Raw genomic sequence first — 226,518 nt, 5'->3', positions numbered from 1 at the left:
ATCCGACCAGCTCGTCCAGGTCTGGTCCGGCGACGGCTGGCCCCTCTCCCCGGCCGACTTCCTCGATCTCCATGAGCAGAGCACTTCCTTCGCGCAATTCGGCGTCTATGGCCCGGGCACGGTCAACGTCGGCAGCGAAAACGCCCAGGCCGTCGCCGGAGTGAGGGCGACCCCCGGCGTCCTGGCTGCCTTTGGGATCGCTCCGCTGCGCGGACGCCTGCTCGGGCCCGACGATTGCCTGCAGGGCGCCGCGTCCGTGGCCGTCGTCAGCTACAGCCTGTGGCAGCAGGCCTTCGCCGGCGATCCCGACCTTGTCGGCCGCAGCATCCGCGTCAACGGCGGCGACGCCACCGTGGTCGGCATCATGCCCGCCAGCTTTGAGTTCGCCGCCCCGTGGATGCGCACCGAGGACTGCCAGATCTGGCTCCCCTACTCCATGGATGAGAAAGAGCGCAAGCAGCGGGACAGCCATTACCTCTGCGGCCTCGCCCGCCTCAAGGCCGGCGTCACACCCGGCACCGCCGACGCCGAGATCAAGGCCATCGGCAAAAAGCTGACCGCGCTCTACCCCGACTCCAACACCCGCAAGGAATTCCTCGTCCGCTCCCTCCGCGTCGAAATGACCAAGGACGTGGGCGGGAAAATCTGGCTGCTCTTTGGCGCCGTGGCGCTGGTGCTGCTGGTCGCCTGCGCCAACGTGGCCTCGATGCTCCTCGCCCGCAGTGCGCAGCGTCAGGGCGAGTTCGGTGTGCGCGTCGCCCTTGGCGCCACGCGCGGCCGGCTCGTGCGGCTCGCCCTGACCGAAAGCCTCGTCCTCGCGGCCCTCGGCGCCGCACTGGGTCTTCTGATTGCCTTTGGCGGCAATGCCGTGCTGAAGGCCGCCGCCCCCGTCGGCGAGGCCCGCAGGGCCGCCATCACGATCGATGGCTTCGCGCTGCTTTTCGCCCTCGGCGCCAGCCTGCTCACCGCGCTGTTCGCCGGCATCCCGCCCGCGCTCGCGGCCGCCCGCACGTCCCTCGCCGGGATCATCCGCAGCGACGCGCGCGGCGCCGTCGGCTCCCGTTCCCGCCACCTCATGCTGCGCACGCTGCTGATCGCGCAGATTGCCGTCGCCTTCGTGCTCGCCAACGGCGCCGCCCTCTTCTCGGCCAGTTATTTCAAGATCATCGGGCAGAACAAACTCCTGGCCACCGACTACGTCCTCTCGGCCAAGCTCAGCCTCCGCGGCGACATCTACAAGGAGAACGAGGACCGCGTCCGCCTCTGGCAGACCCTCGCCGGGCGCCTCGGCGCCCTCCCGGGTGTCACGTCGGTCGGCCTTACCTCCAAGCTCCCGCTCGAGGGCGGCAGCAACACCAACGCCCTCGTCAACGACGAGGCCTACGATCCCGCCCAGAAGCGGACCAGCGTCGAGCGCTCGTCCGTGACCCCGGGTTATTTCGAGACCATGGGCATCGCCCTGGTGCGCGGCCGCAATCTTACGCCGGCGGACGACATGTCCAAGGACGGCCTTCTCGGCGTGGTGGTGAACCGCGCCTTCGTCGAAAAATGCTGGCCCGACAAGAACCCGATCGGGCAGGTCTTCCGCGCCAACCAGCCCAAGGACCCGTGGTATACCGCCACCGTCGTCGGGGTCGTCGAGAACGTGCGCCAGTGGAATGCCACGGCCAAAGTCCAGCCCGAGATGTATACGACCCCGCCGGGCCATTGGGGCAACACCGTGTATGTCAACCTGCGCTCCACCCAGCCCGCCGCCTTCCTCGTCCCGCTCCTCCGCTCGACCGTCGCGAGCATCAGTCGCGAGCTGCCGCTCAAGGACATCCGCACCCTCAACCAGGTCGTGCAAAAAGCCACCGCCGGCGAGCGCGCCGTCACGGGTCTCGTCGACTTTTTCATGGCCACCGCGCTCGGCCTCGTGGCCGTCGGCCTCTACGGCACGCTCAGCTACCACATCGTGCAGCGCACCCGCGAAATCGGCGTGCGCCTCGCCATCGGCGCCCTCGGCGGCGACATCCTCCGGCTCGTCCTCGGCCAGGGCCTGCGCTGGGTCGCCTTGGGCCTCCTGCTCGGCCTCGCCGGCACCCTGGCCCTCACCAAGGTGCTGCAGGGACTCGTTTACGACATGGACGGGCTGACCGCCTCGCCGCTCCTGCTTGCCGCCGCCGTCGTCACCGGCACCGGCACCCTGGCCATCCTGCTCCCCGCCTGGCGCGCCTCGAAGCTGGACCCCCTCGTGGCCCTCCGCACGGATTGAGCGCGCCCCCGCGCCCGGGTGCAAAAACTACTCGCAAAACGGGCCGACCGGTGCACGTTTCGACCCCATGTCCGCTCACAATCTCACCCGCGAATACCAGAGCCCGGTCCCGCCCCGTCTCGACGACGAGGACGACGACCGCGACGATCCCACCCCGAAGCCCACCGCCACGCCGGTCGGCGCCCTGATCCAGAAGAAATTCCTGGAGCAGCGGAAAATCTTCCTGTGGGGCGCGGTAACCGACGAGACCGCCAAGGATCTCACCGAGAAGCTGCTCTACCTCGAGACCACCGGCCCGGGCAAGGACATCACCTTCTACATGAACACGCCCGGCGGCTCGATCACGGCCGGCATGGCGGTCTACGACACCATCAAGCTCATCACCTCCCCGGTGAAGATCGTCGTCACCGGCATGGCCGCGTCCATGGGCTCGATCCTCCTCTCCGCCGCCAAGAAGGGCAACCGCTACATCTACCCGCACGCCCGCGTGCTCATCCACCAGCCGCTCATCACCGGCCGGATGGTCGGCCCCGCCTCGGACATCAACATCCAGGCCAAGGAAATGGAGAAGCTCCGCCTCGAGCTGAACCAGATCCTCGCCACGGCCTCGGGCCAGCCGTTCGACAAGGTCGCCAAGGATTCCGACCGCGATTTCTACCTGAACGCCGAGGAGTCCATCGCCTACGGCCTGGCCGACAAGATCGTCGACAAGATCTGAGCCTTAAAGGTGGAGCGCGGCCTCCGGACGCGCTTTCAGGATTCACGCCAAGGCAAACCCGTCCGGAGGCCGGGTTCCACCTCCAATCCAGCCCGCCATCCGGCGGGCTTTTTTATTTGGCCGGCGCGGACGGCGGCGCCAACTCGCTGAGCTGCCGCGCGAATTCCAGCGAGTGCTTCAGATCGCCGGCGGCGTCCGCCGTCGAGCGCGCCTCGGTCAGCAACGCCTTCAGCGCTTCCGGGGTCGGCGCCTTGGCCCGGGCGAGGTTCGCATAAACCTGCAGCGCCGCCGGCCGCGCGCCGTTGGCCGCCAGCAGGCCGGCCATCTCCCGCAGCAACGGCCAGTCCTCGGGCCGGATCGCGGTGAGCGCCGGCGCAAAGCCAATCGCGGCCACCGCGGCCGGCGGATCGTTTTCCGCCACCGCCAGCTTCGCAAGGGCCAGGCCCAGCGCCAGACCGGGTTGCTCGCGCAGCGCGCCCTTGAGTAAGGCGAGCGCCTCCGGTTTCCGCCCTTCGCGCCCCAGCAGATTCGCCCGCCGCATGACCGCATACGGGGCCGAACCCTGGTTCTCCAGCGGGACCCGGAACGGCCGGTAGAGCGGGTCGCCGATGGCCACGGCCTGCCAGCTCAGCGCCGGCAGCGCGTAATACACCGCGTCACCAAAGTTCTTCCCCTGCGCCAGGGCGCGCAGCAGCAGGTTGGGCCGGTGGGTGAACTCCAGGTAGGGCTCGAAGACGTTGCCCACGGTGGCGGTCACTCCGCGCGCCACGAACGGCCCGCACCAGCCCGCTGAGTCGGAACGGAGCGTCGTGGCCGAGAAACTGTGGATGTGCAGGGCCACGGCGCCGGGCGGAAAGGCAAAGCCCTCGCGGGCAAACGGGCCGTTGAGGTTCCCGGCATACCAGCCGAAATAAAGCACGGGGGCGTCGAAGCGCGCCTCCGCCCCGAAGGTCGCGCCGGTGGACTCCGTGTCGCCGTCGAAACCGAGTTCCCGCAGCTGCTTCTCCGTGGCCTGCAGCCAGTCATCGCCCTCCGCATGCGGTCCCTTGAGATCCACATAGTAGCGGCCGAGCAGCCCGGTGCGCTCGGCTTCCAGTGCGGCGGTGACCAGATGCCGGGCGCTCGCCCAGGTCGGTCCGTCAAGCCGCGTGACCTTGACCACCATCCCGGCGTCAGGCCCCGGCGGCCGGTCGTTGGCAAAGAGCGGATTGGGCACCAGCGCGGTGATGTCGTAGCCACCCTGCGCGATCAGGCTCAGCTCCGCGTCGACCGCCGATTCGTTCTTGTTCAGTTCCGCCGGGATCTTCCGGCCCGGCTTTTCCTCGAGCAGGGTCGGGTCGTTGTAGATGCGCAGCGGCACGCCGCGACAGACGACGAGGTAGGAAATCCGGTGGCTCGCCGGGGCGTAGCGCCGCCGGCCCAGTTTATCGAGCAGGCTGCTGGTCGTGCCCTCGATCCAGCCGCGCCGGAGCAGTTCGTCCTGCACCGGTTGCCAGACCTGGTCGATGAACTCGCGCCAGGTGATGTTCTCGGCCTCGGGCAGCGGCAGGGCGAGGATGTTGGCGGCGGGCACCGCGCGCTGCTCCGCGTAGAACTCCGCGAGCCGGACCGATTCCGGCTGGCGCGAGTTGGCGAGAATGACGACGCGCGCCGTCAGGTCCGTTTCCGCCGCGACTCCGCCCGTCCAGAGCAACAGGCCAAGGACGAGGAGGCGCCGCTTCATGCGCGGCCCAACCGGAAACCCAGCCAGACCGACACCAGACAGAGCGAGACCGACAGCAACACGTTCGCCGTGGCGGCGCCCCACTGCCCCTTCTGCATCTGCTCGAGGGTCTGCCAGCTGAACGTGGAAAACGTCGTGAAGCCGCCGCAGAAACCCGTGACGAGCAGGTTGCGCATCGAGGCGCCCGTCGTGGTCTCGACCGGCCCGAGCCGCGCCATGAGCCAGCCAATCAGCAGCGAGCCGAGGACGTTGATGAGCAGCGTGGCCCACGGGAAACGGCCCGGCAGTGACAGCGCCACCAGCGCGCGGGCGACCGAGCCGGCCGCGCCGCCGAGGGCAACCCAGAGCAGTGCCGGCAGGACGCTCACGGGGTGTTCTTGATCGCCCGCTTGATCAGGGAGGCCCGCAGATACTTGTCGTCCTCGGCGTTCTTCCAGGCGGTGATCCAGATGCTGGCGAGCATCTGCCCGCCGGTCAGGAAGCGGGCCTTGATGAAGTCCTGCGCCTCGGTGCTGGTAGCAGCGACTTCGGCCTTGAACACCCCTTTCTTCTCCAAGGCGTAGAGCGGCTCGACGAGCTTGTTCTGCTCGATGAGATAATTCATGGTCGCAACGAAGAACGGATCGCGGCCGTCAGCCTGCTTGGCGAGGGCGAGCGGCTGCGCCGGAACGATGCCCGGTGCAATGTCGGCGAGCTTGAGCCCGGCTTTCGCGACAAAGCCGCCGTCAATCCAGCTGTGGAAGCCCGGCCAGGTCGTGTAGCCGTTCGGGTTGGCGCCGACCCAGCCGTTGTGGTGGACGGTGGTGTGCAGCGGCTGGGCGCAATCGCCGACGTAGTGGCCCATCACGCCCATGACGTAGACCACGTTGGCGCGGGCGTTGGCGACCTCGTCGGGCGTGCCGAGTTCCTCGAACACCTTGAGGTAAGAGAAGCCCGATTTCAGCCGCAGGTAATATTCCGTGATGGCCCACGGGGCGAACCCGGGCCACTCGCTGGTGTGGTCGGTGTTCTTCGCGGGATCGATGATCGGGAACTTGTCGCGATGCGTGGCGCGACCGGCGGCGAACTGGAGGATGAAGTCGAAACGGAAGGAGGGCACCTTGGCGGGGTCGAGGCCGGCGGCGGGCAGCTGCTCGAGGTCGCAAAAGTGGTCGGTCCAGCTGCCGCCGGACTGCTTCATCACCCCGTCCGGCACGTTGCGCCAGCGGTCGGGCTCGCCGGCGAGGAAGGCGATGCGGGCGGCATTGGCGGGCTCGCGGACAAACGCCGGGAAATCCGCCGGCAGCGCGGCCAGCGCCAGCTGGTTGACCATGCGATGGCCCTCGTAATCCCAGGCGGACCCCGTCACAGCGGCGAACAAAGCGGACAGCAAAACGAGGCGGCGGGCGGGCGGCGTGGTTTTCATGGGGGAAGCCTAGGGTTTGACCGGCGGCGGAGCGGGACGCAAGGCCGCGAGCGCGGCGGCATAGTTCGACACGCCCTCGGCCATCGCCTCGGCGATCTGCTGGCGGAACTCCGGCGTGGCGACGCGCCGCGCCTCGGCGTCGTTGGAAAGATAGGCGGACTCCACCAGCACGCCGGGGCACGACAACGTGCGCAGCACGGCGAGGCGGTAGCGCTTGTAGCCGCGATCGGAGGTCTTGAGATCGGTGATGAGCTGGCGATGCAGCATGTAGCCGAGCAGGGCGTTGGCCATGTCCTGTTTGTTGCCCGGATACCGGGTCTGGACCATGGCCTTGTCCTGCTCGGGCTGGGTGGAAACCTGGAACTGGGGCGTCAGCACGTAAGTCTCGGTGCCCGAGACACGCTCCGGCTCCCGGTCCACCGCGTTGAAATGGATGCTGAGGAAAAGATCCGCATGCTCCTTGTTGGCGACCTCGGCGCGCAGCGGCAGGTCGACCACCGGGTTGTTGGAGAAACGCTTGTCCGTGGTGCGCGTCATGACCACCCGGTAGCCGCGGGCTTCCAGCAGTTTTTTCAACCGTGACGCCACGTCGAGCGTCATGTCCTTCTCGTCGAGCTTGCGCCGCAGGTTCTGCTTGCCCGGGTCGGTCCCGCCGTGGCCGGGATCCAGCACGATGGTCTTCGGTGGCGCCGGCAGGAAGGCCGCGTGGTCGGCCGGCGCGAAGATCGGCGCGATCGTCTTGATGACATCCAGCTTGGGCACCCAGAGGTCGTCGCCGCTCAGGTAGGTCAGATCGCCCAGGAAGACGCGGGCGCCATCGAGATAAAAATCCCGCTCGTCCCGCTTGAAAGTGAAGCGCACGCCGCGCGCGTCGCTCAGCGTCATCTCCATGGCCGCCTTGGTCCAGGCGGCCTTGAGACCGTAGCGCTTGGCGATGTCGCGTACCGCGACGTAGTCGAGCCCGCGGAACCTGGTGAAAGGCCACAGCTGGGCCGGGCGGGTGGGCGCGGCGCGCACCGGTTCAGGCGGGGGCGGCGCCGGTTCGGCCTTGGCGGGAGCCGCGACGGAGACCGTTCCGGCCTGCTGGCCGGCCGGTGTTTGTCCGAGCCGGTCGCCCGGCAAAGGCGGCGGGGGCTGGGCCGGCGCCGAGCAGGCGGTCAGCAAGGTGAGGAGCAGCGACAGGCCGCGTGCGGAGGACCGCGCCATGGCATCGGCCTCCGGCTTACGGGGCGGCGGGCGGCGGCGGGCTGACCGGAGCCGTGGGCTGGTTCGGCGCGCGCACGTGGAACTTGGGCTTGCGCTTGTTCACGGGCAGCGGCGAGAGCATGACATTGATCTGCTTGCCGCTCAGCTTCGGTGGCGAATCGGGTGTGCCCATGGTCTCAAGGTCGGTCAGCGCGCGCTTCATGACCTCGAAGCCCATCTCGGTGTGCGCCATCTCGCGGCCGCGGAACTTGAGGCGGAGCTTCACCTTGTTGCCGTGGTCGAGAAACTCCTCGGCATGGCGGACCTTGGTGTTGAAGTCGCCTTTCTCGATGCGGACGGTGAATTCGATTTCCTTGAGCTTGGCGCCGGCCGGCTTGCTGTGGGCGTGCTTCTTCTGCTCCTCGTAGACGTATTTGCCAAAATCCATGATGCGGCACACCGGCGGGGTGGCGGCGGCGGCGACCTCCACGAGGTCGAGGTTGAACTGCAGCGCGAGGGCGATGGCCTTCTGCGTGTCCATGATGCCCAACTGGCGGCCTTCGGGACTGATGACGCGGACCTGGGGCGACTTGATCCGCATGTTACGGCGGATGGCGGCGAAGGGATCGTTGTTGCGACGGTTGTCGCGGTTATAGGGGGGGCGGCCGCCGGGCGAAGGAGAAGATAGTGCCATTCAGGTGGGAGGGATTGCTGGTCAGGTTGGTCGGGGGGCTGTTTTTGCCTCTAACGCGGGTGATGACAACACCTATTATTGAGAGGCGAAAAACGGCCTTTTCAGGCGCTGAAACCGTCCCCGCATGAGCAGCAACTGACTCGTCCATTGGTCCGGTCGGCCACGCTTGATCATACGCTAAAGCTTTCCCCGCAGGAACAACTGGCCTTGGCGTTGGGGTTCGAGAACTTGAACCCGCCCGCGACCATCTTGCCCGAGTAATCCAGCACTGTGCCCTTCAGGTAAAGCGCCGTCTTGGGGTCCACGGCCACCGGCACCCCCGCCGAGCGCACCAGGATGTCGCCCCGGCGCAACTCGGGCGTGAACTTCAGCTTGTAGCTGAGGCCGTTGCACCCGCCGCCGGTGATCGCGATGCGCAGAAAATCGCCCTGTTGCTCGCGCGCGATGAGCGCGGCGACCTTGGCCCCCGCCTCGGCCGTGAGGCGGACGAGCTGCTCGCCGCCCTCGCGGACGCCTTCGGGCAGCGGTGGCATGGTGGCGGTGGTGGACACGCCGACACTCATGCGCCGGAACGGGATTTTATCAAGCGCCGCGCCACGGTGACGGCGTTGGCAAAACTGCGCGGGCTGGCCTTCCCCTGCCCCGCGATCCCGTAGGCCGTGCCGTGGTCCGGGCTGGTGCGCACGAAGGGCAGGCCGAGCGTGACGTTCACCGCCTCGTCGAAATCGACCGCCTTGAGCGGCGCGAGCCCCTGGTCGTGATAAAGCGCCACCACCACGTCGAACTCGCCGCGCAGCGCGCGGGCGAACAGGGTGTCGCCCGGCTGGCAGGCCGAAAGCCCGGGAAACTCGGCGCGCAGGTGCGCGAGCGCGGGATCGAGCAGGTCCCTTTCCTCGTAGCCGAGCAGGCCGCCCTCGCCGGCGTGCGGATTGAGTCCACACACGCCGATGCGCGGCGCGACGATGCCCTCGGCGCGAGCCAGGGCGTTCGCCGCCGCCACCGTGCGGTGCAGGAGATGCGGGCCGAGCAGGCGCGCGACCTGGTGGAGCGGCACGTGCCACGTCGCAAGCACGACGCGCAGTTTCCCGCCGCAGAAGGCCATGACCGGGTCGCCACCCCACTTCGCCGCGAAGAATTCCGTCTGGCCGGGAAATTCGTAGCCGATCTTTGCCAGCGCGGCCTTGCTGACGGGCCCGGTCACGACACCGGAAAACTCGCCGGACTTGCAGCCCGCCGCCGCGCGTTCCATGGCGGCCCAGGCGACCAGTGCACCCTCGCCGTCGGGCTGGCCGGGCTTCGTGACAAATTCCTCGAGTCCCACGGCAATCTTCGCGCCCGCCGCCGGCAGTGTCGCGAGCCAATTCGCCGGGCCGATGACGGCGACCTCCGCCACCTCGCCGGGATGGGCGGCGAGCCACTGCGCGATGATCTCCGGCCCAACGCCGGCGGGATCGCCGCAGGTGATAGCCAGCGGCGTCATGGGTGGAACGTGGCCTCCGGACGCGTTTTCAGGATGTCCGCATGAAAAAACCCGTCCAGAGGCCGGGTTCCACCTTCAGAATCACTCCTCATCGGATGATTCTCCTCCCGCCGCCGGCCGGGCAAAGCCGCGTTTGCCCGCGGCAAAGAATTCCAGGAAGCGCCGGGCCTCGGCGCTGGTGACTCCCGCCGCGAGCCGGGCCGCCGCCGCCTTGCGCGGATCTCCGCCGGCAAAGACCGCCCGGTAGCAGTCCTTGAGTTCGCCGATGGTCGGGCGGCCGAAGCCGCGGCGCTTGAGACCGACCACGTTGAATCCCGGCACCTCGTCGCGCTCGGCGACCAGGAGGAACGGCGCCACGTCCTTGGTCAGCCGGGTGAGCCCGCCCACCATCACGCCCTCGCCGATGCGGACGAACTGGTGGATGCCCGCGCCGCCCCCGACAAAGGTGAAACTGCCGACCGTGACATGGCCGGCGAGCATGACGTTGTTCGCCAGCACGACATCGTCGGCCAGCTCGCAGTCGTGCCCGGCGTGCGAACCCGCCATGAGAAAGCACCGGGCGCCGACGACCGTGTCCTTGCCGGCCTGGATGGAACGGTTGATCGTGACGTACTCGCGGATCACCGTGCCCGCCCCGACGCGCACCCCCGAGGCCGTCGCCGGATCGAATTTCAGATACTGCGGGTCGCCGCCCACCACGGCGAAGGGGTGCACCACGACGCCGTCGCCGAGCACCGTGTGCCGCCGGATGACGGCATGGGCGTGCAGCACGCAACCCACGCCGAGCCGGGCGCCGTCCTCGACGATCGCGGCGGGATGGATGCTCATGCCTTCGGGTTGTTGCGCCGCTGGCCGGGCTGGCGCTCCGCCAGCAGGTCAAGCTGCGCGTCCTTCAGCAGGTCATAGTTCTTCAGGATGCGGATGACCTGCAGCGTGTCGGACTTGCCGTAGCTCTTGTTGATTTCCACGCGCTCGATGATGTCGAGCAGCATGGAGCGGAATGAAATGATGCCGTCAACCCCGTGCTCCTTGAGCATGGCCACGCTCTGGGAGCGGAAAGGCTCGGCGGTGGGCAGACTCGGCAGCACGAGGATTTTCGTGACATCGGGGGCGTTGCCCGGTTCCTCGGCGTCCACCGGGAAAAAGCGCGTGACCTCCTTGAGTACGTTCTCCTCCAGGAAGCGGAAGATCTCGGGGCTGCTCTTCAGCATGTTCGGCGTGAAGCGCCCGGTGTGCCAGCCCTTCACCACGACGATGGCGCGGTGGATGTAGGCCAGCTCGTTGGCGAACAGGAAAAACTCCGGCCGGCGCGGGCTGCGCTTGTAGGCGGGGTTGTAGACCACGAGGTCCACTTCCTCGTCGCCCGTCTTGCGGCGGGACTGCACCTGGTATTTGCGCACCTGCCGCACGAGAAAACCGTTTTGCTCGAAATACTCGCGGACGATGCCTTCGTCGATGGCTGACATGGGTCGGTCAACTTAGCTATTTGCGCCGGGATAGCACCCCAAATCTAGACCGCGCCCAGCTCGCGCCAGACCGCCTCGACTGTCGCCGGCGGGATGCCGGACCGGGTCGCCGCCGCGCCCAAGGCGTTGAGCACCACGAAGCGCACGCCGTCCGCGCGGTTCTTCTTGTCGCGCGCCGTGGCGGCCTGCAGCTCCGCCACGGACAGCGCGGCGCGCAACCGCCCCGGCAACTGGTAGGCCGCGAGCACGCGGTCGATCCGGGCGACCTCGGCGGCGGTGATCAGTCCAAGTTTCTGCGAAAGCCGCCCCGCCGCCGCGAGGCCGACTCCGACGGCCTCGCCATGCAGGTAGGCGGTGTAGCCCGTGACCTGCTCGATGGCGTGGCCGAAAGTGTGCCCGAGGTTCAGCAGGGCCCGGCCGCCCTCGGCCGCCAGCTCCTGTTCGTCCGCGCGCACGATGTCCGCCTTGAGCTGGCAGCAGCGGCGGATGACGGCCGGCAGCCCGGCGTGCGCGGGAGTCAGCACGGTTCCTTCCAACTGCGCCTGGAGCGCCGCATCGCCGAGCAGGCCGTATTTGATGACCTCCGCCATGCCAGCGGCAAACTCGCGCGGCGGCAGCGTCGCGAGGAAATCCGTGGCGATGTGCACCGCCTGCGGGTGATAAAAGGCGCCGACGAGATTTTTGCCGGCCGCGAGATTGATGCCCGTCTTGCCGCCGACCGAGCTGTCGACCATGGCCAGCAGTGTCGTCGGCACCTGCACATACTGGATGCCGCGCAGGTAGGTGGCGGCGGCGAAACCGCCGAGATCGCCCATCACCCCGCCACCGACCACCCACAACACGCCCTGGCGGTTGATTTTATTGGCGGCCAGAAAATCATGTACCCGTCCGAGGCTCTCCAGGGATTTGGCTTTCTCCCCGGCATTGACGGTCAGACGCGGGATCGCACCGAAGCTTTTGGATAAAAATTCGCCTTGGGCTTGGGCCACGCCGCCATCGGTCAGAAGCACAGACTGCTGCCCCTTGGCCGTTGCCTCCGCCAAGTCTTGCTGAATGGCCGCACTGGCATTGCGCGAGAAATGAATCGGGTAACTTCTCGACCCCAATTCGACTGTGAGCCCGTCCGTCATGGAGTCGTTAAAAGCCAGCTACTTGCACAGGTCAATGCTCGTTATCACATGTCATATGAGACACACTCTCAAACAAGCTATTGACATGATAATGCGTCTCATATTCATATCAACTCACTCCCAGTGAAGCGCAACCACACGATTAATTCCGCCCGAAGTGCCGATCTCCGCTTCTCCCTTCAGGCCCTGTTGGCCGTCGGCGTCGTGGTGACCTTCGTCCTCCTTCTACACCTGACCTGATTTTCAACCTGCCGCCGTCACGTTCCCCGGGCTAGGCCAGCAATGTGTGCGGTTTAAGGAAACCACCGGCCCAGGCCGGCGGCAGGTTGAACCCCTTTCCATCCATGCAAAACCCACGTCAAATCACTGAGACCCAATCTCGTTCCAAGATGCCGCGCCTGCCCTTGCTGGCGCTGGCCTGCGCGGCGCTGGCCTCGACTGCCCTCGCCCGGGCCGGCGAAGCCACGAACGCCGCCGCCGACGATACGGCCGACGGAACACTCAAACTCGAGAACATGGCGGTCATCGGCGAGCGGGTTGAATCGAAAAACTACAGGGTCCAGGAGAGCCTCACCGCCACCAAGACCAACACCCCGCTGCTCGATGTGCCCCAGTCCATCACCATCGTGACGGAACAGCAGATCAAGGATCAGCAAATGCTGAGCCTGGGCGACGTGGTGCGCTATGTGCCCGGCATCACCGCCCACCAGGGCGAAAACAACCGCGATCAGATCGTCTTTCGCGGCAACAGTTCCTCCGCCGACTTTTTCCTCAACGGCGTCCGAGACGACGTTCAATACTACCGCGACCTCTACAATCTCAGCCGCGTGGAAGTCCTGCGCGGACCCAATGCCATGCTCTTCGGCCGGGGCGGCGGCGGCGGCCTGATCAACCGCGTGCTCAAGGTAGCCGGCTTCACGCCCATCCGCGAGATCACGCTCCAGGCTGGCTCCCACGACAACAAGCGCGCGACGGTCGACGTGAACGAACCCCTGAGCGACCGGACCGCCTTCCGGCTCAATGCACTTTATGAGGATTCCGCGAGCTTCCGGAATTCCGTCGAGCTCAAGCGTTCGGCCATCAACCCGACGCTCACCTTTGTGCCGGCCCCGGCCACCAGGCTCACTTTCTCCTATGAGCACCTGCACGATGTCCGCACCGCCGACCGCGGCATCACATCCTTCCAGGGCCGGCCGGCGGACGTGCCCATCGACACCTTCTACGGCAATCCCGCAGACAGCCACGTGCGCGCCTCGGTGAATTTCCTGTCGGCCACCGTCGAGCACCAGGCGGGTGCCCTGAATATCCGCAACCGCACCCTCTTCGGGGACTACGACCGGTTCTACCAGAATTATGTCCCGGGCGCGGTGAATGCCGCCCAGACGCAGGTCACCCTGACGGCCTACAACAATGCCACCCGGCGGCAGAATCTTTTCAACCAGACCGACCTGACCTACGCCGCCACCACCGGAACCATCAAGCACACCCTGCTCGGCGGCCTCGAACTGGGCACCCAGCGGACGGACAATTTCCGCAATACCGGCTTCTTCAACAACACCGCCACCTCCCTCCTGGTGCCGTATGACCAGCCGACGATCACCACGCCGGTCACCTACCGCCAGAGCGCGACCGATGCGGACAACCACCTCAACACCGGTCTGGCCGCCATCTATGCCCAGGACCAGATCGAGTTCTCCCGCGAATGGCAGGCCATTGTCGGCCTCCGGTTCGACTCCTTCGATCTGGAATACCGCAACAACCGGAATGGCGACAACCTGAGCCGGAAAGATGACCTCGTTTCCCCGCGCGCCGGCGTCATCTACAAGCCCGTCGCCCAGGCTTCCCTCTACGCCAACTACAGCGTGTCCTATCTGCCCAGTTCCGGCGACCAGTTCTCGTCGCTGACCACCATCACCCAGCAGGTGAAGCCGGAAAAATTCACCAACTACGAACTCGGCGCCAAGTGGGAGATCAACCTGCAGTTCTCCGCGACCGCCGCGGTCTACCGGCTGGATCGCACCAACACCCGCGCGACCGACTCCGCCGATCCGACCCGCATCATCCAGACGGGCCGCACCCGCACCAACGGCTATGAGTTCGGCCTGACCGGCAGCCTCACCAAGGATTGGAGCGTGACGGGCGGCTACGCGTATCAGGACGCCTCCATCCGCAGCGCCACCACGGCCGCGCCGGCCGGCGCCCAGGTCGCCCAGGTGCCCCGCCACAATTTCTCCCTGTGGAACAAATATCAGCTCCTCCCGCCGCTGGGCGTCGGGCTCGGTGTCATCTATCGCTCCGCCATGTTCGCAGCGGTGGACAACACGGTCACGGTGCCGGGTTACACCCGGGTCGATGCGGCCGTTTATTACGCCCTCAGCCCCATGTGGCACCTGCAGGCCAACGTCGAGAACCTGCTCGATCGGAAATATTACATCAACGCGGACAGCAACACGAACATCTCGCCGGGCTCGCCGCTGGCCGTTCGCGTCATGCTGCGCACGAGCTTCTGAGAGAGCGTCTAAAAAGCCTACGATACCTGTCATTCTGAGCGCAGCGAAGAATCCAGTTGAAGCCCCGCACCTCCAAAGCGCCACCCAGCTCCTGATGGATTCTTCGTTTCACTCAGAATGACAGACCCCTTTTTAGGCGCCCTCTGAGGCCGGTCGGGCCGCTCCGTTCGGCAACGCCTGATCAAGGCCAGACGGCCGCAGTGTTTCACCCGGCCCCGTGGGGGATGAACACTAGCAGCCCGGTCTCGTCATGGCCCGCGGTCTGCCGAATCTGGAGGCATGCTCCGGCGCGTGCCATGTATCCTGGCGGGGGTGTTATTGTGCACCGGGCTCACGGGCGTGGCGCGGGAGACCGATGACCCGTGGATCCGCGGGGTTTTCACCGGCAAATCGCCGCGGCCCGTGCCGCTGGTCGAGACCGCCGCCTGGCAACGCGCCAGCGCCTTTGCGGAGCATGCGCCGAATTCCTTTGTGCTCGTCGGCAGCGGCCAGTCCATGCAGCCGCTCTACAGCCCAGGCACCATCATGGTTCTGCAGCGGTTTCCCTTTGAGTTGCTCGAACGCGGCCAGACCGTCCTCTACCGCAACCATGAGCACAAGATCGTCGCCCATGTGCTGGTGGCCAAGGCGCGTGATGGCTGGCGCGTCGCCGGCCTCAACAATCACGGCCACGACATGGAACCGGTGCAGGCCGCCAATCTCGTGGGGGTCGTGATTGCCGCGTTCCAGCCGTTGCCGGAGCCGGCCCGCCCGCGGGTCGCCGCGCTCGGCGACTAATTCCCGCGCAGCGGCCCTGTCAGCCGCAGACCCGGCGAAGGCGGCAGCGCCCAGCGCAGAAACTCCGGCAACGCCCGGGCCCACGTGCTCTCGTGGTGTTCGCCGCCCGCGATCTCGTGGTAGGCGACATCGGCCCCGCGCCGGAAGCCCTGCATCACCAGCTCGTCGACCAGCTCGGTCGTGTCCTGGATGGCGTCGATGACGCCATTGCCGTCGCGGTCCGCGGTCTCGTCGCGCGTGCCGGCCTGGAACCACAGGCGCAATGCCGGCCGGGCCTTGGTTTCGCGCACCCGCCGGTGGGCGATCCGGCTCGCCTGTTGCGCGGCTACGCTGGAGTTGTCGGCGCGCCACCACAGCGAGCCGGAGAAGATCCCGGCGAACCCGAACACCTGCGGCCGGCGCCACGCCACATCGAGCGCGCCCAGTCCGCCCATCGACGCCCCATAAATCCCGGTGCGGGCCGCGTCCGTCGCCACCGGATGATTTTCGCGCAGCCACGGCAGCACCTCGCCCATCAGCAGATCCTGAAACGCCTTCGCGTGCCGCCCGCGGCCGGCAAAGTCCAGTTGCCCGGCCGTGCCGTATTCCTCGATGCGCTCGGACGAGGCCGGCACCGCCGCCACCACGACCGGCTCGATCGCCCGGGCCCCGACGAGCTCGTCGAGCGTTTCCGCCAGCCGCCACTGCGGCATGGTCTGTCCGTCGAGCGCCACCAGGAGCGGGTAAGGCTGCGGCCGCGCCGGGTCATAGCCAGGCGGCAGATAAACCGTCACGCGCCGCGGCGCCAGGCCGCGCACCGCGAGCGGTTTGCTCCGTTCGGTCACCGTGCGGGCCGGCGGCCGGCGCCGCCACCAGCGAGGCGCCGCGCTCATGCAACGAAGAAGGAATGGGTGGAGACCACGAACATACCGCAGGTTTGGTGAGCCTCGGTGCGCTTGTCCATTCCGCACGAACCCAGCCCGGCAGGGCGGCTTGTTGCGCCGCAGCCTATCGGGCGAAGGCGGAAGCTTGCCCTTTGTCATAAACATTGCCCGAATCCGCCCGCATGAATCAATCCCCTGTCCCCGGGGCCCCATCGGTGCATGGCGAGTTCCTGGGCCACCCCCGTCCGTTGTTCACGCTGTTCTTCGCCGAGGGGTGGGAGCGTTTCTCCTACTACGGCATGCGGGCCCTGCTCACGCTGTTCATGACCCTGCCCGTCGCGAGCGCCGGGTTTGGTTACACGGTCGAGAAGGCCTCGCTGATCTACGGCACCTACGTGTTTTCCGTCTACATGATGTCCATTCCGGGCGGCAGCATCGCCGACAACATCCTCGGCGCCCGGATGGCCGTGATCGTGGGCGGCCTCTTCATCGCGTGCGGCCATTTCTCGATGGCGTTCCCCAGCGAGGCGACGTTCTACCTCGGCCTCCTGCTGGTGGTGATCGGCACCGGCCTGCTCAAGCCGAACATCAGCGCGATGGTCGGCCAGCTCTACGCGCCCGGCGACACGCGCCGCGACGCGGGCTTCTCGATCTTCTACATGGGCATCAACCTCGGGTCGATGACCGCCCCGATCATCACCGGCTTCCTGGCGCAGCACAGCCGGTTCAAGGCCATGCTCGCCTCCTGGGGCCTCAACCCCGACCACTCCTGGCACTGGGGCTTCGCCGCCGCCGGCGTCGGCATGGTGCTGGGCCTGGTGATCTTCATCCTGTTCGGCGACGGCCTCAAGCAGGTCGGCACGCCGCCGGTGCGCACGGCCGGTTCATGGCAAAAGCCCGCCGTCATGCTGCTCGGGGCCATCGGCCTGTGGGGCATCGTGTGGCTGTCCGACCGCGAGGGTTTCACCTGGATCCGCTATCTCTTCATCCTGACCCCCATCGCCGTCATGCTGTGGTTCGGCTATTCCAAGCAGGAAGAGCTGCGCCGGCTCGGCGCCGTGTTCTACTTTTTCATCGGCGCTTTCATCTTCTGGGCGCTGTTCGAACAGGCCGGCACCTCGCTCAACCTGTTTGCCGACCGCTTCACGGCCACGCACATTTTCGGCTTCGAGGTGCCTTCCTCCTGGTATCAGGCCGCCAACCCTTTCTTCGTCGTCGCGCTCGCGCCGGTCTTCGCGTTCCTCTGGACCAGACTCGGCGCCAAGCAGCCGTCGAGCCCGATGAAGTTCACCATCGGCCTCGCCTTCCTCGCCTCCGCCTTCACCCTGATGGTGCCGGCGGCCAAGCTGGCGGTCGAAGGCCGCGTCAGCCCGCTGTGGCTGTTCGGGCTCTACTTCCTGCAGACCATCGGCGAAATGTGCCTGAGCCCCGTCGGCCTGAGCACGTTCACCAAGCTGTCCCCCCGGCACCTGGTCGGCGCGATGATGGGCATCTGGTTCCTCGGCGCGGCGTTCGGCAACAAGTTCGCCGGCGTGCTCTCCACCGCGTTTGGCGAGGGCGACGCGTCGCATCTCGACCGGTTCTTCGGCCAGCAGTCGCTCGCGGTCTTCATCGTCGCGGGCATCTTTCTGGCGCTCGTGCCGTGGGTGCGCCGCCGCATGGGTGGCGTGCTTTGACCCCGATGGTCTCTGCCCGGCATGCAGAAGGCGCGGCTGGGTCGCCGCGCCTTCTGCACTAACACTGCAATTTACCACAACAAAAGGTCGGGCTCGCGCGCGCACAACGGGCCAGTCAGGCACACGCGAGCCCTTTTGGTCACCTCTCGCACCCGCTACCGGGCACGAAAACTGGACCCGGATTCAAGCACATGTCGCGCAAGCGTTAGAGCGGTCAAAAAGCCTAAATTCAGGTGGGCTTTTTTAGATGCCGTTTATTGCCTCCGCTCTGCGCCATAATTCTTCCGAGTCGGGATCGCCGGATCGCCCGGTTGGCCGTACGTTCCCAGGGCAACGGGGCTCCCGGGCTAGATATCTCCGCGCGGCGGCCGCTGCTCCAGCATCACGCCGCTGATGCGCCAGACGTCATCCTCCTTCACCAGCCAGTAACGGTAAATGGTGCTGCGCTTCTGCCGGTCGGTCGCGATCACGCTGACCTGGGCCGTCCCCTCACCATCGTCGCGCACCACGCCCAGGTCGGTCCGGTCCGGCTTCAGCAGGGCTCCATAGCCGCGCCGGATCATCGCGGCAAACAGCCGCGCGTCGAACTGCCGCTTGATGCCGCGCGCGGCGAAGTCATACGCCGTCGCAAAATCGCCCGCCTGCAGCGCCGCCAGCTGCGCCTCCACGACCGTGCGGACTTCGTCGCGCACCTTCTTCGGACTCAGCCGCATCTCCGGCTCCGCGGCGTGAACGAAAAGCCCGATCAACAGCCCGACCCCCGCAACCGTCATTCTGAGCGCAGCGAAGAATCCCGCAGCACGGCCGCTGGCGGATATCATTCTCCATGAGGATGTCGCTCCGCTCGGTACTTCGCTGCGCTCAGAATGACACTTCGTTGATTGATCCGGGTTCATCCATGTAATCCGTGGAAAGTCTACGCCTCCAGGCCAAACACGGCCCGGGCGTAATTGTCAGCCGAGAATGGCTGCAGGTCGTCCGGTTGCTCGCCCAGGCCGATGAAATAGATCGGGATCTTCAGCTGGCGGTAGATGCCGACGATCGCGCCGCCGCGGCTCGTGCCGTCCAGCTTGGTCACGATGAGCCCGGTCAGGCCGAAGCTCTGGTGAAACACCTTCGCCTGCTCGATGGAATTGGCGCCGAGCGAGCCGTCCACCACCAGCCAGCGGTGCTGCGGCGCGGTGGGATCGTTCTTCTGCAGGACGCGGCGGATCTTCGCCAGCTCCTCCATCAGATTGCCCTTGGTGTGCAGCCGGCCGGCGGTGTCGACGATCAGCCAGTCGTGCCCGCGCGCCTTGGCGGCCTGCCAGGCGTCGAACGCCACCGCCGCGGAATCGGCGCCCGTGTGGCTGGCCACGATCTCGATCTTCAGGCGGTCCGCCCAGCTCTTCAGCTGTTCGACCGCGGCCGCGCGGAACGTGTCGCACGCCGCGACGATCACGGTCTGGCCCTCGCCCTTGAGCCGGTGCGCCAGCTTGGCCGTCGTGGTCGTCTTGCCCGAGCCGTTGACGCCGATCATCGCGATGACCATGGGGTTCTTTCCCGTGGGAGGGGCTTTATGCCCCGACGAGTCGGGAGATAAACTCCCTCCCACATCCGGCAGCCTGCCCTCCGCCCCGGTGAGCACGCGTCGCAGCACCGCGGCCCCGATGACCGCCGCCTGCTGGCCCTTGAGCTCCGGATCCTTCCGGTAGGCGGCCTTGATCTCCGCGAGAATCTCGGTGGTCGTCTCGACGCCGAAGTCGGCCGTGTAGAGCGCCTCCTCCAGTTCCCCGAGCGAGGCGGCGTCGATCTTCCGCCCGCCGAACAGCCCGTGCGTCTTCGCCGCGATGGCCGCGACGGTCTTCGTCAGCCCGTCCTTGAATTTCTTGAAAATCGAAAACATCGGAGAGGATTCTCCGCGGATTACGCGGATGACCGCGGATAATTGCCGTTCCTATCCGCGTCCATCGGCATAATCCGCGGGAAAATCTGGTTCATTCCGTGACCGGCTTGCGCGAGTCGCGCCCGAGCTTGTCCTTCATCCGGTCGAGGATGCCGTTGATGAACCGCTTCGCGTCCGCGCTGGAATATTGCTTGCTGAGGTCGATGGCCTCGTTGATCGAGACGACGGGCGGGATGTCCTTGCGGTAAAGCATCTCGAACATCGCGAGCCGGAGGATGGCCAGGTCGATCTTCGCCACGCGGTCGAATTCCCAGTTGTGCGCCAGCGCCTTGATGTGGGTGTCGATCTCCGCGACGTGCTCGATGGCGCCATGGATCAGCTCCTCGGCGAAGCCGTAGTAGTCGCGCGGTTTCTCGAGGTGCTCGAAGAAGAGACGCAGGTCGTCGGTCGGGCTGGACGGCTGGTTGACGCTCCAGGCGTAGAGATACTGGAACGCCGCGGCGCGGCATTCCCGGCGCTGGGTGAACTGGCTGGTCATGACCGCCTCCCCAAGGCGCGCTGCAGCGCCGCCATCTCGAGGGCGGCGCGCGCGAACTCGGCCCCCCGGTTGACCCGGCCGGTGCACCGCGCCTGCGCCTGTTTCAAATTGTCCGCCACGATGACACCGTTGATGACCGGCGTGCGCGTGGCGAGCGCCACTTGCTGGAAGGCGTGCGAAACGCTCTGCCCCACCATCTCGTGGTGGTTGGTGTCGCCGCCGATGAGCACGCCGAGGGCGATGATCACGTCGCGCCTGCCGCCCTGCGCGAGCCACTGGGCGGCCACCGGGAGCTCGTGCGAGCCCGGCACCCGGGCAAGGGTGATGCGCTTCGCCGGCACGCCGGCCGCGGCCAGCCCGGTGCGCACCCGGTGCAGGAGCGCGTCGACCAGGTCGGGATTGAACCGCGCCGCCACGATGCCGACCGAGAACGGGGCGCCGTTGATGGCAAAAAGCTTGGGCGCGGAAAGGCTCATGGGAGGTTCAAGGCAAAGTGGATGCGACCGGGCCGCAATCGAAATCTCAGACCGGGATCTGCTCCACGATCTCCAGCCCGTAGCCGTCGAGGCCGACGACGCGGCGGGGCGAGTGCTGCAGCAGGCGGATCTGCTTGAGGCCGAGCGCGGTCAGGATCTGGGCGCCCGTGCCGTAGTCGCGCAGGTTGGCCGGGCCGGGACCGCCCGCGGCGGGCTGGCCGGCGCTCAGGAGCGCCTCCTGCATGCGGCCGGTCTGCTCCATGTAGACGATCACGCCGTGGCCGGCCTTGGCCACTCGCTCCAGCGAGGCCAGCAACGAGCGGTGGCTGCCCATGTCGGTGGCGTGAAAGACGTCGCTCAGCAGGTTCTCGGTGTGCACCCGCACCAGCGTGGGCGTGGTGTCGAGTTTGCCCTTGGTGAAGGCCAGGTGATGCCGCCCGTCGACCTTGCTGCGGAAAACATGCAGCTGGAACTCGCCGTATTCCGACGCGAAGGGCCGCGTCGCCACCTGCTCCACCAGCTGTTCGCGGCGGTGCCGGTATTCGATCAGCGCCGCAATGGAGACCAGCGGCAGGCCGTGCCGGCGTTTGAATTCAATCAGCTCGGGCAACCGCGCCATCTTGCCGTCGTCGCTCAGGATCTCGCAGATCACCCCGGCGGGCCTCAGGCCGGCCAGCGCCGCGAAGTCCACCGCGGCCTCGGTGTGGCCGGCGCGCTCGAGCACGCCGCCCGCCCGCGAGCACAGCGGGAAGATATGCCCGGGCTGCACCAGCTCGTCCGAGCGGGTGGCGGGATCGGCCAGCAGCCGGATGGTGCGGGCGCGGTCAAAGGCGCTGATGCCGGTCGTGATCCCCTCCGCGGCGTCGACCGACACCGTGAAGGCCGTGCGGTGCGCCTCGCGGTTCTGCTGCACCATGGGATTGATGCCGAGCCGCTTCAGCTGCGGTTCCGCCATCGGCACGCAGATCAGCCCGCGGGCATGACGGATCATCATGTTGACCAGCTCGGGCGTCGCCTTCTCGGCGGCCATGAGAAGGTCGCCCTCGTTCTCGCGGCCCTCGTCGTCCGTGACAATGATCAGCCCGCCGGCCGCGATCGTCTGGATCGCGGTCTCGATGGAGTCAAAGGGCGTGGCGGCGGACATAGGAGGAGCGGTCAAGCTTTGCCGCCCGCCCGCCGCTGTCAAATCCCCGCTGGCCGGCCCGGTTTCGCCTTTGTAGGGCGGGCTTTACGCCCGACCTCTGCATCTGATCGTCGGGCATAAAACCCGACCTGCCGCAAACGGCTGGTTCAGCCCTTGAACGCCACCGTGTAGTTCTCGACCGCCTTGGCGTCGTCGCCCTCGCCCTGGAGCAGCGTGAGGAAGACGTTGAAAGTGTAGGGCGGGTAGACGGGGTGCTGGCCGACCAGCGTCGTGCCGGAGCCGTTGAGCACGGTGCGGAACTGCGCGGGCGTGATCGTTTTCGTGTTCGGCCAGCGGGCTGTCGCGCGGGTCACATCCATGGCCATGAGCTTGTGCTTCTTGTCGTAGAACGAGAGTTTGAAATTGCCGTCGGCCACCACGAGGCTGAGGAAAGTGCCGTTCGGGCGGTTGATCACCGTGCCCGGGATCTTGGGCAGCTCAGCCTCCTTCTTGACCGCAGGCGCGGTCTTGGTCGCGGCCGGAGCCGTCTTGGAATCCTTGGTCACGGCCGGGACCGCCGGCGCCTTGGGATCAGTGGGCGCGGTGGTCGGGGTGGTCTGCGCCTGCAGCAGGCTGGTGGCGAACAAAAGACACGCGGCGGCAGCGATGGGTTTCATGCCCCGGAACTTAGCCTGTCCGGCCGTCCGTGCAAGCCCCGGCTGGGTCCGGGCCCACCTCGGGGCCCCAGTTTCGCACCAAATTCACGCCTGGGATTCGCGGATTTTAGCTGCAGTTCCCGCCACGGGCGCGGGACGGCAAACCCGGTCGTGGGTCAGTTGATGTGGGCGGGCTTTAGGGGCCCGGCATTCCCCGCGACCTGTCGGGGATAAACCCCGACCGACAACAGCGAAGAAACCAAACCGGCCCACTACCGCAAACTCTATGGCTTCGGCGGGCCCGGGTTCGCCCGCAGCTCGCGCCACCGCGCCAGCCGCTCGGCGATCTTCGCCTCCCAGCCCGCCGTCTTGGGCGTGTAAAGGGCCAGTGGTTTTTCCAGGTAGGCCTGGCCGGAAATGTTCTCGGGAAAATCGTGCGCGTAGAGGTAGCCCTTGCCGTGCCCGGCGCGCTTGCTGGCCTGCCCGCCTTTGTCGCGCAACGGCACCGGCACGGCCTGCACCGGCGCCTCCTTGAGCACGCGATGCGCCTCGCCCAACGCCAGCGTCGCCGAGTTGCTCTTCGGCGCCGTGGCGATGTAGAGCGTGGCGTGCGCCAGCGTCAGCTCGGCCTCGGGCAACCCGATGAAATCGCACGCGTGGTGCGCCGCCACCGTCAGCGGCAGCGCCTGCGGGTCGGCCAGGCCGACGTCCTCGCTGGCGAGGATCACGAGACGCCGCGCGATGAACCGCGGGTCCTCGCCGCCGGCCAGCATCTTCGCCAGCCAATACATCGCCGCGTCGGGGTCGCTGCCACGGCAGCTCTTGATGAAGGCCGAGATGGTGTCGTAGTGCTCGTCCTCGTCGGCGTCGTAGCGGATGCGCCGCTCGCGGGCGAAAATCTCCAGCTCCTTTTCCCCGATGGCGGTTTTCTCGGGCAGGCTGAGCGCGATGACCTCGAGCGCGTTGAGCGCCCGGCGCAGGTCGCCGTCGCACAGCACCGCGAGGTCGTTGAGCACCTTGTCGACCGCGGTGTGCCCGCGGCTGCCGAGCCCGCGCGCCACGTCGGTCAACGCCCGCCGCAACACGCCGGCGACGGCCCCGGCCTGGAGCGGTTCCAGCCGGAACAGATGGCTGCGGCTGAGCAGCGGCGGGTTCACGTAGAAACCGGGATTGTGCGTCGTGGCCCCGATCAGCCGCACCGTGCCCTCCTCCACGTCGGGCAGCAGCAGGTCCTGCTGCGACTTGTTGAAGCGGTGCAGCTCGTCAATGAAGAGCATCGTGGCCGCCTCCGGCTGGCGCCGCGCCGCCGCCAGGATCTCGCGCAGCTCGGCCACGTTCGACATGACGGCGTTCACCCGGACGAACCGGCTCTTCGTCTCGCGGGCGATGACCTCGGCCAGGCTCGTCTTGCCGCAGCCCGGCGGGCCGTAGAAGAGCAGGCTGCCGAAGCGGTTGCTGGCGATCAGCCGCGGCAGGAGGTTGCCCGCCTGCAGGATGTGCTCCTGGCCGACGATTTCGCCCAGAGTCTGTGGACGCATCCGCGCCGCCAGCGGCTGGTGGGCGGCGGGCTTGTCCGGCAGCGCCGTGGCGTGGCGCGGAGTTTCCTCGCCAAAGAGTGAGCCGGAGTCGTCAGCGGAGCGGGCCATGCGTCCGGACAGGTTGTGGCTGGCCACCGGGAGAAACAAGTTTGAAGGCGGCGGGGAAAGCTGTTCGCCTGTGCCCGCTGCCCGCGGGCCAAGGCGCAGCCCGCTTCATGCCTTCGCCCGCCACGCATCTCCGTGCGCCCCTGCTCTGGCTGCTCGTGCCGCTGATGGCCGGGCTGATTGCCGCCCGGCTCTGGCCGGCACCCGCCTTCGGCTGGTGGCCGCTGGCCTTGCTGGCGGTGCTCGCCGCGCTCGGGGCCGGTTGGAGTGCGCTCCAACCCGGACGCCCGACCGGCCTCGCGTGGGGCGCCGGTCTCTGCGTGTCCGCGGGACTCGGCGGATTCGTCCTGCTGCAGGTCCGGCACCCTGCCCTGCACCAGCAGGATTCGCGGCCGCCGCGCGAGGTGACCGTGACCCTGCGGGTGCTGCAGACTTTCCCGGCGGCGCCTGATGCCCGCAACCTGACGGGCCTCGGGGTGATCGGTGCGGCCGGCGACCAGGATCCGGAGTTGCCCGGGCGGCGGGTTTATTTTTCCGCCATCCGCCGGATCAGCGTCCCGCCGCAACGCTCGGGTACCTACGTCATCCGCGGGGTCCTCGAGCCGCTGCCGCGCGACGACGCCAACGCGGGCTTCAACGACTACCTCGCCAACCTCGGCATCCACCAGCGCCTCACGCGGGCGCACGTGATGCGCGAGACGGCGCCCCCGGGCCGGTTCCAACGGTTTTGCGCCCGAACCGAGGACCGGCTGGAGGGCATCCTGCGCCACGGGTTGGAAACCCAGCCGCAAACCGCCTCGATCTACCTGGCGATGCTCCTGGGGGAAAAAGCCGTGCTCTCGGCCGATCAGCAAAACGCCTACATGCGCAGCGGCACGTTCCATATTTTTTCCGTCAGCGGACTGCACGTGGCCGCCATCGCCGGGGCGATTCACCTGCTTTTCGGCCTCCTGCGCGTGCCGCGCCGGTTCGCCGTGGTCATCGGCCTGGCCGTGCTTTGGCTCTACGTGCAGATCACCGGGGCCAGTTCGCCCGCCGAACGCGCGTTCCTGATGATCGCCTTCCTGTCCGTCTACCAGACCTTCCGGCTGCCGGGCAACGCCCTCGCTGCGCTGGTGTCGGCGGCGCTGGTGACACTGCTCCTCGACCCGCTGCAACTCTTCAGCACCGGCTTCCAGATGTCCTACACGGTCGTGATCGCCTTGGTGACGATGGGCCGGCCGCTCACGGAGAAGTGGCTCGCCGCCTGGCGTCCGTTTGCCCTGCTGCCGCGACCCGACTGGCGCTGGTATCACCACCGGGTGGATGAGGCTGGCCGCGTCCTGTTGAACGGGGCGGCGGCTTGCTGGACCGCCTTCCTGGCCAGCACGCCGGCGGGCATCGGCTATTTCGAACTGTTCTCCCCGGGCTCGTTGCTGGCCAATCTGGTGATCATCCCGCTCTCGTCCGTCGCCATGGGGGCGGGCTTCGTTTCGCTGCTCGCCGGGCTGGCGGGCCTGCTGTCCCTGAGCGCCCTCGGCAACGCCGTCGCGGCGTTGATCATCGTGCTCATGGACTGGCTGCTGCAACATGGCACCGACCTGCCCGGCATGTGGTTCAATGCCCGGTTCCGCGCGGACTGGCTGGCGCCGGTCTCGCTCGGGTTGATGACCGCGGTGTTCCTGGCCGGCGCCGCGGGCCGCTGGGCCCCGCGCTATGGCGGCTACTGGCCGCCGGTTGTCGCGCTTGCCCTGCTGGTCATTTTGGGCGTGAAATTCGGTTGAGGAGATAACCACGGAATACACAGAAAACACGGAAAAGGACCGATCCGCACTCGAGCTGAATTTTTCCGTGTATTCCGTGTGTTCCGTGGTTTATCAGTCTTCCATGAAAAGCGCCTATGAACTCGCCATGGAACGCCTGGCCAAGGCCGATCCCGCCGCCGCGCCCTTGAACGCCGAACAAAAGGCCCGCCTCGCGGAGATCGACCGGGTCTACCAGGGCAAGATCGCCGAGCGGGAGATTTTCCTGAAGCAACAGCTCACCGCGGCGCTCACGGCCCGGAAGCTCGACGAGGCCGACCAGGTCCGGAAGCAGATCGCGGGTGAGAAAGCCCGGCTCGAGGAGGAGCGCGAGAACGAGAAGGAACGCGTGCGGCGCGGAAAGTAACCTGTAGCGGCGCTCTATGAGCGCCGTTGGTTTGATCGGCGGTCATAGACCGCCGCTACAGCCTCACCGCGCGAACTCGAACTCCGCCGTAAGCGCGTGGTGGTCGGACGCCATCGTCGGCCGCACCTCCCAGCCCGTCGGCCGCAGCCAGTCGTTGTAGAAGATGTGGTCGAGCACGTAGGGCCGGCGGCGCCAGGTGATCTCCTTCGCCTGCACGGTCCGGTAGCCGGCATCGGCAAACTGCTGGATGAGCGACTCGTGCTTGCTGACGTTGAAGTCGCCGGTGAGCAGCGTCGGCATCTTGGCCGTCTGGCGCAGCTGTTCCTCGACGAGCTTGCGCTGGTCGAGGTGTGTCTCGCTGCTCGACTTGAGCATGAAGAACGCGAGCAGGTGGGTGTTGAGGAGCCGCACCGCGCGGCCGTTGATCGTCGTGGTGGCGGCGATGAGCAGCCGGTCGGTCGGGGTCTTTTTCTCGCCGAAGAAGTCGAACTCCACCGGCGGCGACGGCAGGTTCACGCAGATGTGCTCGCGCAGCGGGGTTTTGGAGAACATGGCCAGACCGATGCCGAAGGGCAGCTCGCGCGGATCGGGCTTGGGGTAGCAGAAGTAGCTGTCGTAGTCCGCGAATTCCGCCTTCATCCGCGTGTAATGCGGGGGCGGCTCGGCCTGGGCCCCGTTCGGCAGGGTGTGCTCGACTTCCTGCAGCATGATGAGGTCGGCATCGTGCGACCGGATTTCCGTGATGGTTTTTCCCAGGTCGATGGGCGCATGGTCCGGGTAGGCGTCGTCCCAGGGCTGCCCGTACTGCATGTTGAACTGCAGCAGCTTGAAACGGCCGGGCGCCTTCATTGGCCGCCCCCCGCTTTGCTGACGGCAACCGGCGCGCGGACAGCCTCACTGGCTTTCGCAAAAGTGACGCCATTCAACGCCGTCGGGACGGCCGCCAGCAGTCCGGGGGTTATTTTCCGCACCCGGACGCCGGACCACCGCGGGAAAGAGACGGTCGCATCGGCCGGCCGCATGACGGCCGGCTGGATCCGAGAGGAATTGCCGGGCTGGAAGACCACATTGCGCTGCTGCGGATTGAGCAACGCCGCGGAGGACGTCAGGACGCCGACGAGGGTAAAAAGGACGCAGGTTTTCGCGCGGCGGAACATACGCGGCAGGCTGGCAACATGTTCGCGCAGCTGGAATTAGCAGCAAGCCTATTCTGGCTCCGCCGTGCCTTCGACCACCCAGTCTTTGGCCTCTGGCACCTGCCGGGAAAACTCCCGCAACGCGGCGCTGAGGTGCTCGGCATAGCGGTAATGCGCCCCCATCCCGGTGCGCAGCTCGGCCTCGTAGATGAACTTGTCGGCGTGCGTGCTGTGCTCGAACGGCGTCTGGGCCCCCAGCAGCAGCGAATACACGTAGGCGGCGCTGCCCCGCTTCATCAGCTCACGCGTCAGCGCCGCCTGCTCGTCGAGCAGGGCCTGATGCGAGGCGTGGGCGATCTCCGGCGGCAGGTAAAAGCCGGCCTGGATCAGCGGGGTGTAGCGGTGGCCGGTGCGGTGGCGGTTGAGGTCGCGCAGCTCGGCGATCGCCATGTTGTTCCAGGCAAAACTCACCCGCATCCGGCGCGTGGCCTTGCCCTGGTAACCGTAGCGGTTGGCGCGGTGCTTCAGCGCCTCGGCCACCGGCTGGCTCTCCCCCAGCCAGGGCGGCGTGTCGCGGTCGACCTTAACCCAGACCTCGTCGGCCAGCGGCTTGGTCGACAGGCGGGCGAGCCCGAGCGCCAGACTCGCGGCCAGCTCCTGCTGCGCCTGGGCCTGGAAGGATTTCTCGGCAAAGCTGTGGCGCATCAGCCGGGGCGACTGCTTCAGCAGCTCGTCGCGGATGAGTTTCGCCGCGAGCGACGCCTCGGGCAGGCCGAGCGAGTCGAGATGTTTGACCGTGGCCGCCCACATGCGCGAGCTTTGCACCAGGCCGAGGTTGGTGCGCGTGGCCAGCGGGATGAAGTAACGGGCCCGGTCCAGCGCGTAGTTCTTGCGTAGGCGGGTGACCACGGCCGGCTTTGCGTCCTTCGGCAGCCGGACCAGGTTCGGTTGCGCGAGCGCCAGCTGGTCGAGCCGGGTGTATTCGGCGTGGTAGGCCGCGAAGGCCTTCGCCATCAGCGCCGACCAGCGCGGGGCGAGGTCGTCCGGGATGCCCAGCTCAGCCGGCGCCGGCAGGTTCGTCGCCGCCATCGTGATATAGCGCGTGCTCGATTCCTGGCCGTCGGCCATCTGCGCGAGCTCAAAGATCTTATACGCCAGCCACATCGACACGTCGTCGAGCGCGATGGCCAGGCCGCCGGTCAGGCCGCCGATCGAGGCGTGGCCGTAGTCCACGAACTTCAGGATGCGGTCGATCGACTCGTCGGGGTTGGCGATGTCGACCTTCTCCAGGATCTTCGCCAGGCCGTCGTTGCTGCGTGAGTAGCGGGCGAGGACGGAGGCGAGCAACTCGGGGGTTACCTTGGGTAAGTCGGCGGCCGCGGGCGGCGGCACAATGGCGAGTCCGGTGACCTTCATGCGTGGGCTCACACGAAACAGATTAGCACGCCCGTGCGAAGGAAATTCGCCGGCGGCCCTCACCCGCCCCGCCAAGCCGCTATTCGGAACAGCCGGCCTTTGCCCTTGTCTGTCTTGGTCCGTCCAGCTCGCTGGTAAAGTGGAGGTGTGAAGGCACAACGAAGGCACACGCAAGGATAGCGCCAAGGTAGCGCAAGGATGGCCTAAGGATGTAAGAAGGCTTAAAGAAGGAAACCCGAACCTTCCAGCCAGGAATCATTCCCGATCCCAAGCCCACTGTCCGTCAAATCAGGTGAATCCTAGCATGACCCATTTGTTTGGCCCGTTGGCACCGACAAACTTCAACGCTTCTCGCGCCAACGACAACCAATCCTCGTTCGAAGTCGAATCAACGACCAACCATTCCTTCATCACGCGTCCGCGAGAGGGTTCGAAGCGTGATCCGACGCCCAAGGCGACGAGCGTATCGACGCGCTCTTTCGGAAGCTTCACGACGAATCCACCTTTCGAGGAGATCATCGCGAAAATCTTGTCGCCAACGCACAGAGCCGAGGAGCCGAAGCCTTTCTTTGACGCACCGACTGAAACCTTCGGGCTGCGTTTCAGCGAGGCGACGATTTTCGCAAATCGTTCTTCAGGGCTCATGCTAATTGCACGCGTGTTTTTGGCGAGAGTGGTTCCGTCGGGTGGTTCGGCATCTTCACGTCTTGTGATAAAAGCTGCTGATCTCGAAAAATAGCTCCTGCTTCTTGCCGTCGGAGGTCTTGATGAAGAAGACATCATAGACCTTACCCTCCTTCGAGGGCCTGGTGACAAACCTCAGGATCTTACTACCCGGATAGTTTTGCTGCACCCACGCGACCTCTTTGGGTGGACCTTCTTTCTCGTCCTTCGCCACAATAACGACGGCAGTCTTCGCAGATAGGCCATCTTGCTTTGGATCGTCAGCAACCGCTCGCGTGAGCAGAGCCATTCCGAGGGTCAACAATAGGAGGGTCTTCTTGAGCATGATGTTTTTGCCGAACGTTGAGGTGAACCGCGCTTCATCGCGTCGGCTCCGGTGATTGGTTAGCCATTTTCTTTCCTATATTCCTTCGGACCACTCATCTCAATATCCACGCCACCTTGAGGCGACGGCTTAAAATGCACGATGTAGGCGATGCCATCGTGTTCGGATTTCAAAACCCAAACTTCTCTTCCATCTTTGAGGTGCTTGATATCTTCGAGCTCGGGGTTCGCTCTTCCTTTGGTCGCTTCCGCCTTTGTGATCAGGGCAAGGGTATCCTTCTTCAGGACTGGGTCTGCAATGGTCGGCCCGCTTGGAAGATCGACCATGACCAGAAACATAGCGGTCCCTCCACCGACGCTTTGGGTCTTCCACCGAAAAGGGGAGCCGCTTGCTTCGGCCTGACTGTTTGCGATCCTCGCCGCATTTGTCGCCGTCGGATTCTCGCAGCCAGCGAGACCAAGAGCGATAGCTGCAATGCCTAGCATGGTGATGGGCTTCATATTTCTTGCCTAACGTTGAGGGTAACCGCTCTGGCGTCCAGCCAGAGTCGGTTTCGCTGATTGGTTAGGCTTCATCACAGAAATAGAGGAATAGTGCTGAGTGCGAAGAATAACTATGTATATACCAACCTAGGGTTGGTATATTGAAATTGGCCATTGGCAGATTGGACGGACATTGGGAAAATGACACCTCTCCAATTGAGCCTGCCAAGGGTGGCTGGGTAATAATTGCCGAGCCGCGCAATAAGCCACTCGATTGTAAAGGGCATCGAGGCGAAACCTTGGCCCGAGGTCTCGTCGGCCCTGAGAACTAGGTGCGACCAATCCGGTCTTCAAGCACAATGGAGGAAGCCATTGGGGTCATGCTGAGGCTGAAGCCCGGCATGACCAATCCGACCTGCGACCGATGATTATTTCGGGACTGCCACCCGGGATCGAATCAGTTGCCTTAGCGGGTCATCGCACGGTATTGCCGCCGTAGGCACTGAACCATTTGTCGAACAGACGATCATACTCCCCGCTGTCGCGCATCTGCTTGAGAAAGTCGTTGAGATACGCCCCGAATTCAGTGTCCCCCTTGGGGTAGGCGATCCGGTAGAATTTTGTCGTGAAACGGCCGGTCGGCACGTAGCCAGGATTTGTCGTCGCCGCGGCGTATAAGTGGGTCACGACCTGCGTGAAAACATCGGCCTGCCCGTTCACCAGCGCCTTCACGGCGTCCTCGTCGTTTTCGAATTGAAGGTAAACCGCGCGGGGTGCCTTTTCCTTGATCAGTTTGATGTCGGGGTTCGCGGTCACAAAGGCGACGCGCGTATCCGGTTTGATATCATCGATCGTCTTGATCGGGCTGCCCCGCTTCACGAGCAGGGCGGAGCCGGCGCGGAACGATTCGCCCGAGAAATCGGCCACCTTGACCTTTTCCAGGTTGGATGGCGTGGTGTCGATGAGCACATCGAAGGCTCCGCGCTGCAGGTCTTCAAACCGCGTTTCGTCGTTGGTGAGCACGAACTCGACCTTTTTTTCGTCGCCGAGGATGCGCCTGGCAAGGGCGCGGGCCAGATCCGCCATGAAGCCCTCGTTCTCGCCCGTCGTCGGGTTCTTGAAATTAAGGCGCGGGAAGACCATTTCATTCCCGATCCGAAGGACCCCGTGCTGGCGAATGATCGTGAGCGTCGGCGCTTCCGCCTGCAGCGTTCCGACCGGCACAGACAGGAGCAACGCGGCGGTGACCAGGAATCTTTGGAGAGTCAGGTGGGCAGTCATGTTTTTAGGCGGCAGGTTTGAACAACGCGTCCTTGTTCGGGATTCATGGTTCGATTTTGTGGCGTTGCTGCTGCGATATGCCGCCGACCGGAGGCAAGGGGATCCGGGGTTGAGGGCAACGATCGCCAAAGCGCACACCATCATACGGCGGAACCTGAAACTCCAATGAACCGAATCTGAATTCGCATTTAGATTGCCGAACTCATCTTCGGTCGGAAGGGGAAGCAAAATAGGTAATGCTTTACCTTTTTGTGAGCCAGCCCGATGTGCTTGCTGCGTTGAAACCCGGACGTTCGCGGTCACCGCCTGATCCTGCAGCAGCGTTTGCTTGAAGCCGGCCATCGGCGCCCTCGCCGGCTTCGTGTTGCGCCTGTTCCGCACCAAGGTGAGGAGCGCCGAAAGAGGTCAAGCTGCGGATATTGATGTGAGAGTTTTCCATCGTTTGTCGGACGGAACGAGTTGCCTCCGATGGGTGTGAAGGGAGCAAAAGATTTCATCGCGCGGACAGCCTGGCGCCTCGCTTGTCCGCCCTATGTCATTTTTTCTACCTTACCGACCGAGGCGAAGCAAATACGCCGCGGCGCGCGCTTAGGGCAGCAGCCAGCTCGTCAGCGGCTGCTGGAAGAAGCCCAGCAACACGGTGGCGAGGGCGAGGAAGGCCAGCGTCGCGATGCCGGCCCAGGACACCGCGGCCGGGCCCGGCCGGGTGACGGGCGCCGCACCGGGGGCGGACGGTGTCCACGACTCGAAGAAGGCCGCGCGGATCCAGCCGAAATAGTAGAAGATGGAGATCACCACGCCGACCACGGCCACGCCCAGCAGCCCGTAGAGGTGCGCCTGGAAGGCCGCGAGGAAGAGCAGCAGCTTGCCCATGAAGCCGGCCAGCGGCGGGATGCCCGCGAGCGAACCGACGCCGATCGCCAGCACCGCGCCGAGGAACGGCCGGTCCTTGGCTAGCCGCTCGTAGTGGTCGAGTTCCTCGGCCCTGTCATCCGGGCCGGCCACATAGGCCATGACGCCGAACACCGCCATCGAGGCCAGCAGGTAGGTGAACAGGTAGAACCAGACCGCGCCGGCGGCCCACGGAACGGTCAGCGCGGCCGTGACGCCGATGAGCAGGTAGCCGGCGTGGGAGACGCCGGAGAGACCCATCAGGCGCTTGGTGTTGCGCTGGGTGAGCGCCGAGAGGTTGCCGAACAGGATCGTGGTGGCGGCCAGCAGCGACAGCACCGGCCCGAGCACGGACTGCAGCGGGGCGAAGACCCGCGACACCAGCAGCAGCAGCACGGCGAAGCCCGCGGCCTTGGAGGAGACGGCGAGAAAGGCCGTCACGGGCGTCGGCGCCCCCTGGTAGACGTCGGGCACCCAGATCTGGAACGGAAAGGCGCCGATCTTGAAGGCCACGCCGCCGAGGATCAGCAGCGCCCCGGCCGTGGCGAGGAAGTTGCCGGGGTTGTTGCGCAGGAAACTGAACACGGTGCCGAACTCGAAACCGGTGTGGACGACGCCGTCCACCACCACGCGGCCGACCGCGCCGTAGAGCAGCACGATGCCGAAGAGCAGGATCGCCGAGCTGAGCGCGCCGAGCACCAGGTATTTCAGGCCGGCCTCGAGCGACAGCGACCGCTCGCGATAGTAGCTCACGAGGATGTAGAACCCGATGGTCACCGTCTCGAGCGCGACGAAGAACATCACGAAATGGTTGCTCTGCGCCAGGAGCATCAGCGCCGCCGTCACCACCAGCACGATATGGTAGAACTCCACCCGGGGCACCCGCGCCCGCGGCAGGCAGATCGTGGCCAGGAAGCAGACCAGGAGCGACGACACGAGGAAGAACACCCGCGCGATCTGGCCGGAGGCGCTGAGGCGGATGAGTCCGCCGAACAGCTCCTCGCCGCCCCAGGTCTTGTCGAAATTGGCCGCCACCGTGATCAGCGTCAGGCCCAGGGTGAACATCGTCAGCATCGGGACGAAGCGCAGGTCCTTCTTCGGCGAGAAGATCTCGAGCACGAGCAGGCAGAGCGCCCCGACGGCCAGCGTCAGCTCGGGTCCGAGGGCCCACCAGTCATTGGAGGCGGCGACCGCTTTGAGAAGTTCGGTGGACATGGCGGGTGATCAGCGGGTCGGAAGGATTTTGACGGCCGCGACCGGGCCGGCCAGCGCCTGGTCCACCGGTTGCGAGATGGCCTTCGGGTAGAAGCCGAAGAAGAGCAGCGCCGCGAGCAGGAGCAGCGCGGGCAGCTTCTCGCGCCAGTCGAGGTCGGCCGGCGGATGCTGCGCCGTGACGCGCGCCAGCGCCTCGCTCGGCGGGCCGAAGAACACGCGCGCCGCGGCGCGCAGGCCGTAGATGGCCGAGATGACCACGCCGGCGATGGCGACGGCCGTCAGCCACGGCGAGAATTTCCACAGGGCCACGAAGATGGTCAGCTCGCCCCAGAAGTTGGCGAAGCCGGGCAGGCCGATGCCGGCCATGGTGGCGGCGACGAAGAACGCGGCCAGCACGGGGGTCTTCTGGGCCAGGCCGCCCATCTCGGACAGGTCGAAGGTGTGCGTGCGGTGGTGGATGCTGGTCGCCAGCAGGAACAGCAGCGCGACCGACAGGCCGTGCGCCACCATCAGGAAGACGACCCCGCCGGTGCCGACGGTCGAAAGCGCGGCGAGGCCGAGGAAGCAGTAGCCCATGTGCATGACCGAGCTGTAGCCGAGCATCTGCTTGAGGTCGCGCTGCGCCATGGTGACGAAGCCGACCACGATCACGTTGCCGAGACCGGCCAGCAGCGCGAGCTTCCAGGCCCAGTGCTGCAGGCCGAGCGGCAATAGCGGCAGGGCGATCTGGATGAGGCCGTAGAGGCCGAACTTCTTGAGCACGCCGGCGTGCAGCATCGCGGCCGAGCTCGGCGCGGCGCCGTAGCCCAGCGGGGCCCAGGTGTGCAGCGGCCAGAGCGAGACGAGTGTGCCGAAGCCGAGCAGCAGCAACCCCGCGATCCAGGTCTGCGTATGACCGGCGAGGGCGTGGGCGGCGATGGCGTCCTTGAGCTCGATCAGGTCGAAGGAGTTGGCGCCGCTCTTGACGTAGAGCGCGATCAGGCCGAGCAGCGACAGCATCGCGCCGGCCGTCAGGTAGATCGTCAGCTTCATCGCCGCGTAGCTGCGGTCGCGGCCGCCCCAGATGCCGACCATGATGAAGGTCGGGATCAGCGCCAGCTCGTGGAAGAAATAGAAGAAGAAGATGTCCACCGAGGCGAACACGCCCAGCAGGCCGCCGTGCATGACCAGCAGCAGCACGAGGTAGAGCTTCAGGCGCTCGGCGCCGGAGCGCAGGGCGTAGAGCCCGGCCGCCAGGCCGACGATGGCCGCGAGCAGGAACATCGGCAGCGAGATGCCGTTGAGGCCGAGCTTCAGGCTGATGCCGAATTTGCCCAGCCCGGTGGAGGTCGTGCTGAGGAAGGAATAGGTGTGCGCGTCCACCGCCGGGAATTTCGCCCACAGCCACAGGGCGAGGAGCGCCGGCACGGTGAAGGCGACCGCGGCCAGCTTGACGGCGAACCGCTTGGGCAGGCCGCACGCGATGATGACCGCGGCCACGAGCGGCGTGGCGATGGCGAGCTGCAGAAGTTGGGCGTTGTCAGGCATGAATCAAAGGCAGGAAAGAAACCACGAATGGACACCAATGAACACGAATCCGAACAGGCCGGTGGCCGGAACGATACTATCAGAAGATTGGTTGGGTCGGTTCATTCGTGTCTATTCGTGTCCATTCGTGGTTAAAAAACCCCGGCGGCGTAGGCCCAGAGGAGCGCGGCGCCGAGCAGGAACCAGAAGACGTAGGTGTGCAGGCTACCGGTATAGAGCGCCCGCGCGCCGTAGCCGACGTAGCCGACGAAACCGGCCAGCCCGCGGATGATGGCGCCGGCGAGCACGATCTGCTCGAGGAAGTTCAGCACCATCGCGAAGCGCTGCTGCACCTTCGCCACGTAATAATCGTAGAGCCGGTCGAACGACTCCTTGAGCCAGGTCAGCCCGGCGAAGAGCACGTGGGATTTCTCCTCGAGCGTGTCGGTCGCCGCGGACTTGTAGAAGAACAACGCCGAGCCGGCGCCGAGCGTCATGACCGCGAGCGAGACGAGCAGGATGGTCGTGTGGGCGGAGCCCTCGGCCTCGGGCACCAAGAGGACAAGCGTCGGACCGGCGAGCTTGCCATAGACGCCGGCGTAGCCGCCGACCACGGACAGCATCGCGAGGAGGATAAGCGGCAAAGTCATGGTCATACCGCTTTCGTGGGCGTGTTTGGCGTCGTCGGAGCGAGCCTCGCCGAGGAAGGTGATCTTCCAGAGGCGGACCATGTAGAACGCCGTCAGCACCGCGGTGAAGGCGAGGATGGCGAACACCGCGGTGTTCTTCTCCATCGCGAGGTAGAGGATGGCGTCCTTCGAGAAGAAGCCGGCGAGGAACGGCATGCCGATGATCGCCAGCACGCCGATCGTGAAGGTGAAGAATGTCACGGGCATCTTCGAACGCAGCCCGCCCATCTTGAAAATGTCCTGTTCGTGGTGGCAGCCCATGATGACCGAGCCGGAACCAAGGAAGAGCAGCGCCTTGAAGAAAGCGTGGGTCGTCAGGTGGAACATCGCGGCGGCAGCTCCTGCCGATAAAACTTCCCGAATAACATCACCCCCATCAGGGGCTGCCGGAAGCATGTGAATCGGCAATTTATCTGAATTGCCCAGTCCGAACGCCGCGACCATGTAGCCAAGCTGCGAGAGCGTCGAGTAGGCCAGCACCTTCTTGATGTCGCGCTGGACAATGGCGCAAAGCGCGGCGTAGAGCGCGGTGATCGTGCCAATCCACATGATGACCTCGAGCGCCTCGGGCACCATCAGGACATTGATGCGGCACAGCATGAAGATACCGGCCGCGACCATCGTGGCGGCGTGGATGAGGGCGGACACGGGCGTCGGGCCCTCCATCGCGTCCGGCAGCCACACCTGCAGCGGCATCTGGGCCGACTTGCCCATCGCACCGCAGAACAGCAGCAGCGGGATGGCCGTGCTGAACACGAGCCTGTGGGCCGCGCCGAACTCGCCCAGCTCGGTAAGATTCACCGTGCCGTTCGCCCAGTAACACATGATGATGCCGAGCAGAAAGCCGAAGTCGCCGACGCGGTTGACGATGAAGGCCTTTTTCGCGGCGTCAGCCGCGGACTGCTTCTCGTGGTAATGGTTGATCAGCAGCCAGGAGCTGAAACCGACCAGCTCCCAGAAGATGAAAATCATGAACAGGTTGTTCGCGAGGACGATGCCGATCATCGAGAACATGAAGATGGACAGGCCGCCGAAGAACCGCGCGCGCGCCTGGTCTTCGTGCATGTAGCCGAGCGAGAAGACGTGGATGAGGAAGCCGACGAAGCCGACGATGAAGAGCATCAGCGCCGCGAGGTCGTCGTATTTGATGCCCAGCGACACGGCGAAGTCCCCGAAGCGCAGCCACTCGACCTGCGCCTCGAAGCGCTCGCCGTGCAGCAGGAGGATGATGGAGATCGCCGCGATGGCGCCGGCCGTGGCCGTGGAGATCCACGAAGCCAGGGCCCCCTGTTTGCGCAGGAACAGCGCGATCACCGCCGCCGAGGCGAGCGGCAGCAGGAGGATCAGGATGGCGTGATTGAGCATCGAGTGCATCGTCAAAGAGCAGCGGGACGGTAGGGCGAGTCGTCCCCGACGAGCCGCGGCTCATCCGGAGGATTCGCCCTACCCTGCTTCATTTCGTGTCTAGTCGTGTCCATTCGTGGTTAATGCTTCAGCTGGTTCAGTTCCTCGACCGAGACGGTGTGGCGCTGCCGGAACAGCGCGACGATGATGGCGAGGCCGACGGCGACCTCGGCCGCGGCGATGGTGAGGATGAAGAACACGAAGACGTCGCCGTCGAGCGTGCCGTTGAACCTCGAGAAGGCGACCAGCGCCAGCGTCGAGGCCAGCAGCATCAGCTCGAGGCACATGTAGATCACGAGCGTGTTCTTGCGCAGCAGCACCCCGAAGAAGCCGATGGCGAACAGCAGCGAGGCCACGAACAGATAGGACGGCAGGCCGTAGGTCGGAGCGGTGGCAAGGAGAGGGATCATGGCTGGCGCAAGATTTGTAGGGTCGGCGCTTGTCGCCGGACCTTGCTTTGCTCGCGGAACGGTCCGCCGACAAGCGGCGACCCTACATCCCAATACAACACTCCGCCTTCAGCAGGAGCAGTGGCTTCGCGCACCTTGGGAAACTGGATGGAAATTCGCATCATCTGTTCTCCGTCTTCTGTTCTCCGTCCTCTGTGTATTTTTTACTGAGCACGATGACGCCGAGCATGGCGATGAGGAGCATGAAGCCGACGACCTGCACCGGCAGCAGGTAGGTCGTGAACAGCATCTCGGCGTAATGCTTCATGGTCGGAACCGGCACGGAGTCCGGCGCGGGCGGCAGCACGGCGCGATGGACGAGCGACCAGATGCCGAGGCCCAGCAGCGCGGCCCCGAGGGCGGACGCCACGATGGTCAGCGGCTTGAAGGCCTTGAAGCTGCCCGGCGTCGTGTCGAGCAGCATGATGATGAAGAGGAACAGGGCGACGACGGCGCCCGCGTAGACCAGGATGAGCACGAAGGCCAGCAGCGGGGCGTCGAGCAGCACGAACAGGCCGGCCAGGCCGACGAGCGAGAGCAACAGGAACATCGCGGCGTTGACCGCGTTCTTGTTCAGCACGACGAGCAGCGCCGTGGCGACGGTCAGGACCGAGAGAATGAGGAAGAGGGTGTCGCTCATCGAAGGGCTGAAAGGCTGAAAAGCTGAAAGGCTGAACCCGGCGGACGAAAGGCCAGATCGATCGGACGGAAAAAGTGCAATGGGCTGGTCATATTTCAGTCATTCGGTTCTTCAGTTTTTCAGCCCTTAGTGCGTCGCGTTCCCGTGCTCGGCGGCGGCCTTCTTCTTGTCCCACTTGAAATGCTGGTCGGGCAGCGTGCCGCCGAGCTCGTAGAGCCGGGCCTTGTCGTTGACCATCTCGGCGCGGGTGTAGCCGGTCATGGAATATTGGTTCTGCAGGAAGATGGCCTCCTCGGGGCAGACCTCCTGGCACAGGCCGCAGTAGATGCAGCGCAGCATGTCGATGTCGAAGGCCAGCGGGCCCTTCTCGACGTGGGCGCGGTCCGCCTGGTCGGCCGGGATCTCGCCGGGGGTGATGCGGATGGCCTTGGGCGGGCAGACGAACTCGCAGAGCTGGCAGGAAACGCATTTCTCGCGGCCGTGCGGATCCTTCACCAGCGTCGGCACGCCGCGGTAGCCCGTCGGAATGGCCGGACGCTCCTCGGGATACTGCATCGTGACGTTCGGCGCGAACAGGTGCTTCAGCGTCACCCGCATGCCCGCCAGGATTTGGGGGATATACATGCGCTCCGAGAGCGTGAGGGGTTTGCGTTCGACGACGTAGGGCATGAAGAAAGTCAGTTGAACCACGAAGGGCCACAAAGGGCCACGAAGGGCCATGCCTCCTGTAGGTCAGGCTTTACGCCTGACATGTCGGGCGTAAAGCCCGACCTACATTCGTGTTTATTCGTGTTCATTCGTGGTTGATCAATTCCGGGTCTGGAAGATCGCGATGAGGATCGCGTAAAGGATCAGGTTCCCGATGGCGAGCGGCAGCAGCTTCTGCCAGCCGAGCTTCATCACCTGGTCGTAGCGGAAGCGCGGCACCGTCCAGCGCACCCACATGAAGACGAAGATGAGGAAGACGGCCTTGCCGAGGAAGACGCCGATGGAGAGCAGGCCCATCGCGATCGGGTGCAGGAACAGGGGCGAGAGGTGGGAGCCGAGCCAGCCGACCACGCTGGCCAGCGGGAGGAACGGCAGGGGGTTCCAGCCACCCATGAAGAGCAACACGAAGACGCCGGAGCCGATGAGCATGTTGGAATACTCGGCGACAAAGAACAGGCCCCACTTCATCGAGCCGTATTCGGTGTGGAAACCGCCGACGAGGTCCGCCTCGCCCTCGGCCATGTCGAACGGCAGGCGGTTGGTCTCGGCGAAGAGCGCCACCATGAACACGATGGCCGCGACCGGCATGGTGAGCCCGAACCAGAGCCCGTGCAGGCTCGCGAACGTGAAGCCCTGCCAGGTGCCGCTCTGGAACTCCACGACATGGAAGAGGCTCAGGGTGCCGCTGCCGCCGGGCGTGTTGACGGCGAGGAACACCGGCAGCACGGCGAGCGTCATCGAGAGCTCGTAGGAGATGAGCTGGGCCGACGCACGGATGCCGCCGAGGAAGGGATACTTCGAGTTCGACGCCCAACCGGCAAGGATCAGCGAGTAGACGCCGAGCGACGACACGGCGAACACCGCGAGGATGCCGACGTCGAGGTTGGCCAGCACCAGCGGGACCAGTTTGCCCGCGCCATCGAGGTAGGCGCCGAAGGGCACCACGGTCAGGGTCGTGAATGCCGGGATCATGCCGACGACCGGCGCGAGGTAGAAATAGAACTTGTTCACGTGACCCGGGACCGGGTCCTCCTTGAAGAACATCTTGCCGCCGTCGGCCATGAGGTGGAACACGCCGAGCTTCTGCAGGAACGGGCCGACGACCGGCACCCAGGCGGCCCAGAACGGGATGGCGCGATTCGGGCCCGGGCGGCCCTGCATCCACGCCGAGACCTTGCGCTCGACCAGCGAGCACGCCCCGCCGAACGGGAACATGACGCCGATGACCGCGAGGCCCTTGATAAGGGCCTGCAGCACCGGATGGAGGCCGGACCAGAGTGAGATCACGGCGTTCATGTGGTTGCAGAATGTAGGGTCGGCGCTTGCGCCGACCTCGAGGTCCGCCGGCCAGCGGCGACCCTACAGCTCGCCGCGCCCGTGGCGCCGGCACTACGGTAGGGGCGCTTGCCCTCAAGCGCCTTTGGGCCGTTGGGGGCAACGGCCCCTACCTGTTGGGATTGAAAGTCGGTCAGCATATCAGGCGTTGACGGCGGCCGGCACGGCGGCCGGTTTGAAGTGGAGCGTCTCACCCTCGACGAAGGGCAACGCGGCCCACGGCGTGGCGTCGAGCAGGAGGCCGGTGGCGGACAGACTGGCGTAGGTGACGGCGGCGAGCGGCTTCACCTCCGCGGCGATCGTGGTCCACAGCGAACCGAGGTCGGAGGCCACGGTGGTCCGGTTGCTGGCCCCGACGAGGGCGGCGAGGGTCACGAGATCGTCGGCCACGCCCGCCGGGCCGGGGACGGCCTGGGCGAACTTCTGCAGGCGGAACTGCTGGTTCACGAACGTGCCGGACTTCTCGAAGATGGTGAGGGTCGGGATGACGACTTTCGCGGCATCGCTCGTGGCGTTCTTATGCGTGCCGAGATAGATGACCGAGACCTTCGCCAGCTGCGCGGCATTGAGGCCGGCGCCGGTCAGATCCTCGCCGAGCGAGAGCACGGTCTTCACCTGGCCGGCGTCGATGCCAGCTGCGAGCAACGTGAGCTGCGCCGTTGGCAGCGCGGCGATGAGGCCGGTGACGAGCGCACCGCGGACGTTCGGGTTGCGGTCGGCGGAGACGAGGATCTTGTCCCCCGCCCCCACCCGGCTGACCAGCGAGGCGGAAACTTTCAGCGCATCGGCGAGCTTCTTCGTGAGAAACTGCTCCTCGACCGAGCTGCGGCCGGAACCGACGATGGCAACCGAACCGGCGTGCAACAGGTCGGCGGCGGCCTTGATCGCCATCTGGGCCGCGGTGGCGGCGCCGTTGATCGTCGGGGCGAGCAGGCGGTTGTCCGCCTTCACCTGCTTGTAGAGCACGCGGCCGGAATCGGCCATCCAGGTGTCGTTCACGGCGTCGTTCTGGCGCGGCGTGATGCGGTAGATGACGCCCTCGCGGCTCCACACCTCGGTGTTGGCGCCGACGGACGACTCGGGGTCGATGCTCGGCGTCTGCTTGAGGAACCAGACGCGCATCTTGAAGCGGAAATCGGTGCTGGTGAGCGCGCCGACCGGGCAGATGTCGACGGTATTGAGCGAGTAGTTGTTCGCGAGCTGCTTGCCCGGGTAGCAGGTCAGCGTGCTGTAGCTGCCGCGGTCCACAAAGCCGAGCACGTCGTCCTTCGCGACCTCCTTGCTGAAGCGGACGCAGCGCGAGCAGAGGATGCAGCGCTCGTCGTCGAGGGTGACCCGCGGCCCGAGCTGCGTGCGCTTGGGCTTCACGTTCTTCTGCTCGACGAAGCGCGAATAGCCGCGGCCGTAGGCGGTGGAATGCTCCTGCAGCTTGCACTCGCCGGCCTGGTCGCAGATCGGGCAGTCGAGCGGGTGGTTGATGAGGAGGAACTCGGTGACGCCCTCGCGGCTCTCGCGCGCCATCGGCGAGTTGGTCTTCACGTGCAGGCCGGGCGAGGCGTTGGTGGCGCAGCCGATCTGCGGGCGCGGGATCCAGTTGATCTTCGGCTTGCCCGTGGCCGGGTCCATGATCGGCGCCTTGGTGGCGGGATCGACGGCCGGCATGCCCATTTCGATGAGACACATGCGGCAGTTGCCGGCGACGGTCAGCTTCGGGTGGTAGCAGTAATGCGGGATCTCGATCCCGAGCTGCCGGGCGGCCTCGATCACGTTCGTGCCCTTCGGCACGGCGATGTCCTTGCCGTCGATGTTGACGGTCACGAGGTCGGGTTTGGGCGGAGCGATCATCTCTGGAAAGGAGGATTAGAAACCACGAATGGACACGAAGAGACACGAATGGGCCATGGGCGCCTTCCTAGTCTCACTTGATTCGTGTGCATTTGTGTCCATTCGTGGTTAAAAAATCAGATCAAGGGGGCGGCCGCGGGCGACGCGGTCTTCTTCGTCTCGTGGTAGTTTTTGAACTCGTCGCCGAACTTCGCGATGAAGCTCTGGGTCGGCCATGAGCAGGCTTCGCCGAACGCGCAGATCGTGCGGCCGGGGATCTGGTCGGCCACGCCCTTGAGCAGGGCGGCGTCCTCGGGGCGCGCGGTGCCGTGCACCATGCGGGTGGTGATCTTCTTCATCCACAGCGAACCCTCGCGGCAGGGCGTGCACTGGCCGCAGCTCTCGTGCGAGTAGAACGCGTTGATGTTGGCCAGCGCCTCCACCATGTTGACGGAGTCGTCCATCACGATGACGCCGCCCGAGCCGCCCATCGTGCCGATCATGGCGAGCGAATCGAAATCCATCGGGACGTCCTCGACGCCCCAGTCGTAGTCGACCAGGTCCGCGCCGACCTTGCGCTTGCCCTTGTAGCGTTCGCCGAAGCGCATGATCTTGGCGGACGAGCCGCCGGGGATGACGGCCTTGAACGTGCGGCCCGGCAGCGGGCCGCCGCAGACCTCGTTGAGCAGCTGGCCCAGCGTGATCTTGCCGGCCTCGAACTCGTAATAACCCGGCTTCTGCACATGGCCCGAGACGCAGAAGATGCGCGTGCCGGTGTTGTTCGGCGTGCCGATCTTCGTGTAGGCCTCGCCGCCGAAGTCGGCGATGTGCTTCACGTGGCAGAGCGTCTCGACATTGTTGACGATCGTCGGGCACTGGTAGAGGCCGAGGACCGCGGGGAAATACGGCGGCTTGATGCGCGGGTTGGCGCGCTTGCCCTCGAGCGACTCGATCAGGCCGGTCTCCTCGCCGCAGATGTAGGCGCCGGCGCCGCGGTGGACGTAGATCTCGCAGCTGTAGCCCGAGCCGAGGATGTTCGGGCCGACGAAATTCGCCGCGCGGGCCTCGGCGATGGCCTTCTCCAGGATGCGGGCGCCGTGCGGCATCTCGCCGCGGATGTAGATGTAGGCCTGCTTCACGTTGTTCGCGAAACAGGAGATCATCGTGCCCTCGATCAGCTGGTGCGGATCCTGGTGCATGATGTAGCGGTCCTTGAAGGTGCCCGGCTCGGACTCGTCGGCGTTGACGATGAGATAGATGGGCTTGCCGCTCTTGCGGTCGACCAGCGACCACTTGACGCCGCAGGGGAAACCGGCGCCGCCGCGGCCGCGCAGACCGGACTTCTTCACCTCGTCAATCAGCTCCGCCGGCGGGCGCGTGAACGCCTTCTTCATGACCTCGTAGCCGCCGTGCCTGAGGTAGCAGGCGAGGTCATTGGTGTAGCCGGGCTCGTCGATGTGAGCGAAGATCAGGCGGCGTTGGGCGGGAGCGGGCATGGGAAATGATTACTCGCTGAGGACGATCTCGATGCCGCCGGTCCAGCGGGAGGCGAAATTGTAGACCATGGCGAGGAGGACGCCGACGACGAAGCCGCCGACCGCGTGGATGATCGGCATGAAGAGCGCCGTGGCTCCGGCGAAAAGCCACGGAATGCCCAGCAGGCGCATCGCATTGTTCAGGTCGGCCGAGGTCGCCGCCAGGCCCAGGGTGGCCAATAGCACCGGGGTCACGAGCATGCCGATGAAGCCATTGATCAGCCCCAGCACTATGCCGAAGCGCACCGGCGGGATTTGGAGGATGCGATATTTTTTCATGTGGCCGGACGGCCTTTTGCCGCGTTGCGGATTTGGTCGCTCAAGGCCTTCACCCTGGCGGCGTCGACTTTCTCGTGGAGGTCGTCGTCAATCATGACGACCGGGCCGGTGCCGCAGCTGGCGAGGCACTCGACAAAATCAATGGTCACCTCGCCGTCGGCGGAGATCTCGCCCGGGTGGCAGCCGAACTCCTTCTGGAAGGCCTCGCAGGTCTTGTAGCCGCCGGTGAGGGCGCAGGAAAGCGTGCGGCAGACCTTGATGTGGCGGCGGCCGATCGGCTTCTGCCGGAACATCGGGTAGAACGTGACCACCTCGTAGACGTTGATCGGCTGCAGCTCGAGCTTGGCGGCGATCCATTCGATGGCCTCGGTGGAGATCCAGCCCACATCCTCCTGCACCAGGTGCAGCAGCGGCAGCGTGGCGCTGCGCTTCACCGGGTAATGGGTGATGACCTCGTCGATTTGCGAGAGTGTGGCGGGTTTGAGATTCATTAACTCAGAAAAGACCGGTCACCACGAAATACACCAAACCCACGAAAGGAATCCGGTGTTCCGGGTTGGTTCTTCATTTGGTGTATTTCGTGTGTTTAGTGGTTAAAAAATCCGGGTCAGCGGTCGCACTCGCCCATGACGAAGTCGAGCGAGCCGAGGATGGAGACGACGTCGGACACCATGTTGCCGACGCAGAGTTTCTGAAGGATGGACAGGTTGCAGAACGAGGGGCTGCGGATCTTCATGCGGTAGGGCACGCCGCCGCCCTTGCTCACGATGTAGAAGCCGAGCACGCCCTTCGGGTTCTCGGCCTCGAAGTAGACCTCGCCGGCCGGCATCTGCGGACCCTCGGTCACGATCATGAAGTTGTTGATGAGTTCCTCCATCGAGGTGAGCACCTTGTCCTTCGGCGGGGCGAAGATCTTGCGCGCGTCCTTCGCATACCAGTCGCCGCCGGGAAAATTCTTCACGACCTGCCTGATGATGCGGACGGACTGCTTCATCTCCTCGCCGCGGCAGAGGTAGCGGTCGTAGCAGTCGCCCTTCGAGCCGACGGGCACGTCGAATTCGTATTTCTCGTAGCCGGAGTAGGGCTTGTCCTTGCGCAGGTCGTTCGGCACGCCGGAGCCGCGGAGGTTCGGGCCGGTGAGGCCGTAGGCGATGGCGTCGGCCTTCGAGATGACGCCGACATCGACGGTGCGGTCGAGGAAGATCTTGTTGCGCGAGAGCAGGCCGAGGATCTCCTCGAGGATCGGCAGGAACTGGTCGCAGAACGCGTCCACCTTCTGCGTCCAGCCCTCGGGCACGTCGCGCTGCAGGCCGCCGATGCGGGTGTAGCTGGTGGTGAAGCGGGCGCCGGTCAGCTCCTCGAAGAGCTTGTAGAGTTTCTCGCGCTCCTCGAAGCAATACATGAACACCGTCCACGCGCCGACATCGATGCCGTAGGCGCCGAGGCCCATCAGGTGCGCCGAGACGCGGGCCATCTCCGCGGTGAGCACGCGGATCGCCTGGCAGCGGGCCGGCACCTCGAGGCCGGCGAGGCGCTCGACGGCGATGGCGTAGGCCATGTTGTTCGCGAGCGGGGCGAGGTAGTCCAGCCGGTCCGTGTAGGGCACGAACTGGTTGTAGGTCATGTTCTCCGCGATCTTCTCGTCGCCGCGGTGCAGGTAGCCGACGACCGGATCGGCCTTCGTCACGATCTCGCCATCGAGCTCGAACTGGATGCGCAGCACGCCGTGGGTGGACGGGTGCGACGGGCCCATCGAGAGCGACATCTTCTCCGGGTCGAACTCCTTGGGCAGGTTCGCCGTCTTCGCAGCAGCGTCGGGATAGGAAAAATCGGTGGCCATTAGGCAGACAGTTTTTACAGGAGGGAACGGAGGCAACCGCGGAGAGCCCGGTCAGTATGGTTGTTATTCATGTTCTCTGTTCTCTCTGTTTGCTCCTGTGAAATTCATTCGGGTTTCTCGCGTTTTTCGTTCCAGGCCTCGTCCTTGGCGCGTGGCTCGGCGTCGCTCATCGGCTCGCCCGGGGTGGCCACGAACGGGCCGCCGGCCATCGGGGCGGAGATCACGCCGACGCCGATCTCGGCGTTGATGTCGGCGTCGGACATCTCGGTCGGCAGGCCGGCGAGCGGGAATTCCTTGCGGAGCGGGAAATACGGGTAGGCCGGCCACATCAGGATGCGGCGCAGGTCGGGGTGGCCGGTGAACTTGATGCCGAACATGTCGTAGGTCTCGCGCTCGTGCCAGTCGGCGCCGGCCCAGAGGCCCGTGGCGGTCGGCATGGCCGGCTCGATGTTGGACTCGCAGGAAGCGGCGACGCGGACGTAAGCGTGTTTCGTGCTCGAGTAGACGTGCCAGACGACGGTAAAGCGCGAGGCGGCCTCGGCGCTCCAGTCGATCGCGGTCACATCCATCAGGAAATCGTAGCCCTGGGTGTCGCGGAGGTATTGCAGCACCGCGAGGACGTCGCCGGCGGGGACGTTGAAGGCCGGGCAGTCGAGGCTCGGGCGCGGCGCGGCCGAGGGAAATTGCTGGCTAACGGCGGTCGGAAGGTCGACGTCGGTGGTCATGCGTGGCGGCGGGGCGTCAGGCGCTGAGCAGTTTCGATACCGAGCGCTCGCCGCGGACCTTGGCCTGGAGCTTCATGAGGGCGTCGAGCAAAGCCTCGGGGCGCGGCGGGCAGCCGCTGACATAGACGTCCACCGGAATGATGCGGTCGACGCCCTGCAGGGTGGCGTAGCTGCGATACATGCCGCCCGAGCTGGCGCAGGCGCCCATGGCGATGACCCATTTCGGGGCGGCCATCTGGTCGTAGATGCGGCGGACCACTGGGGCCATCTTGTAGGTGACGGTGCCGGCCACGATCATGCAGTCGGACTGGCGGGGGGAGAAGCGCATGACCTCGGCGCCGAAGCGGGCGATGTCGAACCGGCTGGAGGCCGTCGCCATGAGCTCGATGGCGCAGCAGGCCAGACCCATGGGCATCGGCCACATGGAGTTTGTCCGGAGCCAGTTGATTGCGGCATCCGCCCGGGTGACAGTGATGTCCCCCTCGATTTTGCTGTTATAGGCGAGTTCCGGGCTGGCGGTGACCATGTGTGTAAAAAATCGATCCAAGCTACCACCCCACCCCCCTCACGCAAGGCGCTTTCGGCCGATTTCAGGAGAAATTTTCAGGACGGGAATTTCCGTTGACCGGGGGCGCCGGTTTTCCCTTAACTCGACCCCTTTCGCAGTCACGGAGAGGTGGCAGAGTGGTCGAATGCGCGTGCTTGGAAAGCACGTATAGGCGCAAGCCTATCGGGGGTTCGAATCCCCCCCTCTCCGCCAGTTTACTCCCGTGAGGTAAGGACTGCAGCGGGGTTTGAGAAATCACCGGATCAGGCCGTCAACACCCGGTTGAGTAAGGAACAGGTGATAGACGCCAAGATTGCTATCCGCCGCCTCGGAAGCGTGAAGCTAAACGATGCTGTCGGTTGGTATCTGCCTGCCTACAAGCCGTCGGTTACCCCAAGAACTGGAAGCGCCCGGAGAGCAAGAGTGAGCTGAAGCAGGACAGGAGCGACCAGAAGGATGGCAACAAAAAGGACGGGCGCCGGTAAGTCTGCAGGAAGGTCCTGCACCAACGAAGCGGGTTAAACCCCATAGCCGCCATTTCCAGTGCGAATTAGTATATATCACCATGCCGACAACTGATGTTCCCGTTCCCGACGCCACAAAGGTCCCCGCACCGGTCGCCAACCGGGCTCCGGCAGTCGCCTCGGCAACCACCCCCGCCACGGTCCCCGCCGTTGCGCCGACCACGGCTTCAGCCCCCGCCCGTCCGAAGGGCCCTGCGCCGGATACCGAAACCTCCAATTCCGACGAAGAAGGCGCCACGCGACGGAAGGACGCATCCCCGTGGACCATCGCCTATGCGGTGACCTCGCTGGCGCTCCTGATTCTCCTCGGTTTGTTCTGGAGCAAGATTGCCGACCGGGACAACACCATCCAGAGTGGCAAAAACCGGGTGGAGCAGGTGGAATCAGGCGCCGTGGTGATGCAGGCTCAGCTCGATGAAGCCAAGGCCGTGTCGGTCCGGCTGCAAAAGCAGCTGGACGAGAACAAGGCGGAAATTTTCCAGCTCAAGGACGCGCAGGACAAGGCCAAGGCCGGGGCCGATGTGTTGCAGGCCCAGTTGGACAAGGCCCGGGCGGGATCCAGCGGTTTCCAGACGCAGATGGAGGAAGCGAAGGTGGCTTCGCTCAAGCGGCAGGGCGAAGTCGAAGTCGCCCAAGCCCAGACCGCCGTCGCGCAGACCCAGGCGGACAAGGCCAAGGGGGACCTGGCCCAGACCCGGACGGACCTGGCCGAGAGCCAGACCAAAGGGACCGACTTGCAGGCCAAGCTGACCAAGGCGGAGCTTGAAATCGCGCAGTTGAAAAAGCCTACCGCTAAGAAGTAGCCGCGGGCTCGCCAACGGGCGACTCCTCGGGGATCAGCGTCCGGCCGGGCCGGCCAGCATGATCCCCGCCCTGACTTGCAGCACCGCCAGCACTTTCGGCACATACATCCGGGTTTCGACCGGCAGAGCGGGCGCAATCTGGGCGAAAGTGCTGGCCCGCTGTTTGTCCAGTGCGCGTTGCACGCGCCCGGGCCCGGCATTGTAGGCCGCGAGAGCCAGGGGCCAGTCGCCAAACCTGGCTTGGAGCGCGCGCAACATATGCGCGGCCGCTTGCGCGGATTTCTGCGGATCCGTGCGCTCGTCGGGGAGAGATGTCCGCAAGCCGAGTTCCCGGGCGGTGGCCGGCATCAGTTGAAACAGGCCGCGGGCGCCCGAGGGACTGCGGGCGGCCGGGTTGAAACCCGATTCGACCTCGGCCAGCCAGACCAGCCCGCCGGGTATACCGCCGGCGACAAACACCGGCTGCAGCAGCGGGACATATTTCAGGGCGGACGCCGGACTCGCCCGGGCCTGCGTGCGCCGCAACCAAAGGTTGTAACCGGGGACAATCTGACCGGCCGGCGGCTCAGGCGAGGGAGTCCGGCCCATCTCCTTGGCCATTTCGATGTAGTCCAGACGTTCCTCCAGCCAGCCTTGGTATTCCTCGCTGCCCGGAATGGCGCGAAGGGTGGCGAGCGCCGCCCGGACATCCGGCTCAAGCTGCACCAGCGCGGCCGGGTCGTCGCCAGCGAGCGCGGCTTGCAAGCGGCCCACGACCGCATCCCATTGCGCCCGGTCCGGAAACTCGAACTGCGCCTTCACTTCCGCCGGCGCCAGTGCGTCAAAAAGATCCTTGCCGGTCTCGTAAAGCGAATCGGCCGGACTTGCAGCGGGCGCCGGCGGCTCCTTCGGCGCCGGCTCCGCTGCACCAGCCGAAGCCAGCACGCACAGACCCAGGCTGCAGAGACGGTATCGTTTCATGTCCTATGATGACCACGGCGGGTCCGCCCGGTTGCGGTCTCTCTCCCAACCCTGTTTGCTGAAATTCCCGATTGGGCCTGAGCGCAGTAGGGTTAGACCTAATAGAATAGGGCTGCAGGATCGGGCATCATGCGCACCGAAACGCAATATCCTCAATCCAACCACAGAGAGAAAATACCATGTCCAAGAAAACCAGAGGCGGCCGCATGACCGCCGCCAAGAATCGCGCCGCCAAATCCAAGGGCGGCAAGGGCCTCGTCAAGAACCGCCCCGCCGGCCGGAACATCATGAAGACCTGATCCGGTCCATGCCGGTCCCATTGCAGAGGCCGTCCGCCGTGGCGGCCTTTTTTATACCCATGACTGAATCCACCGTCCGCTGCGCGAACTGCTCGGAACCGCTGGCCGGCAAATACTGCTCCCGCTGCGGCGAGAAGCGCATGGGACCCGCGGATCACACCCTGCGCCGCTACATCGAGCACCTGTTCGAGGCCTTCACCAACGCGGACGGGAAAGTCTTCCTGACCCTGCGCTCCCTCCTCACCCATCCGGGCCGGCTCACCGCCGACTACCTGCGGGGCCGGCGCCAGCCCTATATTGCGCCGCTGCAGCTTTTCCTGATCGCGAACCTGATTTTCTTTCTGCTCCACCCGCTGGTCGGCTCGAACACGCTGACGACGGACCTCAACACGCAGCTGCACTACACCTGGCATCACGGCTGGGCCGAGGCCCTGGTCGCACCGCGCCTCGCCGCCCGCGCCGTCACGGCCGAGGTCTACGCCACCACCTTCGACCCGGCGGCCATCACCCTGGCCAAGTCGCTCGTCATCCTCGTGGTGCCGGTGTTCTCGCTCGCGGTGCTGGCCGTTTACCGGCGGCACCGGCGGCCTTTCGCCGCGCACCTGGTCTTTTCACTCCACTTCGGCGCTTTCTGGATGCTGCTGATCTGCGCGACGCTGGCCCTCACCAATCTGGTGGTGCGCCTGCTGCGCTCCATCAATGTGTTTCCCTCGGCCGAGGCCGTGGGCGGAAGCATCATCCTCTTCACGCTCGGTCTCATGGCCGCCTATCTCTTCCGCGCCGGGCGCGTGGTGTTCGACCGGGAGACCGGCTGGATCACGTTCGCCAAGGCGCTGGCGCTCGGCCTGGCGTTCGATCTTTCGCTCCAGGTTTACCGCGCCGTCCTTTTTTTCATCACCTTCTGGTCGACCTGAACACCGCATTGCCGCGGCGGCTTTGCCGTGTTTTTCCGCGGCACCAAACGCCTGCCGCGCGGTCTGTGCCTTGAAGACCCCATAGCGGTCAGCCGGTCCGGCCGGTATGCTCGGGCCGGTGGCAGCAATGTCCGGCGGCAAATCCGCCAGCCGAGACTCCTTGCCGGCCCCATCCAAACCAACGTCCTTATGAAAAATCGCAACGCTTCCGATGCCCAGACCCCCGCCGACCTGCTCAACGATCTCCGCACGCTCGTCCTCGAGGCCGAAAAGATGATGGAGTCCGCCGTGTCCGAGCACACCGGCGACGCCATGAACGCGCTCCGCACGCGCTACGCCGCCGCGCAGGAACGCTTCGGCGACCTCTATGCCAGCGCCAAGAAGAATGTCACCGCCGGCGCGAAATACACCGACGAGACCATCCGCGCCAATCCCTACCAGTCGATCGCCATCGCGGCGGGCGTCGGCCTGCTGGTCGGCGTCCTCGTCGGCCGTCGCAGCCAGTAAGAAGCCGCGTCGCCATGGAACAAGAATCCCCGGCTTCACCGGGCCTGCTCGGTTCGTTCCGCACGCTGGGCGACGCCCTCGTCGCCACGCTGCAGGACCGCCTTGAGCTGGTCTCGGTCGAACTGCAGGAGGAAAAATTCCGCCTGATCCAGATCTTCGTCTGGATCAGCGCGGCCGTTTTCTCGGGCATGATGGCGATCACGTTCGCCAGCCTGACCCTGGTTTATTACTGCTGGGAAAGCGCCCGCCTCGCCGTGCTCGGCGGGCTGGCGTTGCTCTACGCCGGCGCGCTGGTGGCCATCGTGGTCTCGCTCCGCCGCTTCCTCGCCCGCCAGCCCAAGCCGTTCGCGGCGACGCTGCAGGAAATCGGGGAGGACCGCTCGTGTATTCGCACCGGGAGCTGATCCGGCTCGCCGTCCACAAGACCGCGCTCCGGCGGCGCATCGCCAGCCGGCGCGCCACGTGCGCCGCGGCGGCCGCCCGGGTGCTGGCGCCCGTGGCCTGGCTGGAGCGGATGCTGGCCCTCGGGCGGAAGCTCGCGCCCTTCGCCCCGCTCGCCGCCGTCCCGCTGGGCTTCCTGTTGAAACGCTCCCCCGCCGCCAAACCCCGCCTGCTCGGCACACTGCTGCGCTGGGGCCCGGTTTTGTTCGGCGCCGTGCGGGGGCTCGCCGGCGCGCGTCCGCCGCGTGATTGAGCCGGCCGGCCTGCGGCCGGCACGTCTGGCATGAAAATCCTGCTGCTTTGTTACCTCGCGAGCTGGGCCTTCATCCCCCACCTCCTTTTGCTCAAGAAGCGGCCGGCGGCGACGCTAGCCTGGCTGTGGGCCATCCTGTTTATTCCGCTGCTGGGTGCGGCCGCCTATTTTCTCATCGGCACCGACCGCCTCAAGCGGCTCCGGCTCAAGCGGCGGAATCTTTTCTCGGCGCGAACCTCGCGCCAGCCGCCGCCCGCCGGCACCACGGACGAGGCCACCCGGCGGCTCCTGCAGGTCCTGCCGCGCCGTGACCGCCAGTTCCTGCAATTGCTGTCCCGCATCAACCAGCTGCCCGTCAGCTCCACGAACCGGCTCCGGCTCCTGCGCAACGCGGAGGAATTCTATCCGGCGCTGGAGCAGCGGATCCGGGAGGCGGTCCATCACATTCACCTGGAGTTTTATATCTGGCAGGATGATGAAACCGGCGCGCGGTTCCTTGGCCTGCTGACCGCGGCCGCCCGGCGCGGCGTCATCGTGCGCCTGCTCCTCGACGGCGTGGGCTCGCATGGCCTGACCGCGGCGCAGCTGGCCGGCTACCGGGAAGCCGGCGGCCATTTCTCCTGGTTCCAGAGCCTGGATCCCCGCCGGTTGCGTTTCTTCATGAACCTGCGCAACCACCGCAAGCTGCAGATCATCGACGGCCGCGTGGCCTTCGTCGGCGGCATGAACATCGGGCGCGAACAGGAGGCGGGAGCGGAATCGCCCGAGCACTGGCGCGACGTGCAGGTGGAGACCACCGGCTCGGTCGCGGCGGAATTGCAGGAGGTGTTCGCCGATGACTGGTTTTTTGCCACGGGCGAGAAAATCTCCGAGGCGGTTTTCTTTCCGGTCCAGCCTGAACCGCCGCCCCGGCACCTCGTGCACATCGTCCTAGGCGGCCCCGACCGACGGAACGAACCCATCGGCAAGTCCATCGTCAGTCTCCTGAACGAGGCCAGCGACCGCGTCTGGATCGCCACCGGCTACTTCGTGCCCGATGACACCGTGCTCACCGCCCTGGAGCTGGCCGCCAGCCGCGGGGTTGATGTGCGGCTGCTGGTCTCGGCGAAGAGCGACCATCCCTGGCTCGGGCCGGTCGCCCACGCCTATTATGATGAGCTGCTCGCCGCCGGCGTGCACATCTTCGAATACAGCGCCGGCATCCATCATGCGAAGCTCGCGCTGGCCGACGCCCAATGGACGATGATCGGCTCGGCCAACCTCGACTACCGCTCGATGCGGCTGAACTTCGAGCTCAACCTCCTGCTGCATTCGCCCGAGCACAATGCCGGGCTCACCCGTTTGTTCGAACAGGACTTCGCGCTCAGCCACGAGATCGATCCGGCGGCATTTTCCCGCCGGCCGTTCCGGCGGAAACTTGTCGAAGCCGCGCTCCGGCCCCTGTCGCCCATGCTGTGAACCCGCCCCGGCGGGGCCCGTCAGCATAACACCCCATTACGTCCGCGCCTCTTAGCCGGTAGTCTGGGCGGCATGGTTGCACAGAATCACTCCCCCGCCTTCGTCCCTTCGTCCACCGATCGGGCCGCCCGCTCGGCGCTGTCCCGCCAGGAGGCGCAGCATGACGCCACCCTGGTGCAGCGGTTCAACGCCGGCGACGAGGCCGCCTTCGTGGAGATCGTCACCCGCTACCGCGCCCGGATGCTGCAGGCGGCGCTGGGGCTTTTGCGGAACCGCGCCGACGCCGAGGAAATCGCGCAGGACACCTTCATCCGCGCGCATCGCGGCCTCGCGAAGTTCCGCGGCGATTCCTCCCTCGCCGCCTGGCTCTACCGCATCGCCCTCAATCTCTCCCGCAACCGCTACTGGTATTACTTCCGCCGCCGCCGCCATGCGACCCTGCCGCTCGATGCGGCCTTCAGCGAGGGCAACGACGCCAGCTTTGCCGACCTCGTCGCCAGCGACGCGCCCAGCCCGGTGCACGCGGCCGCGACGAGCGAGTTTGCCGCGATCGTCACCGGCTGCATGGACCAGCTGCCCGCCGGCCAACGCGAGATCCTCACCCTGCGCAATGTGCAGCAGCATACCTACGGCCACATCAGCCGGACCCTCGGCATCCGCGTCGGCACCGCCAAGAGCCGCATCGCCCGGGCGCGCACCAGCCTGCGCCTGCTGGTGGGCAAATCCTACCCGGACTCCTTCCCCACCGACACGCCGTTCACCTGCTTCGAGCCCGTCCGGTCCGCCGGACTTCTGCAGGTCTCCTGCGCGTGAGCCTCTTGGCGCCCCGGCTCCACGTCGCGCCCGGCCGGTTCCGCCCTCCCTCGCCGTGAAAGCCTGACCCGCATTACCCATGAACTCATCCGCCACCGCCGCCAGCGTTTCCCCCGTCGCCCCGAATTATCAGTATGAAAGCATTCGTCACCTGCCGGCGGCGGCCCGGGCCGCCTTCGCCCGGTTTCAGGTTATCGGCGACCCGGCGGCGCTGGACCCCGTCCTGCTTGCCATCCTGGAAGACTTCATTCCCAAGACTCCCGCGCGACCGCTCGCGGAGCTGCCCGGCGGCACCCGGCTGATCGACGACCTGGGCTTTGACTCCCTCGCCCTCACGGAGGTGGTGTTTTTCACCGAGGATCTGTTCGGCATCACCATCACCAACGAGGAAATCATCCGGGTGCGCACGCTGGATGACCTGCGCGGCTTCATCCACGACAAGGTCTCGATCCTCCCGGCGCGCTGAGCCGGCCCTTATGCCGCCGCTTCCCGTCATCACCGGGCTGGGTTTCATCACCAGCATCGGGCAGGACCGGCTCGCCGTGCAGCGCAGCCTGTGCGAACTGCGCCACGGTTTTGCACCGGTCGAGTTCCTCGGCAACCCCGCCCTGCCCGTCAAGGTCGCCGGCACGGTCAAGGGCTTCTCCTTTCCGACCGCCAACTGGCGCGACTGGGGCTGGCCGGAGCAGTTCGCCGTTGATCGCGAGCTGCTTCGCGGGCTCGCCCCGCATGGCGTCTATGCGGTCTGCGCGCTGCAACAGGCCCTCGCCGACGCCGGGCTCGGCGCGGCCGAACTGGGCGACGGCACGACCGGCCTGTTCTGCGCCTCCGCCGGCTCGCCGTTCATGCTCCACAGCTTCCTCAACCAGCTGCACGAGACCCGCGGCGAGCGCGGCAACCCGATGGGCATCGTCTCGTCCATCGCCGGCACCCTGAACTTCAACCTCGCGGCCCATTACCGGATCACCGGCGCGGTCTGCGGCTTTGTCTCCGCCTGCGCCTCGTCGAGCCACGCCCTCGGCCACGCCATGGACGAAATCCGCCTCGGCCGGCAGCAGCGGATGCTGGTCGTCGGGGCGGAGGACCTGACGGCGGAGAGCATCGTTTCGTTCGCCAGCCTGCGCGCGCTTTCCTCCAATCCGGACCCGGCCACGGCCTCGCGCCCCTTTGACCGCTCGCGGGACGGTTTTGTCGGCACCGGCGGCGCGGTCGCCCTCATCGTCGAGGACGCCGCGCTGGCCCGCCGTCGCGGCGCGCACATCTACGCCGAGCTCATCGGCTGGGGCCAGGCGGGCGATGGTCACAGCGTGGCCGTCTCGCATCCCGAGGGCGCGGGTCTGCGCCGCGCCATGCAGCGCGCCCTCGCCGACGCCCGCGTGAACGCCGCCGACATCGGCTACGTCAACGCCCATGCCACCTCCACCATCGCGGGCGACCGCTCCGAGGCGCTCGCCCTGCACGCGGTGTTCACCGCCGGGGGCGCCAGGCCGCGGGTCAGCAGCACCAAGGCGCTGACCGGCCACGGCCTGTCCCTCGCCGGCGTGATGGAAGCGGGCTTCTGCGCCCTCGCCATCGAGGGCGGTTTCATTCCCGGGGCCGCGCATCTCACGGATCCCGATCCCGTCTGCGCCGGGCTCGACCTGCCCCGCACCACCCTCGCCGAGGCGCCGGGCCTCGTGCTCAACAACAGCAGCGGGTTTGGCGGCAGCAATGTCTGCCACCTCCTCCGCCGCCCGGCCTGACTTTCCCATGACCGACTCCCTCACCCTCCACCTCAAGACCCTGATCATCGCCTCGCTCAGGCTCGACGGCGTCGGCCCCGGGGACATCCCCGATGACGAGCCGCTCATCGGCTCGGCGCAGTTCGGCCTCGACTCGCTCGACGCCCTCGAGCTTGTGCTCGCGATCGAGAAGGAATACGGCGTCAAGATCGGCAACAGCGAGGAGTCGCGCCGGGCGCTGGCCACCGTGGGCACCCTCGCGACCTATGTCCGCGCGCACGCGGCCGCCGCCTGAATCCGCCCCATGTCCCCCGCCGATCAGCTGCCCGTCGGTCTCGCGGCTTGCGACTGTCTCACGCCGTTCGGCGACGCCGCCGCCACGGCCACCGCCCTGCTGGCCGGCCGGTGCGCCCTCGAGCTCACGCCCGTGCTCGGGCGCGACGGCGGCGACCTGGTGCCGTTGGCGTTGACGGGACCGATGGATGAGACGCTGCCGCCCCGCTGGCTGCCCGGCCTGCGGCGGATGGCCGCCGGCATCCCCGCGGCCGCCTGGGGCTCGGCGCGCTCACCGGTCATCGTCACGAGCAGCAACTTCGGTGTCGGCAGCCTCTACGCGTTCAGCCGCGACGCCGACCCGCGCCACCTCGCCCACGGCACGCCCTTCGCCGCGGTCGACTTGCTCCGCACGGAATTCGGCTGGGGCGAACACGTCCACGTGTTCTCGCATGCCTGCGTCACCGCCCACCTGGGCCTCGCCCACGCCGCGCGCCTGCTGCACGCGGGACTCGCCGACCGGGTGCTGGTTTTCTCCTTCGATTTCGTCAGTCCGTTTGTCGCCGGCGGCTTCCACAGCCTGAAGATCCTGAACGGCGGTTTCCCGGCGCCCTATGCGCGGCGGGAAACGGGCTCGATCGGCCTCGGCGACGGCGCCGCCTTTGCCGTGCTCACGCGCGACGCCGCGCCGTTCCGCCTCGCCGCGCACGCGCTGCACAACGAGATGTTCCATTTCACCGCCAACCAGCCGGATGGGGCCGGCTTCGCCACCTGCGCCGGGGCGATCGCCACCGCCGCGCAGGGCCGGTCGGTCTGGGTGAAGGGCCATGGCACCGGCACGCTCGAGGCCGGCCGGCTCGAGGCCGAGGCGTTCGGCCGCCATTTTCCGTCCGCCCCGCTCACCGGCTGGAAGGGCAGCCTCGGCCACACGCTCGGAAGTTGCGGCCTGGTCGAGCTCGCCCTTGCCCTCGCGGCGCTGCGCGGCGGGCGCATCCCCGGCACCGTCGGCGGCGCGGCGCCAAGCTTCACCGCCAACGTCGCGCTGGAGCCGTTCGCCAGCGCGGGGTTCGACGGCGCCATCCTCACCAGCAACGCGTTTGGCGGCGCCCACGCCGCGATGCTCCTCACCCATGATTGAGCGTTTCCTCCACCAGGTGCTCGTGGAGCTGCCCACCGCGGAGGAAACCGCGGCCGCCGCACGCGCCCGGCTGGCGGACAAGTTTCCACGCACCGCCCTGCGGCGGATGACGCACCTCGGATTGCTGGTCGGCTCCGTGCTCGAAGGCACCGCGCTCGGACCGGAGGACGCCGTGGTGCTGGCCACGACATTTGCCGAAACGCGCGCGCTGGAGGATTTCCTGCGGAGTTTTCCCGCCGCCAGCCCGTTGCTCTTCCAGACATCGATCCATCCCGGCAGCGTGCAACAGGTGCTCATCGGCCGCCACCAGCCCGTGGCCCGGCTCTGGCCGCTCGCGGGGCGCCCGCGGCTCGTGGAGCAGGCGCTGCTGACGGCGCTGCTGGAACCGGCCGCGCACGTGGCGCTGGTCGGCGGCGAGGAGCGCGGCACCTGGATGGGGGCGCACGGTTTCGCCTCGGCCACCTCGTTTGCCTTCGCGACGATCCTGACCCACGCCGCGGACGGCGCGGCGGGCTGCATCGCCTTCACCCCCGGGCCGGCCGCCGACGACGTGTGCCCCACCCTGGAAAAATTCGCGGCGACCCTGGCCGCCCGCTCGCCGCTGCGCTGGTCCGGCGGCGGCGGCGATTGGAACCTCGAGTGGCGATGAACCCGCCGGCTCAACCTCCCCGCAATCCGGGCCCGAGCTGGGGCTACGGTTTTCTGCTGTGGGCGGAGCGCTGGTGGCCCCGCTGGGTTTTCCGGCCGGTGCTGATGGCCGGCACGTGGGTGGCGCTCGCCTGCCTGCCGGTGCAGCGCGCGCATTCGCGCGCCTACCTCGCCGTCGTGCTCGGCCGGCCCGCGACGCTCCGCGAAGGGTGGCGGCATTTTTTCGCTTTCGCGGAGGCCCTCCTGCTCAATCTCCGCGCCGGCCGCGGGGTCCCGGTGCTTTGTGTCCTGGCGCCCGGGAACAAGGTGGAGTTCGAAGCGCTGCTGGATTCCCCCCGGCCGGCGCTCTTCGGCGCCTTTCATTTCGGCGGCTCCGATCTCCTCGGTTACCTGCTCGCCGAGCATGGCCGGCGCGTTTCCATCCTCCGGATGCGGGTGGGCAACTCCGGCGACACCCAACGGCTCGGCCGGAGGTTTTCCGGCAAGGTGTCCTTCCTTTGGGTCAACGACCCCGCCAACATGCTCTTCGCGCTGAAGGCCGCCCTCGAGGCCGGTGAATCCCTCGCGCTGAAGTGCGACCGGCTCGACTTCAGCGCCCGCTCCGAGCCCTTCCATTTCCTGGGCACCCGGCGCCGCTTCCCCTTTAACATCTACCTCCTGGCGATGCTGTTCGACCGGCCGGTGGCGTTTTGCATCGCCCTCCCCGCGGCCGGAAAGGACGAACTGCACGTGCACGCCTCGCCGGTATTCATCCCGGACCCGGCCGCGGGCCGCGCCGCGAACACGCAGGCGGCCCGCCAACATTTCCAGGGCGTGCTGGACCAGCTGGAGACCCTGGTCCGCGCCCATCCGTTCCTCTGGTTCAACTTCCTGCCGCTCAACCCGGAGGCGGCGCCGGCATCCCGCTAGGAACCGCGCTCTACCGATGCTCCTCCGCAACGCCTATTACTACCCGGTCTATTACTTCACACTGCTGCTCTTTGCCGCGGGCGGACTGCAGCTGTGCCTCCTCAGCGCGCTGGCCGGCGGGCTGCCGGCGACCCGGCGCACGGAACGCTTCTTCCAACGTTTGATCCACCGGCACCTGGTGTTTTTCCACTGGTGGTGCGCGCGGACGCGGCTGGTGCTGGTGCGCTACCGGGGGTTCGGTGCGTGGCCGCACGGCGGGCTGGTGCTCGCCGCCAACCATCCCGCCATGACCGACATCACCTGTCTGCTGGCGCGCCTGCCCGAGGCCGTGTGCATCTTCAAACCCGCCATCCGCCGCAATCCCGTGCTGGGGGCCGCCGCCCGGCGCGCCGGCTACCTCGGCAGTGACGGTGGCCATGAACTCGTGCGGACGGCGGCGACCCTGGTGGCGGCCGGCCAGCAACTGGTGATCTTTCCGGAGGGCACGCGCACCCCCCCCGGGGAAGCGCCGCTGCCATTCAAGCCGGGCTTTGTCCTGATTGCCCGGCGCGCCCGGGTGCCGATCCAGCTCGTGCGTGTCACCACCGATTCGGATCTCCTCACCAAGGGCTGCACGTGGTGGCGGCTGCCCCGTTTCCCGGCCCGGGTCGAGGTGGCCGCGGGCCCCCTGATTCCCACCGATACGGCCGCCAGCCCCGCGGAACTGACGGCCGAGATCGAAACCTGGTTTCGCACCGCCCTGTGACCATGGCTCCCCCCACCCACCTCGTTTTGCTGCCGACCTACAACACCGGGCCGCGGCTGCACGCCGTCGTGGCCGAGGTGCTGCGCCACTGGCCGCATGTCCTCGTCGTGGTCGACGGCAGCACCGACGGCAGCGACCGGCTCCTGCGCGAGCAGGCCGGGTTCGACCCGGCGCTCACCGTGCTGGTGCTGCCGCGCAACAGCGGCAAGGGCGCGGCCGTGCTCGCCGGCGCGCAGGCCGCTGTGGCGCGCGGCTTCACCCACGCGCTGGTGATGGATGCCGACGGCCAGCACCCGGCCGGCAGCATTGGCGAGTTCATGGCGGCCTCGCAGGTCAACCCGGCCGCGCTCGTGCTGGGCCGCCCGATCTTTCCCGCCAACATCCCGGCCGAGCGGTTGCATGGCCGGAAACTCAGCGTCGGCCTCGTGCAGCTCGAACTGCTGGGCGCCGGCGTCGCCGATCCGTTGTTTGGTTTCCGCGTCTATCCGCTGGCGCCGCTGCTCGCCGTGCTGGGTTCGCGGCGCGGCGGCCGGCGCTACGACTTCGACACCGAGGCCGCCGTCCGGCTGGCCTGGGCCGGCGTGCCGCCGCAAAACCTCGCGGCCCCGGTCCGTTACTTCTCCCGCGCCGAGGGCGGCGTGTCGCATTTCCATTATGTCCGCGACAACGCCACGCTGGTGTGGCTGCACACCCGGCTGCTCGTCGAACTCCTGTTCTGGCGCTGGCCGGCGCTGCTCCGCCACCGGCGGCAGTGGCGGACCGTCGTCGCCACGCTGGCCGTTTTGCTGTGGACGATGCCCGGGGCTGCCGCCGAACCCGATGAGCTGGTCACTCCCGCGCACCGGCTGGCCGCCGCCACCCCGGCGTGGCGCGACCTGGCCGACCTGTTCGCGCACCAACCCGACACCGCGGCCGACTTCACCGAGCGCCGGCAATTCCCCTTCAAGCGGGAACCCGTCGAGTTGCAGGGCGAAGCGCGCGTCTCCGCCGCCCGCGGTCTCAGCCTCCACTACACTTCCCCCGAGGACCGCACCGTCATTCTCGACGCCCAGGGCCTGCTGATCCGGGCGCGCACGGGCGAAAAATCGCCGCCCGCCGATCCGCGCGCGACCGCGGCCAACGGGGCGCTGCGACACCTCCTGCGCTTCGAGTTCGCGGCGCTGGAACCGGACTTCGAACTTTACGGCCGGCGCGACGGCGATAGCTGGATTCTCGCGCTCGCGCCGCGCACCGACCTGCTGCGCCAGAGCATCGGCCGGATCACCGTGGCCGGCGAAGCCGCCGCGGTCCGCCGCATCGAGCTCCGCCGTTCGGCCCGGCAGGTCATCGAGATCCTGATCGCCCCGCCCCACCCGCCGGCGGACTTCACCGCCGAGGAAGTGAAAAAATATTTCCGATGAAGCGGCTCATCAATGCAGGGTCGGCGCTTGTCGCCGGACCATCCTGCGCCGACTACCCGGTCCGCCGACAAGCGGCGACCCTACAGTCCACCGCATGACCTTCCGGCGCCGCCAACTTCTCGGCTGGAGCATTCTCGCCGGCGCCGCCCTGCTCGGCGGCGCGTGGCTGCTGCGACTCGATTATGCGCGAAAAATCTCCAGCGACGTCCTCGACCTCATTCCCGCCGACGAGCGCACTCCGGAACTGACGCTGGTCCGCTCGCTCGCCAGCCAGGCGGAAGCCCGGACCATGCTGTTCGAACTGACCGGCGCGGGCGGCCGGCCCGCCCCGGCCGGATCCGCCGCCGCCTTCGTCGCGGCGCTGGACCGCGAACCGGCCTTCGACCAGGTCGTGGTCATGGGCGACCCCGCCATGCGCGAAGCGCTGGGCCGCGAGCTGTTCGCGCAGCGCTTCACGCTGTTGTTTCCGCTCTGGCTGCGCGAACGCACCGTGGCTTATGCCGGCACCGGGGACGAACCGGCGGGATTTTCCGACTGGCTCGCCCGCGACACCGCCGCAGTCCTCGCACGATTCCTGACCACACCCGAGGCGCTCGCCTTCGCGGACATGATTCCCGCCGACCCGCTGCTGCTTTTGCCGGGTGCGGCAGAACGGTTGAAGGCCGGCTTGGACCAGCCCGCGGCGCCGACCGCCACTCTCGTCTGGGCCCGGCTCTCGGCCTCGCCGCTCAGCGAGGCGGGACAGGCTCCGGCTTTTGCCGCCATCACCCGGGCCACCGCCGCCGGGCGGAAGGAATTCCCCGGTTTCTCGGCCGCCTATACCGGCGTGAACTGTTTCGCCGCCGCCAGCCGCACCCGCATCGAGCACGAGGTCACCTGGCTCAACGCGCTTTCGCTCGCGGCCGTGCTCGCCGTGGCGTTCACGTTCATCCGCGGCGTGCACCGCGGCCTGCATCTTCTGCCGGTGATCGGCCTGTCCGTGCTCGGGGCCTGGGTGGCCGCGACCCTGGCGTTCGACCGGTTGCACATCATGGTCTTTGTGATCGGCTCGCTGCTGACCGGCGTGGCCATCGACTACGGCTTCTACCTCTTTATGCAGCCGCCCGCCGCGCCCGGCGAGGACTACTGGGCCAAGGTCCGCCGCCTGGCCAAGCCCCTGCTCGCAAGCTGTCTCACGACGGTGGCCGGGTTTTCGCTGCTCCTGTTCTCCGAGCTGCCCTTCATCCGCCAGCTCGGCGTCTTTGTCGGCGCCGGGCTGGTCTGTGCCCTGGTGGCCGCCGTGCTCTATTTCTCCACCGTCCGGAATCCGTTCCTGGAAACCCGTCCCTTTCGCGGGGGCGCGGCCCTGCCGGCCGGGATGCGCCGCAACCTGCGCCGGCTGCTCATCGCGCTGTGGCTCATCGCGCTGCCCGGACTGGCCAGGCTCCAGTGGAGGGACGACATCCGCGAACTGGAAATCCCTTCGCCCGCACTCCAGCGCGAGCACGCGCGCATCAGCGCCCTGTTCGGCGAGCAGGACGACCGGACGGTCTATCTCACCTATGGCAACAGCGTCGCCGCGGCCCGCGCCTCGCTGGCGAAACTCGAGGCGTGGCTGGACTCGGCCGGCGGCGGCCACGCCACCGCCATCGGGCTGGGCGCCGTGGTGCCGACGGCGGAGGCGCATGCCGCCGCGGTGCACTTCGGACGGGAGCATCCGGAATTTGCCGGCCGGTTGCGTGCCGCCCTGGTCGCGGCCGGCTTCAACGACGCGGAATTCGCCCCGTTCTTCGCGGCCTACGCCCATCACGTCGCCACGGCGCAGGAGACCGATTATGCGACCGCACTCGCTTCGCTGCAGACCAATCTCTCCGGACCGGCCGGGCTGCTGCTGCACACGGGCCGGCCCTTGAGCTGGTTCGTCACCCTCGTCCGCGCAGCGCCGGCGCCGGCGCCGCCGGCCGACACCAACACGGTGAGCGCCGGCCAGTTGCAGACGCTCAACCAAATCTTCGCCCGCTACCGCCAGTCCGCACTGTGGCTGAGCCTGACGGGCCTGGCGCTGGTCGGCGCCGGGGTGTTCCTCACCTACGGCTGTCGCCATGGCGCGCGGATCTTCGCCATTCCCTGCGGCGCGTGCCTCGGGCTGTTCGGCCTCTTCGGCTGGCTCGGGCACCCGCTCAACCTGTTCCACCTGCTCGGCGCCTTCCTCGGCGTGTGCCTGACGCACAACTACTCGATCTTCTCCGCCACCTCGGCCTACCGGCGCGAGCCGCCGCCGGTCTCGGTGCGGCTGTCGGCCCTGACGGCCGCCGCCTCGTTCGGCGTGCTGGCGCTGAGCGGCATCCCCGTGGTGCGCGCCCTCGGCCTGACCGTCGCGCTGATGGTCGGCGTGGCGCTGCTGGCCATCGAATTCGAGCACCTGGCCCCGCTGGGAGACAAACCATGAGCCACGCCCTCCTCCAGGCCTGGACCAGGACGCTGCGCCGCCACGGCACCGCACGCGCGGTGGTGCAGGCGGACAACGGCGCCAGCGTGACCTTTGGCGAACTCGACGCGCGCGCCGCCGCCTGGCTCGGGCGGAACGCACCCGATCCCGCGCGACTCCGGGGCCGCGCCGTGGTTTTCGCCGCGGCCAACAGCATCGGCTGGCTGGAAATATTCCTCGCCCTGCTCAAGGCCGGGGCCGTCGTGGTGCCGCTCGATGCCGCCGAGCCGCCCGCCGCGCAGCACCGGCTCGCCACCACGCTCCGCGCCGCCTGGTGGAACGGCGCCGCCCTTGAGCTGCCGCCCGGCGCCCGGCGCTACCGCGATCCCGCGGTCTGTCTCATCAAACTCACTTCCGGCACCACCGGCCGGCCCCGCGCGCTCGTGTTCACCGCCGGGCAGTTGCTCGCCGACGGCCGGCAGGTGACGGCAACGATGGGCATCCGGCCGCGCGACCTGAATTACGCCCTGATCCCGCTGGGCCATTCCTACGGGCTCGGCAACCTGACCATTCCGCTGCTCGCGCAGGGCGTGCCGCTGGTTTGCGGGAGTGCGCCCCTGCCCCACGCCATCGCCGCGGACTTCGCGCGCTGGCGGCCGACGGTGTTTCCTGGCGTCCCCGCCATGTGGCGGGCGCTGGCGGCATCGGAGCTCGCGCTGCCCGGCCTGCGTCTTGGCATATCCGCCGGGGCCCCGCTGCCATCCGAAGTGGCGCAGGTATTCGCCGCGCGCTTCGGTCTCAGGCTGCACAGTTTCTACGGTTCGAGCGAGACCGGCGGCATCACCTACGACCGGACCGGATCCGCCGCCTTCACCGGCAAGGTGGGCCGCGCCCTGCGTGACGTAAGGTTGACCGCCCTGCCCGGCCACCGCCTGCAGGTGCGCAGCGCCGCGGTGCTGACCCAAGGCAACCGCCGGCGCGGGACCTGGATCATGCCCGATCGTGTGAAACTGGATGCGTCGGGCGGCGTGAGCCTGCTCGGCCGCCGCGATCCGACCGTGAAGATTGCCGGCCGGCGGGTGAGTCTTACCGAGGTGTCCGCCCGGTTGCGCCTGCTGCCCGGGGTGCGCGAGGTCTGGGTGGGTGTCAGCTCCGGCCACAGTCCCGTGCTCGGCGCCGTGATCGCTACCGGACGCACCGCGGTCGAGCTGCGCACGGCGCTGCTCGCCGACACCGCCGCGTGGAAGATTCCCAAGAAACTGATCGTGGTGCCCGCGTTGCCGCTGACCGCCCGCGGCAAGACCGACACGCAGGCCCTGCAGGCGATGGCCTGCTGACCGGGCCGGAGGTGGGTGATGGCCCCATCGACCGGGCCGGGCCGGAGCCGTATCCTGACGCCATGAATCTCAACTACCTCGTCGGCCTGCTCTGCTTCATTTTCTGGATCGTCGCGCTGGCCGACTGCATCAAGGGCAACAGTCCGAACAAGCTCCTCTGGGCCGTTGTCATCATCCTGCTGCCGTTCCTCGGCACGATCCTCTACTTCCTGCTCGGTCGCAGCGCGGTCCGAACCTGATTCCTTGGTCATCGGCAGGCCGACCCGGCCACCGACGCAGACCCATCAGGTGGACCCCGTGTCCACGCTGTCCACGACGCCGCCCGTCATCGCATATTTCATCACATCGCCGGAAGCGAGATGCTCGATGGGACGGACCCGCTCGCGTTTGACGAGGTAGAGCTGCCCGGCGACATGGTAGGCCTGCGGGACGTAAACGGAGACAAAGCCGGCGCCGAGCTTGAAGTTGTCGAGATCCTCGCTGGTGAGAAACCCGAGCATCCAGACTTCCTCGGAGTGCACATTGACCAGTACGGCATGGGTGAAACGGCGCTTGTTGCCGACGAAGGCCTCGAAGAAATCGCGCAGCGTGGAGTAGATGAAACTCACCCCGGGAGTATGCTCGATCCAGCCATCCACCACCTTGAACATCCGGCGCATGAAGAAATACGAGGCGAACCAGCCGACCAGCACCACGGTGCCCAGCACCAGCACGAAGCCGACCCCGGGATACCTCACGTAGTCGCGAAGAATGCCGTCCACCTTTTCGAACAGCCAGGCCAGGGTTGCGAGGGTGAGGCCGATCGGCGCCAGGACGAAGACCCCCTGCCAGAAATGCCGCAACAGGCGGCGCATGACGCGGGAGGGACGGGGCTTGTTGGAACTCATGGGCGGAGGGATGGGGAAGTCGTGCGGATGGGATCAAGGCGACCGCACCCCGAAGAGCGAGGCCTCGATCTCGACGCGGAGCGCGGAGCGGCAGATGTCGGCCTGCAGGTAGGACACGCGGTCGCCGTCGACCAGAAGCCGCTCCGCCAGGATGGCCGCGACCATCGGCTGGTCCGCGGCGTGGCGGACATAAACCTTGAAATGGCGGGTGGCCGCGGGGCCGGCGGCCAGGCCGGGCCCGAGTCCGCAGGCGGTGGCGATGCCCTGCAGGTTTTCCAGCGTGCATTCGAGCTGGAGCAACGTGCTGTCCGGGGCGATCGTGGCATGGCCGCGGATCGCGGCGGTGCCGGAAATGAAGACCGTGGTGCCGGCCGGCCCCGTCGCCACGGTCGCCCGGGCGAAACTGGGCGCGCGCGGGCCGTAGGCGCCGGGATAGTCGTAGGCCGCCACCTGGAGCGGATTCTCCACGTGGCGCGGCTGGTCGGGACACGCGGCGAAGGCCACGGTCAGGGTCTCCGGGTGGCAACCGACCGCGGAGGCGGACGGCAACCGCGCGTTGAAACCGCGGCCGAAGTGCGCTTCGAAAGCCAGCGAGCGGCCCCGGCAAAAGTGCCGGTAGTTCTCCAGCCCACCGGGCCCGGCCTCGTTGATGGCCGGGACGTAATTCCAGATGCGCGCCAGGTGCCGGCCCTGCGTCGCCCCGAAGAGATCGGTATATAGCCGGTGCGAGGCCGCCTCCAGTCCGGAGGTGAAAGGAACCGAGGCGATCCCCAGGAGCCAGCCGTCGGCTTGGAAAAGTCCAAAGGCCCCGTGCCGCCCGGCGGACTGGGCGGGCCCAAAGAGATTCTCCACCGCTTCGCCGGCCAGAACGGGCACGCCGGCGGCAATGACCTCCTCGGGCGGGCCGAAGGCGATCTGCAATGACGGGAACCCGGTGGTGAGGTTTGTCATGACAGCTTACTCGACGGGAACGGCGACGGGCGCGGCCGGGACACGCCGCGCCGCGTGCTTGCGCCAGAGCTGTCGCGCGGCGACGAGGACCGCCAGGCCGACAACCGCCGCGAAGCCCAGCCGGCCGTTGCCTTGCATGATCGCAGCCCCGCCGTAAACGAGCGCCGCGATGTAGCCCGTCATGACCAACGTGGAGACGACCAGATACGGCCCCAAGGGCACGCGCAGCAGGCCGAGCACGTAACTCTGCGCCCAGAAGGGGGGGCCGGGGGTCAGGCGGACCATCAGCGTCAGCTGCCACGCTCCGGTCGGCGCTTCCTCCGGCAAGTGGAATCCACACCAGGCCAGCAGCCGGATCACGAGCGGCCGCAGCGCGCGGCGCGCGAGCCAGTAGGTCAGCAGCAAATTGACGACCACGGCGGCCACCGACCACACCATCACCCAGCCGGCACCGAGCACCGGCGTAAACACCGGCCCGGCGGTCAGCGTGAACGCGAGCAACGGAAATCCCGCGGCCGGCAACAGCGCCATCGCGACGAAGAAGACCACCGGGCCCGCTTCGCGCAAACCCAGCACCACGTCATTCACCACCGCCCCCACTCCCGTTGGCATCGCCACCAGCACCAACGCGACGCCGAACACCGCGCATCCCGCGACCAGCAGGAGATGCTTTTTATTCCCAAAGCGGCGCGGCGCCGAAGCAAGGTGTTTCATGAGTCGCACCCAGTGTGCGGACGCCTCCGCGCCAAGTCACATGGTTTGATGTGGAGTGACCACCCCATAGCCGGTTTGTCATCCGTCGTCCAAGGTGGGCGTCGCCCGCGCCCGCGCGGTTTCTTCTTCATGCACCACTTTATCAAGTCCGCCCTGCTGGGCTCCGCGCTGTGCGTCGCCATGTTTGCCACCGAAGCGCCACCCGCCCCGCCCTGGGCCGCAAGCGCGCTGACTTTCGAGACCGGCGTGCTCTGGGAAATCGGCACGGGCACGCCCTTCGCCTACCGCCTGGTGCCCGCGCAGCTCGCGTGGCGCTCGGGGGAATTCTGGCACCACGAATTTTCAAACGGATCCCGGATCGTCCTCCGCCACCGGCTCGCGCTGCTGGCCGACCTGGTTCAAAATGGACCGGAGTCCCGCTACCTCGGGTTCTCCGGCTCGCCGTCGCTCGAACTGTGGAACCGATCCGGCACCACGGCGCTGTTCACCGGCGCCGGCGGCGGCTTCGGGCTCACCGATGCGCGCGGCATCAAGGGCGGTCTGGGCCAGGACTTCACGCTGAACTGGTTCATCCGGGGCGGCTTCGAGCATGTCATCGCCCCGCATCGCAGCGTGAGCGCGGGCATCATGTATCAACACCTGTCCAACGGCGGCATGACCACCCCGAATCCCGGGATCGACGCGCTGGGCTTCACCCTCGGCTACGGCTGGAGCCACTGACGGAGCCTGTCGCATGTGGCTTCTGCTCATTGTCAATCTGGCCGGCAAGGCGGCCGCCTTGGTCGTGGGCTGGAGCACGCCGGGCGCCGCGCTCGCGTTGTGGTTCGGTCCCGACCTGCTGCTCGCGTATCACCTGTTCGCCCCGAACGCCCAGGGCCTGGTGCGCATGCACCGGCGCTTCGCCACAGCGCGACGCGAGGTGTGGCTGACCATTGACGATGGCCCCGATCCGGAGGACACGCCGCAGATCCTCGCGCTGCTCGCCACTCACGGCGCGCACGCGACGTTTTTTGTGATCGGGGAAAAGGCCGCCGCGCACCCCCACCTGATCAACGCGATCACGGCGGCGGGACACGAGGTGGCCCATCACACCCACACCCATCCGCTCGGGACCTTCTGGTGTGCCTCGCCGGGCCGGGTCGCCCGGGAACTCGACGCCGGGCTGGCGGCGTTGCGCGCGGCCGGGGTGACCCCGACCCGGTTCCGTCCGCCGGTCGGGATCAAGAATCCCTGGCTGGCGGCGGCCTTGCGCACCCGCCATCTCACCGGCGTGGCTTGGAGCGCCCGCGGCCTCGAGCACTGGCCGGGGGACGCCGAAAGCGTCGCCGATCGCGCGCTGCGCGGCCTCGCCCCCGGGGCGATCCTGCTGCTGCATGAGGGCTGCGGGGTGCCGGCGCCCATCCGGGTCGGCGCCATCCGGCGCGTGGTCGACCGGCTGCATCTGCGGGGCTACCGCTGCGTCGTGCCCGGACCGGAGCAACTGGCCGGCTAGAAATCCCGTGCCAACGGGAAGGTAGGTGAACACCCCACCCCTTTCCGCCCGATGGTGATTTGTTTCACCGGCCTTCGTGCAAGGATGTCAGCGAATGAAAAATAAAGGTTCTAAATCCCGTGCCTCCGCGGCGCTTTTACCCAAGTGCCCCACCGGCATCCAGGGCCTCGACGAGATCACCGGCGGCGGATTGCCGCTGGGTCGGCCCACGCTCGTCTGCGGCGGAGCGGGCTGCGGCAAGACGCTGCTGGCCGCGGAATTCCTGGTGCGCGGCGCGGTGCAGTTCGACGAGCCGGGCGTGCTGATATCTTTCGAGGAGACGGAGACCGAGCTGAAGGCCAACGTCACCTCGCTCGGGTTTGACCTGGCCGGCCTGGTCCGGCGCAAAAAAATCCTGATCGATTACGTCCACATCGAGCCCGGCGAGGTCCATGAAAGCGGGGAATACGACCTGGAGGGCCTGTTCGTCCGGCTCAATCACGCGATCGACTCCATCGGCGCCAAGCGCGTCGTGCTGGACACGCTGGAGGCGCTGTTCGCCGGCCTGCGCAACGAGGGCATCCTGCGCGCCGAGCTGCGCCGGCTCTTCCGCTGGCTCAAGGACAAGGGCGTGACCGCCGTCATCACGGCCGAGCGGGGACGCGAATCGCTGACGCGCCACGGGCTGGAGGAATACGTGTCCGACTGCGTCATCCTGCTCGACCACAGGGTCACCGACCAGATCGCCACGCGGAACCTGCGTGTCGTGAAATACCGCGGTGCGCTGCACGGCACCAACGAATTCCCGTTTCTCATCGGCAACGAGGGCATCAGCGTGCTGCCCATCACATCGGTGGGGCTGAACCACAAGATCTCGAGCGAACGGATCGCCACCGGCATCCCCCGGCTCGACGCGATGCTGGGCGGGCGGGGATTTTTCCGCGGCAGCAGCATCCTGCTCACGGGCACGCCCGGCACGGGCAAGACCATCGTCGCCGCCAACTTTGCGCAAGCCGCCTGCCGGCGCGGAGAACGCACCCTCTTCTTCTCGTTCGAGGAGTCGCCCAACCAGATCATCCGCAACATGCATTCGATCGGCCTGCGCCTGGATCCGCTGGTCAAGCGCGGCCTGCTGCGGTTCCACGCGGCGCGGCCCTCGCTCTACGGCCTGGAAATGCACCTGGCCACGATGTTCAACGAGATCGCCACGTTTCAACCCCAGGTCGTCATCATCGACCCGATCACCAGCCTGATGGACGCGGGCACCGATTCTGAATGCCGGGGGATGGTGACGCGGCTGGTCGACTACCTGAAGGCCGGGCAGGTCACCACGCTCTTCACCAGCCTGACGCAGGGCGGCCACGCGCTGCAGCAGAGCGAGGCGGCCATGTCCTCGCTCATGGACTCCTGGCTGCTGTTGCAGGACACCGAAGGCAACGGCGAGCGCAACCGCGTGCTCTATGTCCTCAAGGCCCGCGGCATGGCGCACTCGAACCAGATCCGCGAGTTCCTGATTTCCAACCGGGGCATCGACCTCGTGGACGCCTACATCGGCGCCAACGGCGTGCTGACCGGCTCGGCCCGGGCGGCGCAGGGCGCCCTGGAAAAGGCCGCCGTTCTGACCGCTCAGCAGGAAGCGGCCCGCCGCAAGCGCGAGATCGAGCGCAAACGCGCGGCAATCGAGCGGCAGATCAGCGGGCTGCGCTACGACTATGAATCCGAAGCCGTCGAATTACGTCGCATTGATGAACAAGTCGGCACAAGCACGCTCATGCTGACCACGGAGCGGGCGGAATCAGGCCGCCTCCGCCAGGCGGATGCCAAAGCGTCGACCCGCCCGCGCGGCAACGGCAGGAACGGGAGGAAATACCTTTGAAAACCAAACCGGCCAAACGCAAGGCCTCCCCCCGCCGGTCCGCCCGGCACTGGCAACTGCGCCTTTACGTGATGGACGAGACGCCCAAGTCGATGTCGGCGCTCGATAACCTTCGGAAGATCTGCGACGCCCATCTCAAGGGCCGTTACCGCATCACCGTGATCGACCTGCTGAAGCATCCGCAGCTCGCCAGGGGTGACCAGATCCTCGCCATCCCGACCGTGGTGCGCCGGCTGCCGAACCCGGTGCGCACCATCATCGGCAACCTTTCCGATACCGCCCGCGTGCTCGTCGGCCTGGACCTGCGCGCGACGGGCTAACCGGAACGACTACCCTGAAAAACAAGAAAATCCGCCGTGCGAAACCGACCCTCGAGAAGTCCCTAGCCCGTCCGCCGAAAGGCAAATACATCCTGCGCCTGTTTGTGGCCGGGGCCACGGCCCGGTCGCGCCAGGCCGTCCTGCGGGTCCGCCAGCTCTGCGAATCGAAGCTGGCCGGCGCTTGCGACCTGGAGGTGATCGACATCTACCAGCAACCCGCCCTGGCCCGCGCCCACCAGATCGTCGCCACGCCAACCCTCATCAAGGAGCTCCCCCTGCCGGTGCGCCGGTTCATCGGCAATCTGGCCAACACCACCACCCTGGCCTTCGAGTTAAGCCTGGCCATCTGAGGAGCGCACCGTGAAACCCGTCCGCCCGTCCCGTCCCGTCCCGTCCTCGCGCGCCGGCGAACTTGCCGGACTCCGCCTGCGTCTGGCGGAAGCGGAGGGAGCGCTCCGCGCCATCCGCCGCGGCGAGGTGGATTCGGTGGTGGTCACGGGCAAGCAGGGCCCGCAGGTGTTCACCCTGCAGGGCGCCGAGCACGCCTACCGCGTCCTCATCGAGTCCATGAACGAGGGGGCGGTGACCCTGACGGTGGACAAGATGATCCTCTACGCCAACCAGTGCTTCGCCCGCATGGTCAAATGCCCGCTGGAGCAGGTGATGGGCGGTTCCTTCCGCCGCTTTCTCTCCCCCGAGGACCGGGCCGTGCTCCGGCCGCTCCTGAAACGGGCAGCCCGGACCGGTTCCAAGCTCCAGGTGTTGCTCCGCGTCAGCGACGGCTCGCGCCTGCCGGTGCAGATCTCCATCCGCCGCCTGGAGAAGAACGGCTTCAGCCGCGCCCCCATCGGCTTGGTGGTGACGGACATGACGGAAGCCCGGCGGACCGAGGAACTGCTGCGGGCCCTGACCCAGCGGGTAGTGCAGGTGCAGGAAGCCGAACGCGGGAGCGTGGCCCTCGAACTGCATGACAACATCACCCAGCTGCTGATCGCCGTCCTCTTCAGCAGCCAGGCGCTGGCGGACAAGCTTTCAAATCACGACGGAGCCGCGAAGGGCGAGGCGGTGAAGCTCCGCGCCATGCTCGGCCGGACGGCCGAGGAAGTGGAGCGCATCTCGCGGAACCTGCGGCCCAGCGTGCTGGACCATGTCGGCCTGGCCGCCGTCCTGCGCGACGCCGGCCGGGAGTTCGCGACCCGGACGGGCGTCCTGGTCAAGCTGGACTGTGACGAACTGGCCGTCCGGCCGCCGGCCGGCACCGAACTGGCCCTCTACCGCATCTTCCAGGAAGCCTTGAAAAACGTGGAGAAGCACGCCGGCGCCCGGCGCGTCACCGCAAGCCTGCGGCAGCGGGGCGCCTTTGTGCAGCTGACGGTCAAGGACGACGGTGTCGGCTTCGACACGAAGCATCATGCGGCCCGGCGGAAGGGAAAAGGCGTCCTGGGCCTGCTCGGGATGGGCGAACGGGCGGCCTATGAGGGCGGCGTCCTCACGGTGAAATCCGGTCGCCACGCCGGCACGGAAATCAAGGCGCGCATTCCCCTGCCGCCGGACGCTCCTTTGGCGGCTTGATCAGCCCGACGGGCGCAGCCAGCGCAGGTGCGCACCCGCCGCCAAGGCGCCCAGCCCCGCGCCGGCGAAGACGTCGAGGAACACATGCTGGCGGATGGCGATCGTGGAATACAGGATGCCAAGGCACCACGCCCAGTTGAGCAGATGAACCGCCAGCCCGGCGCCGAGCCGCCCGAGCAGACGCTCGAACCAGACGGCGCTGAACACGGCAAAGGCCACATGCAACGACGGACAGGCGTTGCCCGTGGCATCGGCCGCCTTGAGGAAGGCGAACGACGGATGCTGCAGCCAGTCCACGTCCGGCGGCGGCACGGCCGTCGGCCAGAGCAGGAAAATCCCCAGACCGGCCACACTGAGTGCGACACACGCCAGGCCGTAGGACGCGAGCTCACGCCGGTCGACCAGCAGGGCGGGCGCCAGCGACACATAGAACCACAGGGAAAGATACAGCGGCAGGGCCGCCGGCTGGAAACCGATCCACCGGTCCACCGTAGTGAGCGGCATCAGCGTGACCGGAAACTGCGGGTGCCTGAGCACCCAGAAGTAGGCGGCAAAGAACGCGGTCAGGCCGAGCATGGTGCCGGCCAGCTTGGCCGGCCACCAGGCCAGCAGACGGGAACCGCTCCCGGACCACCAGGCGATCTCCGCGCCCCGGAGGCGGGCCGGGCGTGCGCGGGCCATGTTCATCTCTTGTTTTCCCGATCCTTCTCTTCGCCGTGGCGGTCCTTGTCGCGGCCCTTGCCGCGGTTATCCTCATGCCGGTCATCGTGGTGCTCATCATCCCGGATTCTCACCCGGGTGACAAAGTAGTCGGACGGGTAGCGGGCCACGACCTGCTGGTGGAAAGCATAGGGCTGGTCGGTGAACATGGTCAGTGTGACACTGCGGTTGAAATCGATGCGGATCGAATCGGGCAGATTGCGGCCCGAGCGCCATTGGCCGCGCTCGAGGTAGAACCACACATGGTCGGACGAGCGGTAGTAGACGTCGCCGCCGGGATAATAATAGTAGGCCTGACTGCGCTGATCCCAACGGCTGCGGTGCTCCCACTGGTCGGGGCCGCGGTGATCGTCATCGGACACCACGACCACGACGGCCGGCGGTGGCGGCGGGGCCCGGCGGCCGAGCCGGATGTCGACGGTGAGGTTGTCCAGCAGGTCCGCCCGGATCACGGGCGCGGTGCCCGCGACCAGGGCGAGCGTCAAAAGGATGATTTTGGTTTTCATGCTGCGAACATGACCCCGCGGGCGGGCGCGGGTAACTGCGGCACCGGGCTTTTCCGCGAAATCCTCGCGGCTCCCGGGCGATGGTAGGGTTTTACCTTATCGCTATTCCGACGGAATAAGGGTTTAATTCGACCCAGACGGATGCTTCGCCGCTTCGACGATTCACTGCCCGTGCCACCCTTGGAGAAAGGGAATTGTTTGACGAATCCACTTCGGACGACGGAAGGAAACGCCCCCTCGGTGAAAACGGCCCGCACGCGACTGTCGGCCCGCTATCTCACTGCGCTCCGCACCCACCTCGGCGGGAAGGCGGCGAACCACGCCAACCGCGCCCAAAGCCTGGGCCGCTCCGCCCTGGCCGGCGGACTGGTGACCCTGGACCTGGCCATCATGCACGAGCAGGCGGTCGTCGCCCTCGCCTCGTCCTACGACTTTGCGCACGCGCGCAACGGCGTGCTCAAGCGGGCCGGCGTGTTTTTCACCCAGGCGCTCCTGCCGCTCGAAGAGGCGCAGCAGGCCACGCGCGAGACCAACCGGCAGTTGCAGCAGCACAACGAGACACTGCGCCGGCACACCGCCGCCCTGGCCAGCGGCAACCGCCGGCTGGAACGCGAGATCGCCCGGCGCAAGGCCGGCGAGGTGACCATCCTTCAGGGCCGGGAGCACTACCAGGCGCTGTTCCGGGAATCCCAGATCATGCAGAAGAAACTCCGCCTGCTGACGCGGCAGATCATCTCGGCCCAGGAGGAGGAGCGGAAGGAAATCAGCCGGGAGCTGCACGACGAGGTGGTCCAGACCTTGGTCGGCATCAATGTCGAGCTGGCCGCGCTGACCAAGGGGACTTCCGCCGGCCTGCACAAGCTGAGGGCAAAAATCGCCCGCACCCAGCGGCTGGTGGCGAACTCCGTGAACGCCGTGCACCGCTTCGCCCGCGAGCTGCGGCCGGCCGTCCTCGACGACCTCGGCCTGATCCCCGCCCTCCACGTCTTCTGCAAGGGCCTGGCGGCGCGGAAAAAACTGAAGATCCAGCTGACGGCCTTCCGCGGAGTCGAGGCCCTGGGCGGCGCCGAGCGCACCGTGTTTTTCCGCGTGGCCCAGGAGGCGCTCAACAATGTCGCCCGCCATGCGCGCGCCAGCACCGTGACGATCAGCATCAGCCGGATGCCCGCGGCGGTCCGGATGGAGATCGCCGACAATGGGAAATCCTTTATGGTCGGGCAGACTCTTTTGCCCAAGAACAACAAGAGGCTGGGCCTGGTCGGCATGCGGGAGCGGATCGAGATGGTCGGCGGCCGCCTGACCATCAAGTCCGCGCCCGGCCACGGCACCACCGTGTGTGCCGAAATCCCCTTCACCCCGGAGAAAACAAAAAAATGACCACCCCCCGACCCATCACCGTCCTGCTCGCCGAGGATCACGCCGTCGTGCGCCAGGGCCTGTGTGCGCTGCTCAACGCCGACGGCAGCTTCAAGCTCGTCGGGGAGGCCCGCACCGGCCGCGAGGCCGTGGAGCTGGCGCGGACCCTGCGGCCCGATGTCATCCTGATGGACATCGCCATGCCGGTGCTCAACGGCCTGGAGGCGACGCGCCAGATCCTGGCGGCCAATCCCGCCGCCAAGGTGGTCATCCTTTCCGCCCACAGCGACGACGTCTATGTGGAGCGGATGAACGAGGCCGGGGTCGCGGGCTTCCTGGAGAAGCAGTCGTCCGCGGAAATCCTGACCAAGGCAATCCACGAGGTCGCCAAGGGCCGCACCTATTTCAGTCCGGCCATCGCCCGGCGCCTGGGCGCCACCGCCAGCAAACCGCGGGACCGGGAGGGCCTGCTCAAGGCCAACGCCAGCCGCCTGACCTCCCGCGAGTCCGAGGTGCTGCAGCTCGTCGCCGAGGGCTCGGCCAACAAGCAGGTCGCGGCGGAACTGGGCATCAGCATCAAGACGGTCGAGAAGCACCGGCAGCACCTCATGGACAAGCTCAACATCCACGAGACCGCCGGCCTGACCCGCTACGCCATCGCCCAGGGCATCATCGAGAGCAGTGTGCAGCTGACGATTGTCTAAGGCGGGCGGCGCCGCGGGAGGGCAACACCCCATAGCGGATATGGCCCGTGCCCGCTACCCTCGGGTGCAGCTCATGGACCTACCCCTGCCCGCCTCCGGCAACGGCACGATCAGCGCCACCGCGGCGGCGGAACTTCCCAATTTCCCCCACGCCCTCCCGGCCAGACCGGCCCGCCGGTGCTCCAGCCGCCTGCTCGCGGAACTGCTGGCCATGAACGAGGAGATGATCGAGCAACTGCACCTCGAGCGCCTGAGCGAAACCGGCACCGCCGGTTTTCTGACGAAAATGATCGAGCAGCATGAGAAGGCCGCCGTGCTGCTCAGGACGCAGCTCGCGAGTCCCGCATCCGCCTGATCCGGCGGACCCCGACGACCAGGCCCATCAGGCCCGCCGCCAGTGCCGCCGTGGCGGCCGGTTCCGGAATCGCGGTCGGGACCGTGATCGAGTTGGTGTCCAGGGTCACGGCCGCGCCCAAGGCCAGCAGCCGCCCATTCACCATGGTCCCCGTGCCGGCGGTGATCGAGGCCCCCGCCAGGAAGCTCCCCACCAGGTCCGACGAAGTCAGGAAAGTGGCCGAGGTGCCGATCTGCCAGTAAACGTTACTCGCGCTGGCCCCGTTGATCAGCAGGATCTGGCTGCTGCTGGCGGTATCCAGCGTACTACCAATCCGGAAATCGAAGCGTGCATTGGGATCATTCAGGGCGTCGAGGGTAAGGATGCCCGTGAGTTGAGCGGCGGCGGTATAGAAATAAACGCCGGTCGTGAGGGTGCGGGACCCCAAATCCAATCCCGTCAGATCCTGGGTGAAGGTTTCGCCGCCGAGCACGTTGAAGGCCGAGATCGCATCCGCGTGGGCCTGGGTGGCCGTCGCGTCGGCGGCATGGATCGCTCCGTGCACCACCACGCCGGGCGGGAATCCCGTATACGCGATGCCCGGGCTCACGCCAAAATCGCCATTGACGGTGGTGGCGCCGGTGTTGGTGACGGTGGAGGCGCCCAGCACGCCGAAGGTCGACGCGGAGCCGAGACTTATGGCCACCTGGGCGCCGGCCTGGGTCAGCCAGACACCGAGGGCCATGACGGCCGGTAAAATCAAACGAAGCGGTTTCATGGTGAAGGAATCAAGGCTGGCCCGGAACGATCGTTGCCGGACAGGCGAGCCTGAATTGATCTTATACTAACCGATCAGGCCGCCGGACCCTATGGGGTGATGACCTCCTCGGATCGCCTTCCGCTCAGAGGGCGGGAGCAGGCTCGGCGAAGCAGCGCGCGGCGAGCTGGCGCAGGCGCTGCGTCGAAATCCGGAGCTTGGCGTGCCGGTGCAGCCAGTTGCCGTGATGCGCATGGACCGGGTGGATCTGGATCTCCACCTGGATCTGTTGCAGGCTGGTGGCGCAGGCGCAGGCCTGGATCAGGCTGCGGTCGGACTCGAAATAATTGCGGCCCAGCAGCGGCGCGAGCGGCACCGCATGCCGGTGCAGGACCTGCCAGAAAATCTTCCGGGGAAACTCGCTGGGCCCGCAAAGATTTTGCGCACAATACCGCTCGGCAAAGGTTGGCATAAGCTCCGGCTCGGTGGCAGAATGCCGGTCGCTTAAAGGCCGGCGACGGGCCGGCCCACGGTGATCTGGTTGTCCACCAGTTCCAAGCGGGAGGCGGCGATGGCGATCTCGCCGATGCGCTGCTGGTCGGCGGCGGTGCGCACCCAGCCCCGGAGCGTGACGCGGCCGTTGATCGTGCCCACCTGCACATTGCGGCCGTAAATCCTGGCCACGCGGATGTTCTGCTGGATGAGGAGCGTGCGGTCCACGTCGGGGTAGCTGTCCCCCTGCTCGAGCGCCACCAAGGTGTGCGGACCCTTGAAGGCTTCCTCCTGCGAGGTGGCCACGTTGCCGAAGGCGGCCTTGGTGTAGATATAGCGCGGCTCGTCCGCATACTCCTGCTTGGTGTCGTCGAGCAGGAGCGCGTTCCGCGCGGTGTTGAAGCCGAGGGCCATGGCGGGAATCACACTCTTGGTCTCGAAATTGCCCGGCGCCAGCACGATGACACTGAGGATCCGGCCCTTGGGAATATCCAGGGTCATCGACCACACTTTCCCAAATTGCTCGCCCGGGTAGTTGCCCACCGGCATGCCGACCAGCTTGTTGCAGCGCTCCACATAACCCAGCGATACCTTGGGCCGGACGTCCTTCCTGCTGGCCGTGGCCCCTTCCTCGAGAAAATACGGCTCCTGGCCGAAAAGATAATAGGCCGCGGCGACCCGGTCGCTCCGGCCGGCGTCGGTCCACGACGCAAGATCGATGGCGGCGGCGGTCTTGAACACCTCGCGGCTGGCGTTGAGCCGGTAAATCTTGTTTGAGGGATCACGCATCAGGGCGAGCGGCGGCACCGCGACGACCTTGCCGCCGACCTCGAGTGAGCTGTCCGACTCGACCAGCACCTCGACAATGCGGCCGTTGATCAGATCGATGCCGAGATCCTTGATGCGGCCCAAGGTCTCGCCCTGGAGATTCTTGATCTCGACGTGGACGAAGTTGGTGGGCGTCTTCTCCGCGCCAAGGGGCGTGGGCGTGTGCACGGCCTCGGCCGCGGACGAAAGGGCAAGGCTGGCCGTGATGATCGTGCCGGCGAAAAGTTTGATATGAGTTTTCATGGAAATGGACTGGGGAGCGATTGGGTTTGGGCGGATTTGCCCGCCGCGAATGCCGGCCGGAACGTTGTGGTCTTTGCGCGAGCATAGACGACGGTCCCGGGCGGCGGAATGGGGTTTAACCCGCGCGCCTCATACCGGCCGGCCTGAATCCCGGGGCGGGAGCAATCCAGCTGTTCAGCTGGCCAGCACCTCGTTGACCTCGGCCAGCAGCTCCGCCACGGCAAACGGCTTGGCGAGCACGCTGGTCGCGCCGATCAGCGTGGCCGCTTGGAGATTGTCGCCGGGCCCGTTGCGATCCCCGCCCGACATGACGATGATCTTCACGCAAGGCTTCTTTTCCCGCAGCGCCTGCATGACTTCGAGACCACTCTTCTTTGGCATCACGATGTCCGTGATCACCAGGTCCGGAACGATGCGGGGAAACAGATCCAGTCCTTCCTCTCCGTCGCGGGCCTCGATCACCGTGTGGCCCGATCGGACCAACAGCGCGCACAGGACCGTGCGCACGACATCATCATCATCGATCAGCAGGATTCGCGCCATGGGCTTGCGGTGGTGGCCGGGGTCAGAGGGTCCGGAGGAACGCCTCAAGGTCCGTCTTCTCGTCCGCCGTGAGCCGCGTCCCGAGGATCAGGTTGAAGAACTCAACCGTGTCGGCGAGCGTGAGCAACCGCCCGTCGTGCAGGTAGGGCGGCGAGTCCTTGATGCCACGGAGCGGGAAGGTCTTGATCGGCCCGTCCGTCGTCAGCATGGCGCCGCGGACCATGACCGGCGCGAAGAACCGTCCGGTCCGCAGATCGTGCATCGTGTTATCGGTGTAATACGGCGGCGCATGGCACGCCACGCACTGCGCCTTGCCGAAAAACAGCTCCTGCCCGCGCAGTTCGGCCGGCGCGGCTTTTTGCGGGTCGAGCCTGCCGAGGACATCCAGCTTGGGGGCCGGCGGAAAATCGAACAGGGCCTGCATCTCCGCCATCGCCTGCACCTGGCTGCCGCGGTCGAGGACGTTGACGCCCTTCTTCGTGGCGATCACCGGGTCGCCGTCGAAGTAGGCGCCGCGCTGCTCGAACTCCGTGAAGTCCTCGACGCTCTTCAGCGCGCGCTGCGAACCGAAGATTTGCTGGATGTTCACCCCGCGCAGACTGGGCGTGTCCACGCGGTGGCGGAACGCCTGCGGGCGCGCGTCGCCGGCGAGATGGGTGGCGGCGTTGGTGTGGCCGTTGGTGTGGCAGTCGAAGCAGGCGACCCCGCGGCTCGGCCGGACGGAGCGGCGGTCGTCCGTGGCATTGAACTGCTGCTGCGGAAACGGGGTGAGCAGGAGCCGCAGCCCCTCGAGCTGCTTGGGGTTGAGGAGGCCGTTGAACAGGCCGAAATAATTCTCGAGCGTCACCACCTGGCCCCGCGAGACATCGCCGAGATCGGCGCGGGTGGTCAGGAAGATCGGCGCCGGGAACTCGGGCAGAAAATGATCCGGCAGGTCGAAATCGAGATCGAACCGCGCCAGGTCGCGCTGCTCCTGCCGCTGCAGCTCGGCGATGACGGCGGGGGGAAACAGCATGCCGCCCTCCGGGTGGTTGGGGTGCGGCAGCGGCCGGAAACCGGCGGGCCAGAGATCCTGCGCGCGGATCTCGCCGGGCGACAACGCCGCCAGGCTTTCCCAGGTCACGCCCGGCCTGAGCCGCACGCGCACGCCCTGCTGCACCGGCTTGCCCCCGCTCATCGTGACATCCGCGGCCGGCCGGTCGGTGAGATCGTAGCGTTCCGCCAGATATTCCCGGTGCGCCTGCATGACCGCCGGTTTCGCCTGCGTCAGACGCCGCTGCGTCTGGTCAAACGGTTCCTCGATCCTGACCGGGGCATAACTCGAGGCCGGTGCGGCCGGACCTGGCAAGGGTTGGGCGTTGGTGATCCCGCCGGCACCAAGCAACCAGACCAGGAGGGCGGAACAGGAAATGCGATCCATGCCGCATTGTAGGGCGGCAATCGACGCGGGCTATGGGGTGTTCAAGGGAGGCGCACCGCCGGATTGGCGCCGCACTCCCGGCTCCCCCTGCGGTCATGAGGATTTGCCGCGATGCGATGCAACGACCGCCCCGGAGAACCACCATGAATCCTGCCCTTAAGAAACTGCTGGCCTCGACCGGCGCGATCCTGCTCGCGCTGTCCCTGGAGGCGCAACCATCTCCCCACGATCACCCCGCCCCCGGCACCGGCCCCCTCGCCTCGGTGCACGCGCACTTGTGCGGTTTTCATTTCTACAGCGGCGATCTGTCGCGGGCGGTCAGCGTCCACCATTACTGCTCGCATCTCCGCGCGGACGTTTTTCAGTGCATCATCTACGACTCGGACCGGCCGGACGCCCGCCTGGTCGGAGTCGAATACATCATCAGTGAGGCCCGGTTCAACCAGCTGCCGGCGGAGGAGAAAAAACTGTGGCACAGCCATCGCTACGAAGTCATGTCCGGCCAGCTCGTCGCCCCCGGTGCCTCCGGCCCGGCGGAGCACGAATTGATGAAGGAACTCGTGAACACCTACGGCAAAACCTGGCAGCTGTGGCAGGTGGACCGCGGCGATGAACTCCCCCTCGGCCTGCCCCAACTCATGATGGGCTTCACCGCCGACGGGCAGGCCGATCCCGTCATGGTGGCGGCGCGCGATCACGACCTTCATATTGATACGGCGGGCACCAGGGCCCGGCGCGCGGACCTGCCCGCGCGGCCGGTCGCAGCAGGCGCGGATGCCTGGCGGCAGAAACCCGCTTTCCAAATTCCCGACCCCCGGCCGGAGCCGGCGGCCGCCCGTCCCACCAGATAGCAAATGGCCGGGCCGCTCCCGCGGCGGGAATTCCCGGTGCGATGACATGACCGCCGCTGATCCAAGCCAGGAGCCCGGAAGGCTCGCGCCCGCCATGCCCTGGGTGTCCCAAGCTGAAGGCGCGGGGCGCGCACCACGGACCCGGGCCTGGCCGCATGGCCTGCACTTTTCCCGGACAGCGCGACGCGTGTCCCGCCTATCCCGGGTAGGGTTAGTAGGCATATCTGCCGCGACACCGACGGAGTATCCTGCACACGTATGAAAATCAAAAACCTGATTTCTTTGTCCGTTGTGGCGCTCGCTGCGATGTTGTTCGCCCCGGCCCCGGGGTCAGCCCAAGTTTTGCTTACCGCCGCCAACTATGCGCTGCTCGGTGGCACGGCCATCACCGTCGGTGGTCCCGGCCCCAATCCGATTGTCAACGGCAACGTCGGTCTTTCCTCGTCCGCCACCACCAACATCACCGGCTTTCCGCCGGCGGTGGTTTCAGGCTTCACCGTCAGTGGCTCTCCCGCCGGGATCATCCCCACGGGCGGCGCCACCGGTCAGGCGGGGGCGGATCTCATCACGGCCCGGAACGCCCTGTTCGCCATGCCGCACATCCCGGCCAACGACCTGAGCAATCTGGATATCGGAACCCTCGCCGCGCTCCGGCCGGGTGTTTATTTTTCCACCTCGGCCACGAACCAGACCGGGGCGATCGTCCTCGACGCCAACTTTCAGAACGGCGTGGCGTGGGTTTTTGATTTTTCCCTCAGTCTCACCACCGCGGCGAATTCGACGGTCACTATCATCAATGCGGGCACGAATGGCGGCAAGGACGACGGCCTCTTCTGGAACGCCGCGACCGCCATCACCATCGGCGACAACAATACGGTCCTCGGCAATTACATGGCCGGCACCAGCATCTCCTTCACCGGCATCACCAACACCCTCGCCTCGGGCGGCGTTCGCGCCCTGGCCGGAGCCGCCGTCACCTTCGCCGGCAAAGTCCCCGGCGGATTCAACACCACGGGCGGTCCCGGTGGCGGCGATTTTAATGGCGGCCTGATGTATGTCGGCGGCGTGCTGGTGCCGATCCCGCCCCCGGTTCCGCCGATCGTTCCCCCGGTCATTCCGCCCCCCCCCGTTTTCACCGGCAATGTCATTCTCAGCTCGACCGGCCTCTACGTCCCGGGTTCCTCCGGTGTGATCCTGGTGCCGGGCACCCAGTACCCCACCTCGACGCTGACCCTTGACGGCAATTCCTCGAACGGGTCGGCCCCGGCCTCCCTCACGATCAACACGGCCACCGTGACCATGACCGGCACGGGCAACACCTACACGGGCGGCACCATTGTGAACAGCGGTGTGCTGATCGCCACCAGCCAGACCCTGCCGGTGAACGGATCCATCGCGCTCAACACCAGCATCCTGACCTTCAACCAGCCGGCGAGCGGCACGTTCGGCGGCGTGATCTCCGGCAACGGCACCGTCAACAAGCAGGGCGCCGGCACGACCACCTTCACCGGCGCCAACACCTACACGGGCGGCACCAACGTGAGCGCCGGCACCCTGATCGCCAGCACCTCGACCCTGCCCGTGAACGGCGGCGTCGCCATCCTCCCCGTGGGCACGCTGGTCTTCAACCAGGCGGCCGACGGCACTTTCGGCGGTTTGATCTCCGGCGGCGGCAAGGTCCAGAAAACCGGCACGGCCGCGTTCACCCTGACCACCGCGACCACTTCCCCGGTTGATGTCCAGGCCGGCTCGTTCTTCTTCAACAACGGCCTCGGCGCGACCACCGTGTCCGCCGGCGCACTCCTCGGCGGCAACGGCAACGTCATCGGCCTGCTCACCAACAACGGCACGGTCAGCCCCGGCAACTCACCCGGCACGATCAACGTGACCGGCAACTATGTGCAGGGCTCCACCGGCAAGCTGCTCGTCGAGATCGCCTCGGTCTCGTCGTTTGACCATCTCATCATCACGGGCACCGCCGCGCTCGCCGGCACGTTGCAGGTCGACATCCTCGGCGGCTACAACCCGCTCGGCCAGTCCTTCACGTTCCTCACCGCCGCGGGCGGCGTGAGCGGCACCTTCGGTTCCCTCGCCGGCTTCATCGCCTCCAGCGCCGCCACCGGCGTCACCGTCAGCTACGCCCCGACCAGCGCGACGATCACGTTCACCCAGCTGCCCTTCGCGGGTTTTGCGCAGACGCCCAACCAGGCGGCCGTCGGCGCCGCCGCGCAGGGCAACCCGACGCAGACCGCGGCGCTCGATGCGCTGCCGTTCGCCATCTTTTTCCCGGGCTCGCTCAACGCCATGTCGCCCCAAGGCTACCAGGTCTGGTCCGACTTCGCCTTCGCCCGGGCCACTTCCCTCGCCGATCGCCTCCTGCGCGAGGACCGGGCGGTAGCCGGGCATGATGAATACTACTTCGAAGCCAACCGGGCCCATGGTCGTTCCCGGGCCGATCTCGATGTCGGTTCGAGCCTCTACACCAGCGACTCCGGCCTGATCGGGGGCAATCACCTCGTCCGTCCCGGCACCACGGTCGGCGCTTACTTTGCCTTCGGCAAGACCACTTCCGGCCTCGGCTCGGTTGGCAGCGAGACCACCGTGAACGAAAAGACCCTCGGCGTGCGCGCCGGCTGGGTTGACGGCCCGATGTTCGTGGACGCGATGCTGGCCTACAGCTTCAATGACTACAGCGCCACCCGTCCGATCGTTTTCCCGGGCACCGCCGCTCTCGCCACCGCTTCGACCAGCGGCCACCAATGGACCACCGGCATCACCGCCGGGGAGCACCTGAAGGCCGGCGCGGTGACCGTGTCGCCGTTCGGCGGCCTGCTCATGACCCGATGGTCCGCCAATCGCTTCACCGAGCAAGGCGCCGGGGAATTCGATGCCACGGTCGGCCACCAGGCCGCCTTCTCCCTGCGCTCCCAGCTCGGAGCCGAGGCTCGCATGACCCTTGGCCTGTTCCAGCCGCACGTCCGGGCCGCCTGGCTCCACGAGTTCTACGACGACTCCCGCCGCATCGGCGCCTCGTTCGGCAACATCAACTACTCGGTCAAGACCCGCCGCAACCAGCGCGACACGGCGCTCTACACCGCCGGCCTTGATGTGGTGCTCGGGCCCAACGCCCTCCTCTACGCCGACGTTGACACCCAGAGCGGCGGCACCACCCGCGTGCTCGATGAGTGGCGCCTCGGCGTCGCCATCACCTTCTAGTCCCGGCCTTCGGCCGGACCGGATTCACCCCCCGCCCTTGCCGGCGGGGGTTTTCCGTTGGTGCTCCCGTCGGTAGGGCAACGCCCCATAGGCGCGGAGACCGGGAGCGCGTATTGTCTCCTCTTCGCTTATGAAAACCAAAAACCTGTCCGTCCTGTTTGTTCTCGTCGCCAGCCCGCTCGCGCTGCTCGCTTCCTCCTCCACCGATCGCAAGATTGAGGAGGCCGCCAAGGCCTCCTACAACTACCGCACCGTCCTCGAGGATCATGTGAAGGTTAAGGCCGATGACGGCATCGTCACCCTCACCGGCACCGTTCAGGACAAGGACGACCGCGATCTCGCCGCCGACACCGTGGAAAACCTCCCCGGCGTGATCAGCGTGAAGAACGACATCAAGGTCGAGCCGGCCTATCCCGAGAAGTCCGACGCCTGGATGGCCTTCAAGATCCGCAGCCGCCTGCTCGTCAAGGGCAACGTCAGCGCCACCAGCACCAAGGTCGAGGTCAAGGATGCCCACGTCATGCTGACCGGCACCGCCGACAATGTCGCCCAGAAGGAACTGACCGGCATCTACGCCTCCGAGATCGACGGCGTGAAGACCGTGCAGAATGACCTCGTCGTGACCGACAAGCCCACCTTGGGCGAGAAGATCGACGACGCCTCCATCACCAGCCAGGTCAAGTATGCCCTGCTCACCCACAAGGCCACCAGCGCCGTCAAGACCAAGGTCGTCACTTCCGACGGCGTGGTACTCGTCACCGGCGAAGCCGCCACGGACGCCGAGCGGTCGCTCGTCACGAAGCTCGCCAAGGATGTCCGCGGCGTGAATTCCGTCACGAACAAGATGACCGTGAAAAGCTGAACGATCATCCATAACTGATTCCACGGCGCGGCGGCCCTTGGGCGGCCGCGCTTCTTTTTTCCTCCCCGCCTTCCCGCTCCGGTCCGAACTCCCACGCCACCCATGTCCGCCAAAAACATCAGCCGCCCCGTCGGCCGGAAAGCCCTGGTCCGCCCGGCGCAGCAACTCCCGCGGCCCGCGCTGTCCCCCGGACAAACCGCCGTCGCCCGCCGTCCCGTGGTCCCCACGCACGCCGCCGACACCACCGCCCACGCCCGCCAGCACATGCCGCGTCACGCGCAATCCTGACCCCGGCCGGCCCCTTTCCCCTCTCATGAAAATCAACAACGGATTGGACGACGCAGCCCGTCTCGAAGTCGGCCAGATGCTCAACCTGCTCCTGGCCGATGAATACATGCTCTACACCACCACCCGGGACTATCATTGGAATGTCACCGGCCCGGAGTTCCACAGCCTGCACCTGCAGTTTGAGGCGCAATCCGGCCAGGTCTCGCAATGGATCGATGACGTCGCCGAGCGCGCCCGCGCCATCGGCATGGGCGCCCGCGGCAACTGGGCGGACCTGGCCAAGGCGGCGCGTTCCTCGGCCGACCCGGGCATCGGCCTGTCCGCCGGGCGCATGCTCGCCGAACTGCTGACCCTGCACGAGGAGATGGTCACCCAGCTTCGCACGGACAGCGCCGCCTGCACCGCGCGCTTCCAGGATACCGGCACGACCGACTTCCTCACCGGCCTGATGCAGCAGCATGAAAAAACCGCCTGGATGCTCCGGGCCCAGCTTGAAACCGAAGAAGCGGAGGCCGTCTGAGGCCCGCCGCGCACCCGTTTAACCCTCCAATAACATGAACAAAGCCATCTCCCTCGCGCTGCTCGTCGGCGGCGTCATCCTCATCATCTGCGGCCTGAACGAGTCCGACTCGATCGGCTCCAGCTTCTCCCGATTCTTCACCGGCAACCCGACCGACAAAAGCATCTGGCTGCTCATCGGCGGCGTGGTCGCTACCATCGTCGGCGCGGCCGGACTGCTGCGCGATACGAAGGCCACGTAGCCATATCCGCCCATGCTATACTACGCTGTCATCTTTCTCCTGATCGCCCTGGTCGCGGGCGCACTCGGCTTCGGTGGCATCGCCGGCACCGCCACTATGATCGCGAAGGTTTTGTTCATCATCTTCCTGGTGCTGTTCGTGGTCGCCCTGTTGCGGCACAAGCGGGCCTGACTGGCCGCTGTTCACCACAGTGGTCGTCGGTATCGCGGGGGACCGGGCGCGGTTGCAGGTGCTCACGGCGACACTGGGCATGGCTACCACCTGCACCCTCGAACGACAAAGAAAGAGATTCCTTCCTCCACGGTGGATGAACTTCGGAGCCTGTTCCCAAAGTAACATTCTCAGAGGGAGAATGAATAATTTTCACGTTTTGAAACGGCGAGCCAACTTGGACAGCTTTGGACTCGTTTTGACCACTTTTCCCGGATTTTTTGGAAGCTATTGAGGAAGCTGGCGCCGAGGTCAGTTTTTCGATTTCCAAGAATAGCGGAACGCTCTTGCGATCGGTATAGCGATCCGTTTGCCGCCATGTCGTGGGACGGGCCAGCTCGGAAACGCCCGCATTGGCCAGCAAACTGGCAAAGGTATCCGGAGTGATGAACCCTGTGGCGGCCGGGGCCGCGGCCGGCTCCTCGGTGCCTGGCATCGCCGTCCAGCGCGCTTTGATCGCGAGCCGGAGAACGTCAAGGCGCGCCGTCAGGCCCTCTTTCATGGAGTCGGGGCCCGCCCTCCGGCATGAATCCTATTTTACGACCAATTCCCCGCGCATTCCAGCCTGGCAATGTGCCGGAAAGGAACACAGGAAGAAATACGTGCCCGGAACCTGCGGCGCATCGAAGGTGACCTCACCCTCTTTCTTCGGGCCGAGCAGCGGAATGGAGGCGAGCACCTGGTCGGCCCGCGCTTTGGGTTCATAGTCATCCGCGGCGGCCGCCATCGCGGCATTCGCATAGGCGTTCGCATCCACCCCGGCCTTCAGCAGGACCCAGTTGTGGCCCATCACCGCCTTGGGCATCGTGCCTTCGTTGCTGAGCGTGACATGGACCGTCTGGCCCGGCCGGGCCTCGATGTGCGTCACGCTGAATTTCATCTGGTCATTGGCGACAATGACAACGTCTTTGCCGGGAGTGCCCGCCGCGCATAGTTGGACGGCCGCGACGATCGCAAGGGCGGTGAGGAATTTTGTTTTCATGGAAATAAGGATATCGGCGGGGTTGGTCCCGGGAGATGGTCTCTAGAACACGATCCACGCCTCGAGGTAGAGCGTGTTGTTGTCCCGGGCGTTCGCGCCCGCGCCGTCGTAATTGGCTTTCGCCCCGTCAAAGCGATTGTAGAAGGTGTATTGGACGGACAACTTGACATTGCTCCTGGACCAGAACTTCGGTCCGCCGTCCTTGTTGAACGGCAGGTAATTGGCCTGCAGCACAAAGCCGTCGCTCCGGGGGGAACCGTTCGCACTGCCGGAATAAAGCAGGGGATCGGCATCGCCGTCCTTCATGAAATACTGGCCGGTCAACCCATAGGTCTTGTCGAAGAGATAGCTGACGGTGGCCTTGAGCGTCCACAGCCGGTCTGTCGCGTTGCTGGTATTGCCGAGTGTCTGGCTCGCCTTCCAGTCCTGGTGCTCGTTGATCCAGGAAAACATGACCGTCACGTCGGATTGCTTGAAGGATTCCTGATACTGCGAATCGAGGCCGATATCCACGATCCGGTCCTTGCCGGCGCTCTGGTCGCGTCCGGGGTAGGTGTCCGCCGCGAGGCCGAAAGCGCCCGCTTCCCAGATGCCGGGTCCGACCGGCCGGACCACGGCGATCCGCCAATACGGAGCCAACCCGGTGATTTGGGTCTCACCGTCGGGATTGATCCCGAGGGCCCTTTGCGTGTGCTGATCGAGCGTGCGGTAACCGGCGAGGTCGACATAGAGCGAATTGGCGATCATCGCGTATGCGCCCGCTCCGGCCACCTGTTGGGAAACACTGTTGGCGATGAGGGGACTCCCGGCCGGCGTCGGGGCGAGGTGCGAGCTGGTGAACGGGTAGCCCCAGGCGGGCGTGCTGTTCCACGGATCTTGCAACGTCGGGTTGTTGTTGAGGTAGAGGCCGTAGGTCACGTTTTTCCCGCCGATAGTCTTGGTGTCGGCATAGCGGAACTCCGTGTTGTCCCACGTCCAGGCCTTGCCGACGCCATCATAGGTGACCTGCAGGAAAAGCCCGAACTTGTTGGCGAGTTCCGCCTCGCTTTCGCCAAAGAGTTTCCCGGCATACGGGCCGAACAACCGGCCGGCGTAGAAGATGCTCGCCTGGGTCAGCGCGGGATTGTTGTTGTCATTGAACCCCGGCGCCGCCCCTCCGGCTTGGGGCGCTTGCGTGTGCGTGAAGGACGGCTGCAACATGAGTGCGAGCGGGATGGCGTCCTGTCCCGTGCCCAAGGTATAGCCGCCGAGTTTGAACTGGCGGCCAAACTCGTTCAGGAGCGGATACTCCGTATGGCAGGCAATGCACTGCATGTTCAATTGCCGGGCAAAGCTGGGCACCGCCCGGCATGTGAGCGGGATGAGCATCACAGCAGCGAAAACGACGGGAGCCAGGCGAGGGAGACGTGTTTTCACTCCGGCAAACCGGTGGCTTGGATTTTGTGCGGTCATTTATGGATTAAGACACCAGGCCCAATCATCGCTGCGCATGTCTTGCGCATTACTGTGCAGCTTTTGGCGCGAGGAGGTCTGCTGGCCAGTATGCGCTTGTCTTCGCGGGATAGAGATAAGGTTAAACCCTGCCCGACGACATGGCCTTGGCACAACACAGCCCCGGCACCGCGAGCCAATTCCCGCCCCTCGTGATACCTTGCCCTTCCCCGCAACCGTGTATTGCTTTGGGAATAAGCACCCGCAGACTCCCCTCGCACGCATCCCATGCCCGCGAAACGCATTGTCATCATCGGTGGAGGCTTCGGCGGGGTGAAGTGCGCCCAGACCCTCCGCGGCCAGCTCCGCCCGGGCGACGCCGAGCTCATCCTCTTCAACAAGGAAAACCACCTGGTCTTCAGCCCGCTGCTGGCCGACGCCGTCGGCTCGTCGCTGAGCCTCGACGATGTCATCGTGCCGCTCCGCCAGCTCCTGCCGGGCGTCCAGTGCCGCACCGAGGAGGTCAAGGGCGTCGACCTGGCCGGCAGCCGGATCGAATACGAGAGCCACGACGGCCAGCCGCGCCACCTCGACTACGACCATGTCATCCTGGCCTGCGGCAACATCTCCAACCTCAATGTCGTGCCGGGCATGGCCGACCACGCGTTCCCGCTCAAGACGGTCGGTGACGCCGCCGTCCTGCGCACCCACGTCCTCTCCGCAATGGAAAAGGCCGAGGTCTGCGACGACCCGGAGAAGCGCCGCTGGTATCTCTCCTTCGTCGTTGTGGGCGGCGGCTACAGTGGTGTCGAGACCGCCGGCGAGATCAATGACCTCGTCCGCTCCAGCCTGCGCTTCTATTCCAACATCCGCGACGAGGATGTCAGCGTGACCCTCATCCATTCGCGCGACCAGCTCCTGCCCGAAATCAGCCCGCAGCTGCGCGAGTTCGCCCGGAAGAAGATGGAAATGGCCGGCGTCACCATGAAGCTCAACGCCCGCGTCATGCTCGCCACCGGCGAGGGCGTGGGCCTGAAGGACGACTTCGTCCGCGGCGGGACCATCGTCTGCACCATCGGCAGCACCACTTCCCCGGTGGTCGACCGGCTCGACACGCCGAAGGAGAAGGGCCGCATCCTCACCGACCCCGACATGCGTCTGCGCGGCCGCGCCAACGCCTGGGCCATCGGCGACTGTGCCAGCATTCGCAACGCCCACGACGGGCAGCCTTCGCCGCCCACCGGCCAGTTCGCCGAACGCCAGGGCCGGCAGGTCGCCAACAACGTCGTCCGCACCCTCGCCGGCGAGCCGACCCGCCCGTTCTCCTTCAAGGTTCTCGGCCAGCTCTGCTCCATCGGCGGCCACAGCGCCGTGGCCGAGATGTTCGGCTTCAAGCTCTCGGGTTTCATCGCGTGGTTTGTCTGGCGCGGCGTCTACCTCTTCAAGCTCCCGTCGCTCTCCCGCCGCATGCAGGTCGGCTTCGACTGGGCGTGGTTGCTGATCTTCCCGCGCGATCTCAGCTGCATCAAGACCGACGTCACCGAGCGCATCTCGCACGCCCACTACGAGCCGGGCGACTACATCATCAAGCAGGGCGAGCCGCCGTCGGGCTTCTACGTCATCGAACAGGGCGAGGTGGAGATCGTCCGCTCCTCTCCCGAGAAACCCGGCGGCGAGGTCATCGCCGCGCTCGGCCCGGGCAACTTCTTCGGCGAGCAGGCCCTGCTCAGCAACCGCCCGCGCGGCGCCTCCGTCCGCGCCCGCACCCCGGTCGAGGTCGTGGTCATGGGCCGCAATGTCTTCACCACCATCTCCAAGTCCCTCGCGCCGCTGCGCAACGCGCTCACCGCCGCCATCACCCGCCGTTCCTCCGCCGCATGGCAGGAGCGGCCGGCCGTGCTCGCCGCCCTGCGGGAGTTCAAGCTGGCCGACTTCATCGAACCGGCTCCCGCCCCGCTGCTCAGGCCGACCGACTCGCTTTACGAGGTCACCCACCAATTCGCCCGGAATCCGTCCGACTTCTTCTTCGTCTCCCCCGACGGCGCCCGGCTCGACGGCATGATCACGCTGACCGACCTCCTCCGCGCCCAGAGCAACGGCGTGAAGCCCGAGACCCCGCTCGCCGACTTCATGAAGAAGGATCCCGCCTCGCTTGCCGTCACCGACACCGCGCTCATCGCGGCCTCGGCCTTCCGCGAGCACGGCTTCAAGACCCTCCCCGTCGTGGCGGACAAGACCGGCCGCCGCATCGTCGGCGTCGTCCGCGTCCGCAAGCTCATCGCCAAGGTCCTCGAGGTTGTGCCGCCGCCCACGGGCTTGACCGTCCCGCCCGTGCCACCGGCTTAAGGTGGAACGCGGCCTCCGGACGCGTTTGTTTGGCGCTCATCTTGAAAACCCGTCCGGAGGCCGGGTTCCACCCTTCGAGCCCTACCCTTATGTCCCGAAACTCTGTTTGCCAAACGGCCGCCCTGAAGTAGCTTCAGCCCTTCACTTTCCGGCCGATGCAAGACCTCACCGACCTCTACCAGTCCGTCATCCTGGACCACAACCGCCGCCCGCGGAACCGCGGCAAGCTGCCCACGGCCAACCGCGTCGCCCACGGGGACAATCCCAGTTGCGGCGACCAGTGCACGGTCTATCTCCGCCTCGACGGCGACCGCATCGGCGACATTTCCTTCGAGGGCTCCGGCTGCGCGATCTCGCAGGCCAGCGCCTCGCTCATGACCCTCAACCTCAAGGGCAAGACCGTCCCCGAGGCCGAGGCCATCTACGCCGACGTCCACAAGCTCGTCACCACGGGCAAGGTTGACGAGGACAACCTCTCCGACCTCGCCGCGCTCGCCGGCGTCCACCAGTTCCCCGCCCGCATCAAGTGCGCCACACTCGGCTGGCACGCCGCCCTCAACGCCGCCAAGGGCGATCCCATCACGGCCACGACCGAGACCCACAAGGACTGATGAATCGTTCTCTTTCTCGGTCTCATAATCATTCTCCCCGTGCAATGGAACGAGAGAACGGGAACGATTAGGATTACGAGAACGACGATGAGCCCTTCCTGGAATAACGTCCGTGCCGACTTCCCGATCCTGCACCAGCAGGTGAACGGCCATCCCCTGGTCTACCTCGACAACGGGGCCACCTCGCAGAAGCCGCGCAGCGTGATTGACGCCCTCGTCCGCTACTACGAGCGCGACAACAGCAACGTCCACCGCGGCCTGCACGCGCTCTCGACGCGCGCCACCGACGCCTACGAGGGCGCCCGCGCCCGCATCGCCAAGTTCATCAACGCCGCCGATCCCGCCGAGGTCCTTTTCACGCGCGGCACCACCGAGAGCATCAATATTGTAGCGCGCAGCTGGGGTCACGCCCACCTGAAGCCGGGCGACGTCGTGCTCACCACCGAGTTCGAGCACCACTCCAACCTCGTGCCGTGGCAGCAGGCCGCCAAGGCCGCCGGCGCCACGCTCAAGTATGTGCCGCTGCTCGGCGCCGACGGCGAGGGCGGCCCCGACCTGGCCGCGCTGGACCAGCTGCTGACGCCGCAGGTGAAGCTCTTCGCCTTCACGCACATTTCGAACACCCTCGGCACGATCAATCCCGTCGCCGAGTTCTGCCGCCGCGCCCGCGCCGTCGGCGCCGTCACCGTGATCGACGCCGCGCAGTCCGTCGGCCACCGGCCGCTCGACGTGCAGCAGATCGGCTGCGACTTCCTCGCCTTCTCCGGCCACAAGATGTGCGGCCCGACCGGCATCGGCGTCCTTTACGGCCGCCGCGCCCTGCTCGACCAGCTCGCGCCCGACGAGACCGGCGGCGGCATGGTCGTGCAGGTCACCTACGAGGGCGCCACGTGGAAGCCCGCCCCCGAGCGCTTCGAGGCCGGCACGCCCAACGTCGCCGGCGCCATCGCGCTCGGCACGGCCTGCGACTACCTGGACAATCTCGGTCGCGACAAGATCGCCGCGCACGACACCGCGCTGGTCACGATCGCGATGGAGAAGCTTTCCGCGTTGCCCGGCATCCGCATCATCGGCCCGAAGAAAGGCGCCGAGCGCAGCGGCATGGTCAGCTTCGCCTTCGAGGGCGTCCACGCGCACGACGTCGTGACCTTCGCCGACGAGGACGGCATCGCCCTCCGCGGCGGCCACCACTGCAACCAGCCCCTGATGCGCAAGCTCGGGCTGACCAGCACGACCCGCGCGAGCTTCTATCTCTACAACACCCCGGAGGAAATCGACCGCCTGGTGAAGTCACTGCAAAGAATCCAAAAATTCTTTGCCGGCTGAGACGTTCGTTGCCCTAACTGTAGGAGGGGCTTTACGCCCCGATTCCTACGCCAGCCATTCCGGCACCGGAACGCTCTCATTAGCACTATTCCGTCAGATATGGAATGCCCCGGGCGACACACCCCGCCCTGCCGGGCACCCCTCTCCAGAGGGGACCCAAACCAACGCCGGCGATAATCCCCTCTGGAGCGGGGCCTGTCGGCCATAGGCCCGGCGACGGCTGATGGCGCGGAGCGCCGGGGTGTGTTGGAACCTGACGGAGTAGTGCTAGCAGATGCACATGATCGGGCATCACGACTGCTGTATGTAGATGCCACGCTCCTTCTGCCTCCGATCGCTGCATCTCAGCCAACATAGCCGACAGCGTGGCAGATTCCGTCAGCCCTACCTTCCGGTCGTGTGTGTGCAGAGCGTAATGAAATACTCCGCACCAGATACTGACCGGCGCCCGCGCCTGAGCGCCTCGTGGCCGCGTCCGGGAGGGTGCGCCATGTTGAAACTCCGGTGATGAAATCGGGGCGTAAAGCCCCTCCTACAGTTTCTCCACCCACGCCAACGCCTTGGTCGCGAGCTTGTCAAACGCCGTCACGCACAACTCGAGGTGCTCCTCCTTGGTATCCTCGATCTTGTTGTGACTGATGCCGTGCAGGCTCTGGACGAACATCATCACCGTGGGCACGCCCGCCCCACAGGTCTCGGCGGCGTCGTGCAGCGGACCCGACGGCAGGCGGTGCGACTTCGGCACCGTCTCCTTGATCGCGGTGTCGCACAGCTCGATCAACTCGGGATGGAAGGGCCGCGGCTCGATCTGCCACAACCGCTCCCAGGAAACCTTCACGTTGCCCGCCTGGGCGAAGCGCTCGCTGGCGTCCTTCGCCTCCTTGAGCATCTGCGCGAGCGCCTTGCCGTCGAGGTGCCGTTGGTCGAGCGTGATCCGGCACTCCTCCACCACGCTGGTCACGATGCCGGGCTTGGTCGTGCACGAGCCGATGGTGCACACGCCGCCGTTACGGTCGGTGATCCGGTAAATTTCCTGGCTCATCTTTCCGGCCGCAAGAAACGCGTCCTTGCGCCGGTTCATCGGCGTGCTGCCGGAGTGCGCGGCCTGGCCGTGGAAGGTGAGGGCATGGCGCTCCACCCCGAACGTCCCGAGCACGGCGCCGAGCGGCAGATCCATGTCCAACAGCACCGGTCCCTGTTCGATGTGCAGCTCGAGGTAAGCCGCCGCATTCTTCAGCTCGCGGCCGCTGTCCTTCACCTTTTCGAAATCCACGCCGACTGCCTTCAGCGCGTCGGGCAGCGTGACACCCTGCTTGTCCTTCAGGCCGCGGGCCTCGGTCATGTCGAGTGCACCCGAGCACGCCGACGAACCGAACAGGCTCTTGCCAAACCGCGCGCCCTCCTCGTCCGCCCAGTCGACGACGCGCACGGTCACCGGCGGCTTGCCTTTATACTGCTCGTTGATGCGGCGCAGCACCTCGACGCCGGCCATGACATTGAGGCAGCCGTCGAGCCAGCCGCCGTTCGGCACGGAGTCCATGTGCCCGCCCATGAGCAGCGCGCGATCGCTCTCGCCGCGCAGCGTCGCCCAGAAATTTCCCGCGGCGTCCGTGTGCGTCTCGACCGGCAGGCCGGCGAGCTTCTCCTTCAGCCACGCGCGGGTCTTCACCCACACCGGCATGAAGGCCACCCGCTGGGCGCCGTTCTCGTCACCGGTCAACGCCCGGAGCTCCTTGAGTTCGGCAACGGTGCGTTTCGGGTTCAGCGGCATGGGAGATTAGGTGTGTTCAGAAAAGTTAACCACGAATGGACACGAATTCACACGAAGGAAATATCCTTGGCCTCCGGGGTGCTTCCTCATTCGTGTCTCTTAGTGTCCATTCGTGGTTAAATTCCGGATTTTGCGCGGCCTGATTTCTGCTTGGAAACTACCGGCTTCTCCGCTGTATTCAATCCACCAAATAACCCAACCATCGTTCCTGCAGGCGCCCGCGTTGGCCCTGGGAATAGCCGGCCAAGTTGACTGACTTTCCTCGTGCTGAACGGCTTTTGCGTCCCGCGGTCTCCTCCCTTCAACCCGCCAAGCCCATGCCCACGCTCGCCACCACTGTCGACGGCCTCAAGCTGCCCAACCCCTTCGTCATCGGTTCCGGACCGCCCGGCACCAACCTCAGCGTCATCAACCGCGCCTTCAAGGAGGGCTGGGGCGCCGTGATCGCCAAGACCGTCAGCCTCGATGCCTCGAAGGTCATCAACGTCTCCCCCCGCTACGCCAAGCTCCACGCCACCAGCGGCGAGGTGATCGGCTGGGAAAACATCGAGCTGATCAGCGACCGCCCGTTCAAGATTTGGGAGGACGAGTTCAAGAGATGCAAGGACGCCCGCCCGCCCGGCGCCCTCATCGCGTCCATCATGGAGGAATACAACAAGGATGCCTGGGTCGAACTCGTGCAGCGCTGCGAGGCATCCGGCGTGGACGCGTTTGAACTCAACTTCTCGTGCCCGCACGGCCTGCCCGAGCGCAAGATGGGCGCCGCCATGGGCCAGGACCCCGAAATCCTCGAGGAAGTCTGCGGCTGGGTCGCGGCCGCCACCAAGAAACCCGTCTGGGCGAAGATGACGCCCAACATCACGCACATCGAGGAACCCGGCCGTGCCGCGCTGCGCGGCGGAGCCACCGGCCTCAGCGCCATCAACACCATCCGCAGCGTCACCAGCGTCAACCTGGATACCCTCCGCCCCGATCCGTGTGTCGAGGGCTACACCACCCCGGGCGGCTACTCTTCGAAGGCCGTCAAGCCGATCGCCCTCCGCATGGTGATGGAACTCGCCACGATGATCCGGGCCGAGTTCCCCGATCGTTCCCTTTCCGGCCTCGGTGGCGTCGAGAGCGGTAGCGACGCCGCCCAGTTCATCCTGCTCGGCGCCGACACGGTGCAGGTCTGCACCGGCGTCATGAAGTTTGGCTACGAGTGCGTGAAGCCGATGCAGGAAGAGCTCCTCGCCTTCATGGCCAAGCACAGGTTCGAGACGCTCGCCGATTTCCGGGGCAAGAGCCTCCCCTATTTCACGACCCACGCCGATCTCGTGAAACGCCAGACCGAGCGCAAGGCCGCCCAGAAGGCCGCCGCGGCCTCCAAGACCGTCAAGTCCGACGGCGAATGGAGTGGCGACGAATTCGTGAAGCAATCCGACGCGCTGTCCAAGGGCTGAATCAAACGCCGACCATGCCTCTTTCTCCTTGTCCCCTCTACATCGCCGGCGAATGGCTCACCCCGAAGATCCCCGGCACGCCCGTCTTTAATCCTTCCACCGGCGACGTCATCGCCGAGTGCCCGGCTGGCGGCACGACCGAGGTCAACGCCGCCGTCGAGGCCGCACAGGCGGCGTTCCCGGCCTGGCGCGACACCCCGCCGGTCGAGCGCGCCCGCGTGTTCTTCAAATACCGCCAGCTGGTCGAGGCCAACTTCGACCAGCTTTGCCAGACCGTTTCGCGCGAGCACGGCAAGACGAATGCCGAGGCGCGCGGCTCGATCTTCCGCGGCCTCGAGAACATCGAATACGCCTGCGGCATCCCCACCCTGCTCTTCGGCGACTCGCTGCGGAACATCGCCCGCGGCGTGGACTGCGACACCATCAACCTGCCGCTGGGCGTCTGCGTCGGCATCACGCCGTTCAACTTCCCCGCGATGGTGCCGCTGTGGATGTATCCCACGGCCATCGCCTGCGGCAACACCTTCGTCCTCAAGCCGAGCGAGAAGGTCCCGCTCAGCGCCGTGCTGCTTGGCCAGCTGCTCGAGCAGGCCGGCCTGCCCAAGGGTGTGTTCAACATCGTCCACGGCGGCCGCGCCGCGGTCGACGCCCTGCTCACCCACCCGAAGGTGCGGGCCATCTCCTTTGTCGGCTCCACGCCCATCGCCAAATACATCTACGACACCGGCACCAAGCACGGCAAACGGGTCCAGGCCAACGGCGGGGCGAAGAACTATATCGTTGTCATGCCGGACGCCGACGTCGGCAAGACGGTCGAGAACCTTGCCACCGCCGCCTTCGGTTGCGCGGGCGAACGCTGCATGGCCGGTTCGACCGCTCTCGCCGTCGGCGCCGCGGCCGATCGCGTGCTGCCCGAGCTGGTGAAGGCCGCCAACGCCATCAAGGTCGGCCCCACCGACCGCGCTGCGCAGCCGGACATGGGCCCCGTCATCACCGGCCAGCACCGCGACCGCGTGCTCAGCCTCCTCGCCACCGGCGAGAAAGAGGGCGCCAAGATCATCGCCGACGGCCGCGGCGTGAAGGTGGCCGCCGCCCCGAAGGGCTTCTACGTCGGCGCCACCGTCGTCGACGGTGTGCAGAACAACATGACTCTCGCCAAGGAGGAGGTCTTCGGCCCCGTGCTGAACGTCATGCGCATGGACGACCTTGATGCCGCCATCGAACAGGCGAACCAGTCCGCCTTCGGCAACGGCGCCGCGATCTTCACCAACAACGGCCGCGCGGCCCGTGAGTTCACGATGCGCGTCAAGGCCGGCATGGTCGGCGTCAACGTCGGCGTCCCCGCGACGATGGCGATGTTCCCCTTCACCGGCTGGGACGACTCCTTCTACGGCGACCTTCATATCCAGGGGAAGGAAAGCATCCAGTTCTACACCCAGCAAAAGGTCGTCTCGTCCCGCTGGTTCGGTGGCGACGTCGGCGACGTCTGGAAGAAGTAAGAACCAAACATTCTCACCACGAAATACACGAAACACACTAAATTTCATGAATCCCGACTTTCGTGTATTTGGTGTATTTCGTGGTGACCTGCCTTGATCTGAATCTCCCATGAGTCTCCTAATAAAAAACGGTGAGATAATAACCGCGGATAGCCGCTACACCGCGGATATCTACTGCGAAGGCGAGACGATCACCAGGATCGACAAGAACATTGTCGCGCCCGCCGGCGCCGAGATCGTCGACGCCAAGGGCAAATACGTCTTCCCGGGCTTCATCGATCCGCACGTGCACATCTACCTGCCGTTCATGGGCACGTTCTCCAAGGACACCTACGAGACCGGCTCGAAGGCCGCGCTCGTCGGCGGCACGACGACACTGATCGAGATGTGCTGCCCGGCCCGCGCCGACGACGCGCTCAAGAGCTTCGAGCTGTGGATGAGCCAGGCCGTCGGCAAGGCGGCCTGCGATTTCACGTTCCACATGGGCGTGACCAAATTCGACGGCGGCACCGCGGCCCAGCTGCGCGAGATCGTGAGGCGCGGCATCGCGTCCTTCAAAATCTTCCTCGCCTACAAGGGCGCGTTCGGCGTCGACGATACGGAGCTCTACCGGACGCTCAAGCTCGCCAAGGAGCTCGGCGTCATCGTCACCGCCCACTGCGAGAACGAGACCCTCGTCGCCGAGCGCTGCAAGGAACTGCTCGCCGCCGGCAAGACCGACCCCGGCCAGCACCACGAGAGCCGCCCGCCGGCGGTCGAGGCCGAGGGCGTGCACCACCTGATGACCTTCGCCGAGCTGACCGGCGCCGCGACCTACATCGTCCACCTCAGCTGCAAGGAGGCGCTCGATCAGGCGGTGGCCGCCCGCCAGCGCGGGGTCCGCGTCGGCGTCGAGACGCTCATCCAATACCTCACGCTCGACAAGACCTACGCCGAGAAGCCCAACTTCGAGGGAGCCAAGTTCGTCATGTCCCCGCCGCTGCGCGACGCCCGCAACCAAAACGTGCTCTGGAACGGCCTGCGGGACGGCCTGATCCAGACCGTCGCCACCGACCACGCGCCCTTCGACTTCGAGAAGCAAAAACCGATGGGCAAGGCCGATTTCACGAAGATTCCCAACGGCATCCCCTCGCTCGAGGAGCGCATCAACCTGCTCTACACGCACGGCGTGAAGACCGGGAAGATCGACCTGCACACCTTCGTCAACGTCGCCAGCACGCAGGTCGCCAAGCTTTTTGACCTGTTCCCGCGCAAGGGCTGCATCCAACCCGGCGCCGACGCCGACCTCGTGGTCTTCGACCCCGACTACCGCGGCACGATTTCTGCAAAGACTCAGACGATGAACGTCGATTACAGTGCCTTCGAGGGCTGGAAGCTGGAAGGCCGGGCCAGCGTAGTGACCGTCCGCGGCCAGATCGCCGCGCAGAACGGCCGGTTCTGCGGCACGCTCGGCCGCGGCCAGTTCCTGAAAAGAACTCCAAGCCACTTTTAGCCGCGAAAAGGCACAAGAATGCACAAAAATAATACCAGGCGGCGGATCGTTTTTGTGTCCTTTTGCGCCTCTTTGTGGCCATCCATGCCTTGTCGCCTTTCTCCACTCTCACCTCGCAACTCTTAACTCCGCTGATGGCCACGCCCTCGCTCACCGCCAACGCCCCGGACGTCCAGGTCGATATCCAAGTCAGCTACCTCTACAACGAGGATCTCGCGCCGGTGCCGCCGTCGCGGCGCAAGTGGGGCGTGCTGAGCTTCGCGGCGCTCTGGATCTCGATGTCGGCGTGCATCCCGACCTACATGCTCGCCTCATCGCTCATCGGCGGCGGCATGAACTGGTGGGAGGCCGTGCTCACGATCTTCCTCGGCAACCTGATCGTGCTGGTGCCGATGGTGCTCAACGCCCACGCCGGCACCAAATACGGCATCCCCTTCCCCGTGCTCTGCCGCGCCTCTTTTGGCACGCGCGGCGCCAACATTCCCGCCCTGCTCCGCGCACTCGTCGCCTGCGGCTGGTTCGGCATCCAGACGTGGATCGGCGGCGAGGCCATCCACAAGATCCTCGCCATCTTCATCCCGTCGCTCGCCGGCGGCACCCCGCTGCCCCTGCTCGGCATCACCGCCGTCCAGTTCGGCAGCTTCCTGTTTTTCTGGGCCATCAACATGGCCGTCGTCTACCGGGGCATCGACTCGATCCGGCTGCTCCTGAACATCAAGGCCCCGCTGCTGATCGCGCTCGGCCTGCTCCTGCTCGGCTGGGCCTGGCAGAACGCCGGCGGTTTCGGCCCGATCCTTTCGCAACCGTCCGCGTTCGACGCCGGCCAGGCCAAGGCGGGGCAGTTCTGGGGCTTCTTCTTCCCCGCCCTCACCGGCATGATCGGTTTCTGGGCGACACTCTCGCTCAACATCCCGGACTTCTCCCGCTACGCGCACACCCAGCGCGACCAAATCGTCGGTCAAGCGCTGGGCCTGCCGCTGACGATGGCGCTGTATTCCTTCATCGGCGTAGCGGTCACCTCCGCCACCACGATCATCTACGGCACCACCATCTGGGATCCGGTGGACGTGCTCACGCGCTTCAAGAACCCCGCCGTGCTCCTCCTGGCCATGGTCGCGCTTTGCCTCGCCACGCTGGCGACCAACATCGCCGCCAACGTCGTCTCGCCGGCCAACGACTTTGCCCACCTCGCGCCGCGCCGGATTTCTTTCCGCGTGGGCGGCTTCATCACGGGCGTCGTCGGCATCCTGATGATGCCGTGGAAACTCGTCGCCGATCCGAGCGGCTATATCTTCACCTGGCTCATCGGCTACAGCGCGCTGCTCGGGCCCATCGGGGGCATCATGATCGCCGACTACTTCGTCATCCGCGGCCGGGAACTCGACCTCACGGCGCTCTACGATCCGCACGGCCGGCACAGTTACACCAATGGTTTCAGCACCGTGGCCCTCATTGCGCTCATCGTCGCCGTGCTCCCGGCCCTGCCGGGCTTCCTCGCCCAGGTGCACGCCATCGACGGCACGGGCCTGTCGCCCTTCCTGCTCGGCCTCTACAATTACGCCTGGTTCGTGGGCTTCGGCCTCGCCTTCACCGTCTACCTGGGGCTCAGAAAAATCGCCCCAAACTCTTGAATGTGGAAAGCTGGAAATCAGGAAGATTTTCCTGTTTATTTCTGAATCCCTGAGTTCCACATTCATTTCCTGCCTCACTTTATGAAGACCATTCCCCTTCCACCCACCAGCCACACGCCTGCGCCCTATGCCGGTCCTGCGCTCGACTCGGTGCTCGCCCAGCGCAAGCAGTTCCTCAACCCGGGCCTCTTCCTCTACTACAAGCAGCCCATCATGATCGTCGAGGGCAAGATGCAGTATGTGTGGGACTCCACCGGCAAGCGCTACCTCGACGGCCTCGGCGGCATCGTGACCGTCAGCGTCGGCCACTGCCATCCGCATGTGCTCCAAGCGATGAACGCGCAGAACAAGGTGCTGCAGCATTCCACCACCATCTACCTCAACCCGAACATCGGCGCGTTCGCGGAGAAGCTCGCGTCGAAGATGCCGGGCGACCTCAAGGTCTGCTACTTCGTCAACTCCGGCTCCGAGGCCAACGACCTTGCGCTGCTCATGGCGCGGCTGTCCACGGGCAACTACGACGTCATCGCCCTGCGCAACGCCTACCACGGCGGCAACGCGGCCGGCATGGGCGTCACCGCACACAGCTCCTGGAAATTCAACACGCCGCACAGCTTCGGCGTGCACCACGCCGTCGCCCCCTACCCGTATCGCGGGCACTTCGGCTACGACGACCCGGACGCCGGCCGCAAATACGCCGAGGACGTCAAGCAGGTCATCGAATACACCACCCCGGGCAAGGTCGCGGCGTTCATCGCCGAGTCCATCCAGGGCGTCGGCGGCTTCGTCGAGTTTCCGCCAGGCTACCTGAAGCACACCTACGAGCACGTGCGCGCCGCCGGCGGCGTGTGCATCGCCGACGAGGTGCAGACCGGCTTCGGCCGCACTGGCTCGCACTACTGGGGCTTCGAGACGCAGGGTGTCATCCCCGACATCGTCACCATGGCCAAGGGCATCGGCAACGGTGCGCCGCTCGCGGCCGTCGTCACCACGCCGAAGATCGCCGCCGTCATGGCGCAGAAGGTCCATTTCAACACTTTCGGCGGCAACCCTGTCGTCTCCGCCATCGGTAAGGCCGTCCTCGAGGTCATCGACCAGGAGAAGACGCAGGCCAATTGCCTCGAGCTCGGCAACTACATCCTCGCCGGGCTGAACAAGCTGAAGGCGAAATACCAGATCATCGGCGACGTTCGCGGCCGCGGCCTGATGCTTGGCATCGAATTCGTGAAGGACCGCGCCACCAAGGAACCGAACAAGGAAGGTTGCGCCCAGGCGGTCGAGAACGCCCGCGAACTCGGCCTTCTCCTCGGCAAGGGCGGCCTGTGGGGCCAGACCATCCGTTTCGCCCCGCCGATGAACATCATGAAGGCCGACGCCGACTTTCTGCTCGCCGTCCTCGACGAATCGATCGGCGCCGTGCCGGCCTGAGGGCCTTATCGTTGTAGGGGCGCCGCTTGTCGGCGCCCGGGCGTGGTCAAGCCACGCCCCTACAGCACAACCGCACAAGCAATTGCGGCTTTGCAGCCGTAGCTCTTTGGGGTTTGCTGGTGGCATGGACCCCAAGCAAATCAAGCCGGCCAGTGCCGCCGCCCAGGCCCTCGGCTGGGTGGACGAGAAGACGCGCGCCGTCTCGCCCGCCATCCACACGTCGACGACCTATCTCCGCGACGAGGACAACCAGTATCGCTCCGGCCGCGGCTACATTCGCGCCGACAACCCGTCCTTCGACCAGGCGGAAGCGTTGTTGAATCATCTCGAACAGGGCTCGGGCGCCATGCTGTTCGGCTCGGGCATGGCGGCGGCCACGGCGGTTTTCCTGGCGCTCAAGCCTGGCGACCATGTGGTCGCGCCGAAGGTGATGTATTGGGGCCTGCGCAGCTGGCTGCAGGGTTTCGCCAAGGACTGGGGCCTCGACGTCGAGCTGGTCGACACCACCGACCAGGCCGCCCTCGCGAAAGCCCTGCGGCCGGGCAAGACCAAGCTCGTCTGGATCGAGACGCCCGCCAATCCCACCTGGGTGATCACCGACATCGCGGCCACGGCCAGGCTGGCCCATCAGGCCGGCGCCCGGCTCGCCGTTGACTCGACCGTCGCCACCCCGGTGCTCACCCGGCCGCTCACGCTCGGCGCGGACCTCGTGATGCACGCCGCCACCAAATACCTGAACGGTCACTCCGACGTCATCGCCGGCGCATTGGTGACGGCCAAGGACGACGATGGTTGGAAAAGACTCAAAGCCATCCGCCACGACATGGGGGCGGTGCTGGGTTCGTTCGAAGCCTGGCTGCTGCTGCGCGGCATGCGGACCCTGTTCGTGCGCGTCTCCGCCGCCAGCCGCGGCGCGCAGCAGATCGCGGAGCATTTCGCCAAGCACCCGAAGATCACGGCGGTCCTCTACCCCGGGCTGCCGGCGGCCCAAGGCCATGCCGTGGCGGCGCGGGAAATGTCCGGCGGTTTCGGCGGCATGCTTTCCCTGCGGGTGAAGGCCGGCGAGGCGGCGGCCATCGCGGTCGCGGCGAAAGTGCGCCTGTGGAAACGCGCCACCTCCCTCGGCGGTGTCGAAAGTCTCATCGAGCACCGCGCCAGTGTCGAAGGCCCGACCAGCCCCGTGCCGGCGGACTTGCTGCGCCTGTCCGTGGGCCTCGAGGATGCCGGTGACTTGATTGCCGACCTCGAGCAGGCGCTGGCCGGCGGCTCTTGAACTGTAGGAGCGGCTTTACGCCGCGATTCGCAAGCGTCACCGCCTTCGTGTCGCGGGGTAAACCCGCTCCTACACCCAATCAGGGAATCTTCAGCACCACCCCGATTTTCAAGTCGGTCTCGCTTTTCATCACACCGCGGTTGGCCGCATAGAGGTCTTTCACCCGGGTGCGATTGCCGTAGTATTGCTGCGAAATCTTCGAAAGCGTGTCCCCCTTCTGCACGGTGTGCGTGCGCCCGGCGGCCGTGGGTTTCGATGCCGTGGGCACCGGCGTCTGCGCGGCGACGGTGGGGCGCGCGGGTGTGGGCGCCGGCGGACGGACCGTCGCAGGCGGTGCGACCGGCCGCGTGCGGACCGTGGGGATCGTCTCCACATTGAAGCTGAGACTGGGCGGGGCCGCGGGACCGGCCTTCGCCGGCGCAGCCGGGCCGTCGAAGTCGGACGCGGCCACGGCATTGCGGCCGGCCTTCACGTCGGCCAGCTCCTGCTTGAGGGCCTCGTTCTCCTGCTTGAGCTTGTCGAGCGTGGCCACGAGATCGACGCGCTGCAGCTGGTTTTCCAACGGCTGGGCCGGCAAAGTGCGGGCAAATTCGCGGGTGGCCGCATCGATGCGTTGCCGGACCAGCGGGGCCTGCGGGCTGTTGGGCCGGAGCGCGAGGTATTTCCGGAAATGGTAGATGGCGGAGAGCGGGTCGTTGATGTGCTGCGCGTAGAGCAGGCCGATCTCGAGGTGCGACTCCGGGGCATCGTCCCCGCGCAAATCGACGACCTTCAGGAACGCCGACAGCGCCTCCTGCCGGCGGCCGCTCTTGAGCAGCGCCTGCCCCTCGCGGTAGCCGGGCTCGTCGATCTCGGTGGCGGTTCTCACCCGGTCACTGTCCGAACACCCGGCCAGCCACAGCGCCGCCAAGCCCAGCAACGGGCGCAGCAGGCGGGCAAGACGGAGGGCAGGGAGTCGCACGGGTGGAAATGAATTGAACGAGGATACGCGACCGCTAGGTTTGCGCCAGCGTTCCGCCAACACAAGTTTTTGATGCCCCTCTCCGACCAGACCGTCCTCGCCCAGGCCCGCCAATGTCTCGCCATCGAGCGGGAAGCCCTGGAGGCCACGGCCCGGGTGCTCGACCGGGAGTTCGTCGCCGCGGTGCGGGCGGTGGAGGCGGCCGTCGCCGCGGGCCACAAGGTGATCTTCTCCGGCGTCGGCAAGAACGCCCACATCGCGGAGAAACTCACCGGCACGCTCAACAGCATCGGCGTCCCCTCCTGCTTCCTCGATCCGACCCAGGCGCTGCACGGCGATCTCGGGCTCTGCGCCGCGGGCGACCTCGCCATCCTGCTCAGCAACAGCGGCGCCACCGGCGAAATGCTGCGGCTGCTGCCGCTGTTCGAGAAATTCGGCCTGAAGACCGTCGCCCTGACCGGCGCCCCCGGCAGCGAGCTGGCACGCGGGGCGGACTACCGGCTGCTCTACTCGGCGCCGCGCGAAGCCTGTCCCCTCGCCCTCGCCCCGACGGCCAGCACCACGGCCGCGCTCGCGCTCGGCGACGCCCTCGCCATGGTGCTGCTCGAAAGCCGCGGCCTGACCCGCGAGGACTTTGCCAGATACCACCCGGCCGGCACGCTTGGCATGACGCTGTTGCTCCGCGTGAAGGACATCATGCGCACCGGCGAGGCGTGCCCGGTGCTGAAGGAGGCCAAGACCACGGTGCAGGCCGCCATCTTCGCCATGACCAAGGCCAAGGCCGGCGCCGTGGCGCTGGTGGACGCCAAGGGCCGGCTGAGCGGCATCTTCACCGACGGCGACCTGCGCCGCAGTGCGTTGAACGGCGGCGCCGATTTCCTCAGGAAACCCGTGGGCGGCTTCATGACGCGGGGCGGCAAGACCGTGCCGGCCGACGCGCTGGCCGTGGAGGCGCTGAAGCTTTTCCAGCAGTTCAAGATCTCCGACCTGTTCGCCCTCGACGCCAAGGGCCGGCCGACCGGCTACATCGACGTGCAGGACCTGCCGAAGCTGAAGATCCTGTAGACCGGATGATGAGGCCCCCGCCGGGCCATTATACCTCCCGGCCCGCACCCGTTCCGTGTTGCAGCCGCTCCCCCAGTGCCTTGTTCTCAACGGTGCCATGAACTTCCGCACCGAAACGGACACGATGGGCGAGGTGCAGGTGCCCGCCGACAAGTATTGGGGCGCCCAAACCGAGCGCTCCCGCAACAATTTCCGCATCGGGCCGGAGGCCAGCATGCCCCGCGAGATCATCCACGCCTTCGCGGTGCTCAAGAAGGCGGCCGCCCTGGCCAACCACGAGCTCGGCGTGCTCCCCGCCGAGAAGCGCGACCTCATCGCCCGCGTCTGCGACGAGATCTCGGCCGGCCAGCTCGACGACCAGTTCCCGCTCGTGATCTGGCAGACCGGCTCCGGCACGCAGAGCAACATGAACGCCAACGAGGTCATCGCCAATCGCGCCCACGTCCTGACCGGCGGCAAGCTGACCGACGCGAAGAAGGTGCTGAACCCGAACGACGACGTGAACAAGTCCCAGTCGTCGAACGACACCTTCCCCACCGCGATGCACATCGCGGCCTACGAGGTCACCGTCGCCGTCACCCTGCCCGGCCTCCAGCGCCTGCGCGACAGCCTGGCCGCCCGGTCCGCCGCCTTCGCCAAGATCGTCAAGACCGGCCGCACCCATTTCATGGACGCCACGCCGCTCACACTCGGCCAGGAGTTCAGCGGCTACGTGCAGCAACTCGACAACGGCATGCGGGCCATCCGCAACGCCCTCGAGATGATCCGCGAGCTGGCCCTCGGCGGCACGGCGGTCGGCACCGGGCTCAACACCCCCGCGGGCTACGACGTGCTGGTGGCCAGGAAAATCGCCGACCTCACCGGCCGGCCTTTCATCACCGCGCCCAACAAGTTCGAGGCGCTGGCGGCGCACGACGCCATGGTCGAGCTCTCCGGCGCGCTCAAGCGCGCGGCCGTGTCGCTGATGAAGATCGCCAACGACATCCGCATGCTCAGCTCGGGCCCGCGGTCGGGCCTCGGCGAGATCGTCATCCCCGACAATGAGCCCGGCTCCTCCATCATGCCCGGCAAGGTCAACCCGACCCAGCCGGAGGCCATGACGATGGTCTGCGCCCAGGTGATGGGCAACGACGTCGCCGTGGGCATTGGCGGCGCGACCGGCCACTTCGAGCTCAACGTCTTCAAGCCCGTCATCGCCGCCAACGTGCTGCAGAGTGCGCGGCTGCTCGGCGACGCCTGCGTGTCCTTCGCCGAGAAATGCGCCGATGGCATCACCGCCAACGAACCGATCATCCGGCGCCATCTGGAGAACTCCCTCATGCTGGTCACGGCCCTCAATCCGCACATCGGCTACGCCAAGGCCGCGGAGATCGCGAAGAAGGCGCACAAGGAAAACACGACGCTGAAGGCCGCCGCGATCAAGCTCGGCTATGTCACCGCCGGACAGTTCGACACCTGGGTGCGGCCGGAGGACATGACCGGTTCGCTGAAGGCATGAAAAAAGCCCGCCAAGGGGCGGGCTGAAAGAGGGCGCGGTTCCGGTCAGAACCGGAGGGCCACGATCTGCGGCATGGGCCGGACAAAGGCGTCGCTGTCCCGCGCGAAGCGGCTGCTCCGATCCGTGGACTCGGTGTCGCCCAAACGGCGGGCCAGGCGTTCGCGCACGACGGCGGGTGGAAGCGGCTCCGGGTTGAGCTGCCGGCCGCCATACTGGGCGAGGAGATGGTTGCGCCGCGCGGCGTTGGTCGGCACGGAGGCCAGCTCCTCGGCCGCCGCGGTGGCCTGCACCCGGGCCGGCGCGCTCAGGCGGTTGCCGAGCGCGGCACCGGCAAAATCGACCTCGGATTGCTCAAGCGTGGCGGAGTTGCTCGCGAGAAGCCGGGCGGAGGGCTTCTCGGCCTGCGGCGCCACGAGGAGCGGCATCAGCTCGACGACCTCGGCGGAGCCCGCCACTGGCGTGGCCGCAGAAGCGGTCACCGAGGCCGCCCCGGTGCTTTCATCCCGGACCGACACGATCGATTCACTGCGATTGACCAAGGGGGAACTGACCGGACTGGACGGCAGCGCCACCCCGTGATCCACGGCCACGGAAGGATTGGCCGCCGGGACCGGGACCTGCGCCAGCTGGGCCGGCGCGTAGAATTTCACCGAAACCAAAGTGAAGGCGAGGATGGCGGTGGCGCCCACCGGCAGGTAGGCTCGCCGGGCCAGGATCTGCGGCAGTTCCTGCCACCACGGACGCTTCTCCAGCAAGGCGGTGAGCTGCTTCTGGCGCAGCTCACGCTCGAAATTGGTCCAGAACTCCGCCGCGGGACGCTCGGCGCGCTTGAGGCGCAAGAGGTCCTCGATGGTCACTTGGGGGCGTTGATCGAGTTCGGGCATGGGTTCAGGAGCGGAGATATTTGCCGAGTTCGCCTTGCAGGAACTGCTTGGCGTAGTGAAGCCGTGAGCGGACGGTGCCTTCGGAGCAGCCCATTACTTCGGCGATTTCGGAGTGGCTGAGGCCGTCGATCTCAAAAAGCGTAATCACAGTTCGGTGTGGGATAGACAGTTTTTGGAGCGCTTCGTTCAATTTTTCCTTAAGCTCCTGTAGGTAGGTGTCCCTATCGGCTCCTCTCTTATCAGTCAGCTGTTCAAGGATTTGGGCGTTTGTGCCGTCCTCGTGAAGCTTCTCCAAGCTGAAAAAGCTGCGCAAACGGTTCTTCCGCAGGTGGCTCAGGGTGGTATTGACCGCGATCTTGTATAGCCAGGTGAAGAAGGCGCAATGGCCCTGAAAGCGGTTGATCGACTGAAAGGCCTTGATGAAGGCGTCCTGGGTCAAGTCGGAGGCATCCTCCCGGTTGGCGGTAAGGTTGTAAACGACCCCGAAGACCCGCTCGCGGTATTTCAAGATCAGCCGGTCAAAAGCCGCCACATCACCCGCCTGCACCTGTTTCACCACGGAGAAATCCGCATCGGCCTCCTGCTGGCGCTCAGGGGAGCTTATGATGGCCTTGGTGAAAACCTTGGACAGATTCATCGCGCGGATGGACAGGCTAGAGCAACGTTGGAGCCAGGCAAACGCAAATTATGGTGAAACGGCCGTGGCCGACAGCGCCGCGACCTGTTTCCGGAGCATTTCCCCCAGCTGGAGCATCAGGGGCACCGGAGCCAGCCCGGCAAAGGGCGCGAGGGCTTGGCTCGCCACCGCCAGTTCCGCGTCAATCGCGGACACCACGCCGGCGGCGATGCCCAGTTCCCGCATGCGCTGCTTGCTGGCCGACAGGCCCAGGGGCTGGCCGCCGCGCAGGGCCGCCACCATGGCGGCGCGCTCGTCGGCCGACACGCGCTCGAGCAGCAGCATGAGCGGCAGCGTGAGCTTGCCGGTGGCCAGGTCGGTGCCGAGCGTCTTGCCGATGCGCTGCTCCTCGCCGACGAAATCCACCAGGTCGTCATAGATCTGATAGGCGATGCCCAGGTGGTGGCCGAAGCCGTCGGCCGCCGTGGCAAAGGCCGGGTCATGCCCGGACAGGCGGGCGCCCAGGAAACACGACACCCGGAAAAGCTCGGCCGTCTTCAGGTCGATCATGCGCCGGTATTCCGCGAGCGAGATGTTGATGTCGCGCCGGCGCAGGGTCTGCATGATCTCACCCGAGCAGACCTTGCGGGTGGATTCCGACACGAGCCGGCAGACCTCGGTCGTCGGGAACTGCGAGGCGATGTGCAGGGCCTGGGAGAAGAGCGCGTCACCCAGCAGCACGGCCGCATCGGGCCCGAACTCCCGCGCCGCGGTGCGGCGGCTGCGGCGGATCTCGGCGCGGTCCATGATGTCGTCGTGCACCAGCGTGGCGAGATGCACCATCTCGACCACCCCGGCGGCCCGCACCAAGTCGTCAACCACCACGCCCTCGCCCTGCCAGCCGCTGACGAACACCATCGTCGGGCGCAACCGTTTGCCGGATATGTCGAGACAATAGGCCGCCATGTCGCGGATCTCGGGTTCAAAATGATCCACCTCCCGGCGCATGAAACGGTCGAGCGCCACCATGTGCGGTCCCACGCGCTCAAAGAGCTCGGAGAAATCCCGCGGCGGCAGGAGCGGCATGCTGGGGGGCGTCACAACGCGGGCCATCGGGCTGAAGCTAGGCGGGTCGTCCGAAATGGCTAACAAATACTGCACGGCAGTCTTGCCATGAATGGATGCGATAACATTTCGTTAAGTTCATGGGACCCGACAACCCCTGGCTGCTCGCCGGCATGATCCTCGCCGGGGGCGTGGTCGCCAAGTGGTGGATCGTTGATTACCGCTCCGCCCGGGCGGGCTCGGCCCAGCCCCGCGCCTTTCCGGGGGCGACGCCGGCCACCGGCCGCATGCTGCTCCTCGCGGCCGGCGGGGCCCTGGTGCTGCTGGCGGCCGAAACCGCGGGAGAGCACGCGCTCGGACTAACGGCGCAACAGAGCCGGATGACCGTCCTGTTCGGGCTTTATACGGTGGTCGCGGCCTTTCTCGAAGAGCTGATTTTCCGCGGCTATTTCGTCTTGGAGAACCGCGGCCGCGGCCCCCTGATCGCGGGCGCGGTCGGCGCCTCCCTGGCTTTCGCGCTGCTGCATCCGTTTTTCTGGGCATGGCGCGACGGGACCTTCCGGTGGCAGGGCGGGGCCAAGGCCTGGTTCAGCACCGCCGCGATTTTCTCCGGCTCGCTGTGGTTCTACGCCGTGCGCTTTTGGCCCCGAAATCCGACGCGCTCGCTGCTGCCGTGCGTGGCGGCGCACGTGGTGAAAAACCTGGGAGTCTTCGCCATCAAATACGCCCAGGGTTTCGTGAGCGCCTGGTGGTAGCCGCAGGCAAAAAGCAAAGGCCGGCGGAAAACCGCCGGCCTAGGAAGGAACGAAGCGTTAACCGCTTACTTCTTGCCCGGAGCCACCGGGGCGGGTGCGTAGACATCCGTGCCCTTGGGGGCGCGGTAGCCGGGCAGCTCGTCGCGGGTCATGCCCGTGGCGGAGATGGCGCGCGGATCGAAGACATCCTCCGGGGCGCCGCCATCGGCCGTGACCGTCTTGGCGGTGATGAAGATCAGCAGGTTGGTCGAGACATCATTGACGTTCTTCGACGAGAAGAGGCGGCCGAGGAGCGGGATGTCGCCCAGGATCGGAACCTTGGTGCCGCCGTGGTCCCGGGAATCGGTGATAAGGCCGCCGATGCCCATGGTGAAACCATCCTTGAGCGAAACCTGGGTCTTCACCTTGCGGGTCGCAATGATCGGGATGGAGGCGCCGCCCGCGCCGCCGAACGTCGTGGAACCGTTCTGCTGGCTGACCTCGGGCTCGAGGTTGAGCTTGATGACGCCGCGGGCATTCACCTGCGGGGTGACCTTGAGGATGATGCCGATCGGCTTGTAGGCGAAGCCCGACACCTCGAAGGTGCCGCGCTCGCTGTTGTAATTGTAGCTCGGCACCGGGAATTCCTGGCCGATGTTCAGCACGGCCTCGGTGTTGTTGAGGGTCACGACCGTGGGATTCGACATCACCTTGACGTTGGACTGCGTCTTGAGCGCCGAGACGATCACGTTGAAGTCCGACGCGGAGAAGACCGCAGTCGTCACCTGGCTCATGCTGCCAGCGTGCGAGATGTTCTCGAGCGCGTTGATCGCGCTGTTGATCGTATTGGTGCTGCTCGATCCGGTGCTGTTGCCGCCGTTAAACGTGGTGGGCGCGGTGAACGAGGCCTGGGTATCGGGGACCGCCGGAACGGCGGGCGAGGTGACCACGCCGGCGTTGTTAAGGATGGCCGGGGTGCCCGGGGTGCCGGCCACAAAAGGCGTGAAGTTGGCCACGCCGGTGTTGGCCGGAAGAGCCGACGGGAGGCCGGTGACGGCGCCGGTTTGCGGGTTGAAGGTGGAGGTCGAGAATATCGGACTTACGTCTCCGGGGTTGGTGGCACCCGGCCTAAGCGGCAGGTTCGGCGTGGTCACGAAGGTGGTGGTATTGGCAGCCGAAGTGGCGGCGGTCGTACCGTTGTTTCCGGTGGTGGAATTATTGGTGTTTGAGCCGACGCTGTAGTTCTGGTTGCGGTTGCGGCCGACCGACTCGGCGATGTTACCCACCCCGAACTTCATGCCCTGGAGCGAGGCCCAGTTCACGCCGATGTTGCGGATGTCGCTGTCCGTCACCTCGACAAACTTCGACTCGATCATCACCTGGTCGGTGGCCTTGTCGAGCTGGTCGATGACGATGCGGATGCGGCTCATGCGGGACGGCTTTTCGGTGATGACGAGCGCGTTGCTGCGCGCATCGATCACGATCTTGCCGCCGCCGGCCGCGTCGACGAGGCCGTCGATGGTGGGCTTGATGTCCGCCGCCTTGGCGTTGTTGAGGATGAAGACCTCGGTCGAGCCGGGCTCCTGCTGCAGGAGCTCGTTGCTGACGATCTTGATGATGTTGCCTTCCTTGACGTAGGTGTAGCCGACCGGGGAGAGCACGACGGTGAAGATCTGCTCCCAGGTGACATCGCGCAGCTTGATGGAAGTCTTGCCGGTCAGCGTGTCGGGCACGACGAGGTTGAGCTCGAAGAGGTCGGCCACGTTGCGGAGGATGGTCTTGATGTCCTCGTCGGGGAAATCGACCGAGAGCGTGTCCTTGTCGCGGCTGGCGGGGGTCGCGACGGGCACGGAGCCCTCGACGGTGGCACCGGCCGTCACCACGGGGGCGGCCGGCTTGGCCTCGGCGGGTTTGGCCTCGGCGGGGGCGACGGTTGCGGCCGGTGCCGCGGGGGCGGCCGGCGCGGGTTCAGATTGAGCGAAGACCGGCAGGGTCAGTGCCGTGGCGAAGAGCGCGGTGAGGATAGTGCGTGTGCTCATAGAGTTCGTTCCTTATTTGAGGGTCCGGGTAAATTCCTCGCGGTTCAGGCGGAGGGTAAAATTGGTGCGGTCGATGCTGACGATTTCTAGAGTGTATTGGTTGCCTTCAAAGGTAATTGTCAAAACGCCGCCGGCTTTAACCCGCTTTTGACCGAAGGAAATCGACGGCTGGCCACCGAGCACGATGTAGCCGCTGGGCTTCAGGCTGGTGGCGATGGCCCGCAACAGCTCGTGGTCGTTGCGCGGACCCGCCGCGGTGCGCGGGTTGGTCTCACCACTGCCTTCCGTGCCGGTCGCATTGGACGCCCGGCCCATGGCCGCAACGGCCTCGGCGAACGCCGTCGGGTAAAACGGGTTGGCGGCTGACGGCACTATTTCCCGGGCCGCCACCAGCGCTTTGCCCCGGTCCAGCGCCTGCTGGCGCTTGACGGGACTCAGGACCGTCTCACCGGTCGCAAAGACCGAGCCACCCGCGAGCAGCAGGCCGGCACTGAGGATGATTCGCGTGAGATTGATTTTCATGGCTGGCCGAGCAGCTCGAGGCTGAGCGAGAGGGTGATGACGGTGGCCCCGGCATCGCCGCCGGCTGATTTCGTGAAGTTGGCGGTATTGATCCGGCACAAATGCCGGCCTTTCTCCAGGCGTTGCAGGAACGCCATGACGTTTTTGTAGGGCCCCTGGACGTTCACGTTGTAGGGAATGCCCACATAGGAGGCCTTGGCGCTCCGCGGCCGCGGATTCTGCCGCACATCCAGCAGCTTCACCTCATTCTCCGCCTCCAGCTTGTAGAAATACTGCAGATTCACCGCCAGCTGGCCCTCGCGGACGAGCCGGCCGTCGAGTTCCTTGGTGGTCGCCTGCAACTCGGCGACCTGTTCGGGCAGGTTTTTGGCCAGGGCCACGTTGGAGCTGAAATTGGCCGCCTCGGCGGACTTGGCCTCGTAGGTCTGCTGCTGCTGATCGATGTCGCCGCTGCGATAGTAGAGCCAGCCGCCGCAAAGCAGACAGATCAGCAGACAGGCAAAGCCGATGGGCTGCTTTTTGATGCGCGCAATGATATCGGCCGAGGTCATTATTTTTTGGCCTCCGTTTTGACTTTCAACGAAATCTCGAAGGCCATGAAACTCGTGGCGCCGTCGGGGGTAAGCTTCTCCAAGGTGATAGGCTCGAAGACCGAGCCGAGCCGCTTGTCGGTCCGGAGGACATCGACATAACTGGAGGCCGTGCCCGCCGCCTGATCCCGGGTGCCGGCGACCACGCCCCGCAGCACGTAGACCTGGTTCTTCGGGTCGGCGGTCAGCCGGATGTCGGCCATATCAATGGAAATTTCCTTGGGCAGGGTCCGCCCGATCAACTCGATGTATTCGGAAACCGGGATGGGCACCTTCATGAAAGTCTCGACCTCGGTCAGTTTCTTTTCCTCGTCGTCGAAGATCTGGGTCTGGCGGAGCGCCTCGGTATTTTGCTTGGCGTTCGCGTCGATCTCGCGCTGGGCCGCGGCGATCTGCTCCCCAAGGCTGTGCAGGCGGTATTCCCCGTAGCCCAGCCACATCAGCAAGGCGATGGTCACGGCTCCCGCCGCCGTGTTGACGAAGAAGGTCGTGCGCACGACCTTGGTGTCCGGCAACCGTTCAAAGTTGCGGAAATTCGTGTGCCAGAGAGGGACGACTACCGGTTCGTCACTTTTTTTCGTCAGGGACAGCATTTTGGTAAGGAGCGATCAGGGAAAAAAGGCCCACCCAGCGTTCCTCGGGTTGGCTCAGGGCCACCCCCTCGGCGAGCTTGATGTTGAGGGATTCCAGCCACGGCAGCATGTCCAGTTTCATCACCGGCACGCCGAGGGAGCCGGCCATCGTGGTGCCGAGCCAGCTCAGGCTGGCCGGCAGCTGGGTGCAGAGCACGCTGCCGATGGACTGGCCGGTCTGCACCTCATAGAAGCCGATGGAGGACTGCAGTTCCTTCAGCAGCTTCTTGACGAGCGCGCCGCCCATGCTGGTGAAGTCAAAGGTGTTTGAGTAGAAGAGCTTTTTGGCCGACTCCTCGTCCTTCAGGCCGAGTTCCTTCTGCACCACGGGGATCATGGCCGCGATGCCACTGAAGATCGGGCGGGAAATATCCACGCCGTCGGCGCTGACGATGAAGCTTTGGGTCGACTCCTCGCCGATCTCCAGCAGGAGGACGGGGGCCTTGCTCTGCTTGAACTTCAGGTAGTTCACCACGCCGCCCAGCGTGGCCAGGGTGCCGAGCTCCAGCCGCTCCGGGTAAACGCCCTGCTCGAGCAGCTTCTCCTGGAACGTGATGATATCCTCCGAGGGCAGGCCGCAGAACAGCACTTCCTTGTGCGACGCTTTGACCAGGTCGTAGTCGCCGCCATTGTCGGGGTTCAGGGCCTTGATCGTGTATTTCTCGGGCTCGACGCGAAATTGCTGCGTGTAGATCTCGCTGAAATAAGCGGGCTCCTTGAGCTTCTTGAGGTCCAGGGTGTGCCGCCGGATGATCCGCTTGGACGGATAAACTCCGCAAGTCGCGTGGGCGTAGCCGGTCGAACCCTTGCCTTCGGTGGTTTTGACCCAATCCATGATCGACGCCGTGTCGGCGGCAGGAAACTCCTTGAGCTCCTCGACAATATACGGCGCATCCGGCGACGACAAACGCGCCAGCAGGGTCGAATATTCGCCAATTTCGACGCAAAAGCCTTTCGATTTTTTCGCGAGAAACATGCTCGTGCCAGTGAGGAGGTGGGAGGGTGTGCTTACGGTTTCTACGGGCCTTTGCGGGTTAGGTGAAGCGCAAGGAAGCCCGTGCAAAACTCATTTGCAGGACACGTTGGATATGGGTCACTTACCCATCTGACAAGACGAAAACCATTACCGGGCCATCTGGTCCAAGCAGTTTCCCTAATGTTTTACTTTCAGGCATTTTGGCCTGAAAAAAGCAAAAACCCGCCAAATCGGCGGGTTTGCGAAAAAAAACGAGCTTTTACGAACCGCGGAAGGGCTTATTTCTGCCAAGTGCGCTTCTTGTGGCGGTTCGCTTTGAGGCGCTTCCGGCGTTTGTGTTTCGACATCTTCAGACGTCGTTTCTTCTTAAGATTTCCCATGGTAAAAGTTGGTTTTAGATCGGCCAACCTGCGATTCACCCCCGGGGCTGTAAAGCACAATTTAATCGCCGGGTGGCACCGCCAATTTCTCGGCCGTCTCGGTAAACACCAGCTTGGCCCCGACTGATTTCACCGGCAGACCCGTGAGCACCGCCACCACCCGGCGGTAAAGCGTGATCTGGGCCACGTGTCGCGTCGCCACCCGCGGCAAGCCAGGTCCCGCCCGGCGGTCGGTCTTGAAATCATACACCGTGGCGCGACACGGCCGGCCGGTTTCAGCCAGCTCCACCACGACGCGGTCAAACACCCCCGTCACCCACGCTTCATCCAGCACGATTTCGAACGCCCGCTCCCGCCACACTTCCGACCGCGCCGCCGGTTTTGTCCAGACTTCCGCCAGATCCGGCGCCTGCAGGCAGGCCAGCGCTTCCGCCCCGGCGGTGTCACTGCTCCGCCAGGCGGCCGCCCACCGGGCTGTGTCCGGAGCGCCAGCCCACTCCACTTGCGCCAGCAGATCATGCACCGCTCGGCCAAAGTCCGCCGCCCTCCCTCCTTCCAGTGCGAACAGCCGCTCGCCAGCCACGGCGGTCTCCCTGGCCTCCGACGGCGTGCGGCCCGGACGGCGGATCACCGGCGAGGCTGTCACCACGGGCAGACCCGCCCGGGGCCTGGGCTCCGGCGCACTGGCGCCGACCGCTTCAAACCAACACGCATCGCCCGACGACCATTCCTCGCCCAGCGTTTCCTGCAGCAATCGCGGGAAATTGTGCGACTGCGACGTGCCGACCGGCTCGGTGATGATATACATCGCCCGCTTCGCCCGCGTCATCGCCACGTAAAGCACGGCCAGCTCCTCGTAGCAGGCATCGGCCTCCGCGGCGGCCACGTGCCCCGCCAACACCTCGTCCCGCTCATAAAATATCTCCGGCGGCAGATCGAAGACCCAGTCCACCGTCCGGTCGGGCGCCCGCTGCACCGCCAGCCCGCGCCGCCGGGCCGCCAGTCTCGTTCCCTCCAGGTCCGGCAGCACCACGAGGTCGAAGCCCAACCCCTTCGCTTTGTGCACCGTCATCACGCGCACCACCGCCGCCGTGTCGGTGTCCCGCACCGTGTGTCGCTCCACGAATTGCACGAACTCCGCCACGTCGCGGCTGCCCGTCTCATCGAACAATCGCGCCGCATCGGCCAGTTGGCGGCCACGTTCCCGGCTGAACGCATCGTCCGCCGCCAGCGCCGGCTCCAGCTTGCGCACCCACGCTTCCACGGTCCGCTCGAAACCTGCCGTGTGGATCTCGCCCAGCAGGTGCGGCGCCAGCGCATCACCACTCGTGCAATTCTCCGCCTCCAGCACCGCGCGCAGTGGCGTCATCGCCAACTGCACCCACGCTGACTGATCGCCCGGATGCGCGGCGGCCCGGAACAAGGCCAGCACCACGCTCGCCAGCGGGTTGTCCGTCCCGACGTGCAGATCCGACTCCGCCACCGCCGGCAGCCCGCCCTCGCGCCGGAGGTAATCCGCCAGTCCGGCCGCCGTGCTGTTCTTCTGCACCAGCACCGCCACACTCAGCCCGCGCTCCAACGCCCGCGTCTCCGTGAGGACCTGCAGCGTCGCCGCAAAGCGGCCAGCTTCGTCCTCCGCGGTCCGCAACGCCGCATAGCCGCCCAGCTTCGGCTGCGCGCTCTCGTGGTCGCGCCACTCCCTTGTCCATCGCGCCACGGCCTCCGCCGGAAATAGCCGCGCCAGCGCCTCGCCGTCGCCGAGCACGCGGTTGACCGTCGCGATCACGGCCGGGCCGGAGCGCCATGACTTGTCGCGCCGCTCCTCGCGGATCGTGCCGGGAGCTTCCGCATTGTAGTGGTCGAAAATCTCGCGGAAGAGCCGCGAGTCACCCTCGCGCCAGGCGTAGATCGCCTGCTTCACGTCTCCGACATAGAAGAAGCTCCGCGCGCCGGTCGGGTCCTGCACCGCCTCGTCGATCAGGTTCCGCAGCACGCTCCACTGGCCGAAGCTCGTGTCCTGGAATTCGTCCAGCAGCCAGTGGTCGATCTGTGCGTCGAGCCGCCAGTCGATGAACAGCCGCGCTTCCGCCGCCGCCTCGCGCGTCAGCCGCCGCGCTCCGTCGGGGGTGTCCGGTCGCAGCAGGCGCTGCACATCGGCGAAGGTCAGCCGGCCCGCCCGCCGCACCGCATCGTCATAAACCTCCTCGTAGCCGCGCAGCACGGCGAACATGCCTTGCGTCGTCTCCAGCCGGCGCGAGAGTTCGGCGCCGACGAGGCCGCTGACCAGCGCGCGCAGCGTCAGGCTCGCGTCCGGCGCCAGCGGCATCTTCTTCCGCTCGACGGTGACCTCGGTCAGCCCGGGCCAGGCCTTGAATGCGTTGTCCACGATGTAGGCGATCGGCCTGGGCAGGGGGGCGCCCGGCGCCCAGTCGGGCAGCGCGGCAAAAAAATCCTCCCATCGCGACCGCTGTTTGTCGCTGAGCGTCGCCCACGGCAGCGCCGCCTTCAGCCCCGCGGCCGCCGCGCTGCGCTTCTTCGCGTCCGCGGCCGCCAGCCAGGGGTTGCCCTGCGGCCAGATCCGCCCGGCGTGCCCCCAGACGGCCCCGTCCGGCGCGGCGAGATACACCTCGGCGTGTTCGTCGAGGAACGCGTCCAGCCGCGCACCCAGCCGTTTTTCCTCGGTGCCGAAGGTCGCGCGCTTGAAGGCCTCGATGAAATCCTGCCGCGCGGTGCCGCCCGCGGTGTGCGCGAACATGCGCCGCAGCACGCGCCGCCGCTCCAGCCGCGCCGCGTGCTCCTGCAGCACCTCGAAGTCGCCGGCCAGCCCGAGTTCGAGCGGAAAGGCCCGCACCACCCGTGCAAAAAAACTGTCGAGCGTCCCGAGGTTGAGCCGGTGCATCGCCTCGGTCACCCCACGCAGCAGCTTCAGGAAATCGGCTGATCGCAGCCCGGGGACCTCGATCTCGGCCGCCAGTTTCTTCGCGGCGGCCTCGTCGCTCGCCGCGCCGGCCAGCTTCTTCAGGATCTCGTCAAAGAACTCGCCGGCCGCCTTGCGGGTGAACGTCAGCGCCGCAATCCGTTCCGGCGGCGCGCCGTGCGCCAGCAGCCGCACGTAGCGGTTCGTCAGGGCGTAGGTCTTGCCCGAGCCCGCCGACGCGAGGATCATCACATGGCCGGTCGGACTCATGACGCGCCCCTCCAATCCACGCTCGCCGCCGTGCCGTGGTGAAACAGCCCCGCAAAGGCGTCGTCCTCCTCCCGCGGCGGCACCTCGGCCGGCGGCCAGAAAATCCCCGCCGCCACGCCGGCGGCCACGCCCTCTGCGCAGCGCCGGGCCGCCGCCCGCCAGGCCGCGTCGTAATCCTCCCAGGGCACCAGCCCCGTCTCGCCGACGGCCTTGGGCAGGTTGAAATAGCCCGCGCCGGTGGCGACGCCGAACTCCCCCGCCAGGGCCTCGAGGTAAAGCGGCAGCTGCAGGTCGGTCCACACGAGTTCCTTGCCGCCGATCGTGAACCGCGCCCAGGCCGGCGCGGTCTCGTTGCGCCGCGCGCTCCGCACGTGGGCCGCCAACGGCGACACGCCCTTGTCCGACGTCTTGTAATCGATCACCCGCACCGCACCGGTGACCTCATGTCGTTCCAGGCGGTCAACCTTGCCGCTCACGGTGACCGCACCGAGCGCCAGCTCGAACTTGCGCTCGACGTGCTCCATCACCCAGCCCGTCGCCCGCTCTGCGGCCTGCACCTCCGCCGCGCGGGCCAGCCGCTGGCGCGCCGACTCGAGCTGCACGATCAACGGCAGCGTGAGCTCGGCGCCGTAGCGGTCACGCGACCGCCGGTCCACCTCCGCCAGCAGGAATTCCCGCAGCACCGCGCCGTCCGTGCAGTCGCGCAGCGCCATTTCCTTTCCCATCGCTTCCAACGCCGCGTGGCAGAGCGTGCCGAAGTCCAGCGCGTCCAGCTCGCTCTTGAACGGATCGACGGTCTCCATCTTCAGCGCATGCCTGAGATAGAAACGAAACGGGCAGCGCAGGTAATCGCGGAACGCCGTCACCGACACGCGCGGCGGCGGCGGCACAACCGGCGGAACGAGCCGCCACGCGCGCCGCCACGGCAAGCCGGGCCGCGCCGCCTCGACCGGCCGGAACAGCGCCGCCACGCGCGCCGGCAGTTCTTCGTCCGCACACGCCAGCAGCAGCCGCGACGGCCGCAACGGATCGCCCGCCGCGGACACCTTGCCAACGAGCAGGTCCAGCCGGCCCGCCGCCTTGCGGCTCCCGGCCAGGGCGGCGAGCAGGTAGGCGTCGCGGGCAAAACGCGCCTCGTTGGTCTTCAGGCCGAGCCGTGCCCGCAGCGCCTCGGGCAAAAAGGGATCGCCCGCCACCGTCTCGGGCACGCGTCCGTCGTTCAACCCGGTGACCACAAGATGGGGCGCGTCCTCCCACAGGAGTTCCAGCCAGCCGAGCAGGTCCACCGCCCCCGCGGGCCGCGCGTCGAAGCGCAGGCTTTCGCCAAACCGGGCCAGGGCCAGCTCCCACCACTCGCCGTTGGTGAGACCCGGGAAATCCGGCTGCGCCGCCGCGGCTTCGCGCAGCACGTCCATCCACGCCGCCGCCGATTCCGCCAGGGCCGAATCCCCGGCCACCGGCCGCGAACCAAAGATTGCCGCCAGCGCGGCGGCCGCATTGGCCGGAAACCCGCCGCCCGTGAGCTGGGTGCGCAGTTCCCGCGCCGCCTCCAGCGCGGCGCGGGCCGCGGGCCGCCGGGCGGTGTGGCCGAGCGCGGCCGGGATCGTCGCCGGCAGGTGCCGGGCGTGCAGGTCGTCGAGCTCCTTGAGCATCGCCTCAACCGAAAACTTCCCGCCCCCGCGCACCGCCAGCCACGCCATGAAATCAGGACCGCGCGCCAGCGCCTGCACCGTGTCGAACGCGGGTTCCCGCACCAACGCCGCCAGCGCGGCGAGCAGGGCGTGCAGGTGGTCGCCCCGGCGCGACCGTCCGCCCGGATTGAATCCCGTCAGCCCCGCGCCGCGCAGCCCGTTTTCCAACGCGGGCGCCACCTCGGCATCGGCCACGCCGACCGCCAGCGCACCCTCGGGGGCGCCATAGCTCCGCGCCAGTTCCGCCACTTGTGCCGCCTGGTCACCCGCATCGGCGCACAAGTGCACCTGCGCCGAAAAATCCTGCAAAGTCAGCGGCCGGCGCGACCAAGCCTCCTCGCGCGGGCGGCCCCATTCGTCAAAGAGCTCCGCGCCGTCAGCAGGGCCGAAGATCACCACGTCCACCGGCACGGACGCCGCCCACTCCGTCAAAATTCCGACGGCCAGCGGCAGCGGATCGGGCGTGGCGAGCAAGACGATGCGGGTGATGCCGGCCGGCCGCACCGGTGCCCGGGCCAGCTCGATGCTCGCGGCCTGCAGCGGGCGCCGGCCGCGGGCGGCGAGCGCCGCGTCGCAGCGTCGCTCCAACTCGGCCAGTTGCGTCCAGCGCTCCGTCTCGGGCAGGCTGTCGCCCGCGCGGCGGACGACATCGCGCAGCCGCAGGCCGTTTTCGCCCAGCGCCGACTGCAGGCGCAGCAATTGCGCGGCGAGACGGGCGGCCCAGGCAAAGTTGCGCGCCGGCGGATCCACCGGGAAGACCGCGCGGAAATCCTCCGGCTCGGCCGCCTGCACGATCTCCGCCCATGCCAGCTGGGCCTCCAGGCGCGACGCCACGGCGGCACCCTCGGGCGGGACCAGCAGGTCCTCCGGCAGCACGACGCGCGGCGCCAGCACGGCCGAGCCGCGCGCGGCCGCATGCTCCGCCAGGACCTCGCGCAGCCGCCGGCCCGACTGCCGCGTCGGCACGATCACCAGTATTCCGTCCAAATCGAGCGGGCCGTCGCCGGTCCATTCCCGAGCCAGCCACGCCGCCGCCTGCGCGGGCAGCGGCCGGTCCCACGGGAGAAAATGGCGGCGGACATTGGCGGGCGGAGGCACGGCCGCCCATGAACGCGGATTGGCCGCGCGAATTCAACCCCGCAGAACCGTTTTGCGAATCACACCCGGCGGTCGCTCCGCTATGCCGACAAAAAGCCCCGCGGCGGTGAGGCGCGCGGGGCGGGAAAATCAAAAGCCGAACCGCTTATTTCTTGGCGAAGATCAGCTTCGCCCACTGCGACTTGTGGTTCGAGGCGGAGTTGCGGTGGATGACGTGGCTCTTCACGGCGCGGTCGAGGGCGGAGCTGTAGGCGATGGCGGCGGCGCGGGCCTTCTCGGCGTCGGTGCCCTTGGCGGCGGCGGCGACGGCCTTGGCCAGGGACTTCAGGCGGGTCTTGACGGCCTGGTTGCGGGACGCGTTGCGGAGCGACTTGCGGGCGGCTTTGATAGCGGACTTGGTATTGGCCATGGTGGTTGGAAAATTTGGAAGGGCGAAAGACCCAAAATCCCCCCGGTGAGTCAAGCGCTTTCCTCCCGGGCCGCCGAAGGTGGAACCCGGCCTTCCGCCTTCGCCAAGGCTACGGCGGACAAGCCGGACGGACGCCCCTTCCCTTGTAAAAATGGAGCGGGGCGCGCCGTGGTTAACAGCGCGCCCCGCGTATGGTCTAGTTCCGCAGCCGGTAAGCCGGATTCTGTCGGGCGCCGCGAACGGCGCCGTGATCTTCATTTCTCTAGGCGCGCCCGAAAGCGCGCCTCCCCAGACTGACGGCTTGCGCCGGCGCCTGGAGTGCGACTAACCCGGGACTGTCCGACGGGCCGCCGAGTCCCCTATTTAGTCTTGCACCGGATTGGGTTTTTCATGCCGCCGTCGTTGCCTTCGGCGCGGTGGGCTCTTACCCCACCTTTTCACCCTTACCTCCCGGTTGCCCGGTTGGCGGTATATTCTCTGTGACACTATCCGTCAGGTCGCCTTGAAGCGCCCTGCCCCCGTTTTCACGGGGAATCCCGCCCTGTGGTGTCCGGACTTTCCTCTCCTGGTTCAAAGAACGCGGAGCGAAGATCTGGCTCCGAAACTAGGACGCCCAATAGACCACCCGGCCGCACTGGTCGCAAGTGGCAATTTCCGACCCGGTCCGGGCCATCACCTCGATGTGGGTGGGTACCTTCAGGTGGCAACCGCCGCAGCGTCCGCCGTTTACCGTCACGCACACGGGGTGCCCGGGCTTGAGCGCGATCCGGTCGTAAATCTTCAGTTGCGGGGCCGGCACCGCCGGGCGGGCCGCCGCCACCGCCGCCTGGGCCTCTTTCAGCTCGGCCTGCAGCTGCGTCCCGCGCTCGCGGAGCGTGCGGATCTTCCCCTCGTGGCCGGCGATGTTCTGCCTCAGTTCGGCCTCGGCCGCGGCGAAGCGTTTCTTCGCCTCGTCGATCGAATACATCACCTTCAGCTCCTCCTCCTCAAAGCCGCTGATGGTCGCCTCGGTCGTCTCGATCTCGTGCGTGAGCGCCTTGTATTCGTCGTTCTTGCGCACCTCGAGCTGCTGCGTGCGATATTTGCCGGCCTTGCCCTCGGCGCTCTTGATCTCCACCTCGAGCAGTTTCTTCTTCGATTCCAGGGCGTGCCACTCGGCCTTGGCGGCCTCGATGGCGGCCTTTTCCGCCGCGATCCGGGCCTCGACCGCCGCGATTTCGCGGGGTGCCGCCTGCAGCTGGTGCTCCAGCGCCAAGCGCTTCGAGTCGGATTCCTGCAACGCCAGCAGCTTGGACAAATCGAGAGCAGCCATGGCGGCGACATTGCGGGGCGGGTCACCCTGCGGTCAAACGAAACTTTCCCCGGTGATTGCGGTCCGTTTTCCGGGTCGTTTTTCGCCAAAAACACGGCTGGAAATCGGCTGGCTCAGAGGGTAATTTTTTGAACGAAAACGGAAGATTTTTAATCATTGGTTAAGAATGATTTAAGCACCTGTTTTTTACGCGAAAAATAACTCGGAAAATAGCGAGAAAACCCTTGTCGGACCGCACGTTTTGCATGACCTTTTTTCAACCCATTTTCGCCCTAAATGTCCGCCTCCGAAGAAGCCTCCACTCTCGCCAAATCCAACGCCGCCGCCGCCGACTACGACGCCAATAAACTGGGCCAGCTGAAGGGCCTCGAGGCGGTCCGCAAGAAGCCCGGCATGTATATCGGCGGCACCGACGAGCGCGCGCTGCACCACTGCGTTTCCGAGGTCTTGGACAACTCCGTCGACGAGCATCTCGCCGGCCATTGCTCCAAGATCGAGGTCGCCATCCATGTCGACGGCTCGATCAGCATCCGCGACAACGGCCGCGGCATCCCGGTCGACATCAACAAGGACAGCGGCCTGCCGGGCGTCGAGCTCGTGCTCACCACGCTGCACTCCGGCGGCAAATACGGCCAGGGCGGCTACAAGTTCTCCGGCGGCACGCACGGCGTCGGCGCCAAGTGCGTCAACGCCGTCTCCGAGTGGTTCGAGGTCGAGGTCTCCCGCGGCGGCCAGGTCCACCACATGAAGTTCGAGCGCGGCAAGACCATCAAAAAGCTCGAGGTCATCGGCAAGGCCAAGGGCACCGGCACGCTCATCACCTTCAAGCCCGACGCCGAGATCTTCCGCGACACCACCGTGTTCAAGTCGGACATCATCGCCCAGCGCCTGCGCGAGCTCGCCTTTCTGAATTCCGGCCTCGAGATCACCTTCACCGACGAGCGCCCGTCCACGCCCAAGACCGAGGTCTTCATCTACAAGGACGGCGTCGTGGAGTTCGTGAAGCAGATCAACACCGGCAAGACCGCCCTGCACCCCGTGCCGGTCCGCATCACCAAGGAGCTCCAGACCACCCTCGACGACAAGCCGATGGAGATCCACGTCGAGATCGTCCTCCAATACAACGACACCTACAACGACCTGGTCCTCTGCTACACCAACACGATCCACAACCCGGACGGCGGCACGCACCTCTCCGGCTTCCGCAGCGCGCTCACCCGCGCCATCAACCAGTTCTCCAAGGCCAACAATCTCCTCAAGGACAAGGATCCCCAGATCACGGGTGACGACGTCCGCGAGGGCCTTGCCGCCGTCATCTCGATCAAGCACAGCGATCCGAAGTTCGAGTCGCAGACCAAGGTCAAGCTGCTCTCTCCCGAGGTCGAGAGCATCGTCGGCTCCCTCGCTTACGAGGGCCTGATGTTCTATTTCGAGAGCAACACCGGCGTCGCCAAGCGCATCGTCGAGAAGTCCTTGACCGCCGCCCGCGCCCGCGAGGCTGCCCGCAAGGCCCGCGAGACCATCCGCAAGGGCGCCCTGCACGGCGGCGGCCTCCCCGGCAAGCTGGCCGACTGCTCCGAGAAGGACCCGGCCATCTGCGAGCTCTACATCGTCGAGGGCGACTCCGCCGGCGGTTCCGCCAAACAGGGCCGTGACCGCCGCTACCAGGCCATCCTCCCGCTCCGCGGCAAGCTCATCAACTCCGAGAAGGCCCAGCTCGACAAGGTCCTCAACAACGAGGAAATCCGCACCCTCATCACCGCCATCGGCACCGGCATCGGCACGGGCGAGGACGAGTCCGCCTTCAACGCCGCCAAGGCCCGCTACCACCGCATCATCATCATGACCGATGCCGACGTGGACGGCTCGCACATCCGCACCCTCCTCCTCACCTTCCTCTACCGGCAGATGAAGGGTATCATCGAGCGCGGCTACGTCTACATCGCCCAGCCGCCCCTCTACAAAATCAAGCGCAAGAAGCGCGAGCAATACGTCGACAACGACGAGCAGCTCAACCGCATCCTCCTTGAGCTTGGCTCCGAGGAGATTGTGCTCGCCCGCACCGGCGACGGCCACGTCTTCGCCCCCGCCGCCATCGACCAGATCCTCGAGATGCTCGGCGCCCTCGAGAAACTCGGCCACGGCATCACCCGCCACGGCGCCACGCTCGCCGAATACCTCGACCAGTCGGCCAAGGACTCGCACGAGCTGCCCCGCTACATCGCCCGCGTCCGCGAGGGCAACAAGGAGTCGCACCAGTTTCTGACCGACGACAAGGCCCGCGCCGCCTTCCTCAGCAAGCAGGGCATGGACGCCGAGCTCAACAGCGCCGCCCCGGGCGCCACCGTCCCGCCGGTCCAGGTCACGCGTCGCGTCACCATCCACGAGATCTTCGAGTCCACCGAGATAACGAAGCTGCTCAAGGCCCTCGCCAAGGCCGGCCTCGACACCGCGCAGTTCGCGCCCACGGCCAAGGCTCGCTACACCATCACCGAGAACGCCGGCGCCAAGACCGAGGCGAAGACCGAGCTCTTCTCCCCGCTCGACATCCTCACCCAGATCCGCGCCAACGGCCGCAAGGGCCTCTCCATCCAGCGCTACAAGGGCCTCGGCGAAATGAACCCGAAGCAGCTTTACGAGACCACGATGGACCCCGACCACCGCCGCCTGCTCAAGGTCAGCATCACCGACGCCGCCAAGGCCGACGCCCTCTTCACCCTCCTCATGGGCGACGAGGTCCCGCCCCGCCGCCAGTTCATCGAGGACAACGCATTAAACGTCCAGTATCTGGACGTGTGATCAATCTTTCTCGTTCTCCTGCTCGTTCTCTTGATCGGGAACCGGCGGGAACGAGAAAGAGTAAGAGAACGAGAAAGATTCCAGAATGTATACTCAGAACGAAAAACTCTCCTCGGCCAACATCACCGACATCATGCAGACGGCTTACATCGAGTATTCGATGTCGGTCATCATCTCGCGTGCCCTGCCCGACGCCCGCGACGGCCTGAAGCCCGTCCAGCGCCGCATCCTCTACGCGATGCTCCGCGAGGGCCTGGTCCACAACCGCGCCTTCGACAAGTGCGCCGGCGTCGTCGGCGAGGTGCTCAAGAACTACCACCCGCACGGCGACTCCTCGGTCTACGACACGCTCGTCCGCCTCGCCCAGAACTGGGTCATGCGCTACCAGCTCATCGACCCGCAGGGCAACTTCGGCTCCGTCGACGGCGATCCGCCGGCCGCCTACCGCTACACCGAGGCGCGCCTGCGCGACATCGCCGAGGAACTCCTCAAGGACATCGAGGAGGACACCGTCGACTTCGTCCCCAACTACAAGGAGTCGACCACCGAGCCGACCGTCCTCCCCGCCGCGCTGCCGAACCTGCTGATGAACGGCTCGACCGGCATCGCCGTCGGCATGACGACGAACATCCCGCCGCACAACCTCTCCGAGATCATCGACGCCGCCTGCGCCATCATCGACCGCCCGGGCATCACCGTCGACGAGCTGGTCGGCTACATCCCCGGCCCGGATTTCCCGACCGGCGGCTACATCAACGGCCGCGCCGGCATCAAGTCCTACCTCACCACCGGCCGCGGCATCGTCCGCATGCGCGGCAAGGCCCACACCGAGGAGCTCAAGGGCGGCGGCGAGCAGATCATCATCACCGAGATCCCCTACAACGTGAACCGCGCCACCCTCGTGCTGCGCATCGCCGAGCTTGTCCGCGAGAAGGAGATCGACGGCATCCGCGACCTGCGCGACGAGTCCGACGAGAACACGCGCATCGTCATCGAGCTCAAGCGCGGCGAGCAGGCCCAGGTCGTCATCAACCAGCTCTACCAGAAGACCGCCCTCGAGTCCTCCTTCGGCGTCATCCTGCTGGCCCTCGACAAGAAGCGGCCGAAGCAGATGAACATCAAGGAACTCCTGGAGTGCTACATCGACCACCGCCGCGACGTGGTCACGCGCCGCACCCAGTTCCGCCTTAACCAGGCCAAGGCCCGCGCCCACATCCTCGAGGGCTACATCATCGCCCTCGATAACCTGGATGACTTCGTGAAGATCATCCGCGCCTCGTCCAACCGCGACGAGGCCAAGGTCCGCCTGATGGCGAAATATCCTCTCTCCGAGATCCAGACCAACGCCATCCTCGAGCTCCGCCTCTACCAGCTGACCGGCCTCGAGCGCGGCAAGATCGAGGCGGAATACCTCGAGCTCATGAAGCTCATCGACGAGCTCCAGGGCATCCTCAACTCCGAGGCCAGGCTCCTCGCGCTGATCAAGTCCGAGCTCCTCGTGCTGCGCGACAAATACGCCTCCCCCCGCCGCACCGAGATCATCGACGCCGAGGGCGACCTCCGCATGGAGGACGTCATCCCCAACGAGGGCTGCGTCATCACCGTCTCCCACCTCGGTTTCATCAAGCGCACCCCCGTCGCCGCCTACCGGGCCCAGAAGCGCGGCGGCAAGGGCGTCATCGGCGCCGAGACCTACGAGGAGGATTTCGTCGAGACGCTCTTCACGGCCTCGACCCACGACTACGTCCTCTTCTTCACCAGCACGGGCCAGTGCCTCGCCAAGAAGATCTACGACATCCCCGAGGGCACCCGCACCGCCAAGGGCAAGTCCGTCTCCTCCTTCCTCCGCCTCAACGCCGGCGAGAAGATCGCCGCCATGGTCTGCGTGAAGGAGTTCGACCCGGTCCACCACATCGTGATGGCCACCAAGGCCGGCATCACCAAGAAGACCAACCTCGCCGATTACATCAACGCCACCCGCGAGAGCGGCCTGCGCGGCATCAAGCTCGAGGCGGGCGACACCCTCGTCGGCTGCGTCCTGACCGACGGCGAGAACGAGGTCGTCCTTGTCTCCGCCAAGGGCCAGGCCGTCCGCTTCGTCGAGGCCGACCTCCGCGACCAGGGCCGCGACACCGTCGGCGTCACCGGCATGCGCTTCAAGTATGACGGCGACTACGTCAAGGCCATCGAGGTCTGCGACGCCCAGGCCCGCCTGCTCATCGCCCGCGAGGACGGCATCGGCAAGCGCACGCCGTTCGAGGACTACCGCCTCATCTCCCGCGGTGGCACCGGCGTCATCGCCATCGACCTCCCCGAGGACGGCTCCGTCAACGTCGCCGGCGCGCTCAGCGTCCGCGACACCGACGAGGTGATGCTGCTCACGGCCAAGGGCCAGAGCATCCGCACCCCCGTCGCCCAGATCCGCGAGACCGGCCGCGGCGCCAAGGGCGTCCGCCTCGTCAACCTCGAGGAAGGCGACAAGCTCCTGGCCATCGCCCGTGTCGTCGAGTCCGACGAGGAAGAGGCCGCCAACAGCGCCGCGCCCGGCGAGCCGCCGCCGGCGACGACGTAATCGGTAGGGGCGCTTGCCCTCAAGCGCCCGGGCCGTTGAGGGCAACGGCCCCTACCACCAGCTCCAAGGCGCGCCCCAATCGGCGCGCCTTTGTTTTGCCCGGCTTGTCTCGCCACAGCATTGGCGGCGGCGGACGGCCGCGCCTACTCCTGCCTTGCAACCACCCGGGGCGTGATTCTCCTACTATCATACGTCACCTGCATGGCCGCCCGTCTCTCCAGTCTCCTCACGCCGCAAAGCATCAATCTTTCGGTCGCCAGCACCAGGCGCACCGCCGCGATCAACGAGGTCGCCAAGCTCTTGGAAAGCGACCCGAACGTCGGCAATTTCCCGGGGTTTTACAACGAGTTGCTGGCCCGTGAACAGCTCGACACCACCTGCCTCGGCAACGAGATCGCCCTGCCCCATGCGCGCACGGAGCACGTGAAGAAGATCGTCATCGCCGTCGGCCGCAGCGACACCGGCGTCCACTTTGAGAACAGCAACCAGAACGTCCGCCTGATGTTCGTGCTCGGCACGCCCAAGTCGAATCCCGGCGACTACCTGATGCTCGTCGGCTCGCTCTGCCGCCTGATCAAGGAGGCCCCGCAGCGTGAGGCGCTCTTCACGGCCAAGACGCCCGAGGCCTTCATCGCCACGGTGAAGGAACTCGAGGACAAGGTGCTCGGTCCGGCCAAATAGGCTTGTGGGCGCGCCCGCCCGGCCCAACTCCCCGCTTGCCAGAAAGTCCGTCCCGGCAATCTTGGGCGGATGCGCTTTCCGACTCCTCTTGCCTCTGTCGCCGCGCTCTGCGCTGCCACTTTGTTCAACCCTGTGCGTGCCGCCGAGGGTACCGCGGCCGATGAGAAAATGCTGCGCGCGATCTACACCGCCGCGCTCACCAACGGCCCGGCCTATGAGCACCTGCGCGAGCTGACCACGAAATATCCCGGCCGCCTCGCCGGTTCGAAAAACCTCGAGGGCGCCGTGCAGTGGGGCGAGGCCCTCCTCAAGGCCACCGGCGCCGACCGCACCGAACTCCAGCCTGCGATGGTGCCGCATTGGGAACGCGGCGCGAAAGAGAGCATCGCCATCGTCGGCGGGGTGAAACTTACCGCAGTCGCCCTCGGCGGCTCCGTGCCCACGCCGGCCGGCGGCCTGCGCGCCCCGGTCGTCGAGGTGCAATCGCTGGCGGCCCTCAAGACCACGGACGTGAAGGGCAAGATCGTGTTTTTCAACCGGCCGATGAACCCCGAATACATCAACCCCGGCCTCTCCTACCGCGACGCCGGCGACCAACGCAACCAAGGCCCCGGCGAGGCGGCGAAATACGGCGCCGTCGGCGCGCTCGTGCGCTCGCTCACCCACGCGCATGACGACGTGCCCCACACCGGCGCCACCACCTACCCGCCTGACGGCCCGAAAATCCCCGCGGCCGCCCTCAGCACCATCGCCGCGGACAATCTCAGCGCCGCGCTCAAGCTCGACTCCTCCCTCACGGTCGAAATGACCATCAACTCCCGCTGGTTCGAGGATGCACCCTCGCACAATGTCATCGGCGAGCTCCGCGGCTCGGAGCACCCCGAACAGATCATCGTCGTCGGCGGCCATCTCGACGCGTGGGACATCGCGCCGGGCGCGCACGACGACGGCTCGGGCGTCGTTCAGTCCATCGAGGTCATGCGCCTGCTGAAGGCCGCCGGCTACCAGCCGCGCCACACCCTCCGCGTCGTGCTCTTCACCAACGAGGAGAACGGCACCCGCGGCGCCACCGCCTACTCCACCGCCGTGCAGGAGAAGAAGGAGCAGCACCTCTTCGCCCTGGAGACCGACAACGGCGGCTTCCAGCCCCGCGGCTTCAACCTCGGCAACCCCGCCGGCAACGCCGCTCGGCGCGCCGCCCGCTGGCGCGGCCTGTTCGAACCCTACGGCATCTACAGCTTCTCGGACGGCGTCGGCGGCACGGACGTGCACCCGCTCCTCGCCCAGGGCACCACCGTCGCCGGCCTGACGCCCGACTCCCAGCGCTACTTCGACATCCATCACACGACCGAGGACAGCATCGACAAGGTAAACCCGCGCGAGCTCGAGCTCGGCGCCGCCGCGATGGCGTCGCTGATTTACCTGGTCGACCAATACGGGCTGTGAGCCCCGGTTCGAAAATGTAGGGTCGCCGCTAGTCGGCGGACCTATCCTCGGTAGGGGCCGTTGCCCTCAACGGCCCTTCGAAGGACGCTTGAGGGCAAGCGCCCCTACCGGCCCGGCGACAAGCACCGGCCCTACAGCCTCAGAACAAATCCCCCTGCTGCAGCGCGCCGCGCTTGCCCGCGTCGAGCGTGCTCATCTGCAGGAGCCAGGGGATGGTCGACGCGACGAACTCGGGCCGCTTGAGCAGGGCCTGCAGCAGCAGCGCGCCGCCGAACGCATCGTAGAGCGCGGCGTGGTATTGCCGCCGGCCCGCCGGGCAATGCTGCGCCGCCAGCGCGTCGAGCTCGGCCTGCAGGCCGCACGCCGCGACCAGCTGCTCCAGCTGGCCGTCGCCGAGCTGCGGGAAGAACTGCGGATAGAGCCGGCCGGTGTCGATCCACGGGCCCCACTCGGCCGTGGTCTTTCCCGGCCGGGCAAAATCCGGCGCGCTGCGCGGGTAGGCCCACGCGCCCTTCAGCAGGAAATTTTCCGCGTGGGCGAAGTGTGCCGCCAGCGGACCGCTCTCGCGCAACCCCGCAAAATACTCCCACTCGTCCTTGAACGGCGCGAACGGCCGCAGCGCCGCCTCCGTCAGTCCGTGCACCGCCGTGTCCTCCGGCGCCACGCGGCCCAGCGTCCGGCAGAGCCGCGTGCGGGTTTCGGCGATGGCTCCGCCGCGCAATGTCACCACGCCAAACTCGATGATGCCGCTGGCGGCATTGCCCTCGAAGTCGATGAAATGGATCGGCGTTTCAGTCCAAGGCATGGGTCACCACCAATCTCCACCAATCATTCACTAATCAGAACCACTGATTTCATTAGTGTCCTATTAGTGTGGATTAGTGGTGCCTACCGTTTCCTCTTCCACTCGGCCGTGACGACCGACGAGAAACCGCCGCGGGCCTTCCATTTGGAAATAATGGTCAGGCTGCGGGGCTTGAGCACCGTGCCGAGATCGTCGCAGATCTTGTTCGTCACCGCCTCAAAGAAGATGCCCTCGTTGCGGTAGGCGTGGAAATAGAGCTTCAGCGACTTCAGCTCGACGCACTTCTTGTCCGCCACGTAGCGGACGGTGATGTCGGCGAAGTCGGGGTGGCCCGTCATCGGGCACACCGAGGTGAACTCGTGGTGCGTGTGCTCGATCACGTAGTCGCGCTGCGGCGCGGGGTTGGGGAAGGTTTCGAGGATCTTTTTATCAGCCATGGTGAGGAAAGTATCAAGTGACAGGCATCAAGTAACAAGACCCGGATGGCAGCAACCTTCTCTTGGCACTTGATCCTTGTTACTGGCTACTTCCGAAGCGGCGACGGTCACGTCGCCGTTTCGGTATACCGCTGCTCGCGGATGACGGTGACCTTGATCGTGCTTGGGTAGTCGAGCTCTTCCTCGATCTTCTTGCGGAGGTTCTTGGCCAGCAGGTGCGCCTGCTCGTCGGTCACCACGCTCGGCTGCACGACGACGCGCACCTCGCGGCCGGCCTGGATGGCGAAGGCCTGCTGCACGCCGGGCATCGTCATCGCCAGCTTCTCGAGCCGGCCGAGCCGCTCGATGTAGGAGGTCATGGACTCGGCGCGGGCGCCGGGGCGCGAGGCGGAAATGGCGTCGGCCAGGATCACCAGCCCGGCGTAGATCGTCTCGGGCTTCACCTCGGCGTGGTGGGCGGCGACCGCGTTGACGACGATGGTGGTCTCGCCGTAGCGGCGGATGAAGTCCGCGCCGATGAGCGCGTGGCTGCCCTCGTATTCACCCTCGATCGACTTGCCGATGTCGTGCAGCAGGCCGGCGCGCTTGGCGACGTTGGGCTCGAGGCCGAGCTCCGAGGCGAGCATGGAGCAGAGCTGCGCGACCTCGATGGAGTGGTCGAGGACGTTCTGCGTGTAGGAAAACCGGAAGCGCAGCCGGCCGAGCAGCTTGATGATCTCGGGATGCAGGCCGGAAATCTTCAGGCGATCCACGGCCTCCTCGCCGATCTGGGCGACATGCAGGTCCATGTCCTGCCGGGCGCGGTTGACGAATTCCTCGATGCTGGCCGGGTGGATGCGGCCGTCCTTGACCAAGCTCTCGAGCGCGAGCTTGGCGATCTCGCGGCGCACGGGATCGAAGGAGGAGATCAGCACCATCTGCGGCGACTCGTCGATCAGCAGCGTGGTGGCGGTGGCGGCCTCGAAGGATTTGATGTTGCGGCCCTCGCGGCCGATGATGCGGCCCTTCATCTCCTCGCTCGGCAACTGGACGATGGTGGCCGTGATGTCGTTGTTCGGCTTGCTGGCCAGGCGCTGCATCGTGGCGACGAGGATGCGTTTGCTCTCCTGCACCACCTCCTGCTCGGAACGCTCCAGCAGCTCCTTGCGCAGCGCGCGCAATTCCTCCTGGCACTCGAACACGACCTCCTCGCGCAATTGCTTGCGGACTTCCTCGCCGTCGAGCGAGGCGACGCCCTCGAGGCGCTTGCGCAGGCTCTTCGACAGGTCGCGCATGGCGTCGCGCGCCTGCTTGATGGCGCTGGCCTCGCGGGCGAGTCGTTCCTGCCGCTGCTCCAGCTGGTAGTCGAGCAGCGCGAGGGACTCCTCGTGCGAGCGGATTTCGCGCAGCATCAGCTCGATCTCGATCTTGCGGCGGTCAAAGTCGCGGTTCATCTCCGCCTCGCGGGCGCGGATGTCCTCCTCGGCCTTGCCGATCATTTCCTGCGCCGTGACGGCGGCCTCGCGCCTGGCCAGCTCGAGGTGCGAGGCGGCGCTCTGCTCGGCGAGGCGGCGGCTCTGGCGCATGATGAACCAGACGCCGAAGAAACCGCCCATCACGCCGACCAGCCCAGCCGCCAGCAAGGCCCACAAATACGGCTCGGCCGCACTGGACGTAAGGGCTGGCTTGGTGATGGCTGCGATGATGGTCAGCATCTCAGGGGTGGCGAACCTACGCGGGCCCGGGGGCTTGGCAACCATACAAAGGCATGGTTTTACAACTGCAGCCTTCCTGTAGCGGCGGTCTATGACCGCCGATCGTGGGTGCCGGGATGTTCGCCGGCGGTCATAGACCGCCGCTACAGAAAACCAGGCTGATCCAAGCGCGCTGCTCGAATTTGGTAGGGGCGCTTGCCCTCAAGCGCCCTTCGCCGGGCCGTTGAGGGCAACGGCCCCTACCAGCGTCCTGGGGTCAGGCCGCTCCACCCGCCACCACACTGCGCCGTTGCCAGCGGCAGTCGCGGGTGTTTAGTGGCGGTTCTCTCCTGTGAATTTTCTCCGCCGCCTCGATCTTGGCAGTTTCTTCAAGCTTACCACGCGCGAGCGGTTCGACTGGATCACGCCGGTGTGCGTGCTGTGCCTGAGCCTGTTCGGGGTCTTCTTCATCTACAGCGCGCAGCTCGCGCGGGACGAGGCCGACTGGATCAAGCAGCTCGTGTGGCTGGGCCTGGGCCTGGTGGTCTACGTGACGACCTCGCTGCTGGATTACCGCCTGTGGCTGAAATACGCGCACTTCGTCTACCTCGCCGCCTTGGCGTTCCTGCTGCTCGTGCTCATCCCGGGCATCGGCACCACCCATGGCATGGGCGCCCGGCGCTGGCTGGGCCTGCCCGGCCTGAGCGCGTTCCAGCCCTCGGAGTTCGCCAAGATCGCCGTCATGTTCGCCGTGGCGTCCATCCTCACCGGCTCCCGCCTCGGCACGGTCAAGGACTCGCTCCAAGTGCTCGTAAAATTGGCCCTTGCGGTGGGCATACCCATGCTGTTGATAATCGCCGAACCCGACCTCGGCAGCGCCCTCGTGATTGCTCCGGTGGTCTTCGCCATGCTGTTTGTTTCCAACCTTTCGATGCGCTTCTTTGCCGGGGCGCTGGGCGTGTTCGCCCTGCTCGTCGGCGTGGTCGCCCTCGATGTCTGGCGCTACGGTAACTTCATGGACGAGAACCACCTGAATTATACCAAGGATCGGGGCGCCTATGAAAAGCAGTCCTGGCTGCCACTGAAGGATTACCAGCGCAACCGCGTGCTGGCGTTCGCCATGCCGGACAAGATCGACCCCATGGGCATCGGCTGGAACAGCCGGCAATCGCTCATCTCGGTCGGCTCCGGCGGCCTGACCGGCAAGGGCTGGACCGAGGGCACCCAGGCCAAGCTCGGCTACCTGCCGCCCGCCGTGGCACACAACGACTTTATTTTCTCCGTCATCGCGGAGGAGAAGGGATTTTTGGGAAGCATCACCGTCATCGGGTTGTTTGGCGTGGTGTTGTGGAACGGACTGCGGATCGCCGGGCTCGCCCGCGACCGCTTCGGCGCGTTACTGGCGCTGGGTGTCACGGTGCTCTTCACCGTGCATGTGTTCGTCAACATCGCCATGACCATCGGCCTGGTGCCGGTTAAAGGCATACCGCTTCCCTTCATTAGCTACGGCGGCACTTTCGTGCTCAGCTGCTGCTTGCTGCAAGGACTGGTCCAAAGCGTCTATCGGTTTCGGAGGGACTTTTAACATGAGTCACCTGCCACGCCATATTGACCGCTCTGCCGGAATCTCCTGCGCACAGCCTGCTGGACACGGGCGCCCCGTTACAACCACCCGGGATCAACCCCACCATGAACGACCAGCCCACCAACTCCGGCGCCCCTTCGGACGCCGCCTCACACCATGAAGAGGAACTCGCCCAACCCCCGCCGCAGAAGCACAGCGAGCCTCTCACTGCCGACCAACTCCGGCAGCAATCCAAGGAACGCGCCGCCGACCGGCCCATCCTCCAGAAAATCCTGAGCATTTTCCGGAAGGAAAAGGGCACCTTCCGCGAACTCGTCATCAACTCCGAGCCCCTCGAGAAGCGCGTCGCGCTGCTCGTGGACGGCACCCTCGACCGCTTCGAGATCGAGCGCGATTCCGACAACCGCATGGTCGGCGGCATCTACAAGGGCCGCATCAAGAACCTCGACCCCGGCCTCAAGGCCGCCTTCGTCGACATCGGCTACAACAAGAACGCCTTCCTCCATTACTGGGACATGCTCCCCGCCGCCGCCGACTCCTCCGTCGAGGTCGTCCGCGTCAACAAGAAGAAGGACGCCGGCCCGCGCAAGGCCGAGCCGACCGTCAAGGACATCCCCGGCCTCTACCCGCCGGGCACCGACATCGTCATCCAGGTGACCAAGGGCCCGATCGGCACCAAGGGCCCGCGCACCACGACGAATCTGTCCCTCCCCGGCCGCTACCTCATCCTCACGCCGTTCTCCGACGGCTGCGGCATCTCCCGCAAAATCGAGGATCCCCTCGAGCGCAAGCGCCTCAAGACCCTCATCAACGAGCTCACCATCCCCGAGGGCATGGGCGTCATCGTCCGCACCGCCGGCGAGGGCAAGAAGCCGCGTTACTTCGTCCGCGACCTGCACCTCCTCCTCACCAAGTGGACGGAGATCCAGCGCAAGATGGAGACCGACCGCGCCCCCGCCTGCCTCTACCAGGAGCCCGACATCGTCGAGCGCACCGTCCGCGACTTCCTCACCGAGGACATCGACCGCGTGCTCGTGGACAACGAGGACGACTTCAAGCGCACCCAGGAATACGTCGGCCAGATCTCCAGCCGCTCCAAGGGCAAGATCGTCTACTACAAGGACTCCATCCCGGTCTTCGAGCGTTACAACATCGAGCGCCAGATCGAGCAGACCTTCCAGCGCCGCGTGCCCCTGCCTTCCGGCGGCGAGATCGTGATCGACGAGACCGAGGCCCTCATCTCCATCGACGTCAACACCGGCTCCCACAAGAGCCGCTCCGGCGACGAGAAGAACACCATCTTCCAGGTCAACATGGAGGCGGCCACGGAGATCTCGCGCCAGATCCGGCTGCGCAACATCGGCGGCCTCGTGATCATGGACTTCATCGACATGAAGGAGCGGCGCCACCGCAACGCCGTCTACGACCGCATGGTCGAGCTCATGTCGGAGGACAAGGCCAAGACGCACATCCTGCCCATCTCGTCGCTCGGCATCATGCAGATGACCCGCCAGCGCCAGCAGGAGTCGCTCTCGGCCAACCTCTACACCAGCTGCCCCTACTGCCGCGGCCGCGCGGTGGTGAAATCGGCCACGACAATGTCGGTCGAGTTGCAGCGCAAGCTGTCCTCGGTCGCCCGCCGCCTGCAGGCCCGGAAGGACGGCAAGGAATACTCGCTCCGCGTCCACGTGCACCCCTCGATCCTCGAACGCCTCCGCGTCGAGGACTCCGAGCTGCTCGTCCGCATCGAGAAGACCTTCGGCATCAAACTGGCCTTTAGGGCTGATCCGAATTATCACGTCGAAAACTTCAAAATCATCAACGCGAACACGAACGAGGAGTATCGCTGAGCGATGCCAGCTGACATTAATGTCGGGACGCAGACATTAATGTCGTGGTTAGCTCCCATTAAAGTCGAGTCGCCTGAACATTAAAGTCGGGTCGCCTGAACATTAAAGTCGGGTCGCCATTTGGCCGCAGGATTTTGTTCCTGCGGCCAATCTTTTACCCAACAAAACGTTCGTTATTTGCGTGTTATCTTGCGAGGTAGCTTCCTTGTCCGGTTGCTTGTGGTCGAAGCCTTTAGTGGTGTTTGCCGCCTTTAATCCCGTTTCCCCGCCTTTTAATCCTGTTTAATCGTCGAGCGAAGGCCGCAGCAACCCTGCGGCCTTCTTTTTGTAGATAGCCTACCCGATCGAATGATTGTCTCCGCTCAGCCGCCGAGGCGTTCGACCCTCCAGTCCCCAAGTTCTCCACATTTGAGCGTAAGGGCATAGTTCCGGCAGCCCGACGCGTGCCCAAGGCTCTCGTACCTGTTCCCCGTTTTCCAGTTTGAAGGGGCTGCCGTCGCTCCCTGGGTGATCAAGGTGATCGACATCGTTGGCAATGGTTTCGCCGCCCTCCACTTTCTGACCGTGGAGCGCAAGCAACTCAAAGGTGCCAGCTACTTGACGCGCTTGTTGGCCGCCACCGCGCCGAAAGCGCGAGCGGTTCGAATCCAAGAAGTGCTCACCGCTGCGGGTGGTCTGGGATTTCCTATGGAAAAAAATGACCAAATGGTCCGGCTGGCTAACTCAGCGCCTGCCAACTTTGAGTGCTTCCGCCACATCTAAAGGGCGACGGATTTCTTGATTAGGTCGGCTAGACCTGCAGGGTTTGCTCATTGATGAGAATTCGTGTCCTCAGCGATCTCCATCGGGAATTCGGATCCGTTGATCTACCGGACGCCGCCGCGGACGTCGTGGTCCTCGCTGGCGACATCGATCGCGGCGTGAAGGGCGTCGCTTGGGCAAGGCAAAGATTTCCCGATAACCCCATTCTCTACATCGCGGGTAATCATGAGCACTACGATGAGCGTATTGGTCGACTGCACGAAAAGCTACGAGAAGCCGCAACGGGTTCGAACGTCATCATCCTCGAAAACGAAACCTACGAGTTGAAGGGTTACCGCTTTTTCGGCGCCACTCTGTGGACCGACTTCGACCTTTTGGGCGACCGACCAACCGCCATGCTTATGGCCGGCTCAAAAGGAACTGGCATGAATGACTACCGGAAAATTCGCCGTCAAGACACCAGCCGACTGCAGCCCAAGCACACCGCGCTTCTCCATGCCGACACACGTCTGGCCCTCAATCAATTCCTAACAGCAGGGGATCCCGCGCACTCTGTGGTCATCACTCACCACGCTCCTTCGCCCAAGTCCGCCCAGACCGGAAAGGAATTGGACCCCATCAGCGCAGCGTATGTCTCGAACATGGATGAACTCATTTGCGAGCGAGGCCCGGCGTTGTGGGTTCATGGGCATATTCACGAATGCCGCGATTACATCATCGGAAAAACTAGGGTGCTGAACAACGCGTTTGGCTACCTCGCTTCGGCAGGCCCCGAGTGCGCCGGTTTCCGCCCTGACCTTGTCGTCGAACTTTAGCGCCGACGGGCCAGAACAGGGGTCCGGTGGTTTCGAAACCAAGACTGGTTATGCTCGACCTACACGGAGGGTGAAATGAGGTCGCCGTATTGCGGCTCACGAAACTGCGCACAATACCTGACCTTCACCTAGAGCAGGATCCGGGATCCCGGTTAGTGCACTACGGGTAAGACACGATCCGGTGCGCAGGTGACCTCGGCAGCTGTTTCGCTTGTCCCGCCAGCTCCCACGCCCTTGAACGGAGAACGCCTGCCATCCCGGTGGAATTTTTCCGAGCGATTTGAGGATCAATTCAGGCGCATCAACGCGCGCAATTCGTCTGGCGTCAGGGGCGGATTGCGGCGGTGCAGCATCGCGTGACAATTCGGACAGACGGGCCTCAGGTCCCTGATCGGATCGACCGTATGTTCCTGGGCCGTGACGGCGAGTTGCTCGAGGTGATGCACATGGATGAAACCGGCGCCCAACTCCCCGAAGCGTCGCTCGAAATCAAAGCCACACACCTGGCAAACGAACCCATAATGCGCGAGACACGAGGCCCGGGCTGCCGGGTCACGCTCGTAGCGCGTCTGCACAATTTCGGTCGCCGCTCCCTCGACGAAGCGCAGGACGGGTTTCGCCAGTGCTGCCGGCCCAGCCGGTGGCGGTTGTCCAGGTGGCTGAGACGGTGCGGGTGGACCTGGCTTGCGAGCCCGGGCATCGTGCCCCCGCAGGTCGGACAAGATCTTACACTCCGACCGCCGGCACATCGTATCGAGCCACAATCCAAACTCGCGGTCCCACTCTTTGTCGAAACCCATGTGACGCGCCGCACCCGTGGCATCGTGGGGAGCGGGCAGCGGCTCGTCGATCCAGCCCTCGACAATGACAGTCGAAGCGTGGCTGGTCTCGATGTAAGAACTTTCCTTTCGTTTCCTGCGGGGAACATATGTTACAAGAATGGCGCAGTCATACTGGGCATGACACATTTCCTTCAGTGAAACGCGAGAGACCTGAATGCCCCGATAGCCGACAAACGACATGACGGCGCCGTGCACGTAGACGGTCGACGGACCGAATTGGTGCAGCGGCTTGATCGTCCCAATATCCGCAGGCATGATGAGGGCCGACGTTTCGAACGAGCCGTGAGAAAGCGGAGGATTGGTCCCGAAATTCATGGCAAAGGGTTACGCGCCCGCCGGCATGGGGATGGGCTCGCCGAACAGGGCGACAAATTCAGGTTGCTTCGCCTGCAATTCCTTCAGCGTTGAGACGTGCACGCACAAGATGAGCTTTTGTTTGGCCCGGGAAACACCGACAAACCCCACCCGCCGCTCCTCACCCTGCGCTTCGTCCGACCACCATTCCTTGGCGGGACACGGATGCCCCTTAGAGGGCTTCGGCGCGAAAACGATGACGGTCTCGAACTCCGCCCCTTTGACCTTATGGATGGTGCTGACGGTATCGCCTACCGGCCACAATGGGGCGACGGGGATCTCGATCAGCTGGTTTCGCGGAGCGTTGCCAGTTTCGTTGCAAATCATGTAGGCTTTCAGGCCACTGGTCTCGTTGAGCTGCCAGCCCAGCGATACACATGCCGCTTGGACCGCAGCCTTGATGCGCTGAACCCAGGCGTTCCACGTCTCACCCTCCACCTTCGCGAGGGCCGCAGTCAGAATCCCGAAGATGGCGGCCCGCCATTGCGCCGGAGTGATACCCTTCCCCTTTCGTTCTTCGAGCCCCGCCTGGGGATCGTCGAACACGACCCGACACAACTCCCGGTCGATGATGGTGACCGCAGTAGCCGGGTCGCCATTGGCCAGGTATTCCGCCGCGAGGTTGATCTTTCGCGCCACGCCGGAACGGCCACAGAACTCGTCGCGAATGATGGCGCCACGAAGCGAATTGGCGGTCGTTGTCCGCCGGCTAATGATCGCCAGACTAGTTCCGACACCCAAGCCGCGCAAGAATGCCGCCTGTGGCGGCAGCAGTTTCGGTATCGCGAGCGAGTGCACCACCAGCGCCAGTTCGCCGTCGGCCGCATCGGGCCGGGCGTTAACCGGGGCCTTAGAATAACTCAGAGCGGACACAACCTGAGAAACCTTCTTGGGGCACCGCTGCGACAGCGTGAGCGCAAATGGCGTCGCCCCCTCCAGTGCTTGGAAATCGTCAAAAATCGTGGGGCTCGCGCCGCCGAATCCATAGATAGCCTGGTTAGGATCACCAACAACCAGTGCTTTGATTCCGGGATCCTCACATAGCCTGACGAAGGTTCGGGCGAGGAAGAATCCGGTGTCCTGAAGTTCGTCGATGAAGATGACGGGAAATCGCCGGGCAATTAGCCCTCGGACCGCCGCGCCACCTTTTTTGAGAATCGCCGCGGCGAGAAAATGACAGTCGGAATGGGTCACGATTCCGGTCTTGGCCCAGTAGTTCTTCTTCGCGTCAAATATTTCCTGGACCCTCTCCGCGGGAACGGTGATTTGACGATACGCGGCCTCGGCCCGGAGGACCGGAAGCTTCTTCTCGACGCCGGAAAAATGAACCTGGAACAGCGTGGCTCGCTCCTTGGGCTGGCCTCCGACCTGCACGGTCGGCTGCGTGAACTGGGCGCACATGGCCGCGGGAAACAGGCGCACGCCTCCGGCCGGTAACCCCACGAGATGGCCAAAAGGCTTCACCACAAAACGAAACGCGAACCCATCGAGCGTCCCGATGAAATGCGGGGCGCCCACGACGCCGCCGACCCGGGCCTCAATCGTCTGGCGGGCGACATTTGTAAAAGAAAGCGCCGCGACGCCTCCGGCCGGCTTGTTCCACGACTTCAGCTCCCGCCGAATCGCTTCGACGAACATCTCCGTCTTGCCCGCGCCGGGACAGGCGCGGACCACGCGAACGCGTGCGGGTGAGATCAGCACCGCGTTCTGTTCCTCAGTGGGCTCCTTCGGCGGCTGGGGCGGTGAGGACATGGGTGAAGGCTGCGGTTAGGTAGGGCGGAATGACGAAGGCGTCAGGTGCGACAACGTAGGTGCCGTCAGGGTGCTTCTGGTCGAGCCTGGTCGCCAGGGCCTGCGCGAATTCCGCCTTCGTGCGGGTGGTCTTGGCTTGGCAAATACCGCGCCATATCGCCAAGGCCTGAAGGTCGTGGTTCCCGCCGCACGCATCCAGTTTCGCCTGGTTAAACGTTCGCGGCTGGCCGGCAAAGAGTGAAGTCCAGGTGTCGCAGATGACTTGGGGATTATGGGTGTCGGCCTTGGCCAGACTGTATTCCAAAGTAACGTCAGAATGAAACACGCCAACGAGCGGCTTGCCTGCGTAAGTCTCCTTCAGCTTCACGACTCGGGCACATACGATCAAAACGCCCGCGGGATCACGCCGGGGTTCCCGCTGGTGCCACGGCACTTCTGCGGGCTCCCCCAGCGCGGCGGCGGCCGCAGCTTCGCCAACCGGTTCTGCCTGCTCGGTGTCGTCTTCGGTGCCCGGATCGCCGTCGGTTACGAGGGCGAGCGGGATCTGGAGACCTTTCCCGTCGAAAAGTGCGGCGATGGTTCCGAAATCCACGCCGCAAACCGGCACGACGGAGATGCCGTTCTCCTCTAAATTCGTGCCGGCGCGACGGGCGAGCACAGGAAGCAAGAGAGCCTCAGTGATTCCTTCTACCAGAATCACCCCGCGAGAGAAGAGCAGCGATGCACGTGTCACATCCAGCATCCGGCGAACCTGCGCCAATTGTGGCACGGTCAAGCCACACGCATCGAATGACGCGCAATGCAACTTGCGGTCTTTCGTCATATGCAGCACCCGCAGCCGTTCCGGCGGCACATGCGCGGCGATTGTCGGGGAATGGGAGGTGATGAGGGACTGCACCTTCACAGGGTGCAACTCCTTGGGGTCAGCGAGAAAATCCGCCAGCAGCGTCTGCAGCTGAGGATGCAAATGCGCCTCAGGTTCCTCGACCAGCAGCAGCGGCAGCAACGCGTTGGTCTGCGCATTCAGTTCAAGGATGACGGTTGCGATATAAAAGAGATTATTGAAACCGAGCCCGTTTGCGCGGAGTTCGTCAGTGATCTCGACGTTTCCCGGCAGCAGGCGGGATACGACAAGGCGCAAGCCCTGGATGATCTTCTCGAACTCGGGCGGCGAAGTCTTGATAGCGGTCTTTTGCGCGAAGACCTTTCCCGTCACCTGGCCGAGGGTCTTCGTGATGTGCTCCTGAGTCTTGCTGACCAGATCATTTTTTTCCAACGCCTCGTTTGTCGTCTTGCCGAACTCAACAATGGCCGCCTTGTCCACGTCGTTCGCTCTCGCTTCAAGCAAGTGCGCTAACCGACTGTTGCGGCCGGGTTGCAGCGCCGCGGTCGCATCCCGCAGTGCCCCGAGCAACGTGACTGGCAACATTTGCAGCACGTCCTCGGGAATGGCGTTTTCGGAGAATGCCGCCGTTCCGCCCCAGCGGTTGATCGAGTAGTGCTTGGTCTTCTCGTTCCAGTGCCAGCGGAAATTCAGTTGCGCCGTGGATTTGGCCGGTTCCGCTGCATTGTAATTCAAGATGTCGATGAACTGCGCCTGCTCGTCCGCCGACAGGTTCGCGAACACGAGCGAAATCTGGATCGCCTCGTTGAGATAGGCGCCGTCGGACTGGCGGTGACGGTCATCGGGCCCGATTTTCAGCGGCTCGCCGGTGCTAGCCGCCGGACCGAGTGCGGCGCGGATCGCGTCGAGAATCGCCGTTTTGCCGATGTTGTTCTCGCCAACGAGGACGTTCAACCCGCTAGAGAGCGTAATTGTAACTTCTTTTAGGCAGCGAAAGTTTTTAACGGAGATCTGTAGCAGGTGCATGCGGAAGGAGCGCAGGAACAACTGGCGTCCCTTCCGTCAGGTCGGGCAGCAGGGGTCTCTGAGAGGTAGTCGAATTACGATTCAAACTATTTTGGCCCGAAGAGCGACTGTAGACGGCCGCAGCCACGAGGCAAAGCCCGAATGGTCCGTGCAGGCACTCCCACACCCTGCTTTTGAGAACTCTGTGTTTCTAGTGGCTCAACTTTAATGGCAGGGGAACAACTCGACTTCAATGGGAGGTATCACGACTCATCAATCACTTACGCGCATGTGAACGACCCGACATTATTGTCAGCTGGCAAGCGATACTCCCTGGCTGTAAGCGATAAGCTTTAGGCTTAAGCTCTCCTTCCAACGCCGGCCCGAGGGCCGGCGTTTTCTTTTGGCCAGCCGCCAACTGTAGGAGGGGCTTTACGCCCCGACCGAAACGAGCTGTAGGGCGTGATCACCGCATCCCGCCTCATCACATCGCGATGGCATCCGCAGAAAATATGACTAAGCTCCCACACCTATTCGTCTCAGGTCTCAGGTCTCAGGTCTCAGGTCTCAGGTCTCAGGTCTCAGGTCTCAGGTCTCAGGTCTCAGGTCTCAGGTCTCAGGTCTCAGGTCTCAGGTCTAGCCTCTCACCCTCTCCCTCAATGCAAACCCGCACCCTCGGCCGCAGTAACCTCCAAGTCTCCGCCCTCGGCTTCGGCTGCATGGGTCTCAACTCCGCCTACGGTCCCATGCCCGACCGCAACGAGATGATCGCCCTCGTCCGGGCCGCCGTGGAGCGCGGCGTCACGTTCTTCGACACCGCCGAGGCCTACGGCCCGCACACGAACGAGGTGCTCGTCGGCGAGGCGCTCGCACCCTTCCGCCAGCAGGTCGTCATCGCCACGAAGTTCGGCTTCAAGTTCGGCCCGAACGGCGAGCGCATCGACGGCCTCGATAGCCGGCCCGCCCACATCAAGGAAGTCGCCGAAGCCTCACTCAAACGGCTCAAGGTTGATGTTATTGACCTGTTCTACCAGCACCGCGTCGATCCCGCCGTGCCGATCGAGGACGTCGCCGGGGCCGTGAAGGAACTGATCCAAGCCGGCAAGGTGAAGCACTTCGGCCTCTCGGAAGCCGGCGCGCAAACGATCCGCCGCGCCCATGTCGTCCAGCCGGTCAGCGCGCTGCAGAGCGAGTATTCGTTGTGGTTCCGCGAACCCGAGGCGGAGATCATTCCCCTGCTCGAGGAACTGGGCATTGGGTTCGTGCCCTTCAGTCCGCTCGGACGGGGATTTCTCACCGGCAAGATGGATGCCTCCACCACGTTCGATAAGGCCGACTTCCGCCGCGCCCTCCCGCGCTTCGCTCCGGAGGCCCTCAAGGTCAACCAGGCGCTGGTGGACCTGCTCGCTGTGATCGCGGCGCGCCTGAAGGCCACGCCCGCGCAGATCGCACTCGCCTGGCTACTGGCGCAGAAACCGTGGATCGTGCCGATTCCCGGAACGACGAAGCTGCACCGCCTCGAGGAAAACCTTGGCGCCGTGTCGCTGGAACTCACGCCCGACGACCTGCGCGACATCAATGCCGCCCTCGCCAAGGTCAGCGTCCAAGGCGCGCGCTACCCCGAACACCTCCAAAAAACCGTCGGCCGCTAAACCACGGACCAATTTTGAACAGGAGGTAACGGAGGAAATTGAGTTAGAACAATTCAACCTCAGTTATCTCTGTTCCCTCCTGTAAAACTGTTTGGGTAATTAGTCTCCCAGCTCTCAGCTTCTTCCATGCAAATCAAACGCGCCGGTTCCCAACCCTCCACCCCAGGCCCGGCCGACTGGTTCACCGGCACGGTCCGCCTAGACCCGTTGTTCCAAGTCACGCCTCCGGCCCGGACGGCCGGCAACGCCGTCACCTTTGAGCCCGGCGCGCGCACCGCCTGGCACACGCATCCGCTTGGCCAGACCCTGATCGTCACCGCCGGCTGCGGCCGCGCCCAGCGCGAAGGCGGCCCCATCGAGGAAATCTGCCCCGGCGACGTCGTCTGCTTCGCCCCCGGCGAAAAACACTGGCACGGCGCCGCCCCCACCACCGCCATGACCCACATCGCCATCCAAGAATCCCTCGACGGCAAAGCCGTCGACTGGCTGGAGAAAGTCAGTGACGAACAATATAGAGCTTAGCGGCTCGCCCAATCGCCGCCTCTAGCTTCTCGAAGATGTCCCGCAGAATCACGTCGTGCGTGACCAGCTTCTTATCGATCTCCGCCAACCGTCTCATGATCACCGCGCCGGTCATCAACTCCTCCCTCATCTGCACAAAGGCACGGACAACGTATACGCTCATCGCCACGGCCTTCGGGCTGTGCAGAATATTTGCGCCATCACTGCGCCATGCTCGGTGAATACCCAGGGACGGTTGCTCAGGCGGCGGCGTTGCGGCTTGGATGTGGTCGCAATTTGCGACCACATATCGGCTTTGGCCTTACCTCCAACGACTCCCGGCTTTGATATCACAATTTGTGATTTCAAAGCCACGAACTCCTCAAGCGTTAGCTGAAAATAGAAATCCTTCGGAAAGCGCGCGATGTTGCGCTTGAACGCCTCGTTGAAGCGCTTGGTCGTTGTGCCATACAGCCGCGCCAAGTCGGCATCGATGATGACACGCTGACCGCGGATCGTGAGGATGCGGCCGGACAGGGGATCGGACTGGGGCGAACTCATGGGCGGATCGTTTTCGCGCTGCAAACGGCAGCGCACGTCGGCCCACAGCCAACCAACCTCAATCCGCCGTTCCCGCCAACTTCTTTCTTCGCGCCTTCGCGCCCTTGCGTTGGGTCTCCCTGCCCCCGGCTCCAAGCTCCTCGCTTTCAATCTGCCGCATGGCTTTTGACGGGCGGGTGTGCTGGGGTGGGATCGAATGACGCCTTTCACCACGATCCTGACGCATCCGGGCAGCGCCCACAAAGACGAGTTCCTCGCCTGCTGCGTGCTGCTGGCCACCACCACCGGTCCCATCCTACGGCGCGAGCCGACCGAGGCCGACCTGGCCGACCCCGCCATCGCGGTGGTCGACGTGGGCCATCGCCACGAGCCGGCGCTGAATAATTTCGACCATCACCAACTCCCGGACGACGCGGCGCCGACCTGCGCCCTCTCCCTCGTGCTCCAGCACCTCGGGCTCTACGCGGATGCCCGGGCGTTCTGCGACTGGCTTGAATTCGCCGAGTGGTTCGACTGCCGTGGCCCCAACGTCACCGCTCGCTGGCTCGGCGTCGAACGCAAGGTCATTGACCAGTTGAACTCGCCCATCGATGGTGCGTTGCTGCGCCGTTTCGCCGCCGCGAAGCAACTTTCGCCCGGCGAACCGCTCTGGGAAATCATGCGCCTGGTGGGGACTGACCTATTCGACTACCTGCGCAACCTTCGCGCGCGGCTCACCTTTATCGGTCAGCACGCCCAGATCTGGTCGCTGGATGCGCCGGGCGACGTTCAATTCTCAGCCGTCACCTCTCAGGTTTCCGCCCCGGGCCCCCTCGTCGTCTTTCTGCCGCGCACGGATCCCCTGCCGGAGGATCCCTCGGCCGGACTCGACCGCTATGTGCAGGAGCAAGGCTTGGATGACCGCGTCGTCGCCGTCATCGCACCCGATCGCCGCAGCGGCGGCTATGGACTGTCCAAGCATCGCGATCACCCGCGCCTCGACTTCACCCGCATCAAGGCGGAATCGGACGTCCACTTCGCCCACCAGCGCGGCTTCGTCGCGAAAACCTCGGCTATCGACCCGCAGCGCCTGCGCCAGCTGCTGATGCTCGCCGCCGTTTAAGCCAAACCGTGTTTCACGCGAAGGCGCGAAGGGCGCGAAGGATAATCCAAAAACCTTTTTAACCGCGGATTACACGAATTGACACGGATGTGGTTCTGAAACGATTCCCCAATCCGTCATAATCGGTACAATCCGTGGTCAAAAAACTGTCCGGTTTTTTTTTGCGCCTTTTTGTGGCCAAACCGGGACGTTCAGGCCGCCGGCCGCAGCGGGACGCGAAAAGTCTCCCCGACACTCACCGCCAGCAGGCGGTGGGGCTCTTTCGCGAAGGCCGCGCGAACGCGGGCTGCCGGTTCATCCATCGCCTCGGCGCTCAGCTTGAAGGTCTCGTGGTGGATCGGCACGAAAGTGCGCGCGCCGGCCTGGCGGGCCATGTCCGCCGCCTGCTCGGGATTGCAGTGGGCGCGGATCCACGGATCGTAGGCCCCGATGGGCATCAGCATGAGATCGATCGGCCGCGTGGGATCCTTGAGCCGTGCAAAGGCCGGCGTGTAGGCCGTGTCGCCTGCAAAAGCGACGGTGTGGTTGCCCCGCGTCAGAAGATAGCCATTATAGCCGCGATGGTCGTCGCGCATCATGCGCGCGCCCCAATGCGCAACTTCGAAGGCCGTGATCGTGAGCGGGCCGTGGCGGGTCGCGATCGTCGCGGTCTGGCCCCAGTCGAGTTCGTGGATCTGGTGAAACCCGTGACAGCGCAACAGGTCGGCCGTGGCCCGGGCCGTGACCACCGGCGTGCGCCGGTCGAACTTCCGCAGGCTCCACACGTCGAAGTGGTCGAAATGCGCGTGACTGAGCACGATCACGTCGGGCTTCGGCAACTCACGCGGCCCCAGCGCCGGGGCATGGTAGCGTTTCGGCCCGAGCACGAACGGCGGCACGCCGAGTCCGACCCGCCGCGAGAAGACCGGGTCGGTGAGCACCTGCACGCCCAGGAAGTTCAGGAAAACCGTCGAGTGCCCGAGCACACTGCCGGTGATGGCGTCATCGCGCCACGACGCGGGCACGGGCCGGTGCGCCGGCGGCAGGGGCTTGCCGCGGCCGTCGAAGAGCATCTGCCGGATCATGCGCCATCGGGTCATCCGTTGGAAGGGAACCCTCTGTGGGAAAAAGTCCAGCGCGGGTAAAAGCCGAAACCTGAAACCTGAGGATTTCAGCGATCCGTCCACAATGTAGGGTCGCCGCTCGCCGGCGGACCACGTCCCATGCGAAGAAGGTCCGGCGACAAGCGCTGACCCTACATTCAGTTTTTGTGCTTTTTGTGCTTTTTGTGGCCAATCCTGATCGATTCACTACGGCATGGAACTTTACTTCATGCGACATGGCGAGACGGCCTGGTCGCTGACCGGACAGCACACGGGGAAAACCGACCTGCCGCTGACTGCCCACGGCGAGGCGGAGGCCCGGGCCCTCGGCGCGCTGCTGCGTGGTGTGTCCTTTGACCATGTGTTCACCAGCCCGCGCCAACGGGCGCGGCGCACGGCCGAGCTGACGGGGCACGCCGCCGCCACCGTCGAGGCCGATCTCGCGGAGTGGGATTACGGCGACTACGACGGCAAAACGATGACCGAGATCCGCGCAACGCGTCCGGCGTGGGACATCTACACCGACGGTTGCCCCGGAGGTGAGTCACCGGAGCAGATCACCGCACGCGCCGATCGCCTGATCGCCCGCTGGTCATCTCTCACCGGTCGCGTGGCGGCTTTCTCCCACGGTCACTTCGGCCGCGTGCTGGCCGTCCGCTGGATCGGCCTGCCCCTGGGCATGGCGAAACACTTCGCGATCAACACCGCGTCCTGCGGCCTTCTCGACCGCGACCCCGGCCGTGACCACCGCGCGCGGATTGTACAGTGGAACATCACGGCACGGCAAGAAAGCTGAAGGATTAACGCCCAGACGCAGAGTCGCAGAGGAAACGACCGTCTTTCACCGAAGGAAACTGAGAACCCCTCCTGCCTTGGCTCTGTTATCTCCTGTGCAACGGATCGATTGTTTAGGCAGACAAATTGGCGACCTTGCGCCTTTGCGTTAAACTATTCAGCTCCCCACGACATCGCACAACACACCTGTTTTCATCTGGCGCTGTCGTATGAACGGTAAATTTTATTCCCATGCCCCACGTTCCCGGTCTGCGCAGCTGTTATACCAAGGTCGGGCGGCTCGTCTACTTCGGCCGCATGCTCGACAAGATCCGCCTCCACGCGGCGGGCCAACTGCCCGCCGAATATCAAAAGAACCTCGGTGACGCCCAGACCCTTGTCCTCGACGGCCGCTGCTGCCGCTTCCTCGGCGTCCGCTACGCCGACTTGCGCGAGCGCGTTCTGGCCGGCGGCATCGACGAGGAGGTGCTCGCGTGGGCGCACACGCACGGCACGCCGCGCACGGACGAGGAATGCCACATCTGGAACCGGTTCATCGTGAAACTCGGCTGGCGCGATGAACGCTCCGGTGTCCTTCCCCAGCGCATCATCGACAGCGGCCTGACCGGCAAGCCCATCGAGACCATCATCGACCACATCGAATACGACGAGGGCAGAGATCCCGTCGCCACGAAAGCGTGGGACGGAATCTAGAAACCTGAGACCTGAAGAGGCTCACGTGAAGAACGCGAAGTGGGGGATTTTTCGTGATGCAGGGTCGCCGCTCGCCGGCGGACCATTGCCCGTGCGAACCGCGGTCCGGCGACACTTGTCAGCCATAGGCCTGGCGAAGGCTGAAGCGCCGGCCCTACTTTCATTTTTTTGCGCTTTTTGTGGCCAACGATCCGTGCCATTCGCGACCTTCGCGCCTTCGCGTGAGGCCCGGGTAATTCACCTGTATTTCGCTAAAAAACCCGTTGCCCCGGCCACGGGCTGAAAGTAGACAAGTGGGGACGGGCCGTCACCCCATGGAAAACAAAGATTCACCCCCGAGCCGCAACAAGCCCGCCCTGAATCCGGCGACCGCGCCGGTCCCGACGGCCAAGCCGGCCCCGCCGGCGACATTCAAGCCGGCTCCCGCCGCGCCGGCGCCAACCCAGGCCACGGCTCCAGCCGCGAGGCCTGCAGCTCCCGCGGCTCAGCCCGCCAAGGGCCCGGCAACGGCCAAGCCCGAGGCCGCTCCCGATGCGATGGCCAAGGTGAAGGCCTTCTACGACCGGGTGTTCCCGGTGGATTCTCCCCAGCGCAAGTCCGGTCCGTTCATTGTGATCGCGGTGGTGATCATTGTCCTGCTCCTCGCCAAGTGCGCGGTGTCGTCCGTGGGCGAAAAAATCTCCGCCGCCACCCAGGTCCGCGCGGAAGAGAAGCGGATCCAGTCCACCGGCGTGCTGGTTGTGAAATCCAACTGGCCCGAGGCGACCGTCGAAGCTACGCCCTCTGCCACCACCGACCATCCGGCGCCCGAGAGCGTCAAGGGCGTCCTCGGGCAGCCCCTGCCCCGCTTGGCGCCGGGGAAATATGCCGTGACCCTCCATGCCGACGGCTGGCCGGATGCGCACAGCGAGGTGGACGTGCCGGCCGGGCAGCAGACCGAGGTCACGATCAATTTCAAGAGCGGGTCGCTCCGCCTGGATTCCGATCCCACCGGCGCCACGGTCAAGCTGGGCAACGCCGTCCTCGGCAAGACCCCGCTGGTGATCCCCCGCCTGCCCCCGGGCCCGTGCGCGCTCTCCTTCGAATATCCGTCCTGGCCGGCCGTCTCCCTCAAGGTCGCCGTCACGGAGAATGTCGAGTCCGCCGAGACCGTGCGCCTGCCCCACGGCTCGCTGACGGTGGAAACCTTCCCGGCGGGCGCGACGGTCCTGGTCGGCGGAAAAAACGTCGGCAAGACGCCCCTGACCTTGGAAAACGTTCCGGCGGGCGAGAAGAAGATCAAGGTGCAGGCGGCGGACTACCCTGCGCTGGACGTGAAGGCCGTCGTAGAAGACCGCGGCGAGGCGAAGCTCAGCCTGCAGTTGGGCGCCTATTTCCCGGCGCTGGATCCCGAGGCGCTCTTCCGCGGGATCTGGGTGCCAGATGACCCGAACCGAATCGCCCCGCCTGATGACACCACGGGGCCTTATCAGTCGCAGAACGGCATCGTGAAAAACCTGAACCGGAAACGACTCCACCAGAGCTGGCTGAACAAGCGCTATCACTTTTCCGCCGTCGTGAAGGCCTATGATGCCGCCAGTGGCAAACTCGAGTTTGTCGAGCAAGAGAATGCCTTCTCCAAGTATCGCGTGACGGCGGTCCTCACGCCCGAGGCCCGCAAGGACCCGGCGCTGGTGGCGCCGCTGGCCAAGGGCGCGACGCGGACGCTCTCGCTCTACGGGCTCCTCACCGCGGTGGAGGAACCGCGCTGGCCTTCGAAAGTGATCCGGTTCGAGATCTCGGCCGCGGATTTGCTGCACTGAGGCGGCCGGCGGGACTGGACTTCGGATGCAAAGGGACCGGGCAACAAGGATTCCTCACCACCAATCTTTTTTACCGCGGATCACACGGATTGGCACGGATTAGACCACAGTGATTCTAGAACTCCATCCGTGGTCAAAATCTTCCTGATCCTAACCCATTTGGCCGGAATAAACTCCCGCATGCAATTTAGGAAACATTGGCTACATTATGTAGTCCAACGCCCCCGACCCTTTTCACCCATGAAAAACAAATTGATCCCTGTCCTGATTTTCGCGGCCGGGCTCCTCGGGACCGCCCTCGCGGCCGAGTCTGAGACCGCCGCCTCGCCCGCCGCTCCCGCGCCGGCCCCCGACCGCACCATCTTTGCCCCGCGCCTGCCCTCCCCGGCCGAGCTGACCGACATCGCCGCCGCCCAAGGCCAGAGCATCGAGCGCATCGAGCAGACGGCCTCGCAGGTCACTGTCACGACCAAGACCGCTGATGGCCGGACGACCACCGTGCTCTACCAGCTGCTTTCCACCGCCGGCAACGCCCCCGCCCGCGTGTCCGCGGCGCCCCGCGCGAGCGTGACCAACGTGGTGGTGGTCCAGGACGACGACCCCGAGGTGGTCTATGTGCCGCGTTACCGCTACTACTCCTATGATCCCGCCTGGGATTACTGGCCGCCGCTCGGGCTGGGCATCGGCCTGGGCTGGACCTTCCATGGCGGTTACTACGGGCACAGTCATTACGGCTGGCACCGCCGCTGAGTTTTTCACCGATCCATGAACTCTCCCAAACTGATCCTTCCCGTCCTGACGCTGGCGGTCCTGCTGGGCGGCTGTGTCGGCACCGGCCCCAACACGCAACGCGGCGCGGTGGCCGGCGGGGCGCTCGGCGCGATCGCCGGCGCCATCATCGGCAACAATTCCGGCCATGGTAACGGCGCCTCGGGTGCCGCCATCGGCGCCGTCGCGGGCGCCCTGGCGGGCGGCACCATCGGCAATGCCAACGACCACGAGGATGGCACCGTTTACGAGGAGAGCCCGCCCTACCACCAACGCGCGCGGCGCAGCTACACCCGGATCGAGGAAGTCCCTCCGCCACCGCCCGCCCAGCCGGCCCCGCCCGAGGTGGCCGAAAGGATCACCCCGTCCCCGTCTCCCGAGGCGGTCTGGATCCCCGGCTACTGGGATTTCAATGGCGACGCCTATGCCTGGACGGCCGGTCACTGGGAAATCCCGCCGCCCAACAGCCGCAGCTACGTGGCGTCCCACTGGGAAGTCCGCGCGAACACCAACGTGTTCGTCCGCGGTTACTGGCAGTAAGCCCCGTTCGGTTTTTTGGTCACCCGCGCCGGCTTCACCGCCGGCGCTTTTTTGCGCCGCCGGGCCGTTGGCCGGATCGGTGGTTTACTCCCGCGACGGACCGTCGTCGACAAAGACGAGGAACGTCATGGCTCCGAGGATGAGGGTGGCGACAAGCATGGTGAAAAGAGGTGGAACGCGCTGACCTCAGCGCGTTTTCCGAGCCAGCGCGTTGCGGTCAACTCGCTCCACCTGGGTGGACGGAGCGAATGGTGGCGGTCAGTAGATGCCGCCGCCGACGCGGAGTTGCTCGCCGGTGATCCAGCCGGAGTCGTCGGAGGCGAGGAAGACCGCCGCCTTGGCAATGTCTTGCGGCTGGCCCGCGCGGCCGAGCGGCGTCTTGCTGACGGCGTCTCTCTCGAAATCCGAGCCCGCGATGCCGGCGGTGTGCGTGCCCTCGGTGATGGTCAGGCCGGGGTTGAGCGCGTTGACGCGAATTTTCTTCGGGCCGAGCTCCTTCGCGAGCACGCCGGTGATGGCGTCGACCGCGCCCTTGGTGCCGGTGTAGACCGCGCTGGCGGGCGGCGTGAGATCGGTGACGACGGAACCGACGTTGATGATGCTGCCACCCGTGGCCGGGAAGTGCTTCACCGCTTCCTGCGTGGTCAGGAGCAGGCCGAGCACGTTGATGTTGAAGATGCGGTGGTAGTGTTCCACCGTGATGGCCTCGAGCGGCTGGAATTCGTAGACTCCCGCGTTGTTCACGAGGATGTCGAGGTGGCCGAAGGTCTTCTTCGTCTCGGCCAGCAGGCGCGTGATGTCGGCCGGCTTGGCGACATCGCCCTGGATGGCGACGGCGCGGCCGCCGGCGGCGGTGATCTCGGCGACAACCTGGTCGGCGCCGGCCTTGCTGGATGCATAGTTGACGACGACGGACGCACCCGCGGCGGCGAGGTGCTTGGCGATGGAGGCGCCGACGCCCTTGGAGGCACCGGTGACGAGGGCGATCTTGCCCGTGAGCTTAGGCTGGATGTTGGATTTCATGGTGAGAGGAGATGTTTGGATGCTTGTTGTAGGAGCCTGCTTGCAGGCGATTCGCGCGCCGACCGTCGGCGAACATGTCTGATCGCTTGCAAGCAAGCTCCTACATTTCAAAAATTCATTGCTTAGTTGGGTTCAGTTGGCGGCGACGACGGACGGGCCGTGCGACCAGCCGCCGCCGAGGGCCTTGATGAGACCGACGCTGTTCACGAGCTGCTGGGCGCCGAGCTGCGTCGCCGCCCGCTCGGCGGTGAGCAACGTGCGCTGGGCGTCGATGACTTCGAAGTAGTTCACGTAGCCGGCGTCGTAGCGCGTCTGGGCCAGTTCACCCGCGCGGCGGGCGGCGGCGACGGCGCGGGCCTGCGCGGCCGCCTGGTCGGCCAGCAGCTGCGTGGCGGTCAGCGCGTCCTGCACCTCGCGGAAGGCGACCAGCACGCGCTGGCGGAAGAGCGCAACGCTCTCCTCGTAGGCCGCGCGGCTGCGCGCGAGGTTGGCGCGGTTGCGGCCGCCCTGGAAGATCGGCAGGTAGAGGCTCGGCCCGATGGACCAGAGCTTGGAATCGGAATTGGCCAGCCGGCTGATGTCGCTGCTCGCGTAGCCGAAGGAACCGGTCAGCGAAATGGCCGGGAAGAACGCGGCCTTGGCCACGCCGATGCGGGCGTTGGCCGCGGCCAGCGCTGATTCCGCCGCGGCGATATCCGGGCGGCGCTCCAGCAGTTCGCTTGGAAGGCCCACCGGCACGGGCGGCGGAGCTGAGAGCTGACCGCTGATCGCTGACAGCTCATAGCTTGGCGCCGCTTCCCCCAGCAACACGGCGAGCGCGTTTTGCAGCGCCGCGCGGCGGTTGGCCAGCGCGGCGGCGTCCGCCTCGGTCGAGGCCAGCTCGGTTTCGGCACGGGCGACGTCGAAGTCGGTGGCCGCGCCGTTGGTGCGGCGCGAGTTGATCAGCTCGAGCGTCTTGCGGCGCAGGCCGACCCCGTCGTTCACGAGCGCGGTCTCGCGGTCGAGCGCCCGCAGCGAAAAGTAGCTGGAGGCGACCTCGGCCGTGAGGGCGAGCCGGACGTTCTCGAAGTCGTCGGCGCTGGCCGTGGCCTCGGCGCGGGCGCCCTCGCTCAGGCGGCGGACGCGACCGAAGAGGTCGAGCTCCCATGAGGCGTCGAGTGACGCCCGGTAGGTGGTGCTCTCGGCGACGGGGAACCTGTTGTCGGTCGTCTCCGAGGTGCGGGCGCGGCCGACCGAGGGATTCAGCCCGACCGACGGCAGATAGTTGCTGCGGGCGATCCCGGCGGCGGCGCGGGCCTGCTCGACGCGCGCGGCGGCGGCGTGGAGATCCTGGTTGGCGTTCAGCGCGCGCGTCTCGAGGTCGTCGAGCGTCGCATCGTTGAAGGTTTTCCACCACTCGCCGCGCGGCAGGGCTGTCGCGGCGGCGGCCTGTTTCCAGGCGACGGGCGATTCGACGACGGGACGCTGATAATCCGGGCCGACGCTCGGAAGCGCGGCGAAAACGGGCGAGGTCAGGGCGAGAAGAAACAAGGTTGGTTTCATGGCAGGGAGAGGATGGCGGTTGGGTTCAGGCGGCTTCGGCCAGCGGTTCGGCGACGGACCCGGGCCGGGGCTCCGCCGCCGGGCGACGGCGGCGGATGAATTTCAGCAGGAGAAACGCGTTCACTTCACACAGCGCCCCCATCCACCCCAGCGCACCCACCGACCCGTGGGCGACGACGAACGAGCCAAGCAGCGCGCCCAGTGACGCCCCGAAGTAGATGGCCGAGGCATTGAGTGAAAGCGTGATCGGCGCGAGTTTCGGCGCCAGCGTGACCATGTGGGCCTGTTGCGCGGACGGGAAAGAAAACCCCACGAAGCCCCACAGCGCGATCAGCGGCACGATGATCCAGCGGGCGGCGTCCGGCGGGAACAGGAGCCCCGTGAGCGAGAGCAGGGCGAACAGCCCGACCAGTCCCAGCAGCACCCGGGTGATGACCCGCTGCGGTCCAATCCGGTCGGTGGCGCCGCCCGCGAGGATGTTGCCCGCGGTGCTGCCAAGGCCGAACAGGAACAGCACCAACGCCAGCGTATCACCCGCGATATGCGCGGTCTGCTGCAGGAACGACGCCAGATACGAATAGATCGTGTAGACGCCGGTGATCGTGATCACGGTGACGGCCAGCGTGCCCAGCACGTCGGGCCGGCGGGCGATCGCGAGGCGTTCGGCGAGACCCACCGCGGCATCCGCCTGGATCCGCTTGAGCGTGAACGCCAGACCGGCCAGGGCCACGAACGCCAGCGCAGCGACGACGAGGAAAATGACGCGCCACCCGAAGTGTCCGCCGAGCAGCACGCCGATGGGCGCACCGATCACCATCGCGACGGTGAGCCCGCCGAAGATGATGGAAAGCGCGCGGCCGCGATGCTCCGCCGGAGTGGCGGCCACGGCGTAGGCGCTCGCCGCCGGCATGAAGGTGCCCGCTGCCAGCCCGAGTCCAATGCGGACGGCGAACAGCTGCGCATAGGTGTGCGAGAACGCGGCGAAGAGATTGAGGAGGCCGAACATCGCAATCGACACGAGCAGGAGCCGGCGGCGCTCCACGCCGCCCGTCGCGACGGCAATCAACGGCGAGCCGAACGCATAGGTGAGCGCAAAAGCGGTGATCAGCTGCCCCGCGAGCGGCACCGTGACCCCGAGGTCGGAAGCGATCGTGGGCAGCACGCCCGCGACCACGTAGCTCTCGGTGCCGATGGCGAAGGCGCCGAGCGCCAGGCAGATCAACTTGGTGGTGGAATTCATGGATCAGGTGGGCGGGAGGACGCGGCTCAGGCGTGTTCGGGGAGCGCGGCCGGCGCGACGGGCGCGGGCTGCCGGACGCCGAGCTTCTCGAGCACGGTGTAGAACACCGGGGTCAGGAAGAGGCCGAAGAAGGTGACGCCGATCATGCCGGCGAACACGGCGACACCCATGGCGCGGCGCATCTCGGCGCCGGCGCCGTGGCTGACCACGAGCGGGAAGACGCCGGCGATGAACGCGATCGAGGTCATGAGGATCGGCCGCAGGCGGAGGCGCGAGGCCTCGATGGCGGCCTCGAGGATCCCCTTCCCCCCCTCGCGGAGCTTCACGGCGAACTCGACGATCAGGATCGCGTTCTTGGCGGCGAGGCCGATGAGCACGATGAGGCCGATCTGCGTGAAGACGTTGTTCTCGCCCCGCGTCAGCCAGAGGCCGACCAGCGCGGAGAACAGCGCCATCGGGACGATCAGGATGACCGCGAACGGGAGGCGGAAGCTCTCGTATTGGGCGGCCAGCACGAGGAACACCAGGAAGATGCTCAGCGGGAAGATGTAGATGCCGGTGTTGCCCGCGATGATCTTCTGGAAGGTCAGCTCGGTCCAGTCGAGGACCATGCCCTTCGGCAGGTTCTCGGCGGCGAGCTTCTCGATGATCGCCTCGGCCTGGCCCGAGCTGTAGCCCGGGGCGGGCGCGCCGTTGATCTCGGCGGCCGGGTAGCCGTTGTAGCGCATGACCCGGTCGGGGCCATAGGTCTCGCGGACCTTGACGAGCGAGCCGAGCGACACGAGCTCGCCGGCAGCGTTGCGGGTCTTGAGGCGGAGGATGTCATCGGGCCGGTTGCGGAATTGTGCGTCGGCCTGGGCCACGACCTGGTAGGTGCGGCCGAAGCGGTTGAAGTCGTTCACGTAGAGTGAACCGAGGTTGATCTGCATCGTCTCGAAGACGTTTCCGAGCGGCACGCCCTGGGCCTTGGCCTTGGCGCGATCGACGTCGGCCTGGATTTGCGGCGTGTTGATCGTGTAACTGGAGAACAGGCCGGTGAGGCCGGGGGTCTGGTAGGCCTTGCCGATCAGGCCCTGCGTGGCGCCGTAGAGGGCGTCGAGGCCGTTGTCGCCGCGATCCTCGACGTAGAGCTTGAAGCCGCCGATGGTGCCGAGGCCCTGCACAGGCGGCGGCGGGAAGATGGCGATGTAGGCGTCCTCGATCGACCCGAACTCCTGCTGGAGCTGCCGCGCGATGGCCTGGCCAGTGAGCTCGGCCGTGCGGCGGTCCTCGAAGGGCTTGAGCGCCACGAAGACGATGCCGCTGTTGGGCGAGTTGGTGAAGCCGTTGATCGAGAGGCCCGGGAAGGCAATGCTGTTGGCCACGCCCGGGTGTTTGAGGGCGATCTCGCCCATGCGGCGGATGACGGCGTCGGTGCGCTCGAGCGAGGCGGCGGCGGGCAGCTGGGCGAAGGCGACGAGGTATTGCTTGTCCTGCGTCGGCACGAAGCCCATCGGCGTGTGCTTGAAGAGCAGCGCCGTGGTGCCGAGCAGGCCGGCGTAGACGAGCAGCGCGACGACGGACACCCGCAGGAGGCGGGTGACACCGTTGGAATACTTCTGCGAGGCCCACTCGAAAAAGCGGTTGAACGGGCGGAAGATCCAGCCGAAGGCGAAGTCCATGGCGCGCGTGAGCCGGTCCTTGGGCGCGTGGTGGGCCTTGAGGAGCAGCGCGCTGAGCGCTGGCGAGAGCGTGAGGGAGTTGAAGGCCGAGATGACGGTCGAGATGGCGATGGTCATCGCGAACTGCTTGTAGAACTGGCCGGTCAGGCCGCTGATGAAGGCCGTCGGGATGAACACGGCCGAGAGCACGAGTGCGGTGGCGATGATCGGGCCGGTGACCTCGCGCATGGCCTGGCGCGTGGCCTCGTAGGGCGACTTGCCGAGGCCGATGTTGCGCTCGACGTTCTCGACGACGACGATCGCGTCGTCCACCACGATGCCGATGGCCAGCACGAGGCCGAAGAGCGACAGGGCGTTGATGGAGAAGCCGAGGGCATGCATCACCGCGAAGGTGCCGACGAGCGACACCGGCACGGCGGCCAGCGGGATGATCGAGGCGCGCCAGGTCTGCAGGAACAGGATGACGACAAGCACGACGAGCAGGATGGCCTCGAGCAGCGTGTGCACGACGGCCTCGATGGAGCTGCGGACGAAGATCGTCGGGTCATAGACGATGTCGTATTTCAGGCCATCAGGGAAACTCTTCGCCATGTCCTTCATCGCGGCGCGCACGGCGTCGGAGGTCGCGATGGCGTTCGAGCCGGGCAGCTGCGCGATGGGCAAGGCGACGGCCGGCTTGTTGTTGAGCAGCGAGCGCAGGGCGTAGGTGGAGGCGCCGAGCTCGATGCGGGCGACGTCGCGGAGCTGCACGCGTTCGCCGGCCGGGCCGGACTTGACGATGATGGCGCCGAACTCCTCCTCGGTGGCGAGGCGGCCCTGGGTGTTGATCAGCAGTTCGGTGTCAACAGGGCGCGAGCTAGGCTGCTGCCCGACGGCGCCGGCGGCGACCTGGACGTTCTGCTCGCGGATGGCGGCGACGACGTCGGAGGCGGTCAGGCCCTTGGCGGCGACCTTGTTGGGGTCGAGCCAGACCCGCATCGCGTAGTCGCCCGAGCCGAAGACGCGGACGTCGCCGACGCCGGTGAGACGCGCGAGCACGTCGCGAACCTGCAGCGTGGCATAGTTGCGGACGTAGATGTCGTCATAGCGGTTGTCCGGTGAGAAGAGGTGCACGACCATGAGCAGGTCGGGCGAGGCCTTCTGCGTGACGACGCCGACGCGGCGGACCTCCTCGGGCAGCTTGGGCAGGACCTGGGCGACGCGGTTCTGCACCTGCACCTGGGCGTTGTCCAGGTCGGTGCCGATGGCGAAGGTGATGGTGAGCGTCATCACGCCGTCGCTGGTGGCCTGCGAGAACATGTAGAGCGAGTGTTCGACGCCGTTGATGGCCTGCTCGAGCGGCGCGGCGACGGTCTCCGAAATGGTCTTGGGGTTCGCGCCCGCATAGGTGGCGCGGACGATGACGGTCGGCGGGACGACCTCGGGATACTCGCTGATGGGCAGGCGCCACATCGCGATGAGGCCGACGAGGAAGATGATGGTCGACAACACGCCGGCGAGGATCGGGCGCTTGATGAAGTAGTCGGAGAAGTTCATGGGAGGGATATTTTGGGCAAGGCGGTGGCCAGGGAGGCCGCGAAATGGCGGCCCGTTGGGGCGGAGACGCGGTCGACGGCGGGTTTTCCGGCGGTTAGCGGAGGGCGGCGATTTTATCCACGGCGGGAGCCGCGGCCGGAGTGGTGGCGACGGCCTGCAGCTCGGGCGCGACGGTCATGCCGGGACGCACGCGCTGGAGGCCGTTGACGATGATCGTCTCGCCGGGCTGCAAGCCCTCGCGGACGACGCGCTTGCCGTCGATGACGGAGCCGAGTTTCACCGTGCGGTAGGTGACGGTGTTGTCATGGCCGACGGCGAAGACGAACTTCTGGCTCTGGTCGGTGCCGATCGCGCGCTCGCTGACGAGCAGCGCGCTTTGGGGCGCGCTGACCGGGATGCGGACGCGGGCGAAGAGGCCCGGGATCAGGGCGTTGTCCTCGTTCGGGAACACCAGGCGCACGGCGAGCGAACCGGTGGCGGGATTCACGCGGTTGTCGGTCGACTCGATGTAGCCGTGGCGCGGATAATCGTTCTCGTCGGCGAGCTGGAGGTCGACGGGAATGCGGCCGTTGCGCGTGAGGATGAGACCCTCGCGGGCGAGGCGGTTGAACTTGAGCAACGTGGCCTCATCGAGATCGGCGTAGACGTAAGCGTCGCCGACCGTGACGATGGTCGTCAGCAGCGTGGCGTTGCCGGGGGAGCCGGCGACCAAGTTGCCGGGGGTGACGAACGCGCGGCTGATGCGGCCGGCGATCGGCGCGCGAACTTCCGTGTGCTCGAGGTCGAGCCGGGCGGTCTCGAGCGCGGCGCGGGCCTCGGCGGCGGACGCACGGCGGGACTCGGCCTCTTCGCTGGAGATGGCGGAAGCGGCGAGGAGCTTCTCGGCGCGGGCCGCCTCGCGGGCGGCGACCTCGGCCCGGGCGCTGGCGAGGTCGAACTGCGCCTTATACCAGCGCGGATCGATGGTGAAGAGCACGTCGCCCTTCTGCACCAGCTGGCCGGACTGGAAGTGGACGGCGTCGAGGTGACCCGAGACGCGGGCGCGGAGCTCGACGGTCTCCATGGCGTCGACGTGGCCGGTGAGCTCCTCGTATTCGGTGACAAGCTGCTGCTCGACCGGCGCGACGGTCACCCGGGGGGCGGGTGGCGCGACGGGGGCGGCGGCCGGGGCGGCGCGGAGATGGACGGGTGCGGCCAGGTAAAGGCCGGCGCCGACGGCGAGAACGCCCGCGGCGGCGAACAGGAAGCGCGGCCGGAGGCGGTTGAAAGGAGAGTTGGATGTGGTGGTCATGGACGGAGGCGGAATCAGGTTGGAAGAAGGGTCAGACGGAAGTGGTGGTCCCGTTGGCGTCGTCAACGAAGACGAGGAGCGTCAGGGCTCCGAGGATGAGGGTGGCGGTGATCATGGTGGGCGGTGGTTGAATGGTGGACGAAGCAGGTTTACGCGGCCGTGGCCGCCGCGCTGGCGGCATCGAGCCGGCGGAGGATCTCGGACTTCGGATGGACGCCGACCATGGTGTCGACGACCGCGCGGTCGCGGAAGATGAGCAGCGAGGGGATCGAACGGACGCCATAGCGGGCGGCGAGTTCCGGGTGGGCGTCGACGTCGACCTTGGCGATGACGGCCTGGCCGGCGCGCTCGGCGGCGATTTCATTGAGCGCCGGGGCGATGGCCTTGCAGGGGCCGCACCACGACGCCCAGAAGTCGACGAGCACCGGCTGGTGCGACGAGGCATCGAGGACATCGGCCGCGAAGGAGTTGTTGGAAACGGAAACAGGATAAGGAAAAGTGGTGTTCATTTTGATGGCGGTTGGTGGTGACGGAAAACGGGGCGACTTATTCGCGATGGCGTGTGAGCGGCGCATGCAGGCGGTCGAGCAGATAGGGATCCCACAGGCTGCCGAGCGGCGGCACGGGAAAGCGGGCGCGCGTGGCGGCGGCGTTGGTGAACCGCTGCACGAACCGCGAAGCGAAGCTGGAGCGCATGGCATTGCTGGAGGCGGATGAAGAGGAACGGTGCGTCTTGTTTTTCATGGCTTTAAAGCTGGTATAGTTGACTGGTTATCTAGTTTTGAGGCGAAAAAATCGCGCACGCGGAGAACGTGCGCTGCGAGTGATCAGACTTTGATCGTGGCCGGTTGGACTGCGGTCTTGGCGCCGAGGATGCGCATCGCCAGATCCGGCAAAGCGCGGAGAACCTCAGGATTGTTGAGGATCCGGGCCTGGGTAAGGATGCCCTCGATCAGGCCGGCAACCGCCGTGGCCTTCTCACTGGGATCACCGGGCTCGATCGAACCCTCGGCCAGCGCATCGCGAATCGCGGATTCGTAATAGCGGCGCTTGCGCGCGAAAAGCTCGCGGATCTTGTTGCCCACGGCGGCTTCCTCGTCGCAGGTGCACGTTTCAGAGCCGACGGACATCACGGGGCAACCCAGCACCTTGCCGTGCTTCTGCTTAATTTCGGCCTGGAAGTCATACATGCTCGCCAGATAGTTCCGGATGCGGGTCAGCGGCTCGACCGACGGGGAAAAGATCCCGTCCATCTTCGGCTTGCTCACTTCCTGCCACATCCGCTCGAGCGCGGCCACGGCGAGTTCCGACTTGGAGCTGAAGAAATAGTAGAAACTGCCCTTGGCCACGCCGGCCCGCTTGCAGATGTCATCGATCGTGATGGCGCCGTAGCTCTCTTCCCAGATCAGGTCGAGGGCGGCGTCCATCAAGCGTTCGTTGGCGTCTGAAGTTCTTCCCATGGCCAAAATGAATAGTTGACTGTTTGGTCTAGTCAACGATTTTTCTCAGATTTCTGCAAAAAAACCGGTTTCTCCATTTCCGCCCGGCCCTGATTCACCGCCAAGAGCTTGGCTGTCACATGGATTTAAAAGCCTTTGGTCGAAAATAGGTGGAATCTCGGCGCCGTCTGACTTCTCTTAGATTCACCATGATTCCCCGCATGCTACGCGTCACCCTGTCGTTCCTTGCCGGGTCGGTCCTCGCGACCGGCCTGTTTGCCCAAGCCCCCAAGATAGAGTTCCCCGCGGCCAGCCCGGCCGCCACGGTCAAGCAACGCGTCGGCGTCACCGACATCGAGGTCAACTATTCCCGCCCGAGCATGCGCGGCCGGAAAATCTTCGGCGGCCTCCTGCCCTACGGCGAGATCTGGCGCACCGGCGCCAACAACGCGACGAAGATCACCTTCAGCACCGCGGTAAAGTTCGGCGGGGTCGACGTACCCGCCGGTTCCTACGCCCTCTTCAGCATTCCCGGCGAAACCGAGTGGACCGTCATCCTGAACAAGGTCCCCGACAAGTGGCCGTGGGGCGCGTATTCCTACGACGCCAAGAACGACCTCGTCCGCGTCAAGGCCGTGCCGCAGCGGCTGCCGGTGCCGGTGGAGACCTTCACCATCAGCTTCAGCGATCTTTCCAAGGAATCCGCCGCCGCCCTCATGCTCTACTGGGAAAACGTCCGGGTTCCGGTCGCGATCGAGGTCGACGTCGCCAGCACCCTCGTCCCGCAGATCGAGGCCGCGATGGCCGCCACCGAGGGCAAGAAGCCCTACTTCGCCTCCGCCATGTTCTATTACGAGAACGGCCTCGACCTGAAGAAGGCCGCAGCCTGGATGGACGCCGCCATCGCCGAGCAGCCCGACGCGTTCTACATGATCTACCGCAAGGGCCTCATCCTCGAGAAGGCCGGCGACAAGACCGGCGCGCTCGCCGCCGCCCAGAAATCACTCGAGATGTCCAGGAAAGCGCCCGGGCTCGTCGGCACGGAATACACCCGGCTGAACGAGGCCCTCATCGCTCGCCTGAAGTAAGCACCATCCGCGCGGGCCGTCTGGTCCGCTTTCGCAACCCTCCCTGCGCCGGCGGCATCTAACCTGCCGGCGCCTCGCGTTCCACCTCAACCCCGGAATCCCATGAAACTCCGCCTCGCTCTCGTTCTCCTCGTTGCGTCCGCCTCCTCCGCGCTTTTTGCGCAAACCCCGGCGGCACCCGCCCCCGCCGCCACGACCGTTGCCCCGCCGGCCCCGCCGCGCACCCGTGTCAGCCCGCATGAAGTCATCAGCCTCAAGGTCGACGGCAACCGTGTGACCGTCATCTACGGCCGCCCCTACTCCAAGGACCCGAAGACCGGCGCCATCCGCAAGATCTGGGGCGAGCTCGTGCCCTACGGCAAGGTCTGGCGCACCGGCTCGGACGAGGCCACCACGCTCATTACCCAGCAGGCGATCGATCTCGGCGGCACCACCGTGCCCGCCGGCACCTACACCCTCTTCACTGTCCCGCTGGCGGATGGCACCGCCAGGCTGGTCATCAACCGGGAAACCGGCCAGTGGGGCGTCGATCCCTACCACGAGGCGAACGAACTCGCCCGCGTCGACCTGAAGAAGGACACGCTCAGCACGCCGCTCGACCAGTTCGTCATGGCGCTCGAGAAAAATCCCGGCGGCGGCGGCATCCTGAAGATGGCCTGGGAAACCACGCAGTTCTCCGTGCCTTTCACGGTCAAAAAGTAACCGCCCACCCAGTCATGGCTTTCCGTTCCTGGCGCCGCGCGCTGCTTTTGCTCGGCGCCCTTTTCTCCGTCGCCTCCCTGCAGGCGGGCAACGCGATTGAACAGGACCTCCGCAGCTTCGGCACCACCGGCACCGTCCTGCACATCGGCGCGCATCCCGATGATGAAAACACGCAGCTGATCACCTACCTGTCGCTGGGCCGGGGCTATCGCGTCGCCTACCTGTCGCTCACGCGCGGCGATGGCGGCCAGAACGAACTCGGCCGCGACTTCGACGAGAAACTTGGCGTCGCCCGCACCCAGGAACTGCTCGCCGCCCGCCGCTTCGACCACGGCCGCCAGTTTTTCACCCGCGCCATCGATTTTGGTTTTTCCAAGACGCCGGAGGAAACCCTGCGCTTCTGGGACCGTGACGCCGTGCTCGGAGACGTCGTGCGCATCATCCGGCAATACCGCCCCGATGTCATCGTCACCCGCTTCCCCATTCCGCCGGGCAGCGGCGGCCACGGCCATCATACCGCCTCGGCCATCCTCGCCGTCGAGGCCTTCAAGCTCGCCGGCGACCCGAAGGCCTATCCCGAGCAGCTCGCGCAGGGCCTGACCGTCTGGCAGCCCAAGCGCGTCGTCTGGAATTCGTTTTCGTTCGGCGGCGCCGGCCCCAACGGGCTCAACGGCCCCACCGTGAAAATGGACATCGCCGGCACCGACCCGGTGAGTGGCGAGACCTTCGGCACCATCGCCAACGAAAGCCGCGGCATGCACAAGACGCAGGGCCTCGGCGGTTTCTCCGGCCGCGCCGCCACCGGCCCCAACATGCAGAATTTCATGCTCCTGGCCGGCGAGCCTTGGCCGGGCGATCCGGCCCGGACCAACACCGGGCTGGCCGCAGCCAGCAACGGTGGCCCGGACCTCATGGACGGCGTGGACACCACCTGGGCCCGCTATCCCGGCGGCGCCGAGATCGGCGCACTCGCCGCGGCTGCGCTCGCCCAGTTCAAGGCCGACGATCCCGCCGCCTCGGTGCCAGCCCTGCTGGCGCTCCGGACCAAGCTCGCGACACTGCCCACCGATCCGCTCACCATCGACAAGCGCGCGCAGCTCGACCGGATCCTGCAAGCGTGCCTCGGCTTGAAGGTCGAAACCACGCTGGCCAACGCCGAGGTCGTGCCGGGCGAGCCGCTCAAGCTGACGCTCGCGTTCAGCATGGCGGCCAGGACCGCGGATGTGCGCTACGTGGAAACACGCAACCCCGCACTGAAGCTGGCCGCCGGCCCGGGCGGCGAACTGACCGGTGTCCTGCCGCTGACGACTCCGCTCACCCAGCCCTACTGGCTGCGCGCCGACGGCGCCGCCGGCATTTCCCGGGTAGACGATCCCTCCCTCATCGGCCGGCCGGAGAATCCGCCCGCCATTCCGTTGGAGCACGTCTTCACGGTGGGCGACCAGACCCTGGTCATCGCCGATGAGCCGGTCCAGCCGGTCCAGGCCCCGACCGGCGCGCAGTCCCGGCTGAGCGTCAAGGTCATCCCGCCCGTCTCGCTCGCGCTGAACTCCGAGATTTTTCTCGTGCCGCCCGGCACCACCAAGCCCGTGACCGTCGAGGTCACGGCCGCGCGCGCCAACAGTCGCGGCACCCTCCGGCTCGAACTGCCCGCCGGCTGGTCGGCTGCGCCCGGCCCGCAGGATTTCCGCCTGCCCAACGTCGGCGACAAGGCCTCCTTCACTTTCACTGTCACTTCTCCCTCGGCCGGCAGTGCCGGCCGGCTCACGGCCGTCGCGAAGGTCGACGGTCACGATTTTTCCAACCAGCGCTACGAAGTCCGCTACGACCACATCCCGGTGCAGCTGCTGCAACCGCCGGCCCGCGCGCGCCTGGCCAGTTTCGACCTGGCCACCCGCGGCCTGACCATCGGCTACCTGCCCGGCGCTGGCGACTACGTGGCGGAGTGCCTCGAGCAGATGGGCTATGTCGTCCACCGCCTCACCGGCGCCGACCTGACGCCGGAAAAACTCCACGGGTTCGACGCCGTCGTCATCGGCGTGCGCGCCTTCAACGAACGCACCGACCTGAAGGACGCCTTCCCCGGCCTGCTCGCCTGGGTCGAGGCCGGCGGCACCGTCATCGCGCAATACAACCGGCCCAACGGCCTGAAGGCCGAGCAGCTCGGGCCTTATCCGCTCTCGATCGAGGGACCGGCGCCGGCCCTGCGCGTCACCGATGAAACCGCGCCCGTGACGCTGCTGGCGCCCGACCACGCGGCCGTCAACACCCCGAACAAGATCAACCCGGCGGACTTCGACGGCTGGGTGCAGGAACGCGGCGCCTATTTCCCGAGCAAGTGGGACGAGGAGCACTACGTCGCCCTGCTCGGCATGAGCGACCCGGGCGAGGCCCAGCTCAAGAGCAGCATCCTCGTCGCAAAATACGGTTCGGGCCACTACGTCTACACCGGCATCGGGTTCTTCCGCCAGCTGCCCGCCGGGGTGCCGGGCGCCTACCGCCTGTTCGCCAACCTGCTTTCGCTCGGGAAATGAATCCGCCTTTTTGTCGGAGCCTGCTTGCAGGCGATGCCCCCAACCCTCGCCTGCAAGCAGGCTCCTACCCATGACTCCTGAACCTGACGACGAGTCCACCGGCCTGCCCGGTCTCCGTTCGTGGCCGGCGGTCTATGTTTTCGTGCTGGGCGTCTTCGTCCTCTGGGTCGGGCTGCTCGCCGCGCTGACGGAGGTGTATTCGTGAACGCCCTCGATTACGCCGTCCTGCTCGTCACCATTCTCGCCATCGCGGGCTACGGGATGTGGCGCACGCGCAGCCGCCGCAGCCTCGACACCTACCTGCGGGGCGCGCGGGACACCAACTGGTTCACCATCGGCGTGGCGGTGATGGCGACGCAGGCGAGCGCCACCACCTTCCTGTCCACGCCCGGTCAGGGCTATCAGGACGGAATCGGCTTCATCCAGAATTATTTCGGCGCGCCCCTCGCGATGATCATCATCGCCGCCGTCTTCCTGCCGATCTTCCGCCGGCTCAATGTTTACACCGCCTACGAATACCTCGGCCAGCGATTCGACCGGAAGACGCGCCTGCTCGGGGCCGGGCTTTTTCTCCTGCAGCGCGGCATCGCCGCGGGCATCACCATCTACGCGCCGGCCATCGTGCTGTCCACGGCGATGGGCTGGCCCCTGCAACTCACGATCATCGCCAGCGGCCTGCTGGTGCTCCTCTACACGTCGGCCGGGGGCAGCGAAGCCGTGGCTCTCACCCAGAAATACCAGTTTGCCGTGATCATCGCCGGCATGATCGCCGCCTTCATCGTGCTCGTGACCAAACTGCCCCCGGGCCTCACGCTCGGCGACGCCTTCACGGTGGCGGGCGGTTTTGACAAGCTCAAGGCGGTCGACACCACCCCCAGCCTGGCCCCGCGCTACACCCTGTGGTCGGGCCTCATCGGCGGCCTGTTCCTGGCGCTGTCGTATTTCGGCGCCGACCAGTCCCAGGTGCAGCGCTACCTGGGCGGGGCGTCGCTCCGTGAGAGCCGGCTGGGGCTGATGTTCAACGCGGTCTTCAAGATCCCCATGCAGCTTTTCATCCTGCTGCTGGGCGCCCTGATCTTCGTCTTCTATCAATTCGAGCGCCCGCCCGTTTTCTTCAACCAGACGGCGTGGCACGCCGCCGCCCTGACCGCCCCGGGGAAATTCTCGGCGATCGAGTCGGACTACGCCGCGGCCCAAGACGAAAAGCAGCAGGAAATCACGCGCTGGCTCGCCGCCCAGCATGCCGGCGACTCCGTCGCGAGTGCCGCGGCCCGAACCGCCGCCCGGGACAGCCAGGCGCGCGCCGAGGCCATCCGGGCCCGGGCGAAGACCGCTTTGCGCGAGGCCGATCCGCGTGCCCCGACCACCGACACGGATTACGTTTTCATCAACTTCATCATCTCGCACCTCCCGCACGGGCTCATCGGACTGCTCATCACGGTGTTTTTCGCGGCCACCCTGAACTCCAAGGCCGCCGAGCTCAACGCCCTCGCCTCGGCCACGACCGTGGATCTTTACCGCCATCTCATCAACCCGGCGGCCGATGACGCCCGGTGCGTCGCCGCCTCCCGCTGGTTCACCGCCCTCTGGGGGCTCGCCGCCATCGGGTTCGCCCTGAGCATCACGCTCGCGGAGAATCTCATCCAGTTCGCCAACATCATCGCGTCGATCTTCTACCCCGTGTTGCTCGGCCTGTTCTTCGTCGCGTTCTTCCTCCGGAAGGCCGGCGGCACCGCCGTGTTCTGGGGCGCCGTCGCGGCCCAGGGGGTGACGGTGGCGATCTTCTTTGCCCGCGGCACGCGGCCGGATTTTCCTTTCTCCTACCTTTGGGACAACGTCATCGGCTGCGCGGCGTGCATGCTGTTCAGCGTGATCATCCAGGCCTTTCTCCCGCGGATTACGCAGATCGACGCGGATGGACAAACCACTTGATGTCGACCGCACCCTCTAATCCGATGCCTTTGCTCCGACATCCGCGTTCATCCGCGTTATCCGCGGAGAATTTCTCTCTCTGATGTCTCCCCCCGTCATCTGTTTCGGCCAGCAGCCCTGCGGATTTTTCCCGCGGCGCTTCCTCCAGGCCAAGTTCGTGACGGCCCGCCGCCTCCAGGCGGAGATCGGCGGCGAGATCGTGTTCTTTCTCCACGACAGCGACCATGACTGCCGCGAGACGCAGACCACGCTGCGCCACCTGAAGACCGACCAGCCCCAGACCTTCAACTTCACCTTTGCCAACAAGCTCCAACGGAAATTCTCCCCGCTCTTCCTCAAGCGCATCCCGGCGGACTGGCCGGCCAGCACCGCGCGCCAGTTGCCGAACTTCGTCGCTACCCGCTGGGTCGACGCCTTCAAGCAGGTCAGCGCGACCAACGTGGCCGACTTCTGCCTCGAGATGTATCGCCGCATGGAGCTGCTCGACGGCATCCGCGTGGTCCGCTCCGGCGACCCGGCCGTCCGACGCGCGGCCTGTGATATCCCCGACTGCTTCGTAGACGTGCCGCACGAGGGCGAGGTCGTCCGCGCCCGGCTTATTGACGGCGCCCTCAAGCTCCACGAGGGTGGCGCCAGCTACATCGACCTGCTCAGGATCGATTTCGCCAAGGAGCAGGTCAGCCCGACGCGCGATAGCCGGTTGCGCTGGATGCAATCCGTGATTCACTGCACGCACTACATCTGCGGCGCCGGCGAGCAGGCGTATCTCAACCCCGCCGACGCCCCCGAAATCACCTTCGTTCCCCGCGACACCATTGACCGCTCCGATGAAGCCTACACCGATCTTCCCTCTTAGCCCGGCCTTGAGCAGGAGCGCGAGCTCCGGACGCGTGTCGAGCTCCGGCAACCAAGGGCCCTTGTAACCTATTAGGTTACAAATTCTGTCCCGTCACTTTAGTAGTCTTTTAAACTACCCACATCTCAGTCGCTTCGCTCGTGAAATCACCTGCCACACCCCTGCCACCATTGCTGGCCTTCGGCGCGCACCCCGACGACATCGAGTTCGGCGCCGGCGGCATCATCGCCCGAGAAACCCGCGGCGGCCGGCGGGCGCACTTTGTCGTCTGTTCGCAAGGCGAGGCGGGCACCAACGGCACGCCGGCGGTCCGCGCGCGCGAAGCCCGGCAGGCCGCGAAGATCCTTGGCGCGACGATCGAGTTCCTCGCGCTCGACGGCGACGCCCGGCTCGAACTGAAGGCGGTCCACGCCCTCGCGCTCGCCGACATCATCCGCCGGGTGCAGCCGGGCATCGTGCTCGCGCCCACCACCGAACCCAACCAGCACCCCGACCACTGGCGGCTCGGCCAGCTCGTCCGCGACGCCACCCGGCTCGCCCGCTACGCCGGCGTGGCCGAACTCAAGGCCCGGCCGGCGCACGCCATCGGCCAGCTGTTTTTCTACGCGCTCAGCCCCGGCAGCGTGCCGGCGGGCCATCTGTCCGTCGTCATCGACATTTCCGCCCCCGGGATCGTCGCCACGTGGACCAGGGCGATGGCAGCGCACGCTTCGCAAATGAAGACGCGCAACTACGTCGAGCTGCAGCTGGCCCGGGCCCGCGTGCTCGGGCTGGATGCCGGTGTGGACCACGCGCAGGCCCTTTACCCGAACGACCCGCTGGTGTTCGACTCACTCGCCCCCTTGTCCCGCGGCGCCCGCCGCTTCTGAGCAAGAAACCACGAATGGACCCAAATTCACACGAATTGAATGCGACGCATCCCCGTCTCCCGAAGATTTGTGTCCCTTCGTGTCCATTCGTGGTTCAACTGCCTTGATGAATCGTCATGTCTGACCGTCCCCTCAAGATCGGCATCACCTGCTACCCGTCGGTGGGTGGCAGCGGCATCCTCGCGTCGGAGCTGGGCGAGGAACTGGCCCAGCGGGGCCATGCGATCCATTTCATCAGCTATGAGCCGCCGTTCCGCATGCCGGCCGGTCCGAACGTGTTTTTCCACCCGGTGCAGGTCAGCAGCTACGACCTGTTCAAGTATCCCGACTACACCCTGCCGCTCTCGGTGAAGATGGCCGAGGTCAGCCGGGTGCACCGGCTCGATGTCCTGCACGTCCACTACGCCGTGCCGCACGCCACCGCCGCCATCCTCGCCCGCGCCATGCTGCACGCGGAGCACCGCCTGCGCATCATCACGACGCTGCACGGCACCGACACCACGCTGCTCGGCCGCGACCCCGGCTACGGCCCGGCCATCCGGCACGCCCTCGAGCACTCCGACGCCATCACGACTGTTTCCGAGTTCATGCGCGGTGAAACCGTGCGCCTGCTCGGCGTGCAGCGCCCGGTCGAGGTCATCCACAATTTCTTCGCCCCGCACGCCCCGCGCCGCTCCCGCGCCGAGGTGCGGCGCGAACTCGGCGTGACCGACGGCGAGGCCCTGCTCCTGCACATCTCGAACCTGCGCCCGCTCAAGCGCCTCGACCTGCTGCTGGAGACCGTCGCGAAACTTCCCGCGGCCACCGCCTTCAAGCTCGTCGTGCTGGCGGGGGGCGACCCGGCGCCGCTCCGGGCGGAAGCCACCCGGCTCGGTCTGGCCGGCCGTCTCGTCGTGCGCGAGCGCGTGAGCGACGTGGAGGACTACCTGCAGACGGCCGACGCCGGCCTGTTCACCTCGGAGATGGAAAGTTTCTGCCTCAGCATCCTGGAGCTGATGAGCTTCGGCTGTCCCAGCGCCGCGTTTGCCGTCGGCGGGATCCCGGAGGTCACGCGCTCCGGCGAAACCGGGCTGCTGGTGCCGCTGGGCGACACCGCCGCGCTGGCGCAGGCCGTGGGCACGCTCATCGCCGATCCCGCCCGCCGCGCCGCGCTCGGTCGCGCCGCGCAGCAGCGCGCCCGGGAGCACTTTTCCGCCGCCGCCATCGTCCCGCGCTATGAAGCGCTTTACCGGCGGGTCTGCGGAATTTAGTCGAGCCGGCAACGCCCGCCCGCCATCCTTCGCCGCATGGAATCCGACGACCCGCCGCCCAAGGTTTACGGTTTCAAGGAGCGCGAGTTCACACGCGACAACGTGCGGATGCCCGGCGCGGCGCCGCTGCCCACGGCCAAGGAGCTGGCCGTCATGGCCGGACCGGTGACCGCTTCGCCCAAGGGCGCGACCGGTCCCAAGGCGGGCGATCCGAACGATGTCTATGCAACGCTCCAGCAGAACCGGGCGGTGGAGAAAAAGCTCACCGGCGATGAGATCGAGATCCGCAAGATCAAGTCCCGCCGCTGGCGCGATTACCTGCTAATCCTGCTCCCCAGCGAGATCCTGCTTGGCACGATTACCGTGCTTGGCCGGGGCAATCCGGTCGTTTTCGTTTCGGGGCTGGCCGGCATGATCATGATTGGCGTCACCATCACCTGGATCATGTGGCAGGTGATGGACCGGTATTGAGCCGGCCGCCGGCCGGCGAAATCGCGCCGAAGCGTCCGGCGAAGGCGGATAGGCTGCGCAGCGGGATACATTGCTATTCCCGCGGGGCTGGGTAACGTCGGAGGATGGACACCGCCCAAACCGTCATTCCCGCCCTCACCGCCCTGCGCTGCTGGGTCCAGGGCCGGCGCATTTATCTTGAGATCAACGCCCGCCGCTCGGTCAGCTTTCCCGCCAGCAAATACAACGCGCTGGCCAACGCCTCGCAGTCCGAGCTCGAGAAAATCCAGCTGGTCAACGCCGGCCGGACCATCCAGTGGGAGTCGCTCGACGAGGCCATCGCGGTGGACGACGTGGCGAACAACCGCTTCTTCCACACGCCCAAGGCGGTGGCGGTTCACGCGGGATAATCTGTAGAACGGGATCGTTGTCCCGCCGTGGAGGGCTCAGCTCCAGCTGGGCCGTTCCGACAAGCTCAGGGCCCCTGGGGCTGCGGCCCAGCTGGAGCTGGGCCCTCCAAAGCTTTCAGCCTCTATGCCGGGTAAGTGCCCGTGCGGTGCTCGACCGCCCAGCGGTAGAGCTCGACGTATTGCGCGGCGCTCTGCCGCCACGAAAAATCCTGCGCCATCGCCCGCTGCTGCAGCCCGGCGAATTCCTGCGGCCGGTCGTAGTAGGTGGCGCACGCCCAGCCGAGCGTGTCGGCCAGCGCCCCGGCCGTGGCCGCGTGGAAGACAAAGCCCGTGCCCCGCGCCTGGCCTTCCTCGAAATTCTGGACCGTGTCCACCAGCCCCCCGGTCGCGCGGACGATCGGCAGCGTGCCGTAGCGCATCGCATACATCTGCGTCAGCCCGCACGGTTCCGACCGGCTGGGCATGACGAAGCAGTCGCTGCCACCCTGGATCAGCCGCGCCAGCTTGCCATCGAAACCGATCTGGGCCCCGCAGCGCCCGCGGTAGGCCTGCGCCGCCCATTGGAAGGTGTTTTCCATCCGCCCGTCGCCGTTGCCGAGCAGCACGAGCTGGATTTCCATCTTCTCCATGATGGCCGGCAGGGCCTCGGCCAGCAGGTCGAGCCCCTTCTGCGCCGCCAGCCGCGAGACCACGCCGAAGAGCGGCACGACCGGGTTCACGTCCAGGTGAAAATGCCGCTGCAGCGCCGCCTTGCAGAGCGCCTTGCCGTGGAGATCGGCCGCCGAATAAGGCGCCGGCAGGGCCCGGTCATGCGCCGGGTCCCAGGATTCGTCATCGATGCCGTTGACGATGCCCACGAGGTCGCCCGCCCGGAAACGCAGCGCCGCATCGAGCCCGAAGCCACCGTCGGGCGTGACAATCTCCTTCGCGTAGGTCGGGCTCACCGTCGTGAGCTTTGTCGAGTGATAGAGGCCCGCCTTCATCAGGTTGACCATGCCGCCCGACTCGATCCCGTCGCGCTGGAACTCACCCAGGGGCAACCGCGCAAAATCCACCACGCGCACCGGCGAGTAACCCTGGTGCTCGAGGTTGTGGATGGTGTAGACGGTCGCTGTGCGGCCGAGCGGCGTGGCGCGCAGCGTGGTGTTGAGCATCACCGGCAGCAGGCCCGTGGTCCAGTCATGGCCGTGCACGACGTCGGGGATCCAGTCCAGCTGCTGGCACAGCGCCAGCGCGCCGCGGCAGAGGAAGGCGAAGCGCAGGTCGTTGTCCTCGTGCGCGCCCCACGGCCCCGTGTAGACCTCGGGCCGCGCAAAGTAGTCGTGGTTCTCCAGGAAATACACCGGCACCGTCGTGCCCGGCAGCACCGTCTGCCAGGTGCGCGCCCACTGCGTCGCCGGGCCGACGTCGACGCCGAGCGGCTGGTCGAGCGCGCGCCACTCACCGGTGCGCTTGATCGAGCCGTAAGCCGGGCAGACGATCCGCACGTCGTGGCCGAGCTTGGCCAGCTCCTTGGGCAGCGCCCCCACCATGTCCGCCAGTCCGCCGACCTTCACGAACGGCTCCACCTCGGGGCTCACGAAGAGAATTTTCAGCGCTCGCACAGGAGCACGAAACCCGAACCGCGCGGGACTGCCGAGCCCAAATTGCGCCCCGCCCCGCCTTCGCATTTGCGAAACTCCCCTAAGTGGGGAAACTCCGCGCATGGCACAACGCATCTGGTTCATCACGGGCGTGTCGAGCGGCCTGGGCCGCTCGCTCGCCGAAGCCGTCGCCGCCCGGGGTGACATCGCCGTCGGCACGCTGCGGCAGGACGCCCAGCTCGCCGTCTACAGCGCCCTCGCCCCCGGTCGCACCGTCGGCGTCAAGCTCGACGTCAACGACCACGCCCAGGTCAACGCGGTCGTGTCGCAGGTCATCAAGCAATTCGGCCGGATCGACGTGCTCGTGAACAACGCCGGCTACGGTCTCCTCGGGGCCGTCGAGGAGGTCAGCGACGCCGAGGCCCGCGCCCAGCTGGAGACGAATGTCTTCGGCGCCCTCGCCGTGACGCGGGCCGTGCTGCCGCACCTGCGCCGGCAAAAATCCGGCCACATTCTCCAAATCTCCTCCATCGGTGGTTTCAACGGCACGCCCGGGGCCGGCATCTACAATGCGAGCAAGTTCGCCCTTGAGGGTTTCAGCGAGGCGATCGCCAAGGAGACCGCCCCGCTGGGCATCCGCGTCACCCTCGTCGAACCCGGCCCGTTCCGCACCAAGTGGGCGGGGGAATCCCTCAAGCGCGCCGCGGCGGTCATTCCGGACTATGCCGCGACCCCCGCCGGCGCCACCATCGCGCGGATCACGGGTTACGGCGCCACCGGTTCGCAGCCCGGCGATCCCGACCTTGCGGCCGGGGCGATGATCAAGGCCGTCGACTCCCCCAACCCGCCGCTGCGGCTCGTGCTCGGCGCCCTCGCGATCGGCGCTTTCCGCGCGAAGCTCGAGGCCGCCCGCCAGGAGCTCGCCGCGTGGGAGGCCATCGGCCTCGCCACGGACGCGCCGCCGAAATCTTGAGCTGGAGCCGCAGCGACCTCGCTGCGGTCTTCCAACCAACCACGGCGGGGTCGCCGTGGCTCCAATGCCGCAGCCCTACTTCCTCGCCACTGGATAGCTGCCGAGCCACTTCACGAGCGGGCACTTCTTGCTCAGCTCCTTGAGCGCGGCCTGCATCGCCGGGTCCTCGTAGTGCCCCGTGACGTCGAGGAAGAAGATGTAGTCCCACGGCCGCAGCCGGCTGGGGCGCGACTCGATGCGCGTGAGGTTGAGCTTGCGGCGGTTGAAGGGCTGCAACGCATGCAGGAGCGCGCCGGGCTCGTGGTGCAGCGAGACGAGCAGACTCGTCTTGTCGTGGCCGCTGCCGGCCGAGCCCGAGGCCTCGCGGCCGAGGAAAACAAAGCGCGAGGTGTTGTTCTTGAGGTCCTGGATGTGCGTCGCGGCCACGGGCACGCCATAGCGCTCGCCGGCGATGCGCGGGGCGATGGCGGCGGCGCCCTTCTCCTTGGCGGCGATCTGCACGCCGAGCGCGGTGCTGTCGACATCCACCAGCTGGGCGTGTGGCAGGTTGCGCTGCAACCAGCGGCGGCACTGGGCCAGTGCCTGGTCCTTCGAGTAGATTTTTTTTATCTTCGCCAGCGGCTCGCGCGACAGCAGCGTGTGCTCGATCTCCTGGTGCAGCTCGGCGACGATCTTCAGCGGCGTCTCGACGAACAGGTCGAGCGAATCGCGCACGGAGCCCTCGGTGGAGTTCTCGACCGGCACGACGCCGTAGTCGGCCTCGCCCTTCTCCACGGCGGTGAAGATGTCGGCGATGGTCGCCATCGGGCGGTAGTCCACGCTTGAGCCGAACTTGCGCAGCGCGGCGGCGTGGGTGTTGGTGGCCTCGGGCCCGAGGTAGGCGATGCACAGCGGCTTCTCGAGCGCGAGCGCCGCCGACATGATCTCGCGGTAGATGGCCTGGAGGGCGGCCGGCTTGAGCGGGCCCTTGTTCGCCGCCGCCACGCGGCGCAGCACGTCGGCCTCGCGCTCCGCCACGTAGATGCGCGTCTTCGCGCCGCGCTTCAGCTCGCCGATCTTCCGGGCGCACTTCAGGCGGGTGTTGAGGATCTTGACGACCTTCTGGTCGAGGGCGTCGATCTCGGCGCGGATTTTGGCGAGTTGCTTTTTCATGACACGGCGGCGGTCGGTTTTGTAGGAGCTTGTTTACAAGCGATCAGGATGTGCGGGGCAATCGTGGGTTTAAATCGCCTGCAAGCAGGCTCCTACAAGGGCATCAGGCGGAGCGGCGGAGAGCATGGAGGGCCTTGGCCCGGGTAATCAACCCCGCAAGCACCGCGGGGGTGATCGCCTGCTTCGGGTCGTCGCCCAGCCCGTGGTTCGGACTGACATGCGCCTCGATGCACAGGCCGTCGGCCCCGTAGGCGACCGCGGCCAGCGCGCAGGCCGGCACGTAGGCCGCCTTGCCGACCGAGTGCGACGGGTCGATGACGACCGGGGCCCAGGTGCGCTCCTTGAGCAGCGGCGTGATGGATTCGTCGGGGTGGTTGCGGTAGCCGTCGAGGCCGGGCTGGGTGCCGCGCGGGCAGAGGATGACGTTGGGGTTGCCGAAATTCACGATGTATTCGGCGGCGGAGATGAACTCGTTGAGCGTGCCGGTGTGCATGCCGCGCTTGAGCAGGACGGCGGTGGGCCGGCCCGCGATGGCCGCGCCGACCTGGCGCAGCAGCGAGTAATTGAGGGCATTGCGCGCACCGATCTGCAGCACCTGCACGCCGGCGGCGAGGGCGAGCTTCAGCTGCTCCTCGTCCATCACCTCGGTGTCCACGGGCAGGCCGGTGCGGCGCGAACCCTCCATCAGGATGTCGAGCGACTTGTTGTCGCCCTGGAAAGCGTAGGGATTGGTGCGCGGTTTCCAGACGCCGCCGCGCAGGGCGTGGGCGCCGGCCTCCTTCACCGCCTGCGCCGTCTCGTAGAAGAGGTTCGGATTCTTCGGGTCGATGGTGCAATGCCCGGCCATGATCAGCAGTTCGTCGCCGAGGGTCACGCCGCCGACCTTCACGCGGTGGCGGGCGAGCTCGGACTTGATATCCATCAGCTTGTGCGGCGACTGGATGGTGTCGACGCGGTCGACGAACGGCAGGCCCTCGAGCCGGCTGATCATGAGCTCATGGCGCTCGTCGCCCACGATGGCGTAAATCGTGCGGACATCGCCGACGATCGGTTGGATGCGGCAGCCGAACTCGCCGACGATGGCGGTCAGCTGGGCGACTTCCTCCGTGGAAAGACGGTTGTTTTTTGGCAGGATCATGGTGGTGGTGTTTGGGAATTGGGTGATTCGATCAATTCTCCGCGGATGGCGCGGATGCTCGTGGATGAAGAAAGAGTGATATCAAGGTTGCTGGTTTTTATCCGTATTCATCCGCGTAATTCGCGGGAAAAATGTCTTGGTTTTAAAACAAAAAAGCCGCCCGGTGGGGCGGCTCCTTTGCAAATTGGTTCTGGGGGTGAATCAGGGTTTGCGAATGGACAAGCCGCCGGCGGTCTGCGGGCTAAAGTAGCCCGCAAAGGTAAAGCTGAAGGTGGCGGCAAAACGATTCACGGGCGCCATTGGTGCCCAGGCCGCGTCCGGGTGTCAATCCCGCAGCCGCTTATGACTTGGCCGCCGCGGTGCGCGCGGCCGCGAGCAAGTCGGCCCATTCCGCCGTTTGACCGCACGCCAGCCGGGCGGCGGCGCGAGCACTCAAGGCACCGACGATGTTGCCCGTGCCACAGTAACCGCCCACGGCCCAGACCCGGTCGCGCACCTGTTCCAGCACCGGCAGGCCGTCCGTCGTATAGGCCACCGATGCCGCCCAGCGGTGCGTGACCGGTGCGCGCACCTTGAGGTGTTCGCGCAGGAAGTCATCGAGCAACCCCTGGATCAATTCCGTCGGCTCGGTGGAGTGCGTCCACTCGCCTTCGCCGCCTCGGTCGCGGAATCCGCCGAGTGCGATGCCCTGGTCGGGCAGCTGCTGCCAGTATTCAAAACCGTGCCGCCAGTAGATTGGACGCGTGAAACTCACCTCGGGCGCCGGGCCCGTCGCCAGCATCTGCAGCCGGGCGGTGCGGACCCGCGGGCTGAGCTCGGGGAAGAATCCTTCGAGCCGGCCGTCGATGGCCACGATCACCGTCTCGCAAAAGATCGTGCCCTTGTCGGTCACGACCGAGCCGGGGACGATCTTCCGCACGGGAGAGCCCTCGTAAAGCAACGCGTCGCGCTGCCGCAGTTTCCGCGCGATGGCCCGCACCCGGCGCAGCGGCTGCATGACCCCGTCCGTCGGCAGCAGGATGCCCTCACCTTCCGGGCCGGCGTAAGGCTCGGCGGCGAAGCCGCAGTAGCGCAACGCCGCGAGGTGCTTCTGGCACTCCGCGCGCTCGGCGGCATCCGCCGCCAGCCGCAGCGAACCCGTGAGACGGACAATCTCCGGCATCTCCTCCGTCTGGCGCTGGATCTCCCGGGCGGTCGACCGGTAAAGCGCGCGGGCCGTCGTCTCGCCGAACGAGGCGACGGCCTCGTTGAAAAACCGGGCGAGCCCCGCGAGCACGAAGCCGCCATTGCGGCCCGCCGCGCCGGCGCCGACCTCGCCCGCCTCCACGCCCACGGCGCTGACGCCCAGCGCGCCGAGTTCCTCCAGCGCCGCCAAGCCCGAGCCGCCCAGCCCGATGACGCACACGTCGGCCCGCACCGGGCCTTCCAGCCTCGGCAACGGCCGCCAGTCGCGGTCTTCCCAGATGGGGAGGTTCACACCGTGATTGTGCGGGACCGGGCGGTCCCCGCCAGCCAATTTGCTTTCGCGTTTGCGCCGTCACGCTTTCCTGCGAACCTCCCGCGGTGCGTTCCCCCGCCGCCCTGGACCAAGCCGACCCCCTCGCCCGGTTTCGCGCGGAATTTTTCCTGCCCCCCGGCCGGATCTACCTCGACGGCAATTCGCTCGGGCCGCTGTCCCGGCGCGCCGAGGCCCACGTGCAGCGTGTCCTCGACGAGTGGCGCGCGCTCGGCATCAGCGGCTGGACCGACGCCGCGCCGCCTTGGATCACCCTCAGCGAGACCGTGGCCGCGTCGGTCGCCCCGCTTGTCGGCGCCGCGCCGGACGAGGTGGCCGTCACCGGCTCGACCACGACCAACCTGCACCAGCTCCTCGCCACGCTGTTCGACCCCGCCGCACCGCGAAAGGTCATCCTGGCGGACGAACTGAACTTTTCCTCCGACCTGCATGCCCTGCACAGCCATCTGCGCCAGCGCGGGCTCGACCCGACCCGGCACCTGCGGCTCATCAAAAGCCGTGACGGCCGCACGCTGCGTCCCGAGGACATCAGCGCGGCGTTCACCCCCGACGTGCAGCTGGCCGTGCTGCCGGCCGTGCAGTTCGTCAGCGGGCAATTGCTCGATCTCGCGGCGCTGACCAAGGCCGCGCACGACCGCGGCGTGCTGATCGGTTGGGATTGCTCGCACTCGATCGGCGCCGTGCCGCACACGCTCGACCGCGACGGGGCGGACTTCGCCTTCTGGTGCCACTACAAATACCTCAACGCCGGCCCCGGCGCGGTCGGTGGATTGTATTTCAACCGCCGCCACCTCGGGCGCGCCCCCGGGCTCGCCGGCTGGTGGGGCGTGCGTCCCGACCGGCGTTTCGCGCTCGTCGCGCAGCACGAACCGGCGCCGGATGCCTCGGCCCTGCATATCGGCACACCGCACCTGCTCAGCGTCGCACCGCTGCTCGGTTCGCTCGAGCTCATCGCCGAGGCCGGCGGCGTGTCCGCCCTGCGCGCCAAGTCGCTCGCGCTGACCTCCTTCCTGATGGAACGGGCGGACCGCGAGCTGGCCGGGCTGGGTTTCACCGTCGCCAACCCGCGGGCCGAGGCCGAACGCGGCGGCCACGTGGCGCTGGCCCACCCCGAGGCCTGGCGGATCTGCCAGGCGCTGAAGGCCGCGGGGGTTGTGCCGGACTTCCGCCGGCCCGACATCATCCGGCTCGCTCCCGCGCCGCTCTACAACACCTTTGCCGACTGCGCGGGGGCCATCGCGCAGCTGCAGGCCATTGTCCGCACGGCTGCCCACGAGAAATTTTCAACACAACGCGCCCTCGTCACATGAAGCTCCACGACATCAGCCGCCCGATTTATACCAACATGCCCGTCTGGCCCGGCGACACGCCCGCCGAGTTCGCCTTCGCCCACACCAAGGCCGCCGGCTACGCGGCCAATGTCGGCCGGCTGCGCCTCAGCCTGCACGCCGGCACCCACGCCGACGCGCCGTATCACTACAACGACGCCGGCCGGAAGATCGACGAGGTGCCCGTCGACACCTACGTGGGCCCGGCCCGGGTTGTGGACATCCGCGGCCAGACGCTGATCACCCCCGCCTTGCTCGCCGCCCACGACTTCGCCGCAACCCCGCGCGTGCTGTTCAAGAGCGATTCGTGGACCGACCCCACCGTCTTCCCCACCACCTGGCCGCTGCTGTCCGCCGACACGCCGGCGTGGCTCGCCGCCCGCAGCGTCGCACTCATCGGTTTCGACGTGCCCTCCGTGGACGAGATCACCAGCAAGGACCTGCCGATCCACCACGCCTGCGATGCCGCCGGGCTGGTCATCGTGGAAAACCTCGACCTGCGCGCCGTGGCCCCGGGGGTCTACGAACTGATCGCCCTGCCGCTCCGCATCAAGGGCGGCGACGGCTCGCCGCTCCGCGCCGTGCTGCGCGGCCACGATTGACGCACATCTGTCAGACACCTAAACACCGGCTCTGTCCATGCCTCCTCTTTACGATTTCAGCCAGTTGCCGGTTGATCGCACCCTTGCACCCGGCGACGGCATGGTGTCACCGGAAAACCCCGAGCAATACTTCGAACTTGGGCGGCGAGCACTGGAGTTGATTCACTTCTCCGCAGAGCTGTGCGACAAACCGCACTACCCTGACATTCTCGACCTGCCCTGTGGTCACGGCCGCGTGCTGCGCTGGCTCCGCGCCCACTATGGCTACGCTAACATCACCGCCTGCGATCTTGACCGTGGCGGGGTTGATTTCTGCGCCGCCCAGTTCGGCACCAAACCGATCTACTCCAAGCCCGACCTGAGCCAGCTTTCATTCCAATCCCAATTCGATCTCATCTGGGTCGGCTCCCTCGTCACGCACCTACGACGTGATCGCTGGCTGGCCACGCTCGATTGCCTCGTCAAGTGGACGCGCGAATTCGGCGTCATTGTCTTCACGACGCAGGGCCGCAATGTCTCCAGTTTGCTCGTGCGCGGCCGTCGCCATGTGGCCGAGGACATTGACAAGCCCGCGCTGCTCGAGGAATACGCCCGTACCGGTTTCGCCTACCAGCGCTACGCCAGCAGCAACGCCGAGGAGGATTACGGCCTGGCGCTCAGCTCGCCCGAGTGGGTCATGCGCACCCTGCAGCGCTACCCCGATATCATCGTGCGCGCCTACTTGGAGGAGGCGTGGGGCACGCAGGACGTGGTCATTCTCTACAAGAAATCCGGCCACTACGAACCGCTGCTCGGTGTGCCCGAGATGAACGCGGCCGTGGCGCCCGCGGCCGCAGGAACCCCCGGTTTGTTGCGCAAGCTGTTCGGGCGCTGACCGGATCCGCGGCGGCCTCAGTGCGGTCCGAAAAATTCCCAGCAGAGGACCGCGGCCGCCGCGGAGACGTTGAGCGACTCGACCGTGTCGGCGCCGGGGATCTTCACCAACCGGTCGCACTGCGTCATGATCTCCGGCGCCATACCGCGTTCCTCGTTGCCGAGGATGATCGCCGGCGGTTTTGGCAGGCCGCGTTCCCGGGCCACGCTGGGTGAGAGTTGGTTGCCGCGCAGGCTGGTGCCGACGAGGTAATGGCTGCGCTTCAGCTCCGCGCAGAAAGGCGCCAGGGCCGGCACGCGGTAGAAATCTACAAACTCCATCCCGCCCTCGGCCACGCGCCAGGCCGCCTCGCCCGGCACGGCCTGCCCGGGATGATCGGGCACGATGATCGACTGCACGCCGAAGAACGCCGCGGTCCGCACAATGGCGCCGACGTTGTTGGCGTTGCTCACGCGGTCGAGCAGCAGCAACTGCGCCTTGGCCCGCGCCCACTCCGCCAGCACCTCGCGCGTCACCTTGCGCAGCGGCCGCTCGGCGATGACCGCCACGATGCCGCCGTGCAGCTTGCTGCCGGCGATCTTGTCGAGCTCGGCCGCGTCCACCTGCCGGTAGACCTTCTTCTGCGCGGCCAGCTGCGAGCAGAATTCCCCCGCCCGCTTGCCGGTCGCCGCGTCGAAGAACAGCCGCCGCACCTCGGCCGGATGGCGGGCGAACAGCGTCGACACCGCCTGCCAGCCGCAGACATTCATTTCCTTGGACGAGGGGGAAGGCTTCATGGGTTGATCTCGCCGACCACGGTGAACTCCTCGCGGTCGTGATACAAGTGGCGGATGCGGAGATTGGCGGCGTGCTTCGCAAAGGGCGACTCCGGCGCCGCGATTTCCTGGAGCAGGGCCAGCGAATCCACGTGGCCGAACTTCAGGTTGATCACGAACCGCCGGCACCAGCGGTGGGCCAGCCACGGCCCGGCGATGTTCTGCATCACGTGGTGCGGTTCCTCGACCAGGTCGCAGAACAGCCAGTCGCAGGTCACACCCGGCGGCGGCGCGAACTTGAAGGCGTCTTCCAGCCGGTGCTCGATCAACGGATGATTGAGCGCGCCGCCCTTGAGCGGGCCGTTGTCCACGGCGATCACGCGCGCGCCGCGCTTCGCCGCGCTGTAGCTCCAGCCGCCGGGCGCCGCCCCCAGGTCCACGACCGTCTCATCCGCCGCCGGCTCGCGGCCGAGGACGATGTAGGCCTCCTCGACCTTCAAATAGGAGCGCGACGGCGCCGCGTCGTCGTCCGCCATGCGCCGCTGGCCGCCGAGCCAGGCCTCGCGCGCCGCAAACACCCGGCCGAAGTCGGCGAAAAAAACGAACAGCCCGCGCGCCTCACCTGCCCCGCGCGGCAGTTCCGGCACGGCGAGCTTGGCGATGCGCGCGAGTTTCTTGCGCAACAACTCGTCGAAGGCCTTCTCGACGCCGCTCGCCCGCCGGCCCAGGCCGACCACTTCCGGCACGGTTTGAAAAACGCACGGCCACGCCGCTTCGATGCGCTCGCCGCGCAGGCTCTCGAGGAAAAAGTCCGCCAGCTGCGCCGCGAGCGCGTTGACCGACTCGCCCTTGAACTCGCGCGGCGCGAGGAGGGTAAGATGGGGAAACGCCAATGAAGGTAGGGCGAGTCGTCCCGACGAGCCGGCGCCCGTGGCCTGCGGCTCATCCGGAGGATTCGCCCCACCCGCACAAAGCGCCCAGCCCGGGCCCTTCTCCGTCACGGCCAGGCCGGCCCCCGTGAGTTCGCGCTCGAGGAGGGCTTCGTAACCGTGCTGACAAAGGGAGAGCATCGCGGGAGCTTTGGCCTCCCCCGGGCCGTCGCGAGGCGAAAATCCGCGTGCATTTGGGACGGGGGTGCGTTCACTGGACCACCTGCCCATGCACCAGCCCACCTCCGACCTCCGCATCAGCACGGCCCGCCCGCTGCTCTCGCCGGCCATCCTCGAGGAGGACCTGCCGCTGCCGGATGCCGGCGCCACCCTGGTGCAGGCGGCCCGCCGGGTCGTTGGCGACATCCTGGCCGGCCGCGACGACCGGTTGCTGGCCATTGTCGGCCCGTGCTCGATTCACGACCCGGCGGCGGCGCTCGACTACGCGAAAAAACTGAAGCCCGTGGCCGACCGCCTCGCCCGCGACCTGCTGGTGGTGATGCGCGTCTATTTTGAAAAACCCCGCACGACCATCGGCTGGAAGGGCCTGATCAACGACCCGCACCTCGACGGCAGCTTCCAGGTCAACACCGGCCTGCGCCTTGCCCGCCAGCTGATGCTGGACATCAACGCCGCCGGCCTGCCCATCGGCACCGAGTTCCTCGACACCACGCTCGGCCAATATTACGCCGACCTCGTCTCGTGGGCCGCGATCGGTGCGCGCACGACCGAGAGCCAGATCCACCGCGAGCTCGCCTCCGGCCTCTCGATGCCCGTCGGCTTCAAGAACCGCACCGACGGCGACCTGCAGGTGGCGGTCGACGCCATCGTCTCGGCCCGGCACCCGCACTGCTTCCCATCCCTCACCCGCGAGGGCGCCCCGGCCGTGCTCGGCACCACCGGCAACCCCGAATGCCATCTGGTTCTCCGCGGCGGGGCCGGCGGCCCCAATTACGATGCTCTGCACGTCGCCCGCGCCCGCGCCCTGCTCGTCAAGGCCGGCCTGTCGGCCGTTGTCTTGATCGACTGCAGCCATGGCAACAGCGGCAAGCAGCACGACCAGCAACCGGCGGTCGCCGCCGATCTCGCCGCGCAGGTGGCCGGCGGCGAGCGCGCCATCATCGGCGTCATGCTCGAGAGCAACCTGATCGGCGGCGCCCAAAAATACGAACCGGGCAAAGTGCCGGTCTACGGCCAGAGCATCACCGACGCCTGCCTCTCGTTCGACGAGACCGTGCCGGTGCTCGAAAAACTGGCGCAAGCTGTCGCGGCGCGCCGCACCGCGAAGTAAAGTAGCAAGTGCCAGGTAGCCAGGTAACAAGTGACAAGTCCCGGGACCTCCATGCTTCCTGTTACTTGATACCTGATACTTGAGGCTTTCTTCCCCATGCGCGTCCTCATCGCCTTCGACAAATTCAAGGACGCCCTGACCGCACCGCAGGCCTGCGCGGCCGCGGCCGGCGCGTTGCGCGCGAAGCATCCCGACTGGGAGCTCGACCTCTGCCCGCTCACCGACGGCGGCGAGGGATTCGTGGAGATCCTGACGCAGCAGCCCGGCGAACCTCTGGCCGTCTCCGGCCCGCGCGGGATTAGCGTGACGGCCCCCGTCGGTTTCGTGTCGAGTCAGGTCCTGCCCGCGGCCGCACGCGAGCGACTCGGCGTCAACGGCACCGTCGCGGTCGTCGGCATGGCCGCGGCCAGCGGCTTGGCGCTGCTGGCGCCGGAACAGCGCAATCCGTGGCACACCACGTCTGTCGGCACCGGCCAGTTGCTGGCCGCAGCAGCGGCCAGGAAGCCCGCGGCCATCCTCCTCGGCATCGGCGGCAGCGCGACCAACGACCTTGGCTTCGGGGCGCTCGCGACCTTGGGTCTCCGCTTCATCGATGCCTTCGGACAGGTCGTCGATCCGCCGGTGCCCGCCCGCTGGCACCAGATCGTGCGGATCGAGGGCCGGGTCGCCCTGCCGCCCGTGTTCATCGCCTGCGATGTGACCAACCCCCTGCTCGGCCCGAAGGGCGCCACCGTGACCTTCGGCCCGCAAAAGGGCCTGCCCCCCACCGACGTGCTGGAGCTCGAGACGCGCGCCCGGCGCATGGCCGAGCTGCTGTGCGACCATTGTGAGCGGCCGCGCACTTTCATGACCGCACCCGGCGCCGGTGCGGCCGGCGGCATTTCCTTCGGCCTCATGGTCGCTTGCGGGGCGAAACTGATCCCGGGCTTCGACCTGGTGTCCGACTGGCTCGGTCTGACAACCCGGATCAACGCCGCCGACATCATCATCACCGGCGAAGGCCGGTTCGACGCCACCTCACTCGACGGCAAGGGCCCCGGTGCACTCGTCGCCCGGGCCCGGCGCGTGGGCAAGGTGGCCCACGTCTTCGCCGGCAGCCTCGGCGTGGAGGCGGACCGGGCGCACCACGCCATCACGCCGCCGGGCCTGCCGCTGGCCGACGCGCTGCCGCGCACCGCGGAGTTGCTGGCCGCGGCGGTGGGCCACACCCTGTGACCTTTCCCCTGCAACGATTCTCCTCGCCAAGGCCTCCCGGCATTTTCAGAAATCACGGCATATGTCCCGCCGGTCCCTCGTGAAGCTTTCCCTCGGCGCCGTGGTCCTCGGGGCCCTGGCCCTCGCGCTGGGCTGCGCCAGCAAGCCGGCCAAGGCCGCGGACAAGCCCGCGCCCGCCACGCCACCGGTGGTCCTGCCCCCCCTTCCGCCGCCGGAGAAACTGCCGCGGGTCATGCTGGGCATCGACGTGCTTGAGGCGGAGGGCTTCAAGGCGGTCGCCGGCAAGAAAATCGGCCTGCTCACCCACCCCGCCGGCGTGAACCGCCGCGGCGAAAGCACGGTCGACGTCCTGCGCCGCGCGCCCGGTGTCCGGCTCGTCTCGCTGTTCGCGCCCGAGCACGGCTTCGATGGCGTGGTCAAGGCCGGGGAAAATTTCACCAACACCGTGGACAAGCGCACCGGCCTGCCCGTGTATGCGCTCTATGGCCAGGGCCTCGAGAAGTCCAAGGCCATGGTCAAGGGCCTCGATGCTCTAGTGATCGACCTGCAGGACATCGGCGCGCGCTCCTACACGTTCAACGTCATCATGAGCCACGCGATGGAGGCGTGCTTCACCAACGGCGTGGAGGTGATCGTGCTCGACCGGCCCAATCCGCTGGGCGGCCTGAAAGTCGACGGCCCGCCGCTCGACCCCGAGAACATCAGCGGGGTCGGCGCCTATCCCCGCATGCCCTACGTGCACGGCCTGACCATGGGCGAGATCGCGCTGATGACCAAGAACGGTTCGGGCGCCATTTCCAGCCTGAAGCTGACCGACGCCGTGCGCGCCAAGGGCCGGCTCACCGTCATCCCCATGCGCGGCTGGACGCGCAACATGCGCTGGCCCGACACCGAGTTGAAATGGGTGCCGACCTCGCCGAACATCCCCAGCTTCGAGGCGGCCGTCGGCTACGCCATGGTCGGACTCGGCACGCAGCACAGCCCGTGGGAATGGGGCATCGGGCGGGAATATCACTTCCGCGGCATCAGTTACCCCAAGAAGACCCCCGATGAGATCATCAAGGCCATGGACGCATACAAGATCCCCGGCCTCGCCTTCGTGAAGCGCCCGGGCACGGACCGCGACGGCAAGCCGATCACCGGCGTCTACGTCGAGGTCACCGACTGGGACGCGTGGCATCCCACCGAGCTCTCCTTCTACATGCACAAGCAGGCCGCGAAATGGTCGCGGCTCAACCCCTTCGCCGCGCTCACGACGAACGAGCAACGCAGCTTCAGGATCCACGTCGGCTCAACCGCGTGGCTCAGCTCGCTGCAGCGCGAGGGATCGAAGGTGGATGTGCCGCTGTTCCTGAAGAACTGGGCCGAGCGCGCGGCGATCTACCAGGAGCAGACGAAGAAATTCTGGCTCTACCCGTGGGGCGATCCGGCTCCCGCCGCCGCGCCCGGGAAAAAATAAGCGGTTTGCGCCGCGGGCCGGGGCGGGCTTTAAACCGGCATGACGCCCGCGCCTCCGCCGGAAGCACCCGCTGCCTCATCCGCTCAGCCATGAGCCGCGGCCTTTCCTTCCTGGAGTGGGTGGATCACCATCCGGACAGTTATTTCTGGCTGGTGAGCGGCCTGATCGTGCTCGCCCTCATCCTCGCCACCGGCCCGCTCTGGAAAGGCCGGTATGATGACACCCCGGGCCATGACTGGTGGTGGGGGCTGCTGATCCTGGCCATTCTGGCCGCCGGCCGCTGGCCGTCACTGCTCTATTCCCGGGAAATCGGCGTGGACGAAAGCCAGTTGCTGGCGGGAGCCCACGCTTTGACCCGCGATCCCGTTTTCTGGCGCTCGGTGATCGGCGGAACGGCCGGCCCGCTCGACTTCTTCGCCCTCTGGCCGGCCGGCTGGATTTGTGGGTGGGACACCTATCTGACCGCCCGGCTCACGGCCCTGGCCCTGCTCGCCGCCAGCCTCATCCTCGCCCATCAGAGCATGGCCCTGGTCTGGGGCCGCCCGATCGCGCGGCTGGCGGGCCTGGTGGCAGTCACCCTGGAGTCGCTGACCTGCGCGATGGATTTTCTGCACTACTCCACGGAGCTGGTGCCCCTGACGTTGCTGAGTGTGGCCGCCTATGCCGCCGTCCAGCGCTGGGCCACCCGGGGCGGCCCGGGGTGGAATGCACTGGGCGGACTGATGCTGGGCGCCGTGCCCTTGGCCAAGTTGCAAGGCGTGCCCCTGGCGGCCGCGATGGGACTTTGCTGGGTATGGGCCGAGTTGCGGGCCGGGGAGAAATCGACCGCCCGGCATCGGGCCTGCCTGATCGCCGGGGCTTTGTTCCCGGCCGCCTTGCTCGCCAGTCAGCTCACCGTGGCCGGTGAGTGGCAGGGCTTCATCATCTCCTACGTGTCCTTCAACTTTCATTATGCGGCCGCCGGTCAGGCTACTTACGGGCGCACGCTGCTGGTGATGCTGGGGGCGGCGCGTTGGTGGGACCCCCTGCTGCTCCTCGGGCTCGTGGGCCTGCTGGGTTGGCTGACACTCATGCTGCGGCTCCACCGGGTCCCGCCCCGGACGACCCGCCTCCTCGGCTGGGCCGCCTTCGCCGCCGGTCTCATCGCGTTCGGCAGCATCATCGCCCCCATGCGTCCCTATCTGCACTATTGGCAGCTACTGCTGGTGCCCAGCGTCTTTTTCCTCGGCGCCATGATCGCCCGGTTGCTGACGACCTCGCCGCCACCCTGGCGGCGGCGCGAACAATGGCTCGTGGCGCTGGGCGCCCTGGCCGCCGTCGGCCTCATGCTGCAGCACCGCGCCCGGAACCCGAATCCATTTGTGGGCCACCTCGCTTTCTTCGGGCGTTCACCCCGCACGGAATTGGCCGACCACGTGGCCGGCCGCGCCCGGCCGGGAGAGGCCATGGTCCTGTGGGGCCGCGCTGACAACCTCTACGTCGAGACGGGGCTGCGGCAGGCCACGCGCTACTCCGAGATCACCAGCCTGGTTGAAGCCGGGCCGCTCCAGGAATACGCGCGCGCGCATTACCTCGCCGACTTCCGGCGCAACAAACCGGAGCTGTTTGTCGATGTCACCTGCCCGGCCGCCTTCCAGTTCAAGACCCCGGAATATGCCCACGAGCGGAATTTTCCGGCACTGGCCGCCGCGGTCAGCGCGGACTACGTGCTCGTCGAGGAATTCGCGCAGGCCCGGATTTACCGACGCAAGGACCTCGCGGGCCGTTGAGTCGCGTGGCACCGGTCGCTTCGCCGCCGCCTCACCGCTCGCTGGCACGTGCCGATGTCAACTAATAGTATACCTTGGCTGCGACGTGTCGCGCAGAGGTCCTCGGGCCTAAGTATACTATTAGTTGACATCAGCCGGACTGGCCCGGCCGGAACGGGACCGGAGGCCTGAACATTACTTCTTCGCGGCGGCGCTGTTCTTCGCCACCCACGCGTCGTAGGCAGCGCGGGGCATGAAACGGAGCGAGGCGGAATTGATGCAGTAGCGCAGGCCGGTCGGGCGCGGGCCATCGTCGAACACGTGCCCGAGATGCGCGCCGTCCACATTGGAATGCACCTCGACGCGCGTCATGCCGTAGCTGGTATCGGTCGTCTCGCCGACCAGCGCCTTCTCGATCGGCTTCGTGAAGCTTGGCCAGCCCGTGCCGGAATCGAACTTGTCGCGGCTGTCGAAGAGCGGCGTTTCGCTGCACACGGAAAAGTAAACGCCATCGGCGTGGTTGTCCCAAAATTCGTTCTCGAAGGGCGGCTCGGTGCCCTGCTGCCGGGCGACCTGGTATTGGCGCGGCGTGAGCAGCTTCTGCCACTCGGCGTCGGTGTGCTGCACACGGGCCTTGCTCATGTCGATGACGACGTTCGACGGCAGGCCGCACGCGGAGATTTCACCGGGTCGGCACTCGAGGGCGTCCTTGGGGGCGGTGGGTTTCGTGGATTTCATTTTGGAATCGGCGGCGCGGAGCCCGCTGGCGACCAGCACGGCCGCGCCCAGCAAGGCGGTGAGAAAGAGGGGCCACTTCTTCATGGGAGGAGGGATACGGTTAAATTACGTTTTCGCAACCCGCCCGCGCCAAGGCTATGGCGTGGCAAGCCGACGGGGATGTCGGGATGAGAGCCGCCGCCCGCCCCTTTATTCCACCCGCACGCGCAACTTGCCGTCATGGAACTCGTTCACCAGCGCCTGGCCGGGCTTGAGACCCTTGGCGCGCGCCACCGGTTTTCCCGCCTCGTCGCGCACGATGGCGTAGCCACGTTTGAGCACCGACGCCGGGCTGGCCGACTCCAGACGCTTCCACAACCCCAGCAGCCGGTGCGACTCGAGCTGCACGCGTTTTTCCGGCGAGGCCGTCGCGAGCCGTGCTCGCGCGGTGCCGAGCGCCTCGCGCCGCAACTGGACGGAGGCCCGCAGCGCCGAACCGAGCCGGTTGCCGAGATCGTCGAGCCGCAGGTGATTGTGCTCGATGACCGCGGTGGGCGCGAGCAGCCGCAGCCGGCTGCGCGCGTGGTCGAGTTTCTCCGCCGCCTGCGCCACCGCTCCGGCCAGTGAATCCACGAGTCCGGCGGTCGCCTGCTGCAGGCGCTCGGTGGCGGCGACATAGTTGCTCGAGATCAGCTCGGCCGCGCCGCTGGGTGTCTCCGCCCGCACATCGGCCGCGTAGTCGCACAACGTCGTGTCGATCTCGTGGCCGACCGCCGAGATGATCGGCACGCCACAATCGGCGACGGCGCGCACGAGCGGTTCCTCGTTGAAGGCCCACAGGTCCTCGATGCTGCCGCCGCCGCGGCCGATGACGAGGAGGTCAAAAATCTTCAGCGCCTCGGCCGTGCGCAACATGGCGGCCAGCTCGGCCGCGGCGCCTTCGCCCTGCACCCTGGCCGGCAGCACGACGAGCCGGCCCGTCCAATCGCGCCGGGTGAGGATGCGGATGAAATCCTGCACCGCGGCGCCGGTCGGTGAGGTGATGAAGCCGACGGCGCGCGGCAGCAGCGGGATGGGCTGCTTGCGCGCCGGGTCGAACACGCCCTCGGCCGCGAGGCGCTGCTTGAGTTTCTCCAGTTCCTGCTGAAGCCGGCCGGCGCCACGGTCGATCAGCGCGCGCACCACGAGTTGATACTGACCGCGCGCCTCGTAGACGCTGACCTCGCCGTAGGCCAGCACCGCCAGGCCGTCGCGCAGCGCCAGGCTCTGCCGGGCCGCGTCACCACGGAAGAGCACGCACGACAGCTGCGCGCCGGCGTCCTTGAGCGAAAAATAAACGTGGCCGCTGGCCTGCGCGCGAAGGTTCGAGACCTCGCCGCGCACCCAGCATGGCGGGAGGCCGCCCTCCAGCAGTTCCTTCACCCGGCGGGTGAATTCGGTGACGCTGGCCACGCGGCCGGCGTCCTCCAGTGGCAGCTCAGGTTCCTTTTTTGCCATAGTGCTTCCGCAGGAGCTGCGTGCCCACCGTGAGCGCCATCAGCCCGCAAAGGCCCAGCAGCGCCAACTGGCCTTTGCCGTGCAGCAGCGCGTCGCCGAAGAGGATGAACGCGGTGTTGAACGACCATTGCACGGCACAGGAGATCACCGCGTATTTGACCACCGGCACCTGCGCGAGTCCCAGCAGGTAGTTCTGGACCGGAAACGGCACCCCGGGGGTGACGCGCACCAAGACGATCAAGTCGGTCGCGTCGCCCGCGGCGACCTCCGGCAGCTTGTAGCCGAGCCGGACCACCAGTTTTTCCAACAGCGGCCGGAACGCCCGGCGCGCGAGATAATAGGAAAGCATGATGTTGAAAGTCACGGCCGTCAGCGCGAGCACGATGACCAGCGGCATGCCGAGAGTGGGTGCGAAAACCGATCCGGCCGTCAGCGCAAAGGGCGACAGCGGCACGCCGAACGATGGCAACAGGGCCATCGAACCGAAAAAGGCCACCGGCCCCGCGTGGCGGATCAGATCGAGGCCTGACGCCAGCAACGCCTTGAGGTCGAGCCCGCGCGCCACGAGGACCACGGCCACGAGCAACACGACCGCCGCGGCGGCGAGCTTGATGAGCAGGGCGCGATTCGGGCGCGGGGCGGATTTGGCCATGGGGCACGATGTCCGGGCCGGTTTGCCCCCGTCAAGGGCGGAGGCGGGAAAAGGCTTTCCTAGCCGGGGGCCGGCGCTAGCGTGACGGCCTGCTCCGCATGAAGCTTTCGATCGTCATTCCCTGCTACAACGAACGCAAAACCATCCGCGCCATCGTCGACGCCGTCCGCGCCGCCCCGGTGGCCGACAAGGAGATCATCGTCGTCGACGACTGCTCGGCGGACGGCACGCGCGACATCCTCAAGAGCGAGATCGAGCCGCTGGTGACCCGCATCATCTACCACGCGGTCAACCAGGGCAAGGGCGCGGCCCTGCGCACGGGTTTCGCCGCCGCGACCGGCGACGCGGTCATCGTGCAGGATGCCGATCTCGAATACGACCCGCAGGAATATCCGCGGCTGCTCAAACCCATCCTCGACGGCAAGGCGGACGTCGTCTTCGGTTCGCGCTTCATGGGCGCCGAGGCGCACCGCGTGGTCTATTTCTGGCACATGGTGGGCAACCGCTTCCTCACGCTGCTCTCGAACATGTTCACCAATCTCAACCTCACGGACATGGAGACCTGCTACAAGCTGTTCCGGCGCGAGGTGCTGGCGAAGATCGTCATCCAGGAAAACCGCTTCGGCTTCGAGCCGGAGATCACGGCCAAGATGGCGAGGCTCCCGGAGTGCCGCATCTACGAGGTGGGCATCTCCTACTACGGCCGTACCTACGCCGAGGGGAAGAAGATCGGCTGGCGCGACGGCTTCCGGGCCATCTACGCCATCGTGAAATACAACCTCGTCTGAGCCGGCGAGCCGCCGGCCGGCGCGAAGATTAAGATCCATTTCACGGTTCGGCCGCTTGCACTGGCCGGGCGCTTCTGTCTTCATCCCGGCCAGCATGGCTTCGCCCTCGCCCCAATCCGCCGTCTCGGTCGTCCTGCCCATTTTCAACGAGGAAGAGGTGTTGCCCGAATTGCTGGCCCGCCTGACCGCGGTCTTCGACACCAATCCGGCCACGCGGTGGGAGGCGCTGCTGGTCGACGACGGCAGCCGCGACCGTTCGGCGGAGCTGATCCGCGCGCACGCGACGAAGGACCCGCGCTTCGTGCTGGTCGAGTTGAGCCGCAACTTCGGCTTCCAGGCCGCACTCGCCGCCGGCCTGACGCACGCACAGGGCGAGGCCGTCATCACCATGGATGCCGACCTGCAGGACCCGCCGGAGTGCATTCCCGAGATGGTCGCCAAGTGGCACGAGGGCGCCCAGGTCGTGCGCGCGGTGCGCCGCTCCCGGCAGGAGACCGGCCCGCGGCGGCTCGGCATGGATCTCTTCCACGCCGTCTTCAGCCGGGTGTCCGATTTTCCCATTGAGTCCAACACCGGCACCTTCGGCCTGATGGACCGGGCCGCGGTGGACGCCCTCAAGCAGCTGCCCGAGCGCAACCGCTTTTTCCCCGGCTTGCGCTCGTGGGTGGGCTACCAGACGGCGGAGATCCGCTACGACCGTCAGGAGCGCGCCGCGGGCGAGCCGCAGCAGACCTTCCGCCGGCTGATCCGCTACGCCACCGACGGCGTGTTCAGTTTTTCCTACCTGCCGCTGCGGTTGCTGACCTACGCCGGGCTCTTCATCGCGTTCCTCGGCTTCTCGGCCGCGATCTTCTACGCGGTGCGCCGGATCATCGGCATCGAGACGGCGCCTACCGGCTATACCACGCTGGTCACCATCGTGCTGTTTCTCGGCGGCGTGCAGCTGATCGGCATCGGCGTGCTCGGCGAATACCTCGGGCGCATCTATGACGAGGTGAAACACCGGCCGCTTTACCTGCTCCGGCGGAATCCGCGGCCGGGAGCCAAAGAATGATGTCCCGCCTGCGTGTGCCGGGTCTGCTGGTGCTGGCGGCGTGTCTGGCGTTCGCCGGTTGGCTGCTGATGAGCACCAACTTCATGATCCACGATGACGAGGGTTACGTGTTGATCGGCCTGAAGAATTTCTCCGCGCACGGCCGGCTCTACGACGAGGTCTTCACGCAATACGGCCCGGTTCCCTTCCTCTATTATGAGGGCTGGCACCGCCTGTTCGACTGGCCGGTCACCAACCTGTTCGGCCGCACGCTGACGCTGGTGCACTGGATCGTCGCCGCCTTCGCGGCGGGCCTGATCGCGTGGCGGCTCTCGCAGCGCTACTGGACGGCGCTGTTCACGCTGGTGGCCGTCTTCGGGTATCTGTGGCAGATGACGTGGGAGCCGCCCCACCCCGGCGGGTTGATCGCCCTGATCATTGCCGTGGGCCTGGCCGGGGCCGTGGAGGCGCTGGCGCGCGGCCGCACAGCCGTCGCCACGCTGATCCTGGGCCTCGCCGGCGCCGCGCTGATCCTCACCAAGATCAACGTGGGGCTCTTCTGGATTTGCTCGGCCGGCGCCTTCCTCCTGATCGGCACCGCGCGGCGCGGCGCCTGGCTCGCCGCGGCCGGCCTCATGGCGCTGCCCTTTGTTTTGATGCGCCCGCTGCTGGGCGAATCGTGGGTGTTCGACTTCGCGGTGGTGTTCGCCCTGTCGGGTGCCGCCGTCTGCGCGCTGGTGGCCGCCGGGCATCCGCCCGCCGTGCAATTCCGCGACTGGCTCGCCGGTGCCGCCGGCTTTGCCGGGCTGGGCGCGGCCACCATCATCGCCATCCTCGCCCGTGGCACCAGCCCGCGCGGGCTGGTCAACGGCGTGTTGCTCGACCCGCTCCGGCATCCCGTCAATTTCCACTTCGGTTTCCTCTGGCCCCCGCTCGCCTGGGTCGTGGTTGTCCTCGCGGTCGCTCTCACCGCCCTCTGGCTCATGCGCCCCGCGCTGCGGCCCCGACTGGCCGGCGGAATCGCCCTGCTGCGCCTGCTGGCGCTGGGTTGCTTCGCCTGGCAGGCGGACACCTGGCTCACCATCCACGGACCCGGCCGCATGATCAGCCTCGTGCTGCCGCTGACGCCCCTGTTCCTCCTGCCCTTGGACGAGGCCCCGGCCGGCGACCGCCGCCGGCAGGCCACGGCGCTCGTCGCGCTGATCGGCGTCGGACAGGTGCTGCACGCCTACCCGGTCGCCGGCACGCAGCTGGCGTGGGGTTCGTTCCTGCTCCTGCCGCTCTTTGTCAGCGGCCTGGCCGAGGCCGCCGGCCACCTGGCCCGGCGCCTGCAACGCAGCTGGCTCGAGCCTGCCGTCGCGGCGGTCGCGTTGCTCGCCGCCGCCTGGCAGGTGAACCTGTTGTCGGACCAAGGCTGGCAGCGTTGGACCACCTCGGATGCGCTGGAGTTGCCGGGGGCCGAATCCCTCCGGCCGCAGGAAAACGTCCGCTACGCGCTGCGCATCCTCACGGCCAACGCCCAGCTCCACGCCGATCTGCTCTACTCGCGGCCGGGCATGTTCAGCTTCAATCTCTGGAGCGGCGTGCCGCCCCCCACGCTGCGCAACGCCACGCACTGGTTCTGGCTGCTCACGCCCGAGGAACAGCAGGCCATCGTCGCCCGCCTGCAGGCCGAGCCCCGCACGGCCGTCATCAGCAGCCGGCCGCTCATCGACTTCCTCGACCAGAAGGTCGGCCTGACCATCACCGGCCCCCTGAACGACTTCATCCGGCAGCATTACCGGCAGCTTTTCAGCGTGTCGGGTTATGATTTCCTCGTGCCGCGGGACAGCCGGGCGGCACCCTTCTACGTCGCGCAGAACTTCGAAAGCGCCTCCGCCACCGCGGGCGTCGAGCCCCGCCTGATCACGGTGAATGTCGCGATTCGGGCCACGGTCGCCCGCATCGTGCTGCGCGATGTGCGGAATCCCGCGATGAATCTCGCCTCCTGGTCGGCGGACAACTGCCGGGTGACCGTCAGCCGGATCAACGCCCTGGGGCAGACGGCCGGCGAACCGCAACCCAGCTCTTGGCCGCTGCAGATCGACGGGCTGCGCCAGCTGCACCTGTATCACAGCCTGCCGGTGCCCGCGGGCCGGCCCGCGCAGCAGCTTGTGTTCCTCGATGCCGCCGGGCACCCGCTGTTTGAGGCCTGCTACGACGACCCGGCCCGGTAGCCGGAGCTTGGTGCAGGTCGGGGCTTTATGGCCGACGTTTGGCCCCACCTGTCGGGGATATACCCCGACCTACAAGGGCCTCGGGCTAGCGTTTCCGCGCCACTAACACGAGACTGACTCCGAACGGAAACGGCACGCGCCAGAACGCCGGCCGCACGAAGAGCCAGCGCAACACGGCGTTGAGCGCCGGGGCGGGCAGCTTGTCCTCGGTGCGGACCTGGCCGCCCTTTTGCGGAAACCATTTCCGCCACTTGCGCACGAGCCAGACCGCCGGGTAGACCACGACGTTCGTGTAGTTCGCGTAAAGCAGCTCCCACTGCGCGTCGGGAAAGAGCGCCTTGAGCTGCGGCCGCGAGTAGCGCCGGAAGTGGTGCAGCGCGACATCCCAGTCGCTCCACAACGCCATGCTCGCCGGCACCGTGACCAGCGCCACGCCACCCGGCTTCAGCAGGCGGTGAAACCCCGTCACCACGGCTTGGTCGTCGGGCGTATGCTCCAGCACGTCGAGCGCGGTCACGTAGTCGAGGGAGGCCGCGGGCAGCGGCACCTGGTCGCCCGCCAAACTGAGAATCTGCTCCGGCCGGAAGCGCGTGCGCAGCAGCCGCAGCGCCTCCTCGTGGTCGTCGAGCACCATCACCCGGCAGTGCGCCTCCATTTCCTTCGCGAACCGGCCGGTACCTGCGCCGCAATCCAACAGCAGGTCTGCGGCCGTCGGCGGCCGCACCCGGAGCAGCCAGCCCCGGGCGAAATCCCGCTTGCCGGCGTAATACCAGTGGGCGGTCTCCATCTGGTCCATGTTGGCGTATTCCTCAGCGTTCATGCAGGTGCACACGAAGGTTGTGCGGCGCGCCGGAACGTGTCCATACTGCTTATCAATTTCTCCCCGGCTTCCGTTTGCCTTCCACCCGTTCACCACTCCTGCCCTCCGGACTGACCTGGCTCGCGCTGCTGCTGGCGCTCGGCCACGCCGTCCTCGCCACCCTCGCGATGCGGGAGAAGTCCACGACGGCCGATGAGCTTGCGCACGTGACGGGCGGCTACACCTTCGATCACTGGAACGATTACCGCATGCAGCCGGAGAACGGCAACCTGCCGCAGCGCTGGCAGGCGCTGCCGACCGCGCTGCGCGGCGCCGCGTATCCGCCGATGGACACGCTGGTCTGGCGCAAGTCGGAGGTCTGGCTCACCGGCCACGCGTTTTTCTACGAGACCGGCAACGATCCCGCGTGGATGCTGTTCGCCGCCCGCGCGATGAACTCCCTGTTCGGCGCCGCGCTGGTGCTGCTCGTTTATTTCTGGTCCCGCGGACTCTGGGGCGAGGCCGGCGCGCTGGTCTCCGCCGCGTTCGCCGCCCTCTGCCCGACCATGCTGGCGCACAGCGGCCTGGCCACCTCGGACATGTGCATGGCGTTTTTCCTGCTGGCCGCATCCGGCGCCTACTGGCGGCACCTGCATGACGGCCGGTGGCGCACCTGGTGGCTGAGCGCCCTCGTGCTGGGCCTGGCGGCTGTGGCCAAATACACCGCCGTGCTGCTGCTGCCGCTGGCGGTGATCATGGCCGCGCTGCGGGTTTTCAATCCCGCGCCGCTCGCGCTGGGGCGCTTCACGTTCCGCACGCGCCCCGGCCGGCTGGGCGCCATCGCCGCTTCCACGACCGCCCAGGGGCTGGTCGCCGTGGCCGTGATCTGGGCGTTCTTCGGCTTCCGCTACGGCGTCTGCAATCCTGCGCTGCCGCCGGGCGAGTTCAACCTGCCGTGGGATTTCATTCTCTCCTTCGGCGGCCTGAAGGCCCAGTGCATCCAGTTCGGCCGCGACCATCACCTGCTGCCCGAGGGCTGGCTCTACGGGCTGGCCTTCGTCCTGAAGCACGCCGAGGCGCGCGCCGCGTTTCTCGACGGGGAATACAGCATCTTCGGCTGGGTGGATTTCTTCCCGAAGACCTTCCTCTACAAAACCCCGCCGGCGCTGCTGGCCGCGCTGGCGGCCAGCGCGGGGTTGCTCGCCTGGCGGTTCCGCGCCCTTGCTCCCGCCCGCCTGGGCCGATATTTCTACCGCGTCACGCCGCTGCTGGCGCTGTTTGCCGTCTATTGGTTTATTTCGCTGACCAGCCACCTCAACATCGGCCATCGCCACATCCTGCCCACCTACCCGGTGCTCTATATCCTGGCCGGAGCTCTCGGGTGGGCGATGTTGCGCGCCTGGCATCATTCGCGGCAAACCGGCGCGGCGTTCGCCGTGGGCCTCGCCGCGCTCGTCGGCTGGCAGGCCGCGACCGCCGCGCAGATCTATCCGCATTACCTCGCCTATTTCAGTCCGCTCGTCGGCGGTCCCGCGCACGGTTACCAACATCTCGTGGACAGCTCCCTCGACTGGGGGCAGGACCTGCCGGCGCTGCAACATTGGCTGCACGACAATCGCCGGCCGGGCGAGCGCGTGTATCTTTCCTACTTCGGCACCGATGAGCCCGCCCGCTACGTGCCCGACGCCGTGCTCATGCCGCGCCTGCCGACCTTTGACCGGCCGCGTCCGTGGCATTCGTGCGAACCGGGGCTCTATGCCATCAGCGCCACCATGCTCTCGCACGTCTACCAGCCGCAACGCGGGCCGTGGACGCTGGAGAACGAACGCCTCTACCAGTTGCTGCGGCAGAACGACGTCAACTTCCGCCGCCTCAAGTTCGACCCGTCGGGCCGGCCTGAGGCGGCGCAGGGCTTCACCTCCGACGAATGGACCAAGGCCTGGAAGCAGTTCGAGCAGCTGCGCTTCGCCCGGCTGTGCCACTACCTGCGTGCGCGGCAGCCCGACGCGCAGCCCGGCTACTCGATCCTTGTCTACCGGCTGGACCAGGCGGAGCTCGACGCCGCGCTGAACGGCGACCTGCGCCAGCTGGCCGCGGCCATCGAACGCGCCCACGCCGCCGCCCAGCCCTGATTCACGGCACCAGCCGGACCAGCGGAATGCCTTGGTCCGCCGCCCCCGACGCGGGTTTGGGGAAATCAATCGTCACCACGGCCAGCATATCCGCCGGCACGGGCGCCACCACCACCAGACGCGACCCAGCCGACACCACGTCCGTGACCCGGCCCGTGGGCGTGCTCAGCTCAAAGGGACAGGCCGAGGCCATCGGGTTGAACAACTCCACCCGCACCGGAACATTGCTCCAGGTGCGCACCAGCAGTTCCCGGCGGATACGCTCCCCCTCCGTGATCAACCGGTGGCGGTAGAGCAGCGGCTGCGGCTGTTCGCCGGGGCGCAGCGCCCGGTAGGCGGCCAGATCCGGCAATCTCGTCCGGCCCATGACCCGGCCCTCGCGGCCCTTGAATTGCTCGAGCGGAACCACCAGCCAGCCCGCACCCGCGCCCACCGCGGCCTCGGCGGTGGCGGTTTTCATTCCGGACAACTGCTCCAGTTTCACCGGCCGCGGTGGCCCGAGGCGGTAGAATGAGGCCAGCGGCTTATCGATGGGAAAGGCCAGCCGCAGCGGCTCGCCCGGCTGGTCGAGTTGCTCCGCCCAGGCGCGCCAATGGCTGTAGACAAAATAGGAGGCGGAACGCCCGGGCTGCGTCAGCGCCTGCCAGGCCGCCTGGCTCGTGCGCCATTGCGTGAAGGCAAACACCTCCGTCGCCGACATGAGCAGCATGGCCCAGGCTCCGACGCGCCAGCCTCGCGGCAGGCCGCCGACGCCCCACGCCCCGACCACCGCCATCCACGGCGCCGCGAGCACCATGAACCGGAAAGCCCAGTGATGCCATTGCACCAGACCGTGCTGCACCAGGAGATAAATGATCACCCCGCCGCCCCACACCAGCATCTGCGCGGCCGCGGGGCGTTGGCGCATCGTCGCAGCCAGCAACAGGCCGGCGACAAACAACAACGCGCCCAGGATCCCGCACGTGACGACATCGGCGTCGGGCTCCGTCAGTCGCATCACCCGTTCCAGCTGATCGCGCCGCGATTGCCCGATGAACACATACGGATCGGCTTCCGCGGAAAACCGCGCGGTCAGCTTTTCCCCTGCGCGGCGGCTGACGCCCTGCAGCCAGAGCGGCTGCGCGGTGGGTTCAAGCAGCTGCACGGCGGACGTGCCGAGATTCCAGACCAGCTTCTCCGCCGCGTGGGCGGGCGTGGTGAATTCTCCGTGGTGCAGCCGCACCGCGTCGCGGGGACCGAAGAGCGACCCGTAGGTGACGACATTCCGCCAACAACCGGGCAGCACAAAAACCAGGGCCGCGACCAACAGGCCGAGGGCCGTCGGCCCCAGCGCCTGCCAATGAGCGCGCTGCCGCCAGGCCAGCCAGCCCACCCACAGCGCCGCGCCGGGCGCCAGGTAGAACATTGTCCCCTTCGAGCCAAAGGCCAGGGCTGCGCCCACACCCGCGACCCATGAGCCCTCGCCGCGCTCCAGCGCGCGATGCCACAGGAGATAACTCGCCGCGAACACGCCGGCGGTGAACAGGTCGCTCTGGATCGTGGTGAACTGCACCGCGACATTCGCCATGCCGAGCGCCAGCGCGACCGCCCCGAGGGCGTTGAGCCGCGACAGGCCGGCGGTCCGGCCCAGGCCGAAGGTGGCGCCCAGCAGCAACAGCCCGCCCGCCAGCTGCGCCAGCGGCGCGAGATGAAATCCTTCGTTGGTGGCGCCGAGCAGCCACGCGATCACCACGTCCGGCGCGACGGGCATGTAGTTCAACCGCGGGTCGTCGGTCGCATAATGGCGGATCGTTCCGTCCTGCAGCCAGGCGCCGATGCGCGACAGCCGGTAGGTCAGCGCATCATACACGATGGGTTCGGCCTGCGCCGCCAGCACGGTCAGGCCGAGCAGCACGACGATCAAGCCGCCCACCAGCCAGCCTTCCGGCGTGCCGCCGCGCACCAGCCGGCCCCACGCCGCAAGCCAGTCCCGTCCCTGTCCGATATCCCCGCGCCATTGCTTCCGCCGCCCCAGCAGCAAGACCGCGAGGCCGGCGGCGTGCAGCCCGAGAAATCCCGACCGACCGAGTCCGCCGCCCAGACCGAGCAGGATCCCGGAGCCCGCAATCCACGCCAGCGCCAGCAGCAGCCAGCCCTGCGACGCTTCGATCAGCCCCCGCCGGCCCAGCCCGGCGGCACAAAGGCCGAGCCACGCCGTCAACCCGACCAGGGCGGCGTCGGCGGCAAAAATCAGTCCGGGCGGGGCGATCATGATTCAACCGGCGCGGGTCGCGCGACGTTCAGGTTGCCTTCCTCGCGTCCCACCACTCCCGCACGGTGGCCAGCACGCCCTCCAGCAGCCAGCCGGCAAACAGCATCATCAGCGCCCAATGCAAGGGCTGCGTCAGCAGGCGCCAGGGCGCATCAAAGCCGGCAAACTGGCTCGGCAGCAGGGGCATGATCCGGTTGAAGAAAACACACAGCGCGCCATCCGACCACAGCGCAAACATCAACAGGACGCAGGCCACTTGCGCGGTCCGGGTCTCCCGCCGCGTGCCCATCCCCGGGGCCGCCTGGCGCCAGACCCAGAGCGCCATCCAGAAGATGAAGATCCAGCGATAGGCGTAATTCACGCCGGCCATGAAACAGGCAAGCAGCAGGATGGTGCCCAGCGTCGCCAGCATGAGTTCGCGCGGCTCGCCGCGCGAGGCCAGGCCGGTCGTGCAACGGGTCCGCACCAGCGCCAGCGCGCCGAGGGCCAGCACGACCACACTCAACCCCTGCGAGGCCTGCTCCGACCAGCCCAGGTCGCGTCCGAGCAGCGGTGCGCCCATGGTGTGGACGCCGGAATCGATCCGGAACTTCGCGCGCGCCATTTGCGGCGCGACTTCGAACAGCGTCAGGCCCGCTGCCGCCACCGCCACCGCCACCAGCACGGGCCTCCGGCGCAACGGGCGCGTCCACAGAAACGCCGGCGCCGCCAGCGCCGGATAATATTTCAGGCCGGTCGCGAGCACCAGCGCCCCCACCGCGAGCAGCTGGCGCAGCCCGCCGGCGCCGGCGGCCGCCACCCCGACCAGCGCGATGAGCACGAAGATCACCAGGTCGTTGTTCGCCCGCAGGAAGGCCAGCAGGACCGGGGGCGAGAGCAGCACCGCCGCCATCCAGCCCACTTCCCGCAGGTTCCGGGGCTTCACCGCCAGCCAGCACGACAGCGCAAACGCCGCGATCCACGAGCTGCCCACCAGGAAATTGTCCGCGCGGCCGAGGCCGAGCCAACGCAGGGCGAGCCACCAGTCCGAATAGACGTGCCACCGCCCCAGCGGATCCAGCGGGTTGACAATGTAGGGATCCCCGCCGGCGCGGACCACGTCCACCGCTGCCAGGATCGCATACGAATCGAGGTAGGTCATGCCGTAGGCGGCGAGGCCCAGGCTCGTCAGGATTTTCGGCCAGAGCACGCAGGCCATCCAGCCGGTCAGGCAAATCACCGCCAGCAACAGCGTGGGGTTGACCGAATAACCGAAGATCCGGGGCGCGGGGTTCATCGCGTCGCGGGCACCGGTTCGCCCTTGGCCGCCGGCAGCGTCACCGCCACGAGCCGGCTGATGCGCGTGATCCGCGTTCCGAGCCGGCGCTCCGCGAGCAGCTCGATCTCAAAGCCCTTGGGCAGGCGGTCCGAGAGATTCATCTGGTAATCCCCGTCGGGCGAGGTGGGATGGAAAGTTTGCATGACCAGGATCTCGGTGAAGATCCGGTCCTGCAGCTGGGCCTGCAGGCGGTCGGCCACGATGTTGGCGCGCCCGACCAGGATCGACGGGGTTTTGATCAGCAGCCAGGGCAGCGTGGATTTGTTGGTGAGGATCAACCGGGGGCCGGGCGGCCGGGCGGCCACGAACCGGCGCTCCCACTCGATTTCGTCGATGCCCGTGTGGGAATAAAGCGGCTCGGCAAAGCGACTCGTGGCCGTCACGACGGCCAGCAGGGCCGTGCCCACCAGCAGGGCCGGCAGCGCCGGCCACCGGCGCCCCAAGGTCGCCCCGGCGACCACGACGGCGAACGCGAGGACCAGATACAGCGGCAGGCTGAACCGGGAGGCCATGGGATCGCTGAAATTGGACCAGTAATAGAACATGATCAGCCCGGTGTTGCCGAGGGCCGCGAGCCCGACGAGGAAAAGCGCCAGCCGGTCGCCGTCCGCGTCGCGCAGTGACGGCCGGCGGCGGACCAGGTGCCACCCCAGCCAGCCCAGCGCCAGCGCCCCCAGGATCGTGAGCGTCAGCGAATTCGCGTAGCGTTGGGACGTGCTGAGCAGAAATTCGCGCGCGCTGTGCAGGTTGCCCGCGAGGTAATCGAGGCTGAAGCGCGTGTTCTGGTCCTCCTTCAGCTCCCACTGCCAGCGCGTGGCGTTCAGCACCTTGTTCTGCAGGGCGATCGGCAGCAGCAGCAGGGGCGCCACGACCGCCGTCCAGGACAGGATGATCTCCCCGCGCTTCCACCAACCGACCAGGATGATGACGGCGACCGGCAGCACATACAGGGCTGATTCATACCGCGACTGCGCCAGCAGCACCGCGCCCAGCACCAGCGCGGAAAGCCGGGTGGGGTCGGGCGAACGCAGGTAGGCGCCGCCCAGCGCGGCCACGACCAGGATCATGCAGAAGTTGAGCAGCTCCATGCCCGAGCCGGTGGCGTTCTGGCCGAGCAGCGGCAGCGACCCGAGCAACAGCACCACGAGCATTGCCCCCCACTGGCCCGCCAGCCGCCGGCCGAGGTAATACGCCAGACCGAGGGTGACCGGGAAAAGCGCGGCGTTCAGCGCGTAGGCGTTGGCCGGGCGGTAACCGGTCAGGTCGTGCACCAGGGAAATGAGGAACGGATAAAAGTTGGGCCGCTTGTCGAGGTAGTTGTCGAGCGACAGGAAGGTCCCGAGGATGTCGTAGCCCCGCACCATCGTCGCCGTGTCGCGGAAATAGTGCATGTTGTAGGCGGTGGACTGCAGCACGAACTCGTCGTAGAGCACCTTGCTCCGGAACGGCTCGGAGTTGACCGCCATGACCGAAAACAGCGCGATGGCCAGGCCGGCGAGCAGGAGTTCGCGCCGGCCGGGCCCGTCTCCGGGCTGGCGTTGCGCCCACAGCCGCCAGAGTTGCGCGCACCAGGCGGCAAACGTCAGCAAGACGACATAGTAGGCGCCGTGCTTCACCAGGAACTCGGCGGTTTCCACCTTGAGGCCGATGAAGCCGAGGTAGACCGCGGTGACTCCGGCCAGGCCGAACAGCGCGAGCCGGAATTCGGTCCGTTGCAGAAGGGTGGCGCCGGGAGGAGACACGGAGGAAAGCGGCCGGACCGGATTCAGGGGAGCCGCTTGATGAAGCGGTCCAGGAACTGTTCGCGGATCTTTTCCTGCTCGGCCGGGCTCAGGCCTTCCAGCGGCTTGGGTTGGGCGACCGGCAGCGCGGTCGGGCCCTCGCGGATGGAAACGACCCGGCTGATGCGGCTGACGGTCAGCGGCGTGAACCGCCGCTCCCACACCGTTTCCAGCTGGTAGTCAGGCCCGAGGTCATCGGCTGCGTCCACGACCGGGCGGCCGGTCGCGGGATCCACGTTGTAGCGCTGAAAGGCATAGATGGCGGTAAAGAGGTGGTTGCGGGCGTTGAAGATGATGTTCTCCTTGTGGTCCAGGGCCTGGCGGACTGGCGTGGCCGAGACGTGGTGGGTGAGCCACATGATGGAGTCCTGGTCGATGAACAGGTAGTCGCGCTCCGGGTGCGCCGCGATGAACTCGCGCCGCCAGTCCATCTCCCGCCCGATATAATAATCCAGCGAGTAGGAGTGTCGCGCCATCGCCGGCAGCGAGTAGCCGAAGAACCCGGCGCCGGTCAGCGCGGCCAGCACACCCCAAACCCGGCCGCGCCAGTTCATCTCGGCCGCGACCGTGATGATCGCGATGACCAGCGTGAGGTTCAGCGGCAGGCTGAGGCGGCGGATGACCGGGTCGTCAAACTTGCCCCAGAAATAACAGAGCATCAGCAGCGTGTGCGCGGCGAGGCCGAGGGCGAAGATCGCCAGCGCGCCCCGGGCCGGCGGCGCGCTGCGCAAATTGAGCAGCGTCTTGAGCGTCCACAGCCCGAAGAACGGCAGCGCGAGGAAGCCCAGCCCGGACAGGACAAGCGAGTTGGAATGCTCGCCGGTGGTGTTGAAGAAGAAGTTCAGGTCGTGCCCGATGTTATCGGGAATGAAGTCCGGGGAGAAGGGCTTGTCGTAACCCGGCCGGCTGGCCATCTCCCAGGACGCGGTCCGCACGCTGAACACCTTGTTGTGCAGCGCATACGGCAGCAGCAACAAGGGCATGGCCACGACCAGCCATGTCACCACGGGCTTCCGGTCGCTCCACCAGACCCACAGCACCGTCAGGCCGACGGGAACGAGGAAAAGGACGGACTCGTAGCGGGTGTTGGCCAGCAGGATGCCGGCCAGCCCGAACGCCTCGAGCGAGTTCGCGTCCCGCCGGGCCACGTAACGCATGCCCAGCAGCAGGGTGGCGAGGATCATCACCAGATTGAGCAACTCGAAGCCGCCGCCCACGGCGTTCTGGGCCAGCAGGGGCAGGCTGGTCAGCAGCAGCACCGCCACGGCGCCGGCGCCGCGCCCGCTGATCCGGCAGCCCGTGAGATAGGTCAGCGTCAGCAGCACGAACGTGAGCACCGTGTTGAGGGCGAAAACGTTCTCCGGCCGGTAGCCGGTGAAATCATGTAGCACCGACACCAGGAAGGGTTGGAACAGCGGACGCTTGTCGAGCTGGCCGGCCAGGAGCTGGAACGCACCCTGGATGTCGTGGCCCCGCATCGGCACGAGCGCGGTCTTGTCGAGGTGCATGCTCATCGACGTGCCCAGCAGCATGACTTCATCCATCAGAATCTTGAATCCGTAGGCCTCGTGCACGAGCAGCAGCAGGCTGCAGCCGGTGATCAGCAGGACGGGCCAGCGCGGGCTGTGCCGCCAATCCGGCCAGTCCGCCCGGGAATCCCGCGCGATCTTGACCAGTGACCAGCCGAACAGTCCGGTCAGGAGCAGCATGGCCCAGTAGCCGCCGTAAATCACCGCCTGCAAGGACTGGTCGGGAGTGAAAGTGAGAAAGCCGAGAACCACGGCCAGGGCCGCGCTCAGGCAGAGCAACACAAGACGACGATCCATAGGATGTAAGTGGCGCCGGGTGGCGCCGGATGGGCCCATTCACTAGGAAAGGCCCGCCCCATAAGCAAAGGTTTGTTTCGGCGCGCCGGGTGGCGCGGCAAAGAAAAGGCCGCCCTTTGCAGGGCGGCCTTGGAAGGAATGTTTTCCTTGCGCTGGGTAACTTGCGTTACGGAGCGTAGGTCACGGTGCGGGCACCGGCGACGCCAGAGATCGTGATCGTCACGCCCTGGGTGAAGCCGACCGGGTAGGACTCCTGAGCGACCGTATTGACGGCCTTCACGTAGTTCGTCGCGCCGATGAGGCTCGTCGAAGCAACGGTGGAGACACCGTTCTCCAGGAAGTATTGGTCAGCAGCGGCCGACAGCTGGCGGGCGTTGTTGAGGACCGCTTTGTCCTGCGAGGACTGACGGACCTTCTGGAACGCGGGAATGGCCATGGCGGCCAGGAGGCCGATGATGACCACGACGATCATGATTTCAACGAGCGTGAAACCCTTGGTGGAACGTGTATTCATTTTATGTGGATTATGAGGTTATTTCTTTTCGCCCACAAAATGTGAGCGACGCTGCAGCAAATCGCTTTGGGGCCGTAGGCTCAAGAGCCAATTTGTTAAAGAAAAAGTAAAACCCTCCCCGGGAGGGGAGGGCTTACGTTAGAGCATTATAAGGTATGGCTTTACGGGGCGTAGGTCACGGTGCGGGCACCGGCGACGCCGGCGATCGTAATCGTGACGCCCTGGGTGAAGCCGACCGGGTAGGTCTCCTGCGCGACCGTGTTGACGGCCTTCACGTAGTTCGTTGCACCCACGAGGTCAGTCGAGGCACAGGTGGAGACACCGTTCTCCAGGTAGAATTGGTCAGCGGCCGCCGACAGCTGGCGGGCGTTGTTCAACACCGCTTTGTCCTGCGAGGACTGGCGGACCTTCTGGAACGCGGGAATGGCCATCGCGGCCAGGAGGCCGATGATGACCACGACGATCATGATTTCAACGAGCGTGAAGCCCTTGGTGGGACGAGTATTCATTTTATGTATTATTTTGGCTGAGCTATTTTATGTATTATTTTTGGCTGAACTGCCTTAACGACGCGCTTCATAATAAGAATGTTTCCGTGGGAGAACCAAGGTAGGATTTCGCCTTACAAGGTAAAAACCATCTGAAAGTTGCTCATCTGGCCCCAAAGAGGGGCCATTGGTCCCTATTTTCAGGGAGATTGAATCACTTCAGGATTTTCGCCAGAGGCAGCGCGACCGCATCGCGCCAAAGCAGCTCCATCCGGTACTTGTCCCGATTCTCGGGCGTGAAGAGGTGCACCATCACCTCAAAGGCATCCACCACGGTCCAGCCGCTACCCTTGGTGGTGTCCACGGCCAGGATCCTGGCCTGCTGGTCGTCCAGCACCCGCTCGAGCTCGATCCGCAGGGCGCGGAGGTGCGGCTCCGAGGTGCCAGTCGCAAGCACGAGATAGTCAGTGATGCTGGAAAGTTTGCTCACATCCAGCACCCGCAGGTCTTCGGCCTTCTTGCTGTCCAGCGCCTGCACGATGAGCTTGATCAATTTTTCCGTGGGCTTGTCCGCCGGGGCGGCGACCCGGGCCGGGGCCTTGGCCTTGCGGACGGCGCTCGTTTTCTTGGGGGCTTTGGCTTTCATCGGTATCAGCGATACAGTTTCCTGCTTTCAATATAGGCGATAACTTTCTGCGGACAGAAATAATGCAGCGACCGGCCGGCCTGCACCCGCGACCGGAGCTCGCTCGAGCTGATCTCGATCAGGTGGCCGTCGCACCGGTGCAGGCGCAGCCCGTCGATCTCCACGTGCGGCTTGGTGGGGTGCTTCGGCCGTTCGAGAAAGATGAAATCTATCAGCCGCACCAGGGCGCCGATCTCCTTCCACTTGTGCAGCAGGGGCAGCTGGTCGCCGCCGATGATCCAGAACAATTCGTCGCCGGGAAACTGGGTCCGGAAATGCCGCACGGAATCCACCGTGTAGCTGATACCGCCCTTGCGCAGCTCATAGTCGGAAATCTCCAGCCGGCGGTCCCATTCGGTGGCCGATCGGAGCATGGCCAGCCGGTCCTCGACCGTGGACTGGATGTCATTGGGTTTCAGCGGGGCCTGGGCCGCCGGCACCAACAGCAGCCGGTCGAGGTGAAACTGCTCCAGCACGTCCTGCGCCGCGATCAGGTGCCCGAAATGCACCGGGTCGAAACTGCCGCCCAGAAAGCCGATCTTCATGCGCACACGCCGGTCCAGCCGTGACGGCCGGACCGGGAAACAGGCGATGGGAACTCTCTTGCCACGCGGCCCACTTCATTCCGCAATCCTGTTTCGGCAATCCCAAACCTCGCCCGGGTGGCGGAATTGGTATACGCATCGGACTTAAAATCCGTGACCTGAAAAGGAGTGTGGGTTCGAGTCCCACCCCGGGCACCATTTCACCAACCAGGTCCTTCTTGACCCCTTCCGCCCAACCAAGCCCCGGCCTCGTCTCGCGCGGTCGCTGGACGATGCCGCTCCTGAGCGTGCTGCTGGTGGCCGCGATCTGGGCCGCGTGCTTCCGTTTTCCGGTGGTGTGGGCGGCAACGGGCATCGGCGAGGCCGACAAACCCTTCCTGGATTTGCAAAGCCTGCTGGCCGCCGGCGAATACGCCCGGGCCGGACACGATCCCTACCTCCACAACCCCGGCGATCCCTACAACCGTCCGCTCGTCTACACCGAGTGGTGGCTGGTAAGCGGCCGCCTCGGACTCACCCTGGCGGACACCCGGTGGCTCGGCACGCTGCTCATCGGGATGACCCTGCTCAGCGCGGTGCTGCTCACCCGGCCGGCCAGCGTGCGGGAAGCCGGCAGCCTGGTGCTCTGCCTGGCGTCACCGGCGTTGCTGATGGCAGCCGCGCGGGCCAACAACGACCTGGTCGTCTTTGTGATCATGTGTGGGGCCCTGGGTTGCCTGCGCGCCGGACGTCCGCCGTGGCGGGCCCTGGGCATCGTGTTGCTGGCGATCGCCGCCGTCCTGAAATATTTCCCGCTGGCGGCGGTGCTCCTGTTGCTCGAGGCCCGCACGCGGCGCGAATTGCTCGGCTGGATCGTGCTCTACGGGCTCGTGTTGTTGCTTGCCTGGCCGGCGCTGGAACCGGGCTTGCGCGCCGCGGCCCGGAGCCAGCCGGCGCCGGACTGGCTGTATGCCTTCGGCGCCCCGGTGCTCTTCCGGGATTTCCACCTCACCGTGCCGGCCGCCCTGATCGCTGGCGCTTTTCTGCTCGCGGTGGGCGCCAGCCGCCTGGCGGTCAAGCCTGCGCCCGCGTCCCGGCCCCTCGCTTCCAGCGATGAGGAGCGTGAGTTTGTCTGCGGCGCCGTGATGGTGGTGGGCTGCTTCGTGCACGGCTCGTCCTACGTCTACAAACTGGTCTTCGCCCTTTGGCTGTTGCCCTGGCTTTGGCGCGCGCCGCCGGCCGATCGCCTGCGCCGGATCATCTCCCTCCTGCTGCTGGCCGTGCTCTGGCTGGAGGGAACCATGGCGGTCGTGATCAACCTGAGCGTTACTTTCTCCGCCTGGACGTCCGTCACGGGCCAGCGCGTGCTGGAGGCCACGCTGGTGGTCAGCCAACTGCTCGGCTGGATCCTGGCGGTGATCCTCGGCCGCAGCCTGTTGCTCTACCTGCAAAGGCAGTTGCAACGGCTCGGGTTTCTTCCGTCCTGATCGCCGCGCGAATGGCGGGGCCGCGTCGCGCGCTTTCCTTTTCCCTCTTCCCCTTTGCTTTTCCTCCCCCCATAAAGCGACCCGATGCACCGTCCCGGACTGCCCTCTTCCCGTCCCGCCCCCAGCCATGCCTAGGCGCGACGCCCTCGTCGCCGGGCTGCTCGCCGTGCTCGTGGTGGTCCTGCTGTGGCCTCTGGCCCGCCAGGGGGTGGACCAGCACCATGACGGCATCATGCTCAAGCCCGCACTCGACGTGCTGTCAGGTCAGGTGCTGTTCCGGGACACCTTCACGCAATACGGCGCGCTGACCACCTACCTACAGGCGGCGATGCTCTGGTTTCAACCCACCCTGCTGGCGCTCCGGCTCATGACGGTGGCGGCCTATGCGCTGGCGCTGTTTTTCCTCTATGCCACCTGGCGCCTGATCCTGCCGCGGCCGCTCACGGTGCTGGCCTGCGGCCTGTTCGCCCTGTTCATCCCGGGTTACGAGAAAAACTGGCTCGACCAATATTGGATGCTGCTGCCCTGGTCGTCGGTTTATGCGCTGATGTTCCAGGGCCTCGGGCTCTTTGCCCTCACCCAGATCATCCGGGACGCGCACGCGGTTCGCTGGGGGGCAATCCTGGGGGCGGCCTGCGCCTGCGCGTTTTGGTGCCGCCAGCCGGTCGGGGTCATCATGACCGGCTGCGCGGGGGCGAGCTGGCTGGCGCTGCAATGGGCGGGCTGGACGCCCGTCAACGCCACGCGCCGCGCCATTGTCGTCGCGACCCTCGCCGGCTTCGTAGCGGTGAACGTTCTCCTTTTGGGCAGCGTGGCCCTCACGGGCGCCCTGCCCGAGTGGTGGTATCAGAATTTTATCTGGCCCAGCAAATGGGCGCAGGGCAGCGAGAATGTCAGCTGGGGCCTGTTCGTCTCCTTCTTCGTGCATCCCGGCGCCGGCGCCGGCCTGCTGGTCCTCCTGCTCGCCCTTTTCGCACCCGGCCTGCTGCCACGCGCCGGGCTGGTCCTCACGCCGCGCCGCCAGGGGCTCTATTACCTGGTCCTCGCCGGCGTGCTGGCCTGGCAGCATGAGCGGGTGCTCGGCCTGCTGGCCCTGCGGGACGGCGGCTGGACCGCGCTGCTGCCCGTGGTGGTGCTGGGTCAGGCGCTCCTTTGCCTGGGGTTGGTATTCCGGCAGACGGAAACGCCCAAAACCACCGAGTATTACCTGGTCGCCGCGCTGGCGGCGCAGGCGGCCGGCTCCCTGCTGCAATATTACCCGGTGCCGGATTCGTGGCATATCTTGTGGGCCCTGGCCCCGGCCTTCGGTCTGGCCGTGTATATTTTCTGGCGGAGCGCGCGTTGGTCGGTCCCCGTGACCACGCTGGTCCTGACGGCCGCCTTCGTCCCTTCCCTCTGGGCCAAGATCCAGTCCGCCCGGCAGTCCCTGGCCCGGCCCCTCGTGACGCTCGAGCACCCGGCCGTGCTGCGCGGCATCCAGGTCACCGCTGTGCAGGCGCAAAGCTTCCACCGGATCACGGCCGTGTTGGAACAGATCGAGCGCCACCAGCCGGGCATCCCCAGCGCCCTGATCGGCAATGACGCCCTGTTCCTGTGCTTCACGAAGAACCGCACCAATCCCACGCCCTATTACGTCACGTGGATCGGCCTGGCCGACCAGCCGATGAACCAGAAACGCTGGAATTACATCCAGAGCGTCCGTCCGCTGATGTTCCTGCACAAGGCCCGCTGGGAGGCGGTCAATGATTTCTATCGACGCGCCCGCTACCTCCCGGTGCTATACGTGGAGGACGAAGCATTGGAAATCGCCGTCCCGCAGGAGCTGGCCGACGCCATGGGCCTCAAGGTCTACGGCGGCGAGGCCGGCGGCGGACCGGCCAAGGAAAAACCCAAGCCATGAAAAAAATCACGGTCGTCAGCGGCTGCTACAACGAGGAGGGCAACCTCGAGGAACTCCTGCGCCGGGTCTGGGCCGTGGCCGCCAAGTTTCCGCAGTATGACTGGAACTGCCTCATCATCGACAACTGCTCGACCGATCGCTCGCCGGAAATCCTGCGCCGCCTCGCGGCCGCGGACCCCCGCCTGAAGGTCATCCTCAACGCCCGCAACTTCGGCCACATCCGCTCGCCCTACCACGGCATCCTGCAGGCGCCGGGCGACGCCGTGATCTTCCTCGCCTCCGACCTGCAGGACCCGCCGGAGCTGATCGAGCAGTTCATCCCCCTCTGGGAACAGGGCTGGAAGGCCGTGGCGGCCGTGAAAAACGAGAGCAAGGAATCGCCCGTGTTCTTCCTCGTCCGCAAGGTCTACTACAAGCTGGTGGCGCGGCTGGCGGACGTCGACCTGCTCCTCAACTTCACCGGCTTCGGCCTCTACGATCGCGCGCTGGTCGAGTATCTCCGCGCCAGCGAGGACCCCTACCCCTACCTGCGCGGGCAGATCTCCGAGATCGGCTACCCCGTCGCCCGCGTGCCGTTCGTGCAGCCCCGCCGCGCCCGCGGGTTCACCAAGAACAACCTCTACACGCTCTTCGACATCGCGATGCTCGGCTTCACCAACCACACCAAGGTGCCGCTGCGCCTCGCCACGATGGTCGGCTTCCTGATGGCAACGTTCTGCTTCGGGGTGAGCGCGGGTTATTTCGTCTACAAGCTGCTGAACTGGGACAGCTTCACCCTCGGCACCGCGCCCGTGGTGGTGGGCCTGTTCTTCATCGGCTCGGTGCAGCTTTTCTTCATCGGTGTGCTGGGCGAATACATCGGCGCCATCCACACCAAGGTGACCAAGCGCCCGCTCGTCGTGGAGCGGGAACGCCTCAACTTCTGAACCGCGGCGCGCGACTCAACCCGGCTGGATCTTCTCCGACTTCGGGTGCAGCGGCCCCTGCAGGTTGGCCCTTAGCGTCTCGCGCGGCAGGAAGGGCGACAGGTCCTCGAGCGGCGGCGAGATGAGCGTGCCGTCGGGCTGCACCGAGATGCCCAGCTTGGGGTGGAAGAACTGCTCGGGCGCCATGAACACCTCGCAGATCACCGGGCCGGCCGCGGCCAGCACCTTCGGCATCTCGCGGTCGAAATCCTCCCACGTGCGGATCCGGAAGGCCGGCATGCCGAACGCTGTCGCCAGCTTGCTGAAATCCGGACACGATACGCCGGACTTGGCGTCCGTGCCGGCGTAGCGGCCCTTGAGCACCGCTTTCTGCGTGTGTTTGATCATCAGGTAGCCGTCGTTGTTGAAGATGATGAGTTTGATCGGGAGCTGGTGGTGCGCGACGGTCTGCAGCTCCTGCAGGTTCATCATCATGCCGCCGTCGCAGTTCAGGCAGAGCACCTCGCCGCGGTTGCGCGCGAAGGAGGCGCCGATGGCGCCGGGCAGGCCGAAGCCCATCTCGCCGAGGCCCTGCGACGTGATCAGCCGCTGCGGCGGCGTGATTCGCAGCGCCTGGTGGCCGCTGAGCAGCGCCGTGCCCATGTCCGTCACGACCACCTGGTCGGGCTTGAGCTGGCCGACCAGCCGGTCCATGAACTTGTAGGAATTGATAAACCCGTCCTTGTCGGCGTGCTCGGGCCCGATCCACGGGAAGCGCGCGCGCACCTCGCCGCACCAAGCGAGCCACTCTTTCGGCGCCGGGAGCGGGGCGGTCGCCGCCTGTCGCTGCAGCTCGCGGATGAAGCCGCCTGCATCGGCGCGCACCGGATGGTTGAACCGCTCCGGGTATTTCTTCAGCTCGGTCGGGTCGATGTCGACGACCGTGATGTCCTTGGCCGCCCGCGCCAGTTCGCTGATGTCATACCCGACCTGCGGGATCGCGAGCCGGGTCCCGATGGTCACCAGGCAGTCGCAACTCTGGAGAATGAAGTTCGCCGCGCGCTGGCCGTAGACGCCCGCGCTGCCCATCACCAGCGGATGTCCGCCGGGCAGCAGGTCGATCGCCGACCAGGTCACCAGCACGGGCACGCCGAGCGCCTCGACAAATGCCTTCAATTCTTTCTGCGCGCCGGCCATGCGAATGCCCACGCCGAGCCAGAGCAGCGGTCGCTTCGCGCCGCGCAGGCGTGTCAGCGTCGCCACCACCTCGCGTTGCAAAGCCTCGCCCACCAGCGGGGCGACGGCCGTTGGCGGCGCTTCGGGTGTATAGTGCGCCAGCGTGCTCTCCTTCACCATCGCCGACTGCACGCTCTGCGGAAAATCGATCCAGCACGGGCCCGGCCGGCCGGTCGTGGCGATGTGCCACGCCTTCTCCAGTTCATACAACGTTTGCTCCGGCGTCATCACCCGCGCGCCGTATTTCGTCATCTTGCTGACGGCAAACGGGCTGTCGTAACCCTGGATGCCATACATCCGGCGATCGAAGCCGGGCGTGACGTAGCGCGCGTTTTCCTGGCCGGAGATGATCAGGCAGGGGATGGAATCGGCCCACGCCGAGAGCACACCGGTGATCGCGTTGCTCGAGCCGGCGCCGGCGGTGACCAAGGCGAACGTCGGCTGGCCGCTGACCTTCCAGTAGCTCTGGATCGCCATGGTGCAGGCCTGCTCGTGGTGCGGGCAGATCAGCTCGATCTTCGACTGGTAGAAGATCGAATCGAAGATGTGGGCGTTGGCCGAGCCAATGATGCCGAAGGCGTGCTTCACGCCCTTCCGCTCAAAAAACTCCGCGATCAGGTCACTGACTTTTCGTTGCATTGGAAAACGGCGGGACACTCTGCCAGCCCCCGGTGAGCCGGTGCCACTCGATGGTTTTCTGGAGGGCGGCATCCAGCGGCACAGTGACATTGAAGCCGAGATCCGCCGCCATCCGTGACGTGTCCGGCACCAGCCGGTTGCGGTCGTGGCCGGCCTGACCAAGGCGCAGCTTGATCTCGGGCACCGGCGAGAAATACCGGGTGATCTTCTGCGCCAGCGTGAGCAGGTCGACCGGCTCGTCGCTGCCGAGATTATAGGTCGTGCGCGGCCGGCCGGCCGCGAGCGCCAGCAGCACCCCGCAGGCAAAATCGCTGTAATACATGATGCTGCGCACCGTCGCCCCGTCGCCCATGAGCCGGATCGGTCCGCCGCGGAAGCTGTCGCGGATGAAGTCCGTCACCGCCCACGGCAGCTGCAGCGACTGATAGGGCCCGACAAAGGCGAACGGCCGCAGCGTCACCACCGGCAGCTTGCTCTCGCTGATCGCGCACTGCGCGATCACCTCGGCGAGGCGCTTGGACTCGGGGTAGACCGCGTTCACGTCGTTGCACTTCAACACGCCGCCGAAATCCTCGTTGATGCGCGGCAGGTCCCACGGCTGGCCGCCGTAGACGAGGCCCGAGCTCAGGAGCACGACCTTCTGCAGGTCCTCGAGCAGCGTGGCGGCGCGGAGGATCCGCAGCGTGCCCACCGTGTTGGTTTCCGCCACCGCGCTCGGGTGTGAGGCGAACACGCGGCGGTCGGTGAGCGCGGCGGCGTGGATGACGTAGCGCACGTCGCGCGGCAGCTCCGTGAAATAGCGGATGTCGCCGTCCTGCAGGGTCACCCACTTCTCCTTCCCGAGATGCGGCCAGCGCGCGGCGAAGGCCTGGGTGTTGCGGCTGAAGACGGTGACCTGCAGCCCGAACTGGTGCCGCTCGTTCAGGACCTTCGCGAGTTCGAGCAGCCACGTGCCGAGGAAACCGGTGCCACCGGTGATGAAGAGGTGCTGCCCACGCAACGGGGCCAGGCGCTCGAGGCGGCCCGACAGCACGGCCTCGGCGTCGGCGCGGACGAGGGCGATGGCCTGGTTCATGGCACTGGCGGGGTTTGGCCCGCGTCCTTGCTGTGCTTCGCCAGTTGGTCGGCCACCTCGAGGATCAGGTCCTCCTGGCCGCCGACGACCTTGCGCTTGCCGAGCTCGAAGAAGATGTCGCGCCCGTCGACGCCGAACTGCTTCGCGGCGCGCTGCACGGGCTTGGAGAAACCGGAGAATACACCCGTCATGCCGCTGACGATGGTCACGCCGTTGGACTCGGGCAGCGAGCCGGCGAAGAGCTTCGCCGCGAGGTCGCCGGCATCGAGCGCCCTGTAGAGGTCGAGGCTGGTGGTGTAGCCCTGCTTGATCAGCACCGCCGCGATCAGCTCGATCGGCGCGTTGCCGGCCCCGGCGCCGAAGCCGCGACCCGTGCCGTCGACAATGCGGGCGCCCGCCTCGAGCGCGGCGATCGAGTTGGCGACGGCGAGCCCGAGATTGTTGTGCGCATGGAAACCCACCGGCACTTCGAGCTTCGCGGCCAGCAGGCCGACCTTGGCGGTCACGTCGGCCGGGAAATAAGCGCCGGCCGAGTCCATGAGCACGATGCCCTGGGCGCCGTAGGACTGCATCTTCTTGGTCTCCTCCAGCAGGACATCGGCGGAAACCATGTGGCTCATCATGAGCACGCCCCAGGCCTCGCGGCCCGCGGAGCGCACGTGGCCGATGTGCCGCTGCGTGATGTCGGCCTCGGTGCAGTGGCAGCCGACGCGAAACAGCTCCACGCCCGCCTCCATCGCCTGCGCGATCTCACGGTTGATGGTGGCAAAGCCGGGAATGACATGGACGCTCAGCTTGGTGCGCTGCAGGCAGGCCTTGGCGGCGCGCAGCATCTCGCCCTCCGGCACGAGGCTTTCCCCGACCTGCAGCGAGGAGGCGCCGAGCCCGTTGCCGTGGCCGACCTCGAGGAAATTGAAACCGGCCGCTTCCGCGGCCGTCGCGTAGGCCTTCACCTGCTCGAGCGTGATCTGGTGGCTGTAGGCGTGCGAACCGTCGCGCAGCGTCGCGTCGCAGACCGTGATGGTGGGTTTGCCGTCAGACATGGGGATCAGGTTTAAGCGGTCCGTTGCCGGGCGTAGGCTTCGGCAAAAGCAATCGCGGCGCAGTTGATGATGTCAAGGTTGCCGGCGTAGCGCGGCAGGTAGTCGCCGAGCCCGTCCACGCGCACCATGGCCACGAGCCGGCCGTTCTCGAGCATCGGTTCGAGGACCAGCTGGTAGCCGGGGATGTAGGCCTTGATCCGGGCGACCATCTCCGCGACCGCGGCGCGCGTGCGCTCAAGATCCGGTTTCGCGATCCTGGCCATCACGGTGGTCTGCATGTGCACGCAGGGCTGGGCGGGGTTCAGGTTCAGGATCGCCTTGGTTCGGGCGCAGCCGCCGAACAGCTGGAGTCCCTGCTCCGTGGTCTGGAGGTATTCGTCGAGGTTGATGCGCGTGGCCGGCCCGGCGCTGCGCGAGGCGATGCTCGAGACGGCCTCGAGGTATTCCACACCGGGATTCGCCGACTTGATCGCGTAGGCCAGCGGGATCGAGGCCTGGCCGCCGCAGGTGATCATGTTGACGTTGGGTTCGTGCAGACACTCGGCGAGGTTCACCGCCGGCACGCACATCCGCCCGACCTTGGCCGGAGTGAGGTCAACCGCGACCAGGCCGAGCTCCTTCAGCACGGGCGCGTGCTTCTGGTGGTCCATGGCGCTCGTGGCATCAAACACCAGGGCGAGCTCGTCCTTCAGGTCGACGATGCTTTGGAAGCCCTTCGCCGAGACTGGCACATTGAGCAGGCTGGCCTTCGTCATGCCCGGCGAGGACAGGTTGCGGCCGGCAAACAGGCGGCACTCGAGCACCGGCGAGCGCAGCACCTTCATCATCAGGTCGGTGCCGATGTTGCCGGTGCCCAGGATGGCGACGCCGAGTTTTTTTGCGCTCATGAGGAAAGGACTGCCTTGGCGCTGCGCTGCCAGGCGAGGGTTTTGCGGACCGCCTCATTCAGCGGGATCCAGGCCCGCAAACCGAGTTCGATTTCAGCCCGCTCAACCGACGGGACATAGCGGGAAAGCGGGCGGCCCGGTGCGGGCGTCTCGGCGATTTTCACCGGCAGCGATTCGCCGGCGGCGGCGGCCACGGTCCGCGCCGTTTCCGCGATGCTCAGATCGTCCGGCGAGCCGACATTGTAAGCCCGGCCGGGCGCCCCGGCAAAGAGCAGCGTCCACAGCCAGATCGCGAGATCGGACGCATAAAGGTAGGAGCGGTGCGGCGTGCCGTCGCCCTTCACCTGGATGGGCCGGCCATGCAGCGCATCGCCGATAAAATTGCCCATGGCGTAATTCTCGTCGAGATGCGGGCCGACAAAGGCAAAACAGCGGGCAATCTTAAGCGCATAGCCGTGCTGGGCCGCGTGCGCGAGGCACAGCTGCTCGGCCACCCGCTTGCCCTCGGCCCAAGCCGCGCCGGCCGGGAGCGGATCGGTGATGCCCGGATAATCCTCGGGCACGTGGGTCAGTGCGGCCGGCTGCGGACCGTAGACCGCGCCCGAGCTGACGTGCAGGAAATTTTTGATCCCCGCGCCGGCGGCAAAGTCGAGCAGGTGGCGCATGCCGGTGGCGATGCGTTCGATCAACCCGGCCGGAGACTCGTTCTTCGTCCACACGCCGGTGTCGGCGGCGGCGTGGATCAGGTGGGTGAAGCGCCCGGCGGGAAACGCAAAGGTGCGCAGCTCGCCCTGATGAAACGCCAGGTCGCTGCGCCCCGCCAGGTGCGGGGCCTTCCGGGCAAAGGCCGCGGGATCGCGCGTCAGCACGGTCGCCCGCATGCCCAGTCCCAGCGTGTCGTTGGCGCGGACGAAGCTCTCCAACAGCCAGGTGCCGAAAAAACCCGTGCCGCCCGTGACGAAGATCGTCGCCCCACGCGCGCCGACCCAGAGCTGGCCGGTGTGGGCCAGCACATGGTCGAGATCCTCGGCGGGCAGCGGTGGCAGCGGAGCGGGCATCAGCGGGAGCGCACGAACTCGTGGATGACCTCCAGCTCGTAGGCCAGCATCGCGGGCGTGAGGCCGGGATAGGTGCCGAGGAACAGCGCCCGGTGCATCAGCTCGTCGGCGCCGGGCAGGTCGCCGATGACCCGGAGCGCCGCCGGCCGGTCCTTCTTGAGCTGCACGAACGCCGGTTGCCGGAGCAGGTTGCCGCCAAAGAGCATGCGGTTGCCGATCTTCTTCGCGTCGAGGTGCCGCCCGAGGTCCGTGTGAGAAAACGGCGCGCCGGCCTTCACGCGGAGCATGAAACCGAACCACGAACAGTCGGTGCGGCAGCCCGTGGCGTCCCAGGAAAAAACAGAGGACGGAGAACGGACGACGGAGGACGGCGAATTCCACGCGGTGGCGTGGGTGGGCAGGGAGAAGTCGAAAAACTCGCCGAGGTCGGCCAGCCCCGCGCGCAGTGTCTCCCAGTTTTTTTTCCGCGCCTCGATGAACGCCGGCAGCTTCTTCAGCTGCTGGCGGCCGATGGCGGCCTGCGGGTCGAGCGGCTTCAGGTTGTAGCCGAGGTGGCTGTAGATGTATTTGTGATCATACCCCTTCGGCAGCTCGCCGAGTTGCCACTGGAAGCGCTTGCCGCAGGTATCGTCCTTGCCGCTCGCGCACCAGCAGTCGCGGCCCCAGTCGCGGAAACTCTCGGCGTAGGTCTTGAGCGGCGGCCGGTGGACGATGCTCACCGCCCCGCCCTCGCCCATCGTCAGGTGGTGCGGTGGATAGAACGACTGCGTCGAGATATCGCCCCACGCCCCGGTAAAACGCGTGATGTGCGTGCCGTTACCCGGAATCCCCGGTGAGTTTTCCTTGAAGCCGAGCGCGTTCGCGCGGGCCACCGGCAGCGAATAGGTGCAGCCGAGCGCGTCGCAGTTGTCCTCGATCAGCCACAGGTCGTGCTTCCGGCAGAATTCGAGCACGGCGCCCAGGTCGAAGGGATTGCCGAGCGTGTGCGCCATCATCACGGCCTTGGTCTTGCCGGGCGCGAAAGCCGCCTCGAGCTGCTCCACGCGGGCGTTGCCCGTGGCGGGATCGTTGTCGATGAAGACCGGCACCGCGCCGCCCTGGATGATGGGCGCCACCGTCGTGGGGAAACCGGCCGCCACGGTGATGACCTCGTCGCCGGGCGCGATGCGCTTCGCCGCCGGCAGCTTGTGCGTCGTCAGCGTGGAGAAGGCCACCAGGTTGGCGGACGAGCCGGAGTTGACGAGGAGCGAGTGCTTCACGCCCAGCAGCGCCGCGAGTTCCGTCTCGAAGGCCGCGCCCTCGGGCCCGAGCGTGAGCCAGAAGTCGAGCGTCGCGCCGACGGCCGCCTCGACCTCGTCGGCGTTGAAGACGCGCGCCGCGTAGGGCACCGTCGTCTGGCCGGCGACAAAGGGCGCCGTGTTGTCCGCGCCGGCCCGGTTGGCGCCGTGGGTGAGCGCCGAGAATTCGCGGGTCAGGCGCAGGATCTCCGCCTTCAGTTCTGCCGGGGTCTTGTTCATTGGGTCCAAGTCAGGTTGAGCGCGCGGGCCGCCGTCTCGTAGGCCGCGATCTGCCGGCGGGTGTGCGTGGCCGCGACGGCCGCGTCCGCGGAAACCAGCCTATACCACCCGACCGTTTGCGCAATGGTCGCAGTAAAATCCCATACCGGCTTCCAGCCGAGCACGCGGGCGGCCTTGTCGATGGCGAGGCTGAGCAGCGTGGCCTCGTGCACGGCCTTGGGGTCGGTCCGGTCCTCCCATTGGCCCGGCCAGTGCTTCAGCACTTCCTCGACGAGGGCGACGACCGGCCGGGTCGCGTCGGGCGACGGGCCGAAGTTGAAGGCGGAGGCGTAATCAGAAACCTGAAACCTGAGACCTGAAACCTGAGGATTGGCCAATGCTGCCCCGAGCCAGAGGTAGCCGCTGAGCGGTTCCAGCACATGCTGCCACGGCCGCGTGGCGTGGCGGTTGCGCACCGGGATCGCCTCGCCGCGCTGCAGGCTGCGGATGCAGTCCGGCACGATGCGGTCCAGCGCCCAGTCGCCGCCGCCGATGACGTTGCCGGCGCGCGCCGAGGCGAGTCGCACCGGAGAGTCCGCCGCGGAAAAATACGAACGCCGGTAGGCCGACACCACGAGCTCGGTCGCGCCCTTGGAGGAACTGTAGGGATCGTGGCCGCCCATCGGCTCCTCCTCGCGGTAGGCGTGCGCGCGCTCCGTGTTCTCGTAGCACTTGTCCGTGGTCACCACGACGACCGCACAGCGGATGCCGGCGAGGCGGACCGCCTCGAGCAGGTGCACCGTGCCCATGATGTTGGTGGCATAGGTCTCGACCGGCTGCGCGTAGGACAGCCGCACGAGCGGCTGCGCCGCGAGATGGAAGACGTAGTCGGGCCGCGCCGCGTCCACGGCGGCCCGCACGGCGGCGAGATCGCGAACGTCGCCGCGCCGGTCCTTGATCCGGCCGGCGAGCCCGAGCTCGTCGAACAGCGCCGGCGTCGTGACCGGCGGCAGGGCGAACCCGGTGACATGCGCGCCGAGCGCGAGCAGCCACTCGCACAGCCACGCGCCCTTGAAGCCGGTGTGGCCGGTGACGAGCACGCGCTTGCCGGCGAAGGCCCCGCCAAAGGACCGCGAATTGCCGGCGCCGCCTTTCACCAGACTTTCCATGGCGCGTTGCCCGCGGCCCACAGGGAGTTGAGGTGCTGCGTCTCCTGGTAAGTGTCCATCGGCTGCCAGAAGCCCTCGTGCGGGTAGGCGTTGAGCTGGCCGTCGCGCACCAGTTTTTCCATCGGCTGCCGCTCGAGCATGACGGTGGGGTCGTCGGGCAGGTAGTCGAACATGCGGTGTTCGCAGACCATGTAGCCGCCGTTGACGTGGGCGTCCTCGAACTGGGGCTTCTCGCTGAAGGTCTGGATGCGGCCGTCAGCCTCGATGCGGAGCGCCCCAAAGCGGCCCGCCGGGTGCACCGCCGAGAGCGTGCAGACCTTGCGGGACTTTTTGTGCGCTGCGACCAGCGCCTTGATGTCGATGGTCGCCAGGCCGTCGCCGTAGGTGAGCATGAACGGCTTGCCCTCGGGAATGTAGCGCTGGATCTGCTTCACGCGGTGGGCGGTCATGGTGTTTTCGCCGGTGTCCGCCAAGGTCACGCTCCAGTCCTCCTCGCCGTGGCCATGGTGGAACCGGGCGGCGGGCTTCTGGCCCAGGGAGAGCGTGACATCGCAGGTGTTCCAGAGGTAATTGCGGAAGTAGTCCTTGATCATGTCCCCCTTGTAGCCGAGGCAGAGGACGAAGTCTTTGTGCCCGTAGTGCGCGTAGGTCTTCATGATGTGCCACAGGATCGGCCGGTTGCCGATCGGCACCATGGGCTTCGGCCGGTATTCCGTCTCCTCGCGCAGACGGGTGCCCTTGCCACCGCAAAGTATGACTACTTTCATAGCCGCAAATCTCACCCATTGTCGCCGGGTTGGGCAAGAGCCAACACGGCGCACCCCGGCCTATACGCTATTATAACAACCGGCTCCGGCGCGCCCCAGCCTGGTCGCACCGGAGCGGGACGACGGCGGACGCCGCCTCGACATCGCGGCTGCCGTGACCTAACTTGCCGGACGCTTTTTCCCCTTCCCGATGCTCACGACCCCAGGCCAGAAATTCCGCTCGTCGCGCCGTAGCCTTGGCGAAGGCGGACGCGGCCCCAGCCCAACTATTCCTCACTGATGTCCCCCGGCAAAAAATTCCGCGAAGCCCTCCTGGCCGAAAAACCGCTCCAGATCGCCGGGGCCCTCAACGCCTATGCGGCCCTGCTGGCCCAACGCGCGGGGTTCCGGGCTCTCTATCTGTCCGGAGCCGGCGTGGCCAACCACAGCTACGGCCTGCCCGACACCGGCCAGACCGAGCTGGCCGATGTGCTCATCGACGCCCGCCGCATTGCCCAGCGGGTGGACCTGCCGCTGCTGGTTGACATCGACACCGGCTGGGACGATCCCGCCCGCGCCGTCCGCGAAATGGCCGCGGCCGGCGTCGCCGCCGTGCATATCGAGGACCAGGTCCCGGCCAAGCTCTGCGGTCATCTCCCGGGCAAGCACCTTGTGTCCACCGCCGAGATGGTCACGCGTGTGCAGTCCGCCGTTTCCGGCAAACCTGACCGCGACTTCGTCGTCATGGCGCGCACGGACGCCGCAGCCAACGAGGGCGTGCCGGCCACCATCGCCCGTGCCCAGGCCTACGTCGCCGCCGGGGCCGACATGATCTTCGCCGAGGCGCTGCGCTCGCTCGACGATTTCCGCGCCTTCACCGCCGCGGTGCCGGCCCCGGTGCTGGCCAACCTCACCGAGTTCGGCCAGACGCCCTATTTCACCCGCGACGAACTCCGCGCCGCGGGCCTCGCAATGGCGCTCTACCCGCTTTCCGCCTCGCGCGCCGCCGCCGCCGCCTCGCGCGAGGTTTACGCCGCCCTCCGCCAGGACGGCACCCAGAAGAACGTCGTCGGCCAGATGCAGACCCGCGCCGATCTCTACGACATTCTTGGCTATCAACCCCCGAAATAATCCACCATGTCCGACGACGCCCCCGCCCCCAAGGTCAAGAAATCCGTCGCGCTCTCCGGCGTCATCGCGGGCAACACCGCCATCTGCACCGTCGGCCACACCGGGAACGACCTCCATTACCGCGGCTACGACATCGCCGACGTGGCGGCGCACGCCACCTACGAGGAAGTCGCCTTCCTGCTCATCCACGAGCGCCTGCCCAACGCCGCCGAGCTGCACGCCTACCGCGAGAAACTGAAGAAACTCCGGGGCCTGCCCGTGCCACTGCGCGCCGTGCTCGAGCAGATCCCGGCCAGCGCCCACCCGATGGACGTCCTGCGCACCGGCTGTTCGATGCTCGGCAACCTCGAGCACGAGAAGCTCCCGTCGGCCGGCGCCGGCGCCGCCTCCGCCCCGGGCGCCCGCGACCTGGCCGACCGGCTGCTCGCCTGCTTCCCCTCGATGCTGCTCTACTGGCACCACTTCGCCCGCCACGGCAAACGCATCATGGTCGACATGGCGGACGATTCCATCGCCGCGCATTTCCTGCACCTGCTGCACCAGCGCCCGCCGACGGGCTCGCACGTCCGTGCGCTCGACCGCTCGCTCATCCTCTACGCCGAGCATGAGTTCAACGCCTCGACCTTCACCGCCCGCGTCATCGCCGGCACGGCCACGGACTTTCACTCGGCCATCACCGGCGCCATCGGCGCGCTGCGCGGCCCCAAACACGGCGGCGCCAACGAGGTCGCCTACGAGATCCAGCAGCGCTACAAGTCTCCCGACCAGGCCGAGGCCGACATCCGCGCACGCCTTGCCGCCAAGGAGATCGTCATCGGTTTCGGCCACCCGGTCTACACCGTCAGCGACCCGCGCAACGCCATCATCAAGCAGATCGCCCACCACCTCTGCGCCGAGACCGGCAACGTGAACCTCTTCCACATCGCCGAGCGGATCGAGACGCTCATGGGGAACGAGAAAAAGATGTTCCCCAACCTCGATTGGTTCAGCGCCGTGGCCTACCACGAGATGGGCGTGCCGACCGCCATGTTCACGCCGCTGTTCGTCGTGGCCCGCTCCGCCGGCTGGGCCGCGCACATCATCGAGCAGCGCATCGACGGCAAGATCATCCGCCCCGGCGCCAACTACACCGGCCCCGACCCCCGGCCCTTCCCGCCGCTCGCCCAAAGGGGTTAATTCAGCCGGCGACTCGCTCTCGTTCTCGTAATCTTTCTCGTCCTCGAGATGAGAGAATGATTACGAGTAAGAGAACGAGAACGATTCAGACCCATGTCCTCCCCCATTTCCAACGTCCGCCCCGCCCCGGATAAGCTCCTCGCCGACCTCGCCGACTACGCGCTCAGCGCGAAGCTCACGAGTGACGAGGCCTACGACACCGCCCGCTGGTGCCTCGCCGACACGCTCGCCTGCGGCATCATGGCCCTCGCCTACCCGGCCTGTACCAAGCTCCTCGGCCCCGTCGTCCCCGGCACCACCATCAAGAACGGCGCCCGCGTCCCGGGCACCAGCCACGAGCTCGATCCGGTGCAGGGCGCCTTCAACATCGGCGCCATCGTCCGCTGGCTCGATTTCAACGACACCTGGCTCGCCGCCGAGTGGGGCCACCCCTCCGACAACCTCGGCGCGATCCTCGCGACCGCCGACTGGCTCTCGCGCAACGCCGCCGCCGGCACGCCCGTCGCCGCCTTTGCCACCAAGCTCAACGCCCGCCCGCTCACGGTGAAGGACGTCCTCACCGCCATGATCAAGGCGCACGAGATCCAAGGCGTGCTCGCACTCGAGAATTCCTTCAACCGCGTCGGCCTCGACCACGTGCTGCTGGTCCGCATCGCCTCCACCGCCGTCACCGCCGCGATGCTCGGCGGCACGCGCGACCAGGTCATCAACGCCATCTCCCACGCCTGGCTCGACGGCTCCGCGCTGCGCACCTACCGCCACGCGCCCAACACCGGCTCGCGCAAGTCCTGGGCCGCGGGTGACGCCACCAGCCGCGCCGTGCGCCTCGCGCTCATCGCGCTGACGGACGAGATGGGCTACCCGTCCGTGCTCACCGCGAAGACCTGGGGCTTCCAGGATGTCTCCTTCAAGGGCAACCCCCTCAAGCTCGCCCGTCCGCTCGGCAGCTACGTGATGGAGCAGATTCTCTTCAAGATCTCCTTCCCCGCCGAGTTCCACGCCCAGACCGCTGTCGAATGTGCCATGAAGCTGCACCCGCTTGTCCAGGATCGCCTCGACGCGATCGAGCGCGTCGAATTGACCACCCACGAGTCGGCCATCCGCATCATCGACAAGTCCGGCCCGCTGAACAACCCGGCTGACCGCGACCACTGCCTGCAATACATGACGGCCATCGGGCTGATCTTCGGCGCGCTCACGGCGGACCACTACGAGGACAAGGTCGCCGCCGACCCGCGCATTGACGCCCTCCGCGCCAAGATGAAGGTCGCCGAGGACAAATCCTACTCGAAGGACTACCTCGACCCCGAGAAACGCTCCATCGCCAATGCGGTGCAGGTTTTTTTCCAGGACGGCTCAAAGACGGACCGCATCGAGGTCCACTTCCCCATCGGCCACCGCCGCCGCCGGAGCGAGGGAATCCCCGTCCTCCAGCAGAAGGCGCGCGACGCCTTCGCCGCCCACTACGGCAAGGCCAAGGCCGCGCAGCTCATGTCCCTCTTCGCCGACCGCACCAAGCTCGAGGCGATGCCGGCCCAAGAATTCGTTAGTGCATTCGTGAAGTAATTTTCGCTACCGCGAATCATTAGGGAATTTTTTCAAACCCGGTTTGTCATCCTGAGCGGAGCGAAGGATCCACGGCAACGAAGGCCATATCGCGA

General features: G+C 66.5%; 207 protein-coding genes, 2 tRNA genes, 1 other RNA gene and 1 pseudogene (1 of these 211 only partly in view). 100 read left to right on the top strand and 111 right to left on the bottom strand.

What is annotated here, in order from left to right; translation table 11 throughout:
- On the top strand, positions 1–2,254 hold the 3' portion of the coding sequence (locus tag BLU29_RS10045) for an ABC transporter permease (RefSeq protein WP_091057361.1). 155 nt of this gene lie to the left of the window's left edge; 2,254 of the gene's 2,409 nt are visible here — the last part of the coding sequence; its start codon lies off the left edge, out of view; it ends in the stop codon at positions 2,252–2,254.
- Between the two features lie 67 nt (positions 2,255–2,321).
- Positions 2,322–2,972: an ATP-dependent Clp protease proteolytic subunit gene (locus tag BLU29_RS10040; protein ID WP_091057360.1), complete on the top strand. Its 651-nt coding sequence runs from the start codon at positions 2,322–2,324 to the stop codon at positions 2,970–2,972.
- Between the two features lie 112 nt (positions 2,973–3,084).
- Here BLU29_RS10040 and BLU29_RS10035 read toward each other — a convergent pair whose 3' ends face one another.
- From BLU29_RS10035 to aroB, 10 genes are all read right to left on the bottom strand, one after another.
- Positions 3,085–4,695, bottom strand: coding sequence for a TIGR03790 family protein (locus BLU29_RS10035; RefSeq protein ID WP_091057357.1), 1,611 nt, complete (start codon positions 4,693–4,695; stop codon positions 3,085–3,087).
- Complete coding sequence (gene crcB / locus BLU29_RS10030) at positions 4,692–5,063, bottom strand: fluoride efflux transporter CrcB (RefSeq protein ID WP_231962211.1); 372 nt, start codon at positions 5,061–5,063, stop codon at positions 4,692–4,694. The genes BLU29_RS10035 and crcB overlap by 4 nt, the downstream gene beginning before the upstream one ends.
- The gene (locus BLU29_RS10025) at positions 5,060–6,100 is read right to left on the bottom strand and encodes a hypothetical protein (protein WP_091057355.1); all 1,041 of its coding nucleotides are present in this window, start codon (positions 6,098–6,100) and stop codon (positions 5,060–5,062) included. The genes crcB and BLU29_RS10025 overlap by 4 nt, the downstream gene beginning before the upstream one ends.
- Positions 6,101–6,109: 9 nt before the next feature.
- The gene (locus BLU29_RS10020; protein WP_091057352.1) at positions 6,110–7,306 is read right to left on the bottom strand and encodes an N-acetylmuramoyl-L-alanine amidase; all 1,197 of its coding nucleotides are present in this window, start codon (positions 7,304–7,306) and stop codon (positions 6,110–6,112) included.
- 16 nt (positions 7,307–7,322) lie between these two features.
- The gene (gene infC, locus BLU29_RS10015; protein ID WP_091057350.1) at positions 7,323–7,979 is read right to left on the bottom strand and encodes a translation initiation factor IF-3; all 657 of its coding nucleotides are present in this window, start codon (positions 7,977–7,979) and stop codon (positions 7,323–7,325) included.
- Positions 7,980–8,149: 170 nt separating this feature from the next.
- A complete protein-coding gene (locus BLU29_RS10010) occupies positions 8,150–8,512 on the bottom strand; it encodes an iron-sulfur cluster assembly accessory protein (protein ID WP_172830311.1) in 363 nt (120 codons plus the stop codon).
- Positions 8,513–8,538: 26 nt separating this feature from the next.
- On the bottom strand, positions 8,539–9,459 hold the full coding sequence (gene pdxA / locus BLU29_RS10005) for a 4-hydroxythreonine-4-phosphate dehydrogenase PdxA (RefSeq protein WP_091057345.1): 921 nt from the start codon (positions 9,457–9,459) through the stop codon (positions 8,539–8,541).
- Between the two features lie 81 nt (positions 9,460–9,540).
- Complete coding sequence (gene lpxA, locus BLU29_RS10000; RefSeq protein ID WP_091057343.1) at positions 9,541–10,287, bottom strand: acyl-ACP--UDP-N-acetylglucosamine O-acyltransferase; 747 nt, start codon at positions 10,285–10,287, stop codon at positions 9,541–9,543.
- A complete protein-coding gene (locus BLU29_RS09995) occupies positions 10,284–10,925 on the bottom strand; it encodes a hypothetical protein (RefSeq protein WP_091057340.1) in 642 nt (213 codons plus the stop codon). The genes lpxA and BLU29_RS09995 overlap by 4 nt, the downstream gene beginning before the upstream one ends.
- 44 nt (positions 10,926–10,969) lie before the next feature.
- The gene (gene aroB, locus BLU29_RS09990; RefSeq protein WP_091057337.1) at positions 10,970–12,055 is read right to left on the bottom strand and encodes a 3-dehydroquinate synthase; all 1,086 of its coding nucleotides are present in this window, start codon (positions 12,053–12,055) and stop codon (positions 10,970–10,972) included.
- A 389-nt stretch (positions 12,056–12,444) separates the two neighbouring features.
- Between aroB and BLU29_RS09985 the strand changes: the two genes are divergently transcribed.
- A complete protein-coding gene (locus BLU29_RS09985; protein ID WP_157693767.1) occupies positions 12,445–14,565 on the top strand; it encodes a TonB-dependent siderophore receptor in 2,121 nt (706 codons plus the stop codon).
- Between the two features lie 279 nt (positions 14,566–14,844).
- The gene (locus BLU29_RS09980) at positions 14,845–15,342 is read left to right on the top strand and encodes a S24 family peptidase (RefSeq protein WP_157693766.1); all 498 of its coding nucleotides are present in this window, start codon (positions 14,845–14,847) and stop codon (positions 15,340–15,342) included.
- On the opposite strand, the gene BLU29_RS09975 is transcribed toward BLU29_RS09980, so the two are convergent.
- Complete coding sequence (locus tag BLU29_RS09975; RefSeq protein WP_157693765.1) at positions 15,339–16,214, bottom strand: alpha/beta hydrolase-fold protein; 876 nt, start codon at positions 16,212–16,214, stop codon at positions 15,339–15,341. The two genes, BLU29_RS09980 and BLU29_RS09975, sit on opposite strands and share 4 nt — an antisense overlap.
- 173 nt (positions 16,215–16,387) lie before the next feature.
- Between BLU29_RS09975 and BLU29_RS09970 the strand changes: the two genes are divergently transcribed.
- Positions 16,388–17,881, top strand: coding sequence for a peptide MFS transporter (locus BLU29_RS09970; RefSeq protein ID WP_091057330.1), 1,494 nt, complete (start codon positions 16,388–16,390; stop codon positions 17,879–17,881).
- Between the two features lie 347 nt (positions 17,882–18,228).
- On the opposite strand, the gene BLU29_RS09965 is transcribed toward BLU29_RS09970, so the two are convergent.
- From BLU29_RS09965 to BLU29_RS09935, 7 genes are all read right to left on the bottom strand, one after another.
- Complete coding sequence (locus BLU29_RS09965; protein ID WP_157693764.1) at positions 18,229–18,702, bottom strand: DUF4864 domain-containing protein; 474 nt, start codon at positions 18,700–18,702, stop codon at positions 18,229–18,231.
- A gap of 95 nt (positions 18,703–18,797) precedes the next feature.
- Complete coding sequence (gene ftsY / locus BLU29_RS09960) at positions 18,798–19,766, bottom strand: signal recognition particle-docking protein FtsY (RefSeq protein WP_091057326.1); 969 nt, start codon at positions 19,764–19,766, stop codon at positions 18,798–18,800.
- 91 nt (positions 19,767–19,857) lie between these two features.
- Entirely contained in the window at positions 19,858–20,304 is a 447-nt protein-coding gene (gene nusB / locus BLU29_RS09955) for a transcription antitermination factor NusB (protein WP_091057324.1), read from the bottom strand.
- Complete coding sequence (ribH, locus tag BLU29_RS09950; protein WP_091057321.1) at positions 20,301–20,780, bottom strand: 6,7-dimethyl-8-ribityllumazine synthase; 480 nt, start codon at positions 20,778–20,780, stop codon at positions 20,301–20,303. Before ribH ends, nusB begins: the two co-directional genes overlap by 4 nt.
- A 46-nt stretch (positions 20,781–20,826) precedes the next feature.
- Positions 20,827–21,924, bottom strand: a complete 1,098-nt coding sequence (gene ribB / locus BLU29_RS09945; RefSeq protein ID WP_091057318.1) for a 3,4-dihydroxy-2-butanone-4-phosphate synthase — start codon at positions 21,922–21,924, stop codon at positions 20,827–20,829.
- A 146-nt stretch (positions 21,925–22,070) separates the two neighbouring features.
- Complete coding sequence (locus BLU29_RS09940; protein ID WP_157693763.1) at positions 22,071–22,580, bottom strand: hypothetical protein; 510 nt, start codon at positions 22,578–22,580, stop codon at positions 22,071–22,073.
- A 263-nt stretch (positions 22,581–22,843) separates the two neighbouring features.
- Positions 22,844–24,205 (bottom strand): replication-associated recombination protein A, encoded by a 1,362-nt coding sequence (locus tag BLU29_RS09935; RefSeq protein WP_091061067.1) that lies wholly within the window; start codon positions 24,203–24,205, stop codon positions 22,844–22,846.
- Between the two features lie 107 nt (positions 24,206–24,312).
- On the opposite strand from BLU29_RS09935, the gene BLU29_RS09930 reads away from it, so the two are divergent.
- Together BLU29_RS09930 and BLU29_RS09925 are read left to right on the top strand one after the other, a co-directional pair.
- Positions 24,313–25,965 (top strand): ComEC/Rec2 family competence protein, encoded by a 1,653-nt coding sequence (locus BLU29_RS09930; RefSeq protein WP_091057314.1) that lies wholly within the window; start codon positions 24,313–24,315, stop codon positions 25,963–25,965.
- A 103-nt stretch (positions 25,966–26,068) separates the two neighbouring features.
- Complete coding sequence (locus BLU29_RS09925; protein WP_091057311.1) at positions 26,069–26,350, top strand: hypothetical protein; 282 nt, start codon at positions 26,069–26,071, stop codon at positions 26,348–26,350.
- Between the two features lie 63 nt (positions 26,351–26,413).
- Here BLU29_RS09925 and BLU29_RS09920 read toward each other — a convergent pair whose 3' ends face one another.
- The 21 genes from BLU29_RS09920 to nuoB all read right to left on the bottom strand — a co-directional run bounded on the left by BLU29_RS09920 (position 26,414) and on the right by nuoB (position 47,240).
- Entirely contained in the window at positions 26,414–27,199 is a 786-nt protein-coding gene (locus BLU29_RS09920; protein ID WP_091057309.1) for an endonuclease/exonuclease/phosphatase family protein, read from the bottom strand.
- A complete protein-coding gene (locus tag BLU29_RS09915) occupies positions 27,196–27,507 on the bottom strand; it encodes a hypothetical protein (RefSeq protein WP_091057306.1) in 312 nt (103 codons plus the stop codon). Before BLU29_RS09915 ends, BLU29_RS09920 begins: the two co-directional genes overlap by 4 nt.
- Before the next feature lie 48 nt (positions 27,508–27,555).
- A complete protein-coding gene (locus tag BLU29_RS09910) occupies positions 27,556–28,902 on the bottom strand; it encodes an FAD-dependent thymidylate synthase (RefSeq protein ID WP_091057303.1) in 1,347 nt (448 codons plus the stop codon).
- Positions 28,903–29,190: 288 nt separating this feature from the next.
- Positions 29,191–29,547: a hypothetical protein gene (locus BLU29_RS18385; RefSeq protein WP_197677681.1), complete on the bottom strand. Its 357-nt coding sequence runs from the start codon at positions 29,545–29,547 to the stop codon at positions 29,191–29,193.
- A gap of 55 nt (positions 29,548–29,602) precedes the next feature.
- The gene (locus tag BLU29_RS09900) at positions 29,603–29,911 is read right to left on the bottom strand and encodes a hypothetical protein (RefSeq protein WP_091057301.1); all 309 of its coding nucleotides are present in this window, start codon (positions 29,909–29,911) and stop codon (positions 29,603–29,605) included.
- Between the two features lie 59 nt (positions 29,912–29,970).
- Positions 29,971–30,411: a hypothetical protein gene (locus BLU29_RS09895; protein ID WP_091057299.1), complete on the bottom strand. Its 441-nt coding sequence runs from the start codon at positions 30,409–30,411 to the stop codon at positions 29,971–29,973.
- A gap of 456 nt (positions 30,412–30,867) precedes the next feature.
- Positions 30,868–32,016, bottom strand: coding sequence for a transporter substrate-binding domain-containing protein (locus BLU29_RS09890; RefSeq protein ID WP_091057296.1), 1,149 nt, complete (start codon positions 32,014–32,016; stop codon positions 30,868–30,870).
- Between the two features lie 246 nt (positions 32,017–32,262).
- Positions 32,263–33,780, bottom strand: coding sequence for an NADH-quinone oxidoreductase subunit N (locus tag BLU29_RS09885; protein WP_091057294.1), 1,518 nt, complete (start codon positions 33,778–33,780; stop codon positions 32,263–32,265).
- Positions 33,781–33,789: 9 nt separating this feature from the next.
- Entirely contained in the window at positions 33,790–35,307 is a 1,518-nt protein-coding gene (locus tag BLU29_RS09880; RefSeq protein WP_091057291.1) for an NADH-quinone oxidoreductase subunit M, read from the bottom strand.
- A gap of 131 nt (positions 35,308–35,438) precedes the next feature.
- Positions 35,439–37,349, bottom strand: a complete 1,911-nt coding sequence (locus tag BLU29_RS09875; RefSeq protein WP_197677680.1) for a proton-conducting transporter membrane subunit — start codon at positions 37,347–37,349, stop codon at positions 35,439–35,441.
- Between the two features lie 110 nt (positions 37,350–37,459).
- Complete coding sequence (nuoK, locus tag BLU29_RS09870) at positions 37,460–37,789, bottom strand: NADH-quinone oxidoreductase subunit NuoK (protein ID WP_091057287.1); 330 nt, start codon at positions 37,787–37,789, stop codon at positions 37,460–37,462.
- 160 nt (positions 37,790–37,949) lie between these two features.
- Positions 37,950–38,468, bottom strand: coding sequence for an NADH-quinone oxidoreductase subunit J (locus BLU29_RS09865; RefSeq protein ID WP_091057285.1), 519 nt, complete (start codon positions 38,466–38,468; stop codon positions 37,950–37,952).
- A gap of 126 nt (positions 38,469–38,594) precedes the next feature.
- Positions 38,595–39,137: an NADH-quinone oxidoreductase subunit I gene (locus BLU29_RS09860; protein WP_091057282.1), complete on the bottom strand. Its 543-nt coding sequence runs from the start codon at positions 39,135–39,137 to the stop codon at positions 38,595–38,597.
- Between the two features lie 138 nt (positions 39,138–39,275).
- Positions 39,276–40,472 (bottom strand): complex I subunit 1 family protein, encoded by a 1,197-nt coding sequence (locus BLU29_RS09855; protein ID WP_091057281.1) that lies wholly within the window; start codon positions 40,470–40,472, stop codon positions 39,276–39,278.
- Positions 40,473–40,652: 180 nt separating this feature from the next.
- Positions 40,653–42,356, bottom strand: coding sequence for a 2Fe-2S iron-sulfur cluster-binding protein (locus BLU29_RS09850; protein WP_091057278.1), 1,704 nt, complete (start codon positions 42,354–42,356; stop codon positions 40,653–40,655).
- A 116-nt stretch (positions 42,357–42,472) separates the two neighbouring features.
- Entirely contained in the window at positions 42,473–43,831 is a 1,359-nt protein-coding gene (gene nuoF / locus BLU29_RS09845; protein WP_091057275.1) for an NADH-quinone oxidoreductase subunit NuoF, read from the bottom strand.
- Between the two features lie 9 nt (positions 43,832–43,840).
- Positions 43,841–44,149: a hypothetical protein gene (locus BLU29_RS09840; protein WP_091057273.1), complete on the bottom strand. Its 309-nt coding sequence runs from the start codon at positions 44,147–44,149 to the stop codon at positions 43,841–43,843.
- The gene (locus BLU29_RS09835; RefSeq protein WP_091057270.1) at positions 44,146–44,640 is read right to left on the bottom strand and encodes an NAD(P)H-dependent oxidoreductase subunit E; all 495 of its coding nucleotides are present in this window, start codon (positions 44,638–44,640) and stop codon (positions 44,146–44,148) included. Before BLU29_RS09835 ends, BLU29_RS09840 begins: the two co-directional genes overlap by 4 nt.
- Positions 44,641–44,756: 116 nt before the next feature.
- A complete protein-coding gene (gene nuoD, locus BLU29_RS09830) occupies positions 44,757–45,989 on the bottom strand; it encodes an NADH dehydrogenase (quinone) subunit D (protein ID WP_091057267.1) in 1,233 nt (410 codons plus the stop codon).
- A gap of 104 nt (positions 45,990–46,093) precedes the next feature.
- Positions 46,094–46,714 carry an NADH-quinone oxidoreductase subunit C gene (locus BLU29_RS09825; RefSeq protein ID WP_091057265.1) on the bottom strand — a complete coding sequence of 207 codons (621 nt, stop codon included), beginning with the start codon at positions 46,712–46,714 and terminating at the stop codon, positions 46,094–46,096.
- A 16-nt stretch (positions 46,715–46,730) separates the two neighbouring features.
- Positions 46,731–47,240 (bottom strand): NADH-quinone oxidoreductase subunit NuoB, encoded by a 510-nt coding sequence (nuoB, locus tag BLU29_RS09820; RefSeq protein WP_091057263.1) that lies wholly within the window; start codon positions 47,238–47,240, stop codon positions 46,731–46,733.
- Positions 47,241–47,384: 144 nt separating this feature from the next.
- On the opposite strand from nuoB, the gene BLU29_RS09815 reads away from it, so the two are divergent.
- Positions 47,385–47,474, top strand: a tRNA-Ser gene (locus BLU29_RS09815).
- Positions 47,475–47,826: 352 nt separating this feature from the next.
- Entirely contained in the window at positions 47,827–48,588 is a 762-nt protein-coding gene (locus BLU29_RS09810) for a hypothetical protein (RefSeq protein ID WP_157693762.1), read from the top strand.
- A 33-nt stretch (positions 48,589–48,621) separates the two neighbouring features.
- Here the strand turns inward: BLU29_RS09810 and BLU29_RS09805 are convergent, their stop codons facing one another.
- The gene (locus BLU29_RS09805; protein ID WP_091057259.1) at positions 48,622–49,548 is read right to left on the bottom strand and encodes a lytic transglycosylase domain-containing protein; all 927 of its coding nucleotides are present in this window, start codon (positions 49,546–49,548) and stop codon (positions 48,622–48,624) included.
- Positions 49,549–49,906: 358 nt separating this feature from the next.
- Between BLU29_RS09805 and BLU29_RS09800 the strand changes: the two genes are divergently transcribed.
- The 18 genes and pseudogenes from BLU29_RS09800 to BLU29_RS09725 all read left to right on the top strand — a co-directional run bounded on the left by BLU29_RS09800 (position 49,907) and on the right by BLU29_RS09725 (position 65,050).
- Positions 49,907–50,761, top strand: coding sequence for a DUF3667 domain-containing protein (locus BLU29_RS09800; protein ID WP_172830245.1), 855 nt, complete (start codon positions 49,907–49,909; stop codon positions 50,759–50,761).
- Between the two features lie 189 nt (positions 50,762–50,950).
- Positions 50,951–51,268, top strand: a complete 318-nt coding sequence (locus tag BLU29_RS09795; protein ID WP_091057253.1) for a DUF883 family protein — start codon at positions 50,951–50,953, stop codon at positions 51,266–51,268.
- 14 nt (positions 51,269–51,282) lie between these two features.
- Positions 51,283–51,672, top strand: a complete 390-nt coding sequence (locus BLU29_RS09790; RefSeq protein WP_091057251.1) for a phage holin family protein — start codon at positions 51,283–51,285, stop codon at positions 51,670–51,672.
- Positions 51,651–51,962 carry a hypothetical protein gene (locus BLU29_RS09785; protein WP_091057248.1) on the top strand — a complete coding sequence of 104 codons (312 nt, stop codon included), beginning with the start codon at positions 51,651–51,653 and terminating at the stop codon, positions 51,960–51,962. The genes BLU29_RS09790 and BLU29_RS09785 overlap by 22 nt, the downstream gene beginning before the upstream one ends.
- 30 nt (positions 51,963–51,992) lie before the next feature.
- Entirely contained in the window at positions 51,993–53,420 is a 1,428-nt protein-coding gene (gene cls / locus BLU29_RS09780; RefSeq protein WP_091057246.1) for a cardiolipin synthase, read from the top strand.
- A gap of 72 nt (positions 53,421–53,492) precedes the next feature.
- Positions 53,493–54,233, top strand: a complete 741-nt coding sequence (locus BLU29_RS09775) for a sigma-70 family RNA polymerase sigma factor (RefSeq protein WP_091057244.1) — start codon at positions 53,493–53,495, stop codon at positions 54,231–54,233.
- 79 nt (positions 54,234–54,312) lie between these two features.
- Positions 54,313–54,699, top strand: a complete 387-nt coding sequence (locus tag BLU29_RS09770; protein WP_091057241.1) for an acyl carrier protein — start codon at positions 54,313–54,315, stop codon at positions 54,697–54,699.
- Positions 54,700–54,709: 10 nt separating this feature from the next.
- On the top strand, positions 54,710–55,975 hold the full coding sequence (locus BLU29_RS09765; RefSeq protein WP_091057240.1) for a beta-ketoacyl-[acyl-carrier-protein] synthase family protein: 1,266 nt from the start codon (positions 54,710–54,712) through the stop codon (positions 55,973–55,975).
- Between the two features lie 7 nt (positions 55,976–55,982).
- Positions 55,983–56,249, top strand: a complete 267-nt coding sequence (locus BLU29_RS09760; protein WP_091061062.1) for a phosphopantetheine-binding protein — start codon at positions 55,983–55,985, stop codon at positions 56,247–56,249.
- 9 nt (positions 56,250–56,258) lie between these two features.
- Positions 56,259–57,365, top strand: coding sequence for a hypothetical protein (locus BLU29_RS09755; protein ID WP_091057237.1), 1,107 nt, complete (start codon positions 56,259–56,261; stop codon positions 57,363–57,365).
- The gene (locus BLU29_RS09750) at positions 57,358–58,014 is read left to right on the top strand and encodes a hypothetical protein (protein ID WP_091057236.1); all 657 of its coding nucleotides are present in this window, start codon (positions 57,358–57,360) and stop codon (positions 58,012–58,014) included. Before BLU29_RS09755 ends, BLU29_RS09750 begins: the two co-directional genes overlap by 8 nt.
- Positions 58,011–58,922, top strand: a complete 912-nt coding sequence (locus BLU29_RS09745; RefSeq protein ID WP_091057233.1) for a hypothetical protein — start codon at positions 58,011–58,013, stop codon at positions 58,920–58,922. The genes BLU29_RS09750 and BLU29_RS09745 overlap by 4 nt, the downstream gene beginning before the upstream one ends.
- A 16-nt stretch (positions 58,923–58,938) precedes the next feature.
- Entirely contained in the window at positions 58,939–59,667 is a 729-nt protein-coding gene (locus BLU29_RS09740) for a lysophospholipid acyltransferase family protein (protein WP_091057231.1), read from the top strand.
- A gap of 2 nt (positions 59,668–59,669) precedes the next feature.
- A pseudogene (locus BLU29_RS18810) lies at positions 59,670–60,371 on the top strand (glycosyltransferase family 2 protein); the annotation flags it as partial.
- A gap of 90 nt (positions 60,372–60,461) precedes the next feature.
- Positions 60,462–61,067: an outer membrane lipoprotein carrier protein LolA gene (locus BLU29_RS18805; protein ID WP_343125160.1), complete on the top strand. Its 606-nt coding sequence runs from the start codon at positions 60,462–60,464 to the stop codon at positions 61,065–61,067.
- Between the two features lie 94 nt (positions 61,068–61,161).
- Positions 61,162–63,495, top strand: a complete 2,334-nt coding sequence (locus BLU29_RS18020; protein ID WP_157693761.1) for an MMPL family transporter — start codon at positions 61,162–61,164, stop codon at positions 63,493–63,495.
- The gene (locus tag BLU29_RS18015; RefSeq protein WP_157693760.1) at positions 63,492–64,811 is read left to right on the top strand and encodes a class I adenylate-forming enzyme family protein; all 1,320 of its coding nucleotides are present in this window, start codon (positions 63,492–63,494) and stop codon (positions 64,809–64,811) included. The genes BLU29_RS18020 and BLU29_RS18015 overlap by 4 nt, the downstream gene beginning before the upstream one ends.
- Positions 64,812–64,873: 62 nt before the next feature.
- Positions 64,874–65,050, top strand: coding sequence for a PLD nuclease N-terminal domain-containing protein (locus tag BLU29_RS09725; RefSeq protein ID WP_091057225.1), 177 nt, complete (start codon positions 64,874–64,876; stop codon positions 65,048–65,050).
- Positions 65,051–65,095: 45 nt separating this feature from the next.
- On the opposite strand, the gene BLU29_RS09720 is transcribed toward BLU29_RS09725, so the two are convergent.
- From BLU29_RS09720 to BLU29_RS09710, 3 genes are read right to left on the bottom strand one after another with little or no spacing between them, the layout of a single operon-like run.
- Entirely contained in the window at positions 65,096–65,698 is a 603-nt protein-coding gene (locus tag BLU29_RS09720) for a DUF502 domain-containing protein (RefSeq protein ID WP_091057222.1), read from the bottom strand.
- Between the two features lie 33 nt (positions 65,699–65,731).
- Entirely contained in the window at positions 65,732–66,649 is a 918-nt protein-coding gene (locus BLU29_RS09715; protein ID WP_091057219.1) for a hypothetical protein, read from the bottom strand.
- 6 nt (positions 66,650–66,655) lie between these two features.
- Positions 66,656–67,363 (bottom strand): VTT domain-containing protein, encoded by a 708-nt coding sequence (locus tag BLU29_RS09710; protein WP_157693759.1) that lies wholly within the window; start codon positions 67,361–67,363, stop codon positions 66,656–66,658.
- Between the two features lie 129 nt (positions 67,364–67,492).
- On the opposite strand from BLU29_RS09710, the gene BLU29_RS09705 reads away from it, so the two are divergent.
- From BLU29_RS09705 to BLU29_RS09680, 6 genes are all read left to right on the top strand, one after another.
- Entirely contained in the window at positions 67,493–68,083 is a 591-nt protein-coding gene (locus BLU29_RS09705) for an acyloxyacyl hydrolase (protein ID WP_157693758.1), read from the top strand.
- A gap of 13 nt (positions 68,084–68,096) precedes the next feature.
- The gene (locus BLU29_RS09700; protein ID WP_091057212.1) at positions 68,097–68,855 is read left to right on the top strand and encodes a polysaccharide deacetylase family protein; all 759 of its coding nucleotides are present in this window, start codon (positions 68,097–68,099) and stop codon (positions 68,853–68,855) included.
- 94 nt (positions 68,856–68,949) lie between these two features.
- The gene (gene kaiC, locus BLU29_RS09695; RefSeq protein ID WP_091057210.1) at positions 68,950–70,710 is read left to right on the top strand and encodes a circadian clock protein KaiC; all 1,761 of its coding nucleotides are present in this window, start codon (positions 68,950–68,952) and stop codon (positions 70,708–70,710) included.
- 71 nt (positions 70,711–70,781) lie between these two features.
- Positions 70,782–71,030: a circadian clock KaiB family protein gene (locus BLU29_RS09690; RefSeq protein WP_091061058.1), complete on the top strand. Its 249-nt coding sequence runs from the start codon at positions 70,782–70,784 to the stop codon at positions 71,028–71,030.
- 104 nt (positions 71,031–71,134) lie between these two features.
- Positions 71,135–71,380 carry a circadian clock KaiB family protein gene (locus BLU29_RS09685; protein ID WP_231962208.1) on the top strand — a complete coding sequence of 82 codons (246 nt, stop codon included), beginning with the start codon at positions 71,135–71,137 and terminating at the stop codon, positions 71,378–71,380.
- Between the two features lie 10 nt (positions 71,381–71,390).
- On the top strand, positions 71,391–72,602 hold the full coding sequence (locus BLU29_RS09680) for an ATP-binding protein (RefSeq protein ID WP_091057206.1): 1,212 nt from the start codon (positions 71,391–71,393) through the stop codon (positions 72,600–72,602).
- Here the strand turns inward: BLU29_RS09680 and BLU29_RS09675 are convergent, their stop codons facing one another.
- On the bottom strand, positions 72,603–73,283 hold the full coding sequence (locus BLU29_RS09675) for a phosphatase PAP2 family protein (protein ID WP_091061056.1): 681 nt from the start codon (positions 73,281–73,283) through the stop codon (positions 72,603–72,605).
- Positions 73,284–73,285: 2 nt separating this feature from the next.
- The gene (locus tag BLU29_RS09670; RefSeq protein ID WP_091057204.1) at positions 73,286–73,828 is read right to left on the bottom strand and encodes a hypothetical protein; all 543 of its coding nucleotides are present in this window, start codon (positions 73,826–73,828) and stop codon (positions 73,286–73,288) included.
- A gap of 240 nt (positions 73,829–74,068) precedes the next feature.
- Between BLU29_RS09670 and BLU29_RS09665 the strand changes: the two genes are divergently transcribed.
- The 3 genes from BLU29_RS09665 (at position 74,069) to BLU29_RS09655 (ending at position 76,243) form a co-directional block, all read left to right on the top strand.
- Positions 74,069–75,205, top strand: coding sequence for a sensor histidine kinase (locus BLU29_RS09665; RefSeq protein ID WP_172830244.1), 1,137 nt, complete (start codon positions 74,069–74,071; stop codon positions 75,203–75,205).
- Complete coding sequence (locus tag BLU29_RS09660) at positions 75,202–75,888, top strand: response regulator transcription factor (protein WP_091057198.1); 687 nt, start codon at positions 75,202–75,204, stop codon at positions 75,886–75,888. The genes BLU29_RS09665 and BLU29_RS09660 overlap by 4 nt, the downstream gene beginning before the upstream one ends.
- A gap of 73 nt (positions 75,889–75,961) precedes the next feature.
- Positions 75,962–76,243 (top strand): hypothetical protein, encoded by a 282-nt coding sequence (locus BLU29_RS09655; RefSeq protein WP_157693757.1) that lies wholly within the window; start codon positions 75,962–75,964, stop codon positions 76,241–76,243.
- Here the strand turns inward: BLU29_RS09655 and BLU29_RS09650 are convergent.
- The 5 genes from BLU29_RS09650 to BLU29_RS09630 all read right to left on the bottom strand — a co-directional run bounded on the left by BLU29_RS09650 (position 76,209) and on the right by BLU29_RS09630 (position 80,505).
- Positions 76,209–77,000: an ice-binding family protein gene (locus BLU29_RS09650; protein WP_091057193.1), complete on the bottom strand. Its 792-nt coding sequence runs from the start codon at positions 76,998–77,000 to the stop codon at positions 76,209–76,211. The genes BLU29_RS09655 and BLU29_RS09650 overlap by 35 nt on opposite strands.
- A gap of 124 nt (positions 77,001–77,124) precedes the next feature.
- On the bottom strand, positions 77,125–77,451 hold the full coding sequence (locus BLU29_RS09645) for a hypothetical protein (RefSeq protein WP_091057191.1): 327 nt from the start codon (positions 77,449–77,451) through the stop codon (positions 77,125–77,127).
- A gap of 32 nt (positions 77,452–77,483) precedes the next feature.
- Complete coding sequence (locus BLU29_RS09640; RefSeq protein ID WP_091057189.1) at positions 77,484–78,542, bottom strand: PRC-barrel domain-containing protein; 1,059 nt, start codon at positions 78,540–78,542, stop codon at positions 77,484–77,486.
- A gap of 174 nt (positions 78,543–78,716) precedes the next feature.
- On the bottom strand, positions 78,717–79,085 hold the full coding sequence (locus BLU29_RS09635) for a response regulator (RefSeq protein WP_091057186.1): 369 nt from the start codon (positions 79,083–79,085) through the stop codon (positions 78,717–78,719).
- A gap of 22 nt (positions 79,086–79,107) precedes the next feature.
- Positions 79,108–80,505 carry a cytochrome B6 gene (locus BLU29_RS09630; RefSeq protein WP_091057184.1) on the bottom strand — a complete coding sequence of 466 codons (1,398 nt, stop codon included), beginning with the start codon at positions 80,503–80,505 and terminating at the stop codon, positions 79,108–79,110.
- A gap of 143 nt (positions 80,506–80,648) precedes the next feature.
- On the opposite strand from BLU29_RS09630, the gene BLU29_RS09625 reads away from it, so the two are divergent.
- The 7 genes from BLU29_RS09625 to BLU29_RS09595 all read left to right on the top strand — a co-directional run bounded on the left by BLU29_RS09625 (position 80,649) and on the right by BLU29_RS09595 (position 86,654).
- Positions 80,649–81,356: an OBAP family protein gene (locus BLU29_RS09625; protein ID WP_197677679.1), complete on the top strand. Its 708-nt coding sequence runs from the start codon at positions 80,649–80,651 to the stop codon at positions 81,354–81,356.
- 258 nt (positions 81,357–81,614) lie between these two features.
- Positions 81,615–84,572 (top strand): autotransporter domain-containing protein, encoded by a 2,958-nt coding sequence (locus BLU29_RS18550; RefSeq protein WP_091057179.1) that lies wholly within the window; start codon positions 81,615–81,617, stop codon positions 84,570–84,572.
- Positions 84,573–84,702: 130 nt separating this feature from the next.
- Positions 84,703–85,434 (top strand): BON domain-containing protein, encoded by a 732-nt coding sequence (locus BLU29_RS09615; RefSeq protein ID WP_091057177.1) that lies wholly within the window; start codon positions 84,703–84,705, stop codon positions 85,432–85,434.
- Positions 85,435–85,536: 102 nt separating this feature from the next.
- Positions 85,537–85,722, top strand: coding sequence for a hypothetical protein (locus BLU29_RS09610; protein WP_091057175.1), 186 nt, complete (start codon positions 85,537–85,539; stop codon positions 85,720–85,722).
- 25 nt (positions 85,723–85,747) lie between these two features.
- Positions 85,748–86,242 carry a DNA starvation/stationary phase protection protein gene (locus BLU29_RS09605; protein WP_091057172.1) on the top strand — a complete coding sequence of 165 codons (495 nt, stop codon included), beginning with the start codon at positions 85,748–85,750 and terminating at the stop codon, positions 86,240–86,242.
- Between the two features lie 34 nt (positions 86,243–86,276).
- The gene (locus tag BLU29_RS09600) at positions 86,277–86,483 is read left to right on the top strand and encodes a DUF3185 family protein (protein WP_091057171.1); all 207 of its coding nucleotides are present in this window, start codon (positions 86,277–86,279) and stop codon (positions 86,481–86,483) included.
- 12 nt (positions 86,484–86,495) lie between these two features.
- Complete coding sequence (locus BLU29_RS09595; protein ID WP_091057168.1) at positions 86,496–86,654, top strand: DUF1328 domain-containing protein; 159 nt, start codon at positions 86,496–86,498, stop codon at positions 86,652–86,654.
- 571 nt (positions 86,655–87,225) lie between these two features.
- Here the strand turns inward: BLU29_RS09595 and BLU29_RS09590 are convergent.
- Both BLU29_RS09590 and BLU29_RS09585 read right to left on the bottom strand, forming a co-directional pair.
- Positions 87,226–87,675, bottom strand: coding sequence for a plastocyanin/azurin family copper-binding protein (locus BLU29_RS09590; RefSeq protein WP_091057167.1), 450 nt, complete (start codon positions 87,673–87,675; stop codon positions 87,226–87,228).
- Between the two features lie 42 nt (positions 87,676–87,717).
- Entirely contained in the window at positions 87,718–89,043 is a 1,326-nt protein-coding gene (locus BLU29_RS09585) for a hypothetical protein (protein ID WP_091057164.1), read from the bottom strand.
- A 351-nt stretch (positions 89,044–89,394) separates the two neighbouring features.
- Between BLU29_RS09585 and BLU29_RS09580 the strand changes: the two genes are divergently transcribed.
- The 3 genes from BLU29_RS09580 to BLU29_RS09570 all read left to right on the top strand — a co-directional run bounded on the left by BLU29_RS09580 (position 89,395) and on the right by BLU29_RS09570 (position 93,389).
- Positions 89,395–91,452: an FAD-dependent oxidoreductase gene (locus BLU29_RS09580; RefSeq protein WP_091057161.1), complete on the top strand. Its 2,058-nt coding sequence runs from the start codon at positions 89,395–89,397 to the stop codon at positions 91,450–91,452.
- 155 nt (positions 91,453–91,607) lie between these two features.
- A complete protein-coding gene (gene sufU / locus BLU29_RS09575) occupies positions 91,608–92,063 on the top strand; it encodes a Fe-S cluster assembly sulfur transfer protein SufU (protein WP_091057159.1) in 456 nt (151 codons plus the stop codon).
- Positions 92,064–92,150: 87 nt separating this feature from the next.
- Positions 92,151–93,389 (top strand): cysteine desulfurase, encoded by a 1,239-nt coding sequence (locus BLU29_RS09570; RefSeq protein ID WP_091057157.1) that lies wholly within the window; start codon positions 92,151–92,153, stop codon positions 93,387–93,389.
- 532 nt (positions 93,390–93,921) lie between these two features.
- Here BLU29_RS09570 and BLU29_RS09565 read toward each other — a convergent pair.
- Positions 93,922–95,160: a hydantoinase/carbamoylase family amidase gene (locus tag BLU29_RS09565; RefSeq protein WP_091057154.1), complete on the bottom strand. Its 1,239-nt coding sequence runs from the start codon at positions 95,158–95,160 to the stop codon at positions 93,922–93,924.
- Positions 95,161–95,477: 317 nt separating this feature from the next.
- Between BLU29_RS09565 and preA the strand changes: the two genes are divergently transcribed.
- The 6 genes from preA (at position 95,478) to BLU29_RS09535 (ending at position 103,925) form a co-directional block, all read left to right on the top strand.
- Positions 95,478–96,602 carry an NAD-dependent dihydropyrimidine dehydrogenase subunit PreA gene (gene preA, locus BLU29_RS09560; protein ID WP_091057152.1) on the top strand — a complete coding sequence of 375 codons (1,125 nt, stop codon included), beginning with the start codon at positions 95,478–95,480 and terminating at the stop codon, positions 96,600–96,602.
- A 14-nt stretch (positions 96,603–96,616) separates the two neighbouring features.
- On the top strand, positions 96,617–98,101 hold the full coding sequence (locus BLU29_RS09555; RefSeq protein ID WP_091057150.1) for a CoA-acylating methylmalonate-semialdehyde dehydrogenase: 1,485 nt from the start codon (positions 96,617–96,619) through the stop codon (positions 98,099–98,101).
- Between the two features lie 109 nt (positions 98,102–98,210).
- Positions 98,211–99,593 carry a dihydropyrimidinase gene (hydA, locus tag BLU29_RS09550; protein WP_091057147.1) on the top strand — a complete coding sequence of 461 codons (1,383 nt, stop codon included), beginning with the start codon at positions 98,211–98,213 and terminating at the stop codon, positions 99,591–99,593.
- Between the two features lie 134 nt (positions 99,594–99,727).
- The gene (locus BLU29_RS09545; protein WP_091057145.1) at positions 99,728–101,224 is read left to right on the top strand and encodes an NCS1 family nucleobase:cation symporter-1; all 1,497 of its coding nucleotides are present in this window, start codon (positions 99,728–99,730) and stop codon (positions 101,222–101,224) included.
- 81 nt (positions 101,225–101,305) lie between these two features.
- Complete coding sequence (locus tag BLU29_RS09540) at positions 101,306–102,652, top strand: aminotransferase class III-fold pyridoxal phosphate-dependent enzyme (RefSeq protein WP_091057143.1); 1,347 nt, start codon at positions 101,306–101,308, stop codon at positions 102,650–102,652.
- Positions 102,653–102,776: 124 nt separating this feature from the next.
- A complete protein-coding gene (locus BLU29_RS09535) occupies positions 102,777–103,925 on the top strand; it encodes a PLP-dependent aspartate aminotransferase family protein (RefSeq protein WP_091057140.1) in 1,149 nt (382 codons plus the stop codon).
- A 79-nt stretch (positions 103,926–104,004) separates the two neighbouring features.
- On the opposite strand, the gene BLU29_RS09530 is transcribed toward BLU29_RS09535, so the two are convergent.
- Positions 104,005–104,886: a LysM peptidoglycan-binding domain-containing protein gene (locus tag BLU29_RS09530; protein ID WP_157693756.1), complete on the bottom strand. Its 882-nt coding sequence runs from the start codon at positions 104,884–104,886 to the stop codon at positions 104,005–104,007.
- Positions 104,887–104,958: 72 nt separating this feature from the next.
- On the opposite strand from BLU29_RS09530, the gene BLU29_RS09525 reads away from it, so the two are divergent.
- Together BLU29_RS09525 and fumC are read left to right on the top strand one after the other, a co-directional pair.
- Positions 104,959–105,951: a KpsF/GutQ family sugar-phosphate isomerase gene (locus BLU29_RS09525; RefSeq protein WP_091057135.1), complete on the top strand. Its 993-nt coding sequence runs from the start codon at positions 104,959–104,961 to the stop codon at positions 105,949–105,951.
- A 97-nt stretch (positions 105,952–106,048) separates the two neighbouring features.
- Positions 106,049–107,449: a class II fumarate hydratase gene (gene fumC / locus BLU29_RS09520; RefSeq protein WP_091057133.1), complete on the top strand. Its 1,401-nt coding sequence runs from the start codon at positions 106,049–106,051 to the stop codon at positions 107,447–107,449.
- 44 nt (positions 107,450–107,493) lie between these two features.
- Here the strand turns inward: fumC and BLU29_RS09515 are convergent, their stop codons facing one another.
- Genes BLU29_RS09515 through BLU29_RS09505 form a run of 3 tightly spaced genes read right to left on the bottom strand, consistent with a single transcriptional unit; the run spans position 107,494 to position 110,062 of the window.
- Entirely contained in the window at positions 107,494–108,333 is an 840-nt protein-coding gene (locus BLU29_RS09515) for a hypothetical protein (RefSeq protein ID WP_091057130.1), read from the bottom strand.
- A 4-nt stretch (positions 108,334–108,337) separates the two neighbouring features.
- Entirely contained in the window at positions 108,338–108,970 is a 633-nt protein-coding gene (locus BLU29_RS09510; protein ID WP_091057128.1) for a sigma-70 family RNA polymerase sigma factor, read from the bottom strand.
- Positions 108,971–109,018: 48 nt separating this feature from the next.
- Complete coding sequence (locus BLU29_RS09505; RefSeq protein ID WP_231962207.1) at positions 109,019–110,062, bottom strand: polyprenyl synthetase family protein; 1,044 nt, start codon at positions 110,060–110,062, stop codon at positions 109,019–109,021.
- Positions 110,063–110,154: 92 nt separating this feature from the next.
- Between BLU29_RS09505 and BLU29_RS09500 the strand changes: the two genes are divergently transcribed.
- Complete coding sequence (locus tag BLU29_RS09500; RefSeq protein WP_091057125.1) at positions 110,155–110,769, top strand: CPBP family intramembrane glutamic endopeptidase; 615 nt, start codon at positions 110,155–110,157, stop codon at positions 110,767–110,769.
- 65 nt (positions 110,770–110,834) lie between these two features.
- Here BLU29_RS09500 and BLU29_RS09495 read toward each other — a convergent pair whose 3' ends face one another.
- The 11 genes from BLU29_RS09495 to BLU29_RS09445 all read right to left on the bottom strand — a co-directional run bounded on the left by BLU29_RS09495 (position 110,835) and on the right by BLU29_RS09445 (position 123,584).
- Positions 110,835–112,787, bottom strand: a complete 1,953-nt coding sequence (locus BLU29_RS09495) for a secretin N-terminal domain-containing protein (protein WP_091057123.1) — start codon at positions 112,785–112,787, stop codon at positions 110,835–110,837.
- A 12-nt stretch (positions 112,788–112,799) separates the two neighbouring features.
- On the bottom strand, positions 112,800–113,309 hold the full coding sequence (locus BLU29_RS09490) for a hypothetical protein (RefSeq protein ID WP_091057121.1): 510 nt from the start codon (positions 113,307–113,309) through the stop codon (positions 112,800–112,802).
- Complete coding sequence (gene pilO, locus BLU29_RS09485) at positions 113,306–113,860, bottom strand: type 4a pilus biogenesis protein PilO (protein ID WP_091057119.1); 555 nt, start codon at positions 113,858–113,860, stop codon at positions 113,306–113,308. The genes BLU29_RS09490 and pilO overlap by 4 nt, the downstream gene beginning before the upstream one ends.
- A complete protein-coding gene (locus BLU29_RS09480; RefSeq protein ID WP_157693755.1) occupies positions 113,860–114,492 on the bottom strand; it encodes a hypothetical protein in 633 nt (210 codons plus the stop codon). Before BLU29_RS09480 ends, pilO begins: the two co-directional genes overlap by 1 nt.
- Complete coding sequence (locus BLU29_RS09475) at positions 114,467–115,507, bottom strand: hypothetical protein (protein ID WP_091057113.1); 1,041 nt, start codon at positions 115,505–115,507, stop codon at positions 114,467–114,469. The genes BLU29_RS09480 and BLU29_RS09475 overlap by 26 nt, the downstream gene beginning before the upstream one ends.
- A gap of 278 nt (positions 115,508–115,785) precedes the next feature.
- Complete coding sequence (locus tag BLU29_RS09470) at positions 115,786–115,887, bottom strand: AURKAIP1/COX24 domain-containing protein (RefSeq protein WP_083270211.1); 102 nt, start codon at positions 115,885–115,887, stop codon at positions 115,786–115,788.
- A 61-nt stretch (positions 115,888–115,948) separates the two neighbouring features.
- Positions 115,949–119,074 carry a UvrD-helicase domain-containing protein gene (locus tag BLU29_RS09465; RefSeq protein WP_091061051.1) on the bottom strand — a complete coding sequence of 1,042 codons (3,126 nt, stop codon included), beginning with the start codon at positions 119,072–119,074 and terminating at the stop codon, positions 115,949–115,951.
- Positions 119,071–121,863 (bottom strand): PD-(D/E)XK nuclease family protein, encoded by a 2,793-nt coding sequence (locus BLU29_RS09460; RefSeq protein WP_091057110.1) that lies wholly within the window; start codon positions 121,861–121,863, stop codon positions 119,071–119,073. The genes BLU29_RS09465 and BLU29_RS09460 overlap by 4 nt, the downstream gene beginning before the upstream one ends.
- Positions 121,864–122,008: 145 nt before the next feature.
- Positions 122,009–122,272 carry a 30S ribosomal protein S20 gene (rpsT, locus tag BLU29_RS09455; RefSeq protein WP_091057108.1) on the bottom strand — a complete coding sequence of 88 codons (264 nt, stop codon included), beginning with the start codon at positions 122,270–122,272 and terminating at the stop codon, positions 122,009–122,011.
- A gap of 196 nt (positions 122,273–122,468) precedes the next feature.
- Positions 122,469–122,876: RNase P RNA component class A (gene rnpB / locus BLU29_RS09450), an RNA gene on the bottom strand.
- Positions 122,877–123,584, bottom strand: coding sequence for a C4-type zinc ribbon domain-containing protein (locus tag BLU29_RS09445; protein WP_091057105.1), 708 nt, complete (start codon positions 123,582–123,584; stop codon positions 122,877–122,879).
- 276 nt (positions 123,585–123,860) lie between these two features.
- Between BLU29_RS09445 and gyrB the strand changes: the two genes are divergently transcribed.
- The 4 genes from gyrB (at position 123,861) to BLU29_RS09425 (ending at position 131,082) form a co-directional block, all read left to right on the top strand.
- The gene (gene gyrB, locus BLU29_RS09440) at positions 123,861–126,383 is read left to right on the top strand and encodes a DNA topoisomerase (ATP-hydrolyzing) subunit B (protein WP_091057104.1); all 2,523 of its coding nucleotides are present in this window, start codon (positions 123,861–123,863) and stop codon (positions 126,381–126,383) included.
- 85 nt (positions 126,384–126,468) lie between these two features.
- The gene (gyrA, locus tag BLU29_RS09435) at positions 126,469–128,955 is read left to right on the top strand and encodes a DNA gyrase subunit A (RefSeq protein ID WP_091057101.1); all 2,487 of its coding nucleotides are present in this window, start codon (positions 126,469–126,471) and stop codon (positions 128,953–128,955) included.
- 201 nt (positions 128,956–129,156) lie between these two features.
- Positions 129,157–129,636: a PTS sugar transporter subunit IIA gene (locus BLU29_RS09430; protein WP_091057099.1), complete on the top strand. Its 480-nt coding sequence runs from the start codon at positions 129,157–129,159 to the stop codon at positions 129,634–129,636.
- A 132-nt stretch (positions 129,637–129,768) separates the two neighbouring features.
- Positions 129,769–131,082 carry a M20/M25/M40 family metallo-hydrolase gene (locus BLU29_RS09425; RefSeq protein WP_197677678.1) on the top strand — a complete coding sequence of 438 codons (1,314 nt, stop codon included), beginning with the start codon at positions 129,769–129,771 and terminating at the stop codon, positions 131,080–131,082.
- 139 nt (positions 131,083–131,221) lie between these two features.
- Here the strand turns inward: BLU29_RS09425 and BLU29_RS09420 are convergent, their stop codons facing one another.
- The 3 genes from BLU29_RS09420 to rny form a co-directional block, all read right to left on the bottom strand.
- On the bottom strand, positions 131,222–131,887 hold the full coding sequence (locus BLU29_RS09420; protein WP_091057094.1) for a 3'-5' exonuclease: 666 nt from the start codon (positions 131,885–131,887) through the stop codon (positions 131,222–131,224).
- An 83-nt stretch (positions 131,888–131,970) separates the two neighbouring features.
- The gene (queF, locus tag BLU29_RS09415) at positions 131,971–132,324 is read right to left on the bottom strand and encodes a preQ(1) synthase (RefSeq protein ID WP_091057091.1); all 354 of its coding nucleotides are present in this window, start codon (positions 132,322–132,324) and stop codon (positions 131,971–131,973) included.
- Between the two features lie 107 nt (positions 132,325–132,431).
- A complete protein-coding gene (gene rny, locus BLU29_RS09410; protein WP_091057090.1) occupies positions 132,432–134,018 on the bottom strand; it encodes a ribonuclease Y in 1,587 nt (528 codons plus the stop codon).
- Positions 134,019–134,349: 331 nt separating this feature from the next.
- Between rny and rodA the strand changes: the two genes are divergently transcribed.
- From rodA to BLU29_RS09390, 4 genes are all read left to right on the top strand, one after another.
- A complete protein-coding gene (gene rodA, locus BLU29_RS09405; RefSeq protein ID WP_091057087.1) occupies positions 134,350–135,582 on the top strand; it encodes a rod shape-determining protein RodA in 1,233 nt (410 codons plus the stop codon).
- Between the two features lie 104 nt (positions 135,583–135,686).
- Positions 135,687–137,432, top strand: coding sequence for an Rne/Rng family ribonuclease (locus BLU29_RS09400; RefSeq protein ID WP_091057085.1), 1,746 nt, complete (start codon positions 135,687–135,689; stop codon positions 137,430–137,432).
- A gap of 507 nt (positions 137,433–137,939) precedes the next feature.
- Complete coding sequence (locus BLU29_RS09395; RefSeq protein ID WP_091057083.1) at positions 137,940–138,194, top strand: hypothetical protein; 255 nt, start codon at positions 137,940–137,942, stop codon at positions 138,192–138,194.
- Positions 138,195–138,247: 53 nt separating this feature from the next.
- Entirely contained in the window at positions 138,248–139,009 is a 762-nt protein-coding gene (locus BLU29_RS09390; protein ID WP_091057080.1) for a metallophosphoesterase, read from the top strand.
- Positions 139,010–139,296: 287 nt separating this feature from the next.
- Here BLU29_RS09390 and BLU29_RS09385 read toward each other — a convergent pair whose 3' ends face one another.
- The 3 genes from BLU29_RS09385 to BLU29_RS09375 are packed head-to-tail and all read right to left on the bottom strand — an operon-like array spanning position 139,297 to position 143,827.
- The gene (locus BLU29_RS09385; RefSeq protein ID WP_197677677.1) at positions 139,297–140,166 is read right to left on the bottom strand and encodes an HNH endonuclease; all 870 of its coding nucleotides are present in this window, start codon (positions 140,164–140,166) and stop codon (positions 139,297–139,299) included.
- Positions 140,167–140,175: 9 nt separating this feature from the next.
- The gene (locus BLU29_RS09380) at positions 140,176–141,957 is read right to left on the bottom strand and encodes a UvrD-helicase domain-containing protein (RefSeq protein ID WP_091057078.1); all 1,782 of its coding nucleotides are present in this window, start codon (positions 141,955–141,957) and stop codon (positions 140,176–140,178) included.
- On the bottom strand, positions 141,920–143,827 hold the full coding sequence (locus BLU29_RS09375; RefSeq protein WP_157693754.1) for an AAA family ATPase: 1,908 nt from the start codon (positions 143,825–143,827) through the stop codon (positions 141,920–141,922). Before BLU29_RS09375 ends, BLU29_RS09380 begins: the two co-directional genes overlap by 38 nt.
- A 638-nt stretch (positions 143,828–144,465) precedes the next feature.
- Between BLU29_RS09375 and BLU29_RS09370 the strand changes: the two genes are divergently transcribed.
- Together BLU29_RS09370 and BLU29_RS09365 are read left to right on the top strand one after the other, a co-directional pair.
- Positions 144,466–145,458: an aldo/keto reductase gene (locus BLU29_RS09370; RefSeq protein WP_091057073.1), complete on the top strand. Its 993-nt coding sequence runs from the start codon at positions 144,466–144,468 to the stop codon at positions 145,456–145,458.
- A gap of 126 nt (positions 145,459–145,584) precedes the next feature.
- Entirely contained in the window at positions 145,585–145,980 is a 396-nt protein-coding gene (locus tag BLU29_RS09365; RefSeq protein WP_091057070.1) for a cupin domain-containing protein, read from the top strand.
- Here BLU29_RS09365 and BLU29_RS18310 read toward each other — a convergent pair.
- On the bottom strand, positions 145,955–146,143 hold the full coding sequence (locus BLU29_RS18310; protein ID WP_091057068.1) for a hypothetical protein: 189 nt from the start codon (positions 146,141–146,143) through the stop codon (positions 145,955–145,957). The genes BLU29_RS09365 and BLU29_RS18310 overlap by 26 nt on opposite strands.
- Positions 146,140–146,520, bottom strand: a complete 381-nt coding sequence (locus BLU29_RS09355; protein ID WP_091057066.1) for an ORF6N domain-containing protein — start codon at positions 146,518–146,520, stop codon at positions 146,140–146,142. Before BLU29_RS09355 ends, BLU29_RS18310 begins: the two co-directional genes overlap by 4 nt.
- Positions 146,521–146,716: 196 nt before the next feature.
- Here BLU29_RS09355 and BLU29_RS09350 point away from each other — a divergent pair, with 196 nt between their 5' ends.
- Positions 146,717–147,622 carry an MYG1 family protein gene (locus BLU29_RS09350; protein WP_091057064.1) on the top strand — a complete coding sequence of 302 codons (906 nt, stop codon included), beginning with the start codon at positions 146,717–146,719 and terminating at the stop codon, positions 147,620–147,622.
- Between the two features lie 191 nt (positions 147,623–147,813).
- Here BLU29_RS09350 and BLU29_RS09345 read toward each other — a convergent pair whose 3' ends face one another.
- Positions 147,814–148,701: an MBL fold metallo-hydrolase gene (locus tag BLU29_RS09345; RefSeq protein ID WP_091057062.1), complete on the bottom strand. Its 888-nt coding sequence runs from the start codon at positions 148,699–148,701 to the stop codon at positions 147,814–147,816.
- A gap of 217 nt (positions 148,702–148,918) precedes the next feature.
- Here BLU29_RS09345 and BLU29_RS09340 point away from each other — a divergent pair, with 217 nt between their 5' ends.
- From BLU29_RS09340 to BLU29_RS09315, 5 genes are all read left to right on the top strand, one after another.
- Positions 148,919–149,500, top strand: a complete 582-nt coding sequence (locus BLU29_RS09340; RefSeq protein WP_091057061.1) for a histidine phosphatase family protein — start codon at positions 148,919–148,921, stop codon at positions 149,498–149,500.
- Positions 149,501–149,730: 230 nt separating this feature from the next.
- A complete protein-coding gene (locus BLU29_RS09335) occupies positions 149,731–150,192 on the top strand; it encodes a DUF5069 domain-containing protein (RefSeq protein WP_091057058.1) in 462 nt (153 codons plus the stop codon).
- Between the two features lie 314 nt (positions 150,193–150,506).
- Positions 150,507–151,994: a PEGA domain-containing protein gene (locus BLU29_RS09325; protein WP_157693753.1), complete on the top strand. Its 1,488-nt coding sequence runs from the start codon at positions 150,507–150,509 to the stop codon at positions 151,992–151,994.
- A gap of 240 nt (positions 151,995–152,234) precedes the next feature.
- Positions 152,235–152,744, top strand: coding sequence for a hypothetical protein (locus BLU29_RS09320; RefSeq protein WP_091057054.1), 510 nt, complete (start codon positions 152,235–152,237; stop codon positions 152,742–152,744).
- 15 nt (positions 152,745–152,759) lie between these two features.
- Positions 152,760–153,302, top strand: coding sequence for a YMGG-like glycine zipper-containing protein (locus tag BLU29_RS09315; RefSeq protein WP_091057051.1), 543 nt, complete (start codon positions 152,760–152,762; stop codon positions 153,300–153,302).
- A 258-nt stretch (positions 153,303–153,560) separates the two neighbouring features.
- Here BLU29_RS09315 and BLU29_RS09310 read toward each other — a convergent pair whose 3' ends face one another.
- The 8 genes from BLU29_RS09310 to BLU29_RS09275 all read right to left on the bottom strand — a co-directional run bounded on the left by BLU29_RS09310 (position 153,561) and on the right by BLU29_RS09275 (position 163,055).
- Positions 153,561–154,325 carry a glucose 1-dehydrogenase gene (locus BLU29_RS09310; RefSeq protein WP_091057048.1) on the bottom strand — a complete coding sequence of 255 codons (765 nt, stop codon included), beginning with the start codon at positions 154,323–154,325 and terminating at the stop codon, positions 153,561–153,563.
- A 132-nt stretch (positions 154,326–154,457) separates the two neighbouring features.
- Complete coding sequence (locus BLU29_RS09305; protein ID WP_091057046.1) at positions 154,458–155,867, bottom strand: efflux transporter outer membrane subunit; 1,410 nt, start codon at positions 155,865–155,867, stop codon at positions 154,458–154,460.
- Between the two features lie 25 nt (positions 155,868–155,892).
- Positions 155,893–157,107, bottom strand: a complete 1,215-nt coding sequence (locus BLU29_RS09300) for an MFS transporter (protein WP_091057044.1) — start codon at positions 157,105–157,107, stop codon at positions 155,893–155,895.
- A gap of 26 nt (positions 157,108–157,133) precedes the next feature.
- Positions 157,134–160,304 carry a multidrug efflux RND transporter permease subunit gene (locus BLU29_RS09295; protein WP_091057042.1) on the bottom strand — a complete coding sequence of 1,057 codons (3,171 nt, stop codon included), beginning with the start codon at positions 160,302–160,304 and terminating at the stop codon, positions 157,134–157,136.
- A 94-nt stretch (positions 160,305–160,398) separates the two neighbouring features.
- Positions 160,399–161,595, bottom strand: a complete 1,197-nt coding sequence (locus BLU29_RS09290) for an efflux RND transporter periplasmic adaptor subunit (protein WP_091057040.1) — start codon at positions 161,593–161,595, stop codon at positions 160,399–160,401.
- Positions 161,596–161,744: 149 nt separating this feature from the next.
- Positions 161,745–162,104: a thioredoxin gene (gene trxA, locus BLU29_RS09285; protein WP_091057037.1), complete on the bottom strand. Its 360-nt coding sequence runs from the start codon at positions 162,102–162,104 to the stop codon at positions 161,745–161,747.
- A 37-nt stretch (positions 162,105–162,141) separates the two neighbouring features.
- Entirely contained in the window at positions 162,142–162,339 is a 198-nt protein-coding gene (locus BLU29_RS09280; RefSeq protein WP_091057034.1) for a hypothetical protein, read from the bottom strand.
- An 83-nt stretch (positions 162,340–162,422) separates the two neighbouring features.
- Positions 162,423–163,055, bottom strand: coding sequence for a TetR/AcrR family transcriptional regulator (locus BLU29_RS09275; RefSeq protein ID WP_091057031.1), 633 nt, complete (start codon positions 163,053–163,055; stop codon positions 162,423–162,425).
- Between the two features lie 200 nt (positions 163,056–163,255).
- On the opposite strand from BLU29_RS09275, the gene BLU29_RS09270 reads away from it, so the two are divergent.
- The 10 genes from BLU29_RS09270 (at position 163,256) to BLU29_RS09230 (ending at position 173,125) form a co-directional block, all read left to right on the top strand.
- On the top strand, positions 163,256–164,122 hold the full coding sequence (locus BLU29_RS09270; protein WP_157693752.1) for a DUF2911 domain-containing protein: 867 nt from the start codon (positions 163,256–163,258) through the stop codon (positions 164,120–164,122).
- A 102-nt stretch (positions 164,123–164,224) separates the two neighbouring features.
- Positions 164,225–164,824 (top strand): DUF2911 domain-containing protein, encoded by a 600-nt coding sequence (locus tag BLU29_RS09265; protein ID WP_091057027.1) that lies wholly within the window; start codon positions 164,225–164,227, stop codon positions 164,822–164,824.
- Between the two features lie 14 nt (positions 164,825–164,838).
- Positions 164,839–167,358, top strand: coding sequence for a PIG-L family deacetylase (locus tag BLU29_RS09260; RefSeq protein ID WP_091057024.1), 2,520 nt, complete (start codon positions 164,839–164,841; stop codon positions 167,356–167,358).
- Positions 167,359–167,428: 70 nt separating this feature from the next.
- Entirely contained in the window at positions 167,429–167,563 is a 135-nt protein-coding gene (locus BLU29_RS18690; RefSeq protein WP_255400924.1) for a hypothetical protein, read from the top strand.
- Positions 167,560–169,290 (top strand): sodium:solute symporter, encoded by a 1,731-nt coding sequence (locus tag BLU29_RS09255; RefSeq protein ID WP_091057022.1) that lies wholly within the window; start codon positions 167,560–167,562, stop codon positions 169,288–169,290. Before BLU29_RS18690 ends, BLU29_RS09255 begins: the two co-directional genes overlap by 4 nt.
- Positions 169,291–169,372: 82 nt before the next feature.
- Positions 169,373–170,146, top strand: coding sequence for a hypothetical protein (locus BLU29_RS09250; protein WP_091057020.1), 774 nt, complete (start codon positions 169,373–169,375; stop codon positions 170,144–170,146).
- A gap of 140 nt (positions 170,147–170,286) precedes the next feature.
- Positions 170,287–171,015 (top strand): PIG-L family deacetylase, encoded by a 729-nt coding sequence (locus tag BLU29_RS09245; protein WP_157693751.1) that lies wholly within the window; start codon positions 170,287–170,289, stop codon positions 171,013–171,015.
- Between the two features lie 116 nt (positions 171,016–171,131).
- Entirely contained in the window at positions 171,132–172,265 is a 1,134-nt protein-coding gene (bshA, locus tag BLU29_RS09240) for an N-acetyl-alpha-D-glucosaminyl L-malate synthase BshA (protein ID WP_091057016.1), read from the top strand.
- A gap of 36 nt (positions 172,266–172,301) precedes the next feature.
- Positions 172,302–172,736, top strand: a complete 435-nt coding sequence (locus BLU29_RS09235; protein WP_091057013.1) for a hypothetical protein — start codon at positions 172,302–172,304, stop codon at positions 172,734–172,736.
- A gap of 104 nt (positions 172,737–172,840) precedes the next feature.
- On the top strand, positions 172,841–173,125 hold the full coding sequence (locus tag BLU29_RS09230) for a DUF2442 domain-containing protein (protein WP_091057011.1): 285 nt from the start codon (positions 172,841–172,843) through the stop codon (positions 173,123–173,125).
- A gap of 122 nt (positions 173,126–173,247) precedes the next feature.
- On the opposite strand, the gene glgA is transcribed toward BLU29_RS09230, so the two are convergent.
- Positions 173,248–174,729: a glycogen synthase GlgA gene (gene glgA, locus BLU29_RS09225; protein ID WP_231962206.1), complete on the bottom strand. Its 1,482-nt coding sequence runs from the start codon at positions 174,727–174,729 to the stop codon at positions 173,248–173,250.
- 100 nt (positions 174,730–174,829) lie between these two features.
- On the opposite strand from glgA, the gene BLU29_RS09220 reads away from it, so the two are divergent.
- Entirely contained in the window at positions 174,830–175,681 is an 852-nt protein-coding gene (locus BLU29_RS09220; RefSeq protein WP_091057007.1) for an oxidoreductase, read from the top strand.
- Between the two features lie 75 nt (positions 175,682–175,756).
- Here BLU29_RS09220 and pheA read toward each other — a convergent pair whose 3' ends face one another.
- The 3 genes from pheA to BLU29_RS09205 form a co-directional block, all read right to left on the bottom strand.
- Positions 175,757–176,833, bottom strand: a complete 1,077-nt coding sequence (pheA, locus tag BLU29_RS09215) for a prephenate dehydratase (RefSeq protein ID WP_091057004.1) — start codon at positions 176,831–176,833, stop codon at positions 175,757–175,759.
- A gap of 103 nt (positions 176,834–176,936) precedes the next feature.
- Entirely contained in the window at positions 176,937–177,971 is a 1,035-nt protein-coding gene (locus BLU29_RS09210) for a 3-deoxy-D-arabino-heptulosonate 7-phosphate synthase (RefSeq protein ID WP_091057001.1), read from the bottom strand.
- A gap of 340 nt (positions 177,972–178,311) precedes the next feature.
- A complete protein-coding gene (locus BLU29_RS09205; protein WP_091056998.1) occupies positions 178,312–179,448 on the bottom strand; it encodes an FAD-binding oxidoreductase in 1,137 nt (378 codons plus the stop codon).
- An 86-nt stretch (positions 179,449–179,534) separates the two neighbouring features.
- Between BLU29_RS09205 and kynU the strand changes: the two genes are divergently transcribed.
- From kynU to BLU29_RS09190, 3 genes are read left to right on the top strand one after another with little or no spacing between them, the layout of a single operon-like run.
- Positions 179,535–180,797, top strand: coding sequence for a kynureninase (kynU, locus tag BLU29_RS09200; protein WP_091056996.1), 1,263 nt, complete (start codon positions 179,535–179,537; stop codon positions 180,795–180,797).
- Positions 180,794–181,417: a cyclase family protein gene (locus tag BLU29_RS09195; RefSeq protein WP_091056993.1), complete on the top strand. Its 624-nt coding sequence runs from the start codon at positions 180,794–180,796 to the stop codon at positions 181,415–181,417. Before kynU ends, BLU29_RS09195 begins: the two co-directional genes overlap by 4 nt.
- A 37-nt stretch (positions 181,418–181,454) precedes the next feature.
- Positions 181,455–182,291, top strand: a complete 837-nt coding sequence (locus tag BLU29_RS09190; protein WP_091056992.1) for a class I SAM-dependent methyltransferase — start codon at positions 181,455–181,457, stop codon at positions 182,289–182,291.
- A 17-nt stretch (positions 182,292–182,308) separates the two neighbouring features.
- Here the strand turns inward: BLU29_RS09190 and BLU29_RS09185 are convergent, their stop codons facing one another.
- Positions 182,309–183,067, bottom strand: coding sequence for an RNA methyltransferase (locus BLU29_RS09185; protein WP_091056989.1), 759 nt, complete (start codon positions 183,065–183,067; stop codon positions 182,309–182,311).
- Positions 183,064–184,116, bottom strand: a complete 1,053-nt coding sequence (locus tag BLU29_RS09180; protein ID WP_091056988.1) for an SAM-dependent methyltransferase — start codon at positions 184,114–184,116, stop codon at positions 183,064–183,066. Before BLU29_RS09180 ends, BLU29_RS09185 begins: the two co-directional genes overlap by 4 nt.
- A gap of 88 nt (positions 184,117–184,204) precedes the next feature.
- Here BLU29_RS09180 and BLU29_RS09175 point away from each other — a divergent pair, with 88 nt between their 5' ends.
- The 4 genes from BLU29_RS09175 to BLU29_RS09160 all read left to right on the top strand — a co-directional run bounded on the left by BLU29_RS09175 (position 184,205) and on the right by BLU29_RS09160 (position 189,709).
- Complete coding sequence (locus BLU29_RS09175) at positions 184,205–185,266, top strand: 3-deoxy-7-phosphoheptulonate synthase (RefSeq protein WP_091056985.1); 1,062 nt, start codon at positions 184,205–184,207, stop codon at positions 185,264–185,266.
- A gap of 96 nt (positions 185,267–185,362) precedes the next feature.
- Positions 185,363–186,481 (top strand): glycerate kinase, encoded by a 1,119-nt coding sequence (locus tag BLU29_RS09170; RefSeq protein WP_091056982.1) that lies wholly within the window; start codon positions 185,363–185,365, stop codon positions 186,479–186,481.
- 61 nt (positions 186,482–186,542) lie between these two features.
- Positions 186,543–187,940 carry a DUF1343 domain-containing protein gene (locus tag BLU29_RS09165; RefSeq protein ID WP_231962205.1) on the top strand — a complete coding sequence of 466 codons (1,398 nt, stop codon included), beginning with the start codon at positions 186,543–186,545 and terminating at the stop codon, positions 187,938–187,940.
- A gap of 89 nt (positions 187,941–188,029) precedes the next feature.
- A complete protein-coding gene (locus BLU29_RS09160) occupies positions 188,030–189,709 on the top strand; it encodes a hypothetical protein (protein ID WP_091056980.1) in 1,680 nt (559 codons plus the stop codon).
- A gap of 174 nt (positions 189,710–189,883) precedes the next feature.
- Here BLU29_RS09160 and msrB read toward each other — a convergent pair whose 3' ends face one another.
- The 3 genes from msrB to BLU29_RS09145 all read right to left on the bottom strand — a co-directional run bounded on the left by msrB (position 189,884) and on the right by BLU29_RS09145 (position 192,554).
- A complete protein-coding gene (gene msrB / locus BLU29_RS09155) occupies positions 189,884–190,510 on the bottom strand; it encodes a peptide-methionine (R)-S-oxide reductase MsrB (RefSeq protein WP_231962204.1) in 627 nt (208 codons plus the stop codon).
- Between the two features lie 105 nt (positions 190,511–190,615).
- Positions 190,616–191,902, bottom strand: coding sequence for an exodeoxyribonuclease VII large subunit (gene xseA, locus BLU29_RS09150; RefSeq protein ID WP_091056978.1), 1,287 nt, complete (start codon positions 191,900–191,902; stop codon positions 190,616–190,618).
- Positions 191,883–192,554 (bottom strand): VTT domain-containing protein, encoded by a 672-nt coding sequence (locus tag BLU29_RS09145; RefSeq protein WP_091056975.1) that lies wholly within the window; start codon positions 192,552–192,554, stop codon positions 191,883–191,885. Before BLU29_RS09145 ends, xseA begins: the two co-directional genes overlap by 20 nt.
- Positions 192,555–192,652: 98 nt before the next feature.
- Between BLU29_RS09145 and BLU29_RS09140 the strand changes: the two genes are divergently transcribed.
- From BLU29_RS09140 to BLU29_RS09130, 3 genes are all read left to right on the top strand, one after another.
- A complete protein-coding gene (locus BLU29_RS09140) occupies positions 192,653–193,342 on the top strand; it encodes a glycosyltransferase family 2 protein (protein ID WP_091056973.1) in 690 nt (229 codons plus the stop codon).
- Positions 193,343–193,436: 94 nt separating this feature from the next.
- The gene (locus BLU29_RS09135) at positions 193,437–194,396 is read left to right on the top strand and encodes a glycosyltransferase family 2 protein (protein WP_091056971.1); all 960 of its coding nucleotides are present in this window, start codon (positions 193,437–193,439) and stop codon (positions 194,394–194,396) included.
- Positions 194,396–196,591, top strand: coding sequence for a hypothetical protein (locus BLU29_RS09130; protein ID WP_091056968.1), 2,196 nt, complete (start codon positions 194,396–194,398; stop codon positions 196,589–196,591). Before BLU29_RS09135 ends, BLU29_RS09130 begins: the two co-directional genes overlap by 1 nt.
- 85 nt (positions 196,592–196,676) lie before the next feature.
- On the opposite strand, the gene BLU29_RS09125 is transcribed toward BLU29_RS09130, so the two are convergent.
- The gene (locus BLU29_RS09125) at positions 196,677–197,411 is read right to left on the bottom strand and encodes a class I SAM-dependent methyltransferase (protein ID WP_091056966.1); all 735 of its coding nucleotides are present in this window, start codon (positions 197,409–197,411) and stop codon (positions 196,677–196,679) included.
- Positions 197,412–197,485: 74 nt separating this feature from the next.
- On the opposite strand from BLU29_RS09125, the gene BLU29_RS09120 reads away from it, so the two are divergent.
- Positions 197,486–199,522 carry a glycosyltransferase family 39 protein gene (locus tag BLU29_RS09120; RefSeq protein WP_091056963.1) on the top strand — a complete coding sequence of 679 codons (2,037 nt, stop codon included), beginning with the start codon at positions 197,486–197,488 and terminating at the stop codon, positions 199,520–199,522.
- Between the two features lies 1 nt (position 199,523).
- Here the strand turns inward: BLU29_RS09120 and BLU29_RS09115 are convergent, their stop codons facing one another.
- The 8 genes from BLU29_RS09115 to nadD all read right to left on the bottom strand — a co-directional run bounded on the left by BLU29_RS09115 (position 199,524) and on the right by nadD (position 208,930).
- Complete coding sequence (locus BLU29_RS09115; RefSeq protein ID WP_091056961.1) at positions 199,524–201,773, bottom strand: glycosyltransferase family 39 protein; 2,250 nt, start codon at positions 201,771–201,773, stop codon at positions 199,524–199,526.
- Positions 201,774–201,801: 28 nt separating this feature from the next.
- Positions 201,802–203,049 carry a hypothetical protein gene (locus tag BLU29_RS09110; RefSeq protein WP_091056959.1) on the bottom strand — a complete coding sequence of 416 codons (1,248 nt, stop codon included), beginning with the start codon at positions 203,047–203,049 and terminating at the stop codon, positions 201,802–201,804.
- Positions 203,046–204,833: a glycosyltransferase family 39 protein gene (locus BLU29_RS09105; protein WP_091056956.1), complete on the bottom strand. Its 1,788-nt coding sequence runs from the start codon at positions 204,831–204,833 to the stop codon at positions 203,046–203,048. Before BLU29_RS09105 ends, BLU29_RS09110 begins: the two co-directional genes overlap by 4 nt.
- A 23-nt stretch (positions 204,834–204,856) precedes the next feature.
- Entirely contained in the window at positions 204,857–206,698 is a 1,842-nt protein-coding gene (locus tag BLU29_RS09100; RefSeq protein ID WP_157693750.1) for a glycosyltransferase family 39 protein, read from the bottom strand.
- Between the two features lie 166 nt (positions 206,699–206,864).
- Positions 206,865–207,212: a prepilin-type N-terminal cleavage/methylation domain-containing protein gene (locus BLU29_RS18750; RefSeq protein WP_091056952.1), complete on the bottom strand. Its 348-nt coding sequence runs from the start codon at positions 207,210–207,212 to the stop codon at positions 206,865–206,867.
- A gap of 161 nt (positions 207,213–207,373) precedes the next feature.
- Positions 207,374–207,721: a prepilin-type N-terminal cleavage/methylation domain-containing protein gene (locus BLU29_RS18745; RefSeq protein ID WP_091056949.1), complete on the bottom strand. Its 348-nt coding sequence runs from the start codon at positions 207,719–207,721 to the stop codon at positions 207,374–207,376.
- A 193-nt stretch (positions 207,722–207,914) separates the two neighbouring features.
- Complete coding sequence (gene rsfS / locus BLU29_RS09085; protein WP_091056948.1) at positions 207,915–208,346, bottom strand: ribosome silencing factor; 432 nt, start codon at positions 208,344–208,346, stop codon at positions 207,915–207,917.
- A gap of 5 nt (positions 208,347–208,351) precedes the next feature.
- Complete coding sequence (gene nadD, locus BLU29_RS09080; protein ID WP_091056945.1) at positions 208,352–208,930, bottom strand: nicotinate-nucleotide adenylyltransferase; 579 nt, start codon at positions 208,928–208,930, stop codon at positions 208,352–208,354.
- A 111-nt stretch (positions 208,931–209,041) separates the two neighbouring features.
- On the opposite strand from nadD, the gene BLU29_RS09075 reads away from it, so the two are divergent.
- The 4 genes from BLU29_RS09075 (at position 209,042) to BLU29_RS09060 (ending at position 213,222) form a co-directional block, all read left to right on the top strand.
- Positions 209,042–209,128, top strand: a tRNA-Leu gene (locus BLU29_RS09075).
- 20 nt (positions 209,129–209,148) lie between these two features.
- Positions 209,149–210,396 carry a hypothetical protein gene (locus BLU29_RS09070; RefSeq protein WP_157693749.1) on the top strand — a complete coding sequence of 416 codons (1,248 nt, stop codon included), beginning with the start codon at positions 209,149–209,151 and terminating at the stop codon, positions 210,394–210,396.
- A 127-nt stretch (positions 210,397–210,523) separates the two neighbouring features.
- Positions 210,524–212,296 carry a hypothetical protein gene (locus tag BLU29_RS09065; protein WP_091056940.1) on the top strand — a complete coding sequence of 591 codons (1,773 nt, stop codon included), beginning with the start codon at positions 210,524–210,526 and terminating at the stop codon, positions 212,294–212,296.
- Positions 212,293–213,222, top strand: coding sequence for a glycosyltransferase family 2 protein (locus BLU29_RS09060; protein ID WP_091056937.1), 930 nt, complete (start codon positions 212,293–212,295; stop codon positions 213,220–213,222). The genes BLU29_RS09065 and BLU29_RS09060 overlap by 4 nt, the downstream gene beginning before the upstream one ends.
- 15 nt (positions 213,223–213,237) lie before the next feature.
- On the opposite strand, the gene BLU29_RS09055 is transcribed toward BLU29_RS09060, so the two are convergent.
- Genes BLU29_RS09055 through rfbF form a run of 8 tightly spaced genes read right to left on the bottom strand, consistent with a single transcriptional unit; the run spans position 213,238 to position 222,571 of the window.
- Positions 213,238–215,076 (bottom strand): thiamine pyrophosphate-binding protein, encoded by a 1,839-nt coding sequence (locus BLU29_RS09055; RefSeq protein WP_091056935.1) that lies wholly within the window; start codon positions 215,074–215,076, stop codon positions 213,238–213,240.
- On the bottom strand, positions 215,057–216,151 hold the full coding sequence (locus tag BLU29_RS09050) for an NAD(P)-dependent oxidoreductase (RefSeq protein WP_091056932.1): 1,095 nt from the start codon (positions 216,149–216,151) through the stop codon (positions 215,057–215,059). Before BLU29_RS09050 ends, BLU29_RS09055 begins: the two co-directional genes overlap by 20 nt.
- Positions 216,148–217,194 (bottom strand): 4-hydroxy-2-oxovalerate aldolase, encoded by a 1,047-nt coding sequence (dmpG, locus tag BLU29_RS09045; protein ID WP_091056929.1) that lies wholly within the window; start codon positions 217,192–217,194, stop codon positions 216,148–216,150. Before dmpG ends, BLU29_RS09050 begins: the two co-directional genes overlap by 4 nt.
- 11 nt (positions 217,195–217,205) lie before the next feature.
- Positions 217,206–218,081: an acetaldehyde dehydrogenase (acetylating) gene (locus BLU29_RS09040; RefSeq protein ID WP_091056926.1), complete on the bottom strand. Its 876-nt coding sequence runs from the start codon at positions 218,079–218,081 to the stop codon at positions 217,206–217,208.
- Positions 218,078–219,139 (bottom strand): NAD-dependent epimerase/dehydratase family protein, encoded by a 1,062-nt coding sequence (locus BLU29_RS09035; protein ID WP_091056925.1) that lies wholly within the window; start codon positions 219,137–219,139, stop codon positions 218,078–218,080. The genes BLU29_RS09040 and BLU29_RS09035 overlap by 4 nt, the downstream gene beginning before the upstream one ends.
- A complete protein-coding gene (rfbH, locus tag BLU29_RS09030; protein ID WP_091056922.1) occupies positions 219,139–220,656 on the bottom strand; it encodes a lipopolysaccharide biosynthesis protein RfbH in 1,518 nt (505 codons plus the stop codon). Before rfbH ends, BLU29_RS09035 begins: the two co-directional genes overlap by 1 nt.
- Positions 220,653–221,804, bottom strand: coding sequence for a CDP-glucose 4,6-dehydratase (gene rfbG / locus BLU29_RS09025; RefSeq protein WP_091056920.1), 1,152 nt, complete (start codon positions 221,802–221,804; stop codon positions 220,653–220,655). Before rfbG ends, rfbH begins: the two co-directional genes overlap by 4 nt.
- Positions 221,789–222,571 carry a glucose-1-phosphate cytidylyltransferase gene (rfbF, locus tag BLU29_RS09020; protein WP_091056917.1) on the bottom strand — a complete coding sequence of 261 codons (783 nt, stop codon included), beginning with the start codon at positions 222,569–222,571 and terminating at the stop codon, positions 221,789–221,791. The genes rfbG and rfbF overlap by 16 nt, the downstream gene beginning before the upstream one ends.
- 279 nt (positions 222,572–222,850) lie before the next feature.
- Here rfbF and prpB point away from each other — a divergent pair, with 279 nt between their 5' ends.
- From prpB to BLU29_RS09005, 3 genes are all read left to right on the top strand, one after another.
- Positions 222,851–223,681, top strand: coding sequence for a methylisocitrate lyase (gene prpB, locus BLU29_RS09015; protein WP_091056914.1), 831 nt, complete (start codon positions 222,851–222,853; stop codon positions 223,679–223,681).
- 6 nt (positions 223,682–223,687) lie between these two features.
- Positions 223,688–224,857: a 2-methylcitrate synthase gene (gene prpC, locus BLU29_RS09010; protein ID WP_091056913.1), complete on the top strand. Its 1,170-nt coding sequence runs from the start codon at positions 223,688–223,690 to the stop codon at positions 224,855–224,857.
- A 93-nt stretch (positions 224,858–224,950) separates the two neighbouring features.
- The gene (locus tag BLU29_RS09005) at positions 224,951–226,423 is read left to right on the top strand and encodes a bifunctional 2-methylcitrate dehydratase/aconitate hydratase (protein ID WP_091056910.1); all 1,473 of its coding nucleotides are present in this window, start codon (positions 224,951–224,953) and stop codon (positions 226,421–226,423) included.
- The last annotated feature ends 95 nt before the right edge of the window (positions 226,424–226,518 follow it).

Source organism: Opitutus sp. GAS368 (assembly GCF_900104925.1).
Classification (GTDB): domain Bacteria; phylum Verrucomicrobiota; class Verrucomicrobiia; order Opitutales; family Opitutaceae; genus Lacunisphaera.
This window is presented reverse-complemented; position numbering and strand designations above follow the sequence as displayed.

Coding starts and splice junctions, on each gene's coding strand:
- BLU29_RS10040 (WP_091057360.1), top strand. CDS start 2,322: ATGTCCGCTCACAATCTCACCCGCGAATACCAGAGCCCGGTCCCGCCC.
- BLU29_RS10035 (WP_091057357.1), bottom strand. CDS start 4,695: ATGAAGCGGCGCCTCCTCGTCCTTGGCCTGTTGCTCTGGACGGGCGGA.
- BLU29_RS10025 (WP_091057355.1), bottom strand. CDS start 6,100: ATGAAAACCACGCCGCCCGCCCGCCGCCTCGTTTTGCTGTCCGCTTTG.
- BLU29_RS10020 (WP_091057352.1), bottom strand. CDS start 7,306: ATGGCGCGGTCCTCCGCACGCGGCCTGTCGCTGCTCCTCACCTTGCTG.
- infC (WP_091057350.1), bottom strand. CDS start 7,979: ATGGCACTATCTTCTCCTTCGCCCGGCGGCCGCCCCCCCTATAACCGC.
- BLU29_RS10010 (WP_172830311.1), bottom strand. CDS start 8,512: ATGCCACCGCTGCCCGAAGGCGTCCGCGAGGGCGGCGAGCAGCTCGTC.
- pdxA (WP_091057345.1), bottom strand. CDS start 9,459: ATGACGCCGCTGGCTATCACCTGCGGCGATCCCGCCGGCGTTGGGCCG.
- lpxA (WP_091057343.1), bottom strand. CDS start 10,287: ATGAGCATCCATCCCGCCGCGATCGTCGAGGACGGCGCCCGGCTCGGC.
- BLU29_RS09995 (WP_091057340.1), bottom strand. CDS start 10,925: ATGTCAGCCATCGACGAAGGCATCGTCCGCGAGTATTTCGAGCAAAAC.
- aroB (WP_091057337.1), bottom strand. CDS start 12,055: ATGACGGACGGGCTCACAGTCGAATTGGGGTCGAGAAGTTACCCGATT.
- BLU29_RS09985 (WP_157693767.1), top strand. CDS start 12,445: ATGCCGCGCCTGCCCTTGCTGGCGCTGGCCTGCGCGGCGCTGGCCTCG.
- BLU29_RS09980 (WP_157693766.1), top strand. CDS start 14,845: ATGCTCCGGCGCGTGCCATGTATCCTGGCGGGGGTGTTATTGTGCACC.
- BLU29_RS09975 (WP_157693765.1), bottom strand. CDS start 16,214: ATGAGCGCGGCGCCTCGCTGGTGGCGGCGCCGGCCGCCGGCCCGCACG.
- BLU29_RS09970 (WP_091057330.1), top strand. CDS start 16,388: ATGAATCAATCCCCTGTCCCCGGGGCCCCATCGGTGCATGGCGAGTTC.
- BLU29_RS09965 (WP_157693764.1), bottom strand. CDS start 18,702: ATGATATCCGCCAGCGGCCGTGCTGCGGGATTCTTCGCTGCGCTCAGA.
- ftsY (WP_091057326.1), bottom strand. CDS start 19,766: ATGTTTTCGATTTTCAAGAAATTCAAGGACGGGCTGACGAAGACCGTC.
- nusB (WP_091057324.1), bottom strand. CDS start 20,304: ATGACCAGCCAGTTCACCCAGCGCCGGGAATGCCGCGCCGCGGCGTTC.
- ribH (WP_091057321.1), bottom strand. CDS start 20,780: ATGAGCCTTTCCGCGCCCAAGCTTTTTGCCATCAACGGCGCCCCGTTC.
- ribB (WP_091057318.1), bottom strand. CDS start 21,924: ATGTCCGCCGCCACGCCCTTTGACTCCATCGAGACCGCGATCCAGACG.
- BLU29_RS09940 (WP_157693763.1), bottom strand. CDS start 22,580: ATGAAACCCATCGCTGCCGCCGCGTGTCTTTTGTTCGCCACCAGCCTG.
- BLU29_RS09935 (WP_091061067.1), bottom strand. CDS start 24,205: ATGGCCCGCTCCGCTGACGACTCCGGCTCACTCTTTGGCGAGGAAACT.
- BLU29_RS09930 (WP_091057314.1), top strand. CDS start 24,313: ATGCCTTCGCCCGCCACGCATCTCCGTGCGCCCCTGCTCTGGCTGCTC.
- BLU29_RS09925 (WP_091057311.1), top strand. CDS start 26,069: ATGAAAAGCGCCTATGAACTCGCCATGGAACGCCTGGCCAAGGCCGAT.
- BLU29_RS09920 (WP_091057309.1), bottom strand. CDS start 27,199: ATGAAGGCGCCCGGCCGTTTCAAGCTGCTGCAGTTCAACATGCAGTAC.
- BLU29_RS09915 (WP_091057306.1), bottom strand. CDS start 27,507: ATGTTCCGCCGCGCGAAAACCTGCGTCCTTTTTACCCTCGTCGGCGTC.
- BLU29_RS09910 (WP_091057303.1), bottom strand. CDS start 28,902: ATGAAGGTCACCGGACTCGCCATTGTGCCGCCGCCCGCGGCCGCCGAC.
- BLU29_RS18385 (WP_197677681.1), bottom strand. CDS start 29,547: ATGAGCCCTGAAGAACGATTTGCGAAAATCGTCGCCTCGCTGAAACGC.
- BLU29_RS09900 (WP_091057301.1), bottom strand. CDS start 29,911: ATGCTCAAGAAGACCCTCCTATTGTTGACCCTCGGAATGGCTCTGCTC.
- BLU29_RS09895 (WP_091057299.1), bottom strand. CDS start 30,411: ATGAAGCCCATCACCATGCTAGGCATTGCAGCTATCGCTCTTGGTCTC.
- BLU29_RS09890 (WP_091057296.1), bottom strand. CDS start 32,016: ATGGCCGGCTTCAAGCAAACGCTGCTGCAGGATCAGGCGGTGACCGCG.
- BLU29_RS09885 (WP_091057294.1), bottom strand. CDS start 33,780: ATGTCCACCGAACTTCTCAAAGCGGTCGCCGCCTCCAATGACTGGTGG.
- BLU29_RS09880 (WP_091057291.1), bottom strand. CDS start 35,307: ATGCCTGACAACGCCCAACTTCTGCAGCTCGCCATCGCCACGCCGCTC.
- BLU29_RS09875 (WP_197677680.1), bottom strand. CDS start 37,349: ATGCACTCGATGCTCAATCACGCCATCCTGATCCTCCTGCTGCCGCTC.
- nuoK (WP_091057287.1), bottom strand. CDS start 37,789: ATGATCCCTCTCCTTGCCACCGCTCCGACCTACGGCCTGCCGTCCTAT.
- BLU29_RS09865 (WP_091057285.1), bottom strand. CDS start 38,468: ATGAGCGACACCCTCTTCCTCATTCTCTCGGTCCTGACCGTCGCCACG.
- BLU29_RS09860 (WP_091057282.1), bottom strand. CDS start 39,137: ATGCCCTACGTCGTCGAACGCAAACCCCTCACGCTCTCGGAGCGCATG.
- BLU29_RS09855 (WP_091057281.1), bottom strand. CDS start 40,472: ATGAACGCCGTGATCTCACTCTGGTCCGGCCTCCATCCGGTGCTGCAG.
- BLU29_RS09850 (WP_091057278.1), bottom strand. CDS start 42,356: ATGATCGCTCCGCCCAAACCCGACCTCGTGACCGTCAACATCGACGGC.
- nuoF (WP_091057275.1), bottom strand. CDS start 43,831: ATGCCCGCTCCCGCCCAACGCCGCCTGATCTTCGCTCACATCGACGAG.
- BLU29_RS09840 (WP_091057273.1), bottom strand. CDS start 44,149: ATGAAAAAATATCGCATCCTCCAAATCCCGCCGGTGCGCTTCGGCATA.
- BLU29_RS09835 (WP_091057270.1), bottom strand. CDS start 44,640: ATGAATCTCAAACCCGCCACACTCTCGCAAATCGACGAGGTCATCACC.
- nuoD (WP_091057267.1), bottom strand. CDS start 45,989: ATGGCCACCGATTTTTCCTATCCCGACGCTGCTGCGAAGACGGCGAAC.
- BLU29_RS09825 (WP_091057265.1), bottom strand. CDS start 46,714: ATGACCACCGACGTCGACCTTCCGACCGCCGTTAGCCAGCAATTTCCC.
- nuoB (WP_091057263.1), bottom strand. CDS start 47,240: ATGGTCACCGCCAGCCCGGAACTCGCCTATAACAGCAAAATCGAGGGG.
- BLU29_RS09810 (WP_157693762.1), top strand. CDS start 47,827: ATGCCGACAACTGATGTTCCCGTTCCCGACGCCACAAAGGTCCCCGCA.
- BLU29_RS09805 (WP_091057259.1), bottom strand. CDS start 49,548: ATGAAACGATACCGTCTCTGCAGCCTGGGTCTGTGCGTGCTGGCTTCG.
- BLU29_RS09800 (WP_172830245.1), top strand. CDS start 49,907: ATGACTGAATCCACCGTCCGCTGCGCGAACTGCTCGGAACCGCTGGCC.
- BLU29_RS09795 (WP_091057253.1), top strand. CDS start 50,951: ATGAAAAATCGCAACGCTTCCGATGCCCAGACCCCCGCCGACCTGCTC.
- BLU29_RS09790 (WP_091057251.1), top strand. CDS start 51,283: ATGGAACAAGAATCCCCGGCTTCACCGGGCCTGCTCGGTTCGTTCCGC.
- cls (WP_091057246.1), top strand. CDS start 51,993: ATGAAAATCCTGCTGCTTTGTTACCTCGCGAGCTGGGCCTTCATCCCC.
- BLU29_RS09775 (WP_091057244.1), top strand. CDS start 53,493: ATGGTTGCACAGAATCACTCCCCCGCCTTCGTCCCTTCGTCCACCGAT.
- BLU29_RS09770 (WP_091057241.1), top strand. CDS start 54,313: ATGAACTCATCCGCCACCGCCGCCAGCGTTTCCCCCGTCGCCCCGAAT.
- BLU29_RS09765 (WP_091057240.1), top strand. CDS start 54,710: ATGCCGCCGCTTCCCGTCATCACCGGGCTGGGTTTCATCACCAGCATC.
- BLU29_RS09760 (WP_091061062.1), top strand. CDS start 55,983: ATGACCGACTCCCTCACCCTCCACCTCAAGACCCTGATCATCGCCTCG.
- BLU29_RS09755 (WP_091057237.1), top strand. CDS start 56,259: ATGTCCCCCGCCGATCAGCTGCCCGTCGGTCTCGCGGCTTGCGACTGT.
- BLU29_RS09750 (WP_091057236.1), top strand. CDS start 57,358: ATGATTGAGCGTTTCCTCCACCAGGTGCTCGTGGAGCTGCCCACCGCG.
- BLU29_RS09745 (WP_091057233.1), top strand. CDS start 58,011: ATGAACCCGCCGGCTCAACCTCCCCGCAATCCGGGCCCGAGCTGGGGC.
- BLU29_RS09740 (WP_091057231.1), top strand. CDS start 58,939: ATGCTCCTCCGCAACGCCTATTACTACCCGGTCTATTACTTCACACTG.
- BLU29_RS18805 (WP_343125160.1), top strand. CDS start 60,462: ATGCCCGGGGCTGCCGCCGAACCCGATGAGCTGGTCACTCCCGCGCAC.
- BLU29_RS18020 (WP_157693761.1), top strand. CDS start 61,162: ATGACCTTCCGGCGCCGCCAACTTCTCGGCTGGAGCATTCTCGCCGGC.
- BLU29_RS18015 (WP_157693760.1), top strand. CDS start 63,492: ATGAGCCACGCCCTCCTCCAGGCCTGGACCAGGACGCTGCGCCGCCAC.
- BLU29_RS09725 (WP_091057225.1), top strand. CDS start 64,874: ATGAATCTCAACTACCTCGTCGGCCTGCTCTGCTTCATTTTCTGGATC.
- BLU29_RS09720 (WP_091057222.1), bottom strand. CDS start 65,698: ATGAGTTCCAACAAGCCCCGTCCCTCCCGCGTCATGCGCCGCCTGTTG.
- BLU29_RS09715 (WP_091057219.1), bottom strand. CDS start 66,649: ATGACAAACCTCACCACCGGGTTCCCGTCATTGCAGATCGCCTTCGGC.
- BLU29_RS09710 (WP_157693759.1), bottom strand. CDS start 67,363: ATGAAACACCTTGCTTCGGCGCCGCGCCGCTTTGGGAATAAAAAGCAT.
- BLU29_RS09705 (WP_157693758.1), top strand. CDS start 67,493: ATGCACCACTTTATCAAGTCCGCCCTGCTGGGCTCCGCGCTGTGCGTC.
- BLU29_RS09700 (WP_091057212.1), top strand. CDS start 68,097: ATGTGGCTTCTGCTCATTGTCAATCTGGCCGGCAAGGCGGCCGCCTTG.
- kaiC (WP_091057210.1), top strand. CDS start 68,950: ATGAAAAATAAAGGTTCTAAATCCCGTGCCTCCGCGGCGCTTTTACCC.
- BLU29_RS09690 (WP_091061058.1), top strand. CDS start 70,782: ATGGACGAGACGCCCAAGTCGATGTCGGCGCTCGATAACCTTCGGAAG.
- BLU29_RS09675 (WP_091061056.1), bottom strand. CDS start 73,283: ATGGCCCGCGCACGCCCGGCCCGCCTCCGGGGCGCGGAGATCGCCTGG.
- BLU29_RS09670 (WP_091057204.1), bottom strand. CDS start 73,828: ATGAAAACCAAAATCATCCTTTTGACGCTCGCCCTGGTCGCGGGCACC.
- BLU29_RS09660 (WP_091057198.1), top strand. CDS start 75,202: ATGACCACCCCCCGACCCATCACCGTCCTGCTCGCCGAGGATCACGCC.
- BLU29_RS09655 (WP_157693757.1), top strand. CDS start 75,962: ATGGACCTACCCCTGCCCGCCTCCGGCAACGGCACGATCAGCGCCACC.
- BLU29_RS09650 (WP_091057193.1), bottom strand. CDS start 77,000: ATGAAACCGCTTCGTTTGATTTTACCGGCCGTCATGGCCCTCGGTGTC.
- BLU29_RS09645 (WP_091057191.1), bottom strand. CDS start 77,451: ATGCCAACCTTTGCCGAGCGGTATTGTGCGCAAAATCTTTGCGGGCCC.
- BLU29_RS09640 (WP_091057189.1), bottom strand. CDS start 78,542: ATGAAAACTCATATCAAACTTTTCGCCGGCACGATCATCACGGCCAGC.
- BLU29_RS09635 (WP_091057186.1), bottom strand. CDS start 79,085: ATGGCGCGAATCCTGCTGATCGATGATGATGATGTCGTGCGCACGGTC.
- BLU29_RS09630 (WP_091057184.1), bottom strand. CDS start 80,505: ATGGATCGCATTTCCTGTTCCGCCCTCCTGGTCTGGTTGCTTGGTGCC.
- BLU29_RS09625 (WP_197677679.1), top strand. CDS start 80,649: ATGAATCCTGCCCTTAAGAAACTGCTGGCCTCGACCGGCGCGATCCTG.
- BLU29_RS18550 (WP_091057179.1), top strand. CDS start 81,615: ATGAAAATCAAAAACCTGATTTCTTTGTCCGTTGTGGCGCTCGCTGCG.
- BLU29_RS09615 (WP_091057177.1), top strand. CDS start 84,703: ATGAAAACCAAAAACCTGTCCGTCCTGTTTGTTCTCGTCGCCAGCCCG.
- BLU29_RS09610 (WP_091057175.1), top strand. CDS start 85,537: ATGTCCGCCAAAAACATCAGCCGCCCCGTCGGCCGGAAAGCCCTGGTC.
- BLU29_RS09605 (WP_091057172.1), top strand. CDS start 85,748: ATGAAAATCAACAACGGATTGGACGACGCAGCCCGTCTCGAAGTCGGC.
- BLU29_RS09600 (WP_091057171.1), top strand. CDS start 86,277: ATGAACAAAGCCATCTCCCTCGCGCTGCTCGTCGGCGGCGTCATCCTC.
- BLU29_RS09595 (WP_091057168.1), top strand. CDS start 86,496: ATGCTATACTACGCTGTCATCTTTCTCCTGATCGCCCTGGTCGCGGGC.
- BLU29_RS09590 (WP_091057167.1), bottom strand. CDS start 87,675: ATGAAAACAAAATTCCTCACCGCCCTTGCGATCGTCGCGGCCGTCCAA.
- BLU29_RS09585 (WP_091057164.1), bottom strand. CDS start 89,043: ATGCTCATCCCGCTCACATGCCGGGCGGTGCCCAGCTTTGCCCGGCAA.
- BLU29_RS09580 (WP_091057161.1), top strand. CDS start 89,395: ATGCCCGCGAAACGCATTGTCATCATCGGTGGAGGCTTCGGCGGGGTG.
- sufU (WP_091057159.1), top strand. CDS start 91,608: ATGCAAGACCTCACCGACCTCTACCAGTCCGTCATCCTGGACCACAAC.
- BLU29_RS09570 (WP_091057157.1), top strand. CDS start 92,151: ATGAGCCCTTCCTGGAATAACGTCCGTGCCGACTTCCCGATCCTGCAC.
- BLU29_RS09565 (WP_091057154.1), bottom strand. CDS start 95,160: ATGCCGCTGAACCCGAAACGCACCGTTGCCGAACTCAAGGAGCTCCGG.
- preA (WP_091057152.1), top strand. CDS start 95,478: ATGCCCACGCTCGCCACCACTGTCGACGGCCTCAAGCTGCCCAACCCC.
- BLU29_RS09555 (WP_091057150.1), top strand. CDS start 96,617: ATGCCTCTTTCTCCTTGTCCCCTCTACATCGCCGGCGAATGGCTCACC.
- hydA (WP_091057147.1), top strand. CDS start 98,211: ATGAGTCTCCTAATAAAAAACGGTGAGATAATAACCGCGGATAGCCGC.
- BLU29_RS09545 (WP_091057145.1), top strand. CDS start 99,728: ATGGCCACGCCCTCGCTCACCGCCAACGCCCCGGACGTCCAGGTCGAT.
- BLU29_RS09540 (WP_091057143.1), top strand. CDS start 101,306: ATGAAGACCATTCCCCTTCCACCCACCAGCCACACGCCTGCGCCCTAT.
- BLU29_RS09535 (WP_091057140.1), top strand. CDS start 102,777: ATGGACCCCAAGCAAATCAAGCCGGCCAGTGCCGCCGCCCAGGCCCTC.
- BLU29_RS09525 (WP_091057135.1), top strand. CDS start 104,959: ATGCCCCTCTCCGACCAGACCGTCCTCGCCCAGGCCCGCCAATGTCTC.
- fumC (WP_091057133.1), top strand. CDS start 106,049: ATGAACTTCCGCACCGAAACGGACACGATGGGCGAGGTGCAGGTGCCC.
- BLU29_RS09515 (WP_091057130.1), bottom strand. CDS start 108,333: ATGCCCGAACTCGATCAACGCCCCCAAGTGACCATCGAGGACCTCTTG.
- BLU29_RS09510 (WP_091057128.1), bottom strand. CDS start 108,970: ATGAATCTGTCCAAGGTTTTCACCAAGGCCATCATAAGCTCCCCTGAG.
- BLU29_RS09505 (WP_231962207.1), bottom strand. CDS start 110,062: ATGGCCCGCGTTGTGACGCCCCCCAGCATGCCGCTCCTGCCGCCGCGG.
- BLU29_RS09500 (WP_091057125.1), top strand. CDS start 110,155: ATGGGACCCGACAACCCCTGGCTGCTCGCCGGCATGATCCTCGCCGGG.
- BLU29_RS09495 (WP_091057123.1), bottom strand. CDS start 112,787: ATGAGCACACGCACTATCCTCACCGCGCTCTTCGCCACGGCACTGACC.
- BLU29_RS09490 (WP_091057121.1), bottom strand. CDS start 113,309: ATGAAAATCAATCTCACGCGAATCATCCTCAGTGCCGGCCTGCTGCTC.
- pilO (WP_091057119.1), bottom strand. CDS start 113,860: ATGACCTCGGCCGATATCATTGCGCGCATCAAAAAGCAGCCCATCGGC.
- BLU29_RS09480 (WP_157693755.1), bottom strand. CDS start 114,492: ATGCTGTCCCTGACGAAAAAAAGTGACGAACCGGTAGTCGTCCCTCTC.
- BLU29_RS09475 (WP_091057113.1), bottom strand. CDS start 115,507: ATGTTTCTCGCGAAAAAATCGAAAGGCTTTTGCGTCGAAATTGGCGAA.
- BLU29_RS09470 (WP_083270211.1), bottom strand. CDS start 115,887: ATGGGAAATCTTAAGAAGAAACGACGTCTGAAGATGTCGAAACACAAA.
- BLU29_RS09465 (WP_091061051.1), bottom strand. CDS start 119,074: ATGAGTCCGACCGGCCATGTGATGATCCTCGCGTCGGCGGGCTCGGGC.
- rpsT (WP_091057108.1), bottom strand. CDS start 122,272: ATGGCCAATACCAAGTCCGCTATCAAAGCCGCCCGCAAGTCGCTCCGC.
- BLU29_RS09445 (WP_091057105.1), bottom strand. CDS start 123,584: ATGGCTGCTCTCGATTTGTCCAAGCTGCTGGCGTTGCAGGAATCCGAC.
- gyrB (WP_091057104.1), top strand. CDS start 123,861: ATGTCCGCCTCCGAAGAAGCCTCCACTCTCGCCAAATCCAACGCCGCC.
- gyrA (WP_091057101.1), top strand. CDS start 126,469: ATGTATACTCAGAACGAAAAACTCTCCTCGGCCAACATCACCGACATC.
- BLU29_RS09430 (WP_091057099.1), top strand. CDS start 129,157: ATGGCCGCCCGTCTCTCCAGTCTCCTCACGCCGCAAAGCATCAATCTT.
- BLU29_RS09420 (WP_091057094.1), bottom strand. CDS start 131,887: ATGCCTTGGACTGAAACGCCGATCCATTTCATCGACTTCGAGGGCAAT.
- queF (WP_091057091.1), bottom strand. CDS start 132,324: ATGGCTGATAAAAAGATCCTCGAAACCTTCCCCAACCCCGCGCCGCAG.
- rny (WP_091057090.1), bottom strand. CDS start 134,018: ATGCTGACCATCATCGCAGCCATCACCAAGCCAGCCCTTACGTCCAGT.
- BLU29_RS09400 (WP_091057085.1), top strand. CDS start 135,687: ATGAACGACCAGCCCACCAACTCCGGCGCCCCTTCGGACGCCGCCTCA.
- BLU29_RS09390 (WP_091057080.1), top strand. CDS start 138,248: ATGAGAATTCGTGTCCTCAGCGATCTCCATCGGGAATTCGGATCCGTT.
- BLU29_RS09385 (WP_197677677.1), bottom strand. CDS start 140,166: ATGAATTTCGGGACCAATCCTCCGCTTTCTCACGGCTCGTTCGAAACG.
- BLU29_RS09380 (WP_091057078.1), bottom strand. CDS start 141,957: ATGTCCTCACCGCCCCAGCCGCCGAAGGAGCCCACTGAGGAACAGAAC.
- BLU29_RS09375 (WP_157693754.1), bottom strand. CDS start 143,827: ATGCACCTGCTACAGATCTCCGTTAAAAACTTTCGCTGCCTAAAAGAA.
- BLU29_RS09370 (WP_091057073.1), top strand. CDS start 144,466: ATGCAAACCCGCACCCTCGGCCGCAGTAACCTCCAAGTCTCCGCCCTC.
- BLU29_RS09365 (WP_091057070.1), top strand. CDS start 145,585: ATGCAAATCAAACGCGCCGGTTCCCAACCCTCCACCCCAGGCCCGGCC.
- BLU29_RS18310 (WP_091057068.1), bottom strand. CDS start 146,143: ATGAGCGTATACGTTGTCCGTGCCTTTGTGCAGATGAGGGAGGAGTTG.
- BLU29_RS09355 (WP_091057066.1), bottom strand. CDS start 146,520: ATGAGTTCGCCCCAGTCCGATCCCCTGTCCGGCCGCATCCTCACGATC.
- BLU29_RS09350 (WP_091057064.1), top strand. CDS start 146,717: ATGACGCCTTTCACCACGATCCTGACGCATCCGGGCAGCGCCCACAAA.
- BLU29_RS09345 (WP_091057062.1), bottom strand. CDS start 148,701: ATGACCCGATGGCGCATGATCCGGCAGATGCTCTTCGACGGCCGCGGC.
- BLU29_RS09340 (WP_091057061.1), top strand. CDS start 148,919: ATGGAACTTTACTTCATGCGACATGGCGAGACGGCCTGGTCGCTGACC.
- BLU29_RS09335 (WP_091057058.1), top strand. CDS start 149,731: ATGCCCCACGTTCCCGGTCTGCGCAGCTGTTATACCAAGGTCGGGCGG.
- BLU29_RS09325 (WP_157693753.1), top strand. CDS start 150,507: ATGGAAAACAAAGATTCACCCCCGAGCCGCAACAAGCCCGCCCTGAAT.
- BLU29_RS09320 (WP_091057054.1), top strand. CDS start 152,235: ATGAAAAACAAATTGATCCCTGTCCTGATTTTCGCGGCCGGGCTCCTC.
- BLU29_RS09315 (WP_091057051.1), top strand. CDS start 152,760: ATGAACTCTCCCAAACTGATCCTTCCCGTCCTGACGCTGGCGGTCCTG.
- BLU29_RS09310 (WP_091057048.1), bottom strand. CDS start 154,325: ATGAAATCCAACATCCAGCCTAAGCTCACGGGCAAGATCGCCCTCGTC.
- BLU29_RS09305 (WP_091057046.1), bottom strand. CDS start 155,867: ATGAAACCAACCTTGTTTCTTCTCGCCCTGACCTCGCCCGTTTTCGCC.
- BLU29_RS09300 (WP_091057044.1), bottom strand. CDS start 157,107: ATGAATTCCACCACCAAGTTGATCTGCCTGGCGCTCGGCGCCTTCGCC.
- BLU29_RS09295 (WP_091057042.1), bottom strand. CDS start 160,304: ATGAACTTCTCCGACTACTTCATCAAGCGCCCGATCCTCGCCGGCGTG.
- BLU29_RS09290 (WP_091057040.1), bottom strand. CDS start 161,595: ATGACCACCACATCCAACTCTCCTTTCAACCGCCTCCGGCCGCGCTTC.
- trxA (WP_091057037.1), bottom strand. CDS start 162,104: ATGAACACCACTTTTCCTTATCCTGTTTCCGTTTCCAACAACTCCTTC.
- BLU29_RS09280 (WP_091057034.1), bottom strand. CDS start 162,339: ATGAAAAACAAGACGCACCGTTCCTCTTCATCCGCCTCCAGCAATGCC.
- BLU29_RS09275 (WP_091057031.1), bottom strand. CDS start 163,055: ATGGGAAGAACTTCAGACGCCAACGAACGCTTGATGGACGCCGCCCTC.
- BLU29_RS09270 (WP_157693752.1), top strand. CDS start 163,256: ATGCTACGCGTCACCCTGTCGTTCCTTGCCGGGTCGGTCCTCGCGACC.
- BLU29_RS09265 (WP_091057027.1), top strand. CDS start 164,225: ATGAAACTCCGCCTCGCTCTCGTTCTCCTCGTTGCGTCCGCCTCCTCC.
- BLU29_RS09260 (WP_091057024.1), top strand. CDS start 164,839: ATGGCTTTCCGTTCCTGGCGCCGCGCGCTGCTTTTGCTCGGCGCCCTT.
- BLU29_RS18690 (WP_255400924.1), top strand. CDS start 167,429: ATGACTCCTGAACCTGACGACGAGTCCACCGGCCTGCCCGGTCTCCGT.
- BLU29_RS09250 (WP_091057020.1), top strand. CDS start 169,373: ATGTCTCCCCCCGTCATCTGTTTCGGCCAGCAGCCCTGCGGATTTTTC.
- bshA (WP_091057016.1), top strand. CDS start 171,132: ATGTCTGACCGTCCCCTCAAGATCGGCATCACCTGCTACCCGTCGGTG.
- BLU29_RS09235 (WP_091057013.1), top strand. CDS start 172,302: ATGGAATCCGACGACCCGCCGCCCAAGGTTTACGGTTTCAAGGAGCGC.
- BLU29_RS09230 (WP_091057011.1), top strand. CDS start 172,841: ATGGACACCGCCCAAACCGTCATTCCCGCCCTCACCGCCCTGCGCTGC.
- BLU29_RS09220 (WP_091057007.1), top strand. CDS start 174,830: ATGGCACAACGCATCTGGTTCATCACGGGCGTGTCGAGCGGCCTGGGC.
- pheA (WP_091057004.1), bottom strand. CDS start 176,833: ATGAAAAAGCAACTCGCCAAAATCCGCGCCGAGATCGACGCCCTCGAC.
- BLU29_RS09210 (WP_091057001.1), bottom strand. CDS start 177,971: ATGATCCTGCCAAAAAACAACCGTCTTTCCACGGAGGAAGTCGCCCAG.
- BLU29_RS09195 (WP_091056993.1), top strand. CDS start 180,794: ATGAAGCTCCACGACATCAGCCGCCCGATTTATACCAACATGCCCGTC.
- BLU29_RS09190 (WP_091056992.1), top strand. CDS start 181,455: ATGCCTCCTCTTTACGATTTCAGCCAGTTGCCGGTTGATCGCACCCTT.
- BLU29_RS09185 (WP_091056989.1), bottom strand. CDS start 183,067: ATGAAGCCTTCCCCCTCGTCCAAGGAAATGAATGTCTGCGGCTGGCAG.
- BLU29_RS09180 (WP_091056988.1), bottom strand. CDS start 184,116: ATGCTCTCCCTTTGTCAGCACGGTTACGAAGCCCTCCTCGAGCGCGAA.
- BLU29_RS09175 (WP_091056985.1), top strand. CDS start 184,205: ATGCACCAGCCCACCTCCGACCTCCGCATCAGCACGGCCCGCCCGCTG.
- BLU29_RS09170 (WP_091056982.1), top strand. CDS start 185,363: ATGCGCGTCCTCATCGCCTTCGACAAATTCAAGGACGCCCTGACCGCA.
- BLU29_RS09165 (WP_231962205.1), top strand. CDS start 186,543: ATGTCCCGCCGGTCCCTCGTGAAGCTTTCCCTCGGCGCCGTGGTCCTC.
- BLU29_RS09160 (WP_091056980.1), top strand. CDS start 188,030: ATGAGCCGCGGCCTTTCCTTCCTGGAGTGGGTGGATCACCATCCGGAC.
- msrB (WP_231962204.1), bottom strand. CDS start 190,510: ATGAAGAAGTGGCCCCTCTTTCTCACCGCCTTGCTGGGCGCGGCCGTG.
- xseA (WP_091056978.1), bottom strand. CDS start 191,902: ATGGCAAAAAAGGAACCTGAGCTGCCACTGGAGGACGCCGGCCGCGTG.
- BLU29_RS09145 (WP_091056975.1), bottom strand. CDS start 192,554: ATGGCCAAATCCGCCCCGCGCCCGAATCGCGCCCTGCTCATCAAGCTC.
- BLU29_RS09140 (WP_091056973.1), top strand. CDS start 192,653: ATGAAGCTTTCGATCGTCATTCCCTGCTACAACGAACGCAAAACCATC.
- BLU29_RS09135 (WP_091056971.1), top strand. CDS start 193,437: ATGGCTTCGCCCTCGCCCCAATCCGCCGTCTCGGTCGTCCTGCCCATT.
- BLU29_RS09130 (WP_091056968.1), top strand. CDS start 194,396: ATGTCCCGCCTGCGTGTGCCGGGTCTGCTGGTGCTGGCGGCGTGTCTG.
- BLU29_RS09125 (WP_091056966.1), bottom strand. CDS start 197,411: ATGAACGCTGAGGAATACGCCAACATGGACCAGATGGAGACCGCCCAC.
- BLU29_RS09115 (WP_091056961.1), bottom strand. CDS start 201,773: ATGATCGCCCCGCCCGGACTGATTTTTGCCGCCGACGCCGCCCTGGTC.
- BLU29_RS09110 (WP_091056959.1), bottom strand. CDS start 203,049: ATGAACCCCGCGCCCCGGATCTTCGGTTATTCGGTCAACCCCACGCTG.
- BLU29_RS09100 (WP_157693750.1), bottom strand. CDS start 206,698: ATGGATCGTCGTCTTGTGTTGCTCTGCCTGAGCGCGGCCCTGGCCGTG.
- BLU29_RS18750 (WP_091056952.1), bottom strand. CDS start 207,212: ATGAATACACGTTCCACCAAGGGTTTCACGCTCGTTGAAATCATGATC.
- BLU29_RS18745 (WP_091056949.1), bottom strand. CDS start 207,721: ATGAATACTCGTCCCACCAAGGGCTTCACGCTCGTTGAAATCATGATC.
- rsfS (WP_091056948.1), bottom strand. CDS start 208,346: ATGAAAGCCAAAGCCCCCAAGAAAACGAGCGCCGTCCGCAAGGCCAAG.
- nadD (WP_091056945.1), bottom strand. CDS start 208,930: ATGAAGATCGGCTTTCTGGGCGGCAGTTTCGACCCGGTGCATTTCGGG.
- BLU29_RS09065 (WP_091056940.1), top strand. CDS start 210,524: ATGCCTAGGCGCGACGCCCTCGTCGCCGGGCTGCTCGCCGTGCTCGTG.
- BLU29_RS09060 (WP_091056937.1), top strand. CDS start 212,293: ATGAAAAAAATCACGGTCGTCAGCGGCTGCTACAACGAGGAGGGCAAC.
- BLU29_RS09055 (WP_091056935.1), bottom strand. CDS start 215,076: ATGCAACGAAAAGTCAGTGACCTGATCGCGGAGTTTTTTGAGCGGAAG.
- BLU29_RS09050 (WP_091056932.1), bottom strand. CDS start 216,151: ATGAACCAGGCCATCGCCCTCGTCCGCGCCGACGCCGAGGCCGTGCTG.
- dmpG (WP_091056929.1), bottom strand. CDS start 217,194: ATGTCTGACGGCAAACCCACCATCACGGTCTGCGACGCGACGCTGCGC.
- BLU29_RS09040 (WP_091056926.1), bottom strand. CDS start 218,081: ATGAGCGCAAAAAAACTCGGCGTCGCCATCCTGGGCACCGGCAACATC.
- BLU29_RS09035 (WP_091056925.1), bottom strand. CDS start 219,139: ATGCCCGCTCCGCTGCCACCGCTGCCCGCCGAGGATCTCGACCATGTG.
- rfbH (WP_091056922.1), bottom strand. CDS start 220,656: ATGAACAAGACCCCGGCAGAACTGAAGGCGGAGATCCTGCGCCTGACC.
- rfbG (WP_091056920.1), bottom strand. CDS start 221,804: ATGGAAAGTCTGGTGAAAGGCGGCGCCGGCAATTCGCGGTCCTTTGGC.
- rfbF (WP_091056917.1), bottom strand. CDS start 222,571: ATGAAAGTAGTCATACTTTGCGGTGGCAAGGGCACCCGTCTGCGCGAG.
- prpB (WP_091056914.1), top strand. CDS start 222,851: ATGTCCCCCGGCAAAAAATTCCGCGAAGCCCTCCTGGCCGAAAAACCG.
- prpC (WP_091056913.1), top strand. CDS start 223,688: ATGTCCGACGACGCCCCCGCCCCCAAGGTCAAGAAATCCGTCGCGCTC.
- BLU29_RS09005 (WP_091056910.1), top strand. CDS start 224,951: ATGTCCTCCCCCATTTCCAACGTCCGCCCCGCCCCGGATAAGCTCCTC.